184 protein-coding genes, 3 tRNA genes, 3 rRNA genes, 1 other RNA gene and 1 pseudogene (2 of these 192 only partly in view) are annotated in these 230,686 nt (G+C 58.8%); 80 read left to right on the forward strand and 112 right to left on the reverse strand.

All coding sequences use genetic code 11. The annotated features are described in order from the left end of the window. Positions 1-1,081, forward strand: partial view of a M16 family metallopeptidase gene (locus tag G3M56_RS12570; protein ID WP_164364259.1) — the 3' portion only. 1,820 nt of this gene lie to the left of the window's left edge; only the last 1,081 of its 2,901 coding nucleotides appear in the window; its start codon lies beyond the left edge, outside the window; it ends in the stop codon at positions 1,079-1,081. Between the two features lie 84 nt (positions 1,082-1,165). Here G3M56_RS12570 and G3M56_RS12575 read toward each other — a convergent pair whose 3' ends face one another. The 8 genes from G3M56_RS12575 to G3M56_RS12610 all read right to left on the reverse strand — a co-directional run bounded on the left by G3M56_RS12575 (position 1,166) and on the right by G3M56_RS12610 (position 11,885). Then, entirely contained in the window at positions 1,166-3,073 is a 1,908-nt protein-coding gene (locus G3M56_RS12575) for a 4-alpha-glucanotransferase (RefSeq protein ID WP_164364257.1), read from the reverse strand. 333 nt (positions 3,074-3,406) lie between these two features. Further along, positions 3,407-3,522 (reverse strand): 5S ribosomal RNA (rrf, locus tag G3M56_RS12580). A 246-nt stretch (positions 3,523-3,768) separates the two neighbouring features. Beyond that, positions 3,769-6,602 (reverse strand): 23S ribosomal RNA (locus tag G3M56_RS12585). 213 nt (positions 6,603-6,815) lie between these two features. After that, positions 6,816-6,892, reverse strand: a tRNA-Ile gene (locus tag G3M56_RS12590). 84 nt (positions 6,893-6,976) lie between these two features. Then, positions 6,977-7,052 (reverse strand) — tRNA-Ala (locus tag G3M56_RS12595). Between the two features lie 205 nt (positions 7,053-7,257). Then, positions 7,258-8,804, reverse strand: a 16S ribosomal RNA gene (locus tag G3M56_RS12600). The 16S, 23S and 5S rRNA genes sit together here with 2 tRNA genes alongside, the layout of an rRNA operon. Positions 8,805-9,303: 499 nt before the next feature. Next, on the reverse strand, positions 9,304-11,307 hold the full coding sequence (locus G3M56_RS12605; RefSeq protein ID WP_164365116.1) for a hypothetical protein: 2,004 nt from the start codon (positions 11,305-11,307) through the stop codon (positions 9,304-9,306). Continuing rightward, on the reverse strand, positions 11,304-11,885 hold the full coding sequence (locus tag G3M56_RS12610; RefSeq protein ID WP_164365117.1) for an RNA polymerase sigma factor: 582 nt from the start codon (positions 11,883-11,885) through the stop codon (positions 11,304-11,306). The genes G3M56_RS12605 and G3M56_RS12610 overlap by 4 nt, the downstream gene beginning before the upstream one ends. Before the next feature lie 131 nt (positions 11,886-12,016). Here G3M56_RS12610 and G3M56_RS12615 point away from each other — a divergent pair, with 131 nt between their 5' ends. Continuing rightward, entirely contained in the window at positions 12,017-12,808 is a 792-nt protein-coding gene (locus tag G3M56_RS12615) for a glycoside hydrolase family 16 protein (RefSeq protein WP_164365118.1), read from the forward strand. Positions 12,809-12,883: 75 nt separating this feature from the next. Here G3M56_RS12615 and G3M56_RS12620 read toward each other — a convergent pair whose 3' ends face one another. Both G3M56_RS12620 and hisD read right to left on the reverse strand, forming a co-directional pair. Next, positions 12,884-13,291, reverse strand: a complete 408-nt coding sequence (locus G3M56_RS12620) for a hypothetical protein (RefSeq protein ID WP_164365119.1) — start codon at positions 13,289-13,291, stop codon at positions 12,884-12,886. Between the two features lie 100 nt (positions 13,292-13,391). Beyond that, positions 13,392-14,678 carry a histidinol dehydrogenase gene (hisD, locus tag G3M56_RS12625; protein ID WP_164365120.1) on the reverse strand — a complete coding sequence of 429 codons (1,287 nt, stop codon included), beginning with the start codon at positions 14,676-14,678 and terminating at the stop codon, positions 13,392-13,394. Between the two features lie 105 nt (positions 14,679-14,783). Between hisD and nagB the strand changes: the two genes are divergently transcribed. Next, positions 14,784-15,551 (forward strand): glucosamine-6-phosphate deaminase, encoded by a 768-nt coding sequence (nagB, locus tag G3M56_RS12630; protein ID WP_164365121.1) that lies wholly within the window; start codon positions 14,784-14,786, stop codon positions 15,549-15,551. Positions 15,552-15,662: 111 nt separating this feature from the next. Here the strand turns inward: nagB and G3M56_RS14285 are convergent, their stop codons facing one another. From G3M56_RS14285 to G3M56_RS12650, 5 genes are all read right to left on the reverse strand, one after another. Continuing rightward, a complete protein-coding gene (locus G3M56_RS14285) occupies positions 15,663-15,953 on the reverse strand; it encodes a type II toxin-antitoxin system RelE/ParE family toxin (protein WP_343231068.1) in 291 nt (96 codons plus the stop codon). 16 nt (positions 15,954-15,969) lie between these two features. Continuing rightward, the gene (locus G3M56_RS12635; RefSeq protein ID WP_164365123.1) at positions 15,970-16,176 is read right to left on the reverse strand and encodes an addiction module protein; all 207 of its coding nucleotides are present in this window, start codon (positions 16,174-16,176) and stop codon (positions 15,970-15,972) included. 50 nt (positions 16,177-16,226) lie between these two features. Then, positions 16,227-16,865 (reverse strand): HAD-IA family hydrolase, encoded by a 639-nt coding sequence (locus G3M56_RS12640; RefSeq protein WP_164365124.1) that lies wholly within the window; start codon positions 16,863-16,865, stop codon positions 16,227-16,229. Between the two features lie 148 nt (positions 16,866-17,013). Further along, complete coding sequence (locus tag G3M56_RS12645) at positions 17,014-18,147, reverse strand: alpha/beta hydrolase (RefSeq protein WP_164365125.1); 1,134 nt, start codon at positions 18,145-18,147, stop codon at positions 17,014-17,016. Between the two features lie 69 nt (positions 18,148-18,216). Continuing rightward, a complete protein-coding gene (locus tag G3M56_RS12650) occupies positions 18,217-18,837 on the reverse strand; it encodes a 3'-5' exonuclease (RefSeq protein ID WP_164365126.1) in 621 nt (206 codons plus the stop codon). Positions 18,838-19,104: 267 nt separating this feature from the next. On the opposite strand from G3M56_RS12650, the gene G3M56_RS12655 reads away from it, so the two are divergent. After that, positions 19,105-21,318: a tetratricopeptide repeat protein gene (locus tag G3M56_RS12655; protein WP_164365127.1), complete on the forward strand. Its 2,214-nt coding sequence runs from the start codon at positions 19,105-19,107 to the stop codon at positions 21,316-21,318. A gap of 38 nt (positions 21,319-21,356) precedes the next feature. Here G3M56_RS12655 and mnmE read toward each other — a convergent pair whose 3' ends face one another. Next, positions 21,357-22,772 carry a tRNA uridine-5-carboxymethylaminomethyl(34) synthesis GTPase MnmE gene (gene mnmE / locus G3M56_RS12660; protein ID WP_235203447.1) on the reverse strand — a complete coding sequence of 472 codons (1,416 nt, stop codon included), beginning with the start codon at positions 22,770-22,772 and terminating at the stop codon, positions 21,357-21,359. A 176-nt stretch (positions 22,773-22,948) separates the two neighbouring features. On the opposite strand from mnmE, the gene G3M56_RS12665 reads away from it, so the two are divergent. From G3M56_RS12665 to G3M56_RS12685, 5 genes are all read left to right on the forward strand, one after another. Then, a complete protein-coding gene (locus G3M56_RS12665) occupies positions 22,949-23,851 on the forward strand; it encodes a polyprenyl synthetase family protein (protein ID WP_164365128.1) in 903 nt (300 codons plus the stop codon). A 39-nt stretch (positions 23,852-23,890) separates the two neighbouring features. Next, positions 23,891-24,919 carry a hypothetical protein gene (locus tag G3M56_RS12670; protein ID WP_164365129.1) on the forward strand — a complete coding sequence of 343 codons (1,029 nt, stop codon included), beginning with the start codon at positions 23,891-23,893 and terminating at the stop codon, positions 24,917-24,919. Between the two features lie 103 nt (positions 24,920-25,022). After that, the gene (fucU, locus tag G3M56_RS12675; protein WP_164365130.1) at positions 25,023-25,448 is read left to right on the forward strand and encodes an L-fucose mutarotase; all 426 of its coding nucleotides are present in this window, start codon (positions 25,023-25,025) and stop codon (positions 25,446-25,448) included. A 23-nt stretch (positions 25,449-25,471) separates the two neighbouring features. Beyond that, on the forward strand, positions 25,472-27,049 hold the full coding sequence (locus tag G3M56_RS12680; RefSeq protein WP_164365131.1) for an MFS transporter: 1,578 nt from the start codon (positions 25,472-25,474) through the stop codon (positions 27,047-27,049). Between the two features lie 154 nt (positions 27,050-27,203). Continuing rightward, positions 27,204-28,196, forward strand: a complete 993-nt coding sequence (locus G3M56_RS12685; protein WP_164365132.1) for a DUF1214 domain-containing protein — start codon at positions 27,204-27,206, stop codon at positions 28,194-28,196. A gap of 727 nt (positions 28,197-28,923) precedes the next feature. Here G3M56_RS12685 and G3M56_RS12690 read toward each other — a convergent pair. Genes G3M56_RS12690 through G3M56_RS12700 form a run of 3 tightly spaced genes read right to left on the reverse strand, consistent with a single transcriptional unit; the run spans position 28,924 to position 31,943 of the window. Then, positions 28,924-29,853: an NAD-dependent epimerase/dehydratase family protein gene (locus G3M56_RS12690; RefSeq protein WP_164365133.1), complete on the reverse strand. Its 930-nt coding sequence runs from the start codon at positions 29,851-29,853 to the stop codon at positions 28,924-28,926. Positions 29,854-29,873: 20 nt separating this feature from the next. Then, on the reverse strand, positions 29,874-30,977 hold the full coding sequence (locus G3M56_RS12695) for a phosphotransferase enzyme family protein (RefSeq protein ID WP_164365134.1): 1,104 nt from the start codon (positions 30,975-30,977) through the stop codon (positions 29,874-29,876). Between the two features lie 42 nt (positions 30,978-31,019). Beyond that, positions 31,020-31,943 (reverse strand): nucleotidyltransferase family protein, encoded by a 924-nt coding sequence (locus G3M56_RS12700; protein ID WP_235203448.1) that lies wholly within the window; start codon positions 31,941-31,943, stop codon positions 31,020-31,022. Between the two features lie 222 nt (positions 31,944-32,165). On the opposite strand from G3M56_RS12700, the pseudogene G3M56_RS14290 reads away from it, so the two are divergent. After that, a pseudogene (locus G3M56_RS14290) lies at positions 32,166-33,578 on the forward strand (sodium:solute symporter family protein); the annotation flags it as partial. A gap of 1,462 nt (positions 33,579-35,040) precedes the next feature. On the opposite strand, the gene G3M56_RS12710 reads toward G3M56_RS14290, so the two are convergent. The 4 genes from G3M56_RS12710 to G3M56_RS12725 form a co-directional block, all read right to left on the reverse strand. Further along, a complete protein-coding gene (locus G3M56_RS12710; RefSeq protein WP_164365136.1) occupies positions 35,041-36,222 on the reverse strand; it encodes a sialidase family protein in 1,182 nt (393 codons plus the stop codon). An 83-nt stretch (positions 36,223-36,305) separates the two neighbouring features. Then, complete coding sequence (locus tag G3M56_RS12715) at positions 36,306-36,701, reverse strand: type II toxin-antitoxin system VapC family toxin (protein ID WP_164365137.1); 396 nt, start codon at positions 36,699-36,701, stop codon at positions 36,306-36,308. Then, positions 36,701-36,943, reverse strand: a complete 243-nt coding sequence (locus G3M56_RS12720; protein ID WP_164365138.1) for a type II toxin-antitoxin system VapB family antitoxin — start codon at positions 36,941-36,943, stop codon at positions 36,701-36,703. Before G3M56_RS12720 ends, G3M56_RS12715 begins: the two co-directional genes overlap by 1 nt. A gap of 117 nt (positions 36,944-37,060) precedes the next feature. Further along, entirely contained in the window at positions 37,061-38,188 is a 1,128-nt protein-coding gene (locus G3M56_RS12725; RefSeq protein WP_164365139.1) for a TlpA disulfide reductase family protein, read from the reverse strand. A 150-nt stretch (positions 38,189-38,338) separates the two neighbouring features. On the opposite strand from G3M56_RS12725, the gene ssrS reads away from it, so the two are divergent. Continuing rightward, a non-coding RNA gene (gene ssrS / locus G3M56_RS12730) (6S RNA) lies at positions 38,339-38,528 on the forward strand. Between the two features lie 867 nt (positions 38,529-39,395). Here ssrS and G3M56_RS12735 read toward each other — a convergent pair. From G3M56_RS12735 to G3M56_RS12760, 6 genes are read right to left on the reverse strand one after another with little or no spacing between them, the layout of a single operon-like run. Beyond that, positions 39,396-40,325 (reverse strand): bifunctional riboflavin kinase/FAD synthetase, encoded by a 930-nt coding sequence (locus G3M56_RS12735; protein WP_164365140.1) that lies wholly within the window; start codon positions 40,323-40,325, stop codon positions 39,396-39,398. 13 nt (positions 40,326-40,338) lie between these two features. Next, positions 40,339-41,400 (reverse strand): ABC transporter ATP-binding protein, encoded by a 1,062-nt coding sequence (locus tag G3M56_RS12740; RefSeq protein ID WP_235203449.1) that lies wholly within the window; start codon positions 41,398-41,400, stop codon positions 40,339-40,341. Further along, positions 41,397-42,395: an ABC transporter ATP-binding protein gene (locus tag G3M56_RS12745; RefSeq protein ID WP_164365141.1), complete on the reverse strand. Its 999-nt coding sequence runs from the start codon at positions 42,393-42,395 to the stop codon at positions 41,397-41,399. Before G3M56_RS12745 ends, G3M56_RS12740 begins: the two co-directional genes overlap by 4 nt. Beyond that, the gene (locus tag G3M56_RS12750) at positions 42,392-44,653 is read right to left on the reverse strand and encodes an ABC transporter substrate-binding protein (RefSeq protein WP_164365142.1); all 2,262 of its coding nucleotides are present in this window, start codon (positions 44,651-44,653) and stop codon (positions 42,392-42,394) included. The genes G3M56_RS12745 and G3M56_RS12750 overlap by 4 nt, the downstream gene beginning before the upstream one ends. A 5-nt stretch (positions 44,654-44,658) precedes the next feature. After that, positions 44,659-46,248, reverse strand: a complete 1,590-nt coding sequence (locus G3M56_RS12755; RefSeq protein ID WP_164365143.1) for an ABC transporter permease subunit — start codon at positions 46,246-46,248, stop codon at positions 44,659-44,661. A gap of 19 nt (positions 46,249-46,267) precedes the next feature. After that, positions 46,268-47,662 carry an ABC transporter permease gene (locus tag G3M56_RS12760; protein WP_164365144.1) on the reverse strand — a complete coding sequence of 465 codons (1,395 nt, stop codon included), beginning with the start codon at positions 47,660-47,662 and terminating at the stop codon, positions 46,268-46,270. Between the two features lie 297 nt (positions 47,663-47,959). Here G3M56_RS12760 and G3M56_RS12765 point away from each other — a divergent pair, with 297 nt between their 5' ends. From G3M56_RS12765 to G3M56_RS12815, 11 genes are all read left to right on the forward strand, one after another. Continuing rightward, a complete protein-coding gene (locus tag G3M56_RS12765) occupies positions 47,960-48,649 on the forward strand; it encodes a MotA/TolQ/ExbB proton channel family protein (RefSeq protein WP_164365145.1) in 690 nt (229 codons plus the stop codon). Between the two features lie 33 nt (positions 48,650-48,682). Next, positions 48,683-49,183 (forward strand): ExbD/TolR family protein, encoded by a 501-nt coding sequence (locus tag G3M56_RS12770; RefSeq protein ID WP_164365146.1) that lies wholly within the window; start codon positions 48,683-48,685, stop codon positions 49,181-49,183. Beyond that, a complete protein-coding gene (locus G3M56_RS12775; RefSeq protein ID WP_164365147.1) occupies positions 49,164-49,586 on the forward strand; it encodes an ExbD/TolR family protein in 423 nt (140 codons plus the stop codon). Before G3M56_RS12770 ends, G3M56_RS12775 begins: the two co-directional genes overlap by 20 nt. After that, positions 49,567-50,667, forward strand: a complete 1,101-nt coding sequence (locus G3M56_RS12780; RefSeq protein ID WP_164365148.1) for a hypothetical protein — start codon at positions 49,567-49,569, stop codon at positions 50,665-50,667. Before G3M56_RS12775 ends, G3M56_RS12780 begins: the two co-directional genes overlap by 20 nt. 90 nt (positions 50,668-50,757) lie before the next feature. Beyond that, a complete protein-coding gene (locus G3M56_RS12785) occupies positions 50,758-51,483 on the forward strand; it encodes a hypothetical protein (protein ID WP_164365149.1) in 726 nt (241 codons plus the stop codon). Positions 51,484-51,647: 164 nt separating this feature from the next. Beyond that, positions 51,648-53,591: a peptide ABC transporter substrate-binding protein gene (locus tag G3M56_RS12790; RefSeq protein WP_164365150.1), complete on the forward strand. Its 1,944-nt coding sequence runs from the start codon at positions 51,648-51,650 to the stop codon at positions 53,589-53,591. A 25-nt stretch (positions 53,592-53,616) separates the two neighbouring features. Next, positions 53,617-54,543, forward strand: coding sequence for an ABC transporter permease (locus G3M56_RS12795; RefSeq protein WP_164365151.1), 927 nt, complete (start codon positions 53,617-53,619; stop codon positions 54,541-54,543). Then, a complete protein-coding gene (locus G3M56_RS12800) occupies positions 54,540-55,514 on the forward strand; it encodes an ABC transporter permease (RefSeq protein ID WP_164365152.1) in 975 nt (324 codons plus the stop codon). The genes G3M56_RS12795 and G3M56_RS12800 overlap by 4 nt, the downstream gene beginning before the upstream one ends. 149 nt (positions 55,515-55,663) lie before the next feature. Continuing rightward, entirely contained in the window at positions 55,664-56,656 is a 993-nt protein-coding gene (locus G3M56_RS12805; protein WP_164365153.1) for an ABC transporter ATP-binding protein, read from the forward strand. Positions 56,657-56,666: 10 nt separating this feature from the next. Continuing rightward, positions 56,667-57,434, forward strand: a complete 768-nt coding sequence (locus tag G3M56_RS12810) for an ABC transporter ATP-binding protein (protein ID WP_164365154.1) — start codon at positions 56,667-56,669, stop codon at positions 57,432-57,434. 43 nt (positions 57,435-57,477) lie between these two features. Then, positions 57,478-58,200 carry an FHA domain-containing protein gene (locus tag G3M56_RS12815; RefSeq protein ID WP_164365155.1) on the forward strand — a complete coding sequence of 241 codons (723 nt, stop codon included), beginning with the start codon at positions 57,478-57,480 and terminating at the stop codon, positions 58,198-58,200. A 598-nt stretch (positions 58,201-58,798) separates the two neighbouring features. On the opposite strand, the gene G3M56_RS12820 is transcribed toward G3M56_RS12815, so the two are convergent. Further along, positions 58,799-59,518, reverse strand: a complete 720-nt coding sequence (locus G3M56_RS12820; RefSeq protein WP_164365156.1) for a rhomboid family intramembrane serine protease — start codon at positions 59,516-59,518, stop codon at positions 58,799-58,801. Between the two features lie 281 nt (positions 59,519-59,799). Here G3M56_RS12820 and G3M56_RS12825 point away from each other — a divergent pair, with 281 nt between their 5' ends. Beyond that, positions 59,800-60,624, forward strand: a complete 825-nt coding sequence (locus G3M56_RS12825) for a hypothetical protein (protein WP_164365157.1) — start codon at positions 59,800-59,802, stop codon at positions 60,622-60,624. Between the two features lie 690 nt (positions 60,625-61,314). On the opposite strand, the gene G3M56_RS12830 is transcribed toward G3M56_RS12825, so the two are convergent. After that, entirely contained in the window at positions 61,315-61,977 is a 663-nt protein-coding gene (locus G3M56_RS12830) for a superoxide dismutase (protein ID WP_164365158.1), read from the reverse strand. A 314-nt stretch (positions 61,978-62,291) separates the two neighbouring features. Here G3M56_RS12830 and G3M56_RS12835 point away from each other — a divergent pair, with 314 nt between their 5' ends. Next, entirely contained in the window at positions 62,292-63,272 is a 981-nt protein-coding gene (locus tag G3M56_RS12835; protein ID WP_164365159.1) for a permease, read from the forward strand. Continuing rightward, complete coding sequence (locus G3M56_RS12840) at positions 63,269-64,117, forward strand: hypothetical protein (protein ID WP_164365160.1); 849 nt, start codon at positions 63,269-63,271, stop codon at positions 64,115-64,117. Before G3M56_RS12835 ends, G3M56_RS12840 begins: the two co-directional genes overlap by 4 nt. A gap of 29 nt (positions 64,118-64,146) precedes the next feature. On the opposite strand, the gene G3M56_RS12845 is transcribed toward G3M56_RS12840, so the two are convergent. Both G3M56_RS12845 and G3M56_RS12850 read right to left on the reverse strand, forming a co-directional pair. Further along, positions 64,147-65,565 carry an ArnT family glycosyltransferase gene (locus G3M56_RS12845; protein ID WP_164365161.1) on the reverse strand — a complete coding sequence of 473 codons (1,419 nt, stop codon included), beginning with the start codon at positions 65,563-65,565 and terminating at the stop codon, positions 64,147-64,149. 196 nt (positions 65,566-65,761) lie between these two features. After that, a complete protein-coding gene (locus G3M56_RS12850; protein WP_235203450.1) occupies positions 65,762-66,469 on the reverse strand; it encodes an LURP-one-related family protein in 708 nt (235 codons plus the stop codon). 303 nt (positions 66,470-66,772) lie between these two features. Here G3M56_RS12850 and G3M56_RS12855 point away from each other — a divergent pair, with 303 nt between their 5' ends. Then, on the forward strand, positions 66,773-67,027 hold the full coding sequence (locus G3M56_RS12855; RefSeq protein WP_164365162.1) for a hypothetical protein: 255 nt from the start codon (positions 66,773-66,775) through the stop codon (positions 67,025-67,027). Positions 67,028-67,084: 57 nt separating this feature from the next. Beyond that, complete coding sequence (locus G3M56_RS12860; protein WP_164365163.1) at positions 67,085-67,978, forward strand: hypothetical protein; 894 nt, start codon at positions 67,085-67,087, stop codon at positions 67,976-67,978. Positions 67,979-69,555: 1,577 nt separating this feature from the next. Here G3M56_RS12860 and G3M56_RS12865 read toward each other — a convergent pair. The 9 genes from G3M56_RS12865 to G3M56_RS12905 form a co-directional block, all read right to left on the reverse strand. Then, the gene (locus tag G3M56_RS12865) at positions 69,556-71,115 is read right to left on the reverse strand and encodes a sulfatase family protein (protein WP_235203451.1); all 1,560 of its coding nucleotides are present in this window, start codon (positions 71,113-71,115) and stop codon (positions 69,556-69,558) included. A gap of 77 nt (positions 71,116-71,192) precedes the next feature. Continuing rightward, positions 71,193-72,497 (reverse strand): MFS transporter, encoded by a 1,305-nt coding sequence (locus G3M56_RS12870; RefSeq protein WP_164365165.1) that lies wholly within the window; start codon positions 72,495-72,497, stop codon positions 71,193-71,195. Between the two features lie 8 nt (positions 72,498-72,505). Beyond that, the gene (locus tag G3M56_RS12875; RefSeq protein WP_164365166.1) at positions 72,506-74,083 is read right to left on the reverse strand and encodes a Na+/H+ antiporter NhaC family protein; all 1,578 of its coding nucleotides are present in this window, start codon (positions 74,081-74,083) and stop codon (positions 72,506-72,508) included. Positions 74,084-74,192: 109 nt separating this feature from the next. Further along, the gene (locus tag G3M56_RS12880; protein ID WP_164365167.1) at positions 74,193-74,897 is read right to left on the reverse strand and encodes an SLBB domain-containing protein; all 705 of its coding nucleotides are present in this window, start codon (positions 74,895-74,897) and stop codon (positions 74,193-74,195) included. Beyond that, on the reverse strand, positions 74,881-75,903 hold the full coding sequence (locus G3M56_RS12885; protein ID WP_164365168.1) for an NAD(P)H-dependent glycerol-3-phosphate dehydrogenase: 1,023 nt from the start codon (positions 75,901-75,903) through the stop codon (positions 74,881-74,883). Before G3M56_RS12885 ends, G3M56_RS12880 begins: the two co-directional genes overlap by 17 nt. Before the next feature lie 42 nt (positions 75,904-75,945). Then, positions 75,946-76,572, reverse strand: a complete 627-nt coding sequence (plsY, locus tag G3M56_RS12890; protein ID WP_164365169.1) for a glycerol-3-phosphate 1-O-acyltransferase PlsY — start codon at positions 76,570-76,572, stop codon at positions 75,946-75,948. Between the two features lie 59 nt (positions 76,573-76,631). Beyond that, entirely contained in the window at positions 76,632-78,245 is a 1,614-nt protein-coding gene (locus G3M56_RS12895) for a beta-N-acetylhexosaminidase (RefSeq protein ID WP_164365170.1), read from the reverse strand. Positions 78,246-78,431: 186 nt separating this feature from the next. Then, positions 78,432-81,179: a DEAD/DEAH box helicase family protein gene (locus G3M56_RS12900; protein WP_164365171.1), complete on the reverse strand. Its 2,748-nt coding sequence runs from the start codon at positions 81,177-81,179 to the stop codon at positions 78,432-78,434. A 371-nt stretch (positions 81,180-81,550) separates the two neighbouring features. Continuing rightward, complete coding sequence (locus tag G3M56_RS12905; RefSeq protein ID WP_235203453.1) at positions 81,551-82,132, reverse strand: PEP-CTERM sorting domain-containing protein; 582 nt, start codon at positions 82,130-82,132, stop codon at positions 81,551-81,553. A 242-nt stretch (positions 82,133-82,374) separates the two neighbouring features. Between G3M56_RS12905 and G3M56_RS12910 the strand changes: the two genes are divergently transcribed. After that, the gene (locus G3M56_RS12910; RefSeq protein ID WP_164365172.1) at positions 82,375-82,689 is read left to right on the forward strand and encodes a hypothetical protein; all 315 of its coding nucleotides are present in this window, start codon (positions 82,375-82,377) and stop codon (positions 82,687-82,689) included. An 84-nt stretch (positions 82,690-82,773) separates the two neighbouring features. Here the strand turns inward: G3M56_RS12910 and typA are convergent, their stop codons facing one another. The 5 genes from typA to G3M56_RS12935 all read right to left on the reverse strand — a co-directional run bounded on the left by typA (position 82,774) and on the right by G3M56_RS12935 (position 89,391). Continuing rightward, positions 82,774-84,594, reverse strand: a complete 1,821-nt coding sequence (typA, locus tag G3M56_RS12915; RefSeq protein ID WP_164365173.1) for a translational GTPase TypA — start codon at positions 84,592-84,594, stop codon at positions 82,774-82,776. A gap of 998 nt (positions 84,595-85,592) precedes the next feature. After that, a complete protein-coding gene (tnpA, locus tag G3M56_RS12920; RefSeq protein WP_164365286.1) occupies positions 85,593-86,048 on the reverse strand; it encodes an IS200/IS605 family transposase in 456 nt (151 codons plus the stop codon). Positions 86,049-86,439: 391 nt separating this feature from the next. Continuing rightward, positions 86,440-87,060 carry a cell envelope integrity TolA family protein gene (locus G3M56_RS12925; protein WP_164365285.1) on the reverse strand — a complete coding sequence of 207 codons (621 nt, stop codon included), beginning with the start codon at positions 87,058-87,060 and terminating at the stop codon, positions 86,440-86,442. Positions 87,061-87,219: 159 nt separating this feature from the next. Next, positions 87,220-88,140 (reverse strand): heme o synthase, encoded by a 921-nt coding sequence (gene cyoE / locus G3M56_RS12930; RefSeq protein ID WP_164365284.1) that lies wholly within the window; start codon positions 88,138-88,140, stop codon positions 87,220-87,222. Between the two features lie 54 nt (positions 88,141-88,194). Then, positions 88,195-89,391 (reverse strand): COX15/CtaA family protein, encoded by a 1,197-nt coding sequence (locus tag G3M56_RS12935; RefSeq protein ID WP_164365283.1) that lies wholly within the window; start codon positions 89,389-89,391, stop codon positions 88,195-88,197. Positions 89,392-89,548: 157 nt separating this feature from the next. Between G3M56_RS12935 and G3M56_RS12940 the strand changes: the two genes are divergently transcribed. The 10 genes from G3M56_RS12940 (at position 89,549) to G3M56_RS12985 (ending at position 98,073) form a co-directional block, all read left to right on the forward strand. Further along, entirely contained in the window at positions 89,549-90,064 is a 516-nt protein-coding gene (locus G3M56_RS12940) for an SHD1 domain-containing protein (RefSeq protein WP_164365282.1), read from the forward strand. 234 nt (positions 90,065-90,298) lie between these two features. Continuing rightward, positions 90,299-90,616 (forward strand): alpha/beta hydrolase, encoded by a 318-nt coding sequence (locus G3M56_RS12945; protein WP_164365281.1) that lies wholly within the window; start codon positions 90,299-90,301, stop codon positions 90,614-90,616. 116 nt (positions 90,617-90,732) lie between these two features. Further along, positions 90,733-90,945, forward strand: a complete 213-nt coding sequence (gene rpmI / locus G3M56_RS12950; RefSeq protein ID WP_164365280.1) for a 50S ribosomal protein L35 — start codon at positions 90,733-90,735, stop codon at positions 90,943-90,945. Positions 90,946-91,079: 134 nt separating this feature from the next. Further along, positions 91,080-91,463 (forward strand): 50S ribosomal protein L20, encoded by a 384-nt coding sequence (rplT, locus tag G3M56_RS12955; protein WP_164365279.1) that lies wholly within the window; start codon positions 91,080-91,082, stop codon positions 91,461-91,463. Positions 91,464-91,640: 177 nt separating this feature from the next. After that, entirely contained in the window at positions 91,641-92,669 is a 1,029-nt protein-coding gene (gene pheS / locus G3M56_RS12960) for a phenylalanine--tRNA ligase subunit alpha (protein WP_164365278.1), read from the forward strand. Positions 92,670-92,713: 44 nt separating this feature from the next. Further along, a complete protein-coding gene (gene pheT / locus G3M56_RS12965; RefSeq protein WP_164365277.1) occupies positions 92,714-95,095 on the forward strand; it encodes a phenylalanine--tRNA ligase subunit beta in 2,382 nt (793 codons plus the stop codon). A gap of 204 nt (positions 95,096-95,299) precedes the next feature. Further along, complete coding sequence (locus G3M56_RS12970) at positions 95,300-95,902, forward strand: type VI secretion system tube protein Hcp (RefSeq protein ID WP_164365276.1); 603 nt, start codon at positions 95,300-95,302, stop codon at positions 95,900-95,902. 14 nt (positions 95,903-95,916) lie between these two features. Next, positions 95,917-96,897 (forward strand): type VI secretion system tube protein Hcp, encoded by a 981-nt coding sequence (locus G3M56_RS12975; protein WP_164365275.1) that lies wholly within the window; start codon positions 95,917-95,919, stop codon positions 96,895-96,897. A gap of 165 nt (positions 96,898-97,062) precedes the next feature. Continuing rightward, positions 97,063-97,521 (forward strand): hypothetical protein, encoded by a 459-nt coding sequence (locus G3M56_RS12980; RefSeq protein ID WP_164365274.1) that lies wholly within the window; start codon positions 97,063-97,065, stop codon positions 97,519-97,521. 15 nt (positions 97,522-97,536) lie between these two features. Next, positions 97,537-98,073: a dihydrofolate reductase family protein gene (locus G3M56_RS12985; RefSeq protein ID WP_164365273.1), complete on the forward strand. Its 537-nt coding sequence runs from the start codon at positions 97,537-97,539 to the stop codon at positions 98,071-98,073. A gap of 73 nt (positions 98,074-98,146) precedes the next feature. Here G3M56_RS12985 and G3M56_RS12990 read toward each other — a convergent pair whose 3' ends face one another. Together G3M56_RS12990 and G3M56_RS12995 are read right to left on the reverse strand one after the other, a co-directional pair. Continuing rightward, positions 98,147-98,869, reverse strand: coding sequence for an AIM24 family protein (locus G3M56_RS12990; protein WP_164365272.1), 723 nt, complete (start codon positions 98,867-98,869; stop codon positions 98,147-98,149). A gap of 180 nt (positions 98,870-99,049) precedes the next feature. Then, complete coding sequence (locus G3M56_RS12995) at positions 99,050-99,895, reverse strand: hypothetical protein (protein WP_164365271.1); 846 nt, start codon at positions 99,893-99,895, stop codon at positions 99,050-99,052. Positions 99,896-100,003: 108 nt separating this feature from the next. Between G3M56_RS12995 and G3M56_RS13000 the strand changes: the two genes are divergently transcribed. From G3M56_RS13000 to pdxA, 3 genes are all read left to right on the forward strand, one after another. Continuing rightward, a complete protein-coding gene (locus G3M56_RS13000) occupies positions 100,004-100,804 on the forward strand; it encodes a TatD family hydrolase (RefSeq protein WP_164365270.1) in 801 nt (266 codons plus the stop codon). Positions 100,805-100,885: 81 nt separating this feature from the next. After that, positions 100,886-101,866 carry a peptidylprolyl isomerase gene (locus G3M56_RS13005; protein WP_164365269.1) on the forward strand — a complete coding sequence of 327 codons (981 nt, stop codon included), beginning with the start codon at positions 100,886-100,888 and terminating at the stop codon, positions 101,864-101,866. A gap of 161 nt (positions 101,867-102,027) precedes the next feature. Continuing rightward, positions 102,028-102,987, forward strand: coding sequence for a 4-hydroxythreonine-4-phosphate dehydrogenase PdxA (gene pdxA / locus G3M56_RS13010; protein ID WP_164365268.1), 960 nt, complete (start codon positions 102,028-102,030; stop codon positions 102,985-102,987). 623 nt (positions 102,988-103,610) lie between these two features. Here pdxA and ispE read toward each other — a convergent pair. From ispE to G3M56_RS13025, 3 genes are all read right to left on the reverse strand, one after another. Then, complete coding sequence (ispE, locus tag G3M56_RS13015) at positions 103,611-104,486, reverse strand: 4-(cytidine 5'-diphospho)-2-C-methyl-D-erythritol kinase (protein ID WP_164365267.1); 876 nt, start codon at positions 104,484-104,486, stop codon at positions 103,611-103,613. Between the two features lie 361 nt (positions 104,487-104,847). Continuing rightward, the gene (locus G3M56_RS13020) at positions 104,848-105,207 is read right to left on the reverse strand and encodes a hypothetical protein (RefSeq protein WP_164365266.1); all 360 of its coding nucleotides are present in this window, start codon (positions 105,205-105,207) and stop codon (positions 104,848-104,850) included. A gap of 380 nt (positions 105,208-105,587) precedes the next feature. Then, a complete protein-coding gene (locus G3M56_RS13025; RefSeq protein ID WP_164365265.1) occupies positions 105,588-106,076 on the reverse strand; it encodes a hypothetical protein in 489 nt (162 codons plus the stop codon). A 128-nt stretch (positions 106,077-106,204) separates the two neighbouring features. Between G3M56_RS13025 and G3M56_RS13030 the strand changes: the two genes are divergently transcribed. Next, positions 106,205-107,413: an MFS transporter gene (locus G3M56_RS13030; protein WP_164365264.1), complete on the forward strand. Its 1,209-nt coding sequence runs from the start codon at positions 106,205-106,207 to the stop codon at positions 107,411-107,413. Positions 107,414-107,480: 67 nt separating this feature from the next. Here the strand turns inward: G3M56_RS13030 and G3M56_RS13035 are convergent, their stop codons facing one another. Further along, complete coding sequence (locus G3M56_RS13035) at positions 107,481-107,774, reverse strand: DUF167 domain-containing protein (protein WP_327786992.1); 294 nt, start codon at positions 107,772-107,774, stop codon at positions 107,481-107,483. A 444-nt stretch (positions 107,775-108,218) separates the two neighbouring features. Between G3M56_RS13035 and G3M56_RS13040 the strand changes: the two genes are divergently transcribed. The 3 genes from G3M56_RS13040 to G3M56_RS13050 all read left to right on the forward strand — a co-directional run bounded on the left by G3M56_RS13040 (position 108,219) and on the right by G3M56_RS13050 (position 111,452). After that, on the forward strand, positions 108,219-108,803 hold the full coding sequence (locus G3M56_RS13040) for a hypothetical protein (RefSeq protein WP_164365262.1): 585 nt from the start codon (positions 108,219-108,221) through the stop codon (positions 108,801-108,803). A gap of 33 nt (positions 108,804-108,836) precedes the next feature. Continuing rightward, positions 108,837-109,985 carry a 3-dehydroquinate synthase gene (locus tag G3M56_RS13045; RefSeq protein WP_164365261.1) on the forward strand — a complete coding sequence of 383 codons (1,149 nt, stop codon included), beginning with the start codon at positions 108,837-108,839 and terminating at the stop codon, positions 109,983-109,985. A gap of 84 nt (positions 109,986-110,069) precedes the next feature. After that, positions 110,070-111,452, forward strand: a complete 1,383-nt coding sequence (locus tag G3M56_RS13050) for an alkaline phosphatase family protein (RefSeq protein WP_164365260.1) — start codon at positions 110,070-110,072, stop codon at positions 111,450-111,452. A gap of 44 nt (positions 111,453-111,496) precedes the next feature. On the opposite strand, the gene ispG is transcribed toward G3M56_RS13050, so the two are convergent. The 7 genes from ispG to tnpA (G3M56_RS13085) all read right to left on the reverse strand — a co-directional run bounded on the left by ispG (position 111,497) and on the right by tnpA (G3M56_RS13085) (position 121,651). Next, positions 111,497-113,293, reverse strand: coding sequence for a (E)-4-hydroxy-3-methylbut-2-enyl-diphosphate synthase (ispG, locus tag G3M56_RS13055; RefSeq protein ID WP_164365259.1), 1,797 nt, complete (start codon positions 113,291-113,293; stop codon positions 111,497-111,499). Between the two features lie 36 nt (positions 113,294-113,329). Then, entirely contained in the window at positions 113,330-114,799 is a 1,470-nt protein-coding gene (gene rseP / locus G3M56_RS13060; RefSeq protein WP_164365258.1) for an RIP metalloprotease RseP, read from the reverse strand. A 230-nt stretch (positions 114,800-115,029) separates the two neighbouring features. Continuing rightward, entirely contained in the window at positions 115,030-115,446 is a 417-nt protein-coding gene (locus G3M56_RS13065) for a hypothetical protein (protein ID WP_164365257.1), read from the reverse strand. Positions 115,447-116,006: 560 nt separating this feature from the next. After that, positions 116,007-116,849: a tRNA glutamyl-Q(34) synthetase GluQRS gene (gene gluQRS / locus G3M56_RS13070; RefSeq protein ID WP_164365256.1), complete on the reverse strand. Its 843-nt coding sequence runs from the start codon at positions 116,847-116,849 to the stop codon at positions 116,007-116,009. Positions 116,850-117,213: 364 nt separating this feature from the next. Further along, positions 117,214-119,358, reverse strand: a complete 2,145-nt coding sequence (locus G3M56_RS13075; protein WP_164365255.1) for a RecQ family ATP-dependent DNA helicase — start codon at positions 119,356-119,358, stop codon at positions 117,214-117,216. A 240-nt stretch (positions 119,359-119,598) separates the two neighbouring features. Continuing rightward, positions 119,599-120,765, reverse strand: coding sequence for a hypothetical protein (locus tag G3M56_RS13080; protein WP_164365254.1), 1,167 nt, complete (start codon positions 120,763-120,765; stop codon positions 119,599-119,601). A 397-nt stretch (positions 120,766-121,162) separates the two neighbouring features. Beyond that, complete coding sequence (tnpA, locus tag G3M56_RS13085) at positions 121,163-121,651, reverse strand: IS200/IS605 family transposase (protein WP_235203455.1); 489 nt, start codon at positions 121,649-121,651, stop codon at positions 121,163-121,165. A gap of 548 nt (positions 121,652-122,199) precedes the next feature. On the opposite strand from tnpA (G3M56_RS13085), the gene G3M56_RS13090 reads away from it, so the two are divergent. Both G3M56_RS13090 and G3M56_RS13095 read left to right on the forward strand, forming a co-directional pair. Further along, positions 122,200-123,207 carry an aspartate-semialdehyde dehydrogenase gene (locus tag G3M56_RS13090; RefSeq protein ID WP_164365252.1) on the forward strand — a complete coding sequence of 336 codons (1,008 nt, stop codon included), beginning with the start codon at positions 122,200-122,202 and terminating at the stop codon, positions 123,205-123,207. Between the two features lie 129 nt (positions 123,208-123,336). Next, a complete protein-coding gene (locus G3M56_RS13095; RefSeq protein ID WP_164365251.1) occupies positions 123,337-123,612 on the forward strand; it encodes a DUF4177 domain-containing protein in 276 nt (91 codons plus the stop codon). Positions 123,613-123,654: 42 nt separating this feature from the next. Here G3M56_RS13095 and G3M56_RS13100 read toward each other — a convergent pair whose 3' ends face one another. The 12 genes from G3M56_RS13100 to G3M56_RS13155 form a co-directional block, all read right to left on the reverse strand. Further along, complete coding sequence (locus G3M56_RS13100; protein ID WP_164365250.1) at positions 123,655-124,269, reverse strand: hypothetical protein; 615 nt, start codon at positions 124,267-124,269, stop codon at positions 123,655-123,657. Positions 124,270-124,838: 569 nt separating this feature from the next. Continuing rightward, complete coding sequence (locus G3M56_RS13105; protein WP_164365249.1) at positions 124,839-125,444, reverse strand: transposase; 606 nt, start codon at positions 125,442-125,444, stop codon at positions 124,839-124,841. A gap of 697 nt (positions 125,445-126,141) precedes the next feature. Beyond that, positions 126,142-128,622, reverse strand: a complete 2,481-nt coding sequence (locus G3M56_RS13110) for a secretin N-terminal domain-containing protein (protein WP_164365248.1) — start codon at positions 128,620-128,622, stop codon at positions 126,142-126,144. A gap of 12 nt (positions 128,623-128,634) precedes the next feature. Further along, positions 128,635-129,207 (reverse strand): hypothetical protein, encoded by a 573-nt coding sequence (locus tag G3M56_RS13115; RefSeq protein ID WP_164365247.1) that lies wholly within the window; start codon positions 129,205-129,207, stop codon positions 128,635-128,637. Between the two features lie 39 nt (positions 129,208-129,246). Next, complete coding sequence (locus G3M56_RS13120; RefSeq protein WP_235203456.1) at positions 129,247-130,548, reverse strand: hypothetical protein; 1,302 nt, start codon at positions 130,546-130,548, stop codon at positions 129,247-129,249. 55 nt (positions 130,549-130,603) lie between these two features. Continuing rightward, on the reverse strand, positions 130,604-131,500 hold the full coding sequence (locus G3M56_RS13125) for a type II secretion system minor pseudopilin (protein ID WP_164365245.1): 897 nt from the start codon (positions 131,498-131,500) through the stop codon (positions 130,604-130,606). Positions 131,501-131,511: 11 nt separating this feature from the next. Beyond that, positions 131,512-132,369 carry a hypothetical protein gene (locus tag G3M56_RS13130; protein ID WP_164365229.1) on the reverse strand — a complete coding sequence of 286 codons (858 nt, stop codon included), beginning with the start codon at positions 132,367-132,369 and terminating at the stop codon, positions 131,512-131,514. Then, complete coding sequence (locus G3M56_RS13135; protein WP_164365244.1) at positions 132,366-132,812, reverse strand: hypothetical protein; 447 nt, start codon at positions 132,810-132,812, stop codon at positions 132,366-132,368. The genes G3M56_RS13130 and G3M56_RS13135 overlap by 4 nt, the downstream gene beginning before the upstream one ends. Before the next feature lie 47 nt (positions 132,813-132,859). Then, on the reverse strand, positions 132,860-133,396 hold the full coding sequence (locus tag G3M56_RS13140; protein ID WP_164365243.1) for a pilus assembly FimT family protein: 537 nt from the start codon (positions 133,394-133,396) through the stop codon (positions 132,860-132,862). Further along, positions 133,365-133,811 carry a type II secretion system major pseudopilin GspG gene (gene gspG / locus G3M56_RS13145; RefSeq protein WP_164365242.1) on the reverse strand — a complete coding sequence of 149 codons (447 nt, stop codon included), beginning with the start codon at positions 133,809-133,811 and terminating at the stop codon, positions 133,365-133,367. The genes G3M56_RS13140 and gspG overlap by 32 nt, the downstream gene beginning before the upstream one ends. Positions 133,812-133,829: 18 nt before the next feature. Next, on the reverse strand, positions 133,830-135,131 hold the full coding sequence (locus G3M56_RS13150; RefSeq protein ID WP_164365241.1) for a type II secretion system F family protein: 1,302 nt from the start codon (positions 135,129-135,131) through the stop codon (positions 133,830-133,832). 5 nt (positions 135,132-135,136) lie between these two features. Further along, complete coding sequence (locus G3M56_RS13155) at positions 135,137-136,849, reverse strand: GspE/PulE family protein (protein ID WP_164365240.1); 1,713 nt, start codon at positions 136,847-136,849, stop codon at positions 135,137-135,139. Between the two features lie 223 nt (positions 136,850-137,072). Here G3M56_RS13155 and G3M56_RS13160 point away from each other — a divergent pair, with 223 nt between their 5' ends. Continuing rightward, positions 137,073-137,711, forward strand: coding sequence for a hypothetical protein (locus tag G3M56_RS13160; RefSeq protein ID WP_164365239.1), 639 nt, complete (start codon positions 137,073-137,075; stop codon positions 137,709-137,711). Positions 137,712-138,195: 484 nt separating this feature from the next. Here G3M56_RS13160 and dgt read toward each other — a convergent pair whose 3' ends face one another. Further along, positions 138,196-139,476 carry a dGTP triphosphohydrolase gene (dgt, locus tag G3M56_RS13165; protein WP_164365238.1) on the reverse strand — a complete coding sequence of 427 codons (1,281 nt, stop codon included), beginning with the start codon at positions 139,474-139,476 and terminating at the stop codon, positions 138,196-138,198. Positions 139,477-139,514: 38 nt separating this feature from the next. On the opposite strand from dgt, the gene G3M56_RS13170 reads away from it, so the two are divergent. The 10 genes from G3M56_RS13170 to ndk all read left to right on the forward strand — a co-directional run bounded on the left by G3M56_RS13170 (position 139,515) and on the right by ndk (position 158,784). Further along, the gene (locus G3M56_RS13170) at positions 139,515-140,354 is read left to right on the forward strand and encodes a hypothetical protein (protein WP_164365237.1); all 840 of its coding nucleotides are present in this window, start codon (positions 139,515-139,517) and stop codon (positions 140,352-140,354) included. An 871-nt stretch (positions 140,355-141,225) separates the two neighbouring features. Then, on the forward strand, positions 141,226-141,756 hold the full coding sequence (locus G3M56_RS13175) for a sigma-70 family RNA polymerase sigma factor (RefSeq protein ID WP_164365236.1): 531 nt from the start codon (positions 141,226-141,228) through the stop codon (positions 141,754-141,756). Positions 141,757-141,767: 11 nt separating this feature from the next. Further along, entirely contained in the window at positions 141,768-143,387 is a 1,620-nt protein-coding gene (locus G3M56_RS13180) for a LamG domain-containing protein (protein ID WP_164365235.1), read from the forward strand. A 203-nt stretch (positions 143,388-143,590) separates the two neighbouring features. Beyond that, a complete protein-coding gene (locus G3M56_RS13185) occupies positions 143,591-144,370 on the forward strand; it encodes a LamG-like jellyroll fold domain-containing protein (RefSeq protein WP_235203457.1) in 780 nt (259 codons plus the stop codon). Between the two features lie 210 nt (positions 144,371-144,580). Further along, the gene (locus tag G3M56_RS13190; protein ID WP_164365287.1) at positions 144,581-145,399 is read left to right on the forward strand and encodes a LamG-like jellyroll fold domain-containing protein; all 819 of its coding nucleotides are present in this window, start codon (positions 144,581-144,583) and stop codon (positions 145,397-145,399) included. A 111-nt stretch (positions 145,400-145,510) separates the two neighbouring features. Continuing rightward, on the forward strand, positions 145,511-148,921 hold the full coding sequence (locus G3M56_RS13195; protein WP_164365234.1) for a sulfatase-like hydrolase/transferase: 3,411 nt from the start codon (positions 145,511-145,513) through the stop codon (positions 148,919-148,921). 648 nt (positions 148,922-149,569) lie between these two features. Then, on the forward strand, positions 149,570-153,658 hold the full coding sequence (locus G3M56_RS13200) for an Ig-like domain-containing protein (protein ID WP_164365233.1): 4,089 nt from the start codon (positions 149,570-149,572) through the stop codon (positions 153,656-153,658). A 183-nt stretch (positions 153,659-153,841) separates the two neighbouring features. Continuing rightward, complete coding sequence (locus G3M56_RS13205; protein WP_164365232.1) at positions 153,842-156,157, forward strand: glycoside hydrolase family 2 protein; 2,316 nt, start codon at positions 153,842-153,844, stop codon at positions 156,155-156,157. A gap of 114 nt (positions 156,158-156,271) precedes the next feature. Beyond that, entirely contained in the window at positions 156,272-158,272 is a 2,001-nt protein-coding gene (locus G3M56_RS13210; RefSeq protein ID WP_164365231.1) for a sulfatase-like hydrolase/transferase, read from the forward strand. A gap of 86 nt (positions 158,273-158,358) precedes the next feature. Next, positions 158,359-158,784, forward strand: coding sequence for a nucleoside-diphosphate kinase (ndk, locus tag G3M56_RS13215; RefSeq protein WP_164365230.1), 426 nt, complete (start codon positions 158,359-158,361; stop codon positions 158,782-158,784). Positions 158,785-159,109: 325 nt separating this feature from the next. On the opposite strand, the gene G3M56_RS13220 is transcribed toward ndk, so the two are convergent. The 5 genes from G3M56_RS13220 to G3M56_RS13240 form a co-directional block, all read right to left on the reverse strand. After that, the gene (locus tag G3M56_RS13220; RefSeq protein ID WP_235203458.1) at positions 159,110-160,318 is read right to left on the reverse strand and encodes an IS256 family transposase; all 1,209 of its coding nucleotides are present in this window, start codon (positions 160,316-160,318) and stop codon (positions 159,110-159,112) included. Positions 160,319-160,788: 470 nt separating this feature from the next. Beyond that, positions 160,789-161,406, reverse strand: a complete 618-nt coding sequence (gene mnmM, locus G3M56_RS13225; protein WP_164364611.1) for a tRNA 5-(aminomethyl)-2-thiouridylate-methyltransferase MnmM — start codon at positions 161,404-161,406, stop codon at positions 160,789-160,791. Beyond that, positions 161,403-162,539: an NAD(P)/FAD-dependent oxidoreductase gene (locus G3M56_RS13230; RefSeq protein ID WP_164364613.1), complete on the reverse strand. Its 1,137-nt coding sequence runs from the start codon at positions 162,537-162,539 to the stop codon at positions 161,403-161,405. The genes mnmM and G3M56_RS13230 overlap by 4 nt, the downstream gene beginning before the upstream one ends. A gap of 207 nt (positions 162,540-162,746) precedes the next feature. After that, positions 162,747-163,484 (reverse strand): hypothetical protein, encoded by a 738-nt coding sequence (locus G3M56_RS13235; protein WP_164364615.1) that lies wholly within the window; start codon positions 163,482-163,484, stop codon positions 162,747-162,749. Between the two features lie 508 nt (positions 163,485-163,992). Continuing rightward, a tRNA-Ser gene (locus tag G3M56_RS13240) sits at positions 163,993-164,082 on the reverse strand. A gap of 297 nt (positions 164,083-164,379) precedes the next feature. Here G3M56_RS13240 and G3M56_RS13245 point away from each other — a divergent pair. Next, entirely contained in the window at positions 164,380-164,928 is a 549-nt protein-coding gene (locus G3M56_RS13245; RefSeq protein ID WP_164364617.1) for a hypothetical protein, read from the forward strand. A gap of 132 nt (positions 164,929-165,060) precedes the next feature. Here the strand turns inward: G3M56_RS13245 and G3M56_RS13250 are convergent, their stop codons facing one another. The 21 genes from G3M56_RS13250 to G3M56_RS13350 all read right to left on the reverse strand — a co-directional run bounded on the left by G3M56_RS13250 (position 165,061) and on the right by G3M56_RS13350 (position 184,538). Then, complete coding sequence (locus G3M56_RS13250) at positions 165,061-165,615, reverse strand: hypothetical protein (protein WP_164364619.1); 555 nt, start codon at positions 165,613-165,615, stop codon at positions 165,061-165,063. A 356-nt stretch (positions 165,616-165,971) separates the two neighbouring features. Then, the gene (locus tag G3M56_RS13255; protein WP_164364621.1) at positions 165,972-166,493 is read right to left on the reverse strand and encodes a hypothetical protein; all 522 of its coding nucleotides are present in this window, start codon (positions 166,491-166,493) and stop codon (positions 165,972-165,974) included. Between the two features lie 150 nt (positions 166,494-166,643). Then, a complete protein-coding gene (locus G3M56_RS13260; protein WP_164364623.1) occupies positions 166,644-166,973 on the reverse strand; it encodes a hypothetical protein in 330 nt (109 codons plus the stop codon). Positions 166,974-167,218: 245 nt separating this feature from the next. After that, on the reverse strand, positions 167,219-168,205 hold the full coding sequence (locus G3M56_RS13265; RefSeq protein ID WP_164364625.1) for a hypothetical protein: 987 nt from the start codon (positions 168,203-168,205) through the stop codon (positions 167,219-167,221). Positions 168,206-168,354: 149 nt separating this feature from the next. Next, on the reverse strand, positions 168,355-169,422 hold the full coding sequence (locus G3M56_RS13270) for an AAA family ATPase (RefSeq protein WP_164364627.1): 1,068 nt from the start codon (positions 169,420-169,422) through the stop codon (positions 168,355-168,357). 158 nt (positions 169,423-169,580) lie between these two features. Continuing rightward, positions 169,581-169,808, reverse strand: coding sequence for a helix-turn-helix domain-containing protein (locus tag G3M56_RS13275; protein ID WP_164364629.1), 228 nt, complete (start codon positions 169,806-169,808; stop codon positions 169,581-169,583). Positions 169,809-170,008: 200 nt separating this feature from the next. Then, on the reverse strand, positions 170,009-170,698 hold the full coding sequence (locus tag G3M56_RS13280; protein ID WP_164364631.1) for a hypothetical protein: 690 nt from the start codon (positions 170,696-170,698) through the stop codon (positions 170,009-170,011). A 22-nt stretch (positions 170,699-170,720) separates the two neighbouring features. Then, complete coding sequence (locus G3M56_RS13285; RefSeq protein ID WP_164364633.1) at positions 170,721-170,924, reverse strand: hypothetical protein; 204 nt, start codon at positions 170,922-170,924, stop codon at positions 170,721-170,723. Positions 170,925-170,963: 39 nt separating this feature from the next. After that, entirely contained in the window at positions 170,964-172,118 is a 1,155-nt protein-coding gene (locus G3M56_RS13290; protein WP_164364635.1) for a tyrosine-type recombinase/integrase, read from the reverse strand. Positions 172,119-172,267: 149 nt separating this feature from the next. Further along, on the reverse strand, positions 172,268-175,660 hold the full coding sequence (locus tag G3M56_RS13295) for a hypothetical protein (RefSeq protein ID WP_164364638.1): 3,393 nt from the start codon (positions 175,658-175,660) through the stop codon (positions 172,268-172,270). Positions 175,661-175,781: 121 nt separating this feature from the next. Then, complete coding sequence (crcB, locus tag G3M56_RS13300) at positions 175,782-176,171, reverse strand: fluoride efflux transporter CrcB (protein WP_164364641.1); 390 nt, start codon at positions 176,169-176,171, stop codon at positions 175,782-175,784. A 74-nt stretch (positions 176,172-176,245) separates the two neighbouring features. Continuing rightward, a complete protein-coding gene (locus G3M56_RS13305; RefSeq protein WP_164364642.1) occupies positions 176,246-177,235 on the reverse strand; it encodes a hypothetical protein in 990 nt (329 codons plus the stop codon). A gap of 1 nt (position 177,236) precedes the next feature. Next, complete coding sequence (locus tag G3M56_RS13310) at positions 177,237-177,869, reverse strand: RNA polymerase sigma factor (protein WP_164364643.1); 633 nt, start codon at positions 177,867-177,869, stop codon at positions 177,237-177,239. 126 nt (positions 177,870-177,995) lie between these two features. Further along, a complete protein-coding gene (locus G3M56_RS13315; protein WP_235203459.1) occupies positions 177,996-178,463 on the reverse strand; it encodes a molybdenum cofactor biosynthesis protein MoaE in 468 nt (155 codons plus the stop codon). Positions 178,464-178,482: 19 nt separating this feature from the next. After that, positions 178,483-179,322, reverse strand: a complete 840-nt coding sequence (locus tag G3M56_RS13320) for an NTP transferase domain-containing protein (protein ID WP_164364645.1) — start codon at positions 179,320-179,322, stop codon at positions 178,483-178,485. Beyond that, positions 179,319-179,798 carry a cyclic pyranopterin monophosphate synthase MoaC gene (gene moaC / locus G3M56_RS13325; protein ID WP_164364646.1) on the reverse strand — a complete coding sequence of 160 codons (480 nt, stop codon included), beginning with the start codon at positions 179,796-179,798 and terminating at the stop codon, positions 179,319-179,321. Before moaC ends, G3M56_RS13320 begins: the two co-directional genes overlap by 4 nt. Positions 179,799-179,813: 15 nt before the next feature. Continuing rightward, positions 179,814-181,046: a molybdopterin molybdotransferase MoeA gene (locus G3M56_RS13330; RefSeq protein WP_164364647.1), complete on the reverse strand. Its 1,233-nt coding sequence runs from the start codon at positions 181,044-181,046 to the stop codon at positions 179,814-179,816. Positions 181,047-181,068: 22 nt separating this feature from the next. Next, positions 181,069-181,509, reverse strand: a complete 441-nt coding sequence (locus G3M56_RS13335; protein ID WP_164364648.1) for an RrF2 family transcriptional regulator — start codon at positions 181,507-181,509, stop codon at positions 181,069-181,071. A gap of 51 nt (positions 181,510-181,560) precedes the next feature. Beyond that, the gene (gene dsrP, locus G3M56_RS13340) at positions 181,561-182,859 is read right to left on the reverse strand and encodes a sulfate reduction electron transfer complex DsrMKJOP subunit DsrP (protein ID WP_164364649.1); all 1,299 of its coding nucleotides are present in this window, start codon (positions 182,857-182,859) and stop codon (positions 181,561-181,563) included. Positions 182,860-182,880: 21 nt separating this feature from the next. Beyond that, entirely contained in the window at positions 182,881-183,774 is an 894-nt protein-coding gene (locus G3M56_RS13345; protein ID WP_164364769.1) for a 4Fe-4S dicluster domain-containing protein, read from the reverse strand. A 113-nt stretch (positions 183,775-183,887) separates the two neighbouring features. Then, the gene (locus tag G3M56_RS13350; RefSeq protein ID WP_164364650.1) at positions 183,888-184,538 is read right to left on the reverse strand and encodes a hypothetical protein; all 651 of its coding nucleotides are present in this window, start codon (positions 184,536-184,538) and stop codon (positions 183,888-183,890) included. A 165-nt stretch (positions 184,539-184,703) separates the two neighbouring features. Between G3M56_RS13350 and G3M56_RS13355 the strand changes: the two genes are divergently transcribed. From G3M56_RS13355 to blaOXA, 12 genes are all read left to right on the forward strand, one after another. Further along, positions 184,704-184,988: a hypothetical protein gene (locus G3M56_RS13355; RefSeq protein ID WP_164364651.1), complete on the forward strand. Its 285-nt coding sequence runs from the start codon at positions 184,704-184,706 to the stop codon at positions 184,986-184,988. Between the two features lie 2 nt (positions 184,989-184,990). Continuing rightward, entirely contained in the window at positions 184,991-187,390 is a 2,400-nt protein-coding gene (locus G3M56_RS13360; RefSeq protein WP_164364652.1) for a molybdopterin-dependent oxidoreductase, read from the forward strand. Between the two features lie 28 nt (positions 187,391-187,418). Beyond that, the gene (locus G3M56_RS13365) at positions 187,419-188,303 is read left to right on the forward strand and encodes a nitrate reductase cytochrome c-type subunit (RefSeq protein ID WP_164364653.1); all 885 of its coding nucleotides are present in this window, start codon (positions 187,419-187,421) and stop codon (positions 188,301-188,303) included. 10 nt (positions 188,304-188,313) lie between these two features. Continuing rightward, positions 188,314-188,616 carry a 4Fe-4S binding protein gene (locus tag G3M56_RS13370; protein ID WP_164364654.1) on the forward strand — a complete coding sequence of 101 codons (303 nt, stop codon included), beginning with the start codon at positions 188,314-188,316 and terminating at the stop codon, positions 188,614-188,616. A 31-nt stretch (positions 188,617-188,647) separates the two neighbouring features. Next, positions 188,648-188,974 carry a hypothetical protein gene (locus G3M56_RS13375; protein ID WP_164364656.1) on the forward strand — a complete coding sequence of 109 codons (327 nt, stop codon included), beginning with the start codon at positions 188,648-188,650 and terminating at the stop codon, positions 188,972-188,974. 40 nt (positions 188,975-189,014) lie between these two features. Further along, positions 189,015-190,307, forward strand: a complete 1,293-nt coding sequence (locus tag G3M56_RS13380; RefSeq protein ID WP_164364659.1) for an alginate export family protein — start codon at positions 189,015-189,017, stop codon at positions 190,305-190,307. A gap of 110 nt (positions 190,308-190,417) precedes the next feature. Then, positions 190,418-191,446: a DUF1214 domain-containing protein gene (locus G3M56_RS13385; protein WP_164364662.1), complete on the forward strand. Its 1,029-nt coding sequence runs from the start codon at positions 190,418-190,420 to the stop codon at positions 191,444-191,446. 53 nt (positions 191,447-191,499) lie between these two features. After that, complete coding sequence (locus G3M56_RS13390) at positions 191,500-192,930, forward strand: DUF1214 domain-containing protein (RefSeq protein ID WP_164364665.1); 1,431 nt, start codon at positions 191,500-191,502, stop codon at positions 192,928-192,930. Positions 192,931-192,956: 26 nt separating this feature from the next. After that, entirely contained in the window at positions 192,957-193,976 is a 1,020-nt protein-coding gene (gene moaA, locus G3M56_RS13395; RefSeq protein ID WP_268839998.1) for a GTP 3',8-cyclase MoaA, read from the forward strand. Between the two features lie 159 nt (positions 193,977-194,135). Next, positions 194,136-195,422, forward strand: a complete 1,287-nt coding sequence (hisS, locus tag G3M56_RS13400; RefSeq protein ID WP_164364669.1) for a histidine--tRNA ligase — start codon at positions 194,136-194,138, stop codon at positions 195,420-195,422. Between the two features lie 58 nt (positions 195,423-195,480). Then, positions 195,481-197,298, forward strand: a complete 1,818-nt coding sequence (aspS, locus tag G3M56_RS13405; RefSeq protein ID WP_164364678.1) for an aspartate--tRNA ligase — start codon at positions 195,481-195,483, stop codon at positions 197,296-197,298. Positions 197,299-197,464: 166 nt separating this feature from the next. Beyond that, the gene (gene blaOXA, locus G3M56_RS13410; RefSeq protein ID WP_164364771.1) at positions 197,465-198,238 is read left to right on the forward strand and encodes a class D beta-lactamase; all 774 of its coding nucleotides are present in this window, start codon (positions 197,465-197,467) and stop codon (positions 198,236-198,238) included. A gap of 117 nt (positions 198,239-198,355) precedes the next feature. On the opposite strand, the gene G3M56_RS13415 is transcribed toward blaOXA, so the two are convergent. The 9 genes from G3M56_RS13415 to G3M56_RS13455 form a co-directional block, all read right to left on the reverse strand. Next, positions 198,356-198,934, reverse strand: a complete 579-nt coding sequence (locus G3M56_RS13415) for a D-sedoheptulose-7-phosphate isomerase (protein WP_164364680.1) — start codon at positions 198,932-198,934, stop codon at positions 198,356-198,358. A 36-nt stretch (positions 198,935-198,970) separates the two neighbouring features. After that, entirely contained in the window at positions 198,971-200,665 is a 1,695-nt protein-coding gene (locus tag G3M56_RS13420) for a 4-alpha-glucanotransferase (RefSeq protein WP_164364681.1), read from the reverse strand. Positions 200,666-200,765: 100 nt separating this feature from the next. Beyond that, positions 200,766-201,533: a hypothetical protein gene (locus G3M56_RS13425; protein ID WP_164364683.1), complete on the reverse strand. Its 768-nt coding sequence runs from the start codon at positions 201,531-201,533 to the stop codon at positions 200,766-200,768. A 9-nt stretch (positions 201,534-201,542) separates the two neighbouring features. Beyond that, the gene (locus G3M56_RS13430; RefSeq protein WP_235203462.1) at positions 201,543-205,163 is read right to left on the reverse strand and encodes a hypothetical protein; all 3,621 of its coding nucleotides are present in this window, start codon (positions 205,161-205,163) and stop codon (positions 201,543-201,545) included. Positions 205,164-205,348: 185 nt separating this feature from the next. After that, positions 205,349-206,101: a hypothetical protein gene (locus G3M56_RS13435; RefSeq protein WP_235203463.1), complete on the reverse strand. Its 753-nt coding sequence runs from the start codon at positions 206,099-206,101 to the stop codon at positions 205,349-205,351. A gap of 40 nt (positions 206,102-206,141) precedes the next feature. Next, complete coding sequence (locus G3M56_RS13440; RefSeq protein WP_164364689.1) at positions 206,142-209,759, reverse strand: FAD-binding oxidoreductase; 3,618 nt, start codon at positions 209,757-209,759, stop codon at positions 206,142-206,144. A 307-nt stretch (positions 209,760-210,066) separates the two neighbouring features. Beyond that, positions 210,067-210,933 carry an NAD(+)/NADH kinase gene (locus G3M56_RS13445; protein WP_164364691.1) on the reverse strand — a complete coding sequence of 289 codons (867 nt, stop codon included), beginning with the start codon at positions 210,931-210,933 and terminating at the stop codon, positions 210,067-210,069. After that, on the reverse strand, positions 210,921-211,652 hold the full coding sequence (locus G3M56_RS13450) for a TlyA family RNA methyltransferase (RefSeq protein WP_164364693.1): 732 nt from the start codon (positions 211,650-211,652) through the stop codon (positions 210,921-210,923). Before G3M56_RS13450 ends, G3M56_RS13445 begins: the two co-directional genes overlap by 13 nt. A 40-nt stretch (positions 211,653-211,692) precedes the next feature. Then, complete coding sequence (locus G3M56_RS13455) at positions 211,693-214,149, reverse strand: transglycosylase domain-containing protein (protein WP_164364695.1); 2,457 nt, start codon at positions 214,147-214,149, stop codon at positions 211,693-211,695. Between the two features lie 102 nt (positions 214,150-214,251). Between G3M56_RS13455 and G3M56_RS13460 the strand changes: the two genes are divergently transcribed. Then, positions 214,252-215,397 (forward strand): class I SAM-dependent methyltransferase, encoded by a 1,146-nt coding sequence (locus G3M56_RS13460; protein ID WP_164364697.1) that lies wholly within the window; start codon positions 214,252-214,254, stop codon positions 215,395-215,397. Between the two features lie 41 nt (positions 215,398-215,438). Beyond that, positions 215,439-216,377 carry a tRNA (adenosine(37)-N6)-dimethylallyltransferase MiaA gene (gene miaA, locus G3M56_RS13465; RefSeq protein ID WP_164364699.1) on the forward strand — a complete coding sequence of 313 codons (939 nt, stop codon included), beginning with the start codon at positions 215,439-215,441 and terminating at the stop codon, positions 216,375-216,377. A 134-nt stretch (positions 216,378-216,511) separates the two neighbouring features. Here miaA and G3M56_RS13470 read toward each other — a convergent pair whose 3' ends face one another. The 3 genes from G3M56_RS13470 to G3M56_RS13480 form a co-directional block, all read right to left on the reverse strand. Then, positions 216,512-217,258 (reverse strand): PEP-CTERM sorting domain-containing protein, encoded by a 747-nt coding sequence (locus G3M56_RS13470; RefSeq protein WP_164364701.1) that lies wholly within the window; start codon positions 217,256-217,258, stop codon positions 216,512-216,514. 172 nt (positions 217,259-217,430) lie between these two features. Beyond that, entirely contained in the window at positions 217,431-218,207 is a 777-nt protein-coding gene (locus G3M56_RS13475) for a Nif3-like dinuclear metal center hexameric protein (protein WP_235203464.1), read from the reverse strand. Between the two features lie 361 nt (positions 218,208-218,568). Continuing rightward, entirely contained in the window at positions 218,569-219,762 is a 1,194-nt protein-coding gene (locus G3M56_RS13480; RefSeq protein WP_164364703.1) for an LOG family protein, read from the reverse strand. A gap of 124 nt (positions 219,763-219,886) precedes the next feature. Here G3M56_RS13480 and G3M56_RS13485 point away from each other — a divergent pair, with 124 nt between their 5' ends. Beyond that, positions 219,887-220,942 carry a 3-deoxy-7-phosphoheptulonate synthase gene (locus G3M56_RS13485; protein ID WP_164364705.1) on the forward strand — a complete coding sequence of 352 codons (1,056 nt, stop codon included), beginning with the start codon at positions 219,887-219,889 and terminating at the stop codon, positions 220,940-220,942. Between the two features lie 102 nt (positions 220,943-221,044). Here the strand turns inward: G3M56_RS13485 and G3M56_RS13490 are convergent, their stop codons facing one another. After that, positions 221,045-221,416 carry a GxxExxY protein gene (locus tag G3M56_RS13490; RefSeq protein WP_164364707.1) on the reverse strand — a complete coding sequence of 124 codons (372 nt, stop codon included), beginning with the start codon at positions 221,414-221,416 and terminating at the stop codon, positions 221,045-221,047. A gap of 219 nt (positions 221,417-221,635) precedes the next feature. Here G3M56_RS13490 and G3M56_RS13495 point away from each other — a divergent pair, with 219 nt between their 5' ends. From G3M56_RS13495 to G3M56_RS13520, 6 genes are all read left to right on the forward strand, one after another. Beyond that, positions 221,636-222,691, forward strand: coding sequence for a 3-deoxy-7-phosphoheptulonate synthase (locus G3M56_RS13495; RefSeq protein WP_164364710.1), 1,056 nt, complete (start codon positions 221,636-221,638; stop codon positions 222,689-222,691). A 229-nt stretch (positions 222,692-222,920) separates the two neighbouring features. Next, on the forward strand, positions 222,921-223,340 hold the full coding sequence (locus G3M56_RS13500) for a YchJ family protein (RefSeq protein WP_164364712.1): 420 nt from the start codon (positions 222,921-222,923) through the stop codon (positions 223,338-223,340). Positions 223,341-223,413: 73 nt separating this feature from the next. Beyond that, complete coding sequence (locus tag G3M56_RS13505; protein WP_164364714.1) at positions 223,414-224,412, forward strand: L,D-transpeptidase family protein; 999 nt, start codon at positions 223,414-223,416, stop codon at positions 224,410-224,412. Between the two features lie 268 nt (positions 224,413-224,680). Then, positions 224,681-228,700, forward strand: coding sequence for a glycoside hydrolase family 2 TIM barrel-domain containing protein (locus tag G3M56_RS13510; protein ID WP_484600519.1), 4,020 nt, complete (start codon positions 224,681-224,683; stop codon positions 228,698-228,700). A gap of 460 nt (positions 228,701-229,160) precedes the next feature. After that, positions 229,161-230,261, forward strand: coding sequence for a substrate-binding domain-containing protein (locus G3M56_RS13515; protein WP_164364716.1), 1,101 nt, complete (start codon positions 229,161-229,163; stop codon positions 230,259-230,261). A gap of 143 nt (positions 230,262-230,404) precedes the next feature. After that, positions 230,405-230,686: the 5' portion of a PEP-CTERM sorting domain-containing protein gene (locus tag G3M56_RS13520; protein WP_164364718.1), read on the forward strand. It continues 354 nt past the right edge of the window; only the first 282 of its 636 coding nucleotides appear in the window; it begins with the start codon at positions 230,405-230,407; the stop codon falls past the right edge of the window.

The raw sequence follows: 230,686 nt of genomic DNA on the forward strand, positions 1-230,686 counted from the left end.
AGGCAAGAAAATCGGAACCGCTCTCAGCGTAGACGAAGACGCCTTCGTTCTCGCCGGAAAAACCACACCGGAAGACATGGAGGACCAACTCAAACTGATGGTCGCCTACATTCAGCACCCGGGCTACCGCGATGAAGCGGAGCGCATGATCCGAAACATGCTCCCAATGCTCACCGCCCAGCTCAAAACAACTCCACAAGGAATCCTCTCCACCAAGGGAGCCCATTTCCTGGCTGGCAACGACCCTCGCTTCGGCCTGGCATCCACCGACGTGCTCGACGACTACACCATGGAAGACGTCAAAGCCTGGTTGAGCGGCCCACTCAGCGACGGATCGATCGAGCTCTCAATCGTTGGCGACTTCGATGTGGAATCGATTATCCCACAAATCGCAGCAACCTTCGGTGCCCTGCCAACCCGCCCATGGAGCTGGTCGGTCAATGCCGAAGCGCGCGAAGTGCCATCTCCAGAGTCCAACCGCAAGACCTTCCACTTGGACAGCAAACTGCCAAAAGGACTCGTCACCGTGAACTGGCCACTTGATCCAAACGAGGACATCCACAAATCGCGCACTGCCCGACTTCTCGGAGACATCCTCAGTGACCGCCTACGTGTCGAGATCCGCGAAAAAGCCGGCGACGCCTACAGCCCACAAGCAGGCTTCAGCGACTCCCGCTTCTGGATCAATGACGGCACACTCATGACCTTCATTCAAGTCGACCCTAAACTCACCGACGACATCGCCGAGCGCCTCATCGCCATCGGCAACGACTTGGCTGAAAACGGTGCCACCGCTGAAGAGCTTGAGCGCGCTCGCGAACCAGCCCTCGCATTGGTTACCAAAGCTGTGCGTTCCAATAGCTATTGGCTCGGATCGGTTCTCAATGGGTCACAGCACAAGGCTCACCAGATCGACTGGGCGCGCACGTTCCCTGACGGTTACTCAAAGGTCACGTTGGAGGAGGTGAACGCCATGGCAAAGGAAACCCTCACCAAGGACAAGGCCACCACCGTCATCATCACCACCGATAAGGCCGCCGCAGACGAAGAACAGCAGCCAGCCGCAGACGAAGCCGCGTAAATCAAAACACCCCCGACGATCACGCCGGAATCACAAAGGGAGCATGCAGTCCGCATGCTCCCTTTTTTCGTCGCTGAACAAGCGTCACATATCCTGAAGGCTCCGCTCACCGGCGAACTTCTCCAACTGTTGAATGAGTTCTTCAGGATCGTGTCCTCCAAGATCAAGTGCAGGTGAGCGCAACGCGATGCAAAGCGCGCGCGGTAGGTTGAGCGCGCGGCCTTGTAGCGCATCTTCCCGATAACCTGACTCGAAATCGCGAGGGACCCGCAGCGTCCAATTGATGTCGTTCACGGTACCCGGCACGTTGTAGGGCTCTTCGATTCCGAAGAGATCACTCATGAACACCATGATGCTCCGCGCCCGGCTGATGAGAAGATCCGCAAAAAGCGCATGTACCAGCTCAGCTGGGCAACTCGCCGTCTTGGAGATCCAGGCCTGCCGGTCATGATCCTTCGGGCAAAGTCGACGAGCAAGGTCGGTCGCCCTCGCAACAGCGGTTCCTTTCTCCGTCCACTCGCGTGCCAGTTGCCAGATCGGCGGGGTATCGTGGTTCCCCAACATGATCCAATCAACAGGCTCAGCCAGCTCGCTGCGGTAGACGTCCGTCGGGTTGTCAGGATCCACCTTTTGCAGGATCCGAAACCGTCCCAACCCAAACCGGTCGAGCACACACTTCAGAGGGTACGGCAAAGTCGACAAGACTTCGCACACGAGATCCAACTGCTGACGACTGCTCGCATCCGGCGCCACGATGCGCGTAAACACCTTCGCATACTGGTCGATCTGCTCCTCAGTGAGCTCCGCGACCCACCGCTCCGTATGCCGCTCCTGGCTGCGATCCAACTGATGGGCCTCTGGTATGGCAAACTCAGCAAGACGCGGGTGTTCGGGCAGGTCAGGACTCGAGAAGAGCCGCGCACCACCTCTCACAGCCTCGAATGGATCTTCGATATCCGAACGATAGACCCATGGACAAACCCATCCATGAGGATGGTCCACACGGATGCCGTCATACTCAGCGTAGAGCTTGCGCAACCTCTCGATAACCAACATGAGTGCCGCCCCCGGCCCGCGCTCGGTCATATACTTCGCAGGATCGAGCACAGCAAACCCCCAGGGTTGGCCGTCTGGGTTCGTGCGGCTTGGAGGCGCCCCCATATAATAGCCATCAACCAGAGCAGATTGGTACGCCCAGCAATCCTGATTCGAGAGGCCGATTTGAAGATCTGCGTAAAGCTTGAGCCCCACGCGTGACGCCTCATGACGAAGATCCAAATGACAGTCATGCACCAGGAGTTGCACCAACTCAGCACACTCCATCGCACCCGCATGATCCCTTCGCAGCTCGTCCAGGCGTGCTCGAGGCACCTCCGACTCATCGGAAAACAACAGGCGATCCGGCCGGCCACTCCCATCATCAGGCCAGTCGCGCCAGCTCTTGCGACCGTTGGCCTCGAAGAGTGCGTAATACAGGGCGTCGCGTTCGAGCCAGTCGGAATTGCTTTCACGGAAACGCTCAAGCCTTGCCGCCAAAACCCGATGTCGGTCCCGGTTGTTCGCGAACTCGGCGTACGCTGTTGCGATTGCCTCGTCCATGAGCTCCCAGGCTGCCGCGTAAGACACACGCCCAGGAGTCGCCTCCTCACGTTTCACCCTTTCATCAATCCATTCCTGACTGAGCAGCTCCCACTCCAGAAGAGCCGCCAGCGGCAGGGAGAGCGGGTTGCGACTGAACACCGTACCATCATAAGGCGATGCGTTATCGCGGGCCGTCGCGCCCTGTGGACCGAGCTGGATTCCATTGAACCCAACGTGATGCGTGAACCGCAAAAAATCCATCGCCCCCTCCGAATAAGGAGATCCCCGTCCGATGTCCTCTCCCGGCTTGGATGGAAAACTGGCGTCGTGGATCTGAAGGAACAGTTTGTCGACCCCACAAAGCTGAAGGCCCTCACGGACCGCAGAACCGTAATCGTCGGAGAATGGCATGAAGAAGTGAAACAGGTGGGAGTTTGCATTCCACCAATCTGCGAACCGCAGCACTGATGGAAAAATCAGAGATTTCAAGGGTGTCGGCGCCGCCCGATAAAGACAACGCGCCGCGCATGAGTGTGGTTACTTAACCTCAACCGTCAACAGCCAATTTGGCCGCACACACGCCAAGCAACTCAGCCGCTTCTCAATAAGTGCCATAGGCCCTATACGACCTATTTCTCCACCTCCGTCCCGCTTGGTCCAGCTCACGTCATCGCTCCACCCTCACCTCCCGAATTCAGGGCAAAAAAAATCCCCATCTCCTATTCGGAGATGGGGACCATCAAGTTCTGGCGGCGACCTACTCTCGCATGGCCTATCGCCACACTACCATCGGCGCAACGTCGTTTCACTTCCGGGTTCGGGATGGGACCGGGTGGGACCAACGTGCTATAGCCACCAGATGGCAGCCACGATGCCGATTCATTCGTTTCGTGGCTGGTAATCTGATGACCAGTTGCCTGGTTTCAGAACTCGATGAAAAAAGATCTACGCGAACAACTCAATCTGAGCTGACGTGTGAGTGAACCTCGTTGGGGTGATTCACTGATATCTGTATGCAGAAGAGGTAATAAGAAACACAATCTTGTGTCTTTCGATTCCCGTCATTCCTGACGTTCGTTTAGAGAAATAAAACCAATCTAAACAAGAAGAACAAGTCGAACGGATGATTAGTATTACTAAGCTGAACATGTTGCCATGCTTACACCCGTAACCTATCAACGTGGTGGTCTACCACGATCCTTCAGGGAAAATTAGTCTTAGGAGGGGCTTGGCGCTTAGATGCTTTCAGCGCTTATCCTTTCCGCACTTAGCTGCCCAGCAATGCCCTTGACAGAACAACTGGAGCACCAGAGGTGCGTCAAACTCGGTCCTCTCGTACTAGAGTTTGAACCCTTCAATTTTCCTACGCCCACAGAAGATAGAGGACCGAACTGTCTCGCGACGTTCTGAACCCAGCTCGCGTGCCGCTTTAACCGGCGAACAGCCGGACCCTTGGGACCTTCTCCAGCCCCAGGATGCGACGAGCCGACATCGAGGTGCCAAACTTCGCCGTCGATATGAACTCTTGGGCGAAATCAGCCTGTTATCCCTAGCGTACCTTTTATCCGTTGAGCGATGGCAATTCCACATTCAACCACCGGATCACTTTGACCTACTTTCGTATCTGCTCGACTTGTGGGTCTCACAGTTAGGCTGGCTTATGCCAATGCACTCGAAACGCAATTGCCAACTGCGCTGAGCCAACCTTCGCGCTCCTCCGTTACTCTTTAGGAGGATACCGCCCCAGTAAAACTGACCGGCTGCCATTGTTCCCCTACCTGATTCAAGGTCAGAGGTTAGATTTTCCAATACCAAAGGGTGGTATCTCACTGGCGGCTCCACATATCCCTAAAGATATGTTTCAAAGCCTCCCACTTATGCTGAGCATTGAAACCGAAAAATCAATAACAGCGTACAGTTAAGGTGCATAGGGTCTTTCCGTCTTTCTGCGGGTAGACGGCATCTTCACCGTCATTACAATTTCACTGAGCATCTGGTTGAGACAGCGGCCAACTCGTTGCACGATTCGTGCAGGTCGGAACTTACCCGACAAGGAATTTCGCTACCTTAGGACCGTTATAGTTACGGCCGACATTCACCAGGACTTGGGCTCGGAGCTTCGCTCGAAAGCTAACACCTTACCGTAATCTTTTGGCATTGGTCACGTGTCACATCGTATACGTCGACTTTCGTCTTAGCACAATGCTGTGTTTTTGCTAAACAGTCGGTTGGCCCGGTTCACTGCGGCCCCCAATAAAGGGGCACCCCTTATCCCGAAGTTACGGGGTCAATTTGCCGAGTTCCTTAACCAGATTTCACTCTTACGCCTTAGTATACTCAACTCACCCACCTGTGTCGGTTTACGGTACGGGCTCCTTAGCGTACCCCGCGACTTTTCTAGGCGGTTGGATCATGAAGGTAGGTTCAGCCGAAGCTTCCCCTCTGCCACTTTCAATCGGCATTATCAGTCACCACCCGCGTCCTCGCGGATTAAGGTTCGGAGGTGCTGGAATATTAACCAGCTATCCATCGCCTACGCCTATCGGCCTCGGCTTAGGTCCCGACTAACCCTGGGACGAAAAACGTTGCCCAGGAAACCTTGGGTTTACGGCGGACGGGGATTTCACCCGTCTTATCGTTACTCATGTCTGCATACTCACTTCCCAACACTCCACCGTCAGTCGCCATCGGGCTTCAATGCTGTTGGGAACGCTCCCCTACCACACTCTATAAAGAGCATCCAGAGCTTCGGTATACCGCTTGATCGCCAATTATTTTAGGCGCAAGATCTCTCGATGAGTCAGCTGTTACGCACTGTTTAAATGGTGGCTGCTTCTAAGCCAACATCCTCACTGTCAAAGAAATCTCACATCCTTTCCACTGAGCGGTATTTGGGCACCTTAGCTGCTGATCTGGGTTGTTTCCCTTTCGACTATGAAGCTTATCCCCCATAGACTCACTGCTGTGTTTCACCCCACGGTATTCGGAGTTTGATTGAGTTTGGTAACCGGGTATGGCCCCTAGCTCATTCAGTGCTCTACCCCCGTGGGTCAGCACACAACGCTGCACCTAAATGCATTTCGGGGAGAACCAGCTATCACCGGGTTTGATTAGCCTTTCACTCCGACCCACAGCTCATCCGAGCGTTTTTCAACACACATCGGTTCGGTCCTCCACTGCATTTTACTGCAGCTTCAACCTGGCCATGGGTAGGTCACCTCGGCTTCGGGTCCAGCGCCAGCGACTATGTCGCCCTATTCAGACTCGCTTTCGCTACGCCTCCGTCCCGGAAGGACTTAAGCTCGCCACTGGCACTGACTCGCAGACTCATTAAGCAAAAGGCACGCCATCACCCCATAAAGAGGCTCTGACACCTTGTAGGCATGCGGTTTCAGGTTCTATTTCACTCCGCTCGCAGCGGTTCTTTTCACCTTTCCCTCACGGTACTTGTTCACTATCGGTCACCAACTAGTATTTAGCCTTACGCGGTGGTCCGCGCAGATTCACACAACGTTTCACGTGTGTCGTGCTACTCAGGAACATCCTAGGGTCTCTTCAGATTTCGATCACGGGGCTATCACCCTCTATGACGCAACTTTCCAGATGCTTAATCTATCTTCAGAAATCCCACATCGGAGTCCTACAACCCCAGGAGCAAGCTCCTGGTTTGGGCTCTTCCGCTTTCGCTCGCCACTACTTACGGAATCGATTCTCTTTCTTTTCCTCCGGTTACTGAGATGTTTCACTTCACCGGGTATTGCGACCTCTTGCCTATGTATTCAGCAAGAGACGACTGAGTATTAACTCAGTCAGGTTACCCCATTCGGAAATCCACGGATCAAAGCTTATTTGCAGCTCTCCGAGGCTTATCGCAGCTTATCACGTCCTTCATCGCCTGTTGGTACCAAGGCATCCACTGCATGCCCTTATATACTTGTTCTCTTGATTTAGATCAGTAAGTAACTCACCCCCTCAAGGGAGGATCATTACAAAATTTGCCGTTGTTAGTATTTCTACTAGACGTCAGGATAGAAATCATTGTCACACAATGAAATTGTATTTCTATATTACTTTTTATCCTGCATACAGATATCAAAGAACCATCTCTTTTGGATCACCATCGTTCCACTCAAACCAACAACGTCTCAATAAATGGTGGGCCAGACAGGACTTGAACCTGTGACCTCACGCTTATCAAGCGCGCGCTCTAACCAACTGAGCTACAGGCCCTTCATTTGGCGTAGCCAGTAGCTGGCAGCTAGTAGCAAGGTTTCCCTTCCTACTCCCTACTTCCTACTCGCTACTTGAAGACGTTGGTGGAGGCATGGGGATTCGAACCCCAGACATCCAGCTTGCAAAGCTGGCGCTCTACCAACTGAGCTATACCCCCGTTGGAAAACGGTTTTTGTGGAAGGAGAAGTAAAGACTAAAATGTGCACTGCGCGATTCCAAACGCACTCAAGGTTGTGAGTTGTCAGTTCATTTCTTCCCTGACTGCGCCAGCTTGTTTCCAAACTTATGCTGCAAGCAGCACTTAGGCGTCGACCTATTTGCCGGATATTTCCGTGAGACGGACCGGTCAAATTACTCCTTAGAAAGGAGGTGATCCAGCCGCAGGTTCCCCTACGGCTACCTTGTTACGACTTCATCCCAGTTACCAACTACACCTTAGGACCGAGTTGCGATACTTCGGGTGCGGTCGGCTTCCATGATGTGACGGGCGGTGTGTACAAGACCCGGGAACGTATTCACGGCGCCGTAGCTGATGCGCCGTTACTAGCGATTCCAGCTTCATGTAGGCGAGTTGCAGCCTACAATCCGAACTGAGCCCAGTTTTGTAGATTTCCTCCACCTCGCGGTATCGGTTCTCATTGTACTGAGCATTGTAGTACGTGTGCGGCCCTGGGCATAAGGGCCATACTGACCTGACGTCGTCCCCACCTTCCTCCCAGTTGATCTGGGCAGTCTGACTAGAGTCCCCACCATTACGTGCTGGCAACTAATCACAGGGGTTGCGCTCGTTGCGGGACTTAACCCAACATCTCACGACACGAGCTGACGACGGCCATGCAGCACCTGTGCACGTCCAACCGAATTGACAGTCTGCTTTCACAGACCTACGACGGCATGTCAAGCCCAGGTAAGGTTCTTCGCGTTGCATCGAATTAAGCCACATACTCCACCGCTTGTGCGGGTCCCCGTCAATTTCTTTGAGTTTTAGTCTTGCGACCGTACTCCCCAGGCGGCTCGCTTAACGCGTTAGCTCCGGCACGAAAGGGGTCGAATCCTCTCACACCAAGCGAGCACCGTTTACTGCTAGGACTACCAGGGTATCTAATCCTGTTCGCTCCCCTAGCCTTCGTATCTCAGCGTCAGTAAATGTCCAGAGTCTCGCCTTCGCCACTAGTGTTCCTCACGATATCCACGCATTTCACTGCTACACCGTGAATTCCAGACTCCCCTCCATTACTCTAGCGTGGGAGTATCGGGTGCAGTTCCGAGGTTGAGCCCCGGGCTTTCACACCTGACTTTCCACGCCGCCTACATACGCTTTACGCCCAGTGATTCCGAACAACGCTTGGGACCTTCGTATTACCGCGGCTGCTGGCACGAAGTTAGCCGTCCCTTCCTCTCCAATTACTATCAAATACTACATCTATTAAACATAATACCCATACTCATTGGTGACAGGAGTTTACGACCCTAGGGCCTTCATCCTCCACGCGGCGTTGCAGCATCAGGCTTTCGCCCATTGTGCATGATTCTCGACTGCTGCCACCCGTAGGTGTCTGGACCGTGTCTCAGTTCCAGTGTGGCCGGACATCCTCTCAGACCGGCTACCCGTCGTTGTCTTGGTAGGCCATTACCCCACCAACAAACTGATAGGCCGCGAGCCAATCTCGAAGCGGCAGGCCCGAAGGTCCCTACCTTTAGCAAGAAATGGAATCCCATCTCCGCCACATGCGGTATTAATCCAACTTTCGCTGGGCTATCCCGCTCTTCGAGGCATATTACTCACGTGTTACGCACCCGTTCGCCACTAGGAATGCATTTAGCAAGCTAATCACATCCCCCGTTCGACTTGCATGTCTTATCCACGCCGCCAGCGTTCGTTCTGAGCCAGAATCAAACTCTCCATAAAGAAATTGGTATTGGCGTATTGCCAAAAAGTTTTCAGTCCGATCAAGCAGCTCCACAGCCACTTGCCAGACCCGTGCGATAAACTTGTCACCGCACAGTACACATTTTAGCCTTTTCTTCTCCAATTCATACTGACACTCTCCGGCCAGCACGAATCCAACTTTTCAAAAGATCTCACACGCTCGGACATAAAAAAACGACCACCTTCGCTCAACTCTCGTTGAAGCAGCAGGCGATCGACTTCGCGTCGTTCGCGTCCGGCTCGTTCCGGCCGGGCTTGAAGTATACGCACGCCCAAAGTCCCCGCAACTCATTTTGAGGCGGAAGGTGTGAATTATTCGCATATTCACACCCTGCGCCCACCCCTCAACCCGCTGAAATCCAGCAACGTACGACAGTCCGAATATTCACTTAAAATTTGGGTTACTGCCCCCCCCCGACCTGTCCGCCCACACCCGACAGCCCCCCCCAATCGAACCGCCGTTGGCTTGGCAGCTCAGTCACTCAGAGGGATCGGTTGTACTTATGAGGAGCTCTACCACCCGACAGGCATTGTCGACCGCGGCACGCAATGCCGCGACCCTTTGATCACCCGGGCGCTCAACCACCAAGTCCGCGACGACGGGCTGAATCGCGCGCAAATCCTCCACAGCCTCCGCCGAATCCTTTTGCAATGCTTCTGCAAAGATTCCCGCCACGCTCACCATTTGCATAAATACATCCGCATCGGCCAATGGCTGAGGACCAGACTCGTAATCAATCTGCCAACGTTTCTGTTCGATCTCACCAGTCCGAGGATCGATCAAGCGCACAGAAACCTCACCGAGGTTACCTTCCCCTTCATCTCGCAGCTTCACGTGGTACAGCCCGATGGCAGCCATCGGCTTATCTTTCCCTGACGCTGACACAGCCCCCTCCGAGTCAACCGCTCGCTGAGCTCGCTTTGAGGCGGTCAACCGATAGCGCTCAACCCGCTCTGGATTCCACGTGACCTGCACCTCACCGTCACGGGGCGCTGTATAACCCAGCGCGCGGACATCGATCCGGATCAAAACCCGGTCAACCATGACTGGATGACTCACCTGATCGACGACGCAACGCACATTGCGATCCAGAGGTGGCGCAGGATCCGCGTGGGTCAACGCACGGATGAACTGCTCGGGGTGCACCATTTCGGGGGCCGGCCACTTACCGCCAGCCAACGAGGCTGCGACCGACCAGAAAGACGCATCACTTCCATCGAAACCAAAACGGGAGACTGGCGCATCACTTGCAAGACGGTCACCCAACAACCGATCCGTCTTTCGGGAAAAGACCTCCATCTCCTGCACCTCGGGCTCCGACTCGACATCTGCCACCTCGATGGACTCATCGAAAGTTTGTTCTTCCCACTGGTCGATCTCAGGTTCAGCGGCGACCTCTAGCGCCCTCCCTCCCAACAGAGCGCCATCCTTCATTTTCGCAGGCGCGCCTTGCGGCGCTGGTCCCGTGGGTTCGGAGGCGACGCTCGGAGCAGGTAGAGCAGGTGCCGATTTATCCTCCCCCACCGAAAGACCGACAATCGGAAGCGCACTTGGCGTCTCCAGGCCCTCGGCCAAGAGCATAGGCTTCCTCTCTGGATCAAGCTGCCTTCCGATATTGCCGGACTGAATCTCGTCACCGAGGGCCCCAGCCTTTGCCGGAGCATTCGCCCGCCGGTCATTGCTCCGGCTACGCTGCCACGCCATCGACCGCTCGGCGTCACGCAAAGCCACCACGTCTTCGAACTCCCGTCCGGTGGAACGTGCATTATCGTCAAGCATCGCAAGTTCGATTTCGGCAGCCTCGCCGACCCCACCATCTGCCGCCGCATCCACACCGTTCCGACTGGCCACAACGGCCACCCCACCCCACGGCGCCGGCAAACGATCGTTCGCGCCGTTTTCCATCTTCGCCACAGCCACAGCCTCCGGCTTTCGACTAGCAACCTTCACAGTCAGCTCCTTCGGCGCGCTATCCTCCCTGACCAGTTCCGGTGAAACTCCAGCCACGTCTACCGGCCGCCGACCATTCACCCAAACCCCTAGCGAAACCGCAGCCACACCACCAAACAACGCAACCGCTGCCGCTACCTGAAGATTACGCCGCATCTGACGCCGGCCAGGCCAGTGCTTCGATCTCACAACCACCGGGGAAGTTTCATCGGCGCGCCCCTCATCCTCAACTTCTGCCAACGCAGCACGCACAGACGCCCGGCGCTCCTTGGACAACTCCCACAGCTCATCATCATTCACCGACAAGTCAGCCGTCGGACCCGAATGGCCATGGGCCGCCCGCACGTCCGGCAACAGCGCTGCCATTTCATCGCAGAACGCTTGAAGATCCGGGCGGGTAGCAATCAAGCCCTCGAGCTCTGCCTTTTCAAAATCCGAGGCCTCGCCCAGCAACATGGCAACGATACGGGCTTCCTCGTGCGCATTCGCATCCATGGCTCCGTCATTGAAAATGTTCGTATCCTTGGTCATTTCGCCCCCCTCTCTTTGATCTGATTCATCTCGGTGGCCAACCGCTTGATTACATGGTGCAGCTTGTAGCCCACATTCCCCACACTGAGCTGCAACCGCTCGGCGATCTCCTTGTAACTGCAGCCATCTTCAAATTTCATCTTCAACATCGTACGTTCTCCCTCCGGCAACCCGGCCACACACATCCGCATCAACCCGACGCGCTCCATCCTCTCGACTTCCTCGTCCGGTTGGCCATTGCTCTCGCCGACAGGCCCTTCATCCTCCATGTCGTCCCACAGCGACTCCCGCTTGTGTTTCCGCAGATAGTTGAGCGCCAAATTGCGAACCGCCCGGTAGAGCCAAGCTCGCGGGTTCTCGACCTCAGCCGCGTGGCGAAAGAGCTGGATAAAACCATCCTGAACCAGCTCCTCCGCCACCTCGCGCCGATGCACAATTCCATAGGCAAACCGCAGCAGCGCGGACTCTTCGTCGCGGAACAATTGCTCGAGCATGCGTCGCCGCGAAGACGCGCCTGCCGATTTCGTGGCGGCGGACTCGACCTCGTTCAGAGGCAGGATGGAGGGAGGGGCTGTCATGGCTATGGCCATACGGGGATAAGCGTGGTTCATCCCGATGACACGCAGCATGAGCAATCCTTAGCCAATTTGTAGAGATTTTTCGTAATCCGGACGAAACTTATCACACAGGCCACCCGTACCCCGCGCCCATGCTCCGACTCCTTGCCCGAATTTCCGCGTTACTTTACGCAGCTACGTCCGTGGCTATGGCTGACAACCCACCACCCGCACCGGCCGGATGGAAACTCATCTGGCACGACGAGTTCAACGGCAACCAACTCGATACAACCAAGTGGTCGCGCTGTAAGCGTGGTGGAGCCGATTGGAAAAACACAATGGTCGAAGACCCTCGGCTTCTGAGGGTCAGGCGGGGGGCTCTCCTTCTCATGGGAGTGGTCAACAAAGACACCAGCAAAGACCCTGCGCCTTTTCATACCGCCGGAGTCGATAGCAAAGGCAAGTTCGACTTCCAGTACGGCAAGATTCAGATCCGCGCACGGTTCAAATCCTCACAAGGCGCGTGGCCTGCTTTGTGGATGCTCGGACGCGATGGCGGCTGGCCTGGCAACGGGGAAATCGATCTGATGGAGCACCTCAACTTCGACGACTTCGTCCACCAGACCGTCCACTCGGAATACACCGTCAAAATCGACAAAACCAACACCCCGCCGAAGTCCGCCACCGCCAAGATCAACCGCGACGGATGGAATACCTACGGCGCCGAATGGGACAGAGACAAGATCGTGTTCACCGTCAACGGCAAGCCCACCCACACCTACCCCCGCGTTGCAGAAAAGGGTGCCAAGCAGTGGCCATTCGACCAACCGTTCTACCTCATCCTCTCAATGCAAATCGGCGGCAACTGGGTCGGCAAAGGCGACCCGAAAGACTACCCGTCAGGGATGGAAGTCGACTGGGTACGGGTTTATCAGAAGGACTAGGGAAATTTGCTAGTGTGCTAGTTGGCAGTTTTCAGGCACAAGCGGGCCGACTACAGCTCAAAGCCGCTCGACACTTCATTCCGAAGGGCGGGTCGTTGGCTTAATAAGACTCAAATCACTGCATTCAATCTCACGCCCCCCGGTGATCTGGCGATGCAGCGTGATACTCGGCCCCGTCTTCACCCACAGCCCATCCTCCCGGCCCTGCAATCTGGACCAGATTACCAAAGTGTAGCCATCGCCCTCGTAGCCGGTGGTGCCGCCATCGAACAGAGCCCCCCCCATCTGGGCATAGGTCGGAGTCTTCTTTGCAAGTACCGCCTGGTAATCAGCCTTCGCTTTCTCAAAGCGCTCCACCTGTCGCGGGCCATAAGCAGATTTGTCCACATCAGCCAGCGACGATACCTCAACCGGCTTGAGACCAGCGCAGCTCGAAGCCAAGACGACAACAAGCGAGGAAACCAAGAAACGGACAGCGAACATCCCGCGACTACAACAGCATTAGCTCCCGCCCATCAATGCAAAATAGGTCCTATGAGACTCATAGGACCTATCGAGAATCAGAGTGCTCGCTCTGTTGCGGCTAGCGCACGCGGATCGAGACAGACTCACCGTGGGCGTCGAGACCTTCGACTCGGGCGAAGGTGCTGACGTACGGCTCGGAGGCGGCGACGCTTTCCGGCGTGCACTTCACATAGCTCGTGCGGCGCTGGAACATATCGGCAGTGATGCCGGGGAACGCTTTGCCGGACCCACCGGTCGGGAGCGTGTGGCTAGGCCCAGCCAGGAAGTCACCGACAGCGACCGGCGAGTGGTTGCCCACATAGATCGCACCGGTCGTGCGGATCCGGTCGAGCAATTCATCCGCGCCCTCAACCACCAGTGAGAGGTGCTCCGGCGCGAAATCATTCACCATGTCGATCGCTTGATCGAGGTTCTCCGTCTGCACGAAGATCATCCCGTTGGCGATCACGTGGTCGATCGGCCCTTGGCGAGACAATGTCTTGCGCTGGACATTCAGCGCTTCCTCCACGGAGTCGAGCACATTAGCCGACGGCGAGACGAGAACGACGATGCTCTCTTTGCCGTGCTCGGCCTGGGCCAACAAATCAGCCGCCACGAACTCAGGCTTGCAGGATTCGTCGGCCAAAATCAGGACTTCACTCGGCCCGGGGATCAAATCCACACCCACCGTGCCAAAGACCTGACGCTTGGCCTCAACCACGAACTTGTTACCCGGCCCAAACAACTTGGCGACAGGCGCCACGGACTCGGTGCCGTAGGTCATCGCGGCGATCCCGTGAGCTCCGCCGACACGCAAGATCTGGGTTGCTCCGGATTCCACCACCGCATAGAGCAGCGCCGGATTGATCTTACCATCCGGTCCGCATGGCGTAGCGACGACGATTTCAGGCACACCGACCGCTTTGCCGATCGCGGCAGTCATCAACGCGGTGGAAACCAATGGCGCGGTGCCGCCCGGAACGTACACGCCGACGCGATCGAGTGGGTGGAACATTTCACCGCAGACCACACCCTGTGCGTTGGTGGTCTCCCAGCCTTTACGCATGCTGGCCTGTGCGAACGCGGTCACGTTTTCCAGCGACGCGGCAACGGCTTGCTTCAACTCGTCATCGACCGCGGCACGGGCCTCGGCGATTTCTTCATCGGTCACGAGGAGCCCATTCACGTCGAGATCGGCACCATCAAACTTTTTGGCATAAGCTACCAAGGCGGCATCACCGTCGCGGCGCACCGTCGCCAAAATATCTGCCACCGCCTGGCGGACGTCATCGCTGGCGTCCTCACGGCGGTCAAACTCTGCGCGGAACGAAGAAAAGTCGGGGTCGCTGAAGCTCACTCGTTTCATGGCGCAACGGTCAATCGAATCCCCTGCCCGCGCAAGAGGAAGCAGGCGCAATACGGCAAATTTCCCAGATGACGGATTGCCATATCGGTGCATGGTTTCCGTATCATGTCCGATTCCACTCTCAACAAGACACCAGTCACCGTATTCGAATCTCCGGAAGCCGCAGCCAAAGCGCTTGCCGCTGAGTTTGCCGAACTGATCAAGTCCCGCGCTGCAGAAGGCAAGACCGCCGTGCTCGGACTCGCAACCGGCAGCACACCGCTTCCATTCTACGCCGAGCTGATCCGCCTCCACAAAGAAGAGGGACTCAGCTTCGCCAATGTCGTCACCTTCAACCTCGACGAATACTCGGGCCTGCCACGTGAGCACAAGGAGAGCTACTGGCACTTCATGCACGAGAACCTTTTCAACCACATCGACATCCCAGCGGAAAACGTGAACCTGCCATCGGGAACCGTCGCTGAAGCAGACGTGCCAGCACACTGCGATGAGTACGAGAAAGCCATCGTCGCCGCTGGTGGCATCGACTTCCAGATCCTCGGAATTGGCCGTACCGGTCACATCGGCTTCAACGAGCCAGGCTCGCCGAAAGACTCGCGCACCCGCGCCATCCACCTCGATGAGATCACCCGTCAGGACGCCGCTCCTGCCTTCGACGGAATCGACAACGTGCCAACCTCCGCCATCACCATGGGCTGCGGCACCATCCTCGACGCCAAGAAGATCGTCCTCATGTCGTGGGGCGAAAAGAAAGCAGCGATCACCAAAGAAGCCGTCCAGGGACCAATCTCCGACCAGGTCTCCGCATCGTTCCTTCAGGAGCATCCGGACGCACGCTTCTTCGTCGACACCGCTGCAGCCAGCTTGCTGTAAGCGATAGCGACAGAGCAAATTCACAAAGCTCCGGGCAATCGGCCATCACGCCGGTTGTCCGGAGTTTTTTTTTCTCGAAGTAGCGGGTAGCCAGTAGAGAGTAGGACGGGGCTATTTCCTTCGCATCCCATAGTTAGGATCTCGCTGATGGTGTCTGATGACCACTACCCGCACGAGATCAGCGCGGATCTCAAACAAAACGTGGACGGGAAATCTCCTCAAATTGCGCCTTCTGAAACCGGAAGGATCGAAATACTGCCGCTCGGGATACTGAATCAGCTCGTCCAGCTCTTGGTTCAACTCCTCCCAAAAACGATCGGCGAGATCCTGCGAGATCTCCGCGTACCCCGCCTCGATTTGCCGGGCATCCCGCACAGCGAGAGGGTGAAATATGCAGTCCATCGTGACTCGGCCTCAGTCAATGCCCACAAGCACGGCTAAATTCCTCGCGGGAAAGCCCCCGAACGGAGCCCTCGTCGAGTTCATTTGCACGGCGACCTGCCTCATCGTCATCGACACTGTGATGAACCTCCCCCAGAGATCCGAGCAAGAAAGCAGCGAGTTCAGCCCGCTCCTCAAGAGTCAGATCTTCTGCAGCTTTGCGTAGTTCACCCAAATGAGCCATAGGCGTACATTACTACTTAGGTCACGTCCCGGCGAGCACGAAGCATCTCCTCACTTCCCCTGCCCGGCGAAGAAATCCGCCATCTCCTGTGGGGAGTGGAAAAGGTAGTCGGGCATGGCGCCTTCGAGAAGGCTGGCCGCATTGAAGCCCCAGGAAACCGCAGCAACGGGAACCTCCGCCTCATGCGCGGCCTCGATGTCGCGCAACTCGTCGCCGACGAACAACACCTCGTCGTGACTGAGCGAGTAGGTTTTCAAGATCGCGCGGATGTACTTCGCCTTGCCGAGCAGCTTACTCGCCGAGCTGACAAAATCGAAGTGGTGCAGATCGTGGACGCGGTTGAACCGATCGACATTCTCGGTCGAGTTCGACGTCAAAATCCCGATGTGTTCTGTGTTGGCGTTGATCACATCCAGGGCGTCGCGGATCCCGTCGAATGGAGCAATCGACTCGATGCGCTCGGTGAGCATGCGCTTGCCACGGGTCAGCAACTGCGGCACCCGCCAAGCCGGCACTTCGAGGAACTTGATGAACTGGACCAGATTCATCTGCTTGGCCTTGAGCAGATCGTCGTGGCTCAGTTTTTTGAACCCATACTCCTCAGAGAGTGTGTTCAGAATCACCAGAGTTTCGGGCATGGTATCCGCGATCGTTCCGTCGAAGTCGAAGATAACGCAGCGATAACTCATGAGTGATGGGGTCGAATCAAAAATGGCCTGCCCGGAGCGGCATCCGGCATCACCCATAGATGGGAATCCCTGCCCGTGCCAGCCCCGATTGAGGAAAGATGGCGGCAAATCCGCGTCTCGTCCATCAAGTTCGCATCAGAGCGATTGGCTACTTGATCTCGACCTCAAGCAGAGCGGTGGCGACTGACGTCGGATCCATGCGCTCATTGAGCGACTCCAGAATCGCGTCCTTGGTGCGCTCGACCGCCCCCTTGAACAACACCTCGCCGGCACCATTCTTCACCACAACATCCTGATCCAGATCAACCAACGCATCGCTCAGCCGCAAGGTCACCTTGTCCACGTTTTCGGACTCCAACGTGATGGTCTGCCCCTCGACTTTCGCTTTCACCAGGTCGCCGGGCTCCGGTGTCTCATTGGCAAGCCAGGCGAAGCGTGTGTGTGTGACATTGTCCTGGTACCAGTTCAGGCGCTTCGGCCACGTCTTGCGGGAATTCTCCGCCATCCATGGCAGTGCGCGTTTGCACTCCAAGTTCATCCAGTGCCCGAAGTCGGGATAAACAATGCACTCGTGCGGGAAGAAGCCTGGGTTCTCTTGCTCCAACTTATCGAGCATTTCTCCCCACTCGGCGGTGCGCAGGTGGCGCTCGTAGGCCACGTCCTTACCGCCACATTGGATGATGAATGGCAAGTTGAGCAAATTGTCCGGCTTGGCGTCGCCCGGATGACCGGCCATCATTGCCGCCCCGGCCCAACGGTCCGCCATGCGTGGAGCCAACTGGTAGAGTCCGTCGCCACCGGCGGAATAGCCAAGGATATAAACCCTCTCTGGGTTCACTCCTTTGAACGCCACAAAATCCTCAATCAGCTGGTCGAACATCGGGTCAATGTGCGACTGGTGCCACAGGTCCCACGTGTTGGTCGGCGCCCGTGGCGCGACATAAATCCCCTCCTCCGGCTGGTACAGATCGATCTGATTCTGCCACTGCCGGTCGTTCACCGGAGCAGGCGCGCCACCACCACCGTGCAGCGAAATGTAAAGACTGTGCCCGCCGGCAGGCTCCTCGCCGAATGTCTTGTACTCGTAGCGCATCACCAAATCGCCGAGAGTCACTCGCTTGGCATCGAACTCAGCCTTGCGCTCGGCTTTCACTTTCGCCATTTGGGCGTCCGCTGCATTGGCAATCAATTGCTCGGCTGCAGCTTGGTTCAACGATTCGGCGGCAGCCGGCACAGCCAGCACGCATGCGGCCAGCACCGGAGAAAGGAGTCGGTGGATCATAGGAGGAGGTTAGAATGGTGTTGAGGTTCCGCGGATAGCGTCACTCGGTGTGGCTCTTGTCCACTGGATCTATGCCAACTCAGGGCAAATGCACGACAGTGGTTGATCGGCCATTCCAGGTTCAGCGATCACGGCCTGCAAAATTAGCAACGATGCCACCGCGTCGTAAAGCGCGTCGTGCCATTTCAACCCTGGGCACATCCGCGACAGCTCGTCTTCCATCCCCAAAAGCTGGACCAAGTCCCCCAACCGGTGACTCTCGGCATCCGGCAACACCTTGCGCGCCAGCCACAGCGTATCCACCCACGGACCGAACCCGTGACCGGGGAACGCACGCAGGTAACGTTTTTCAGTGGGAGCTCCATGAGCCACGACCACCGCGCCGCCGAGTCGCCGCTGCAACTCCGGCCACAGTTCCCCGAGCATCGGAGCATCCTCTACGGTCTCCGGCCCGATCCCGTGCACGCGTTGCGCGGTCCACGCCACTTCATGTCCGGGTTTAATGAACGATCGGAAGAAGCTCTCGGTGTCGATCTCGCTTCCCAGCATCGACGCCATGCCAATCTGGACCGGGGCATCCGTCATCCCGCGTGCAGCACCCGCCGCTTCGAAATCGATCGCAACAAATGGCACCTTCCCCAAAGGAAGGGAAGCCGGTGCATGGGCATAGCTGGAATTCTTCACGGGCATGATGAGCTGAAACTTGGGCGCACCGTGCCTCATCGTTCCTGTGATGGAAAGCAGGATCTGGCACAAGATCGCACCAGACAGACACCCGCTCTCCAGCTCGCACGCGGGATTGCTTGGCTCCGTGCGGCAATTCCTGCCAGCAGCAACGCCTTGCTTGACGAATCGCCACCATCCCCGCACATTGCCGACCGCGACACCCAGATCGCCGGCTCTCATTTCCAACGAATTGGAAGCCAACGATCCAGCCAAGCCAATCGTTCATCGACCATGCCCCCAGTCCGATCATTTCCCCACTCCACATTCATTCGCTCACTGGCAGCCGTCGCTTTTGCGCTGATCATCGCGTGGATTGGAACCACCGGCAATGCCAGTGCCCAGCGTCAGGAAGATCCGGGGCAGCTTTTCCTTGGCGCGTTCATGCGTTTGCAGAATGCGGAGAAGTTCGAAGCCGACGGCAATTTGTTCGAAGCCTACGGTGAATACCGCCGCGCCACATTGATTTACGACCAGATCGCCAACCAACACCCGACCTGGAAACCCAACATCATCTCCCACCGTCGCGTCAGCATCCGTCGCAAGATGAATGAGATCGCCAACGCGATGGACAAATCCGAGCAGGATAATTTCCAGCGCAACCTGGCCGAAGCAGCTAAACCCAACGCAGACGAGGGTCGCCAAGCGCAACGCCCGACCACTGCCGACAACCGCCGAGCCGTGCCATCCACCACCGGCGTGCGCCCACCGACCAACAACCGTCGACAGCCCAGCCGCCAGCGCAATGAAATGGAGGCCAACCTGCGCCAGCGCATTCAAACCTTGGAAAAGATGGTCGTCGACTCGACCAAGGAGAAGACCAACATGCAGGCGATCATCGCGAAATCGCGAGACGCCCGCAAACTCGCCGAGTACGAGTTGAACCAGAAGAAGCAAGAGCTCGCCGAGATGCAGAGCAAACTCGCCGCTGCCGAGGAGTCGAAGATCAACCAGTCACTCGAAGCCCAGCGCAAGGTCACCGACGCCGAGGCCGCGGTAAGCAAGGTCGAGCAAAAGTACAAAAAGCAGCTCGCCGACCTGCAACACCAAGTCGCCAAACTCGAAGGCCAGCTCACCGAGTCACGCCAGCGTGAGGCCAAAACCGCAGCCATGGTCACCGAGCTCACCACCAAACTCGCCGAGGCGAACCAAGTCATCACCGGGTTGCGTGGCGAAGTCGCCAGCATCACCCGCGAACGCGACGAACTCGTCGTTCTCCTCAAGGCCGGCAATCAGGACGCAGTCAACAAAGCCACCGCGCTGCGCAAACAAGAACTCGAGAAAGAACTCAAGGATGCGCTGGAACAAATTGCCAAGCTCAAGGAAAGCGCTGCCAACAACGAGGAAATCAACAAGAAGGAAATCGACCGGCTCCGCACCCAGGTCGCGTCTCTGGAAAAAGACCTGCAGTCCGTGCGCGATGAAAATGTCGCGTTCAAATCCGAGATCGACTCGCTGCGCAAACGGTTGGCCCTGACCGAAACCCAGCTCGCCGAGGCCGCACCGTCGCTCGACAACGATGCACTCATCGAGGAGAACAAAACGCTGCGGCAGATCGTGCGCAACCAGTTGCAAGCCCAGGCTTGGAGAACCCGCACCAAGCGTTTGATCCAAACCGAACTCGCCCGCTTGGAGATCGGCTCACGTTCACTGATGCGCCTGCTCGACCGCATGGAGGGCAAAGACGTCGTCACTCCTGCCCAGCTCGAAAAGATCAACGACCCGTACATTCAAGCCGCGGGTCGACGCAGCGGACTCAGCGGCGCGTACTTCGGCGGCGCCGAGGCAGGCTCGCAGCTCAATGACCCGGATGCGCAGGCCGCTCTGGACGAGAGCATGAAGAGCCCGGAAATGGCACTCGCAGACGACTACTTCCGCGAGCAAGTGGAAAGCATGTCCCACTCTGCCGCCCAGGATTTCTCCAGTGGTAAGTTTGATTCCGCGGCCCGCACCTACCAGCTCATCGTGGAAGCCGAACCAAACGACGTCCGCATGCGCTGCAACCTCGGCGTCTGCCTCCTCAAAAACGGCGACTATCAGGAATCTGCCGCTCAGTTCGAAGAAGCCATCCACATGGACGACACCGACCCCTTCCCTCATTACATGCGTGGACTCGCCCAATGGAAGCTCGGCGAGCACAAGCAGTCCGCCGCCTCGCTCACCCGCAGTTTGGAACTCGATCCATCCCAGCACAGCGCGCTCAACCTACTCGGCGTCGTCGCCATGGAACAGAAGCTCTTCGCCGACTCCGACCGCGCGTTCACCAAAGCGATCAAGCTGCGCAATACTTACGCCGAAGCACATCGTAACCTGGCAGTGCTTTTGTCCAAACCTGGCTACGCCGATCCGGTGCGCTCGCTTGAGCACTACCGAGAGGCGCTGAAGCACGGCGCTCCGCGCAACGAAACGCTGGAAGACTTCCTGCGCTACAATGACGTGGAGCTCTAAATCACTCGCCGGCCGCTCAGCCAGCCACCGGCTCTAGGCTACTTGCCGATACAGAACGACGAGAAGATTTTGCCGAGCACGTCCTCGGCATCGAGCTTCCCGACCACCTCGCCCGCTGCGTTCAACGCGGCGCGCAAATGCTCGGCGACGAACTCGGGTTCTTCGCCTAGATCGATGAGCGCACGGGCACTCGCCAGCTCGGATGAGACCAACTGCAAGCAGTCGCGGTGGCGGGCGTTGATCGCAACCGGAGTTGCGTCCAATGCCGACGCACTGGTGGTGACCTCGCGCTTGATCGCCGCGATCAATGGTTCAACACCGTCCACCTCAGTGCAGGAAATCCGCACGGCATCCTCGCCGAATGCGTCCCATCCATCAGCCACGCCCAAGTCGGATTTGTTCAACGCGACGAGATGATGCTTCACACTCTCGGGCACCTGCACGCGCTCCTGCTCTGAGAGCGGCACGCTTCCGTCGAGCAACTCGACCACGAGATCGGCCGATGCCAATGCCTTGCCGGTGCGCTGAATCCCTTCGTGCTCGATTTCATCGCCACTGCTGCGCAGGCCTGCGGTGTCGATCAAGCGCACCGGCACACCGCCCAGGTTGACCACCTCTTCCACGGTGTCGCGCGTCGTGCCCGCCACATCACTCACGATCGCACGATCGTAGCCCAGCAGTACGTTGAGCAAACTCGACTTTCCTACATTCGGGGCACCAGCGAAAACCAAGCGCAAGCCGTGACGCAGAATCCGTCCGCGCTCGTGCGTCTCAAGCAGACCGGAGGTCGTGTCACGCAATCGGTCGATCCGAGAAATCAATGCCGAGCGCGTATCGGGGTCGATGTCTTCGTCCGGGAAATCAATATAGGCTTCGACATGAGCCAACACACCGAGCAGGTCATCCTGCATGGCGGTGATCCGACTTCCCAAGCCACCGTCGAGTTGTTGGTGCGCCGCACGCAACGCGAGATCCGTCTGCGCTTCAATCAGATCCATCACGGCCTCCGCCTGCGTCAGGTCCAGCTTTCCATTCACGAATGCCCGCTGTGAAAACTCACCAGGCCCCGCGGCCTTCGCCCCCGCCTCCAAAAGAGCCTCTAGTAACCGCTGGGTCACCAAAACACCGCCGTGCCCGGCAATTTCCACCACATTCTCGCCCGTAAAGCTCGCCGGCCCGTCGAAACGTGTCAGCAACACTTGGTCGATCAAGGTCTCGCTACCATCCGCCCGCACAATCCGCCCGAGCGTCGCGCGCCGCGCCGGAATCTCCGCCACCGATTGCGCCCCACGCCACACTTTGTCCACCACACCAAACGCGTCCGCCCCCGACACACGGATCAACGAAACCGCACCACGCCCGACCGGCGAAGCAATCGCGGCAATCGTCGCATCGCCGGCAACTCCGGACATCAAGGACTGGGAAGCATCGGTGGTGACGGGTGAATTCTGCATAATCGTTGGTATAAGCTACCATTCTCTAGCCTGTGTCGCTCCTCTGCGCAACACAACGCACACCACCTGTCGCTCGGGCGATAGCCGATATTCACCGTTGAGCATTCGCCGGTGGAACGCTAAGCTCCCACGACTTTCACCGCCGACCAGCGGACTAACGGATCAAACACTCCAGCATGAGCGCATCAGCATTTAACCTCAAAGACTACCTGGCATCCCACACCCGCAAAGTGGAGCAGGCCTTGAACAAGAACCTCCCAACCAAGCGCACGTCACCGGCGGTTTTGCACGAAGCGATGCGCCACTCCATGTTTGCCGGCGGCAAGCGCCTGCGCCCGATCCTGGCATTGGCTGCGGCCGAGGCTTGCGGCGGCAAGATCGAAGATGCCCTGCTTCCAGCCTGTGCCGTCGAGTGCATCCACACCTACTCGCTAATCCACGACGACCTGCCATGCATGGACGACGACGACATGCGCCGCGGCGTGCCGACCTGCCACGTGGTCTATGGCGAAGCGAACGCATTGCTCGCAGGCGACGCACTGGCGGCGCTCGCCTTTGAACTCATCGCCCAGCATCCGGGCACGGAAAACTACAGCACCGCCGCCATGGTGAGCGAACTTGCCCACACCTCGGGCAGCCGCTGGCTGATCGGCGGCCAGGTGCTCGATCTGGAATGCGAAGGTGATCCATCCAAGGTCAATGCCGCCCGTCTCAAGCAGATCCACTTGGCCAAGACGTCCGCACTTCTCACCACGTCGCTGCGCCTCGGCGCTATGGCAGCCAACGCATCGACGCGCGAGCTCGAAGCTCTCACTGAGTTCGGTCAGGCCACCGGGCTCGCATTCCAGATCATCGACGACATCCTCGACGCCACCCAGTCGTCGGAAAAACTCGGCAAAACCGCAGGCAAAGACGCGGCTACCGGCAAGGCCACCTACCCAGCCATCCACGGTATGGAGAAATCCAAGAAGGAAGCCGCCCGCCTGACCCGCAAGGCACTCGACGCTCTGATCGTCTTTAAAGAAAAAGGCACCGCGCTCGACCACATCGGACGCTATCTCTTGGACCGCGATTATTAATCGCCGTACGCCAAGCTTCACCAAAACCTCCTCCCCCTCATGCGCATTCCATCGATTCTCGTCGGCTTCGCCGCTCTCACCCATCTGACAGTCGGAGCAGAAGAGCCTGCGGCTCCGGCCGAAGCCCACGTCATCGAGGTGGCACGCCCATATGTCGAAGGCGATGCCTTTTACGAGGACACCACCCTGCGCATCAACCAACATGCGATAGAGGCCACTGAGGCGGGAGAATCCACGACCACCACAAATGCCGCCCACATCCGGTTCATCGGCGACCAACTGGTCACCAAGGTCACCCCGGGCGGCATTCCTTCCTCGCTGCTGATTCGCATCGAACGTCTCGAAGTGAGCTCGTTCGATAATGGAAAAAAAGCGGAGCAACCCGACACCCTGCTCGAAAAGGGCAGCTGGGTCATTGCGGAATCGGTAGGCGGCGAAGTCGCATTCACCAACACCGACGGCACGAAGTTCGAAAACGCGCAAGCCACCAACATCCTCGACGAGCTCATCGGCCTCCGCGATGAAGACCCGGCTCTGCCTCTCACCACAACGCTGGCTCTGGGCCCGGAGCACCCGCGCCGCCCGGGCGAAAGTTGGAAACTCGATCCCGCTGCCAATGCGAAGGCCATGAGCAGCCGCAAATATCCACTGACTCCGGACGATATCGCCGGCTACGCGACTTACATGGGTAAAGTCGAATCCCACGGCCGCCCATGCGACCGCTTGAGCTACACCTACTCAATCGACACCACCCGCCATCAAAACATGAAGATGGAGCGCTTCGACCGCGTCAGCTACCACCGGATCATCACGCTCGATCTTCCCGAAGACCCAAATCTCAAGGAAAACCACTTCACCATGAGCCGCTGGGTCCGCTACGACCAGTCGAACCCAGCCCCGGAGAGTCCAACCGCACCGGCCACGAGTTCGCTGGTTTACGAAATGCTCTATCAAACCGACGTCCTGGAGATCGAAGGAGAGCAACTCGAAATTCTGCGCGCAAAACACGCCGAACTCCAGGCCAAGGAGGCTGCCGAAGCCCCAGCCCAAGCCAAGGAACCCACCTAGGCCGCCCGCTCCCACACACCAAATCAACCTGCCGAAGAAATAACTTTCATACAGGTTGTAGATTTTCCTCGATTTCCGCCGCGTGATTCCCAATCATGCGCCGATGCTCAAAGGAATCTCACCGCTCTTCTCGCCCGAACTACTGGCCACCATCTACCGCATGGGGCACGGCGAAGAGCTCGTCCTGGCAGACGCCCACTTTCCGGCGCACCAGTTTAACGGCCGCGTGATCCGCGCCGACGGATTGCAGATTCCTGATCTTCTGGAGGCAATTTTGCCCTTGTTTGAGATCGACAGCTACGCCGACGACCCCGTCGTCACCATGGACGCCGTGCCCGGCGATTCGCTGAACCCAGCGGTGGAAGCCTCCTATCTGGACGCACTCTCCCGCCACAGCAACGCCACCATCACCCGTATGGAACGGTTCGCGTTCTACGAACGCGTGCGCAATGCGCATGCCGTCATCGCCACCGGCGACACCCAGAAGTACGCCAATATCATTCTGAAAAAAGGCGTCACCCCGGTCTAACCGACCAAAACACCCCCACCCCCATGTCCAACCAAAACACCCAACCCGCTCCACCCAAGGAATACAAGTTCCAAGGGGAGGCCACCGCCTCGGTCTGTAGCAATCACAAGATTCCCGTGGTCCCGAAGAAATACCTCCTCCCCTTCATCCTCGTCACGTCGCTCTTTGCCCTGTGGGGATTTGCCAATGACATCACCAACCCGTTGGTCGCAGTCTTCAAGGACGTCTTTGTGATCAACAACGCCCAGAGCAGCTGGGTGCAGATGGCATTCTACGGCGGCTACGCCACGATGGCGCTTCCCGCCGCATTGTTCATCCGAAGATATTCCTATAAAGCCGGGATCATGGTGGGTCTTGCCTTGTACGCGATTGGCGCGCTGCTGTCGATCCCAGCCGCTGCCGGAGCGAACTTCAACCTATTCATTGTCGGCCTCTACGTACTGACCTTTGGCTTGGCGTTCCTGGAAACCACCGCCAACCCGTACATCCTGTCGATGGGCGATCCGTCCACCGCCACCCGCCGCCTCAACCTGGCGCAAGCCTTCAACCCGATCGGCTCGCTCGCGGGCATGACGGTCGCCGTGACCGTCATCCTCTCCACCATCCAGGTCGAGGACTTCAAGAACGACGTGAATGGCTACTACGCCGAAGCCCATCCGACCACAACTGAGCAAAAAACGCAGGATCTCTACATCCTACCGTTCCTCAGAGCTGAACCACGCGAACGCACGAACGATCCGGTCGTCAAAGAATATGTCGCCACCCTCGACGCAGGCGTTGAGGATGTCGCGGGGAATGCCCTCACCGATTACAAGGAGGGAACCGTCGCCACCTTCAACAACCTCACCCATACCGAGCTTCAGCAGCACGACCTCAAGATCGTCGCACTGCCGTACACCATCCTCGGCTGCGTGGTGATTGGCATGCTGGTGGTCTTCTTTGTCGCGAAGATGCCCAACACCTGCCCGCCGACCGGCGATCACTCGCTTCATTTCAATGACACGGTCAAGCGACTGTTTGCCAACCCTCGCTACGTTGGCGGGGTCATCGCCCAAACCTTCTACGTCGGTGCACAGATCATGTGCTGGACGTTCATCATCCAATACGCGGAAACCGAACTGGGGATCGACAAAGCCACCGCGCAAAAACACAACATCGCTGCGATGGTGGTCTTCCTCTGCTCGCGCTTCATCTGCACGTTCTTCCTCAAGTATGTGTCGCCGGGCAGATTGCTCATGGTGCTGGCGATCGCCGCCATTGGCTGCACGCTTGGAGCCATCCACCTTGAGGGAATGGCAGGGCTCTACTCGCTGATGGCGATTTCCGCCTGCATGTCGCTCATGTTCCCAACCATCTACGGCATCGCGCTGGAGGGGCTCGGCTCCGACGCCAAACTCGGCTCTGCCGGTCTCATCTTCGCCATCGTCGGCGGCGCACTAATGCCGCGGATCCAAGGCGGCATCATGGATATGGACAGCTTCATGGGAACCACCGCCACCCGCGGATCGTTCTATCTCCCGCTTCTGAGCTTCGTCGTCATCGCCATCTTCGGCCTCTACTGCCGCAAGCCACGCACCAAGCCTCACGGCCACCCCGCGTAGTCCATTCAAAAGAACACACCATGCGCCCCGCCAGCCTCCCGCTGCCGGGGCGCTTTTTTTTTGTTTTTACCCACCGCTGGCAGAAGCCCCTCTTTCCAAATAAGAGCGGCAATCCGAAAACATCCCATGAACCAATCGAACCGTATCGAGAAGCATGAAGACGATTCTCGCTATTCTCTCAACCATTGCGATCACGGTCGCTGCGGAGGACGTAACTCCGGAAACTTACATACGCGCCGAGACCGATTTTGCCTTTGCTGACTTCCAAAAGAACGCAGAAGGCAAGATCAACACGTTCTTCTACATCACAACGCCCACTCCCCTGGATAAACAATCGGTAGTGCGGATGAATCGCGACACGCTCTACGCGGGCTCTGTGGTGGACACCGAGGGTGGTGCCACTGTCACGATTCCGGAGTTTCCCGATGATCGGTATTTTTCGGTTCTCGTCATCGACAACGACCACTACTGCCCCGTGGTATTTTACGAACCGGGCACCCACAAAATACCGGGAGATACCAAGTATGTGACTCTCATTCAACGGATTCAACTCATGGATCCTGCCGACCCAGAGGATGTTGCTTCGGTTAACGAGCTCCAAAAGAAGATCACCATCCATGCCTCTAGCGCCGACATCTTTCCCGAACCAACATGGAACAAGGACTCGATGCTGAAGTTGAGGGAGGAGTACGAAAAGGAGTTCCAGAAGTTCGCTCAGTATGAACCTGACTGGATGGGGCCACGCGGGAAGGTCAATGAGAAGACCCGTCACTTGGCAGTAGCCGGCGCATGGGGACTGTTTCCCGAGAAAGATGCCGTCTACATCAACTACAAGGGACCATCAGACTCAACCAAGGGCTACATGGCGACTTATAAGGTTCCTCAGAATGACGCGTTCTGGTCGATCACAGTTTACGGCAACGATGGCTTCATGAAGTCGGACAACAACATCGTGAACGACCGAAATGTAACGTTGAACGACGACGGAACCTTTACAGTCTACTTCGGCTCTAAGGAGAAGTTTGGCGACAAACCAAATCGAGTCGATATCACCGAAGGCTGGAACTTTCTGATGAGAATTTATCGTCCTGGCGACTCAGTCCTCAAGAGAGAATACGATCTTCCTGATGTGGAACTCCTTGAGTAACGACAACCAAAGCTGCAGTTCCTCGGCGCCGATCCCCGCCACACCACCAGTAAGATCCGTGTGCGCAAAACCCTAGCCAACGGCAACCGCATCGACACCAATGACTCGCCTTATGTGAAAACCAACGAGCACACGCGGGACATTGATGTGGTGTGGCAGGACGAGCCCAGCACCATCCAAACTCCAGCATCCCTCCAGGATGCGGATCTCAATCACCTACCTATACCGGGGATGAATCCCCGGGCTTAGCCCCATGCTCCGTACAGGAGCCGTGCGGTGGAGCTGCATCCGCCCGGCGGGTTCTCGGACGCTGTCGATTCCGTTTCCAACATCAGATCAGCTAACTTCCACCATCGCCGGTGGAAACTGCATCGCACAGACGGCCTGAATGCCGTCCCTCCAGCGCTTCACGTGCATGATACTCCGTCGCTGGTAGATCGACATTCACGGCTGCACGGCGCAGCTGCTCGCCAACACTCCCCCGCGTCGGCAGGAACACGAGTTGCGATGGAGCGACCACACTCCGTGGTCGTGGTTAGCTCACGTTCTACTCAATCAGCCACGCCCTCAGAAGAACAATCCCCGTCATCCTGAAATCTGTGGAAAAAAATCGCGCTCACCAGCGCCGAAGTTCCATCCAAGGTCTGACTCTCCACACAAAAAATCCGCCGCAGCAGGACGTGGATCCCACTGCGGCGGATGATGAACTTGCGCTCAGGAGCTGGCGTTACTTGCCTTCCTCCGCTTTGCCGCGGAAGAACTCAAGTGTGTCGCGGATGCCCTGTTCGAAGCTGCTGGCGTGCTTGAAGCCCGCACCGAGCAACTTGTCGACCGAGGCACGCGAGTGCTTCACGTCGCCGGCACGCTCTGGCAGGTGCTGGATCTCGGACGACGATCCCGCCGCGTCGATGATCTCTTGCGCCAACTGATTGACGGTGATGCTGCCGCCGTAGCCCACGTTGAACACACCAGGAAGATCCGGTGTGGTCGCTGCGAACACGAGCGCCGCCACGATGTCCTTCACGTAGATGAAGTCACGGGTCTGCTCGCCGTCACCGAAGATGGTGATTGGCTCGTTGGCGAATGCCTTGTGCATGAAGATCGGCACAGCAGCCGCGTAGGCGCTGCCCGGATCCTGACGAGGACCGAACACATTGAAGAAACGCAACGCGGTGGCGTCGAGCTTGCCTTCGGCGCGGTACATATCGAGGTAGTACTCGCCGTCGAGCTTGGTGATCGCGTACGGGCTCTTCGGCTCAGGCAACATGGTCTCAACCTTAGGAACGGTTGGGTTGTCGCCGTAGTTGGCCGCCGAGCTGGCGAGCACGATCTTCTTCACGCCGGCAGCTGCGGCTTCGTCGAGCACGTTGAGCAGGCCGAGCACGTTGAGCTCCACGCATTCGTGTGGCTTGCTCATGCTCTCAGGCACCGAAATCATGGCAGCGAGGTGGAAGATGTAGTCCACACCCTGCACCGCTTTGCGCACGGCTTCGCGGTCGGTGATCGATCCTTCGATGAACTCGCAGTCAAACCCGTCGAGGTTGGACTTGTAGCCGGAGCGGAGGTTGTCGAGCACGACAACGTCTGCTTTGCCCTGGAAGTGTTCGACAACGTGGCTACCGATGAATCCGGCACCACCTGTAACAAGAACTTTCATATCAATTCAGTGGTTAACGGTTACTTGCACTGGGTGTCGACGAATGCCTGCCATTCTTCTGCCTGGTCTTCGATCGACTCAACGAGGCGGAACTGGGTGCGGCAGCGGTCGATGTTGTGGTTCTCGCGCTTGATCTTGAAGTAGACGTCGCCCTGCAGGTAGTCGGTGAGGAAGCGGATACCGCACTCGAACGAGAGCAGTTTGCCGGAGTGCACGAGGTGTGCCTTCTCCACGTCGTTGAGGAAGTCGCCAGCCGAGCTGAGGTAGCCGGAAACGAGAGTCTCGAACATGTCGCGGCGAGCAAACACCTTGGACAAGTCCATTTCGTCTTCTGCAGCCGAGTTGCACGCGGTGCGCACCATGTCGCCGAAGTCGTACAACGCGAGACCAGGCATGGTGGTGTCGAGGTCGATCACGCACACGCCTTCACCGGTCTTGTCGTCGAGCATGACGTTGTTGAGCTTGGTGTCGTTGTGGGTCACGCGCTCAGGGATCTTGCCCTCGGCCTGGAGGTCGAGCAGGACGTCGACCATGGCTTCGCGGGAAAGAGCAAACTCGATCTCAGCCTGAACCTTCTCGGCACGGCCGTGGGTGTCGGCTTCAATCGCAGCCTTCAGGGTGTTGAAGCGCTCGCGGGTGTGGTGGAAGTTCGGGATGGTCTCGTGAAGGCGCTCACCCGGAAGGTCCTTGAGCAACTTCTGGAACTCACCAAATGCCTTGGCGGCTTCGAATGCCCATTCGGTCTTCTCGATGATGTCGTAGGTCTGTGCCTTCTCGATGAAGAGATATGCGCGCCAGAACCCACCTTCGTCGTCGATCACGTATGGCTTGCCGTCCTTGGCCATGATCACGGTCAGCGCCTTGCGGGTTGCTTCCGGATCACCGGCTTCCGCCAGCATCTTCTGAGCGTGCTCGGTCACACGCTGCACGTTTTCCATCAATTCAACCGGCTTCTTGAAAGCCACAGGGCTCAGACGCTGGAGGATGTAACGCACAGGAGCGCCAGCCTGGTCGAACTCAGCGCAGAAGGTGTCGTTGATGTGCCCGCTTCCGTATGGAGCAGCCTTCACGAAATCACCGTAGATGGCGAACTTCGAAGCGATTGGTTTGATATCAATGCTCATGATTTATGAAATGGTTGAGAAAATCATCAATGCCTCCGGAGCTTAGGCCCAGAGGTTCTCTGGGTAAGCACCCGATGCAATCAAGTCTTGGATCGACTTCTGCACGTGTGGCTTGTCTTCCTGGTAGGTCACGCCGAACCAGGTGCTGTCGGTGGCAAGCACGTCGACGGTCGCGCGCTTTTCGTTGATCAGTTCGTCCACGATGAGCGGCACGTAGCACTCGCTCTTCATTTCTCCGCCCTTTTCCTGGAGGAAGGCCACGAACTTCTCTTCGATCTCCTGGATGAACGCAGGTGTGAAGCCCCACATGTTCATCGAAACGAGCTCGTCGCCGGTGAGTTTCACTGGGTTTGCTTCGTCTTCTTGGTTCTCTGCACCGTCGTCGGTTTTGACGATCTTGGTCATTTCCTGAACCTTGGCCAACTTGCCGTCAGCACCTGCTTCGCAGACGCCGCGTGCCACGCTGCCGAAATCGGAGAGTGTCTTCTTCAGCTCGAAGCCCACCATGCAGTACTCGGACACATCAGCCGAGGTCGATGCCGTGCGCAGGAAGTCACCGAGCTTCTGGTAAGCGTCCGCACCGTAGAAGTCGTCTGCGTTGATCATACCGAATGGCTCGGAGATCACGTCACGGGCCGCACGCACTGCGTGAGCGGTGCCCCATGGCTTCTCGCGGCCTTCTGGAACGGAGAAACCTTCAGGAAGGTCACCCAACTCCTGAAATGCGTACTCCACGGTGATGCGGTCGTCGAACTTCGATCCCACCTGCTCACGGAACACGTCCTCAAAGTCACGACGGATCACGAAGACCACCTTGCCAAAGCCGGCACGGATGGCGTCGTAAACCGAGTAGTCGAGCACGGTCTCACCGTTAGGGCCCATGGCGTCGAGTTGCTTGAGGCCACCGTATCGGCTGCCCATTCCAGCTGCGAGAATCAGAAGAGTCGGTTTGTCGTTTGCGGTCATAGCACCCCACTAATAGACGCCCATCCGCACCACGCAATCGAAGAAACCGGCACGCCAGCCGATTCAAGACAATTTCCCAAGTCATAACTGCGTATGCGCCCAACTATCAGGCTTTCGCGCTGGACACCCTAATCTTCCTCCGCTAGATGCTAGGCTTCCACCGTGATATCGAAGGCGTGAGTCCTCCTGACACACCGCTACCGGCATCCCCCAAATACAAAAATGACAACGATAGCATCAATCCTCCAATCCATCGACTGGACGATCATTGCCGTGTTCTTCGCCATCGTGCTCGGAATCGGCTGGGTCGCGTCGAAAACAGCAGGAAAAAGTTCATCCGAGTTCTTCCTTGGCGGCCGCGGCATGCCATGGTGGCTCCTCGGTATCTCCATGGTCGCATGTACCTTCTCATGCGATACCCCAAACCTCGTGACCCAGTTCGTCCGTGACGACGGCGTGGTCAAGAACTGGGCATGGTGGGCATTCCTCATCACCGGTATGGTGACCGTGTTCATCTACGCCCAGCTGTGGCGCAGATCGAACGTGATGACCGACCTCGAGTTCTACGAACTCCGCTACAGCGGCAAAGGCGCCAGTTTCCTCCGCGGATTCCGCGCCATCTACCTCGGCATCTTCTTCAACTGCCTGATCATGGGATCCGTCTCGTTGGCAGCGATCAAGATCGGTGGCGTCATGCTCGGCACTGGCCCATTCGTCACCATCGTCGGCGCTTCGGTGTTCGTGGTGATCTACGCCTCGCTCGGTGGAATCAAAGGCGTTATCTGGTCGGACTTCTTCCAGTATGGCATCGCCATGGTGGGTGCGGTCTACGCGGCCTACGTTGCGGTGAACTACGCTGACACCGAAGTGGCTGTGGGCGGACTCGCAGGTCTCCTCGACCACGAAGCCGTGATTCCAAAGCTCGACATCATGCCGGACTTCAGCAACTGGATGTCGTTCATCCCACTGCTGGTCATCCCTGTTGCAGTGCAATGGTGGGCGGTTTGGTACCCAGGTGCAGAGCCAGGTGGTGGTGGTTACATCGCCCAGAAGATGCTTTCGGCTAAGGACGAGAAGAACGCGATCGGAGCAACCATGCTCTTCAACTTCATGCACTATGCCGTGCGCCCATGGCCATGGATCATCGTGGCCCTCGCGTCCCTGATCATCTTCCCTCAGCTCTCGGACATTAAGGCTCAATTCCCTGACATTGACCCTCAGTACCTCAAGTCCGACATCGCTTACCCTGCGATGCTCGCCAAGATCCTTGGCCCAGGTTGGCTTGGAATCGTGGTGGCATCCCTGATCGCCGCTTACATGTCGACCATCGGCACCCACCTCAACTGGGGCTCGTCCTATGTGGTCAACGACTTCTACAAGCGTTTCGTCAAGAAGGACGCAACCGAGAAGGACATGGTCCGCATGGGCCGCGTCTGCACTGTCGGCCTCATGGTCTTCGCAGGCACCCTCTCGCTGACCGTTCTCGACTCGGCTCAGCAAGGCTTCGAGTTCCTCTTCCTCTCGGGAGCGGGCACCGGTGCCATCTACCTGCTGCGTTGGTTCTGGTGGCGTATCAACGCGACCACCGAGATCGTCGCAATGATCGTTGCATCCGGCATGGCCATCTGGCTCGTGTTCGGCCCTGGTGACGAAGGCGCACTGCGCTGGTTCATCTCCAACGACAGCGTGTCCGAGAAGGTTCAGGCCGTCGAAGACCCAGCGCTGAACAAGTTCATCGAGGTTGCCAAAGCCGAAGGTGAGAAAGTCACCACCAAGCTTGGTGAGGAGACCAACGCAGCTCAGGAAGCATGGAACTCGGCCGAAGAAGCCGATCGCCCAGCTGCTCACGAGCTCTACGCGACCCTTTACCAGCGTAAGACGGACGTCTCCGACGCCCTCTCCGTTGCCGCTCTTACCCAGGCATACGTGAAGCTGAAGGCTCCTGAAGCAATCATCGAAGTGGAGCCTGCTCCAAAGGATGAGGACGCCAAGGAACCAACCGCTGAAGCAATCGCTGCCAAGGAAGTTACTGAAGCTGTCATCGCTGACATCATGGCGAAAGCTGCCGGAGCTCCAGAAGTTGCTGCTGTCACCAGCGCTCCTGCTTGGGCATCCCAGCTCGAAGAGTTCAAGATGGAGCACCGCAAGGACCTCCTCGTGACCATCAACGAGCCACTTGAAGCCAAAGGAAAGCCTGCCAAGGGCCTCTATGCTGCTACCATCCCATTCGGTGGCATCATCAAGGACAACGTGGTCTACATCCACCACCCTGAGGTATCCGGCCTGGTCTTCTCCGTGAAGCTCATGCTCATGATCGCCGTGGTCACCGTTGCATGGATCGTCGGCACCCTCGCTACCAAGCCGGTATCGAAGGAAGTGCTCTACAACTTCTACCGCCAGTGCCACCCAGGTGGTCCAGGTTGGGCGAAGGTCCTCCGCGACGCCAAGGCTGAAGGTGTTGACCTTCACGGCAAGGACGGAATCGATTGGCAGATGCCACTCAAACTCCTCTGCGTCTTCATTGGTTGCGCAGTGATCTACGGAGCTCTCTTCAGTATCGGTAGCTTTGTCTACGGCAACCTGGCATGGGGCTTCGGTCTCGGTGCGGTTTCCGTGGTGGGCATCGTCTTCCTGATGATCGCCTTCACCAAGATCAAGACCGACTAACCCTTGATCCAATTCTTCAGCGGCCGCTGGTTCCTCACGAACCGGCGGCCGTTTTTTTTTGTGCCCGATCCTTCCGATCCTTCCGATCCTTCCGATCCGTCCGATCCGTCCGATCCGTCCAATCCGTCCAATCCGTCCAATCCGTCCAATCCGTCCAATCCGTCCAATCCGTCCAATCCGTCCGAACCGTCCGAACCGTCCGAACCGTCCGAACCGTCCGAACCGTTCGATCCGCCTTCCGCCTTCCGCCTTCCGCCTTCCGCATATCCCAACGCCGGAGGCGCGGACCAACACAGCCCACGGCACCGCCGTGGGGAGCACCGCCCTACCCCATGAGCCCCAACGGGGCGGCACAATCACCCGAGCAAAAAAAAACAAGCCCCGCCCGGTAAAAACCGAACGGGGCTCGAATCACCTAACTAAAACTCACCTACCCCTCGATCCACTCCAATGGGATCCGGACAAACTGCAAAGTCCACGGCTCCTTGGGGCTCTGGAACGGCTCGAAAATCATCCCAATGCTGCCGTCCTTCATCTTCGTCAGCTGACTATATCCAAACCAGCCCGGCACCACCTGCTTGGAAACCGGCCAGGTCTTGCCGTTGTCGTAGCTCAACTTAAGATGACCATTGGCACGCTTCTTGTTGTGGAAGTTGTGACTGAAGAAAAGTCGGCTCTTGCCCTCGTCGGCGTACGAGTACTTCAACAGCCCGCAGTTACAGTTCCGGCCCTTCAACGCCTGATCATAGACAAAAGGCGACCACGTTTGCCCGCCATCGCGACTGACCGACACCGCACGCAGTGGCGTCCGGCCCGGGCGTGCGTTCATCATCACACTTCCGTCATCGAGCTCGGCGATCAGTGCCTCATTGCAATGATTCGTCCCCTCGATCGGCACGATCCGGCTGCGCTTCCACGTGCGGCAATTGTCGTCGCTGTAGAGTACCCCATTGTAGATCTCACGCTTCGATTCGGTGATCCGCTTTACCAGAAAGAGCGGCACCACGATGCGCCCTTTATAGCGACCGCGGGTGAGCTGGATCGCATTGGCAGGGCTCCCTGCAGTGATCAAATTCCTGATATCCGAACTATCGGCCCGTGCCACTCGCGTCAAGTCGAGCGGTTTCGACCACGTCTTGCCGTCGTCGTCGCTACTGCGTACTAGGAATCGTTGTGTCAGCCCCTGCTCGTACCCGGTCGACATCATCTTGATGTCATGTTCCTTGCGGCCGTGGTAGCCGTGCGGAAACGTCTCGTAGAAGACCAAAATCCGGCCACTCTCGAGCACCAGCGGCGATGGGTTCACCATCACCAAATCCTTGTCCTCATCGACCACGATCACGTCGCTCCAGGTCTCGCCATTGTCTTCGCTGCGCTTGAGCACAATGTCATTGCGCGCGTGGTCGTGCGTGCGCACCCGCCCTTCGGCGAATACGAGCAGCGTGCCCTTTTGACTGGTCACAATTGCCGGGATCCGAAAATGCGGGTGACCATCTTTCTTCGGCGTGAAAACCTCCACCGCTTTCAATCCCTCGGCGACTTTCACTTCCGCGTGAGCAGCCGGTGCACACAGCGCAATCGCGGCTAATCCAATGTTCAGGAGTTTCATCATGGGCAAACCATGGGGAGACTGAGCGCCCCACGCAAACCTATCCTACCGGACGGTATAACCAACCAGATTTACACCTCCAAGCACTAGTCCATCGGCAATACCACCAGCCCGGGGATATGATCAAAATGGCGGTCATTGGTGACTATCGCAGCTTCAGCACGCAACGCGCATGTGGCGATACAAAGATCGGTCAACGGCAAGACCCTTCCCTCCCGATCAAGCCTCCAAGCCAACTGCCACGTTTCATCCCACGCCGACAACGGCATATCGACAAAACACATGATGTTAAAAAAGGCCGCCAGTTTGTCGCGCACCACCGGCGAACGCACACCGCGCAACACCTCGGACTTCACCACCCCGCAGGTCACCAAATCCGTCGTATCAAAACGACGCAGCAACGTCTGCGCCGGATCTTTTCCAGCCCGCAGCAGATCGATGAACACGTTGGCGTCCACCAGTACGGAATCCAATGTGTTCATCACTTCTCCCCCTTGGTTGGCACCTCAGCAACCCGCATCGCCTTCAGGTCATAGTCAGGGTAAACCGCAGACTTCAATTCATCCTCGCTCAAGCCCAGCCCCTCCTTCATGAAGGCACGCAACTTTTTGCGGCGGTTCAATTCCCTCAGAGCGAAGTCGACGGCATCGGTCTTGGTTTCGAATCCGTACATCTCCATCACCTCTTCCAACAACGCCTCATCGATATGCATCGTCATCTTCATGCCATACACGATATGGCAACCATACAAGATATGGCAAGCCATTAAGCGCCACACAAAAAAAGCCGACGCCCCCGGATCGCTCCGGAGCCGTCGGCAAAATGCAGACAAGCCCAGTGATTAGCGCTGGTTCACCGTGCGCACCGGAGGGAATTCACCAGCCTCGATCTTCTCCTGCAGCTTCGTAACCGTTCCAGAGTAACCTCGCGCCCCCTGATCATCTGAAGCGGAAATCTCCTCAGCCATGCCATCAACCAATTCCTTGGCAGCATCCTTTTCCCCAAGGATCCACAAATAACGTGCACGCGCCAACACAGGACCGACCCGCTGGTCTCCGCCCTTGAGCCCGGCAATCCGCTCTTCGCTGAAGGTCTTGAGCGCCTCCTTTGCAAAAGCCTCCGCCCCCTCACCATCCGGCGTGATGAACGCACTCTGCACCAGCATCAGATCAAGATCCGCCTCTTTGATGTCCTGGCTCACTACAGCAAGCAGATCCTTCCAGTCGCCCATGTTCGCATTGGCAATGACCAACCAGCGGCGCTGCGTGGTCGGATCGTCCGCCAACTCCTTGCGAGCGTATGCTTCGAGCTCGTTCCACTGCCCATTTTGTGCCATTGGATAGACTTTGCTATTCACCTCGGCCTCGCGCGCCTTCTTGTCAGCGAGACGAGCAGCGAATGCTTTCTCATCGAAGTCACCTGAGAGCAGGTTCTCGATCAAGGCATCGTCGACGTCCGCAGGATGTGACATCAGCACCAGTGTCCCGTTCTTGACGAGGAAGGTATGGGGAATCCCTTTTACCCCGGCGGCCTTGAGCCATTGCTTGGAGAACTCGGACTTACGCCCACCGGAGAACGCCACGCGGTAGCTCATGCCATCGCCACGGTTCTCCACAAACTTTTCAACTTTCGCCAGATCATCTTCGAGCGAGCTCATGCCAATCACGACCAGCCCTTTGTCACCGTACTTCTGGTGCAACTCATTGACGTGGGGAATCGCAACGATGCACGGTCCGCACCACGTTGCCCAGCATTCCAGCATATAGACCTTGCCCTCTTCGTCGAGCGTCTTCACCGGCTCGCCCTTGACCCACTTCACGCCCTCGAGATCGAGACTCGGAACAGGGGAACCAAGTGTCAGCTTGGAGTCGGACTTGGCCTCTTGCGCAAGCCCGGTGGATGAAAGCGAAACCGCCATCGCCAGGAGTAGCGACGAACGTTTGATCAATGCAGGGGAAATCATAAACATTTGGGGAGAACGAGTTCTGTAGATTCTAGATTATGGGTAACCTGCCCGCAGCTGCGGGAGCTCCATCATGTATGCCTGACCGGCCTGCAAATGTCCGCACAATTCTTACGGATTCCTCGCGACAAACGTACGATTCCGGCTATCTTGCGGCGGTTCCTACGGTGTTCGACCGCATGTGGGAATATTGGCCCCGACCCGATGTATAAACTCCGGGCGGCTTAGCTGGGTAACTGATGTCAGGCCTCCATTGGACGGCAGATGTTGGTTCGGCGGCTGCCCACCTGATGAGAGTCAGGGAACGAGAGGTCCAAATCCCACGGACGGCACATGCGGGAACCATCCGCCCATTCGATCCAAGCGATCGGATGGGTCTTTTTGTGTCCGCGGGGTGACGGTGCCCGCTCCATGTAAACCGTCCCGATGGGACGATTCTTTTATCCCGATCACCCCCTGCGGTTGAAACCGCAGGCTAACCAGTAAGCCGTCGCTCCGCGACGAAGACCCGGGTCTATTCCGGAGCTCCCCGGCCGCGCGCGAACGAGTACCCACACCGCACCGACGGCAGAAATGCCGTCACTCCAGCGCTGCGCATTGTCATACGAGCATGCGCCGGGCGCTCGACATTCCTGTCGACCCTATTCCCCGACAGAGCGCAGCGAGCACGATCTCTGCGCGCCCCACACCATCACTATCGAACCCTCTGCCGGTCAATTGCGATGAGGATACCGATAGCGATAGCGTCCCCCCGATACTCGCAACGCTTCGCCTGCATCACACCTCACCGACGGCAGGAATGCCGTCCCTCCAGCGCTGCGCATGCATCAACATCACCACCACAAGGCCCAGCCGCTAGCCCCCCCCAGCTCAAAAAAGCACCAATCCCAACAATCCTGTAATCTGCGGAAAAAAACGCGATCACCCGCCTCCGACGCCCCCTTCACCACTCGTCGGAGCTTTCACCCCTCCGCGTCTTCGCGTCTCTGCGTGAGTATTCCCCATCAGAGCTGCGCATGCATCAACCACCACACGGCGCAGCCGCTATCCATCACGCACCGCCTCTGGCAGAAAAACAACAATCCCAACAATCCTGCAATCTGCGGAAAAAACCGCGATCACCAGCCTTCGACGTCGCCTTCACCTCCCGTCGGAGCTTTCCCCCCTCCGCGTCTTTGCGTCTCTGCGTGAGTATTCCCACGCGCAACGCGCCCTACCCCCCAAACACAGCACGCGCCGCCTCGGCATCCGCTGTGATCTGGGCCGTCAGTGCCTCCAGCGAATCGAACTTAGTCTCCTCGCGCAGAAACTTCACGAATCGTACGTCCATCTCAGCACCGTAAAGGTCGCCCTCAAAGTCGAACAAATGGACCTCAAGCAACTTGCGGGCCGCTCCGCCTTCCACCGTCGGGCGCACGCCCAAGTTGGCGACACCGTTGAAAACTTCACCGCGCAGTGTGGCCTTCACCGCCCACACTCCATTTGGAGGCAACTGCTCCGAATGCACGGTCAGGTTCGCGGTTGGAAAGCCTAGAGTCCTCCCGAGCTTCCGCCCCTGGATCACGGTGCCCAGCACGGTGTACTCGCGCCCGAGCAGCGATGCAGCTTTGGCAAAATCCCCGACCTGCACCGCATGACGGATCGCCGTACTCGAAACCCGTTCGCCGCCGACCGTCACTTGATCGACCGCCGACACGGAAAACCCATAATCAACGCCCATCGACTCAAGCATCGCCACGTTGCCCGAGCGCTTCGCCCCGAACTCAAAATCAGTACCAACCGCGATCTGGCGCAGGTTTTCACAAGCACTCAGCAAGTCGCGGACAAACCGATCACCCGGGATCTTGGCGAACACACCGTCGAACGGGATCACCAACATCCATTTCACTCCCATCTCCTCAAGCAGCATCTCCTTGTGCCGCTCAGCGGTCAGCAAACGCGGTGCCACTTCCGGTGCCAGCACGCGGATCGGGTGCGGATCAAATGTCACCACCACCGCCGAGCCCCCAGATGCCTTGGCCCCTGCCAACGCATCGCCAATCACCGCCATGTGCCCAATGTGCACACCGTCAAACACACCAATCGCCAAGTGCACCGGACCGGGCACCCGCGTAAGGTCGGCAATTGATCGAAGAATTTCCATGGATCAAAACCCTTTAGGCACGGATCGCTTGGACTTTAGCCCAGTCCTCAGGCTCCAAACAACAAGGATCCGCCGCCACCCAGTGGTCCGGCTCGATTTCCACCAACGACATATCCATGCCGACGGTCATCTCATAATCCGGATGGTTGATTCGGTGACCGAACGCACTACCCGCCGGTGGATCGATCGGTGATGGCACGTCGCCAGGCAATGGTTGGTGCGTGCGCTCGCGCAATGGGTCCGGATGAGGCACCGCGCTCAAAAGCGCTTTCGTGTACGCATGCTTCGGAGAATGGTAGATCGTATCCGCATCCGCGAGTTCGACAATCTTGCCAAGATACATCACAGCCACACGATCGCTGATGTGTTTCACCACCGCCAGATCGTGGGCGATGAAAAGATACGACAGGCCAAAGTCACGCTGCAGGTCCATCAACAAATTGAGCACCTGCGACTGCACCGACACGTCGAGTGCCGAAACCGGTTCGTCCAACACGAGCATCTTTGGGTTCAATGCCAAGGCGCGGGCGATGCCAATGCGCTGGCGCTGACCGCCGGAGAACTCGAACGAGTAGCGCTGAGCGGCACTGGCAGGGAGACCCACCAGTTCCAACAACTCAGCAACCTTGGCCTCACGCTCGGCTGGGGTTCCGATCCCCTGCACCTCAAGCGGCTCCGCAACGATCTGGCCGACGGACATACGCGCATTGAGCGACTCCGCCGGATCCTGGAAAACCATCTGGAAATCGCAGCGCATCGGACGCAACGCAGGCTGGCTGAGGTTCGCTATCTCACGCCCTTCGAACTCAATGCTACCAGCGGTCGGCTTGTACAGGCGCACCAGCGCCTTGCCCAGAGTTGACTTGCCGCAGCCGGATTCACCGACGAGCCCGAGCGTTTCACCGGGACGCACCGCGAACGACACGCCGTCCACTGCCTTTACCGCGCCGACCTGACGCATCATCACGCCGCCACGCACGGGGAAGTGCATCTTCAAATCACGCACGTTGAGGATTGGCTCAACGTCGGATGAAGGCGCGGGTGGCGGGGTCTGTGTAGATTCAGCTTGGCTCATGCGACAGGTTGGTTGAGGGAAACATCAGTGCACTCAGGGCACGCTTCGACCCAGTGGTTGGCGGAAGCTTCGACAAATTGTGGGCGAGTTTTGAGCGAATCTCCGGTGCGGTTCATGCGCTGGCAGAAGCGGCAACCCGGCACGAAATCAGCAATCGAAGCCACCAGTCCGGGAATGGTATTGAGCTTGGTCTTGCGCTCGTTTTCCAAGCGCGGGATCGAGTTGAGCAGGCCTTTGGTGTAGGCGTGCTGCGGGTTGGTGAAGAGCTCCACCACCGGGGCACGCTCGACCACGCGTCCTGCGTACATTACCACGACTTCGTCGCAGGTTTCCGCAATCACTCCGAGATCGTGGGTGATCATGATGGTCGACATCCCACTCTCACGCTGCAGGTCCTTGAGCAAATCCAGAATCTGCGCCTGCACCGTCACGTCCAGCGCGGTGGTCGGCTCGTCAGCAATCACCAGCTTGGGGTCACATGCCAGCGCAATGGCAATCACCACACGCTGACGCATCCCACCGGAAAGCTGGTGCGGGTACTCGGTCACGCGCTTCTCAGGAGCCGGAATCCCGACCCGCTTGAGCAACTCGACCGACTTCTCCAACGCCTCGCGCTTACTCATCCCACGGTGCAGGATTAACGATTCACTGATCTGCTTGCCAATGCGATGCACTGGATTGAGCGCGGTCATCGGCTCTTGGAAGATCACGCCGATCTCACCACCACGCAGGCTCTGCAAGCGCTTCTCATCCGCTCCGACAAGGTTTTCCCCGTCGAACAAAATCTCACCACCTTGGATGTGACCCATCGGCTGTGGCAGCAACTGCACGATCGACATCGCGGTCACGCTCTTACCACATCCGGACTCCCCGACGATGCCGACGGTTTTCCCTTTCGGCACGTCGAACGACACTCCGTCGACTGCCACCAGACGACCGTTGTCAGTATCGAAGCCGGTCACCAGATCACGTACTTGAAGAATCGAATCACTCATGGTTGGACACCCTCCTGGTTGTCAGTTGGAACGGCAGCCTCTTCGGCATCCACCGCGTCGGCTGGCACTTCATCGGCAGTTTCCTGCTCCGCATCAATCACTGGCTGATCCGAATCCGAAGGAAGTTCCGCACCAGCAGGCTTCGGCAGCGGACGAGGCAACGGTTTCTTCCACGAACGGAAGACATTCACCGTATGCTGTACTTCAGGGAAAGTCTCGCCACGCTTCATCGCCTCAAGCGTCTCCTGCTTGCGCTCCTCATCAATCCAGAACACATAGCTTTCGTCCGGCACCGAAGTCTCCGGCGGCAACAACGGCATCGACTCCTCATCCGGCCAGCGCATCCAACGCCACGAACCAAAGCGGATGAAGTCGGTCAGGTAACCTGGCACAAACATCGCCTCATCATGTATGATCTGCTGCACCTTCCACGCCGCATCGCGGATCTCCTCGGTTGAAGACGCATTACGGATCCGCTCAGAGAGCTTGTCGGTCACAGGGTCCGCCCAGCCAAAAATGTTGTTAGTATTCGGCTTGGTCTTGCCTTCTTCCGTCACGGCATTGGTCGAGTGGAGGAACTGATGGTAGCGAGGGAACGGAGGCTGCATACCCCACGCGGTGAAGCATATCTGATGCTTCTTATCCGACGTCTCCTTGAACGCCACCGATGGATCCAACCCATTGAGACGCAGTTCGAGCCCCGCTTTTGCCGCTTCCTCTTTAAGCAACGCGAGACGCTGCGAAATGACCGGCACCGCAGGATAAGTCACCGACACTGACAATGGGGTGCCGTCAGGCTTGCGGAGAATCCCGTCGTTGCCCAATTCGGTGTAGCCTGCTTTGGCGAAGTGAGCACGCGCCTTCTCAATCGAGAACGGCCGGGCTTTGATGTTCGGGTTGGAAAATGAACCGTAACCTTCGGAGAAGTGGTTCATCCGCGCATAGTCGCCTTGGAAGATCACATCAATCACCTTCTGCCAGTTGGTGGCGTAGCTGATGCCAATGCGCACGTCACGGTTGTCGAGCGGCGCCTTGCGCACGTTGATGTGCAAACCATACGGCGGACGCGGGAACTGATTGTAGAACGTGTAGCGCTCGATGTAGCCCTTGAACACAGGCGGCATCTCGGACTTGCGGTACCAGAAATCCGGCGGCGTCAGAGCATGGAAGTCAATTTCACCAGCGCGGAACATTTCGAACGCCTTGGACTGACTGCGCACCAGTTTGTAGTACAACTCATCCGGGTTGTACATGTACTGATAATGCTTCTTGTCCTTGGCCCACCAGTCCTTCTTGCGGGTCAGTGTCACGGACAGGCCCTTTTGCAGCCCATCCTCAGCCAAATGGTAGGCGCCGGTGGTCGGCTCTGCTCGCCATTGGTAGCGGTCCTTGTAGTCAGGACCGTACTCTTCGTAAAACTTTTCAGGAGCCGGTGACACCGATGCGTACAACGGTAGCAGCGGCTTCGCGTCCGGCAGCGAAATCGACAGCAGATGGTCACTGTAGACCGTGAGGTTAGCGAACTGATCGCGGTAATACTGAGAATAGAACGGCTCGACCACGTTATCGGAGATCCGCACATAGACGCCACGCAGGTAGTCCATAGCTTTCACCGGAGTATCGTCGGTGTAGCGTGCGTCCGGGTCGATCTCGTAGAACATCGTGCGCCCGTCGGCACTCACCGCCCAGCGCTTGGCCACTCCCGGAATGAACTGCCCGGTGGTTGGGTGCATACTCACCAGCGGGATCTCAAGGTTGTCATAAAGATATCCGCGGAAGCTATGGTTCGACTTGGCTCCGAAGCGGCGCAATGTCGGCGGATAGGCCATGATGAACGAGTTGAAGCGCCCGCCCTTCTTGGCATCCGGGTCACCGATTGGCGGTTCTTCCATGCCATCATTCCACACCAATCCCTCAGGGAGATCCTCTGGAGTTTTGATGGAGAAATAACCATCGAGCGACTGACGGAATTCAATCCTCGCCAACTCGCGTTCCAAGTCATCGAGCGTCGATGCCGCATTGGCCTTGGCCTGATCGGTTTCAGCCTTTGCCAAGGTTTCGCGTGCCTCGGTTAGTGCCTTTTCCACCCGCACCTTCTGCTGCAGCAGGTGTTCGGCAATATGGTTGTTGTAGAGCGGGATGAAGTCTTCGAGCCCGAAGTCCTGCTTCACCACGGCCTGCTCGGGCTCGGCACACGAACTAAGCAGCGCGCCCCCGGCGCATACCAGCGAAGCGGAGAGTATTAACGATTTCCACATAGATCTTAACGATAGGTGGTGAACTTTTTCGGATCGAACGCATCACGTACCGCCTCACCAACGAACGTGACCAAAATCAAGGTGGCAACCAGTGCCAGGAACGCGGATGTCGCCAGCCACGAGGCCGACAAGTTATCCAATCCGTCCTTCAACAAACGCCCCCAGGTGGCGTAGCTCTCCGGCAAGCCGTAGCCGAGGTAGTCGAGCGAGGTCAGCGCCATGATCAACCCGGAGATCGAGAACGGCACGAGCGTCACCAGAATCGCCACCGCGTTCGGCAGGATGTGACGGAAAATAATCGTCGGCGTGGAGCAACCAATCACACGGGCTGCTGCCACGTAATCGCGCTGCTTCTCCTTCAGCGCGGCCGTCCGCATCAGATAGGTCATCCCCATCCATCCGAAAACGACCAGGATCCCAAGCACCGGCGCCAGACCTTTCCATTGGTCCGGCACACTGCCACTGACAATCACAATCACGAAGAGGAATGGAATGTTGGAGAAGATCTCGATCAGTCGTTGGACGATCAGATCGAACGTGCCGCCGAAGAAGCCCATCAACAATCCAACGGTGATTCCGATGGTGTAAATGAGCGGGATGTAAACCAGAGCCGCTTTGAAGTTCACCTGCAAGCCGCCATAAAGGTAGGCCAGCACGTCGTAGCCCTGCGAGGTGGTGCCGAGCAGGTGACCATTCTCCGGCAGCGGTGGCGCCGGGTTGGCAAATGCCTGGCGGATCGGCAACGCATCGCCAGCGGTCAGGAACTCGTCGACCGATCCCTCACCAGTCCAGTGCAGCGTGTCCTCAACCATTTCGCCCGCGGAGTAGCTCACGCTCAACACACGCTCACCGGTGGCGGACCAGCCATTGGTCTCTTTGTCGAGCAAGCCATCACGGATCTGCATCCGGGTGTGCATGCGGTCCGGGTTGCGCGGATCGTACAGCCGGATCGCGATCCCGCTGAACACCTCGTCTTTGCCAGGCAGGTAGATCTTGCCATCCTCACGCTTCTCGAGCGGCGAGGTCTGGGTCGACTGCGTATCACCGGTCGGCGCGTACGGCACCAGCGGCATGATCACCACATTGCCCTCGTCGGCATCCTCGAAGGCCAGCTTGAGCTTGCGGTAGTTCGGCTTGGTCAACGCGGCATCGCCCTCGAGTCCGAAGTCCTTGCCCATTGGTTGCTCTAGCACAAAGGCAGGGAACTGCCACTTGCCGTTGTACTTCACGGCCAGCGCCTCGTTGCCCACGATCACGTGGTCGAGCGCGGCAATCACCATCATCACGATGAGGATCAGGAACGAGACATAGCCACGGCGGTTCTCCTTGAAGCGCTTCAAGCGGCGCTCGGTGATCGGCGTCAGCTTGTAACCGGGCTTGAATTTAAACAGCAAGCCCGCCCCCGCGAGGATTCCGACCAACCAGAAGAGGTAGCCGAAAACTGGGATAAACTTCTCCCCCTGCCATCCCAATGCCGGGATTTCACGGGAAACGTTGAAGGGCCAACGCAAGGTCGGCAACTGAAGCGCGAAGAGTTCGGCAACGATCGCAACGACGGAGAGCGCGATCAACAACCAGGCAAGTTTTCGAATCATTCGGTGAAAAAAGTGAGGCTTACTGGAATTTGATCCGCGGATCGACCAAGGACACGATGAAGTCGGAGAGAATGTTCCCGACGAGCATGAGGAAGGCGGCGATGGTCAGCGTGCCCATCATCACGTTGATGTCGACATCTTTGACCGCCTGGTACTGCAACAACCCGAAGCCCGGGATATCGAACACCTGCTCGATCAACATCGATCCACCAACGATCAGCGCGATCAGGTTGCCGAGACCAGTGGCAATCGGGATGAACGAGTTGCGGAACGCGTGCTTGAACACAGCTGATTTGAAACTCACGCCTTTGGAAACCGCCGTCCGAACGTAGTCGGCGGCCAGGTTATCCATGAGGTTGTTCTTCATCATCATGGTGGTCACGGCAAAGCCAGCCACCACGTAAGAAAGCAGCGGCAGCGCGGTGTGCATTGCCAGATCCTTGAGCTTCGCGCCCGGACTCAGCGTGTCGAACTCAGGGGAAACCAGTCCGGCCAATGGAAAGATGTCCGCCCGCGCGCCAAAGTGAACGAGCAACACCGCACCCAACGCAAAGCCCGGCACGGAATAGCCCACGAAAATCAACACGGAGGTCACACTGTCGATCATCGTGCGGTGCTTGAGCGCTTTGACCACGCCCAGCGGCAAGCACACTCCGTAGGTGATGATCGCGGTCAGGATTCCGAAGTAGAGCGCGATCGGAATCCGCTCGAGAATCATGTCGATCACCCGGTCGTTGTAGGTGGACGAGCGACCAAGGTCCCCTTGCAGCAACCCGCTGAAGCGGCCTTTGAAGATCACCGCACGGTACGCGTACTCCTTGGCGGAATAGAGATCGCTGTCGACCACCAGGCGCTCGCCCTCCTCTTTCACTCCGAGGCGGTAACGCCGGGCAAAACGTAAGATCCGGTCATCGGGCGTCTCGATGCGCACCTGCCAACAATCATTGAGGATGGACTCGCCCGAATCCAAGTAGGTCGCGGATTCCACATCCACCGCATCCGGCGAGCTGCGCCGAACCAACACCTGACGCCCGCTTCCGGACAAGGTCACCAAGGTTTCCAACTTCGGGTCACCGACCAAATCCTCGCGCAAACGCGTCACCTTCTTGAACTCACCTTTGGCGATCTGCCGTTCTTTCTTCCACGCCCCAAGCCATTGCAGGTAAGCGATGAACGACGGCTTGTCATAGCCGTACTCTTCCTCCATCGCCTCCAACTTGTCCTCGTCGAGGGAACCGCCGGACTCTTTACCCCCACCGGATCCGCCCCCGCCCTCCTGGGCCTGGCTCGCCTGCTGCATCGCTGTCTCGATCGGACCACCCGGAACCCAGCGACTCACCGTGAACACCACAATCGTCACCCCCAACAGGGTGAAGGGAACAAGCAGCAGACGTCTGAGGAAATAGGCTTTCATAGGAAGGGGGAATCGCCGGCAACAGCCCACCGGTGACCGCGACACATAAGCAAAGCATCAACGCAACTCAAGCCGTCAGGTCAATTAATACAAATTCCACAGGATAACGCCGCAATCACCACCTCCCGTCTCAACAATCGCTCATCCTTGGAAAGGATGCGTCATCCCCCGTCAATTCGACTCGTCAAAGTCCCCTCCGGAGCTCCACCGACAAAACCATTTTTACTTTATTCCAAATTTTTCCAACAAATCATACAGCTCCCATCGTTCCTCCCCCATTCCATTCAACTCCTAACTATGACAACCCTCGCAACCTCCGCAGCATTCCAATCCACCCTAGCAGCAACAGATTCCGTCGCCATCAACTGGCTCGAAGAGCTGCAAAAAGGAGGAATGACCGGAATGGTCCTGATCGCCCTGGCATTCGCCGGGGTATTTTTTATCATCGAGCGCCTGATCAACCTGCGCCGCAAAGTAATCATCCCGGCGGAAGCAGTCATTGAGAAGGCAGCCGCCCTCAACCCAGGCGACGTCGCCGGTGCTGACGACCTTTATCAGTCCGCTCCTAGCACGTTCACCAAAGTAGTCTCCCACATGGCGGAGTACCACGGCTCGGAACACTCGGTGCTGATGGACAGCGCGGCGGACATCGCCGGCCGGGACATCGACCGCCAAAACCGCCGCAGCTACGGCATCGGCGTCATCGCTACACTGGCTCCACTACTCGGACTGCTCGGCACCATGGTCGGCATGATCGAAGCCTTCGCCAAATTCGCCAAACTCGAGGACAGCGCGGAAGCCGCATTGGTACTCGGCGACTCGATCGGCAAAGCGCTCATCACCACAGCGATCGGCCTGATCATCGCGATCCCAGCACTGGGCGTCCACCATTGGCTCAAAGTCCGCATGGCCCGCTACGCCGACGAGCTGGAAGAAGCCATCGACCGCGTGTCGCACCGCTGGTTCCTCAAAGGCCAGAGCAAGTAACCGCTGCATCGGTAACCCAACCCCACCTTTACCGTGCGCATCCACCGCCGACGCAAAAGCAAAGCCCGCGGGGCATCGGAGAACTTCGACGTTTCGATGTCTCCGCTCATAGACTGCGTTTTCCTCCTACTGATCTTCTTCCTGGTCACCACCATGCTGAAGAAGACGGAGAAGCGCATCCCGGTGAAACTGCCCGAGCCGGAACTCGCCCTGGCCGAGAAAGCCAGCACCAACGAAATCACCATCGGCATGACCCGTGCCGGTGAGTTCGTCCAACCTGACGGCGAACGCGATGCCTTCGGCCGTAAAATGTACGCCGACATCAAAGACCTGCCCGCCCACCTGCGCAAACTCGCAGCAGATGGCGGACGCAAGAAACCGCTGGTCCTCGAAGCCCAACAGGGCACCGAGTTCCAACGCGTCGTCAAAACCCTCGACATCTGCAAAATCCAAGGATTCGACAATGTGACCCTGCGCGTTGTCTCCGATAACTTCCAATCCACGTTCACATCCGATGAGACTCCACAAAGATAGAGACGACGACGGAATCGAGGTCTCGATGTCTCCGCTCATCGACTGCGTGTTCCTTCTCCTGATCTTCTTCCTGGTCACCACCATGCTGAAGAAGAAGAACAAAGACATCGACATCGCCTTGCCGGCCTCGACATCGGCACTCGAGATGCCCATCGACGACACGTTGGTGGTCATCGGCATCGACCGCCAGGGCAACTGGTTCTTTGAAGGCGCATCCAGCAACCGCATGCAACTGCGCAAAAGCCTCCAACAAATCGCCCAATCCGACCCACATCAGGGCATCCGCCTCGACTGCGACCGCCGCTGCGACATCGCGCGCGTCACCGAGGTGATCGACCTTTGCAACTTCCACGGACTGAAAAACGTCGGCGTCCGCACCTACGATGAAAGCTACAATCAATAACGACCCCATCGCGCGCCGACAGCTACGTGGCCGCCGCATTGCCCGCGGCGTCTCGCTCGCTGCCTTGGCAATTTTCGGTCTGACCGCCTGGATCAAGCCCGAGCTCTTTTCCAACGAGCTCGACATGCCCACGGCAGAAGAGCGCGAAAAGGCGCGCCAGGAGCGCAAGAACCAATCCCAGAAGCGCCCGCGCGTCCTCAGCAAGGAGGACATTGAGCGCCTCGCCAACAAACGCAAGGAGCGCTACCGCAAGCAACTGATCGAGTCGATCACCAAGCTCGAAGAACGCGTGACCGTCGCCGAGCAAATGGAAGCCGAAGCGACCGAGCTCTTCCGCAACGATCCGAACACACTCCCCTCGTTGAAGACCTTGATCCCGGATCAGATCAAAGGGGCAAAGGGCTCGCTGATGGAAGAGTACCGCGTTGGCAATCAGGACATGAACGCGTTCATCACCCCGGATTGGCAACAGGTAGACCGCTGCTTCGGTGTTCTGTTCAACGGCATGTCACAATGGGAAACCACCCCAAACCTACAGCCAATGGCCGACGCCGCGGAAAAGCTCCACTCGACGGTGAAGGGCATGAGCTGGAAGACCGACAAGGGCGACGATGGGTTTACCGTGGCAACAAAACGCCAGGCCCGCACACTCGCCGGTAACACCATGGCCCTCGCCACCAACAACGTGGATCTGGCTCTACGCGGCAACGCCAGCGCCGAGGACCACCCGCTCACCCAGCCCCAGCGCGCGGACTTGGCGGCGACGCTCAGTCCGATGAACATCGCCCAACTCCACGAGTTGTCGCAAAAGCTCGGCGCCCACTACAGCGACCTGATGGGCGACGTCCAAGCCGCCAAGCTGGCAGAAGTCGCCAACATCACGTTCCCCGAAGCCATTGAGAAAATCGCCCACGAAAGCTACGTCCAGGACGATCTTTCAAAGGAGCTCAACGGCATCGAAGGGCAGATGCCACTCACAGATGAACAACTTGAGGCACTCTCCGCACTGCTCCAGGAGGCCGCAGCCAGTGCCGCACGCGCATTGACGAGCTCCACGCCAGCCAAGGAGGGCGGCACATGACGAGCTTGCGACGCGCCTCCCGGTCCGGGAGGAGATTCCAAAAAACAACTCGGTGATCAGTTCGCTCTCGGCGGTGGCAAAGGCGACCAGATGGTTGGCAAAGCCGGCGACGATGAGATCGCACGCTTCGGCTCGCTCACCAAGGAACACGTCCTGCTGTCTCTCGGCTTGCGCAGTGAGCTCGGCGCAGGTCAACAAGCACCACACGAAATCACACTGAACCGCGACACCATTCTCGCCAACGCCATCCCAGGCCGCCGCTTCGACCCGGCAAGCACCCGCAAGGGCTACCTCTACGTCGACACCTGGCACATCATCGGCCCGTGGGATGTCGACGGCCGGATCGGCCCATACCAACGCATCGACTTCTCGCGCATCTACCCGCCGGAGCAGGACGTCAACCTCGACGCACTCTACGGATCGGGCAAAACCCACCGTGTCTATGACGATGAGCGTGGCTATTTCGGCCGCGACCAACTCTCCGGACGCCTGAAGTGGAAGTTTTACCAAAGCCCGACGGTGGAGGTGCGTATCCCGCGTGAACAACTCGCCAACGACGCACTCTACTTCGCCTACACCGAAGTTTACTGCGAAAACGATACCGTGATGAACCTGGCATTCGCCTCGGACGATGCCGCGCGCATCCGGATCAATGGCGAGATTGTGTTCGAGGACCACCTCCTTTCACCGTACGAACTCAGCGAAGAAATCCGCCAGGTTCAGTTCAAGAAAGGCTACAACAAGATCCTCGTGCGACTGGTCAACGGCCCCGGCCCGGCTCGATTCTCGATGCTGCTGCTTCCAAACGAGTCCTAACCCGCACACCCAGACGACTTCTGAGTCGATCTCACCTCTTGAGAGGCATGGCAATCCGTGATAGCCATGCCTCTCGCGTGGTTTTCCCCTGCAGCGACCGACAGACCATCGGTCGCTGTGCCGTATCCGCGCGGCACCATCCCCACACCCGTCCGAACCTGCTCATGCTTCGCTCGTTACTCTCCGCCCTCGCCCTGCCTGCCGCCCTGCTTTCTCTGGCGGCCATGACCAGTTGCGACCGTCCGACGGACGTCGAGCTCGCCAACCGCGACCGCATCTTCCTCTATGGAAACTCGACCGAACCCCAAGGTCTCGATCCACACAAGGTGTCCGGGGTTCCCGAATCGAAGATCCTCTCGGCACTTTTCGAAGGGCTGGTCGCCGATTCCCCAACCTCCGACACGGAGATGCTTCCCGGTGCCGCCGCCCGCTGGACCTCAAACCCGGAATCCACCGAATGGACATTCTTCCTCCAGCCCGAGGGCAAGTGGTCGGACGGCAAACCAGTCACCGCCCACGACTTCACCTTCGCCTACGAGCGCATGCTGTCGCCTGACCTCGGTGCCAAGTACGCGGAGATGCTCTATTTCATCGAGAACGCGGAGGCCTACAACAAAACCAAGCTGGGCCACATTCTTTGCCTCAATGATCCGGACATCCCGATCATCCGCGAAGTTCTCGAAGAAGTGAACTTCAGCGGCGACAAGGAAATCAAGGACCCCGAGGAAGGCTCGATGGACGAACTGCGCGCCCGCGGACTCGACAACCTCACTCTCGAGGAACTCGAAACCATCTACGAGGCACCACGCGAACGGTTCATCTTCCCGGACGCCCTCACCACCGACCAAATCCACGCCATCCTCGACCGCTTGATCGCCTACCACAAAGCCGGCAAACCCGACTTGTGGGAGAAAGCCCGCGTCGGGGTCGAGGCCATCGACGACTACACCTTGCGCATCCGCTGCCGCGAGTCCGTCCCATTCCTGCCATCGATCACCCGCCACTACACGTGGTTCGCGGTGCCAAAACACGCCGTACTCGAGCACAGCCAGGCGGAGACCCGCAAAGCCAAGATGACCGACAAGAGCAACCGCTGGACGGTCGAGGGCAACATCGTGAGCAATGGTCCGTTCCAACTCAAGGATTGGCAGTTCAACAACTTCATCGAAGTCACCCGCAACCCACACTACTGGGACGCGGAGAACGTTTGGCTCGACGGCATGAAGTTCATCCCGATCGGCAACCCATACACGGAAATCCGGGCCTACGAGTCCGGCCAACTCCACACCACCAACAGCTGCCCTGCCGAGCTGGTGCCTGTAATGAAGGAGAAGATGCCGGACCAACTGCGTCAGGAACCGTACGTCGGTGCTTTGTTCCTGCGCGCCAACACGACCGTCAAGCCACTCGACGACCCACGCGTCCGCGAGGCACTCACACTCGCCATCGACCGCACCGCGATCACCGAAAACCTACTCTACGGCCACCGCCCGGCGCAGTCGTTCACCCCACCGATCGGCGACTACCAGCCGGATCCCGTCCTCGTCACCAACATTGAACGCGCGAACCAATTGCTCGACGACGCCGGGTTTGCGGACCGCAATTCGTTCCCCCAGCTCAAGTTCCTCATCGCCTCGCGCGAAAGCTCACGCACCTTGGCCGAAGCCGTTCAGGCCATGTGGTCGAAAAACCTCGGCATCGATGTGAGCATCGAAAACAAAGAATGGTCGTCGTACATCAGCTCGACCCACAAGATGGACTTCGAAATCGCTCTCAGCGGCTGGATCGGCGATTACCTTGACCCCACCACCTTCCTCAACATGTGGATCGAGGGTGGCGGCAACAACAACACCGGCTGGGCAAGCAAGGAATACGAAGCGCTGCTCAAAAAGGCCGCCCACGAAGGAGACGCCGCTAAGCGCCTCGACCTCCTGCGCCAGGCAGAGCGTGTCATGATGAGCGAATCACCCGTCATCCCGATCAGCTGGTACGCACGCAACTACCTGCTCCACCCATCGGTCAAAGGCTGGAATGCCTTGCTCCTCGACAACCACCCGTACAAGGCCATCCGCCTGACCGACGATGCGCAGCCTGCCGCATCGAAGTAATCCTCCCACCACACCCGCGACTCTGATGTTCCGAATCATCCTCAGCCGACTGACCCAGGGCGTGCTCGTTTTGTTCGTGCTGCTCACGCTCACGTTCTTTCTCGTGCGCCAGCTTCCTGGATCACCATTCCAAAGCGAACGCCAGCTTGCGCCCCACATTGAGGCCAAGTTGAACGAAACCTACGGCCTCGACAAACCGGTTCACATCCAATACGTGAACTACCTCAAGAGCGTCGCAAAAGGCGACCTTATGCCATCGATGAAGCGCGAAACCCGTGAGGTTTCCGAGATCATCGGTCAGGCATTCCCTGTTTCCGCCACGCTGGGCGTTTGCGCAATGGCAATCGCCGTTGGCATCGGCATCCCCGCCGGTGTGATCGCCGCCGTCCGCCGCAATAGCTTCGCGGACTATGCTGCCATGGTCGGCGCGCTGGTCGGCATCTGTGTTCCGACCTTCGTCATCGGGCCTCTCCTCGCCACCTACTTCGGGATCAACCTGGGATGGTTCCGCGTCGCCGGCTGGGGCCAACCGGGTGACCTCGTCCTTCCGGCACTGACGTTGGCTCTGCCAACCGCAGCCTACATCGCCCGCCTCACCCGCAGCGGCATGCTCGAAGTCATGTCCCAGGACTTCATCCGCACCGCCCGCGCCAAAGGGCTGCCTGAATCGACCATCATCGTGCGCCACGCCCTGCGCGGTGGGCTCGTCCCGGTCGTCGCGTTCCTCGGGCCGGCATTTGCTGCCATCATCTCGGGCTCGTTCGTCATTGAGTCCATCTTCCAAATCCCGGGCATGGGCCAGCACTTCGTCCAAGCCCCCGGCGACCGCGACTACACTCTACTTCAGGGCATTGTTTTGCTCTTCGGCGTTCTCATCGTCGCCGCCAACATCCTTTCCGATCTTGCCACCCTTTGGCTCAACCCACGCGCCCGCACCGCTGACAACAAATGAGCACGTCTGATTCCTCCAACGCCCCATCGACCAACGAGCCGATCGAACAAGGATCGTCGCTGTGGCATGACGCCTGGCTGCGATTGCGCAAAAACCACATCGCCGTGGTCAGCGCCGTCCTGCTCGTCGTCATCTTTGCCGCCTGCTACCTGCTGCCGCTGCTGATGGATCTTCCCGATCCCAACGCGATCAATCTGGACAACCGCTCGGCAGGTCCGGGCGCGGAGCATTGGCTCGGTACCGACCACCTCGGCCGCGATCTCTTCTCCCGCATCCTCGACGGTGGCCAGATCTCGCTGCTCGTCGCTCTGGCCACCACATTGGTTTCCACCACCATCGGCGTGCTCTACGGCAGCATTGCAGGATACGCCGGCGGCCGCACCGATGCCTGGATGATGCGCTGGGTCGACGTGCTCTACGCGTTGCCATTCCTGGTGCTCGTCATTCTCTTCTCGTTGTGGGTTTCCACCTACACCGGAAAAATGACCGACTTCTTTACCGACTTGCTCAAAGCCGACCGCCAATCGGTCTACCGCTTCACCTCGCTGGTGCCGCTCTTCATCGCTATCGGTGCCATCGGCTGGCTCAACATGGCTCGGATCGTCCGCGCCCAGGTCCAAGGTCTGCGCAAACAAGAGTTCGTCGAAGCTGCGCGCTCACTCGGTCTCAGCAACTCGCGCATTTTGTTCCGCCACATCCTTCCCAACACGCTGGGTCCCGTGATCGTCTACACCACGCTCACCGTTCCGGGCATCATGCTCTTCGAAGCCATCCTCTCGTTCCTCGGACTCGGCGTCCAGCCACCGAACTCATCGTGGGGAATCCTGATCAAAGAGGGAGCCGACCGCATGGAGGTGAATAGCAACCTACTGCTCTACCCGAGCATCGTCTTCTCCCTCACCCTGCTCGCGCTCAACTTCCTCGGCGACGGCCTGCGCGACGCTCTCGACCCTAAGTCAGCCAAGGATTAAGCGATATGTTTAGACAGGATTGACATGATGGACATGACCTGTCGCTCTCACGAAACACGGGATGGTCGGTATTCCCGCCGACGGATCATCCAAACAGAGCGCAGCGACCATTATTCTCCTAATCCCAAATCCCTCAAAACAGGTTTCCCATGCCACCTCTTCTTTCTGTAAACGACCTCAAAACCTACTTCGACACCCGCGCCGGCACGGTGCGCGCGGTCGATGGAGTCAGCTTCGACGTCGAACGCGAACAAACCGTCGGCATCGTCGGTGAGTCCGGCTCCGGCAAGTCGGTGACTTGCTACTCCCTGCTCGGGCTGATCCCGATGCCCCCCGGCCGCATCGCCGGAGGCACCGCCATGTTCGACGGTACGGACCTCCTTTCCTGCGGCGAAAAGGCCCTGCGCAAGATCCGCGGCAAGCGCATCTCGATGATCTTCCAGGACCCGATGACCTCGCTCAACCCATACATGAAGATCAGCAAGCAGCTCACCGAGCCGCTCGAAATTCATGAGGGCATCAAAGGGAAAGCCGCACGCCATCAGGCCATCGAAATGATGGAGAAGGTCGGCATCAAAAACGCGGAGTCCCGCATCGACTCCTACCCGCACGAGTTCTCCGGCGGTATGCGCCAGCGCGTCATGATCGCCATGTCACTGATCACCAAGCCCGATCTCCTGATCGCCGACGAGCCAACCACCGCGCTCGACGTCACCGTGCAGAAGCAGGTGCTCGATCTGATCAAGGACATGCAGAAGGAGCTCGGCACAGCGGTCATTTTCATCACCCACGACCTCGGCGTCGTCTCTGAAACGTGCGACGAAGTGAACGTGATGTACGCAGGCCGCTTCGTCGAGCGCGCCCCTACCGCCAAGCTCTTTGAGTCGCCGTTGCACGCATACACCCGCGCTCTTCAGGCAAGTATCCCGGTTCTTCATAAAAAGGGCGAAGACCTCCACTCAATCCCAGGCCTGCCACCAGACCTTACCAAGCCCATCGAGGGCTGCGCCTTCAAACCGCGCAACACCATGGGCAATCCCGACCGCTGCCTGACTACAAAACGCCCGCCATTGGTCGACATCGGCGACGGCCACTGGGTACAAAAATGCCCGGGCTGCATCGCCAACGCAAAAGCCGAATAATCCGCATCCCATGCTCGAACTCGACATCATCACCAAACACTTCCACACCAAGCAGGGCATCGTCCGCGCCGTGAATGGAGTGTCGCTCACCGTCGACGATGGCCGCATCCTCGGCCTGGTCGGCGAATCCGGCTGCGGCAAGTCCACGCTCTCGCGCTGCATCATGCAGCTCATTCCAGTGACCAGTGGCTCGATCAAGCTCAATGGCGAAGAGTTGACCACTCTCTCAAAGGCAGCCATCCGCCACCGCCGGCTCGACTTCCAGATGGTCTTCCAGGACCCGTACGCCTCGCTCAACCCGAGGATGACCGTTTTCGCCACGCTCGCCGAGGCAATCAAACAACGCCATCCCAAGATCGACAAACAGGAAGCCACCAGGCGCGTCATCAAGCTGCTGGACACCGTCGGCATCGCCGCACGCCACATGCAAAAGTACCCGCATGAGTTCTCCGGTGGCCAGCGCCAGCGTATCGCCATTGCCCGCGCACTGGCACCTGAGCCGAAGTTGATCATCGCAGACGAGCCTGTCTCAGCTCTCGACGTTTCGATCCAATCGCAGATCCTCAACCTGCTGCGCCAACTCCAGCGCGACCTCAACCTGAGCATGATTTTTATTTCGCACGATCTGGGCGTTGTCCATTACCTTGCCGATGACATCGCGGTGATGTACGGCGGCAAGCTGGTCGAAACCGGCACGGCGGACGACGTATTCTACCGCCCGCAGAACGACTACACGAAGAAGCTGCTCAACGCGGTTCCCAAGATCGCACGCAAGTGAATCGTTGATCCCCCTGCCCAAACCCGCCACACCTAAACCACCCATGTCCGCCCACATTTCGCTCACCCTCCCCAATGGCGAGGTCAAACGCTTCAGCCTCGAGATCGACCTCGTCCGCATCGGCCGCGCCCCGGACAACACGATCGCCCTCGACGACGCATCACTCAGCTCCCACCATTGCGTCATCACCCGCAAAGGCGACGACTTCAAAATCGAAGACCTGGACTCGACCAACGGGGTGGAACTCAACGGCAAGGAAATCGATGCCCACACCCTCGCTCACGGCGATGTCGTCAAAATGGGCGAAATCATGCTCACCTTCGAAGCCGACGGTGAAGCACCCCTAGATCCGGCCCCGCCAGCGGAACACGAAGACTTTCTTATCACCGAACCAGCGGCAGAGGAATCCGAGGACACATCTCCTGAAACCCGCCGCGTCGCCCAAGCCGTGCCTGTTGACGAGGACGATGACGAACCCGCCCCACGCCGCAAGGTGACCCAGGCCATCCCTGTCGACGAGGAGGACGATGAGGAGCCGGTATCCGATGCCATGGCCGCAGCCCCAGCGACCACCGCGCCACCGGCACGCGCCGCCCGTCCGGCCCAACCAGCCTACGTCCCACAGAAGTCAGGTGGCGGCATCGGTGGGTTCATCGTTTCGCTCTTTGTCGTCGTACTGTCGCTGCTCATCGGCCTGAGCCTCGCCCATTACCGCGCAACCGGCGGCATCCTGCCTCTCGACCTGCTCGACCAGCTGCAGAAATAGCCACCTCTAGCGGGTACAGCAGAAACCTCACACAGATCGCCCTGCGGACCTCACCGTCCCAGGGCGATTTTCGTTTACCTGTGCCATTCTCAATCTCCAGCATCCTTTCAGGATGCACTAGTTGGCCACACCCAGCCACAGGGCTGAAGCCCTGTGCTCTGTTACCGCCTCCTTTCAGGAGCCTCGTGACCACTGAGACAAACCAAGGTCGGAAATCAACGACCACTCTGGCGGCAGGAATACCGTCCCATCAGTGCGTCGCACCGCGACATGACGCTCCCTCCCTGTGCAACCCCTCAGCGACAACTCGGAGACACCCCTCCGGCTAGCAGGAACGGAGCCCCTAAGCCACCGCAATCCGTTCCTGAAGGGAACATGGTACAAAGCCCAACGGCTTCAGCCTTGGGGATCTGCGCACGTCCCAAATCAAACCACCCTGAAATGGTGGCGGAAACCCGCCCCCATCGTCAAACACTCCTCGAAATAACCAACGCCAGAAACACCTCGCCCCCCGTCGCGATGCGACGTCTTACCGGCTAGCCTGCGGATTCATCCGCAGGATCCCTCGCCTTCCGCCGCCTCGTCCCGAAGGGACGGTTTACCCCTCAATATCCCCGCCGCCCCACCGCACAGGGAAGAACGGCTTGATCGCCGGGCCAAAAAAGAACCGACCAAGAGCCAGCCCCATCAGGCCACCTCCCAAGTGCGCCCAATGCCCGATCTGCCCCATCACCGACGACACATCACCCGAATACCACCACCCGAGAACCAACGACGCCCCCAGCAATCCGTAGGTAAACGTCCGTCCTTTCAGATGCAGCGGAATCACAAACCCCAACAACAAGGTCACCTTCAAATTCCAACGCATCCAACAAAACGCCATCACCACCGCAAAGACACCACCAGACGCTCCGACCAAAGGCAACTCATTCGCCAATCCACACTGCAAGAGCCCGCCCGCGATCCCTCCGGCAAAATAGATAATCAACGTCCGCACTCCTCCCAACTCATCCTCCACCACGCGCCCGAAGGAATACAAAGCCAGCATATTGGCTACCAAGTGCATCGTTCCTCCGTGCAAAAACATATGCGTCACCAGACGCCACCACTGCCCCGCCGCTAACGAATCCGCCGTCAGCCAATATTTACTCATCAGCAGATGCCCGTTCAACGGGTTCTGCAGCACGTTCACGAATGCAAAGACGATACAATTGATGATCGCGAGTCTTCTGACCATGTCGTCCTGCGGGCGTTCTGTCGGCAACGGTCCACGCCAACGCATTGGGTGGGCAGGAGAATGATGGGATGGTCGGTTCATGAATGGGGCGAGGCCAGGGAAGCTTCATCCTAGCGGATGATCAATCGACGACGAGAAAGAATTCCGTGTAATCGATGTGCCGAACGATTGACATTTCCCGCAATCCTCCGCCACCCTGCTGCCGGCAGCATAATCTAACGTCATTTTCAGGTGCCACCGAATACGTACTTGGATTATACTACCGCGACTCAGCCGGGCCAGCCCGAAGGAAACCACACGCAAGCACACTAAAATGTAGCGGATTCCTCCCAAAAACCCGGCGCTGCTAACACACAACGGCCATGCTCATCCGCGACCTTTCCGCCCCCTCCATCCGCAAACCTCTGATCGCCCTGCTCGTCGCGGCCTCATCATTCAGCGCCGGATACGCGCAGTCAGCCAACTCGGACGCGGAAGCTGCAAACACAGGCGAAGCGCCAGCTCTGCCACCTGTCGCCGGAGCGGATGAAGTAAACGCATTGGAAAAGGCCGCCACCGCCCACCCGGCCGCAGCCACACTGACACGTTACCTGCAAGCCACACTTTCCAACAATCCTCGCGAAGCCGTCGCCCTGATCGACGCCACCTCGCTTGGTGCGTTCCAATTCCGCACGATCAACGCGGTACGCACCCGCATCGACACCGCACCCAACGACGAAGCGAAGGAAAAACTCACCACCCGCGTCCTCCAAGAACTCGGCTTCGACTCGATCGAGGCTATGGAATCCGCGGAGCCTGCCCTCTTCTACGCAACCGTCCAGGAAGCACGCGCCAAAGCAGACCTCGACAACCAACAGCTGCCCATCGATTCGGTTGAGGTCACCATCCTCGGGCTGGGCGGCGAGAACGACGGCCGCACCGTCCACTTCATCGCCCGTACCAAACACCGCGAGGAAGTCATGACCGTTTCCGCCATCCGCGTCACCTCATTGGTGAAAGCCGGCAGCCAGTGGCGAATCTCCCTTCAGGCCCAACAACCACGCCTCGAGCCCATCCTCGAACAAGGTCAGGATGCCACCACCCCGGAGGCGCCTGCTCCAGAACTCGAATCACAAACGGAGGACACTCCGGCTGTCGACCCCGAACTCGAGCGCATGCGCAAGCTTCTCGAAGAATCGGAAGGCTAGTGGCGGACAATTGCATCCATGTGACTCGACTCTGACGGGAGTATCTCTCGTCTGGATACACCGTATCTTGCTCCGCCTCATATAGGCTGCGGGTAGCGATCACTGCGCTCCGATTGGGATAGCGATAAGGCAATGCCCCTCAGATCCAAGCTCGCGCCTTCATCCTTCGCGTACGCACTCGCCGTCGCGGAGCGACGCCCTACCGGCTAGCCTGCGGGTTAATCCGCAGGACCGTGCGACATCACTCATCTCGTCCCGAAGGGACGGTTTACCACAAGCCTGCATGTGAGGATCCCTCCACCTGAGGGTCCGCCGCATGATGTTCTCACCGTTTAGGGCAGCACACGGAATCGCTATCGGAATCGCTATCGATAAGGACACGAACAAGGAGATCCGTCGTTCTCCCAGAGAGAGCCTCCTCACATCTTCCGCCAACGCACAAAACCGTCTTCTTCCCCGCAGGGGAAACGCAAACCAGCCCAGGGTGACGGGAGCCTCCGGCGACCACACCCTGGGAGATCCCGCCGCCCCACCAACCGGCCGAGCGTGCGGTACCGCCGAAGCCCGCAACCTTACCCGATGGCCGGTGGAAAAACCTTCGTCACAGATCCACCACGCATCGATGAAAAAAACGCGCGGCGGGCAATGAGCCCACCGCGCGTTCTTTGTAATTGGATCTAACGATCGCGATTAGTTGCAACCGCAGGAATCGTCGTCGCATGCTCCGGCAAACTTTGCGTAGTTCTCAGCGACCACGTCCCAGTTCACCACGTTCCAGAATGCACCGATGTAATCTGGGCGACGGTTCTGGTAGTTGAGGTAGTATGCGTGCTCCCAGACGTCGAGGCCGAGGATCGGGCTGCAGCCGCAGGTGTCAGCAGCTTCACCCATGATTGGGTTGTCCTGGTTTGGCGTGCTCATCACACCGAGCTTGCCATCCTTCTTCACCACGAGCCATGCCCAGCCGGAGCCGAAACGTGTGGCACCCGCCTTGGCGAACTCAGCCTTGAACTCGTCGAACGAGCCAAAAGCTTCGTCGATCGCAGCAGCGAGGTCACCGGACGGAGCCGATGCACCACCTGGCGAGATGTACTTCCAGAAAAGCGTGTGGTTGAAGTGACCACCACCGTTGTTGCGCACTGCTCCGCGGATGTCCGCAGGCACTTTGTCGAGCGAGCGAACGAGTTCGCAGATCGACATTGCCTCGAGCTCGGCATTGCCAGCGATCGCGTTGTTGAGGTTGGTCACGTAAGCATTGTGGTGCTTCGAGTGGTGGATCTCCATGGTCCGCGCGTCGATGTGCGGTTCAAGAGCGTCGTATGCGTATCCAAGTTCTGGTAGTTCGTGAGCCATAATTAGGATTAGGTTGAATATGGTTTGGTTTGTTGTGGATCAACACCGCATCAAGCGGTGCCCACCCCACGGGCTGTCTCTAAAGCATACGACCTATTTCGTAAAGCGGTTTAGAAAATCCGCACAATTACACATCAAACAAATATCCACCACGAACAACTGGGCATCAACGCATTGCGGCTTCCGAAGACACCTCGGAAGAACATCCCAATTCCCCCGCTCGGAGCGTCCAGCCATTCCTACACCACACGAATCCACGGCCAGATTCGATTCTCCGTTGATCCCTCCGGCATTCTCCGCTTTCCTAACCTGCGATGACCGACGCGTTGAAAGGAGACCTGGCTCTCACCTATTTGAGCATCATGTTCGAAGGGGTCCCCTTCATCTTGCTCGGCACGATCATTTCCGGCTTCATCGACATCTACCTCCCCGGCCGCACGATCGAGCGACTGCTGCCGAAGAACCCATTCCTGGCCGTTCTCTTCAGCGGCGTCCTCGGCCTGCTCGTTCCTGTCTGTGAGTGCACCACCGTCCCCGTGATGCGGCGCCTGATTCAAAAGGGCTTACCGGTCTCGTGTGCGGTGGTCTACATGCTTGCCGCACCGGCGATCAATCCGGTGTCGCTTTTCAACACATACAAAGCGTTCATCCGCCCCGACCCATGGTTCATGGTCAGCTCGCGATTTATCCTGACCTTCGGTGTCAGCGTCATGGTCGGCTGGGCATTGCTGGCGCTGCGCCCGCAACATTTCCTGCGCCCGCGTCTGGTGGCAGATGTCTTTACCTCCTCGGCCAAAGGATGGTTCGGCGGCGCGGGATCCAACGATGAGCAAAACCAGATTTCGGGTCCAACCGTCGGCCCGCGCGACGGCGGCAAACTCATCAGCGCAATGCGCGCGTCGATCCGCGACTTCCTCGAGACCTTCCTCTTCTTCAGCATCGGCGTGCTGCTCACCGCCGTGATGAAGGAATCTCCGCTCAGCCAAGGGCTTGAAAAACTTGCCAGCGAACCAGGGCTCGCCACCCCGGTCCTGCTCGTCTTCGCCTTTGTCTCGTCGCTCTGTAGCACCACCGACGCGTTGATCATCGCCCAGTACAACTTTGCCTACGGGCCAAAGCTCGGCTTCCTCGTGTTCGGGCCAATGATGGACATCAAACTCGTCTTCCTCTACCTGACCATCTTCCGCGGCTGGTTTGTCGCCGCACTCGGTGTCGTGCTTTTCCTCGTCATCTGGGCCCTGACGTGGAACTGGCACGGCTGGACCTGGGACTTCTACATGTCGCTCAAACAATGACCCCGACCACTCCATCTCCCGAGGCCACGCGCGGGGCTGTGATTCGCCGCCTTTCGGAGTCCGCGGTGATGGCCGTACTCGGTGGAATTTTGCTTTGGTACCATGCCAGCGCGCTCGTCGTTCACTACCTGCGCGAAGACTTCCGCCCGTACATGCTGTGGGGAGGCGTCGGGCTCTTGGTAGTCGCCGCCTTCCACGCCTGGTTTGCCAAAGCCCGCGTCTCCGGTGAGTCCACAGTTAGCGAAGCTCGTGGTGGCTTGGCCGGCCCCGCGGCGTGGGTCGTATGGCTCGTCGCCATGGTTCCCATCTTCGCCGGCCTCGCCTTCACCACCCACAAATACAGCACATCGGCCGCCGCGCGGAAGGGACTCTTCGACGACCCAGCCTCCCTCGCATCCGGGGCGGCTATCATGAATGCCACCGCCTTGCTCGAGTACGCCCAACAATCCCCAGACGGCTATTATCAGCTCGCTCTCGACCAGGTCTTCTTCACCGCACTCTACGAAGAAGACCGCAACCTACTCCAAGGCACCATGATCGAACTCGACGCGATGGCCACCGTTCGCCCGGGGGCCACTAATTCCCTGCGTCTCTACGACCTGATGGTCATGTGCTGCGCCGCCGATGCCCGCGCTGTCGGTGTCGACGCCCGCTTCGACACCGGCATCCCCGAAGATCTAGTGGAAACCATTACCACCGCCACCCAAGCCCAGGAAGCCACGTGGATCCGCGTCCAAGGCACCCTCGATTTCGAACAAACCCAACCCGGCCGCTGGGCCGCATTCGTCGTCGTCGACACCCACGAAATCATCCCAGCACCCGCCACACCATTTGATGACATGTGAGCGGCGCGGATGCAGAAACCACCCTCCATTCACTCCGCCCGCCTGATCAGGACGTGGCGGCCGTTTTTGCCGATGGCCTCGCCCGTGTCGGTGACGAGCTCCGCCCCGGAATAGCGGTCGGCGTTCTTGGTCCACTCTTTGTGCGGCAGGATGAGCACATCCACCTCGCCGCGTTTCCACGCTTTGCGCGCTGCATTGCGCGGGGTGAACTCGGTCTCACCGGCGTACATCGGGATGGCTTCATCGTTGTCTTCTACAATCAACAACACCCCATCGGGACCGGCGATCTCACGAGCTTGCGCCCCGAAATCCACCAGCACGCGCTGATTGGTATCGATGCCAAATTTCACTTGGGCCGCGGTGTAGCCCGTGATCGCCAGCGTCACCACCACAGAGGAAACCACGATCAACCGCTGGTGCCAGCGCTGCCACCAACCCGACGCCCCCGCCGCCGCGGCAGCGAGATACGGCAATGCGATCGCCAGTGGTGGGATCACGGGAAAGATCCGGTCGGTACGCTTCGACGGGATCAACGACATGAGCACAAATCCTCCGATGCCCCAGCACAGCAACCACAGCACTTCCGGACGATCACGGAGCCAGCCCCGCACCCGCTTGGTGCAAAGCAATCCGATCAACATCAGCGACCACGGAGCCGTGAGCCCGATCACTTTCAAATAGTAATAAACCGGTTGGCTCTTGTGATAGACCTCGCCACTGCCACTCTCGGTGGTGCCAAAACGCCCGAGGAATTCTTTCCACACCACTTCTTGATAGAACGCCTCGTTCGTCACCGCGCCCCAGATCGCCCAAGCAAGGAATACGCCCAACGGAAGCAACCACAGCAGCCAACCGGGATTAGTCGTCGGACGGGATTCCTGCTTCCTGGTCAGCCACCAAAAGGCCACCAAGCCGGGAACAATAAAGGCAAAGAGGATCGGCCCCTTCGTCAGCATGCTCGCCAACATGGCGAACAAGAACAACCAACGCTGACGAGCCGTCCACGGATTCCCGCTCCGCAGGTGGTCGAAGATGACCCACCCGACAAGAAAGATCCAAAGGGCCAGCACCATGTCTGTGCGCACCAAGGTCGCCAAGCGCACCGCCAGAATATTCATTCCGAAGAACGCCGTCGCCAAAACCGCGCCCATCGCCCCCCAAACACGCCGGCCCTCGATCACCACCATGCCCAGCATCACAAGAGCCGCCACCAGAGACGGCAGACGCCACGCCACGTCCCAGCTCCCGGTCACCCCGTGGATCGCCGCGGAAACCCACCCGACCAACGGAGGCTTGGTCGCCACTTTCCCCACCGGTGTGTGCTGAAAGAACCAATGGTCGAGATGCACCATCTCGTACGACGTGTACGCCTGCTTGGCCTGGTCGTAATCGTCAAGATGCCACGGCACATTGCGCACAAGAAAGCACAGCACAAGCAGGGTAACCATCCCCCACAGCAGCGGGCGCAATCTGGATGAGGATGAATTGGGCATCTCCGACATAGGCACGACAGGTAAGCCGAACCATCTACCCACGAAAGTGGAAAAACAAACGAGGCGGAGCGTGCATTGCGCAGCGCCCCGCCTCGTGGACCGCGAGCCCTATCTCTATGACTCGCGGAAATAATCAATCGCACATAATCGCCTAGTTCTGGCGTCCTTCGATCGCGCCCAGTAGTACGGCGGCGGCAATCCCGAGCCTGCGGTCGAGCAAGTCCTGACTATCCATCGAGTAGTCGAGCTGAATCTTGCTCACGAATGGGTTGAAGTTCTGACTGAACCGGCAAACCGCGTGCCCGCCCACTGTGCCACTGAATGCCTGTGGCACCAGATTGGTGAGGAACCGGCGCACCAAAGCCAATGCAACAGAGTCCTCTTTGATGCTACCGATCTCACGTTCGTTTGCATCGAGGATCAGCCACTCATCGCGCAGAATGGACTTCATTCCCCTACGGCGCAGCGAGCCCACCATCTGTTGGCTCTGAGGGTCGACCACGTCGTAGGTCGCGCCAAAATCGATCACGTTGCGCGCCTTGATCGTCAGCACCTCGGTGGTCATCTGCTCGTCTGTGTAAATCCGCAGATCTTCTTTCAGCTTGAATGCCTTCTGCTTCGAATAGAATGCCAACTGCCCGTGTGCATCATAGATGTGGAACGCAGCGCCGAAGATCTTGAAGACCTTGCGTCGGATCAAATAATTCTGACCGCCGAACGCACCGGCTGGTGCGGCCGCTCCACCCTGAGGCGTACCGTGCGACGTATATGGATTGGCTGGTGGCGAGCTTGGAATCGGATCGAGCACGGCGGTGTCGGATCCTTGAGCGGCGTGAGACGGAATAGGCGGGGTGTTCATAAATTTGGGAAGATCTGCAATCGTTTGTGAGCAATGAAATGCCGTCATTAACTCATCGAGGCCACCGATCATCGACGGAAGCCCACGTCTGTGCAGACGCCAAACATCACCGCGCAACTGAACACGCAGCCGCCCCCCACTGGCAATCCTTTTTCTCTCAAGCAGCAGACTTCCCGCTACCGCCAATGTCCTGCACTCTGAACATTGGCGAATCCCCGCAGACTCCACAAACGTTCCCCCCATCGTACACGGCATCGGAATCCGCTTGAGCGCACGCCCGTCCCCACTCCATCCTCCTCTGACATGAAATCCCCCCTGCCCCTGATCGCATTGGCCGCCGCATTGGCCATCCCCACAGCAAGTGCCACCACTCCTGCCACCCTCACACAGGAAAACTACGACTCGGTAAAAGCCCACGTCGCTCCGACCGACCGCGACTTCGCATTCACCAGCGTCGATTGGAAATCCTCACTCCCCGATGCCATCAACGCAGCCTCCAGCCAGGACAAGCCGATCCTGCTCTGGCTCTACTTTGGCAACCCCACGGGCAACTGCTGACAAAACGGAGTCAAAACCCGACAGTTCGTCGGAAACGATCCTAAGTTCATCTCTTTCGTGCAAGAGCACTGCGTTCCCTTCGCGGGAGACGACGTCGCCTACTCGCACGCACCAGCCGAACACAAGAACTCCCGTGAGTTCCGCTGGCTCCAACGTGCGCTTGCCGGTGCACCCCACGGAATCCACCAAGGCATCTACCTCGTCACGTCATCGGGTAAGTTCCTCCAGAAGGTGGACTCCGGCTGGCCTCACTATGACCCCGCGCTTTGTTTACAAAACCTACGCCGGGGCGTGACTGCGTTCGAGCAACTCCCGACCGCCGAACGCACGCTGCAGCAGCCATTCACCCGTAGCGACGCGATGCCGCAAACCAAGCCCCACTTCGAGGTCCCCGACGGTGCGCTGGATCTGGCAATCGCCACCCGCTCGATGCCCTATCCGGAAGCGGATTTGTTCGACATCCGCCACCCGAAGTTTCTCAAAACCGACCGCATGATCCTGACCCGCGAGGAGCAGCGGGCACTACTTCCAGCCGAACTGGACATGGGCGCCACGCATCAAGCTCCCGCAGCATTGGCCCAGCGCTTCCTCCTCCACAACCACCTCACTATCGGCTGCGATCCTTGGTGGCCCGAACACTTCCAGCAGGCATCGCTCACCACCACCGTCACCAGCCAATCGCCAACTGAAACCACCCTCACCGTCCGTGGAAAATGGAAGGCCAAGGCCAACAGCAAATGGAACCAGGGGAACTACCAAGGCTCGATGCTAGGCACAATCACGGTAACCACCGCGTCCCGCCAAATCACCCACGTCGAATGGCTGGCCCTCGGCCACCACCACATCAACCACCTGAAACCCAACATGCACCGCCAGCCCAACCGCACCCCGGTCGGCATGCTCGCCACCATCAACACCCGCAAAGACCTCCCACCGCCAACGCATCGGTAACTTGCGCCACCGACCGTGCAGCCACCGCCAACGCGTGCCGGCCCCGGCTTGACGACCGGGAGTCGGCAAAACTCAGCCCATCCTCCATCGCGAAGCGGTGACTTACCGGTTAGCCAGCAGATCCATCCGCTGGTCCGCTCGATCCAAAAAACGCGCACTTAAGGTGCGGCTTACTTTAGCTGGATACAACTTCCGATAATCCGTCCCTTCGGGACGCATCATTCTCCTACGCTGCTCCGGAGGTTGAAACCTCCGGCTAACCGGTAACCTGTCGCTTCGCGACGCCCTCGCCGACACACCACAGGTTGGCACTATTCAGGAGAGTCCCATCACGAAGCGCTGGCTTGCCGGGTAGCCGCGGATTCATCCGCTGGTGTGGATGTTCCTCCCCACGCGCAGCGTGCCGTTTGCGGTAACAGCAAAACAACACGCATAAACCGTTTCCTCCACGACGTTGCCGACGACTCCGCAAATCTCTCGCTGAAAGCGAATCTCATAACAGCCTGGGGGCAGCGAGCCCCCGGCGAGCGCCACCCCAGGTTGACGCGCCCCCTTCCCCGACCGTGCGGTTTGCTGAGGTTTTGGCCCGACTCCGATAACCCGTCCCTTCGGGACGCATCATTATCCTACGCTGCTCCGGAGGTTGAAACCTCCGGCTAACCGGTAACCTGTCGCTTCGCGACGCCCTCGCCGACACACCACAGGTTGGCACTATTCAGGATCGCCCCATCGCGAAGCGCTGGCTTGCCGGCTAGCCGCGGATTCATCCGCTGGTGTGGATGTTCCTCCCCACGCGCCGACCGTGCCGTTTGCGGTGACAGCAAAACAACACGCATAAACCGTTTCCTCCTCGACGTTGCCCACGGCTCCGCAAATCTCTCGCTGAAAGCGAATCTCATAACAGCCTGGGGTCAGCGAGCCTCCGGCGAGCGCCACCCCAGGATGACGCGCCCCCTTCCCCGACCGTGCGGTTTGCTGAGGTTTTGGCCCGACTCCGATAACCCGTCCCTTCGGGACGCATCATTCTCCTACGCTGCTCCGGAGGTTGAAACCTCCGGCTAACCGGTAACCTGTCGCTTCGCGACGGCCTCGCCGACACACCACAGGTTGGCACTATTCAGGAGCGCCCCATCACGAAGCGCTGGCTTGCCGGCTAGCCGCGGATTCATCCGCTGGTGTGGATGTTCCTCCCCACGCGCCGACCGTGCCGTTTGCGGTAACAGCAAAACAACACGCATAAACCGTTTCCTCCTCGACGTTGCCGACGACTCCGCAAATCTCTCGCTGAAAGCGAATCTCATAACAGCCTGGGGTCAGCGAGCCTCCGGCGAGCGCCACCCCAGGTTGACGTGCCTCCCCATCCCCGGCCGAGCGTAACGCTCCGCCAAAACGCAATGTCTCCCCGACGGCCGCCGGCAACACGTCGAGACACCGCAACTTGCGACCAATCGAAGCGCCCTCCATCGCGCAGCGATAAGTTACCGGTTAGCCTGCGGATCTATCCGCTGGTGCAGTCGCTCCAAAAAAAGCGCGCCGAAGGTGCGGCTTACCTGGAATCGGTGCGGTTAATCCGCCGACTACTCCCACTCCCCCATGTCGCCGATGTTCACATCCAGCCGCTCGCGCTCTGCCTTGAGCTTGGCAATCATTGCATCGCGAACCTGAGCGTATCGGGGATCCTCAAAAACATTCGTCAGCTCCTGCGGGTCCTTCTCCAGATCGAACAGCTCCCACTCGTCCATTTTCTCGTCGCCGAACGCATAGTAGCGGATCAGCTTCATGCTGGCGGTGCGGATCCCAAAATGCGCCGGCACACCGTGCTCGGACGGGCTTTCGTAGTAGTGGTAATACGAGACGTCACGCAGCTTGTCCGCTTTCCCTTGTAGGACCGGCAAAAAGCTGTCGCCCTGCATTCCGTCGAGCTTCTTCAGACCGGCCATCTCAAGGAAGGTCGGACCAAAATCCGTATTCTGCACCAGCGCCTCAATGGAGCGCTCGCCCTTGAAGGCCTCCGGCCAACGGATGATCAGCGGCATCCGCAAACACTCCTCGTACATCCAGCGCTTGTCGTACCATCCGTGCTCACCAAGGAAGAACCCTTGGTCCGAGCTGTAAACCACCACCGTGTTCTCATACAACCCAGCCTCCTTGAGGAACTGATCCAGGCGCCCGATGCTGTCATCCACCGCCGCCACGCAGCGGAGGTAGTCCTTGATGTAGCGTTGATATTTCCACGAAACCAACTCCTTACCTTCCAGCTTGGCCTCAAAGAACTTCTGGTTTCTTGGACCATACGCCGCCAGCCAATCCTCCTGCTGCGCCGCATTCATTCGGTTCCACTCATATGGAGGTTCGGATAACTTCAAGTCGCCGTGGTTCAAGTGGCGGGCGATGCTCATTCGGTTGCGCTTCATCGCTGAGTTCCGGTTCCCCAGGGAGTAGTCGTCGAAAAGCGTCGGCGGCTCGGGGATGGTGACATTCTCGTAGAGCGAATGATACTTCGGCCCAGCCCCCCAGTGACGATGTGGCGCCTTGAACTGACACATCATCAAAAACGGCCCGTCACGGTTCTCCCGCATCCACTCGATTGCCAGATCTGTCGTCTTCTCCGGCGCATAGGCTCCATCGAACTCAGTAATCTTGCTGCGCTTCGGGTCCTGCGGGTCCGCGTGACGGTAACGCGCTTTGTAGTACTGGCCCTGACCGGTGTAGACCATCCAGTGGTCGAAGCCGAGATCGGTCAGATTGATGCCGTCACCCAAGTGCCACTTCCCGATGATCGCGGTTTTATAGCCAGCCTGTTCACGCAGCGCCTTGGCAAACGTAGGCTGCACCTCGAAGCGGTGTTGATTGGTCTTCTTCCCGTTTTTGTGGGAATGCAAGCCCGTCAGGATGCACGCGCGGCTGGGACCACAAATCGCATTGGTCACATGGCAGTTCTCAAAAAGAGCGCCCTCATCCGCCAGCCGGTCGATATTGGGTGTTTCGTTGATCTTCGAGCCGTAGGCGCCAATCGCCGCCGTCGCGTGATCATCCGAGAAAATGAATAGAATGTTAGGCTTCTTTTGCTCCGCCTCGGCAATCGCCGCCAGCGGCACAAACAGCATCAGGGAAAGGATTCGGCCAATCTTCATCATCGCAGCGGCAAGATAGATCCGTTCCCCTCAAACTCAAACTCAGCCCTACCTGGAGCCGGATTTCCCCGAGCAACCTCTCATCGACCCCTCCCTCCGCACACCCGAATCCCCACTACCAACATCACCACACCCGCGACAAAACACGGGCCAAACCAGCCTGTACTCACCATGAACAATTCGTCGGACTCTGCCGCGATTCCACGGGACGACGACAGATACCTCAGCAGCGCGGCATACAGCACACCCGCCAGTCCATACCCCAGGTTCAGCGCCATGCCTTTGAAGCTGAGCACCGTCGCCCGCATCTTCTTTTCAGTCACCCGGTTGAGATAAAACGACAACGAAAACGAGATGATCGTGAACGCCGCAAAGAGCGGAACCATGAACACCAACCCCACATAGGGCACAAACCAAGAAACCCCGAAAAAGCCCGCCGCGCCAAGCACGCTGACCACTGCAAACACATATCCCGGGCTCCGTTGGTCCACCATCCTGCGCGCCATCGGAGCGACCACCAGGTTCAGCAACGCCATCCCCGCACCGATCAGCCCCAAAGCGAACTCTGGATACTGGATCAAGCGGTAGTACTCCGCTCCCAGAGTCACAAACATACGGACCACGCTGTCGGCAAACGCTCCGGTCACAATCACAGCCAGCGCGAACGGCGTGCGCAAGATCCACTTGCCCGCACCAAAGGTCTGCCGAAACGCATCCCCCACCGATGGCACGGCCCGCTCGTCATGATCGCCGGAATCCACAAACCCCAGGCAGTTGATCCAACACAGCACACCCGTCGCCAAGGTGAGGAAAAGCGGTAGCCGCAGGGTGATGTCTTTTGTCACCTCCCACTCCAATCCGAACCACCCCGCCACCGACGAAACCAACCCAGGGTCATACACCAAGCCTCCCGTCACCATTGCCACCATAAATGCCACCGATTGGTACTTCGTTGTTCTCTCCAGTACGTTCGACCACTCGTCCTCTCGCCCCGCGTCCTCCAGACTCTCGTAGGCCAACGCCTCGTCGGATCCACTCGCCGACGCCTCACCCAGCCCACTCAGGAAGCGGTTGACCGCCAAGAACCAAAACAACACCGATGGGTTGCCTCGCGGAGCAAACGCCCACACCGCCATTTCCATCACCATCAGCGACGACGTCATCACCAGTAACTTTTTCCTCCCAAGCAGGTCGGACAACGCGCCCGATGGCACTTCCGCCAAGATGATCGTCGCTGCCCAGATGGCATTGAGCAGCGCGAACTGCCCCAGCGTGATGCCAAAATCCAGGAAGATGATGGCGAATACAGGATAGTAAAAACGCGCGTTGAACAACACACGGAACAAAATGAACCTCCGCGTGTTGTTGCGTGCAATGGCTTCCACATCGCGTCTCATCCTACCGTCCTCCTCCCACCAAAAACTACAGGCAACGCCACCAGCCCAGCCGCCCCGACGCCCAACGCCGCATACGGGCTCCAACCAAAGCCAGCGGGCAGGAACCCAACGGCCACAGCAAAGATCGCCGCAATCATCGCATACGGCAGCTGCGTGCGAACATGGTCCATCGGCTCCACTCCGCACGACACCGACGACACAATCGTCGTATCACTGAAGGGCGAACAGTGGTCCCCAAACACGGCGCCACTGAAAACCGCGGCAATCGTTGCGTGGATCACTCCCGTCAGCTCGCCTCCGCTGTAGCCCAACGCGACCGGCAGCGCCAGCGGCATCAGAATTCCCATCGTCCCCCAAGACGTCCCGGTGCTGAACGAGATCAACGCGCCCACCACAAAAACAAGCAGAGGGAAAAGCTCGCCGTTCAGCCGGCTCTGAAGCATTCCACTCAATACATCAGTCGCTTCCAATCCCTTGAGTGTGCTGCTCAACAACCAAGCCGAAACCAAAATCAAAACCGGCCGCAACAGATTGCGCACACCCGATAGGAAAACCGCGCCAGCATTGCCGCCTTGGTCGCGGATCGGTCCGAAATTCATCCCAAATCCCAGCACGCACGCCAACAAACTCACCACCACTAAAACCAACGCCGCATTCGCATTTCCAAACGCGGCCGACACCTTCTCCAAAGTGAAAGGAGCCATCGCCCCCTCCGCCCCGTCTAGATAAAGCCCCACCAACAACCCGATAATCAAGAAGCCAATCGGCACCACAGCGGGCAAACTCGAACGCTCCACGGATCCTCCGTCCAACGCCCTATCCGATGGACGCTCCGCATTCTCGAACTTCTTCATCGGCCCTATGTCCCACCCACGCAAAATCACCACCATCAGCAGGATCAACGTGAACCAGCAATAGAAGTTGAAGGGAATCGATCGCAGAAAGAGGGCGAACGCATTGCCCTCGACATCCGCTTGCACCAGCCCCTCGCGGATCATCGAAAGCTGGTAGGCGATCCACGTCGATATCACCGCCACACAAGCCACGGCCGAGCTCGTCGAATCCACGATGTAAGCGAGCTTCTGGCGCGACACCCCGACCTTCTCCGCCATCGGCGAGATCGACTTTCCCACCAGCATGCTATTGGCGAGCCCGTCGAAGAAGCAGATTAATCCGAGCAGATAAGCACTGAGCTGAATATGCCGCCCGCCGTGCACGCCCCGCCGCAGCCATCCGGTCGTCAGGGCCTGGAGCCCACCACCCTTCTCCAACAACGCTGCGAACCCACCCAACAGCAGAGTGAACGCCAACACACTCAGGTTCCACGTGCTCGTCAACGCCGGCCACAAATGATCCGTCACCCCACTGACGACAGCCACCATTGGGTTCCCCCCGGCCAGCAACAACAACCCGGCGGACGCTCCGAGCAACAGCCCCGTGATCGATCGGTTCAACAAAAACACGGAAACCAATGCCACCACGCTGGGCCAAAGCGCCGTCCAACCGGCTGCCAGTGGAACCAGCAACCACGTCATCGCCCAAACGACCGACACGATGGCTATGCGTCTCTTCATACAGACCTACCAGCCTGCCCGATCCACGACAGAACACAACTCACATCGCCCCCCGATTTTGCGACCTCCTCATTGCTGGAGGAACCCGAAACCTCTCGGGTGAAGACGCCTAGAGTCCGTCGCGCAAGCGGTCACGGCGTGGCTTGCCGTGGTTGAGTTGGTCCAGACGATCACGCATCGAACGGTCGTCACTGACCAAACTGCGAGCCACCGACAAAATACTGCCCGGCTCGATTTTCAACTCACCCGCCTTCTCCGAGTCGCGCACGTCATGCACTTGCGTCACGCCCTGATGCACCACCCGCACGCGCTCGGCGGATCCGTCCAAGGCAAGCCCACCCGCCGCGTCGACCAAATCGGCCACGCTGACCGCTCCACTCACCACGACGTGACCGGGACGCCTCACACGCCCGCCGATGTAGACCACTGGATCCCCGTTCACCGACACAATCTGTGCCTTCAACTCGAGCCCGATCACATACGACTCGCGCCGCATCCCGCTCTCGATCGCACTCAGCGCATCCTCGAAATTGAGCGCACTGAGCTTGATCGTCTGACCTTTGATTTTTGTATGTCCGACCTCGGAAAGCGTAAACGTCCCCGCCTCGACCTGCCGAACTTCTCCGCCCCGGCGCTGGTACACCTCAATGCGCAGCTCATCCCCGGCCTTGAACGAAAAGCTCGAGTCCGGCACCAGTTTCAGCGGCTCGTCGGCCATCAAACTTCCAGCCCAAGCCAGCGCCATCAAAAGCACCGCCGTCCAGGTTTTCATCTCGCGCATCTGCAAATTCATCACATCAAGTAGCTGCTCCATCGCAGCGATCATCCACTTCAGGCTTTGGCTCCCGCAGGAACAAATCGGTCAGAGCTTCCGCCGGCGATTTCCCTTCATAGAGCACGTGGTGTACCTGATCGATGATCGGTGTGTCCACCTCCAATCGTCGGGCTGCCTCATAAATCGACAATGTGTTCGGCACGCCCTCGGCCACCATGTGGCCCATTCCGGCAGTGATTTCTTCGAGTGACTTGCCCTCGCCCAGCCCACGGCCGACGCGATGGTTGCGCGACAACTCGGAGTAACAGGTCACCACCAGGTCGCCCACACCGGAGAGCCCTTGGAAAGTCTTCGCATCGCCGCCAAGAGCCACACCAAGTCGCGTCAGTTCGGTCAATCCACGAGTCACCAGTGCCGCCTTCGCGTTGTCCCCGAGCCCCAGGCCCTCGACAATGCCACCGGCAATCGCAAACACATTCTTGATCGCCCCGCCCAGCTCGACACCCGCTACATCGGTCGTCGTGTAGCTACGGAACCACGGCAACGTGAACGCAGCTTGGATCCGCTCGGCCACCTCGTGATCGCTCGCGGCAATCGTCGTCGCCGTCGGCAGCTTGCGTGCCACTTCCTCCGCGTGGTTAGGCCCCGAAAGCACGGCAATCGGGTTGTCCGGGAAAATATCTTGCAGGATTTCGCTCATCCGGCGGCCGGTGTCGCGCTCGATCCCCTTGGTGCACGCCAGCAAAACCGTGTCAGGACAAATCCCTACCGCTGCCAGTTTTTCAGCCACCTCGGCAATCGCCTTGGACGGCGTCACCACCAAAATCAAATCGCGGTCGCGCAGGTCCGCCAGCTCAGTCGTTGCACGCAAACTCCCAGGCAACTCGACCCCTGGCAGATAGTCGTTCGTCGTGTGCTTTTCGTTGATCTCATCTGCCACCGCGGCCGAACGGCACCACAACAACGGCGCATAGCCGCCCTCCGCCAAAACCGTCGCCAACGCGGTGCCCCACGAGCCTGCTCCGAGTACTGCTGTTTTCATCATCCGTGATCCGTTTCGGGTTCAACCTATCAAACTCACGCGACTCTACGCACCTCGCTTCGACTTGGGAACAAATCGATTCTCCTCACCAGCGATCAGTTTTTTGATATTCGAGCGGTGCCTCCACACGGCCAGGAAGCCGATCAGTACGGAGAAAACGAGATGCGGAATCCGCCACTCACCCGCCATCACACTGCGCACGACTTCGGTGATCGGAATTGCCAACGCCGCCACAATCGATGCCAGCGAGACATAGCGTGTGGTGTAGAAAAAAAGCAGCCACGCCGCCAGACCGACCAACAATGCGATCGGGAAAAGCGCGATCAACACGCCAGCAGAGGTGGCAATTCCTTTCCCCCCCTTGAAGCCGAGCCACGGCGTGTAGTTGTGGCCGAGAATCGTCGCCAATCCGGTGCCCACAATCCACGCATCGCGCTGTGGCACGTCGCCGAGCAACTGCTGGACCAGGATCACCGGCAGCAAGCCCTTCAGCGCATCGAGGATGAAGCACGTGATGCCGAACTTCTTGCCGACCACCCGCAACACATTGGTCGCCCCAATGTTACCGGAGCCATGCTGACGGATGTCGATGCCTTGTGATTTCGCAATGAAAAAGCCGAATGGAATCGATCCGGCCAAAAAACCAATGATGGGAAAGAAAGCTGGGTGCACGCGCAAACGATAACGGCAAATCCCACAGATGCTAGAAGGAATGCTGCGGGCAGACACCCCTACTCCTTCATCGCCGGACCGTACTGGATACCGCGCAGTTCCAAGCGGGGGTACTGGGCTTTCACTTTACTATGGAAACTCTCGAAAGGCTCCTTTTCGCCCCCATGCCAAGCAATCTCAGCGATCGCATACACGCGGGGATACAACCGTTGAAAAACCATCTCCTGCAGCAATCCATCGTCGGTCCACACGGCGCCGATCACGCCTTGCACCAACGCGTGCTTATCGGCGGGCACCTTGGCCACCGCCGGGTCGATCGTGTTCTCCTCGTACGCCGTTTTGAGGTCGAACGTCCGATCGCTCTTGTACCCGCGCCACGGCGTCACCGGAAAGTTCAAATAAGTGTAAGTATTCGGCGAGCAGATGACTTCCACCCCATTGTTAACCGCTTTCTGGAAAACTTTGTCACCAGCCTGCAAAGCGCGCCACCATGAGACCGCGATGTTAGAGTGCAATTGGGTTCCCTCCGGCTCATACACATCGGACCAAATCACCGCCTGCCGGTTCGACTGCCCCAAAAAGTCGGCGATGCGGTTGGAGAGATCCACCTGCAGATGGTGGAATGATCCATGCCCACCTTGCTTCAGGGCATGATTACAATCCGCGCATTTTTCCCACCGTCCCTTGAACGCTTCATCGCCACCAATGTGAATGCGCCGTGAAGGAAAGAGCGCCATCACTTCCGTGAGAACATCCGTGCAAAACTTGTACGTGGACGGTTTGCCCGCGCACATGATTTCCCGGAACCGGTTCGGATAGCTGACCTCATCCTCTCCAGGCACCGCGCCGTTGCAGGCCAACAACTCAGGGTAGGATGCCAATGCCGCGTAGGCATGCCCGGGAATGTCGATCTCAGGAATGATCGTCACGTACCGCTCTGCCGCATAACGCACGATCTCACGGATCTCGTCCTGCGTATAAAACCCTTGCTGCTGCTTGAATCCACGGCCTTTGAGGTTCGCTCCGATCTCACTCAGCTTCGGGTACTTCTTGATTTCGATCCGCCACCCATCCAGCTCCGTCAAATGCCAGTGGAATGTGTTCATCTTCATTGAGGCCAACTCATCAATGAATTGTTTAATGAATTCCACAGTGTGGAACTGCCGCCCGGAGTCGAGCATCATCCCCCGCACCGCAAATCGCGGGCTGTCAGAGATCCGCACCGCAGGCACCTGCCAATCAGCCTGAACTTCCTCGTCACTGAAGATTTCCGCCGGCAATAACTGCAGCAGCGACTGAATCCCATAAAACACACCAGCTTCCGTGTTGCCAGCGATGCGAATCTGCTCAGAGGTCACCGTCATCTCATAGCTATCCGCCGGCCCGGTCAGACCCTCATCAATCTCAAGCACGATCATGTTGCCGCCAGCCTGCTTAGCGGACGGAAGCTCGAAGCCCGTTGACCCGCCGATCCGCTGACGCAGAAAACTCGCCAGGTTCGGCGCCTCGTGCGGAGAAACCAGCTGAGTCGAGCGGTCCAAAGTGAACGTACCCTCCGCTTTTTCCACCTTTGCCGGACGCGGCAGAATGCTGATATCCGCAGCCTGCCCAGCAAACGCAAAGCAGATTAGCAACAGGGGCGTGAGTAGTGTGGTGAGTAAATGCTGCATCATATAGCCATCAAGATTAGGTGAGCCCCGTGTGAAATACGGCCGCCTCGAACCGCCAGCACAAAGACATAGTTCCTTCACGGAGCCCCACATAGGAATGGCGGGACAATACTTCCTCCCTTCCCCGAACCTTTCACTTTGCTTTGCCAGGAATCACATCCACATCCGCGGGTCACCAGGGGCGCAACATCAGCCCCAGATAACCTTGGTCTCCCGGTGGACCGGAACGGGAGCCTTGCGAAACCAATCGGCTGCAAACTCTTTGCCGCTACCGTGACGTGTGTAGTGCAGCTCACCTGGACCAACGTGCGTATGCCAGCTCGACTGAAAAGCCAACGCATCCTTTTTGCGTTTGCTGAAAATGCTTGGCACGGGATGACACGCCGCAATCCGGCTCTGTATCTCTTCCCTGCCGACCAACTGCCGCATCGTAAGCTGCCTCCAATCCGGCTCAAACCCGTGGCGCTCGATAATGTACTTGTGGTTCTGAAAGGGCCCGAGCAACTCCCAGACCGCCTCGGTGAAGCAATCCGAGATCCGGGCATCACATCCTTCAAGCGAGATACGCAGATACCCGTTGCCTCGTGTGGTGATGCGAATCTTAGGATCCGGACTATCCTCAGGGATCAATGAGCATGTGCGCATCGCCGAGAGTACCGCATCACCGAAACATCGGATCCCCTGTTCAACCGAATCCGCTTCATTGCGCTGCACGAGACGGTCTCTCTTGCGTCGAAGAAGCGCCCAATGAGACCACCCTGTCCCTGCGGTTAGTCCAGCCAGCCCAATGACGGCATCACTCGCACCGACATTGAAAACCGCCGCTGCCGCGATCGCCATCCCAATCAACGCCACGCTGGCGAACCTCGACCGCCTTCCACTGGTGACAAATTCTGCCCGAAGCCAATCCAGCTGACGGCGATCCTTCACCGGGATGCGCAGATTCACCGGCGCTGTAGGCTTGATCTCCAAACTCGTGAGCTCCGAGCCCACACCTCCCTCGACCTCTCGCCATTGGTCATGCGCTTCGTTACGGCGACCGGCACGCAAAAGCATCTCCTCGTTGATAGACTCATACGCACTCGCAATGGCAGACGCATTGCCCTTTGAGAGCAAAGGGTGGACATGCCCAAGCCCCTTTTCGATCACGCCATCATCGGCGAGACCGTAGAAATGCTCGTGCTTTCGTTCCAGTCGGTGAAAATCATAAAGCCCTGCCCTCGCTCCCGGCGCGATGGTCACGATGTCCCAGTTGTTGGCACATTTGGTCAGCACCTCGGGGTCTTTCCGGATCGAGCGCCCACGAATCTGGTTCACCGAGACATAGGCTGCGACCACCGTCAGATCGATCAGCGTATTGAGCGACTGGGAATCCCAGCCTTCGCCCAGCAAGCTACGAGTACTCACCAATGTGCGCGTCACCCCGGCTTCGAGCATCTCCGAAATCAGACTGACATAAGTCCGAGTGGTCCAATCGGGACCACTTCCGTCAATACGGCAGTAACCAGCCTCCGCCCGACTCTCCAGAGCGAACCTCAACTTCTTCTGCTCCCGATAACGTTCGGCAAACTTCAAAAAGGTCGGCGTCAGATCATCGTCGACTAACACCGACCGACCCGTCAACATGATCGGATCGAGCTCATCTGTCAGCGGATCAGAGGTCAACCGATGCATGACATCGACTGCGGTGATTCCACCACTTCCAGCCGGACCAAACTCGTAGTCGACAAGAACCAACGCGCGAATCTTGTCCAACTGCAGGTCCTGCTCGGTGACCAGAATCTCACGCAGTCCATCGAGTTTACTCTTCGACAACGTGAGGTTGCGGGCTGCTCCGGTATGGGCTGCGTGGTAACCTCCCCCGGAGAATCGATATCCGAGCCGGTTGAGGCATTCACGCAACTCGTCCCCCAGGGCCGTCGCACTTTCACACTGGAGCGTATTGAGGTGCCCCACGTGATAATCGCCAAGCACAATCGCAAGATCCTCGGTCTCACATGGAGCCGACATCTCATCGATCCAGAACACGCTCAGCGGCGGCGACAGTTTCCGCAACCCAAGGTAACGTACATAAGCAATCGCCCGGTCAGGGTCATCGCGAAGCCACTCAGGAAATGGCACCGTCCTCCCACGCAGCTGACAATCCTCCAAGCAGTCGCGCACCCAGCCAGACAACGCACGCCTACCGTCAGCCTGCACTTCGAGCCGCTCTACCAGCCCATTCAATTGCTGCTCGGACTCAAGCAACCCGGCGAGCTCACCGTCTTCCGGCTTGGTGAAATAAACGAGATCCTGATACGGCGCCAAATTGCCCTCCAAAACCACCGCTGGCAGTGGAATTTCCATGTCCACCGGCCCGGCAAGCTGGAGGTATCGGTTCATCCCCTGCGCATCCGCATCGAGAGGCGGCGTTGCTGTAAGAAACAAACAAACCGCATCTGGCATCCTCGCCAAAACACCCGCAATCACTTCACCCCAGAAGCCCGTCAAATGGTGACACTCGTCGAGAATCAGCACTTTATGACCGTTCGACACAACGGTCTCAATCAACGCCTCCGCATTCTCATGCAAATCATCGCTCTGCCGCTGCTTCGAGGCGATGGACTGATACGTCAGTGACAGGAACTCCGCGCCCGAATCTGCGTCCGTGCTAAACCGGGCATCGACTTGCGCCTGCGAGTGAAGCACCGCAGTGCCCGCATAATACCGGTCCACCCACTGCGCTTGAATTGCAGAGTTGGGAGAAAAAACCACCCCGCGTTCGCCAGTCTCCAGAAGCGCCTGAATCCCAACAATCGTCTTGCCCGAGCCCGGCGGGGCTACCAAATGAAAGCGGTTCTCGCCCCGCTCCCGCTTCGCGCGAAACCTCTCCAACGCCTGCGCTTGATAGCTGCGTAGTTGGTAGACAATTCCTCGTTGATGATTGAGCTGGGTCACAAAAGCAGTCGGATGTGTGGCTAAGCGAAGAAAGCCAAGAATATGTGCACCCAGCGCCAGCTTGATCGAGGAATTTCCGCGGGACGGGCATAAATGCCAATTGAACAGTCAAATTGGCAGAATGATAGAGATCGTTCGAGTGAGGCAATGCGCGAAATGCGATGCTAGCGGGCGACCTGCGCGGCTAGTAACGCCTCATCCCCCCCCTCGCCAGGATCACGTCCTTCACCATTTGTCTCACGTGCCCAATCAATCCCCGACGGCTCCGGCAAGCAGACCGTTCATTTGGTATGACACCATCACAAAAAAACTGGCGAGAGGCACACGCCCCTCGCCAGACAATCCAATGGATTGAAGTGATCAATCGCGCCCTATTTGCGGCGGCGCAGGATCAGCGCAAGTCCGCCCAGTCCGAGCAACGCCGCGGACGATGGTTCTGGCACGGCCGTGACATCCAATGTCACATCCTGGGTTTCGCCCCAGTTCTGCGAGTGGCTGTATTGAATCACCACATGATCGCGCCCAGCTGCGATGTCCGCTCCAGTCACCGTGTAGCTAAGCGGGTCGAGCACTTTGCCTGTAGCAGAATTACCCTCCAAATTCACAAAGGCAGCCTGCACACGGGAGCCATCATTCACTCCATCCCAAAGCGTGATGTCCATGCTGTAGAAGTACCCGCCCCAATCTCGCTGCAATGTCGCCCACATGGAGATCACGTCACCAGCGGCAACCGCATCCCCGTGCTGATACTCCAATACGTTGCCATTACCCCACATGATGCCAGAGCCGGCATCAGATCCACCGTTGCCGGTATGACTAGTCCAGCCACCCTCAGTGACAAACGCTCCATTCGTCGTGTAGTCGAATGTGTCGGAAAACACCGTGACAGCCTGTGATGAAGCCATAGCGACCAAGCCCAGACTGGCCGCAACTACATAGTTTTTAATCATCATTTATTGTTATTTTAGTTTTGATTCGACCGGCGACAAAACGCCGCCAGCCACCCGAGAACGTGGGATCGCCACAGAGTTCAGGCACCTCCCTATTCCCAAGACCTCGCTTCCGTTAACAGCGAGGTAAAACGAATCACCTTTGCGCACCGTCATACCGCAACTCCCCTTTGCGCAACGCACCAGAGATGCCCAGCAATCCCAGCGACCGACTAAAGGGCTAAAGATTGCGGCGCTGTTCCTACTTGCGCCAGTCGGCCGATCATAGATCATGCCGAATAACGATCCCACCCAACAGGAACAAAAACACCACCGAAGACGACGACCTCTCCGAGCTGGTTAAGCTCGAAGCTGCGAAGATTCGGCGCACGATCTGGAAGGCCGCCATTACGATTATCGGCGTGATCCTCCTCGCTCCACCGCTCATTGGCTTCGTCTCCACGGTGTCTGAATCAGTCGTGATCACGGCACTGGCGCTAACTCCAGTACTACTGTTCGTGTTGATTGTCTTCTCAATCACCCGGCTCGCGCTGAAGCAAAAACGGGAACAAGGCTCGTGACACCACCACAAAAAAAGCCGGTCGCAGCACTGACGCTACGACCGGCTTTTCTGAAAACCGCTAGATAAACACTAGCAAACTTGCTTATCCCTTGGCGGCCTTGGCGGCACGCTTACGGGCGTTGGCATCAAGGATGCGCTTGCGCAGACGAAGGCTCTTAGGAGTTGCCTCCACCAGCTCGTCGGCTTCGATGTATTCGATCGAGCGCTCGAGCGAGAAGCGCAATGGCGGTGCCATCTTGCTGGTCTTGTCCTTACCGGCCGAACGCATGTTGTCGAGGTGCTTCTCTTTCACAGGGTTCACCGGAAGGTCGCCTGCACGTGGGTTCTCACCCACGATCATGCCTGCGTAGATCTGATCGCCAGCCCCCACGAAGAGCGTACCGCGCTCCAAAAGAGCCTGCAGCGAGTAGGTGGTAGCCACGCCCTGGTCCATCGAAACGAGGGTTCCGGTGGTACGGCTCACGATCTCACCAGCGTGTGGTGCGTACTCTTTGAAGAGGTGGCTCATGATGCCGTGACCGGAGGTCAGGTTCACCAACTCGGTCTCGAGACCGATGATGCCACGGGTTGGAATCACCGCCTGGATGAAGGTCGCGCCGCTGGCCTCGGTCTCCATGTTCTCCATGACGCCCTTGCGGTTCACCAGTGCCTTGAGGATGCCCTGGCTGTACTCGCCCGGAGCTTCGATGTAGAGAGTCTCGAATGGCTCGAGCAACTTGCCCTCGTCGTCGCGACGGAAAATCACGTTTGGACGCGACACGCAAAGTTCGAAACCTTCGCGGCGCATGGTTTCCACCAACACCGCAATCTGCATCGCACCACGGGCCGAAACGTTGAACACACCCGAAACGTCGGTGTCTTCCACCTGAATCGAAATGTTGGTCTTGAGCTCACGCATCAGACGATCGCGGATCGCGCGGGACGTCACGTGCTTGCCCTCTTTACCTGCAAACGGACCGTCGTTGATCGAGAACTGCATCTGCACGGTCGGCGGATCGATGTCCACGAATGGCAGTGGTTCGATCTCACCATCAGCTGCCAGGGTCTCACCGATGTCGATATCTTCGAATCCGGCAACGCCCACGATACCACCGGCACTTCCGCCTTCGGAGTCGTGTGTCGAGAGACCGGAGTACGAGAAGGTCTTGGTAACCTTGGCCGAAACCTTGGTGCCGTCGCGGCGCAGCGCCCACACGGTGTCACCCTTCTTCACGCTGCCACCGAGCACTTTGCCCACCGCGACACGGCCGACGTAGTCGTCCCAGTCGACGTTAGAAACCAGCATCTTGAATGGTGCTTCAGGATCGGCATCCGGAGCCGGCACATAGCGGAGAATCTCTTCGAGCAGTGGCTCGCAGTCTTTGCGCTCACCGTTCGGATCGGTCATGAAATAGCCGTCACGGGCGGAGCCGTAAAGGAATGGTGCCTCGAACTGCTCTTCGCTGGCGTCCAGGTCGAGGAACAACTCAAGCACCATATCGTGCACCTTCTCAGGGTCGGCCAACGGACGGTCGAGTTTGTTCACCACTACGATCGGCTTCAGCCCTTGCTGCAGAGCCTTGCGCAACACGAAGCGGGTCTGCGCCTGTGGGCCACCCGCGGCGTCCACCACCAAAAGCACACCGTCCACCATCTTCATCACACGCTCCACCTCGGCACCGAAGTCGGCGTGGCCCGGGGTGTCGACGATGTTGATGGTGTGGTCTTTCCAGTGGATCGACGTGTTCTTGGCCTTGATGGTAATGCCTTTTTCACGCTCGAGGTCCATCGAGTCCATGGCGCGCTCCTCGGTAGCCTGGTTGTCACGATAGGTTCCCCCGGCCTGAAGAAGTTGGTCAACGAGAGTGGTTTTGCCGTGATCAACGTGGGCGATGATCGCGAGGTTACGAATAGGAACGGACATGGTCGATTGGCGTAATAGTCTTGGTGCTCAAGGGGGTTGGCGATGATCCGCTCGATTCCCCGAATGTCAAATCCACGATAGCGGCAAACCCGTGTCCTGTTCACCGCCGTCCTTGCCCCCACAAGCGCCCGTGAAGACCGCACCAACCACGTCACACAACCCATTAAATCTCAGCACTGTAGCACAACAACACCTCACAACAGCCGCGTAGAACCGCCCGGTCACCAGCGGCAGCAGTCTAACTTGCTATCTGACCTCCCTCTGTAAACCGCCCCTTCGGGGCGAATGTTCGTTTCGCTCACCCACCGGCGGTTAAAACCGCCGGCTAACCATTAAACCATCGCTCCGCGATGTGCCCCCCACATCCCACATCCCACATCCCACATCCCACATCCCACGTCCCACGTCCCACGTCCCACGTCCCACGTCCCACGTCCCACGTCCCACGTCCCACATCCCACATCCCACATCCCACATCCCACATCCCACATCCCACATCCCACGTCCCACGTCCCACGTCCCACGTCCCACGTCCCACGTCCCACGTCCCACGTCCCACGTCCCACGTCCCACGTCCCACGTCCCACGTCCCACGTCCCACGTCCCACGTCCCACGTCCCACGTCCCACGTCCCACGTCCCACGTCCCACGTCCCACGTCCCACGTCCCACGTCCCACGTCCCACGTCCCACGTCCCACGTCCCACGTCCCACGTCCCACGTCCCACGTCCCACGTCCCACGTCCCACGCCACACGCCACACGCCACACGCCACACGCCACACGCCACACGCCACACGCCACACGCCACACGCCACACGCCACACGCCACACGCCACACGCCACACGCCACACGCCACACGCCACACGCCACACGCCACACGCCACACGCCACACGCCACACGCCGTCGCGAAGCGACGACTTACCGGCTAGCCTGCGGTTTCAACCGCAGGTCCAGCACCCTCCTCCAACCTCGTCCCGAAGGGACGGTTTACCTCCTCACGTCCACAAATACGCCTCATCGTATTCCACACCATGAAGCTTCAACAACTTCACATACTCCTCTTGAAACGTGCTCGCCCGATGATGCTCCCGCTGAGTCTCAATATACAGCTTCACCGCCCCCATCGCTGATGAACTCACCGTAAACGCCCCATACCCCGCCTGCCAGGCAAACCGACAGGACGAGACCACACGGTTTTCATTCAAACTCTTCGAGCTCCCGGCCTTGAGGCGTTTCACGGCCTCTGCCACCGCCATCGTCTTCGGCACTCGCACCAACACGTGAACGTGGTCATCCACTCCCCCAACCTTGAGAACCTCAATCTCATTGTGACGCCCTACCCCCACAATCACCGACCACACATCGTTCTCAACTTCCGCCCGGATCACCGGATCGCGATACTTCGTACTCCAGACGCAATGATAGAGAATCTGCACATGGGTACTGGCCATACCACCAATCTAACAAATAACACTGACCCGCCACAACGTTTTAAACCGCCCCTTCGGGGCGAATCTTCGCGTCGCCCTTACACCGGCGGTTAAAACCGCCGGCTAACCAGTAAACCATCGCTCCGCGATGCAATCAGGCACAAGACCAACATCCCACCGAGACATTCGTCACACGATCACGTCGCGACAGCCGCAACCATCACCAATCTTGCATGCCCCGTCCCGCAGGGACGGCTTACCGGGTAACCTTCGATTTTAGCCACAGATCCCGCCACACACACCCGCCCCGCTGTCACGGTTTACCCACGCCCATCCCCCACACACAAAAAAAATGCGCGCCCTCGTCGTGGGACGGGGGCGCGCATGAAACTTTTGCCGAATCGGCTACTCTTTATTCGAGGCCGATCACTTCGTCACCGGCGACGAACCACGGGGCGTCGCCCTCTTCGCGCTCAGGCATGCTGCCCGGCACGGCTTCGGCCACGGCGTGCTCGGCATCGACGGAGGTCACTTCGATGCGCCCGACTACGCTGTCGCCACGGCGGACGCGGAACTTCTGACCCACCGAAACGTTCTTGTCCTGACCAGCGCCAATCACGACAAAGCCCTGGTCAATCAACGCCTCGGTGATGGTGGTGAGTTGCGGCGCGGTACGGATTGCCATCTTGCGGGCATTGACCATGCGCTCGAAGCGCTCACGCTCGATGCGCTCGTTCTTGAGCTCACCTTCGGTCAACTCCTTGGCTTCAAGCAGCGCCTTCATCTGCTGCTCGTGCTCGAGTGCGCGGGCTTCCATTTCGGCCTGCATCGCGGCAAGCTGCTCCTTCATCTCGGCCGATTCCTGGGCCACCTTGTCAGCCTGAGCCTCTTGCTCCTTCTTCACCTCTTCAGCGGCGGCCTGCTCTTGCGCTGGCTGTGGTGCCGCCCGGTTCGGATCGTCGAAGTAAAGCCCTCCGATCACGACCAATAACAATGCGATGGTGATACCAAAGAGAATGCGGGTGTTGTTCATAGAAATAGTACTGGGGGAGAAATAAACGCGTCGAATCCAGCCTGCTGTCAGTGCACAGCGGCCGGAAAAGTGCCCAAAGAATGCACAGTTCGCAATCTGAGTCCAGCGCTCATCACCGAGGGATCAGTAAATCCCGGACTCCACCCCGGCATCCGTCGATCAGTTGATCCAACCCAGCAGCAGCGCGGTCAGCACCACGGGCAGATAGATCAACGTGGCGAAGAACAACTTCCGCGCATCATTGCGCTCGCAGGTGCGGATGAAAACCACCGACAGCCAAACCAACCACAGCGACAGCAGCACCGCCACTACCGCACTCCACCAAGCCGCCAGTCCGAAGATCCCCGGCAGCACCATCCACGCGGCCAATGCCACCGAAAACCAAAACGCCAGCTTCGAACTGAACTTGCCGCTGTCGTCGTCATTCGACCACATTACGAACCCGGCATTGCGATACTCGTCCCGGTACATCCAGTTGATCGCAATGAAGTGCGGCATCTGCCAGAAGAACAACACCCCAAACCAGAACAACGCGCCGAGATCATAGCCATGACCGGCGGCCGTCCAACCAATCACCGGAGGGATCGCCCCGACCACCGCACCGACCACCGTGTTGGCAGACGATTTGCGCTTCATTGGAGTGTAGGCAAAAACATACAACCCGAGAGTCAGCGCTGCGAGGTAAGCTGGCTGTGGGTTTTCCTTGGTCACGGTGCCTGCGAGATGGAGCAAGCCGAATGCGGCAATCACCACACCCAGAACCATCGCCACGCCCGGGGCGATGCGGTTGGCAGGCAGCGGGCGCTCGCGGGTGCGCTTCATCCGCTTATCAAATTCAATCTCCATCAGCTGGTTGAAGATCGCCGACGCAAAGGCCGCGCAGCTCACCCCCAACACCAGGTGGACGCAGATCGCCCAGCTGAAGTTGGATCCCGCTCCAGCGATGTAACCCACCACGGCCGTGATCACCACCAACAGGCTCAAGCGGAACTTGGTCAATGCGAGCATATCCTCGCGCAAGCTAGGCTTGGCAGCCTGCTCGGTATCCGAAGCTTCAGGTGATGGGCTCGATGTGCTCATGGCTAGTTGATTATGGGACCAATGGTCGGCCGGGCGCGCACGCTTCCACATCCGCTACCGGTTCGCAAGCTCTCCGGTGGACCCGTAAGCCCGCCACGAGCGCACCGTCACACTCACCGACATGGCGAGGATCAGCAACCCATTCACCACGTGGAACTGAGTGATCCAGAATTCGAACTTCGGATGGGTGTGGAAATACAGCACCGAAACCCCGAGCCCAATCTGAGCGCAGAACAACACCACCAGCCAACCGGCGTGGGTCGAAAGACCGCGCATCCCGTGCACCATCGACTTCACTGCCGTGGATGCCAACACCACCGCCGCAATGAACGCGGCAATTGCTCCCATCTTATGGAGGAAAATCACGACGAGTTGTGTGTTCGACCAATCCGGGAGAAACGCCCCGCCTGTGGTCAGAATATCCGTCGCCTCCAGCATCTGACGCTGGGTGTGGCGGATGGTCGCGCCCACCACCAACTGCAGCAAAACCAATACCACCAGCAACCCGGAAACCACGCGCAGCTTGCGCACCGCCGAATCACGCACCAGCAGGCTCGTCGGCTCGGCCAACATCGCCATCACCAACAACAAACAGAAAAAGCCCTGACCCAAAACCCCATGCATCACTCCGTAGCCATCGGACATCATCACCACACGCAAGCCTCCCAGCTCCGCCTGCACCACCACCAGAATCAGCGCCAACGCACCCAATTTCACCAGGCGTGACCAGCCACGGTAGCGCCACGAACGCCACAGCCAAGCCAGCACCATCACCCACGTCACCGTCACAAGCACCCACCACTTGGTCGCCGAGCCATCCAACTGAGCCGCAAGATCAAACATCTCCTGCTCTTTCAACCCTTTGCTGCGAGCCAGCAATGCCGTCAGCTTCTGCACGCCGTAGACATTCACCGCCAAAACCGCCAGCAAACCAAAGAGTTCACCGATCATCCGCCACTTCGGCTCGGCCCGCCACCAGTGGAAGGCGAAAAGAAACACCACCACCACACCGAGCCCCGACGCCACCAGTCGGTGTCCGTGCTCAAGCTTGAGTGCTGGAATGTTCCACCACCCCTCCGGGTTCACCTTGCCAAAACTAAACGGCCAATCCGGTACTGCCAGGCCGACATCCGTGGTGGTGACCGCAGCCCCCCACCAAATCAGCACAAAGGCCCACAACACGGCGAACCAGGAAAAAACGCGTAACCACATGGGAACCTGCGGGTCGAGGGAGTGGGTCGGAGAAGTCATGACAGTCAATCTCGAATGCTCTCCACCATTGACCCCATCTCCACTCGGCGCAAGAGGAAGCGGACATTGGGAATCCTACCTACCCACGCTTCCTGCCTTGACCACACCCCTCATCCTCTCCTCATCTTTCCCGACTAACAAAAACAAACCAACCTCAATGAAAACTCCCCTCCTGATCGCATTGGCCACAGCATCCCTCGCGACCGCATCCGCCCGTATCTGGACCAGCACCGACGGCCGAAAGATCGACGCCGAGTTCGTCGCACTCGAAGACAACAAGGTCGTACTCAATATGAAAGGGCGCGAGTACCGTGTCCCTATCGAGCGCCTCTCCGCCGACGACCAATCCTTCGCAAATGAACAACAAGCAATCGCCGACGCACCACCAGCCGCCGCGAAAGGACTGAAACTCGCAGGCCAAGACGTCGTCGCCGGCAAACTGCAGGAACTTGCAGGAACTTGTCATGCCACTCTCGGAGGAGAACCAGAAAATTGCACTCAAGGGAGGCAAGGGCTGGCGCTCGGACTGGGCAGAGTCCGGCCATTGGAACTGGATGAAGGAAATGCATCAAGGGACGGAATCATCCGAGTTGCGCCTGTTGATCGGGTTGCCCGACAACTTCAACCCACAACAAAAAGACTGGCCGATCTTCATCCACTGGACGTCAACTGACGGCAAAAACAACGTTGCCGCAGGCCGCAACTATTGGGGGGGCCATGCAAAGACCAAGGGTGGATTCTCATCTCGGTAGACTCATCCCCCGATCGCAAAGCGGGCTGGCGCACACCCGTCTTCTACGCGAACACCCGTCAGGTGTTGGAGGAAATGCAACGCGTATGGCCAAAGTCAAAAAACTGGCCGATCGCCGTTGGTGGGTTCTCCGGCGGATCAAAGATCACCCAATGGATGGCGCCACTGACGGCATCCATCGATGACCGCGAGGTGAGGGGTGCCTTCCTTGGCGGCTGCAACGAGGGCGATTTCTGGGAATACGCGATGGCCGACTTCCGGGCGAAAAAGGCCACTCTCAGGAAGATCAAGGTCTTCGTCAGCAGCGGAACAAACGACAAGCTCGTCTCGGCAGCATACCGAGCCAAAGTCGAAGCCGCGTGCAAAGCTGCAGGCATCCGGCAACTGCGCAGCGAAACGTACGATGGCGGCCACCAACTCAACCACCAACAACTCAAAGACGCGCTCATCTGGTTCCTTTCCGAAGAATCCTGAATCCGACAGACCGACACCTCCCGAACCCAGTTCGGCAACTGGACATAAGACGCACTCGATAATTCCACAAATTCCTTCTTGCGCCGGCGCGTGGGCAGGGTAGGTTCCACGCCTCTATGACTAGAAAAGGTGGAATCGCCAAAACTCGGAAAGCAGTGTCCAAACGCTTCAAGGTCACTGGATCCGGCAAGGTATTGCGCCGCAAGCAGGGCAAGCGTCACTTGCTCCAGAACAAAAACCGCAAGCGTAAGCGGAATCTGGGTAAAGCGACACTTGTCTCCGATGCGGACATTGCAAACGTGAAGGAAAACCTTCCGTTCTCGCATTAATGCCCTGTCACTGCCGGCAATCGGTCGGCAGCAGATCATCAGCCTGGGCCCAATCCCGAAGTGGAGAAAGCCCTTCAAACAGATGAGACTGATGGCCTGAAACAAAGTAAACAGTCTGTTTAAGGAATAAGAAAATGCCACGCGCAACTAACTCACCAGCATCGCGTAAGCGCCGTAAACGTTGGCTCAAGAAAGCCAAAGGTTACCGCGGCACGCGTTCGAAACTCTACCGCTACGCAAAGGACGCTGTGTTCAAAGCACAGACCTGGGCGTACCGTGACCGTAAGAACAACAAGCGTAACTTCCGCGCTCTGTGGATCCAGCGTATCAACGCTGCCACACGTGCAGAAGGATTGAGCTACTCCCGATTTACCGAAGGTCTTAAGGCCGCTGGTATCGAGCTCGACCGCAAAGTCCTTTCGGACATGGCAATCCAGGATCCGGCAGCTTTCAAGACCATCGTCGAACAAGCTAAAGCCGGCCTCGAAGCTAAGAAAGCTGCTGCAGGTGCTGCTTAATTCAGGGATCACCCTGAATCCGCACCCGCTCGCTCATTAGCGCCAACGATTACCAAACTCAACCAATGGCCGGCATCCCCAAGGATCGCCGGCCATTTTCATTTTCCCGCCTCACGGCAATCGGCACCGGAGCGCCGACTCTTTGCTCCGCATTTCTCTTTCACCCACGACACTCCCATGTCTGACATCGCATCCACTCTGACCACCATCCAGGCCGACGCCATTGCGGCGATCACGGCAGCCACCGACGAACGCTCGCTCGACGACGCACGCGTTGCCTTCCTCGGCAAGAGCGGCACCCTCACCAAAGCCTCGTCGGTGATGAAGGACCTGCCCAAGGAAGAGAAACCAAAAGTCGGCCAGTTGCTCAATCAGGCACGCCAAGCCATCACCGCCGAACTCGACGCCAAGCGGGAGGCGCTGATCGCCGAAGCCGACGCCAAGTCCGTTGCCGACCTCGACCTGACGCTTCCTGGCCGCACGCTCCCGACCGGAGCGATTCACCCGCTCACGCTGATGCAGGACCGCGTGACCAAGATCTTCCGCCAGCTCGGATTCGCTCTGGCCACTGGCCCGGAAGTGGAAACCGAGTGGCACTGCTTCGACGCCCTCAACACACCAGCCGACCACCCGGCACGCAACGAGAGCGATACCTTCTACTTCGACTCAGGAAAACTCCTGCGCACGCACACGTCGTCGGTGCAGATCCGCACAATGGAAGAAACGGCCGCACCACCTGTGCGCATCATCGCCCCGGGCAGTGCGTTCCGCCGCGACGAAATCGACGCCACCCACCTTTCCGTCTTCAACCAGATCGAAGGTCTCTACGTGGCTGAAAACGTGACCCTCTCCGACCTCAAGGGCACGCTCGAATTCTTCTTCAAATCGCTCTACGGCGAATCGACCGAGGTGCGCTTCCGCCCGCACTTCTTCCCATTCACCGAGCCATCGTTTGAGATCGACGTGAAGCTCACCGCGGCCGGCAAAGACGCCAAGTGGATCGAAATCGCCGGCTGCGGCATGGTCGACCCTGCAGTCTTCGACGAAGTCTCGAAAGCCCGCGGCAATGAAGCATTTGGCTCGGACAAAGTCACCGGCTTCGCCTTCGGCATGGGCCTCGAGCGCCTGACCATGATCGAGTACGGCATCGCCGACATCCGCCACCTGATCGAAAACGACCAGCGTTTCCTCAATCAGTTCGCCTAAGCGCCACGCCCACCCATTTCCCAAATCCTTTCTCTCATTAGAAAATGATCACCTCTCTCAACTGGCTCAAGTCCCACATCGACCTCGACGGACTGACCACCCAGGAACTCGATGACCTGCTCACCTTCGCCGGCATCGAAGTCGAAGGCAGCGAAACCAAAGGCATCAACGACCCGAATGTCGTCGTCGGCCAGGTCATGGAAGCCGAAAAGCACCCGGACGCAGACAAGCTCAAGGTTTGTAAGGTCGACACCGGCGCGGAAGAACTCCACCAGATCGTCTGCGGTGCCACCAACTACAAAGTCGGCGACAAAGTGCCAGTGGCCCTCCCTGGCGCGGTCCTCCCTGGCGACTTCAAAATCAAGCACGGGAAACTGCGCGGCGTCGAGTCGGGCGGCATGATGTGCTCGGGCAAGGAACTCGGCATCGGCAGCGACAACGGAGGTCTCCTCATTCTCGACGGAGACCCTGCGGTCGGAACGCTTATCTCCGACCTGTTCGAGTCCGACACCATTTTCGAACTCGAAATCACCCCAAACCGTCCTGACCTGCTCAGCCACTACGGCATCGCCCGCGAGCTTTCCGCCCTCACCGGCCGCGCGCTGAAGAGCGCGTTCGCTGCGGATGAGATCACCACCAAAGAGGACGCGAACGTCGCATCCATCGCCGCTGACGCAGCGGACCTCTGCAGCTACTACTCAGCTCGTAAAATCACCGGTGTGAAGGTCGGTCCGTCACCAGCTTGGCTTGCCTCACGCATCGAGTCGATCGGCCTGCGCCCGATCAACAACGTGGTGGATATCACCAACTTCGTCCTGCACGAGCTGGGCCACCCGATCCACGCATTCGACATCGCCAAGCTCGACGGCGGCAAGGTCATCGCCCGCCGCGCCACAGAAGGTGAGCAATTCACCGCACTCGACGAAGCGGAGCACACCCTCAACCCGACCGACTGCGTCATCGCCGATGCCTCGAAAGCCGCAGCCATCGCAGGCGTTACCGGCGGTCTCGACACCGGAGTCACCGACACCACCGTCGACGTGCTGGTCGAAGCCGCACACTTCAACCCGACCGCAGTGCGCGCGACTTCCCGCCGCTTGGTCTCGACCACCGATTCATCGTACCGCTTCGAGCGCGGCACCGACCCATTGGCTGCGAATGTCGCATCGGCGCTGGCAACCAAGCTGATCGTCGAAATCGCAGGAGGCACCGCTGAAGACACACTCTACGTTGCAGGTGAAGCGAAAAAGCTCACCCAGCCACTCACCGTCGACCAGGATTGGTTCTCGAACTACCTCGGTGGCGTTTCTGCCGATGAACAAAGCGATATCCTCACCAAGCTCGGACTTACCTCGACCGACGGCAAAGTGTGGGACGTCCCTAGCTTCCGCCTCGACCTGACCCGCCCGATCGACCTCACCGAAGAGATCGCCCGCGTCCGCGGCCTTGAGCCGGTGCCATCGTCAACCTACGCCACACCGGTGCACGCCAGCGATGACGACCGCTTGTACGACTTCACCCTGGACATCAAAAAGCGCCTCGTTTCCGAAGGTCTCTACGAAGCACGTACCATCAAGTTGATCTCGACCGCACAGCTCGCCGACGCCGCGAACTCGACCATCACTCCGGTGCCATTGAAGAACGCACTGAGTGAAGACCACACGCACTTGCGCCCGTCGATCCTGCCAGCCCTGCTCGTGACTGCGGCACGCAACGTGGCACAAGGCGCGGCCCGCTTGCCGTTCTTCGAGACTGGCACCGTCTTCGCCGCCGGCCGCAAGCCAGGCGACGTGGTCGAGTCCCAAGCGCTCACCATCGTTCTCGGCGGCCTCGCCAACGACCGCTCGTGGGCCGACTCATCACCACGCACGCTCGCCTTCGAAGACCTGCGCGCCGTGCTCGACTCCATCCTGCCAAATGTGCGCCTCAAGCTGAAGCCGGCCGAACATGCGGTCTTCGCCAAGTGCGCCCAGATCTCGGTCGGCAAGAAGAACATCCTCGGCGTGATCGGACAGATCGCTCCTGCCCGCCTCCGCGCCCTCGACATCGATTGCCCAATGTTCGCCGTCGAACTCAACCTGGACGTGCTCTTCGCGCTGACAGAGAAGGACGAGCGCAAGTTCGCCGAGCTGCCACGCTTCCCAGGCACCTCGCGTGACATTGCGATGGAAGTTCCACGCGACCTCCCGATCAACCGCATCGAGTCCGTGCTTCAGCAGTTGAACATTCCAATCCTCGAAGGCTGGCAAATGTTCGACCTCTTCACCGACGACTCAGGCCAGAAACTCCCGGCCGACCGCAAGTCCGTCGCCTTCTCGCTCAGCTACCGTAACGCCGAGCGCACCATGAAGAGCAAAGAAGTTGACGCCGCCCACGCAGAAGTCCTCGCAGCGCTCGAAAAAGCGCTCGACGTCAACTTCCGCTAATCCGGATTCAAACATCACCTCACAAACAACCCGCAGTCACCCAGTGGCTGCGGGTTGTTTTTGTTTTCAACCAAGCCGCCCACAAACAACGGGCCCCGCCGTCAACCGCATTCCTGACAATAGGCTAGTTTCCCACCACAATCTCTTCCCTTCCCCCCCGCGCACCTCTACTGTCGAGCCAATCCGCCCAAAGATCTCCCGCTCATGAAACTCGTACTTCTCACGCTCATCCTGTCGTTATCCGCCATCCTGCCAGGCGAGGCCGCTCTCGACGTATACATGCGACTCCTCGACAGATCGGCATCTAATTCCGCTGATCCAACTGCCCCGGAAAGCTTGAAGAAGCTTGGGTTCTTTAGACTCGGATCCCTCAATATCGGAGCGGAGAACACCGTCAACATCGGGTCTATCAGCGCCGGAGGGGGCGCGGGGAAGGCTACGTTCAAAGAACTCCATATCACCAAATACCCAAACCAAGTCAGCACCGATCTGTTCCGTAGCCTCGTCATTGGAAGTCATTATGATGACGTGGAGATCATTGTGGTTTACCCAGCCGCAGCAACGGAGTCCACTGACTTGTACCGAGACTGCGTAACAATGAAATTCGAGCTCAAACTCGTGATGGTCCAATCGCTCGACTATTCGGTTTCGGAAGGGGATGACATCGCAGATGAGTCGGTCGTTTTGCAGTTTGGAGCAGTTCGCATTTCCTATTACACCCCCAACGAGAAGTCCAATGTGTTCACATTGCACAGCCAACAGAGCTGGAGCCGGGTCTTGAATACCGAAGCGTTCGCAGTCAACTAACCCAGCGGGGAACCATGCGCACCATTCTCATTCAAGCGCTTTGCCTGCTTCTATGCTGGTGTGGGCGAAGCCATGCCCAGACCACCTCACAGATCTATCTCAGCGGCGGGTTCGGCGGATCACCCGCCATTTCCGACGAACTCACCATTCTGAGTTTCTCCAAGGGGACGGAAAATTCGATCAACCTGGATTCCTATACCGGAGGAGGAAGCGCAGGCGTGGCCTCAGGAAAGATCGCTACCATCAGCTTCACCCCAAACGCAGCAACCACAGAAATGTTCGCCGGACTTGCCACCGGTCGGATCTATCAAATGAAGTTTGTCCTCACCCGCCCGTCGGAAGCTGGCCCGGACAAACCGACAGTGCTTACTGAAATCTCTTTCGACGACGTCATGTTCACTGACTGGTCGTTCGAGGCGGCCTCGTCAAACAGCCTGCCCGAAGTTCAAGTTCAGTTCGTCTACGGAGCCATCTACTGGACCGAATACCACATCGGCAGCAAGCCCGGAGAAACCGTCACCTCCAGCTCAATCGGCTGGTCACATATCGAAAACACTCTCGTCACGACAGATTTCTTCGAGGGAGACACCAGCGGCGCTGGTGGAGGCGGTAGCATCGTCACCGACACCGATAGCGACGGCATCCCAGACTCGTGGGAAGACGCCAACGGCTTGAATAAAAACCTTCAAGCAGACGGCAGCGACAACTTCGACGACGACCCATTCACCAACTTTCAAGAATACGTCGCCGGCACCGACCCGCGCTCGACCACATCGTACTTACGCGCCAAAATCGCACTCGATACCAATACCATCGAGCTCGAATGGAGCAGCTTGTCAGATCGAACCTACCGCATCTTCCACTCAGCCTCGCCCGCCGCAGGCTTCACCCTGCTCGAAGAAATCCCAGCAGCCACATCCGGCTCAATCACCACCTACCGCCCCGCCGCAGGCACGGGCCCATTCTTCAAGGTCGAGGCGCGCCTCGCCCAATAACCACAAATCCACCCGATCAACCCGCAGTCACCCGATGGCTGCGGGTTGTTTTGTTTTAAACAAAAACCACGCCCGCATCGGCAGCGGTTGGCTGACCAACCCGCAACAGCGCCCACACCAAACAAACACTCGCACCAGACGCCACGCTTTGCGTAAACTCCAGCCATGCGCCGACGCCTCCTCTCCGCACTGATGCAGATCGTCTTCCTGGCTGTACTTACCGGAATGTTCTCACGCCCGTCGGCAATGCCCGACATCACTAGCTTCAGCATCCCGATGGAAACCATCCAACAAGGAGGGCAAAAGATCAGGCTGGACGACTACAAGGGCACAGTCTCCATTTTCCAAGGCAACGAGAACCAAGTCTCGATCCAGTTCACACACGACCGGACTGCTAAGATTCCCTACATCGCATGGGGACTGCTCGCGCTCTACAGCGCCTACCTCCTCGTCGGCGTATTCAAGCAGGAGAAGGCCAACAACACACCAGCCCCCATCGACTTGAATTTGATCAAGTCCTTACCCGACTACAAATCCTTTCTCGACGACGACCCCGAGCGGAAGTTCCTCTACGACGAAGACCTTCCGAACGCATTTCTTGAGTGGCTGCTCAAACGGAAATAGCCCACACTCGCCCCTATGCAGTGCTCCGTTTTCATCGCAACCAGCCTCGATGGCTTCATCGCCCGCAGCGACGGCGATATTGATTGGCTGATGGATGCCGACACGTCCGACCCTCCGGAGGACACCGGCTACTTCTCGTTCATCGAGACCATCGATTGCTTGGTCATGGGCCGCAACAGCCTGGAGAAAGTCCTCACCTTCCCCGAGTGGCCATACGAAGGCCGCCGTGTCGTCGTGATGAGCCGCAGCATGCGCGATGTACCGTCCCAGGTCACTGGCAAGTTTGAATACTTCAACGGATCACCGGAAGAGCTCGTCACCAAATTGAACACCGAGGGCTGCCACCGCCTCTACATCGACGGTGGCCAAGTCATCCAATCGTTCCTCCGCGCCGGATTGATCACCGACCTTTGCATCACCACAATTCCCATCCTTCTCGGCGATGGCATTCCGCTTTTCGGCCCACTGGAGAAAGACGTGAAACTCCGCCACGTCTCGACCAAAACGTTCCAGTCCGGCTTCGTCGAGACCAACTATCAAGTCGTCAAGTAGCTGGACCTCGAACGCAGCAGCACGATGCAAAACAGCGGCCACCCATCGTGGGCAGCCGCCTTTAACCTTTCGCTTACGCTTGTCCGTAATAGACCTCTTCGTACGGTTGGATCACGACAAAGCCGCTGCCCTCGAACTGCATCTGAATCGACTCACCCGAGCCCCGCCCCACAAAGGTTCGCAACGACACATCGGTGCGCAAACTTGGACTCAAACTGCTGCTCCACGCCACGGTCGCATTCGGATCGGTCACCACAGGACGCCCCGGCTCAACGCGGATCGTCACCGGCTCGTAATGGGTCGTGATCGCCAGCATTCCGCTGCCCTGGAAAGCCACGTTGAACAAGCCGCCCGACATCATACCAGTCACCCTGCGCATCATGGTGATCTTGTGTTGCAGCGTTTGCTCAAATGCCAGCACGTCGTTGCCATTCACGACCAGCCCCTCGTTCTGCAAATTGAGAACCGAGATCTTCTTGCCCATGTCCGCCAGATAAAGCTGCCCCTGCCCCTCGGCATAGGTGAGGCTCATCCCCTCGCCGGACACCGCCTTTTTGAGCAGATTGCCCAGCCCCTGGTCGAGAATCCCCTCCCGGGTAAACCGGATCGCCCCATTATAAGCGACCATCGACCCCATCTTGGTATTGATCTTGCCATTGAGGTTCACCTCAAGCATCCGAGGCGTTTCCAATTCGAACAACCCATGGCCGCGGTCCTTTTGTTCAGTGGCGGACACAAACTCAGCCAAGCTGAAGCGGCGGTCTACATTTACTGCAAAGTCAGAGCTCGGGGGCATCGGTGGAGGAGTAGTATTCATAACGATGTGCGTTATCAACGACACCACCCGCCCTCACAAGTGCAATCATCGAGAGGATTTATAATCCGCCTCCCTACCCGCTGCTCCCCACTTGCTACTTCGACAAAAAAAACACCCGCTGAAGACAATGCTCCAACGGGTGTCAAATTCAGCTCGAAGTTAGCCTCCGATGGTGCGGGATTCCTCGATCAGGAAAATCTCCGCCATACGGAACGCACGCTCGGCGATCTTGCGAGCATCGCGATCTTCGATCAACGTGCCGCCTTCCTCGCGAACTTCGTTCTTAAACAACTCCCAGGCATAAGCTGCGATCTTCTCCGGATTTTCGGTGTAGCCGGATGGCTTGCGATCCTGGCCACGGCGCGGCTCAGGCTGACGCACTTTCACCGACGGACGCTTGCCGTCTTCGCGGCGCTGCTGCTCAGGCTCCTCGTCTCGGGACTGGTCATCGCCGCCCTCGTTGCCTTCGTTGTCGGAATTCTCTCCGCCTCCACCACCGCGACGGCGGCGGCGGCGACGACGGCCTTTTCTCTCGCCGCCTTCACCGTCCTCATTGGACGACGTAAAGTCATCTCCAGAGTTCTCCTGGCTCTCGTCTCGCTTTTCACGCGGCACGGAAACGCGGCGCACTCCGCCTTCAGCGGCTGGGGCATCATCGCTCCTGTCTTCCTTAGCTGGCTCCGGCTTCGCGGCTGGAGCATCAGCCGGAGCGTCTGCAGGCTTTGTCTCGGTTGGTGCTGGCGCATTCTCTACCTTTTCAGGAGCCTGGCTCTCGGCCGGAGCGGCGTTTGCAGGCTCCTCTGCCGCCGCCTTCTTGGTCGCGCGCTTGCGGGAAACTTTCTTCTTCGGCTGCTCGGCAGCGGAAGCATCGGCGGACTCGTCGCTGGCGACCTTCTTCTTGGTGGTGCGCTTGCGGGTCGCCTTCTTCTTCACCTCGGCTTGTGGAGCTTCGGTGGCTGGCGTTGGTTCAGATTTCTCTGATGGATCTACTGGTGATTCTGCCATGATGGTGACTGAAAAAAAACTTTGGGGGATTGGATGGGATCAAACCATGGATCATCCCATACCCCGATGCCAACGCTATTTGTTGCCAATCTTCAATCATTTCGCGCGATGCAAGACGCCCATAACCACCTCCATTTTGCCGAACTTGCGCCCGCCCGCGAGACGCTCTCACAGTGGGCCGAGGCGACCGGCATCACACGCATGATCGTCAATGGTACGACGGTCGACGACTGGCCCCGCGTTCAACAACTCGCCACCAATTATCCGGACCTGGTGCGCCCCGCATTTGGACTCCACCCTTGGCACATCACCAGCCGCCCAGCCAACTGGCTAGACCAACTCGAACGGCTACTCCAAGCCACCCCGCAGGCATCCATCGGAGAATGCGGACTCGACCGCTGGATCCAGCCCCACGACCTCGACGATCAACTTCACGTCTTCCGCGCCCATCTCGATCTGGCCCACCGCCTCGAACGCCCACTCACCATCCATTGCCTGAAAGCCTGGGGACCGCTGGTCGACACACTCCGCTCGAACCCATTGCCGCCCGCCGGCTTCCTCGTCCACGCCTTCTCAGGCTCCGCGGAAACCGCCAAGGAACTCACCAAGCTCGGTGCCTATTTTTCTTTCTCCGGCTACTTCCTCCACCCCCGCAAGGAATCCATCCGTCAAACCTACCGCGAGGCCATCCCTCGCGACCGTATCTTGATCGAAACCGATGCCCCGTCGATGCCGCTGCCCACTGACCTCGTCGCCTACGAACTACCACCGGACACAGACGGACACCCCGTGAACCATCCTGGAAATCTGATTGCCGTACGCAATGGGTTGGCGGACCTACTCGAACTGGACCACGCGGAACTCGACTCCCTTTTGGAGTCAAATTTCACCCAACTCTTTGGTCGCTAAATTTTTGCTACATTCCCGTCACGCGGAAAGATTGACCGAAATGCTTCGCCTGCTACGCTCTGGCACCTGAACACGATCATCATGCGATTCCGTCCCCTTTCATCCATCCTCCGGTGCGCTGCTATCGCCACCCTCGCCCTGACCGCATCCGTCTCTCAGGCCGCCCCACGCGAAATCAACGCGGTGGTCGCCAAAGTCAACGACCGCATCATCACCAAATCGGAACTCGACCTGATGGTCAAAGGCACGGAGATGTCACTGCGCAGCCAGTACCGCGGCGAATTCCTTGAGGAAAAACTCGAAGAAGCCCGTGAACAGGTATTGGAAGACCTCATCGACCGCGAGGTCATCCTTCACGAGTTCAGCAAACTCGGAGGACAGATCAGCCGCGACTACATCGACGAAGAGGTCAAGGAGGTCATCAAGCGCGACTACGATGGCGACCGCGAAAAGTTCTTCGACTACCTCAAGAAAGTCGGCGTCACCAACCGCAAGTTCCGCGAACTGACCGAAAAGCGACTCATCGTCCAGGCCATGCGCGGACGCGTCACCCGCGACGTCAAACAACCGACCCCATTCGAAATTCAGGAGGAATACGAACGCCTCGCCGAACAAGCCCGCAAAAACGGCGAGGTCAAAATCAGCAAGATCTTCATCCCTCGCGAACTGCCCGACTCGTCCCCTGAAGACCAATTCAAACTCGCTCAGGAGATCCGCAAAAAGCTCGTCGCCGGCGAGGACTTCGCCCAGCTCGCCCGACTCTACTCACGCGACTCCCGCGCCAGTGACGGCGGAGTCTGGCCCGAACTTCCACGCGCCGCTCTGAAAGACGAAATCGCAGAGGCCGCGTTCGACACTCCAGTCGGCAAACTCAGCGAAATCGTCACCGACGACACCGGCTACCACATCATCCGCGTCGATGAACGCAAGGACGGCGCCGTCCCTCCTCTCGACCTCGTTCGCTCCCGTGTCACCCAGCAGGTCGAGATCCGTAAACGCGCGGAAGTCTACGAGCAGTGGATTGACAACGCCCGTAGCAAGGCAATCATCCGCCGCTACTAACCGGATCAAACCAGCATTTTCAACGGGTGCCGTTTCCTTTCGGAGGCGGCACCCGTTTTTTGTTTTGAGACTCCGATCAAAAAGCACACCCGCCGACGCAAAGATCTGTCCATCCGGCACCTCAATTTGCTATAACATTTCTCATTGAACCCGACACGACAATGGAACTGCCCAGTAATCTCCCCAAGCCAAACGTCCCACCAGCAAAAAGCTACCAACCTCCTGGAGCGCAGGACCTACCAACAATCGCATTCACAATCGGCGACGCCGCCGGCGTAGGCCCCGAATTGGTTCACGAGGCAATTTCCTCCGGCATGTTGCCCCGCCGCGTCAATTACCGCGTCTTGGGTGACTCCTCCGGTATCACACCGGGCCAGCCAACCAAAGAGTCCGCTCTGCGTGGCTACGAGGCGCTGCAGGAAGCTGTTCAGCTCCTCCGCGACGGTGAGATCCAAGGCGTCGTGACCGGGCCGATCAACAAAGCCGCTCTCTACGATCAAGGCTTCACCTTCCCTGGCCAGACCGAGTTTTTCGCCCGCTCTTTCGGTGTGGAAAAATACGCAATGTGTCTGACCGGCCCCCACCTCACTGTCGGATTGGCTACCATCCACATCCCACTGCGAGAAGTCCCCGATGCCCTGACCAAGGAAAACATCATCCACGTCGGCGAGCTCCTGCACGACTTCTGCCTCAAGAAAGGCCACCATTACCCGCTCATCGGAGTCGCCGGCCTCAACCCTCACGCCGGCGAAGACGGTCACCTCGGCTCTGAGGAAAAAGAAGTCGTCATCCCTGCGGTGGAGGAGCTCAACCAACGCTTCCCAGGTGTCTTCGATGGTCCGCAGGCACCCGACACGCTCTTCTATCACGCCTACCGTCGCGACTTCCACGCAGTGCTCTGCATGTACCACGACCAAGGCTTGATCCCACTCAAGATGATCGACTTCCGCGAAGGCGTGAACGTCACACTCGGCTTGCCATTCGTCCGCACCAGCCCGGACCACGGTACCGCGTTCAACATCGCCGGCCAAGGCGCAGCCCGCCCCGACAGCATGATCGCCGCGGCCCGTCTCGCCGCCACTCTCGTCTGCGCCGAACAGGCTCAGAAAAACACGTACTAACTCGCGATCTATTCAGTTCCCATCAATGCGCTCCCCCGATCCCACGGGCGGAGCGCATTTTTTGTATTCACGGAATCCGGGGAACATCGGCACCGATCAAGGACTGCACCATCCCCCCGTCCACTGCCGTATCGCTACGCTCCGATAAGGATTTGGATAACGATAAGGATAATGACCTCTGCAATGACACTGCCCCTAATCCAGGTCAGATCCGATGGATCCATCCCTGAATGAGATGCGCAAACCAGCCCAGGGTGACGAGAGCCCGGGCGACCACACTCTGGGACATCCCGCCGCCCCACCAAACGGCCGAGCGTGCGTTGCCTCAGAAGCCCGCAACCAATAAGCATCACTGCGATCCGATTGGGATCGCGATACTGATAGCGATAGCGAATCCGACGCTCAACGCTCCCCATTTGAGGTACATCTCCCTTCAACCAGCAACGCACAAACTGGGTTCTTCCCCGAAGGGGAAATACAAACCAGCCCAGGGTGACGGGAGCCTCTGGCGACCACCCCTAGGACCTCAGTGCAACACCATCCCGGCCGAGCTTGCGACGCCGCCAAAGACAGATCGCCAGCCCGATGACCGCGCATAACGCGCCGTCACACCAAAACCGCCGCTACACCGACAACGTATGCCCGACAAATCCCCACAGAGTGTCGCCATAGCGTTCTTTTGCCCGGCGTAACAACTCACCGCCGACATGTTGTTGCGCCAGTACCGCGATCATCGTTGAGCCAGACCCCGACATCAGCGCGGCGTGTGTTTCCCCTTGATCGAGCAACCACATCTTCATGTCCGCCAGCACCGGATACTTCTCGAATACCGGGCGCTCCAAGCTGTTCACCATCGGTCCCCACGGGCAGATCTGCGGCGCATACAACACAGACTCCAACTCCTGCGACGTGATCCACCGCTTGTACGCATCCGGCGTCTCCACCCCAAAGCCCGGCTTGATCAAAAGCACCGGCAGCTCCCAATCGAAGTTGATCGGCTCGACCACCTCGCCACGTCCGCCAACCCGACACACACCGCCGTAAATGAAAAACGGGATATCGCTACCGATCTCGCCGGCAATCCCAGCCAACTCGGCCTCACCGAGCCCCGCTCCGGTCAGATCATTCAGCGCGCGCAATGTGGCGGCAGCGTCTGAGCTCCCGCCCCCCAACCCCGCACCACTCGGGACCCTTTTGATCAAGCGAATGTTGAAATCCGCAGCCTTCCCCGTGCGCTCGGCAAACAACTTCGCCGCACGGATCACCAGGTTGTCATCGTTCACCGGCAGATCGTCCGCCCCATCGATCACCAAACCCGGTCCCTCTCCCTCGTCCCCCGGCTCGAAGACCAAGGTGTCAAACAGCGACACCCCGGTCATCGTCGACGAAATCTCATGGAACCCATCCTCCCGCTTGCCCAACACACTCAGATCCAGGTTGATCTTGGCATGGGCCGCCACTTCGTAAGGAAACACAGGAGAGGAGGAAGAATCAGACATCGCCACAACCTCGCCACAATGCCCGCCCACCTCAAGCGGGAATGCGCCGCATTTCACACGGTACGGCCCTGCACGACGCCCGCGGAGCCAAAAGCTCGCTGAAGGCGAGTCTCATAACAGCCTGGGGTCAGCGAGCCTCCGGCGAGCGCCACCCCAGGTAAGACCACACAACGTTTCCCGCCGAGCTCTCGACCCCACCGAAGCCCAGCAAGCCCCCCGATGGCGGCCCTCCTCACGATTGGACACTCTGGTTCAGTGCGATTTTGGATAGCCCGACAGCCCCAACCATCCCAGCACACGCAAATCATCCATATGGAAAATCTAATCGCACAAAACCACCGAAGCCAAACCTCACGACAGCTCACCGGTTTTCGTCCTGGGCCTGTCGCTGGCGCTCGCGTTGTTCTTGTTGGGCGTTGCGTTGATTCTGACGTTGTTCTCCCTGCCGCTCCCTTTGGAGCTCCCTCTGCTCGCGCTGTGCTTGGTTCCCACCGCCTACCGGTGGTCGGTCCGGTTTGCATTTGCACTTCCGCTTGCAGCCGCAGGCTTTCTCGTCCTTGTCGCCACCCCGCCGGGCTTCGCGTTTCTCCGCGCGCTCCCGTTTCAAGCGCTCAAGCTTTTCCTTATGGGTTTCGCGGTGCCGTTTCTCACGCCCATGAGCCAAATCTCCAACAGCCAGCCACGCGGCAACTCCCACCATCGATAATCCAATCCACCTCATAATATCCTCCAATACGACACGAGCCGCCATGCCTGCCCCGCATTCCCATTAATCCCTGAAGGATCCCCGACCACTCCGATCATCCGCCGATTGGACCGACCCTGCATGGCTTCCACCATTCAGGCCCATCGATTTCCCACGGCGTTGCCGTGGGCTGCGCTAGTTCGCACCTCCGGTGCTCTCTTGCATCCCGCTACCCGCACACCGCGGATCCACGCTCGTCCGACGTCATTGAATGCCACCCAGCCCACGTACTCGGATCCCACCCAGCGCCGGAGGCGCGACCCAACATAGCCCATGGCGAAGCCATGGGATCACGCCCGCCCCCACATCGAGCCCTGCAAGGGCGGTCTAATACCCCGCACACAGCCCAGCGCGCATCACACCAACTCCGTTCCACCCTCGCAGTCCGGCACCTGCGGCGAATGCGGATAGCTCTCACCCGCCAATGCCTTCGCCGTCGACGCCCAGAACGACGCCAGCCCATACGAAAGCCCCACGACCACCCCCAGATCAATCACACCCCGCCATGGCTGCGGACACTTCGAAACCAGGAAAACCAACAGCGCAATCGCAACCGTCAGAATCGTAACCGTGAGACGCGTCTTACGGGTCGCGTGGAAAAAGCCCATCACAAACACCGGAGCGACCAACACATGCAGCGGCACCGGATGATCTCGCAAATAGCGCACCCGCGCCGCCGACCGTGGCGAAAACTTCTTCTGAAACCCCTTGTAGCCCTCGCTGTAAATCATGAACACAGCAAACACCCCCATCACCACCCACTGAAACGTACTCAACCCCATTTCCACCGCCTCCATCACACGCGGGGCCAGACGGTAAATCGCACTGCCCAACAGACAAGACACGCCAACCGTTCCCCAAAGAGCTCCTATGACACCCAAAATTCGCATCCGGTAGACTTGTCGAAACTCGGATGCATGTAAAGTGGCGGGCTAAGATAACTCTCCCCGCACGACTTCTCCCCATCATCCTAATGTCCAAATCCAAAGCACGCACCCAGCACGGACTGATCTTCCTCACCGTCCTCGTCGACCTCATCGGCTTTGGCATCGTGATCCCATTGCTCCCGCTCTACGCCGAGCACTTCAACGCGGGCTTCGTCGAACTCGGCATCCTGATGGCGCTGCACAGCGGAATGCAGTTTCTCTTCAGTCCACTGCTCGGCCGCTGGTCGGACAAAGTCGGCCGCCGCCCGGTGTTGATGATCTCGATTGTGGGCAACGTGATTGCCTACAGCGTACTCGCCGGAGCGTCCTCCTTGTGGATGCTCTTCCTGGCGCGTTTCCTTAGCGGCGTTTCCTCCGCCAACATTTCCACTGCCCAGGCCTACATGGCGGACATCACGCCACGGGAAAAGCGCGCCGGAGCCATGGGCATGATCGGCGCGGCCTTCGGCATCGGCTTCGTGCTTGGGCCTCTGATTTCGGCCACCACCTCCGGATTTGGCATCCACGTGCCGTTCCTCGTGGCCGTCGGGCTTTCGCTCTTCAACGCGTGCTGGGTCGCGTTCAAGCTTCCTGAGAGTCTTCCGCCGGCCAAGCGCAAACCCGGTATGGGCAAGCTGTCCATCCTCCCACACCACCGGCTGGCAGAAGTGGGCGACGTCGACCGCGGCTGGCTGCTGCGCCTGCTCAGCGTCTACTTTCTCAATGTCACCGCCTTCTCCGGCATGACCACCTTGTTCGTCCTCTTCACCAACCGCCGCTTCGGGTTTGAAGAAGCGCAAAATGGCTGGCTCTTCACCTTGGTCGGCGTCATCGGCGTGGTGATCCAAGGCGGCATGATCCGGCGCATCGAGCCCAAGGTCGGAGCCTACAAACTGGCACTCCTCGGTGCGATTATCCTGGCCGTCACCCTCACCCTCATGCCGTGGACATCGAACTGGACACTCCTTATTCTGTTCACCATCCTCGTCGCCACCGGCAACAGCCTCGTCCAGCCATCCCTCAACACCATCGCCTCTCGCATCGCCTGCGACCAATCCCAAGGCACCGTACTCGGGCTGATGGCCAGCTCCGGCAGCCTCGGCCGCGTCGTCGGCCCGGTGGTCTGCGGCTGGCTCCTCAGCTCCAATGTCGGCCCGGGCTTTGGCTCGCTCGCCCTGTGGTGCGCCGGTGGTGTTGCGGTTCTCGCCGCGCTCGCGCTGGCTTCTCTCGGCGGTCCCGCACCTCATCAACGCTAGCCCGCCGAACACAAAAAACTCCGCGCACCACAAGAAAGCGATGCGCGGAGGCTATAGGGTTGAAACTCTAGGCGGCTACCAAATCTGCGGGCAACTCGCTGTCTGTGTTGATCTCCACCACCTTGGTGCGGCCTTTATCACCTGCTACCAACCGCAGATCCTTGGTCCGCACGCCCCATACATGGGACAAGAACCGAATCAGCTCGCGGTTGGCTTTGCCGTCTACCGGTGGAGAGTTCAATCGGATACGTAGCATGCGTTCGTGACCTCGAATGTCATCGGCCGCGGGCTCCCACCCAACGATCTGACTCTTGCGAGAATTCGGGACGACACGAACGGCAACTTGCATCTGATTTTGCATGATTTTGCTTTCTGTAATTAGGAGGGTTCTTTCTGGGGGGAATCCGATCCACCGTGGATCACAGACGAAACCGAGCCGCCAAAAACCGCTCGGCACCGCAATTCTCCAAGCGGATGATTGGATCGGACATTTTGTTTGTTCCCGGAGGTGAATCCGAGCACAGGGATGAGACTAGGGATTCCGTTTTTCGGGATCAACCAAGATCGTTCGGACTGCCTCGCGACCCTTGATTTCACCTTGGAAAAAAGTTTCCCCAGCCACACCCAGACCACCGATCCTGCAGCCGGATTTCTTCTAATTTCCGCAAAAAATCGGGCGAAGCACCCATACGATCTCGTCAGAATTCCCGACCAATTTCGCTGCTACCTACGCTGATCCCTGTGCGCGCGGTTATTGAATTCCAACCTTTCCCATGATCGCAGCGTGACTTAGATTAGATCTGCTATGTTTGAGAATATTGACTGGGCATCCTTTTCTACCGGAGCTGGCTTCGGGTTGATCGTCGGTCTTCTGATCGCCTCCATCTGCTGGCTCCGCGGCATCGTCGTCGCCCGCGGCCTGCGCAAACAAAAGGAAACCGAAATGACGACCCTACGTGGTGAGATCGACCGCATGCAGGAGCACCTCCACACCCAGATGCGGATCAACGCCAAAGGGAACGAAAAGCTCGAAGCGGAAGTCGATGACCTGCGCAAACAGAACGAAAACCTGCGCATCGAGAACTCATCACTGCGCCAAAAGCCAGGCCACAAGGAGATCCGCCAGCTCGAAGTCTACGACCGCGCCGTCCAGAAAATGAACGCCCGCGCCCCGGGCTTCGCTCCTGCCTGGCAGTCCGCCCTGGCCGAGGCCGAAACCGAACAACACAACGCAGAAGGCGGAGTCGCAGGCTTCGTCCGCCGCATCTTCCGCGGCGGTGGCAGCGCAGCCGACAGTGGAGCCACCATCCCAACCCTCGAAATGTCCGACGATCAAGAAGCGGACAGCTCAAAGTCCGATAAGGACCGCGCGAAAGAACAAAGCAAGTAACCCGGCATTCCCGCCCGCGCCCCATCCATCTCCATGCTGGAATACTCCATCCCCGTCACCTTCAGGCATCGCGCGTTCTTCACCCGCGATGCCTTTTGTGCAGACAATGGCACGCTCATCGACGCCATCGATAGCGACAACCTGTGCGAAAAACGCATCCTCTGCCTGGTCGAAGAATCCGTCGCACTCGACCACCCCTACCTCACCGCCCAGGCCGGCGTCCTGCTCGACAACATCGCCAAAGAAGCCACGGTAGTCACGCTTCCCGGCGGAGAACTCGCCAAAAACTCGATGCAGCTCGTCGATGAAGTGCACCAACTCGTCGACCGCCACCACATCGACCGCCATTCGTTCATCGTCTGCGTCGGCGGCGGCGCGTTCCTCGATGCGGTCGGCTTCGGTGCCGCCACCGCTCACCGCGGCATCAGACTGATCCGCATGCCGTCGACCACCCTCGCCCAGTGCGACTCCGGAGTCGGCGTGAAAAACGGCATCAATCTCTTCGGCAAAAAGAACTTCAACGGCTCGTTCGCCGTGCCATGGGCCGTGATCAATGACTTCTCGTTGCTCGCCACCCAACCTGCCGACACCCGTCACATCGGCCTGGTCGAAGCACTCAAAGTCGGGCTCATCAAAGACGCCGCGTTCGTCGAGTTCATTGCCTCCCATGTCGACGAGCTCAATGCCTTCGAGCCCGAGACCGTCGAGCATGTGATCAAAGAATCAGCGCGCCTCCACATGGAGCACATCGCCACCGGCGGCGATCCCTTTGAAAACGGCAGCTCACGCCCACTCGACTTCGGCCACTGGGCCGCTCACAAGCTCGAGCAGATGACCAACTTCGAGTTCTCCCACGCCGAAGCTGTTGCCGTAGGCCTCACGCTCGACGTCCTCTACTCGGCCCGCGTCGGGTTGCTCGACGAAGCCGTCGCCCAGCGTATCATCCAGTTGGTCCGCGACCTCAACTACCCAACCCATCATCCCGCCATGCTCGACCGCTCGGCCACCAGTGGCGAACTCACCGTGCTCGCCGGCCTTACCGAGTTCCGCGAACACCTCGGCGGACAACTCACCGTCTGCATGCTCACCGCCATCGGCCAGGGCATCGACGTCCACGAGATCGACCACGCCCTGATGGACGAGTGCATCCACGAACTCAACGCCGAACTCATCCCGGCGTGAGCGGACGCCCTTCCAGGTGACCTAGCTGGCACGATTGAAGCCGCACAACAGCACCTCAACAAATCCCCGAACAACTCATCCTCCATGTCATCCTCACGCACGGTTGTTCTCGATGTCGTTGGCCTTTCCTCATCGCTGATCAGCGCGGAAAATACGCCCAACATCCTGCGTTTCGCGGATGCGCACGGCGGAGTGACACCATTCTCGCCCACCTTCCCGGCGGTCACTTGTTCCGCCCAGAGCACCTTCCTCACGGGGGAGTCGCCGGCATCCCACGGCATTGTCGGCAATGGCTGGTACAACCGCGAGCTGTGTGAGGTCCAGTTTTGGAAGCAACCCGACCAATTGGTCAAGGGTAGCAAGATCTGGCACAAGCTGCGCGAAATGCGGCCCGATGCCACCACTGCCAAAGTGTTCTGGTGGTACAACATGTACTCGGAAGTCGAGTACTCGCTCACCCCTCGCCCGATGTACCCAGCCGACGGCCGCAAGGTTTTCGACATCTACACCCATCCGGCGAACATTCGCTTCGATATCCAACGAGACGACGAACTCGGTCCGTTTCCATTCTTCAACTTCTGGGGCCCAAAAGCAGGCATCGGCTCGTCGCGCTGGATCGCCGACTCCGCGATGTGGGTCGAGGAAAAGCACTCGCCTACTCTCTCATTAGTCTACCTGCCGCATCTCGACTACCCATTGCAAAAAGTCGGACCGGACCACGAGTCCATCCCCGCAGAGCTCCAGGCCATCGATTCCATTGTCGGTGAGTTGATCGACTTCTACCAAAGCCGCGGCGTCACCGTCCAGATCCTCTCGGAATACGGCATCGAGCCGGTGGACCAGCCGATCCACATCAACCGCATCCTCCGCGATGAAGGGTGGATCACCGTCAAAGATGAACTCGGACTCGAACTGCTCGACGCCGGGGCCTCACGTGCATTCGCCGTGGCGGACCATCAGTTCGCCCACGTTTACCTCAACGACCACTCGCTCACCGACGCCGTGCGCACGCTCCTCGAGCGCACACCGGGCATTGCCAGTGTGGTCACTCCGGAGGAACTCGGCTGGCCTGCAGACAGCACCGCCGCAGATCGCGCGGGCGACCTCATCGCCATCGCCGAGGCCGGTTCCTGGTTCACCTACTACTACTGGGTCGACGACGCGCTCGCGCCGGATTTTGCCCGTACCATCGACATCCACCGCAAGCCCGGCTACGACCCCGCGGAACTTTTCATCGATCCGGAGCTCAAGTTCCCTGCGCTCAAGATCGCCAAGTTCCTAGCCAAGAAAAAGCTCGGCCTGCGCGGACTGCTCGACGTGATCCCACTCGACGCCTCACTCGTCAAAGGCAGCCACGGCCGCATCGACGTCCCGGAACACCACCGCCCCGTCTTCATCGGCCTCAACAGCAAAAAAATCACCGCCGACACAGACGTGCAGGCGGCGATTTTGGAAACGCTGGGCTAACCGAGAAATAGGTCCTATACGACTCATAGGACCTATCGATAAATTTAAGCCTTTTCCGGAGGGTCCACCCACTTCCCGTGTTCGCGGATGAGGTCGATCAGGCGATCCACCGCCTCATCCTGCGGGATGTTGAACTTCACCGCGGTTTTGCCCACGTAGAGGTTGATCTTGTTTGGAGCGCCCCCGACGTAGCCGAAGTCGGCGTCCGCCATTTCACCCGGACCATTCACGATGCAGCCCATCACAGCGATGCGCACACCTTTAAGGTGACCAGTCGCTTCGCGGATCTTCTGGGTTGTGGTTTGCAGGTTGAAGAGCGTACGGCCACAGCTCGGGCACGCCACGTAGTCAGTCTTGAAAATGCGGGCTCCAGCGGCTTGCAGAATGTTGTAAGCCAAGCGCAATGACGCGCCGGTTCCCGGCTCGCCACGCACCAACACCGCATCACCGATGCCGTCACAAAGCAGCGCACCCATCCGGGTAGATGCACGCAACATCGTATCAAGGAAGTCCGGAGCACCGGTCTCGCTCACCGCCTGATAGTTCAGCGTGTCCTTGAGCAACACAGGGTGACGCTCGTCCACGCGGTCAGCCAGCAAGCGGAATGCCGGGATCGCGCGCATATCCACATCGTCGCGCACCGTCACCAGCACCGATTCCTCCAGGGCGTTCACTTTCTCCACCTCGTCGTCGTCCCGTGGATCGATCTCCACCACGCCGGAATCTTCGTACACGATCTCCGGCTGGAACTCGCCCAGATCTTCGATCCGGTCTTTCACCTGGTCGTAGCGGTCCTCGGTCGTGACCACGCGCACGAGCTCGCCGCCACCGGTTGGGATTCCACCAATCTCGATCTTGTCAGACGCGCGGCGGCGGTACTCGAATGGGTTGAAAGCCACCTCAGTGCTCGCGCCCTCGGTCGACTCTTCCTGCAGCTCGTTGTAGTGGGCGGCAATCGCACGCGCCACCGGAATCTCGTGGATCGCATCTTCGGTCAACGACACGCGGATGGTGTCGCCGATTCCATCTTCCAACAACGAACCAATACCGATCGCGCTCTTGATACGCCCGTCTTCGCCGTCACCGGCTTCGGTCACTCCGAGGTGGATTGGATAGTTCCAGTCGTCGCCCTGCGCGTCGAGGTGCGAAACCAACAAGCGGTACGCCTCGATCATGACCTTCGGGTTACTCGCCTTCATCGAGAAGACAAAGCTGTGGTAGTCGTGCTTGCGTGCGATGCGGGCAAACTCGAGCGCGCTCTCAACCATACCCAGCGGGGTATCGCCGTAGCGGTTCATGATGCGGTCGGAAAGCGACCCGTGGTTGGTGCCAATGCGCATCGCCACGCCGCGTTCCTTGCACTCGACCACCAGCGGAGCGAACTGCTCCTCGATCCGGGCCAGCTCGTCGGCGTATTCCTCGTCGCTGTACTCGATCACCGCGAACTTCTTCTTGTCCGCGTAGTTGCCTGGGTTGACCCGCACTTTGTCCACCCACTTCACCGCTTCGAGCGCGGCATCGGGCTTGAAGTGAATGTCCGCCACAATCGGGACCTCGCAGCCCTGCGCACGCACCTGGCCCACAATGTTCTCCAGGTTCGCCGCGTGGCGTTTGGTCTGCGCCGTGATCCGCACTACCTCGCAGCCGGCCTCGGCCAGCTCCAGCACCTGTGCCACTGAGGCTTCGGTGTCCAGGGTATCGGACGTGATCATCGACTGGATGCGGATCGGATTGTCTCCGCCCACACCGACTCCCCCCACCATGACCTCACGGGTCTTGCGGCGGTTGTAGCGGTATGGGTTTTGCCAAGGTGCGCGGATAGCGGACGATTCGGTGCTCATGCGGTCAATCGGTCGAGAATTTCAGGTCGGAAAGTGTTACTGGGCGGCTGCCTCGGAGGGAGCTTCTTCGACTCCCTCAGGCTGAGGGAACACGAGCGGCTCCCTCGTTCCACCACCAAAGAACGACTTGGTGTCGAGAATGGTCAGGTAGGCCATCAAACTCAGAAGAGCAATGGCAAATCCTGTTTGTACCACTTCCAGCACGCGGCCGGACATCGGCTTTTTGCGGATCCACTCGCCGATCGCCATCACGATGTGCCCACCATCGAGCACTGGCAGCGGCATCATATTGAGAATCGCCAGGTTCACGTTGATCAACACAGCCAACGCCAACGCCTTCATCCAGCCATCATCGGAAAGCATCGCGTAAAAGCCCCGTCCGATCGCCACCGGACCGCCCATGTCTTTCACCCCCACATCCGAGGTCGGCGACAACAGCGCCCCGAACATCTTGAAGATCGCCGTGGCACTACGCGAAATCTGCGAGCCAACCGACGGATGCTCGATCGTCCTTTCACCAGCGCCCCAGCCCAAGCCAAGCATGTAGCGCTCGGTCAGCACCTCAGGCGACAATGGCTGCTGCGGCGTCACCTTCAAAGTCTGCAACACCACGCCCTCGTTCTGTGGCAATTTGCGGCTCACCGTAATGGTCAGCTCTTTGCCTTCGCTCTCGTCGACGAATGGAGTCACTTGGTACGAGTACTCAATCGGCTGGTCATTCACCGCCACCACCCGGTCGCCCGCAAGCATTCCCGCGCGCTCGGCCGGTCCACCCTTGGTCACACCGGCCACCACGGCTTCCACCGCGCCGTCGATCTCCAATCGACGCACCATCCCGCGGTCGAACCATCCGCTCTTTTCCTTCTCCGCCACTGGCACGGTTCGCACCACCGGCTCGGTCTGGCCGACTGGAATCACGGTCACATCGACAGTAGGTCCTTCACTGAAGGCCACCTCGCTCATCACACCACCGGCGGAGGCATACCACCCGTCCACCGGCGTGTCGTTGATCTTCAAAATCTTGTCGCCACGCTGCATTCCGGCCTCTTCTGCCCCTGAATCCTCAGCCACCCAGCCGACCGTCGTGGTCTTTTCCGCGGTGTACATCGGCGTTCCCACCAGGTTCACAATCACCGCCAGCACCACAGCCAACAGCAAACTGAACAAAGGCCCGGCAAACGCCACGATAATCTTGTCCAGCGGCGAAATCTTCGGCAACGCATCGCGCTGAGAGGCATCCCCACCCTCGATGGTCTCCATTGGCGCCATCTGCGGCAACGCCACAAAGCCACCCGCCGGAATCCAACCAAGCCCCCACTTCACACCGTTCACTTCCTTGTGCCACAGCGGCTTGCCGAACCAAATCTGGAACCGGTCCACCTTCAACCCACGCCACTTCGCCGCCCAATAATGACCCAGCTCGTGAACCACGATCATTAGGTTGAACAACAAAACCACTTCAAAAATCGTCAGCGCAACCTTTCCAATTGAGATCAATGCATCCATACGGCTTGGAACTTCGCCTATCGTCCCCAGCGATGAAAGGAGAAAAGTGCCGCATCGCCGATGTCTCGTGAGGTATTTTCCCCACCGATTCCGCGATCAGCTGGTTTTCAACACCACCGCTCCCAATCCCCCGACCGCGCATTCTCCTCGTCTGCGGAGAATAGCCCCTCGGGCAGATGCCGCCGATCCGGTAATCTTTGCAAAAACACGCCCGCTCCCCGTGCGGAGACTCACTTCTTCCGCGTCCAACGCACTTTCACGGTGCCTGCATCTTCTACCGATTTCCCCTCGTTGTCCTCCAATGCGAAATCGACTCCGTTGTCGACCCGCTTGATCCGGATCGTCCCGCCGCCCAAGGCAACCTCTTCGAGTTTGTGCCAATCGGTGTCAGCATCCAACCCCAACAACGGCCCCATATCCTGGCTTCGCTCATCCCCTTCGGATTTAATGGTGATCTCAGTCCCCTTGACTAGGAATGTCGCCTCCTCGTCGCCCGGTCCCATTTTCGCAAGCCAGCCCCCATCGTCTTGCTTGGTGAAATGCATCGGCTGACCGGCCTCTGGAGCCTGAACCGTGAACGACGACACATCCGCCGGCACAATGTTGAGAATAATCACGAGAATCAGCGAAAACAGAGAAGTAGCCATAGCGCGGCACGTTTACACAGACTCGCTAGATCCATCCATCAAAAAACCAGCATAATCCCAACCCATCCTTAGCTAGGGCACACTGGGATCACACGGCGTCGCACCGACGGCAGGAAGGCTCACGCAAAGCCCCAAAGATCCCAAAGGAAAGCCTGCTCCGGCGACGAGGGTGGGAACGGCGGTCACCGGTGGTCGCTTTTTTTTCCGCAGATTACAGGATTGAGGGGATTTGAAGTGGATTGGGGTAAGTCACTCAGTATGACTTGAACCGCTCTCTATCCCGCGGCCGCGGGATAGCTCCATCGCATCCCGTCCGTCCACCATTCCACGATGGACCAACGACACTCCTGTCGTTGCTAGCAAAGCCCCGTCATCAGCTCGCGCCCCGGGACCGCCGTGAATCAAGCGCAGTGAATTCGATCAGGATTTGGATTGGGATAAAGATACAGCCCCTCGAACTATGCACGCGCAGCGCTGATAGGGGTAGGGACGGCTCATTGGCTTGCGCCGCCTCTCCCTCCGAACAGTGGGGCGGACCTCCCGCGCGCGCACGCTAATCCTCACAGCCCCAACTTACCACGCACGTCCTCCGCGCTCATCCCCGCCTCGCGCAGCGACCGGATCGACCGTGCGTCATCGCGCTTCGCAAGCCGTTTACCGGACTCGTCACAGATCAACCGATGGTGCTCCCACTCGGGAACCGGCAGCCCCAACAACTGCTGCAACAAGCGGTGGATGTGCGTCGACTCAAACAAATCCTCACCGCGCGTCACCAGGGTCACCCCTTGCGCCGCATCGTCCACCACCACCGACAAGTGATAGCTCGTGCCCGCATCCTTGCGCGCCAATATCACATCGCCAAACATCTCAGGCCGCGCCACTTGCTCGCCACGCGCCCGGTCCACCCAGCGCAACTCACCAGCCAGATCCACCGCCTTGGCCATGTCCAGCCGCCACGACACCAGGTCCTCAGCAGTGACCGCCATCCGCGCCGCCCTATCATCCGCACTCAACTGCCGACAAGTCCCAGGATAATGCGCGCCATCCGGCCCGTGCGGAGCCGACGGCATGGCCGCAATTTCCTCGCGGATCTCACGCCGCGTGCAAAAACACGGGTAGAGCACGCCCAACGCATCGAGCTGCGCCAACGCATCGCGGTACGCATCCATCCGCTGCAACTGCGGCGTCACTTCCTCGTCCCAGTCCAGCCCTAGCCACCGCAAATCCTCGTAGACCGCGTCATAATATTCAGGCCGCACGCGACTGGCATCAATGTCCTCCATCCGCAAAAAGAACCGCCCGCCCACACGCCGCGCCCGCTCATGCGCGAAAATCGCCGCATACGCGTGCCCCAGGTGCAACCACCCGGTCGGACTCGGTGCAAATCGTGTGACTTCACTCATGTAGCGGAGGGTTCCGTTTTCTTCTTAGACAGGATTCACATGATGCACATGATTGATCGCTGTCGCGATGATTTCCCTACCTCCCCAAACGAGGAAATGCAACTCAACCGCCAAGGCAACGGTTCAATCGGCTTAATCGTGTTGTGTGGCATGGTCTACTCCTTCCCCGAAGGGGAAATGCAAACCAGCCCAGGGTGACGGGAGCCTCCGGCGACCTCACCCTGGGATTCCCCGCAACCCAATTCACCCGGCCGAGCCTACGACTCCGCAAAAACACATCACTCACCCGACGGCCGCTCAACACGCACCGTCACGCCCCCACCCCAAATCATGTGCATCATGTGAATCCTGTCTAAGAAGAAAACTACCCCTCCGACGCCTCATGCGCGGCGACGATTTCCAACACATCACCGCCAAACTTCTGCGCCTTCGCCGGCCCCACCCCGGAAATTTCCAGCAACTCGTCATCGCTCTCCGGCTTTGCCGCCGCAATCAGCTGCAAGGTTCGGTTCCCGAAAACCACATAACTCGGCACGTTGTCGAACTTGGCGCGCACATTCCGCCACTGCTTGAGCTTCTCCAGCAACACACGGTCACAATCAACCGGCGGCTCGCTGTCGCCGCCACGCCCGCCGCTGGCAAACCCAGTCACCTTCGGCCACACCATGGAGAACTCACTCCCATTCGTCATCACGTCCGCCCCCTCGGGCGTCAGTGTGATCAGCGGATAATCCCCCATCTCCGTCCTGAGCAGGCCCGCGCGTTCCATGCTCGTCAGCAACCGCCGCACGTAATCCGCTCCATATTCCTTGAGAATGCCATAGGTCGACAGCTCATCGAGCCCGGCACTGAGGATGTCCTTCGCCCTGCTGCCGACCAACATATTCACCACCTTGCCGCGGCCAAAACGCGCCACCCACCCGCCGTCACGCTTCCAGCTCATCCGCGCCACGCCGGCCAATGCCTTGCGCGCACGTTCCATCTCCGCCCCCGTCGGCTCACGACGGTCCACCATGGTGAACCCACCACCCGCGCCGTGACCATTGCCGCCACAGTTGTCACAACTGCCACACGGACGCGCCGACGGATCGCCAAAATAACGCAAGATCGCCTCCTGACGACAGCCGTGCTCGTAGCACAAATCCACCATCGACTTCAGCTTCGCCCGGTCCCGCCTTTCTTTCTCCTCCAACCCCGCATCGTCCAAAACCACGTCGCGCGCCAGCACGTCAGGCTTGAGCAAACGAGTCCCCCGCCGCCGCGATCCCGGAATATCAAAGCGCTCGATATACCCCGCCCGGGCCAAAGTCGCGATCGCGCTGCTGATCGCCATCGTGTTCTTCACCTCCACCTGGTCGGCCAACTCCTCACCGGTCAGCTGCACTTCGTGGTTGGCATCTTGGAAATTGAGCAGCCGCTGGTAGACGTTGCGGATCAGTTTTGCTCCCGGATTCGAGCCATCGATGAAAAACTCCTGCGTCCTCGTGTCCGCGTAGTTGAACATCAACTCACAGTACGAACGCTCGCCGTCACGACCGGCACGCCCCGCTTCCTGATAGTAAGCTTCCACACTCCCCGGGATCTCGAAGTGGACGACAAACCGCACGTCCGAGCGGTCAATCCCCATCCCAAACGCATTCGTCGCCACCGCCACATCCACCTCCCCGGACACAAACTGCTCCTGCGCCGCACTGCGCGACGCATCATCCATCCCACCGTGGTACGCCACCAGCCGCACCCCGTGCGCCTGCAGCTCATTCGACACCTTCTCCACCGACTTGCGCGTCGCGCAGTACACAATTCCCGTCTTCCATTGGCCGACAATCCGCACGATCCGCTCGTACTTCGTCTTCACCTTGGCGCATTCGTGGATATTCAAACTCAGGTTCTCGCGCTCGAACCCACTGACCTCCTCCAGCGCCGATTGCAAACCGAGCTGGTCGCGGATGTCGTTGCGGACAATCGGAGTCGCCGTTGCGGTGAAGGCAGCCACCGTCGGGCGCCCCGCCGCTTCCACCGCCTTGCCCAGCCGCATGTAGTCCGGACGGAAATCATGCCCCCACTGCGACAAACAGTGCGCCTCATCCACAGCAAACAACGACACCTTGATGTCGCGCAATGAGTTCAAAAACATCTGCGAGCGGAAACGCTCAGGTGCCACATAGACCAACTTGTAACGACCCTCCGCCATCCCAGCCAAGCGCTCGCGCTGCTCCGCCAGCCCGATCGAGCTATTGATCATCGTCGCGCTGATCCCCTTGTCGTTCAGCGCATCGACCTGGTCCTTCATCAACGCGATCAGCGGCGAAATCACCAAAGTCACCCCGTCCATCACCACCGCCGGCAACTGGTAACACAACGACTTACCGCCACCCGTCGGCATCACCACCAGCGCGTCCTGCCCCGACACAATCGCCTCCACCACCTTGCGCTGCCCACCCCGGAACTCACGGTGCCCGAAATATTGTTCCAGCGCGTCCTCGAGCGATTCACTTCCTGCAGTCGTCATCGCCGCGACGATGGCATTGATTGGCTCCAGATTCCAGAGGGAACAACAACGCCACAGCAAACGGTTCCGCGATCAAAGCCGGAGCCCGCCCCCGGGGCGGCGCTACCTCAACAAACTCCGCAGCAATCACATCGATGGACCAACCTCACTCCTGAGGTTGCCCCAACCCCACCGAGCGCAGCGAGCTGACTCTCCGTTCCTGGAGGAAACCCGGAACAAAGCCCAAACCAGTCCGACCTCTCAATCCCGCAACGGCACAGCCACCACCACATCAGGCATATTTTCAGCGGCAAATGTCTTCACCACAGACCTCTTGGCGACATCCCATCGCAAATCAAACATCCCCCCAAACTCAGCAACGACCTCATCAATGACCGCCTGTGGATCAGTTGGTAGTTCACCACCTTTGCACAACATCAAAGCAGCCACCCTAGCCTGGCGCTCACATTCACTGCGGCTCGCGGCACTCCACCATTCATAAGAATCATCGACGCTCCACAAATAGGCATCCAACAACTCCTGTTCATCATCCTTCACCTGAGCATATCCAGCGGCCCTCGCTTTTCTATCAACGGAGTCCCGCTCCTTCTCAGAACCCAAATTACCACCATCCGCCCTGAGCCAACGAATCACTACTTGCTGATTCGCCATCATTCCTTGCCACATTCGCTCCATCACAGAGCGATCCCCAAATCCCAGATCCTCCGAAGCGCCGTGGGGATAGACACACAGCTTCCCCACAATTGCCTCACCACGCAAGATTTCGGCATACCTGCACCTGTCCATGATATCCGCCGACCTCAACCACGCCATCATCCTCCCACGGATCGCCTCATCAAATCCGAACAATTTGAGATCCTCCGTCAAGGCCTCGTACGCGACCACACGCATCATAATCGCCAGGGTCTCCGTGAGCAGATAGGGCTCCGACACTTTGCTCAGGTGCTGAGCAATCCCAAATACCGATCCAATGGCTCGGCGATAACGTTCTTGATCCCCACGGATCGCTGCCACTCTGGCCTCCAGCAACAAGAGATCCGCCCCTCGCTTGATCCTCGACACCTTCGAGAAATCAAACTCAGCCCATCGATCATACTCCCTCTGCCAATCGCGAACCCTCAAATCCAGCCCCCCGATCGCATGAAGTTCTTTCAGCACCGCGTGGTTCTCCACCAGTAACTTCTCGGCTTCATCAACCTGCCACTTAGACGGATCGGATGATCTCGTGTCTGTCGAAACCTCATTCTCTTCCGTACCTTCTCCCCACAACACCTCATCCTCCGTCAGCGCAAACAGCCTCTCGTAACCATTCTCCTCCAGCTGAGGCTGGGGCACGACCTTCAACTCGAACTCCGTGAACTTCTCAGCTGCTCGATCATAAAGTGCCCGTGATTCACTGTATGCCATCGGCAGGGAAGCTGCATTCCTCTCTGGCTTCCCACTTCCCCAGACCGAAGTAGCCCACAACCCGCCCAGCGCCACAACAGCCAGTGATCTCATGATTCCCGCATTCATCGGCGACTGGTGTAACAAACCACCCCAAACAGCGCAACAGGATCGGCGGTACAAGATCAGCGGCAGATTGTACCGCCCCAAATCAAGCTGGCTTTCAGCCAGCACACGATATCCCACCGGACCCTAGGGACTCCGTCCCTAGGCTATTATCAAATGTCGCTTGCAGCGACGCTACACGCCACACGCCCTGCTCGCCGAAGGCGAGATCTCATAAAAGCCTAGGGACGCAGTCCCTAGGTAATCGCACACCCCGCCCGGCTGGCTGAAAGCCAGCCTGATCTCTCACCGCTCAATCCCACACATAGCGCTCGTCATACGCTACCTTGTACCGTTCAAATAATACCCGCATCTCCTCTTGGAAACTCATCGTCCGATGGTGCACCTCCTGTGTGTCGATATACCGCAGGAGCGCATCCAAATGCGACGCACTAATCGAGAACGCTCCGAACCCACGCTGCCAATGAAAATCGTGGGTTCTCTCCCCTTGCCGTTGCAACCAGACCGTTGAGGTACGTTTCAAATGCCCGACCATCGTGCTGAGATCATCCGTGCGCGGTTGCATCATCGCCAGATGCACGTGATCGGCGACACCACCGACCCGATAACATTCCCACCCTTTGTCCCGCGCCGTCGTCGCGAGGTACCCGTGCAGATCGGCTCGCATCTGGCCGACGAGAATTGGCTCGCGCCCTTTGGTGCTGAATACCACATGAACCAAGAGCCGGGACAATGATTGAGCCATACCCTGAATACGCCCAATATAACGATACGGCGCCATTTTTTTTTACATCTAATCGCCCGCGATAAAGCTGGCTTTCAGCCAGCTCATCCCTCCCCCCCTCGCGACCCTAGGGACTCCGTCCCTAGGCTATTATCACATGCCGCTTTCAGCGACACATCCCACATCCCACATCCCACATCCCACATCCCACATCCCACATCCCACATCCCACATCCCACATCCCACATCCCACATCCCACATCCCACATCCCACATCCCACATCCCACATCCCACATCCCACATCCCACATCCCACATCCCACATCCCACATCCCACATCCCACATCCCACATCCCACATCCCACATCCCACGCTACTCGCCGAAGGTGAGCTCTCATAAAAGCCTAGGGACGCAGTCCCTAGGTAACCGTACGCCCCCACCCAGCTGGCTGAAAGCCGGCCTCATCTTCTCTCCCGCCGGCCACCCCTCACATTCCGTCGCCCTCCGCCAAACGCGCAGCTTCCCTTGCACTGGGCGGATTGCCGCTTACTTTGCGCAACCGGTGCACCATTAGCTCCGGCAACCTATTGTTTATCTTACACCCATGTCCACCATCGCCATCGTAGGAGCAACCGGAGCCGTAGGCCAGGAGATGCTCGAATGCCTTGATCAACGCAACGTCCCGTTCGACGAGCTCGTTCTGCTCGCATCCGCACGATCGGCTGGTAAACGGATCCCATTCCGAGGACAAGAGCTCGTCGTGCGCGAGCTCACCCACGATGCGTTCGAAGGCATCGACATCGCACTCTTCAGCGCCGGCGGCGGAATTTCCAAAGAGTTCGGCCCATCCGCAGCCAAGGCTGGCGCGGTGGTCATCGACAACTCGTCCGCTTTCCGCATGGATGCCGACGTGCCACTCGTGGTGCCTGAAATCAACGGCGATGCCGCATTCAACCACCCGCGCAACATCATCGCCAACCCGAACTGCACGACCATCGTCAGCTTGATGGCGCTTGCTCCATTGCACCGTGCCTTCGGCTTGAAGTCGGTCATCGGCTCGTCTTACCAGGCGGTTTCCGGATCGGGCGCGCAAGGCATCGCCGAGCTCGACACCCAGGCCAAAGCCTACGCCGCGGATGAAGAGATCACGCCATCGGTTTACCCGGTGCAGATCTTCTCCAACGCGATCCCACTCATCGGCAGCATGACCGAAACCGGCTACACCGATGAGGAAATGAAGCTCACCAAGGAAGGTGCCAAGATCCTCGATCTGGCAGGCCTCAAAGCGTCGATCACCTGTGTGCGCGTGCCGGTCATGCGCTCCCATTCGGTGGCAATCACTGCTCAGTTCGACCGTCCGGTCAGCGTCGACGCAGCCCGCGAGGCCATCGATGCCTTCGACGGCGTCCAGGTCATCGACGACCCGGCCAACGGTAAGTTCCCGACCCCACTCGACTGCACCAACCGCGACGACTGCCTCGTCGGCCGCATCCGTCCGAGCCTCGTGCTCGACAACGCACTCGACCTGTGGGTCGTCGGCGACCAGGTCCGCAAGGGCGCCGCTCTCAACGCGGTGCAGATTGCCGAGCTGCTCATTGCCCGCGGCAACTAAGCGATTCCTCTCCCAAGCACACAAAAAGGCTCACGTGTCGTACGGCGCGTGGGCCTTTTTGCGTCGTATCAGATAGGAACGCCCGGAACCAAAGCTCGCGAGGCGTGTCTCTTCAGCCTATCGATCATCATGAAAACCACCGCCATCCTACTTACCTCCTCACTGTTAGCCGCAGCCCCACTGGTTGCTGCCGACTCCGAACCAGCCACCACACAGAGCGCCGAGTCCGCGACCTCATGGGAATACAAACTGGTCCGCATCGCCTACCGTGGCGGCAACGAACGCGAGATCGCCGCCCTCAACAAAGAGCTCAACGAATCCGGTGCCGAAGGCTGGGAGTTGGTCAACACCGTGAAATCCGAGACCAATGACCAACTGCTATTAATCTTCAAACGCTCCAAGTGATCCCCAGGGGAACGTCGGCAAAACCACCTGCACCCGACGCCCCTACTTCCCTGCAAGCCGCTTGCGCGCAGCAGCAACCGCGGCCTCAATCACGCCCTCCTCTCCCTGAAGTTGGCTCAGCACTTCGGCGTCCGCAGGGCCACCGAGGCGACCGATCGCATAAACCGCAGCTTTGCGCAGAACAAGCGGCGTCTCATTCTCCGTCGCCAGCGCGCGCACCAAAGGCAGCACCCGAACGTCCCCGCTATCGACCGCCACATGGATCGCGGTCACCCTTGCCGCGGTGGAGGCCCGCTCCGACTCCGCCAACCGCAGTGCGCTATCGTCCGTCGGCCCGTCATTCTCACACCCCATCATCAACGCCGCCCCCGCCACCGGATCGAAGGGCTCCGCAGCCAGCCGGCTCATCATCGCATCGACCCGAGCTGCCAGCGAGCTATCGCCAACCCGATGGCGAACCATTCCCAAATGCTGCAGCGCGTAGACCCGCAGCACCTCGTCGTCGCTCGTTTCCACTATCCGCAGCAGCACGTCCACCATTGGTGCCACATCCGCCGTGGGATCCGCGCGCAACCAGTTGAGCCAATCGTTGACCCGCTCGTGCCACTCGCCCCGACTCAAGCCATCCGGCATCCCATTCCCGAGCAACTGGATCACCGCCGCTCGGTCATCGGCTGATAAGACCTCCCCGCCCCGCAGTGCGCGCACCACAAGCCCCCCCGCGAATGAGTGCGCCTCCCCACCTCCAGCATGGGTGACCTCATCCACCACAACGGCTGACGCCAACGCCCGCGGCTTACTCCGTTCCCCAGGCTCTACGACCAGTTCCGGTCCATCCACGCACCGAGCCCCGTCATTTCCGCACCCCACCAGCCCCGCAAGCAACATCAACACGACACAACAACGAACACACATAACAACACAACGAAACCAACACTCATTGCATTAGATCCTGGCTTTCCGCCACACCCATCGCCCCGGACGGTGGGGACACCGTCACTCCACCGCGCCAGCGCACCAATGGAGGTTCGACGTCCCCGTCGACAGATAAGCTCACCGAGCGCAGCGAGCACACTCCACCTAACACACACGCCCTCTCCACTCGGACGGTGAGGACACCGTCACTCCACCGCGCCAGCGCACCATGGAGGCTCGACGTCCCCGTCGACTATCAACCGCTCGCGCGCAGCGCGCATTTCTCATCTAGGGTTACACTCCCCCCCCCGCTAGCCCACACTTAGCGCCAAAGGTCCCTCCCATAACGAATACTGCGACAATTCCAAACCCCGTGGATTTCGCCTGATATATCTTACAACCCGCTGAAAATGGGCTCTGTCGCGAATCATCCGATCAAAGTAATTCTTCTGCCAAATCGCACCTCGACCAATCCGATGGGACGAAGCCCCTTTCCACGCTTTGATCACCGTACCGATTTGCTCATGAGGAGAGAACACAAGATGCACGTGATTTGGCATGATCACCCAAGCGTGAAGTGCAGCGACAACGCCGTGTCCACGCATGAACACATCCTCAAGGATCGCGCGGACTTTTGGGTCTCTCAAACAACATTCGCCCAACCCTTGGTCCAACACACCATCCAACTTTTGATGGAAGAGCTCAAAATACTCTGAGGACTCTGCCTGTGACCACGGCTGTGGATGATGTGCGACCCACTCGTCTCGCTCTCTCTTAATCGAACGTAGCAAGCTCTGTGGAATCGAATCGGCAAGCCGAAACGTTACAAACTGCATCACATCATCTTGCTGCCAGTGCGGAAGCTTCCCGGCCTCCGCCTTGTGGATCTCTTCATAAGGATTGAGATAGCGAGACATGAGAAAGAAGCTAACCAACTCGAAGCATCCTAACAAGGAATCGCACATCCCGCGAGACGATGAGCCGCCAATCCCCACTCACCTCCTCCCCCGATACGGTGAGGAGTCTCCCATGCCCGAAATCGCCTCCGACGAGCGCAGCGAGCACACGCACTTCGCCGACATCCCCCGACGGTGAGGACACCGTCACTCCATTTTATCGATCCACAAAACGGAAGTTCGACCCAACATCGGCGGGACTGGCGTCGGCACTAACGAACGCAGCCCCCCCGACACTGAAGACACCGTCACGCCCGTCAATGGAGGTTCGACGTCCCCGTCGACATCGCCCCGAACGAGCGCAGCGAGCACACGCACTTCGCAGCCATCCCCCCGACGGTGAGGACACCGTCACTTCATTGTATCGCCCCACTAAACAAAAGCTCGCCTCAGCAGCGGCGGGATTGACGTCGGCACTAACGAGCGCAGCCGGCACACACATTCTTCAACTCCCCCCCGACACTGGAGACACCGTCACGCCCGTCAATGGAGGTTCGACGTCCCCGTCGACATCAACTCGAACGAGCGCAGCGAGCACACGCACTTCGCAGCCATCCCCCGACGGTGGGGACACCGTCACTCCATTACACCTCCCCTACAAACAGAAACAGGGAGAGCCGAAGCACTCCCTGTTCTAAAACGTTCGCTGTGTCTCTGCTTAGTCGAAGAGCACTTTGTTGATCTTCTCCTTCACTGGGATTGCACGGCGCACTTCCGGATCGGGATCGTCATTCACTTGTCCCTCCCAGATCGGCAGCGGCTCCTCCTTGGTTTGAGCGCGTGGATCAACGAATCTCAGGATCTCCTCCTTGCCCGGGCCGCGATCAGTTTCCGCCAGGTTAGCGGCGTCGAGGTCTTCCTGGCTGTCGATAATCCGCGGCTGAATGAAGAACATCAGCTCCTCGCGGCGCACGTCGGTACGCGTGGTGGAGAACAAATACTTCACCAGCGGGATGCTCTTGAGCACCGGCACGCCCGAACGGGTCTTCTGTTCCGATTCGGTGATCAAGCCCCCGAGCAACACAGACTGACCGTCTTCGACCGTCACCGTGGTGACCAGCTCCTGGGTGGCAATGGTCGGGATATCGTTACCGCCCACGTTCGTGCTTCCGGAGATGTTATCGTTCACCTGGTAGATCTGCAGACGCACCTGGTTGTCCGAGTTGATCAACGGTACGACCTCCAAGCGCAGCACCACATCGCGGTACTGGATGTTCGAGGTCACCGCGCCATCGTTCACGCCGCTGTTGATCGACGTCAGAGTCGAGGTCGGAACCGCAATACGCTGACCGGACTGGATCACCGCGGTCTGGTTGTTGGCGGTGTAGACCACCGGGCGCGAGAGCACCTTGAACTTCCCGGTGTTCTCAAGGAAGCGCACGTAGGTGCTGAGACTTCCGGCAAACCGTCCGTAGAGCGACAACCCCGCGGCATCAGGGAAATTCGCAATGTCCGTCAACGTGTCTGTATCCACGATCCCGGCGCCCGAGTTCGTGCGCATCTGCCCGGCCACATTGATCTCCGGGTTCCCGTTCACATTCTCCAACGTACGCAGTGCATCCACTCCGTACTCCAATTGGTTGCCCAGCGTCATCTGTCCGACAATCGTTGCCAGATAGATCTGACGTGGACGGATGTCCAACTGATCCATCAACCGCTCGGCAAGTTCGATCGTCTCCGGCGGGCCCGAGACAATCAACGCATTGCGCTCGTTGTCCGAGATCAGCAAAGTCTTGCCAACCACAATCGAAGTCGCACCGACAGGCACCGGCACATCATTCGAGCCGAGGCTGATCGACCCACGGTTGCCACCGGTTCCACCGGAACCAAGACCACTGCCGCCACCAATTCCTCCTGTCTGGCTGCGCCCGCCGGCATTACTCCCCATGCCTGCACCGCGGCTACCAGAGCTTTGAGACCCGGCAGATCCCTGCTCGGCGGTTTCACCGGTCTCTCGGGAAATCGCGTCGGCAATCAACGGCAACACATTGGAGGCGCTGATGTGGTTCAACTGTCGCTGCAAGAACGTGCGAGCTTTGTTTGGTGCGTCAAACTCCGCCACCAACGACTCGACATACGCCACATCCACCGGGCGGGCCATCACCAGGATGCGGTTGGTGCGCGCATCCGGAATCACCTTGATCGGAGGTGCCACACCCACCGGGTTGGTCACAATATTCGACTGCGGCTGCTGGGGACGCCCGCGCCGCCCACGACGATCCCTTGGGTCGGGCTGTTGTTGGTTCATCTGCCGCCCCGAAACAGACGCCGCTTTGGTCACCGAGTTCTGCTCACCCAGTACCTCCTGCAACAACTCCGCCACCCGCTCGGCATCCGCGCGCTCCAACTGAATGAACTTGCGGTCAATCTGTGCCGACGGCTTGTCAATGTTCTCACGGATCACCTGAAAGCGCCGGATCAACGACACATTCTCCGTTATCACCAACGCCCCGGAGTTTGGCACCACCGCCATCGTTCCGTACGAGTGCAACTGCCCACTCGCCTGAAACACCTGCATCGCCTCTTCCGCGGTGATGTGGTTGAAGTTCATGATGTAGGTGATCACCTCATCGGTCTTCGGCAAAGGCATCTGGTCATTATAAACCGCAGCCCCCTCACCTGCGGGGTTCTTCCCCCCTACGGCGATCAGCTTGAGTGTCCCCTGGCGGCTGGTCGGGATGAACGCGTAGCCGTTCATCAGCAACGTCTCTTCGATAAACGCGACGGCCTCCGACTTCTTCACCGGACCGGCCAACACGATGCGCACATTGTTATCCGCAATGTCCGTATCCAGGATCACCCGGTTGCCGGTGTACTTCTGATAGATGGGAAGCACCACACGGATGATACTTGCGTTCGGGAACATAATCCCGTCCTGCAGAACTTCTTCCTCCTCCACCTGCCCCGCGGCCGGAGCCACTTGCGCATGCACCTCGTTCAGGCCGGAGGATGCCAGCATCCCAAGCGCCAAACAGGCAACGGTCACTCTCGTCAGGCGGGACGGGTTGAATCGGTTCAATATCATCATGATGGTCAATGGGTTGAGCGCCGCAGCAATCTGCCACGCGTCATAGCGTAAATCGGTGGTCGGGTCGAGCCAGCAATCGCCAGCGGAATCTCCCGCCGGCAATCTAGTCACGCCCCGTAAAGGTTAATCGTTTGGTTGGTCTTCCTCGACCTCGGGAACGTCAGCGACCTCCGCCTCCAACGGTTTGTAGTAAAGCCGCATCTCCACATCCGCGACGATCTGGCTTTGTTCTTTCTTATCGGGCTGCACGCGCAACGCACGTACGACCTGCAGACGCTCAGGGTCATGAAACGCCATCAGGCTCTGGTAAATGTTTTCTTCGGTATCGGTAATGGTTGCAGTCATCCGCGCCTGCTCGAACCCACTTTCCGAAATCACGTCGAGAAACTTCACATCATCCAACCGCACCCCGCCGCGGCTCGCCGCTTCCTGCGCTCGGTTGAGCAGCATCGAGGACGCATTGGCCAGTGTCATCGACGGAACGTTGCGCTCCTTGAGCCATTCGCGCACGGCCACCACCTCGGCCCGCCACACTTTGAGATACTGCTCATCACGGTCCTTCCGCATCCCAGCCTCCTCGATGCGCTGCTTCGCTTTCGCCTTTTCCTCATCCGCCCACGACCACACCAACCACGTCGCAATCCCCATCCCTATCAGGATAGTCAGTATCAACAGTCGGCTCTCTCGTGCGGTCATGAAGGGTATCAGGCTGGAAAATAAATTGGTCGCGCAGAATCAGATCTGCGGAGCAGGTTCGGCGTCGGTCACCGGGATCGTGTAGGTTCCTTTGAAACTAAAGGTCGCCGTGTTGTCGCGCGTGTTCGTCGGGTTCGGCGTCTCCCATTCGTAATCGACGAACTGACGCGATGCCCGCAGGTTCTCGCCGAAGCGGATCGCCTCATCAGGGCGCGCCGCGGTGCCTTTGATCGACAGGTTGCGCGCGGCATCCAAACGAAAGTCAGTAAAACGCACCGTGGCCGCCGGCTTCAGCGCATCTACCTGCAGCAGCACATAGGGCGGGAACGCCTGCTCGCTCAACACAAAGTCCACGCCCCGGATCTTGCTCTCGGCTTCTTTCAACGCCTGAACCTCCGGTGCATTCACTGCGGCAGCCTCCTCGGCAGCATCGGCATCAGCCCGCAGCGCGTAGACCGAGAAAACCGTGAACCCCAACACACCAAGCCAGGCAACCGCCGCCACTGCGCCGATCCCCGCCAAGCGCTTACGCATGAGGCGGCTCTGCGCCTCCGCCGCCATTCCAGGCGTCGCCAATGCCGGCAGGCCAGCCACCGAAAACGATGCCTCCAGTGAGCGCTCGTCGGTCAATTTACAAGCCAAGCCCAAGGCTTCGGCAATCGGCGCCATCACCGACTCATATTCCTCACGCTCGTCAGCGCCCACCTCGATCACCAACGACTTCAAAAACCTCACACCATCCACCCCGGCCATCCGCAATGACATCAACACACCGGACAATTCCCGCGCTCCGTTCACCGCGGCAAACTCACCACTGCCACATCGCTGGTAGTAAACAGGAGCCGCCCCGACGGTCACGACCATCACCCAGCTCCCCAACTCACGCCGCAGCGTGATCGCGTCTGGTTGGTAGATCAACGCCTCGGTAGGCGACACCACGCACGACGGCGTTACCGCCAGGCTATCCACCCAATCCACTCCATCGCGGGTCAGCGCACTGATCACCGCCACCTCGCTCTTCGGCATGGGATTGACGGAAAACAATTCTACCCCGTCGGCTTCGGCATCCTCGATAATGCCGTCCCCTTCCAGGCGCAGCGCCGCCATTTCTCTCAACGACTCGTCGTCACCCGCACCTCCCGGCACCTGCATTGGCACCGTCACCCAGCTGGCGACCGACGGCATCACCGCCGCACCACCGCCAGCCGACCATCCGCGAGCTTCCGCCGCGGAAAGTTCACGGGTTCGCTGCGCCCCCCGATCACTAACACGCCACAACTCCCAGGACTGAGATCCTGGGAAAAGCAACCAGCGGCAGGTGTCAGGGGATTTCATCATCATTTGGATCGCACCGTAGAGAATATCAGGGGTCTGGGCAACCCCGGCAAACCATCGATTAGTCGGAAAGTTCCGCTAAAACCGTCGTCCGGCCAGGATCTTGTCTAGCCACCACTGTAATTGTGCGCTGCACATTGCCGGAGGCCCCCGTGCTGGTCACCCTCAGCACACTGCCGCGCAGCGAAAAACGCCGCACCACCATCTCGAGCGGCAACTCGGACGCACCAACCGTCGCCACCGCCGCGGGCACGGTCCCAAATTGCAAATCATCCTCGGTCCCTGCAATCCCGTCCTCGCCATTGCGCTCGCTGACAAAGGTCGTCGCATCCTTCATGTTGAACCCACCCACCGCGGCAATCATCTCGGGTGGAGCCTCTGCTATGTTCACCAGCTCGCCTGCATAGACGCTGAACCAATTGCGCCAGTCCGGCCGCACCGCCGCCACCGCGTCCATCCCCATCACCGCCGCCATTTCGTTCAAGTCGGCAAACGGTCGGTTCAATGGCTGCCCTACTCTACCAATAGCCTCGTATTGTTCGGCCTCGGCTCCACTGAGCCCGGGCAAATCATCACCGTCGATCCAGTCACGCATCGCATCCACCACCGACTGCGCCGCATCCTCCTCAAGCCCCCACGCCATGAACAAATCCATCAGCAACGTGTCGTCCCCACGCTGCAGCACGGCATTCGGATTGATCCGCACATCCTCGGACTCCATGACCACATTCCATTCCTCCGTGCGCAAAATACTTTCCTCGCGGCGCATCTCCGGATGCAGCGCCAGCGCCACGCCCTTCCACGCATTCGCCGTCGCGGTCACCTGACCGACCCGCACCACCATCCCGCGCTGTGACACGCTGAGCATCTTGGCGGCGGTCACCACAATCACCGCCAAAACCATCATCAACCAGAAAACCGCCATCAACGCACTGCCGCGCTGACGTGCATGAAGCATCCCATTCGCTCTCATCGCCCCCCTCCTCTCATTCCACCCACAGCCGACCCACGCCGACGCTGGTCCACCGCACCCTGCCCCGGAGGCCGTGCATCCACTTCGATTGGCCGCCCACCGCCACCAGAGCCACCGCCTTGATTGTTCCCTCCAGCAGGACCTCCGCCTGAATTATTGCCACCTCCCTGGCCACCGCCATTGCTTCCTCCACCGGTCGGGATCCCGCCCTGTTCGTCGGCCTGCCACATCGGATGCCTGAACGTCCAGCTGGTGGCGTGGCCATCCGCGGCAATCATGTCCAACCGCAGCGCCGCCGGCTGAACCCGCGCATCGTTCAGCTCCAACGGCACCCATTCCTCTTCCTCGCGCATCAAAATCCACCACTGGGCCGAACTGAGCCCGCCCACCAAATCGATCGCCGCCACCGCATCGCCCGCATCAGGCAATGCCGGATCCTCCAGCCACGAGAGATCCTCGTCGGTCTTGTAATAGTATTCCAACCGCAACGTCACCGCACCATCCACCACCACCGGCCTGAACAGATAACGGTTCACAGACATGCCGTAGCCGCCCAGCGGAAACAACCCGAACGCATCCTCAATCCCGAGCAAATAACCACCATCAGCACCCGACTCAATCGACACATAACTCGCCGCCTGCGGCATACCCTCCAAGTTGTCCCGCAAAACCTGCTCCAACACCGTGGAGCGCATCTCCTCGATCTCCGCTTCCCCAATCGCCGACGACAACCGCATCGTCGCCAACGAAACCCCGACCACGCCGACAATCACCAGAATCGCCACCGCCATGCCGAGCAACACCTCAAGCAAAGTAAAGCCCGCACGCCCACGTTGAGCCGCAGCAGCTTTCATCGGCCACCTCCCCCGCTGGTCACGGCCGACGCCAGTTCCGGAATGTAACGCAAACTCTCGACAGACCACCGCTCGCCGGTCTCGATTTCCACCACCTCCACACGCACGCCAAAGAACCCGGTGAGCACATTGCCTTCGTCGTTGCTCACCTCGGTCGGAAGAATGGCTGTGTTCACGGTGAATCGGCCGTCGAACTCACGCTGGGCTTCCCATCCGTCCTCGGTCATCCAGTCCGACGGCAGCGCCAGCGCCTCGGCCATCGCGGAATCCATCAACTGCGCCACCTCCACCTCACCGGCCCCGTCTTGGAAGTTCCGGGCCATGCCATTGAGCGCCTTGACCATCGACGTCACGGCGATGACGAAGATCGCCAGCGCAAACATCGCCTCAAGCAGCATATAGCCACGCCGCCTCTCAACGGCTCTGGATTCCGGATTTCGCAAAATTCTAACTCATTATGATCCATCGCCGGCTGATCCGGCCAAGCATCCTACAATTCCGACGCCACCTCGATCAGCGCACCCGACACCGGGTCCAACTCGCCAACCATCCAACGGTCGCCATCGCGCAAGCGCACCTGCAATGCCGGAAAAAACGCCCGGTGGTCGACCGTCATCACCACCGGATCACTCAGCCCGCGGAACTCAGACGTCCCCGTCTGCCGCACCTCCAGGGTCACGTCCTCGGGAAGTGCCAGCGACTTGCCGCCAAACTTCGCTCCCTCGCGCGCACCACTGGACGCCACGTTGATCCCCCGTGGGTTGATCGTGATCACCCACGGCTTGCGCGCCTCCATCATCCCGCCACGGGCATGACGGAACGTGGCATCGACATCCGCATACGCTTTCTCAAGCGACTGGCTCTCGCGGCGCACATGCCAGCCCGCACCAAGACCGACGATCACCGCAATGATCGCCAGCGCAATCAACGTCTCGAGCAACGTGAAACCACCGCCGCGCATCCGGCGGGCGGTGGTCGTTTGGCTCGCTCGTTGATTAAAGCGAGTCCTGGCTGCTGATGTCGTCATCGCCTCCTTCTTTTGCATCAGGCCCCCACGAGAAGATCTCATAGGTGGATGAGTCCGAGCGCCCCTGACGACGGTACTGGTATGGGTTCTTCCATGGGTCGAGCGGCACCTCTTTGAGCACCTGCTTCCAGCGCTTCACACCCGATGGCTTGGTCACCAATGCGTCCAACCCTTGCTCGGTCGATGGCAAATACCCACCAGTGTTGATTTCGTAGGTCAGTAGGTCCGCGTTCAGTTTATTGATCGCCATGCGGGCGGCCTCCACCTTGGCGGTGTCCTTGGCTCCACCCATTTTGTAGATACCCGCGCCGATCAGGATGCCGATAATCGCCACCACGAGCAGGATTTCCATCAAGGTGAAGCCCCGCATGCTGCGCAAGCGGCGACGGTTCATTGGTTGTGTAGGTTTCATCATCTTATACTTGGTTATGGATTAGCCGGTGGTCACCGCGGTAACCACATCGAAAATTGCCGTGATCATCATGTAGACCACGCTGCCGACCAAAAGCGCCATTGCGGTGATGATCACCGGCTGGATCAGCGAGGTGATACGCTCGAGCAACACTTCCAGATCACGACGCAATCGCCGCGCCGCGTTGCGCAATGCCTTCTCCAACGAGCCGGTGCGCTCGCCCACCGCCGCCACGTCGATCAGCGCCGGCGAGAACCCACCCACCGCACGCATCGCCGAGGAAAGCGCCGCGCCATCCGCCAGATACTCAATCACTTCATCGAGCTGGCCGCGGAAGTACACGTTGGTCGTCGCGTTGCGCGTCAGCTCGGTCGCCCGCAACAAGGGCAAGCCATTGCCGATCAGGTTGGCGATTGTTTCGGTAAAGAGCAGGTTGAACTCAGCCCACAGCAATTTGCTGATCAGCGGCGTCTTCAGATACACCTCGTCGCGCTGGTCCTTGAGCCCCGGCGCACGGAAAAAATACACCACTGCGGCGATCACCAAGGCGCCCGCTCCTGCCATCCACATCCAGTTCTGCACACAGAAATCCGAGAACCCCATCAGCATCCGCGTCGCGAATGGTGGCGGTTTCTCCGAATCCTCGATCAACGAGGAAATCTCCGGCAGCAGATAGAAAATCATCAACCCCGCGACCAGAATCCCCGCAAAAACCAGAAACGCCGGGTAGATCAACGCCGACGTCACTTTGCGCTTCATGTCACGCATCGTCGTCAGGTACTCGGCCTGGCGCGTCAAGATCGGCGCCAACGCACCACTCGCCTCACCCGCCGTCGCCAGACTGCAGTACAATTCATCGAAACTCGGCGACGCCAGCGTCAGCGCATGGCCGAAACTCGTCCCCTCGGTGATCGCCTCGCGGATGATCTTACAAACCCCGCCCAACGAGGTGGACGCGTGCTGCTTCTCCATCGACGATAGCGCCTGCTCCAAAGTAAGCCCCGCCACCAGGAAGTCCGCCAGATCTTCTGTGAAGACAATCAGTTGGTCGATCTTGAGTTCCAGCGGCCCGTCAGCGGTGACGGCCACAGGTTCCGCGGCGGCGCTTGGTTTGGCTGCGCTGTTGCCTCGTGCCGGCTTGGCTTTCTTCGCAGGTTTCGCAGCCTTGGCGGGTTTTGCGCCGCCTGCCGTTTCCTTCACCCGCTTGGCGGTCAGCCCTTGCTGGGTGAGTTGGCGCACCGCGGCCGCGCGCGACGGAGCGTCGAGCGTTCCACGACTGGCCGCACCACTGCGAGCGACCGCTTCATAGGTAAATGTCGGCATCGCGTTTAACTCATGTCTGTGGTGGTCGCGCTCATCACTTCCTCGATGGTCGTTTCCCCGTCAATCACCTTCTGCCAGCCGTACTCACGCATCGGCACAAACCCCTCGGCCCGCGCCTGCGCATCAATCTCGGCATACCCTTTGCCCTGAATGAGCAAATCCTGGATCGCCTGACTGAGCACGACCACTTCGAAAATCGCCAGTCGCCCGTAATACCCGGTTCCCCGGCAGTGCTCGCATCCCACCGCCACGTGCGCACCGTCGATCACCGCACGCGGAATCCCTTTGGCCCGAGGAAGCTCGTGGCTGCTCTGCGTGTGGTGTGCTTTGCACTTCGGACACAACCGCCGCACCAAGCGCTGGGCCAAAAACGCCCGCACCGAGGCCGACAACAAGAAAGGCTCGACCCCCATGTCGACCAATCGCGACACCCCGCCGATCGCATCGTTGGTGTGCAGCGTGGAGAAAACCAAGTGACCGGTGAGCGACGCACGGATCGCGATTTCCGCCGTTTCCAAGTCACGGATCTCGCCCACCATCACAATGTTCGGGTCGGCGCGGAGAATACTGCGCAGACCCGTGGCGAAGGTGAAATTGATCTCCGGCTTCACCGCCATCTGCATCACACCCTCGAGTTTGTTCTCCACCGGATCCTCGATCGTCACGATGCGTCGGTCGGTGTTGTTGAGCTCGCTGAGGAAACTGTAAAGCGTAGTCGATTTACCAGAGCCGGTCGGCCCGGTCACCAGCACGATCCCGTTGGAATAGGTCAACAACCCGCGCATTGTTTTCTCCAACTCGGGAGCCATCTGCAGCTTGGTCAGACTGAAGCGCTCGGTATTGAGCAATCGCAGGCTGACGCTTTCACCTTCCACGGTGGGAATCGTCGCCACACGCACGTCAATGCTGTTGCCGGCCAGCTCCAGGTGGATACGTCCGTCCTGCGGCAGTCGGCGTTCCGCGATGTCCAGACGCGCCATGATCTTCAAACGCGCGATCACCGCCGACTGCAACGACTTGATCTGCTCGGGCACCGCCACCTCGATCAACCGGCCGTCGATGCGGTAGCGGATGCGCAGGTTGGAACGCAAAGGCTCGACGTGAATATCCGTCGCCCGTTGCTCCAGCGCCTCACGGATGATCTGGTTCACGAACTTGATGATCGATGCCTGTTCGTCTTCCTCGGCGTCAATGCGGCTCGCGTCGTCGCGCATCTCCAAATCCATGGAGCTGACGTCGCGCCCCTCCAAAATCTGCTCGAACGTGTCCGCGCCCACGCCGTAAAGCTCACGCAGCGCCGGGTGCAAGCGTTTCGCCGGGCACACCACCCAGTGAATCCCGCCGGACCATTGAGCCGACACCGCCTGCCGCGCGACCAGGTCCTGCGGATTGGCGGTCGCCAATGTAAGCACCTGCGAACGGTTTTCCTCTCCCTCGCCTCCATCGTCGACCACGCCCAGCGGCAGCACTTGGAAGCGCAATGCCACTTTTGCGGGGAACAATCGCCTTACTCGCTCGGGTTCGCTGACCACCGGGTTCGCCTCAAAAGGCACCCCCAGCGAAGAGGCCAGATCGACAAGCGCTTGGTCATCCACTTCGCCGGAATCCACGTCCGCCATTGCGGGCCGCGTGCCGACATGTTCGTCACGCCACGATTGCAGCGATGCAGCACCTGCAGGCGCAACGGATTCGGGAGTGAGCGGTTGATCTGGGACCATGAAATCAGTAAGAAGTGAACAAAGCTGAGACGATGCCCAATGGTATCGTCACCGACAAGAGCGAACTGCCCTCTAATTTTTCAAAACATAAACATAGGCACCCGCGGCGCTAATCCTGCATGCAATGACATCCATTCCCCTTAAAATCGGGGGGTGACAGGCTCGGATCAACCGTCCAAGCTGCCCATCGTTGCTCATTGCCGCGCACATTTCCCAATTTTCCATGGTTCTCTCACGTCTTCCAGCCGCTCTCGCATTGGCATCCCTGCTCTGCGCCGCCGCATCGGCCGCCGACCAGCGCGACCCGGTTTTCTCTCCACCGAAAAAACCGACCCCAGCCAATTACTCCCGCCTCTGGACCAATTCTCCATTCACTACAAAGGTGGAGACCGTCCAGGAACAGGGCCCCGGCTTTGCGGATAAACTCCGCCTTGAAGGCGTCATGACGCTCGACGGCAAGGACGTCGCCTGCCTCACCAACACGGAAACCGAGGATGTGCTCTATCTGAGCCAGGATCAGCCCGCCAATGGCATCAGCCTGGTTTCGATCCAAAACCGCAACCAACTCGACCAAATGCGCGTCGTGCTCGCCTCCGGCGGACAACGCGCCACCGTCAGCTTCGACGACGCCCAAATCGTCGTCGCACCGGCCGCCGGCTCGAAAAAGCCACAGCCGCCACAAAACGGAGACCAATCGCCCCCTCCTCAACAACGCGCCCAGCAAGGCGATGAGCAAACCAAGCTCACCCAACAGGAAATGATGGAACGCCGCCGCAAGTTCTGGGAAAACATGCGCAACCGCAGACGCCGCGGTGCCTCCCCATCCGACGGCAGCGGCGGCCAAGACGGCCCACGCCGCTGATCAATTGTCAGGTGGCGCCGAGCCAGATCGCAGGATCAAGGCCACAGATGGGCAGGATGGGCACAGATCCCCTCCCCAGACGGCGAGGACACAACAACCGCAATGGAGGCTCGATCCCGCGCCCGCGGGATCGACTACCGACCTTCCGCGCGCAGCGCGCACTTTGTCCGTCCCAGGCTCTACAGGAAGATTAGGACACCCTCGAATGCCACTAACTTAAGCCTCAGCGTCGTCAATTCCGCGCTGAAAGCGCGTCTCATAACAGCCTAGGGTCAGCGAGCCTCAGGCGAGCGCCACCCTAGGTAAATACGCCCACCAATCCCCGGCCGAGCGTGCGATACCGCCAAGGCGCAGCACCCACCCGCAGGCCGCTCCCGATACGACCAGACGCCCTAAGTTAGTGCCATTCAGACACCGTCACTCCGACCGTCCTCTCTGTGTGCTCTGCGTCCTCTGTGGTTAAAAAAAACAACGCCCTGCCCCGTCACACCAAATCCACGATACTCCCGAATGTCGGGTCGTGGAGACGGCGGTACGTCCGTGCCGCTGCCGAGTCGGTCATACTTGCCAGGAAATCGCAGATCACCCGCACCTTCGCAGGCTTCGTTTCCTGCACTGACACCAATGCCGCGATCTCCGGCGGCAACAGTTGGAACGACGGCTTCTCCTCTTCCACATACTCGCCCACAAAGGCCTCAAACAAGGACACCAACATACGGTCACCTTTGAACTCGAGTTGCTTGAGCTGGTGCGATGTGAAGACCAACTCGTAAGCCAGCTTTTTGTACAAGGCCGACTCCGCAACCACCGCAGGATCGATCACCAAGCGATAACGATAACGGTTGGTCTCGCCGCTCATGAAGTTCACATCCTCCTCCAGCCTGGTCGCCTGAACGAACTGCCCGATCTTCCGTCCCATCGCACCTTCCACTTTGCCATCACTGATGGCTTTGAGCAGCCCGTCGACGTGAGCGCTCTGCGCCTCGTCGAGCGCGGACGCCTCGGCCCACGCACGGATGCGGTCGCCATTGAGGAACCCAGCCTGGATGCTGTCCACGATATCGTTGAGCGAATACGCCGTGTCATCCGCCCAGTCCATGATCTGACATTCAATCGACTTGAAGCCATTGCGCATCTTGCCCGGCGTCAGCTCCACCGGAAAATCGCGACCACCGAACACAAAATCGAGTTTGTCGCACTGATGGTCGTAGAGGAAGTGGTTCTTCGGCGGCTTACCGCCATTGAGCGAGCGCATCTCCGTGTAGAGCGACTTGTATTTGAGCACCCCATCCATGAACGCGCGGGTCGGCTGCATCCCGCGCTTGTGCCCATAGATCGTATCGGTCATCAGGCGCAGCGTCTGGGCATTGCCCTCGAACCCACCGTAGTCCGACATCACACGGTTGAGTGTGTTTTCCCCCGCATGACCGAATGGCGGATGGCCCAGGTCATGGGAAAGGCACACCGCTTCCACCAAATCGCCATCGATGAAATAGTCCGCGGACAAATGCGCGTCGTGACGCTGAAGATACTTGGCGATCGCCCGTCCGATCTGCGCCACTTCCAGCGAATGCGTCAGCCGCGTGCGGTAGAAATCATACTCGCCCGAGAGAAAGACCTGAGTCTTGCTCTGCAACCGCCGGAACGCACTCGTATGCAAGATCCGGTCGCGGTCGACTTCAAACGGACTACGAAAATCGTCAGGACGCTTGCCGTTGCCCGCATCGGTTTCGTAATCAAAAGGCGAATAGAATCGGTTGTTCATCGGCTCTTCCATCGGGAATCCACACCCCATTGTCAATCATGCCTTTCCGTCCACTTCTCACCGCCGCCCTGCTCGCCGCCCTACCGCTTGCCATTTCCTCGTGCTCGACCAGCCAGGCCGCATCGAACCAGGCAACCGCGAACGCTGCCAGCATCACCCTCAGCGCCGAGCAGAAAGCCAAGGTAGGCCGCAAGATCTGGCAAAACGAAAGTGGCGGGAAAGTCGATGGCCTCACCCATTGGAACCATGGCGAAGATTTCGCCTCGCTCGGCATCGGCCACGCCCTCTGGTTCCCCGCCGGCGCCGATGAAAAGTTCATCGAAACCTTCCCCATGCTGATGGCCTACATGCGTGATCGCGGGGTGAAATACCCGGCATGGATGGGCCCGGAAATGGACTGTCCATGGCCAAACCGCGCCGCCTTCATGCGCGATTTCCGATCGCCGAAAATGAACGAACTACGCCAGTTCCTCAAGCGCACCATCCCCCACCAAACCGACTTCATCATCCTGCGCCAACAGGCCGCCAAAACTAAGATCCTGCGCGCCGCCCCCGCCAGTGAGCGCGACACCATCAACGCCCGCTGGAACGCACTCACCGCCACACCCGAGGGGATGTTCGCTTTGATCGACTACTCCAACTTCAAAGGCGAAGGCACCAACCCGGCCGAGCGCTACCAGGGCCAAGGCTGGGGAATCCTCCAAGTGTTGCAGGAAATGCGTGGCACCCCGACCGGCCGCGCAGCCGCCTCCGAGTTCGCCGATGCCGCAGTCCGCGTCCTCGCCCGCAGAGTCCAACTCGCACCGCCCGCCCGCAAAGAATCCCGCTGGACCGCCGGCTGGAACAATCGCGTCCAACGCTACAAACAACCACTGTAGCCTCCCAATGACGGTGAGAACACCGTCGCTCCATCTCGCACGACGAAGCGCACTCACTATTGATTATCCTGACCTCCTTGCAGGAGCGCCCCCATTCGCTTCGCTCCGATTAGGATAACGAAAAGGATAAAGATAAGGACTGGCAACAACACATCCCCCATCCTTCGTGAACTTGGTGCCCTTAAAGGTTTCTCTCCCACTCAGCCCTCCCCCGCCGCCACCACGACGCGAAGCGCTGGTGGGACGGCACTCCTGCCGTCGGCGGGGCGCCGTGCCATCAAGATCCACATCCCCATCGCGAAGCGATGACTTACCGGCTAGCCCGCGGTTTCAACCGCGGGTATCGTTTCAAAACCAGCCTCCGCGCCGAAGGTGCGGTTTACCCCGAACCACCCTCACGCCCAGACCATCGATTGGGATCGCGATATCGATATCGATGAGGACTGTGCACCGTTGCCTTCGTGAACTTCGCGCCCTTCGTGGTTTCACTCCCACACAGCCCCTCCTCCACCGTCCCCACGACGCGACGCGCTGGAGGGACGGCATTCCTACCGTCGGTGCGGTGCAGTCACACCATAAGCCCCCCCATCGCGAAGCGATTGCTTACCGGCTAGCCCGCGGTTTCAACCGCGGGTATTCGTTCAAAACCATCCCCCCCGCGCCGAAGGTGCGGTTTGCCGCGAACCACCTCACGCCCAAGCCATCGTTTAGGATCGCGACACCAATATCGATGAGGACTTTGCATCGTTGCCTTCGTGAACTTCGCGCCCTTCGCGGTTTCACTCCCACACAGCCCCTCCAAAAATCCGGTAATACCTCGATCAAATCCCGCATATAGTGTAGCCACGAACTCGCCATCGGCAGCTCTCCCATGAGTAAAAACCTCGACCACCAGTACCTCCAGCTCGTCACCCGTTACCAGGGTGCGATCTACGGCTACGTCAACAGCCTGGCTCCAGGCCTCGACGTCGAGGACGTGGTGCAGCAGGTCAACATCGTCCTTTGGAAGAAGGCCGATACGTTCCAGCCCCACACGAACTTCAAGGCATTCGCCTTCCGCATCGCCTACCTCAAAACGATGGAGGCATTGCGCAAAGCGAAGCAGCAGAACTGGCTCCAGTTCGACTCCGACGTACTCGAACTCATCAACGAACAGACCAGCACGATCACCAATCCGGAGGAAAACCGCCAGCAAGCACTGCGCGACTGCCTCGAAAAACTCGATCCGGAAGACAGGGAACGCATCAACGCACGCTACACCCGCGGCGAAACCGTTCGCTCCATCGCCAACCAGGAGTCCCGCTCGGAAGGCTCACTCCAGCAACACTTCTTTCGCTTGCGCAAAAATCTCAAACTTTGCATCCAAAAACATCTGCTCAACCAGGAGGAGGACTTCGCATGAACAGGGAAACCATGGAACAAATCGATGCCCTGCTCGAAGGCAGCATCACTCCTGATGAGTTCAAAAAACTCCAGGCAACCCTGCGCTCCAATGAAAAAGCCCGCTGGTACTACGCAGAACAAGCCGACCTCCACGGCCGACTCCAATGCGAGCTAGCCCCGCCAAAAGAGTCACTCACTCAGCCCGCTACACAAAGCCCCTTTCCCATTCGAAAGCGCAAGCCCGGACGCATTGTCCTGGCAGCCGCAGCAGCGCTGGCTTTGTTCGCAGGCGTCGCCCAATGGATGGGCAACACAGCCCAACCGGCTCCGACGCAAATCGCGGAGCGCCCGGCACCACCTACCCAAGAATCCACCGTCTACCAAACCAACCCCGACCAGTCCGCGGCCCGGGTCACCAATGCCACCAACGCTGAATGGTCGGGTGGCACACTTGAACTCGGTCAGTTGATCAAGCCCGGCACGTTCGAGCTGCTCGCCGGCACCGCCGAAATCACCTTCGACTCCGGTGCCCGCATCGTCCTCAAGAGCCCGGCCACCCTGCGCGTGGTTTCCGCCTACCACGCCAAACTCGAATACGGCCAATGCACTGCCGAAATCCCGGACTACTCGGACCGCTTCACATTAGCCACGCCGTGCACCAAAATCGTCGAGAACAACTGCCGCTTTGCCATCAAAGTGGCACGTGACGGATCCACCGAGATCCACGTTCTGTCCGGACTCATCGAGGCCACCCCGACCGCCAACCCGACAATCGCACGCATCCTCAACTCACAACAGGCCGCCCGCCTGACCCGCGAAAACATTTCGAGCGAAGGCGACATGGACTTCGACCGCTCGAAGTTCCTCGAGGACTTGAACATTCCGGAGGGCACCAACCAGGTCGAGTACGTCTATTGGTCATTCGACAAGATGAGCCCGTTTGGAGGCTTCCCGGATGAAGGCGAGCACATCGGTCCGAAACTCATGGCCAAACCACTGGCCACCCCCGGATCCGATCCGAATGCCAAGGTCACCAGCGTCAATGGCATCTACGGCCGCGCAATCCGCCTCGATGGCGACGGCGCTTTCCTCTCGTCCGCCTTTCAAGGCATCCCGGGCACCGGTCCACGCACCATCTCGATGTGGGTAAAACTGGATCCCGACACCACCCTGGAACACGCCTACTCCATGATCGCATGGGGTCTCCCATTCGACATGAAGGGACAAAAGTGGCAGTTGTGCTGGAACCCAGACTCACTGGACGGACAGCCCGGCGCCATCCGCACCGAGTTCGGCGGCGGCTACGTCGTAGGCTCCACCGACCTGCGCGACGGCCGCTGGCACCACATCGTCTCTGTCTTCCTCGGCAGCAATGACGACAACATCGCCAACTCCATCCGCCACTACGTCGACGGCAAGCTGGAAGCCGTCACATCGTCAGCCCACCAGCCGATCAACACGGACCTCGACAGCCCAGAGTCACGCCCGACCTACATCGGCCGACGTCTCGAAGACGACGGTCTCTATTCCACCTTCAAAGGCGACCTGGACGAGATCCGCATCTTCCCCGCCGCCCTCACACCAAAACAAGTCGAGCGACTCTACCGCTCGAACCTGCCGCCATCCTATTTTGTCCCTGCAACGGAATAACAGAATCAATCACATCCAGACGCCCGCCGGCCCACCCATGGTCGGCGGGCGTTTTTTTATTCCGCCTCCACCGCAAACCACCCCTTCAAAAAAAAGATCATCCACAAAGTAATACTTTGTTCAAATTCCGCATTCTGGTCTGTCATCGCCATCACATGCACCTCCGCATCGATGCGCTGACACTTCACTAAACGAACAAAAAAATGACCAAGATGAAACACATCGGCAGCGCACTCGCAATTGCAGCGGCAGCGCTCACCACAAGTCAGGCAGCCCTCACCGCCCACTGGGACTTCAACACCGACGGCGTCGTCGTCGACAACGTCAGCACCACAGCAGGCACCCTGCTTGACGGAGCAACCGTGAGCGGCGGCAATGCCAACTTCGTCGGCGGAACCTCGCGTATCGACACCGGGATCAACGGTGGCCTCGGAGGAACCGGATCGTTCACCGTTCTCGCATTCTTCCAAACGTCATCGGCGACCAACCAGACCATCTTTGATTTCTCGCCAACGACGGGTGGCGTGAGCGGCGCCGATTTGCGACTCTTCGCACAAGGCAATGGCAACGTCCGCATCGAAATGTCTGCAGGATCCGGCTTCGAAGCAAATCTCGGCGGAACCAGTGTAGTGGATGGCAACACCCACATGATTGCCGCGGTTTTCAATAGCAGCACCGGCGACAGCTTCCAAGACGTCGACCTTTACGTCGACGGCGTTCTTTACGACGTAACCGGCGGTAACGATGGCCTCGTCAACCTTGGCGACGCCGGGAAAACAGTCTTCCTCGGCTCGATCGGCCACCTTACCTCTGAGCGTCCATTCGTGGGCAGCATGGGTGAAGTCGCCATCTACGACACCGCACTTACCTTGACTGAACTCGATGACGTCCGCGTCAACGGCGTTGCAGCCGTTCCAGAACCATCGTCCGCAGCCCTGCTCGGCCTCGGCGGCTTGGCGATGATCCTGCGTCGTCGTAAGTAAGCTTACACTGCAGCCTAACAGCTCAGCACTATTGTTTCACGCCCGTCGATCACCCTGATCGGCGGGCGTTTTGTTTTCCCTCCACCTTCGCACTCAAAAAAAAACAACCCAATCAGTAATACTTTGTTCAGATTCCGCATTCCGCTCTAACTCCACCATCACATAAACCTCAGTATCAACGCGCTGATACATCACCAACCAAACAATACAATGACTAGGATGAAACACCTCTGCAGCGCACTCGCCCTCTCAGCGACCGCGCTCACCACAAGCCACGCAGCCCTCGCTGCCTACTGGAACTTCGAAGAAGGCTCAGGTACCACCACAACCGATTCAGTCAGCAACACAGCATCCGACCCATTTGAGCCCGGCGTCGCGTTCTCCGCCAACACCGCAGCTCCTACATCAACATCATCGACAAGCTTCGATGGCACTGGACGCTTTGGGGTCAATTTGAATGCCGATGCAGTAGGCATCAGCGGCACCGGCGCAAAAACCATCGTCGCCTGGATCAATACCACCGAGTCGGACAAACGCTACTTCTGGGGATGGTCTCCAACAAACGGCCTGCAGCCAGGTCAAGACTTGCGATTCGGTATCGAACTCGACGGCAAGCTGCGCTTTGAGATCTCAAGCGGATTCGTACGTTATGACGACCTCTCACTCAACGATGGCAACTGGCACATGGTAGCTGCCATCATCAACGCTGGCGACACCGCAGGCGATATCGACTTCTACATCGACGGAGACATCGTCACACCAACCGGAGGCAACACCACGCTGGTCAATACAGCTGGAACAGGCACAGGCGACTCCGCCACACCTAACGAGATGTTCTTCGGATCGTCCGGCAACACAAACACCCAGTATTGGAACGGAGGCATCGACGACTTCGCAATCTACGACACCGCACTCACTGACGCACAGCTCGACGACATCCGACTCAACGGGATTACTGTTCCAGAGCCATCATCCGCAGCGCTGCTCGGTCTCGGTGGCATATCGCTGATCCTGCGCCGCCGCAAGTAACACAGGGCAACGCGCCATCGTGTCATACACCTCAACACAATGCCCGCCGGTCCCTGTGATCGGTGGGCATTTTTGCGTAATACATTCGGGTCCGGCCTCATTAAGGGGCGCATGAAACGATTGTTCACGGCCCTTTCCCTTGCCGCAGGCCTCTTGGCGGCAGCACTTCCCGCATCCGCATCCGCAGCCACCCAGCCCAACGTCATCGTCATCCTGACCGATGACCTCGGCTACGGCGACGTCTACAACCTCCACCAACACGTGCGCGACAATGGCGCGGGCGGAGGCATTGCAGGCGACGGCATCATCAATGGCAGCGAGGAGCCCTTCATTTACACGCCCGAGATCGACCGCATGGCCGCGGAAGGCGCCAAATTGACCCGCCACTACACGTCGGCACCAGTCTGTGCGCCAGCTCGTGGCTCACTGCTCCAAGGCCGCGACCAGGGCCACGCCAACATCCGCAACAACTCGTTCGACAAAGTCATCTCCGACAACCACACGCTCGGCACCGTCATGCAGCAGGCCGGCTATTACACTGCTGTCGTTGGCAAATGGGGCGTCGGAGGAACCACCAACCTCGGTGCAGGCCGCCCGAATGAACGCGGATTCGACTATTTCTACGGCTACATGGAACACCTCGACGGCCACGAGCACTACCCGGGCAATAGTGGCAAGGTGATTGAAAACACCACCCGCATCACCAGCGGTCTGGCCAACGCGTACACCACAGATTTGTTCACCGCCAAAGCCAAGTCGCTGATCATCGACCGTGCGACCAACCACAGCACCACCCCATTCTTCATCTACCTGGCCTACGACGCCCCGCACGCGCAGCTGCAGGTTCCCACCCAGGCCTACCCGAGCGGCAAGGGCACCAGCGGTGGTCTCAGCTGGCCATTGAACACCAACTCGGGTACCAACGATTCGTGGATCCATCCGGATTACCGCAGTTTGGGCACGTCCGCAGCACGCCACGCCACCATGGTGCGCCGCCTCGACACCTGTTTAGGCGATCTTTTGCAAACCCTTCGCGACCTTGGAATCGACGACAACACCTTGGTCGTCTTCACCTCGGACAACGGCACCCATGACGAGCCCGGCGCCGGCCCTCTGGGCGTCGCCCACAACCCACGAAACTTCGACTCATACGGCGAGCTCGAAGGCATCAAACGCGACCACTGGGAGGGCGGCATCCGCATGCCAACCTTCGCCTGGTGGCCAGGCAAGATCGGCGACAACAACGCCGCCACCCCTGGTCTGAATTCCACCCGCCCGTCCGCATTCTGGGACTGGATGCCGACTCTGTGCGACGCCGCAGGCGCTGTCCCTCCCGCCTGGACCAGCGGTGTCTCGTTGCTCCCCGAGCTCACCGGCAACGGCTCGCAACTCGACAAAGGCTACCTCTACTTCGAATACCAAAACGGTGGCCGCACCCCAAGCTACAGCGACTTCCCCAACCACGGTGGCAGCTACCGCGGGGAAATGCAGTCGATCTTCCTCACCGACCCCACCGACGGCAAACGCTACAAGGGCGTGCGCTACAATGTCACCAGCCACACCCAGGACTTCCTGATCTACGACGTGGACACCGACCCCGGCGAAGGCACCAACCTCGCCACATCGAAGACGTCCCTGCAGCAGGCGATGAAGGACAAAGTCCTGCAAGTGCGCATCGATGGCGACTACACCCGCAACTACCTCAGTGGAGTCAACACACCACCAGCCCCACCAGCCAGTGCTGTGAGCGGGCTCGACTACAAGGCATTCACCGGCACCTGGGACTGGGTTCCGGAAACCGCCTACCTCACCCCTGTCGCTTCCGGCACCGCCTCGGGCCTCGACTTGACCAAGCGCACGCAGGACGACAACTGCCTGCTCGAGTTCACCGGGTTCATTCAAATCCCGACCGACGGCACGTACACATTCACCATGACCACCGACAGCAGCGTCTCGACAAATGCATCCGGTGGCATGCTGTGGATCCACGACGCCCACATCATCGACGATGACTTCAACCACAACGGCTCGGCCAAAAGTGGTAGCATGCGCTTGAAGGCGGGACTCCACCCAGTCCGCATCCTTTACAAGCACACCAGCGGCAGCCACGACATCAACCTCCAGTACTCCGGCCCGGGTATCACCACCCAGACCATTCCGGAGTCGTCGTTCTTCCGCGCCGGCACCCCGGACCCGGTACCTTCCGCATTGCCGGACGCCGCGGAGAGCCGCAATGGAGCAGCGGTTGAAATCGACGTGCTTGCCAATGATTTCGACGACAACGCACCATCGCCGCTGAGCATCGCATCGGTCGGCACACCGGCCTTCGGCACTGCCGTGATCAGCAACGGCAAAATCGAATACACGCCGTTCACCAACCACTTCGGCACCGATAAGTTCACCTACAGCATTACCGACGGCGAATACACCGTCGAGGGAGAGGTCACAGTGAACGTCACCCACTTGGCGGGCGACTTGTGGATCCCACTCAACGAAACCAGCGGATCGTCCGTTGCGGAGGTCGGTGGCGTCACCGTTGGATCGCTCAGTGGCTTTGCCAACACGGAAACATCTCACATTCCGGGCAAAGTCGGCTATGCGCTCGCGTTCGATGGAACAGACGACCAAATCCCACTCACCGGTATCACATTGCCTACGGGCGATGCCCCCCGCACCGTCAGTGCCTGGGTGCGAGTGACCACCACGTCCGCTCCTGAGTACCAGGTTATCTTCAACTACGGCCAAAACAACAACGGCGAACGCTTCTCGTTCCGCCTCGACACCGCATCGCAAGCCAACCAAAGACTGCGCCTCGAGGTGCAAGGCGGGTTCATTGTCGGATCGACCCGCATCAACGACGGCGAATGGCACCACGTCGCCGCAGTCGTCGATGATTTCGATTCCAATGGCACCACGTCGGTGTCCGAAACAAAACTCTACGTCGACGGCAAGCTGGAAACCATCAGCAGCTCGGGTAGCCGCGCGATCAACACCAGCGGCGTCGGCACGCCACTCATCGGCGCCGCCTCCCACGCCCCGAACTACAACTTCCAAGGAGACATCGATGAAGTGCGTGTCATCAACCGCGCACTGGATATCACGGAAGTCGCCTCACTGGCCAACCCAACCAACCAGCTCCGCGATGCCTGGCGCGAGAGACACTTCGGCACCACCACACCCGATTGGACCACCGACGCCGACAACGACAGCTCCGAACTGATTGAAGAATACGGCTTCGGCTCGAACCCACACATCCCCGACACGTCCAACCACGCGCCATCCGTCCAACTCAACCCAACCTCCGGTAAACTCGAGATCACCTTCAACCGCCGCAAACCCGGCACCCACGATCTCACCTACTCGGTCGAAGTCTCGGACAACCTGGCCAGCTGGACGCTGCCGACCACCGAAGTCTCGGTCACCGACCACCCGACGCTTGAGGGCTTCGACCAGGTCACCGTCGCATCAGACGCCGACCTCGCCACCAGCGCCCGGCTCTTTATCCGGATGAACGTGAATTAACCCCACTCACCCGCGCCCCAATCCAATGCCCGTCCTCCCCGCGAGGTCGGGCATTTTTTCGTTTCAGCCACGTCAGCCAGGGACAAGAGTGTCCCTGCTCCACCGATCCCCGTCGCCCTACCATTCCCCGCTGGACCGACGACACTCATGTCGTCGACCCGACTCCGTCAGCAGCCTCAACGAACGGCCAACACTCAGCCTCCCCCCGATAGCAACCGATCAGGCCATAGCGATGCCCCAATCGCTTCGCTCCGATAAGGATAACGAAGAGGATAAGGATAACGAGCGACAGCTGGACATCTCCCCTGCTTCCTGAACTTCGTGGTTTCACTTCAGACTGCCCTCCACCGGCGACACCAGGATGCTAAGCGCTGGTGGGACGGCATTCCTGCCGTCGGCGCGGCACCGTCATACCAACTCTAGCCCCACCGAAAAGCCTGCATCCCTCCCCCTCAAGCGGATACGCGACGTCCTCCCATTCCACGGCTCCACGTGTTTTAGTCCGGTACTTTTCGTGCAGCTTTCCTATCGGGAACGATCTAAGCGAAAAGCCAAGCGGGAAGCGTTCGCGACGCCGTCAAAAGCACAGATACTCCCCGCGCGTCCGCCTCCCCCAGCGGTGCCGACAACAACCCCAAAAAAACCAAGATGCCACGCACCCTTGCGCCGAGCGCGCTTCTGGCCCTGTTCCTCACCCTCGTGACCTGGGCGGTCGCCGCACCTCAAACCTTCACCCAGGAGGTTACCCACGAAGGCAAAACCTACACCATGCAGCTGCAGCGCGTGGACCTGAGGAGCGAAAACTTCGAACTCCTCTCCCAGAATGCGAGCGGCGGTTACGACACCATTTCCGTCGTCGAGGAGCGTTCGTATCTTGGTTCCGTCGACGGCTACCCCGGCGCGGTTTCGTGCGGCATCCTCAAAGACAACGGCACCTTCGCCGGCGCGATCTACTTCGACCGTGGGGTCACATTCTTCACCGACGACAACAAGGTCCGCTACGTCCGCGCTGGAGACTACGGGACGTTCACTAACTTCAAGTTTTCCACCACACCAACCGTCAGCGCCGGCCAGGCAGGCACCACGACCTACGGCTACGAACTCGCCATCGACGTCGACTACAACTACTTCCTCGAGGCAGGCAGCAACCACGCCTCTGCGTTCGAGACCATCGAACTCTCAGTCGGCCTGATGCGCGCCATTTACATGCGCGACGCCCTGTTGCGCCCGTACCTTGGTCGCGTCGTCATCCGCGCATCCCTCGACCACGACCCCTACACCGGGCTCAACCAAGCCGTCTACCTCAACAAGGTTCGTGACGAATGGCAGGCCAACCACCTCAGCACCACCAACCCGGACCTCGTCGCCGGCATCTCCCCGACCAAGATCGGCGGCGGCCTCGCCATGGTCGGAAATGTCGGCCAAACCAACCGCTACTCGGTGAACCAAAGCGGCTCCGGTATCTTTGACGTCGTCCTGCGCCACGAAATCGGCCACAACTGGGGCTCCCTCCACAGTGTCGGCGGTAACCCGGAAGGCACCGGACTCATGGGAGGCAACCAGCCAGGGCGCTTCAGCGGTCCTGAACTCTTCATCGTTCTCAACCACCGCGACTCCCGCATCGCACTCGGCGGCATCCTCGACGACGAAGGCACGTTCTCCGACGTCGAGCTCCCACCATACGCCAGCCTTGACACACTGACGTTCGACCAACCACGCGACATCTCGCTCGACATCGACGTGCTCGCCAACGACCACGATGCCAACGGCCAAGCCATCACGCTCACCTCATTCCATTCCAAATCCAACCGGGGCGGCACCATCACCCGCAACGGCGACCGCCTCACCTACACCGCGCCGAATGGCTACGCCACTGGCTCCGACTGGTTCCTCTACACCATCGAAGACTCCACCGGCAGAACCGCTACCGGCGCAGTAGTGGTCAAACTGGCCGCTCCGGAATCCTCGCTCAAGCTCCACTTCCCTCTGGACGAAACCTCCGGCGACACCGCCGCAGACGCATCCCCATTCGGCAATTCCGGCCTGACCATGAACACCAACTTCACCAATGCATCCGCACCTGGTAAGTACGGCAACGCCATTAATCTTAGCGGAAGCTTCCAGCGTATCCGCACCAACGACCTCGACATCAATAGCAACACCGTCACCCTCACCGCGTGGATCAAATCCGCCCCAAACCAAAACGCGAGGGCAGGTATCATCATCGACACGAATTCCGGCTCCGGCCTCCACTTGGGCCCCGACCGCGAACTCCGCTACTCCTGGAACAACGACAAGTCCAACTGGAACTCCGGACTCACGCCACCCCTCGGCGTCTGGACATTCGTCGCACTCGTCTTGGAACCCAATCAAGCCACCATCCACATGGACAGCGGCTCCGGGCTTCAGTCGGCCAGCCACACGACCACCCACGATCCGGCGGACTTCGGCCACCTCGAAATCGGCATCGACGGACGCGATGCCAACACCCGTATGTTCCTCGGCAGCATCGATGACGTGCGCATCTACGAGGACACTCTGGATGCCGCCCAGCTTGCGACAATCGCCTCCGGTGGCGGTGCCTCGAACCCATCTCCATTCCATCAGGCGTGGGGCGTTCCTCCGACCGATCTGAGCTGGTCCGCGCCTGCGGGAGCCATCCGTTACCACGTCTACCTCGGCACCGACCGCGACGCCGTGGCCAACGCCACATCCACCTCACCGGAGTACCTCGGCAGCGTCACAACCCCAACGTTCAGCAACCCGCCCACCAACGCCAAAACCACGTACTTCTGGCGGGTAGACACAGAAAATGCCACCGCCACCGTCACTGGCGAGGTTTGGCAGTTCACCCGCAACGGCGAATCACTCCTCTCAATCGCAAACCACAGCTTTGAAGAAGGCCCTCAGGGGCTTGTCACTCCGATCGGCTGGGCGGCTGCTGCCGGATCGTTGGTGGATGTGGTTCCAGGCGGCACGCACGGCACTCAGTTCGTCTCGCTCGCCCGTGGCACAACTCTGTCACAAGACACCAACCACACCCTCACCGGCGGCGAAACCCTCACCTTCCACGTCGACACCAACCTGGACAACGCTCGCAAAATCCAACTGCTGGCGAAAAACGGCGCAACCTACACCGTGCTCAGCGAAACCGATGGATCAGGTGGCGACCCGATCGGCTCCGGCAAATGGCCGACCATCACCATGCAACACACCGTCGCTCCATCGGTCAACGGCCAAAAACTCGCACTGCGCATCCTCAGCCCAAGTGGCTGGACACAGTACGACAACGTCCGCATCCGCACCTCAAGCCCGGTCGGCACCGCCCCAACCTGGACAACGTCCGCCATCCAGTTCAGCGACACCGAGGAAAACTCGGCCGTCTCCGGCTCTCTCGCATCGTTGGCATCGGACGCCGACAACGACACCCTCACCTTCACCAAAGTCAGCGGACCGGAGTGGCTGACCGTCGCCAATGACGGCACCCTCAGCGGCACGCCACGTATCGCCGACATCGGCACCAACACGTGGCAAGTCGCCGTCACCGACAGGCTCACCACCCCGGTGGTCGCCACGTTGACCATCGATGTCACCGACCAACCGGAAGCCCCGGTTTGGCTCAGCAACCCGGTAGTAGCGCGCCAGGCCACCGCCCGCGCCCCCTACTCGGCAACCATCGCAGCCAACGCAACCGACCCGGATCACGACGACAGCTTGACCTTCTCCAAGGTCGATGGCCCAGCTTGGCTTACCATCGCCGCGGACGGGGCAATCGAAGGAATGCCGGGCATTGATGACGCCGGCACCAACACATTCACCGTGCGCGCAACCGACAGCACCGGCCTCAGCGCCTCCGCCACACTGAACATCGAAGTCAGCTCAAGTCTGCACATGCTCTTCAGCGACGATTTCGAGCGCGCCACCGGCACCGCCATCAACAACGGATGGACCAAGTCAGTGAATGACTCGCGCATCTACGCGACCGGCAACGGCGCTACCAAAACGGTCATTTCAACGGCATCAGGCGCCCCATTCACCATCACCAACGAAACCGCTGGCACCTTCGCAGCCCACCAGACCTATGAGCTGAAGTGGAACGCAGCCCGCGCAGCCAGTGCCAATGGATCGCTGATCTATGAAGTACAAATCGGCACACTGAGCGGATCCACCTTCACTCCGCTCGCCTCCCGAACTGGCACGATCAATGGATTGAACATCACTTCAAAATCCGCCGGCCCATCCGTGGTCTACACCGCCAATGCCGCCGACGCCGGAAAACGTATCGCCATCCGTTTCTCAACACTCGCCAACAGCGCGTCCTGGGTCGGGTTCGACGATATCTCTCTCGTTCACAACGCGGAGTACGACGGCGACAACGACGGCATCACCGACGCATGGGAAGCCGCCAACGGCCTCGACCCATCGATCAACGACGCCAATGCGGATACCGATGGCGACGGCGTGACCAACCTTGATGAGTTCGCCAACGACACCCGGCCGAACGACGCCAACTCCGCCCCACGCTTCCGCCTCGACCTCAGCTCGGGCACGCCGCAGTTGGAGTTCGGCTCATCCGCCAACCGCCGCTACACCGTCTTCTTCAGCGACACTCTGGCCACCGACAGCTGGCAGCCACTGCACACACCCGCCAGAGGCAATGGCAGCACCATGCGCGTCAGCGACCCGTCCGCCACCACGACCCATCGTTTCTACCGTCTCGAGACGGACTTGCCATAAACGAATCCCCGCCGATACGCCCGTCTCCCCCCCGGAGGCGGGCGTATTTTTTTTCGGTGCAACGCACACCTTAGAAAACACCTGTAATTTGGTGATAGATCCGCACTCAGCCAAACGTCAAGCTGCGCGCATCACATCCCTCCACCGAGGGCCGCAACAATTCTCAACCGATCGCCTCTGAAAATGAACCCACTCACCTACGTAGCTATCGCCGCCAGTTCGGTTCTATCTGCATTCGCTGGCTCCCAATTCAACGAATATTGGGAGTTCCAAAAAGGAGACGAAGCGACTCAATGGCAGCACGTGACTCTCCCACACACAGCCCACCTGGAACCTTACATTTCCAATGACATGTGGATGGGTGAATGCCGCTACCGCAAGAGCTTTGAGTTCAAGCCAGAGTGGCAGGGCAAGCGAGTTGCACTCCAATTCGAAGGTGCCATGGGGATTGCCACCGTCTCGCTCAATGGCAAGGAGCTAGACAAACACATCGGCGGGTACATCGGCTTCGAAGTAGAACTTACCGACCACCTCCAACCAGGCAAAAACCTGCTCGAAGTCACGCTCGACAACCGGGAAAACCCAGACTACCCGCCGGGCAAATCCTACCGCACGCTCGACTTTGCCTGGTTCAGCGGAATCTACCGCAATGTCCACCTCGTTGTCACAGACAAGCTGCACATCAGCAATGCCATCGCCGCCAATCAGCCCGCAGGCGGCGGCATCTTCGTCACCTACCCCGAGGTTAGCACCGAATCCGCTACCATTCAGATCAAGACGCACGTGGTCAATGATCACGCCGAAAACCGCACGCTGCAGGTCGACCAAAGCCTGTGGCTCGACGGCCAACGTCTCACAGGCAGCCGTAGCGATGCTCTCACTCTGGCCCCTGAGTCCGACCAACACGTCACCCAACAGCTCCAGCTCGAAAACCCGCTGCTCTGGTCACCGCAAGCCCCCAACCTCTACACCCTGAAAACCCAGCTCCTCGCCGACGACCAATCCGTCGTCCACGAGGAGACCCAAAAGATCGGCGTCCGCACGATCTCCTACTCTGCCGATGGCTTTGTCCTTAATGGCAAAAACTTCTTCCAACGCGGAACCAACCGCCACCAGGAGTTTCCCTACATCGGATACGCAGCCTCTGACGAGGCCCAGTACCGCGACGCGGTGAAGATCAAAGAAGCCGGCTTCGATATCGTACGCATCTCCCACTACCCTCAGTCTCCTGCCTTCATGCGCGCCTGCGACGAACTCGGACTGATGACCATCAACTGCATCACAGGGTGGCAATTCTTCAAGGATGGTGAATTCGCCAAACACTCGCTGCAGGAAGGACGCGACCTCATCCGCCGCGACCGCAACCACCCAAGCGTCGTACTTTGGGAAATCAGCCTCAACGAAACCCACGTACCAAGCGAATTCCTCGCCCAACAACACGCGATCGTCGACGAAGAATACCCAGGTGACCAGAGCTTCAGCGGATCGTGGAAGGACGGCCCGCATGACGTCTTCCTCCCGGCACGCCAACACGGCAAAGGCCCGAAGTTCTGGGACGATTGGGAGAACAACGGGAAACCTGCATTCACCGCGGAGTACGGCGATTGGGAGTACTACGCCCAAGCCGCTGCCAACTTCAACCAGCACGGGTCGAAGGAACTCAAAAAGGAGGAGTCCACCAGCCGCCAACTGCGCAAACACGGCGAAAAACGTCTGCTCCAACAAGCCCTGAACTATCAGGAGTCACACAACCAGAACCTGCGTGGCAAGTCGATCATCGGCGATGCCAATTGGTTGATGTTCGACTACAACCGAGGCTACGCCAACGACCACTGCTCGTCCGGTGTGATGGATCTGATGCGCCTGCCCAAGTTTGCCTACTACTTCTACCGCAGCCAGCGCCCGGCGCATGAAGCAAGCGATCGCTTCTCATCCGGCCCGATGGTCTTCGCCGCGACCTACTGGCAAACGGATTCCAGCCCGCATGTGCGCGTTTTCTCCAACTGTGAATCGGTGACTGCCTACCTCAATGGCAAAAAAGTCGCCACCCAAACGCCGGATGACGATCAGTTCAGCACCCACCTCAACCACCCGCCGTTTACCTTCGACTTTGGTCAGTTCACGCCAGGCGAGCTGCGCTTCGTCGGACACATCGACGGCAAACCCGTTGCCGAACATCGCGTCAACACTCCGGGTGAGCCTGCCTCACTAGCACTTCAAGTCGACGAAAGCGGTAAACCTCTGGTCGCCGATGGCAATGACTTTGTCTTCGTCTACGCCTCGGTCGTCGACGCGAAGGGAACCGTAGTCCCAACCGCCAACCACACCATCCGCTTTGACGTCCAGGGCGGGCAGGTCGTTGGACCATCCACAGTCACAGCAGAGGCCGGAACCCAGGGCGTGCTGGTCCGAGCCAACCCTCACGCAGGTTCGGTTCGTGTCACCGCCAGTGCCGAAGGCATCGTGGAAACCGCTACCGAAATCCAGACTGCCAAGTAGTCACTTAGCGCGAGTGCCCCACCAATCTGCACAAGCCACAGCCTGGCCTTCCCATTTACATAACCTGTAATACCATGGGGGCCAAAGCTCATCTGGTAGCAAGCCCTTTCCGTCATGCTCAAACGTCTCGTTCTCTTCCTCGCCACCGCCGCCTGCCTCCACGCAGCCGAAAAGCCCAACATCATCCTCGTCCTGGTAGACGACCTCGGCTACGGAGACCTCTACTCGCTCCACCAGCACAAACGGGACACCAACGGCAACCGAGTCATCGATGAAGGCGAGCAACCATTCATCAACACACCACACCTCGACCAAATGGCGGAACAAGGGGCGTTGATGACCCGCCATTACACCAGCGCTCCCGTCTGCGCCCCCGCCCGTGGGTCACTCATCCAAGGCCGCGACCAAGGCCACGCCAACATCCGCAACAACGACTTCGATAAACCCATCGCGGACAACCACACGCTGGCAACCGTTCTGAAACAAGCAGGTTACACCACCGCAGTCATCGGCAAATGGGGTGTCGGCGGCCGCAAGCCTCCTTACACCGCCCACCCGAATGACCGTGGGTTCGACTACTTCTACGGCTACATGGAGCACCTCCATGGTCACCAGCACTACCCGCTCAATGGCGGCACCGTGATGGAGCAGAAAAAGCCCGTCACCCGTGGGCTCGACCACGCCTACACCACCGATTTGTTCACCGCGCGGGCCAAGAAGTTCATCATCGACCAACGCAAGGCCGGCACCGATCCCTTCTTCCTCTACCTCGCGCTCGACACCCCTCACGCCCAGCTCCAGGTACCGACCCAGCCATTCCCCGAGGGCCTCGGACTCAAGGGCGGACTGAAATGGCCGCTCAACACAAACTCCGGCACCAACGATTCTTTCATCCACCCGGACTACACCGCGCTCACCAACCCGGCCGCCAAACGCCACGCCACCATGGTCCGCCGCATCGACCAGTGCATGGGCGATTTGCTCGCCACCCTGCGTGACCTCAATATCGCCGACAACACACTCGTCGTCTTCACATCGGACAACGGCACACACGACGAAGCCGGAGCAGGCAACCTCGGCGTCGCCTACCGCCCGCAACTCTTTGAATCGTTCGGCGAACTCGACGGCATCAAGCGCGACCACTGGGAAGGCGGCATCCGCGTCCCAACCATCGCCTGGTGGCCACAGCACATCCCGGCCAACCAACCATCCACCCGCCCGTCCGCATTCTGGGACTGGCTACCTACCTTCGCCGATGCCGCAGGCCTCACCCCGCCCGCCTGGACCAATGGTGTCTCGCTGGTTCCCGAGCTCACTGGCAAAGGCGAACAACAGGACAAAGGCTACCTCTACTTCGAATACGCGGTCGGCGGTGCAACCCCTGGCTATGAGCAGTTCCACCCATCCCACCGCGGCGCACAGCGCGGCCAGATGCAGTCGATCATGCTCACCCACACCGACGGCAAGAATTACAAAGGCGTGCGCTACAATGTGCAAAACCACAGCCAGCCATTCCGCATCTACAACGTCGATACCGACCCAGGCGAAACCACCGACCTCGCCGCTGAAATGCCGCAACTCCAGCAGCGCATGAAGGACAAAGTGATGCAGGTCCGCATCAATGGCGACTACCCACGCCCGTACCTGCAGGGACTCATCCCTGCCGTCGAGGTTGGGAGCACAAAGCCTGGCGTTCACTTCGCTGCCTTCCGCGGCGAGTGGCCATGGGTGCCGCAGTTTTCCACCCTCGAGCCCGTCAAGACCGGCATCGCTCCCGCCCCATCGCTGGACCAGGTGAAATGGACACGCGACTTCGGCTTCGAGTTCTCCGGATTGATCGAAATCCCGCAGGACGGTGAGTACACATTCTCACTCAAGTCCTCCGGCCCGAGCATGCTCTGGATCCACGACTTCCACGCCGTCGACAACGACTTCCACCACGAGCCCGGCAAGGCCGTCACATCACAATCCCTGCGCCTCGCCAAAGGACTCCACCCGGTGCGCATCGCCACCACCCACAATGGCGGTAATGCCTCACTTGAGATCACCTGCAACGGCCCGGGAATGGATGGGAAATCCATCCCACTCAGCGCCTGGAAACACGAAGCTGAGTGATAGGTGTCGCCCCGCAAAGCAATTCCCCCAAGATTTTTCGAATAGCTCTTGCGCGCCACTTCTTCCCGACTACCAGTCAAGACGTTATGGCAAAAGAAACCACACTTATCCTTTTCAAACCTGACGCCGTTGAGAAGAACCTCGTCGGCAAGGTACTCCAGCGCTACGAAGACGCAGGCTTCACCGTCCGCGGCATCAAAATGATGACCCTCAGCGACGAAATCCTCGCCGAGCACTACGCCCACGTCGCCGACAAGCCATTCTTCCCTGAGATCGTTGCCTTCATGCAGCAGACTCCAGTGATCGCTCTCGCCCTCGAAGGCGAAGACGTCATCGCCAAGGTCCGCGACCTGCTTGGACCAACCGACTCGACCAAAGCTCCTGCCGGCACCATCCGCGGCGACTTCGGCACCGACATGATGACCAATGTCTGCCACGCATCGGACTCTCCTGAGACCGCTGCCGCTGAGCTCAAGCGCTTCTTCGGCGAAGGCGAAATCTTCGCCCGCTAATCCAGCGCCACAGATTTTACCAGTTTCGATCGGCCGGACGCCCCACCAGGCGCCCGGCCGATTTTTTTTGTGCCTACTCCCCGTGAGTCACGGATCCGCACATCGTCATCGACCACAAAGGCCACCAAGGTTACGTAGACCACAAGAGTGAGGTCGCTCCATCGCAACCCGCTCGTCCACCATTCCCCGCTGGACCTACGGCACTCCTGCCGTAGCCCCACCCACCGGCGCAGCCGCACTTCCTCCCCCACCACAGCCCGACAGTCTGGAACGCTGAGAGGTTATGTACGTCAAGTTCTGCAAAAAGGGCTTTGAAGGATGATGATCAGGCTGCGGACGTTTGATTTGAAGTAAGGCTGAGCTTTTGGGCTTCTTTGAGGTGATCCATGTTCAGGTAGCGGTGTTGATCGATCCACTGCTCATGGACTTGATGCGTGACAGCCCGGATTAAACGTTGGGCTGCAGCCTTGTTGGGGAAGGTTCGGATAATGTGCGTACGACGCTTAATCTCCTCATTGAGTCGCTCGAGCATATTCGTACTTTTGAGATGCTTGTGATGCTCTCTGGGAAGTCGATAAAAGGTAAGCGTTTCTTCGATCTCACTTTCGACCCAGTCACAGAGCTTGTGGTATTTGCCTCCCCACTTCGCCAACCATGCCCGCAGATCCTGACGCGCTTCATTGATGTCTCGACGGTCATAGATCCAGCGCAGCTCAGTGCAGCAGTCGTCGTCATGCTTGCGAGGTAGATGATCAAGAGCGTTGCGAAGGAAGTGGACGTAGCAGCGTTGCCATAGCGCCTCGGGAAGCACTTCGCTGATAGCTCGTCGCAGGCCGGCATGGTTATCAGTCACGCAGAACTCAACACCCGTCAGTCCGCGTTGCTTGAGTTGAAGTAGGAAGTTCTTCCAGCTGCTTCCGCTTTCCCTTTGATCGAGCTCGGTCGCAAGGACCTCCCGTCGCCCATCCCAAGTGATGCCAATGGCGATCAACACAGCCTGGCTGCGCACCACGCCGTTCTCCCGAACCTTTTCGTACCGGGCATCCAGGATGAGATAGGGATAGGCATGGCTGAGCTTGCGTCGGGCGAAGTTCTCAAGCTCTTCATCCAACGTTTTGTTCAGCCTGCTTACCACACTGGCGCTAACTCGGTGACCACAGAGCTCCTCGGTGATCTGCGCGACTTTACGTGTCGAGACGCCCTGCACGTACATTTCGATCAGGGTGCTTACCAAAGCCTTCTCGCTGCGTTGATAGCGATCGAAGATCTCGGTGCTGAAGAGTCCGTCGCGATCTTGAGGAACGCGCAGCTCGATCCTTCCTACCCGTGTCAGGAGACTGCGTTGATAACTGCCGCTGCGATAACCTCGGCGTCTGTCGCTGCGTTCTGATTTTACCGCCTGGAGTGTCTCGTTCATTTCTTCTTCGAGCATCTCCTGCATCAATTTCTGAACCAAGGGCCTCAGAAAATCTTCCTGCTCGGCAAGAATACTTTTCAACTGCGGCGTTGTGGTCTTATCTGGTCGTGGGGTCATGGTGTGACGATTAGGGGTTCTTGTTTTGTTAAAAACCTAATCAATCATCATGACCCTTTTTGCAGAAGCTTTGGCACACTACCCGCTGAGATCCAGCTCGGCAGCAATACCATCGGCCCAGCCGCACTTTCACCACAGTGCACAGCCCCAGCCGGACTGCATTCCTACCGTCGGTGCGACTCCGTCAAACACCGCCGCCCCCTCGACCACAAAAGTGTGGTCGCTCCATCGCCCCCCGTAGCTCCACCATTCCCCGCTGGACCTACGGCACTCCTGCAGTAGCCCCACCCACCGGCGCAGCCGCACTTCCCCACACGGCCGGACGGCATTCCTGCCGCCTGTACGACTCAGCAAAACCCCACGCCCCCCAACATCGCCAGGCGCCGATAAAGATAACGAAGAGGATAAAGACAAGGAGCAATCAATCCCCCACTCCCCATCCTTCCGGATCCTCATCCCACCATCTGTGCTCATCCGCGCCCATCTGTGGCCCGTTTTTCCACCGCCACCACAAACGGCGGACGCTTGCGCTGGTTCATCATCCGATAACTCACCGCCAAATACATCCGTTCATCCAGCTCCGCGGCCCATCGCTCGACCACCTCAGCTTCCTGCCTACCACCATCGTGCCCGGGATAACAAACAACTACCAACACACCACCCACCTTCAATGCCGCCAGCGCCGCCTCAAGCGCGACCATTGTAGAATCACTGTGAGTAATCACCTCCTTATCCCCACCCGGCAAATAGCCCAGGTTGAAAACCACCGCCGACACCTCACGACCGTCGAGAATCTCCGCCAACCCATCGTGCGAGCCACAGTGCAACTCAACCCGACCGTCCACGCCGTGCTCCGCGCAGCGCATCCGCGTCGCATCCACCGCCGCTTGCTGGATATCAATTGCCACCACGCGCCCGCTGTCGCCCACCAGCTTCGCCAGAGCCAACGTGTCGTGACCATTTCCCGCCGTCGCATCCACCACCACATCCCCCTCGGCTATCCTCGACGCCAAAACCTCGTGGCACACTTTCACTGCGCGCGGAAACCGACCGCCTCCAAAAGAACTGCTCTGATTCGTCTCACTCATGATGGTTGCGCTTCATCGGACCAAACTCCCGCCAGGTCAAGCTCGTCCGGCAACGCCCCACCTCGTACCACCGACTCTGCCATCAGCCCCGCCGCCCAAGGCCCCACCGAACATCCCTTGCTTCCCAATCCATTGAAAAACCCTACCCGACGCCCATACCCCGGATGGAACCCGGCTACCGGCTGGCTCTGACGGATCACCGGTCGCACCCCGGCAGACGCACCAATGACCTGCGGAACCGACTCCAAAAACTGCTCCAACTTCGAAACAATCGCCGCCCGTCCCCCGGAGGTCGGCTCGTGGTCAAAACACTCGAAATCATAGGTCGATCCAGACCTCGCCGACCCATCCCCCCGCGGACAAATCCACGTCCCTTGTCGGTTCACCACCGACCCTAGGTTCTCGAGCGTGGTCTCCTTCAACCCGAGCGTCAAAAACTCACCCTTCGCCGGACGAAACGCCACGTGCCCCGCAAACAACGCGTTGTTCCTTCCCTCAGCCCCTTGGCAGAAAACCACCGCATCGTATCGACGCGCATTCCAAACCACCCCGTCCTCCCTCACTTCCAGCTCGCGCTCATCAAGCACACCGCACACAAACCGCCCACGCGCATCGAGCTCTGCCCGCGTCACATCGAGTAATGCCGCGGTATCCACCCAGCCCCCGCCCTTCATCACAAACCCACCGAACGGCGCAGCTACGGCAGCCCCCTGCATCGCAGCCGGCACCTCGCCCGCAGAAAACACAGAGTCTACGAAATCCAAATACTCCCCACCGCCCTCCATCCTCCGCTGAAACTTCCGCGCCTCTGCCTCACTCACAAACACCCGCACCGTCGGGCACCCGTGGAAAACCTGCCGTCCCGTAGCCTCCCTCAAGCGCTGGTAAAACGCCTCCCCCTCCGACCACAGCTCGCCAAACCGCCACGACAACGCCATTCCCTTCCCGGTGATCGGCGTAATCAGCCCAGCCGCCGCCCGCGATGTCGTCCGCTCCGCCGCCGGATCCACCACCCAAACATCCGCCCCACGCCACATCAACTGCCACGCCAGCGTCGATCCCGCCACCCCAAGTCCCACCACCAACACGCGCGGCGCACCCTCATTCATCAGCTCGGAGCAATCATCAGACATAGACCACACCCTGCACCATCACTCCCCCCAACGCCAAAAACCAAATCCCCCCGTAAGACGAATCTCCTCACGCAAAGCCCCAAAGATCCCAAAGCAGCTCTCCGCCAAGCCCTCCATGATTCCAACATCCACACCTCTCGCACTGTCTCTAATTACATCCGCAGATTACGTACATTTCGCCAATTCAAACCCCGCGCCCGCCATTCCTCAACTCTGACCACGTCGCAATCTCATAAAGAAAACGAACACACCGACTAAAGCCACCCCACCGACACAAAACCACCGAATACTTCCGCCTGAATCCGAGTTCATAGATTGTGAACTTCGAGCCGCAATCTGCTCTTGCTCGAATTTCTCCTTGGGTTCAGACGCAGGTTCCAACTCGGGGGTCTTAAGAACCTCCTGCTCATTTGCGGCACTCTGTTTAGGAGCTCTCAAACGAGCCGACATCACCTTTTTGGCTGTAATGACGCGGGACTGCACTTGCCCAGCCCGGTGATTAGAAAAACTATCAATGAGTCCATAATCGCTCTCATCTCCGAACCTCCCGAGAAACGACAACCCACTACAAGCAAATCCGCTTGTAGAACGATCATCCTGCATTTCAAGCACCACAGGCAACTCGGAGCGAAGAAACGCAAGCACCTCACTCTGATCACCAGGAAGAAAAGCCAACCGCCACACGGCACTCGCCATTTTTATATAGTCCCCATAGTACTCTCCCTTCAACAAGTACATCACCACGGAACGCGCGGCATCGGGATGTTCTGCATAAAAAACAGCCTCCTCCCAGTAAGGGTGCCCTTCAGGATAGGGAACATCGGATCCCGACATTCCATATTCCTCGAAGAAAGCAAGCACCCTCTTCTCATCTTCATCCATCGCCAAGGACACGGGAACGAACGGAACAAGAAACAGAAGCATCAATAACGACCAGACCTTCATAACATCAGCGCAACACCCTGCACCCCTGACCTCGCAGCGACAAGCCCCATCCCACCACCAAACAGATTTCCCAGCGTTTTGTGCCATTACGTCGCACATTCCAATCAATTGCCCCGCAATATCCCACCATCGAAAGTAAGGGTTTAGCACGAACCATCACAGCAACCAGAACACGACATCCCGAGTTAGCGATCCTCAGTCGTCCTCCACGTTTCGTGGCTCCATGCGCCTTCCGTGGCCAGCTTCAACCCTCACCCGCACCCCAAACCGTCCGCCCCTGTCCGACAACTTGAGACCACGAGCAAAAAAAAAACACCTGCAGGCGACAGAGCGCTTGCTGGTGCTTAGGAAAATTCATGGCGGATGGAGAGGGATTGTTGCCTCGTCCCTCGGCTACTGACTCCGCTTCGCTCCGGCTCGAACCTTTCTTTCCAGACCGAGGGTTCGAATCCTGGGCAAAAAAGCACCTGCAGGCGGCGGAGCGCATGCAGGTGTTTCAGGAAATTCATGGCGGATGGAGAGGGATTCGAACCCTCGGTACGATTGCTCGCACACACGCTTTCCAGGCGTGCCCATTCGACCGCTCTGGCATCCATCCATTTGATGAGCTCGAACCGATGCGGGAATGCTCATGTCGCGGTCTGACAGTGGCTGAGCGGCTCCGGTTGCGAGACGGCTACCGTAGCCGGAGAAGCTGACAACGCAACCGATAATCGCAGTGATTTTTCGCCTAACTCGGAGGCAATTTCGCGCCAGCTCGCTAAGAATCAGGCAAATTCGTTGAAGTTTAGCTTGCGTTAACCAACGCGAATTCGTTATGCACAAAGCTTAGAGACGCTTCGATTGGTAATCAGTTGGGCCGATCTACCATTAATCCTACACAATAAAAAATAATATGAAGGCTATCACAGCTCTCGCAATCGTCGGCATGGGAATCGGATCCGCAGTGGCTGGTTCCATGGGCACCCCAGTTTCAGCAAAAGGTGGCAAAGTCGTGCCAATCGAGCCACTCGCTCCAACAGGCTGCGCATGCTTCGACGCAAGCTGCCAGGTTGAGTTCGGTGCATTCTACACCCACACATGGGCTGATTCGGACCACCTCGACAACCAAGACGGTGGCGGTATCTCGTTCGGATACTTCTACAATGAGTACATCGGCTCCCGCGTCGCCGGCAGCTGGATCGGCAGCCAGCCAATCCACGACGTGACCCTCAGCGTGGTTGCTCGCTACCCAGTCAAGAGCCTCTGCATCGCTCCATACGCATTCGGCGGTCTTGGCGGCAAGTTCAACAGCACCAACGAGTTCACCGGTCACGCAGGTGGCGGTCTCGAGTGGCGCTCGGAAGCACTTAACTGCACCGGCATCTTCTGCGAAGGTAAGTACACCTGGGATGACGCAGACGGATTCACCTCGCTCAACGCAGGTCTCCGTTTCAACTTCTAATCAGTTGAATCATTCTTTGTGAGGCAGCGGGCTTTAGTCCGCTGTCATCCTCAACACAATATCCGCCTCTGGCTTCGGTTAGAGGTGGATATTTTTTTGTGCCTGGACCTAGCCCCCGAAGAGCCTGCGATGTCAGCTCTCAAGCTGGACCTGCAGCTTGGCTGCCAGATCGGCCTTACCTGTGGCTTGAGCCAGGGCGATGCGGGATTCCAATCCGCGGTCCGAGTTCACCGCGTGCTCAGGCATCGCCGCGATTTCAGCAGCCGCCTCATCAAACGCGCCCATCTCGATCAGTCCGTCGATTTCCGCCCAGCGGGTTTGATCGGCGTCCACATCTTCGGGTGGGGCGGCAAAGACCGCATCGTGCAAACCGGCCGGCTGACCACTGTCCTCGCCGCTGTGGTCTTCTTCGAGATAAACCCACTCCGAACCGTCGCGTCGTCGGCGCCACCAGTTGAGCAGGACCACCGACGACAGGAAAATGATGAACAACAAAAACTCGAGCAGGAACGGCGACATGAACGCGGCGAACACACGCAGCAAGCCTAGCTTCAGCGCCTCGGGCTCGAAGTAGGCCATCGCCCCCATGACGACCAACAACGCGGCGATCACAAAGCCACCGACCATCCAGCCGAAGGTGCTGACCGGAAGACCTTCCTTTTGATTGGGTGAGGAATGCGAGGACATGGGAGAATCGTGAATCTTGGGTAGCCCGACGGACGCAATCCGCTCGCCGGCCGCGCATTATAGCCCAGAATAACACAAGACAGCACAACCGATTCAATTATAGCGACTTACGCAATTTTGAATTTGGCTGTACCCCTCAATGTAGCCACTTTTCGGGAAAAATCGCTCAAAGCGGCACATCTGAGCACATCGCGCGGGCGGCAATGTAACCGTCGCGGAAGGATCCGCACCCGATTTTTTTTCACGCCCCTGGGGGCAAGGAATCTCTTGCGCCTGCGCATGTCCTCAGGTCGCGCCCCCTCTCGGTAAAAAAATGCGAGTTGGAAAATTGAAACTGCGCCCATTCCAGCGGCGTGTCATTCCTCCACGCTCGCGCGGACTACTGCCCTTATGCCCTCCACGTAATCCCGCAAGACTTCGGCCTGTTCATCGTCAAGCGCCCCGATAGCGTGCTCAGTGCGTTGGTGGATTTGAGTAGGGGCATACGCTCCGTCGATCCGGTTAAGCTCCGCCATGGCTCGCAATGGATCCACCTTCTTTACGCGGCAGCGCTGCGTCTCCCCGTTCGTCGTCTCGGTGGTCATCTCCGTTACCAGGTCGCTGTCGTCGCCTAACTCCGCCAAGGGCGTGAGAATCGCGCGTGTGAGCCATTTCTTGCGCTCGTGCAGCGTCATCACGGCGTCTGAGTCGGCTTGAGCGTTCAACGCTTCCAGATGGCTTAGAACGTGGGGAATCCTACGCATCCGCGCGGCGTTGCGAGTCGCTGCCACCTTACTAGCACCATAGGCGATTTCATAAGCGGCAATGTCAGAATGACCGGCGGCGACTAGTCTGCACCAATGGGATTGCTTGGCGTTTGGGCGTGGTGGCTGTGGCATGATCGGGAGGGGATAGAGAAAACCCCTCACCCCCAAGAAATGAGAGCGAGGGGTGGCGGCTAACGTCGCGAGGGACAAACCTGATCCCCAGCAACACAACGAGAATAGCAAGCCTGGGGAGCAGGTCACTGCCTGCCCTTGGGCCAGTTGTTAGCCCCAGTTGTAGGTCACAATCGCGGTGTGCTTCTCCTCGCGCCACACCGTGATCCAGCGGCATTTTGCGAGCGGGAGAATCTCGACAATATGATTATTCACATCCATATGCACGCCTACCTCAGCGAGCGCTGTCCCCACTGCTTCGGCGGTGGCCTTCATTACTCCAAAAGGCGACTTCATCAGGTAGCCGTCTGCGTCGTGTGCAATCGTTACCGATTTGGCGGAGGGTGAAAGCATCTCCACGAATTTGACCTTCTCCATGCCCTCGATCTGAAACGACGGGAAATAAGCCTCAATGCCCATGTATGGTTGTTGGTTGTTCATCCGGCGAAGTTATCCGCCCGCGTAATTCTATGCCAGCGCTTGGCGTGGGTCATGGATCCGGGCGACTCTTCTTCAATATCACCACATCTACGGATGCCAGCGACTCCAGCTCATAGTCCGCATCACGTCCACTCACACCGATAGCAAGCAACCGCTTTTTGGCTGTGCGGCGGCTTATTCTGCCGGTGGTATATCTCTCTATGATTTCGTCTCGTGTCATGTCCCGCGCCTGTCTCGCCGTCGCATCATAACGCTACGTCGGCGGCATAGTCGAGCCAGAGCAACTGTGATCGGTTGCCGGTCTTCTCGTGCCGATGTCCTGGTAGTCTGCACGGGTGCTCAGGATGACCGACTAGCCCGGCGTCGATGCCTAGCTGCGGAGCGATTGAGCGAAGATCGGCAACGGCTTGCGGCGGCGGAGCATGAAACCACGCGTGCAAGCTCTTCGATCCGGTAAAGACAATCGCGGCCAGTCTCCAATGAAGGTCTTCGCGCATCCATCGGATGATTGCGGCGGAGTCTGCTAGATGTGCTCGAAGTTCGTCGGGGTTGGTTGGCGCGGTTCCGTCAAATCCGTCGAAGTCGAGCACGATATAGGGCGAAGCTTCTACGTTGTCCCGCGTGCGGCTTGTTGTGCCTTCCTTCCACGTTGCCGGGGTGGTCATGGATCCGCAACGATGCGCGGTTGAATGGTGGCCGGTGGTCTTCTGCCATCGGGCGGCGTGCGCGGTTCCTGATTCGTGAACTTCTCCAGTCCACAGCAACGCATCCGGCGGGAATAACGCGGAAAGCATTGCGCGGTCGGGGAACTTCTTCAGCATTGGCCGGTCGAGCCTCACGGGGCTATCTGCCAGGATTTCCTCGCTTGTCCATCGGTGGCGATCAATGAGCGGCCTGCGGTATTCCTGCGCGGCCTTGGCGCGTGCTTTCTGCTCGGCCTCCTGTCGTTGTCGCTGCTCTTGTTCCCTCTGCCAGCGGCGTTTCTCGTCAGGGTCGGGCTTCCAGTCCGATTCCCTACCGGCTAGAGCGTAGATGGTCTTGGTATCGCAAGACGCTCTGCAATGGTAGATGCCGCTTTCGAAGATCACTAGATTATCCTGCGCGGTGTCGCGGCCTTCAGCGTGGCACGCGGGGCATTGCGCTTCGTGCTGTCCAGCTACGGGGCGAAGCGCCACAAGTCGAGCGGGATCAAGGGCGCATGTCTCGGGGAAGATATGGGGGGCTGTTTCCATGATTTCAATGGGTGGTTTCCGTGTCCGTTTCTTGGAAACGTCCGGTTTTACAAGGGGCGCGGGGTGTCTGTTTCCAGTGGTTTCCAATTTCGTTTCCACTCGTTTCCCGTTTCCCCGCCTTAGGGGAGGAAACTGGAAACGGATGGGGGTTAAGCGGGGAGATAGCGCCCGTTGTCGATTCTGATCTTCTTGTCCGCCTGCGCCTTTTTCGCCCATTTGGAGATGCACCCTTTGGTCTTTCCTAGGTCGGTTGCGATTTCGGATGCCGATGTGTAACCACCCAAAACCAAGTCGATAAACTGATCGTAGAAGTCGATTGTGGCAGTGGTGGATTCGATGCCGTCGGGCGTTTCAATCAGAGTCCAGAGAAGCGGCGGAACCTCTGAAGGCGAAACGTTCCTGCACTTGGTGAACCTCGTCTTGAATTGAAGGGCGGCGCTGTCGTCCTCGTTGGCTTCCTCTAGCGAGATGATCCAATGTGCAGCGTCTTCCCGTTTGCTTGTGCCGCGAATGTTCCCATTGCGCCCGGCATGGCATACCAGAATCACGGCAATCCCCCGGCGTCGCATGTCGAGAATCCACGGACTAACCTGCTCCCATGAATCCGCCTTGTCTTCCTGGAGTCCGTGAAATGCGGTGGAGAGGTTGTCGAGAATCAGGGTGCTAATTCCCTGCTCTCGGCAATAGGCGGCAATGGCTGCTTGATAGGCATCATCGGCTAGGTTCAGGGTCAACTCGTCGCCCGATTCACTGAAAAGCCGTTCATGGCTCAACAAGCTGAAGTAGTCGCTGTCTATGCGGAGCGAGTCGCATCGGGTCTTCACTAGGTCGTGAATGTTCATCTCACTGTCGAGATAGAGAACCTTGTGCCGTTGCTGCGCCTGCCAATGGCTACCGATCATAGTGCCTTCAGAAAGCGCCTTGCCGATCAATAGCGACAGCCAGCTCTTACCGGCTCCCCTTGGCGCGTAGATGATCCCGTAGTCGCCTCTCTTGTAGAACGGGGAAAGCATTACCGGGCGTTCCGGGATTGCTAGGCCTCTAAAGGTATCGGCTGAAACGACAGCGCGATCGAGTGAGCGGAGCACTCGGTCGAATAGCTCCGGCGACTTAGTTCTCTCCCGTTCCGGGTGATTCCCAGCACCCTCTGCGAGTGCGGCGACGGTTGGGCTTTTCGGCTCTAGCTGCGCGACGGTTTGATAGTCGTACTTCTTCATAGAAGGCAATGTTTTTTGCCCTTGTCTCTCGGGTCGCATCTGCCTAGAGTCGAAGCGTCTCAAAACTTCTTTCTAGGCTCGTTGCCCTTGCGAACGCAACCCCGGGGGCAGCGGGCTTTTTTTGTGCTTGGGTGGTTTTCCGTTGGTGCGGGCGGCTGCTACTTCCCTCCCTCTGCCGGTACGCGGGCAGCGTCCAGCCATGCGTCTAGCGATTCGACTAGAACAAGGATCTTGCCAACCTGCTTGTCCCCCGCTGCGGCAATCTTCGTGATCTCAACTTTACCGGCGGCAACCGCTGCTTTGATCGTGGATCGGCTCAGCCCCGAATAAGCGGCGGCGGTAGTCAGGTCGAACCATTTCGGCTTGATGTGTGTTGGTTTACTCATGCTTCCAGATAAACGGCGAAATGATTAAACCGTCAAGGCGTAAGCGACACAACACCAACGAGTTACAACGGGCAATAGTGGGTAGTTTTGGGCAATAAAGGGCGAAATAGGGGAACCTTTCGGGCAAAAAAACGCCCAAGCGGAACCTTTCGGAACCACAAGGGCGACTTTCGGCAGCTTTTCGCGCTGAAAGGGGCGACTTAATTTTTCTCCGATATTTCTTCCAGATCGGGCTTGCCCGTGGCCTCGATTCGCCACAATCGCGCCTTTGGCAGCATGACGTCCGCGTCATCTAACCTCAGACCATCTTGCCGCATTGATTCATAGCGCTGCGTCACTTCCTCCAAGGTTACAGGGCGTAGATCCAGTGCCCCCGTCCATCTGAAACATTCCTCTGTATAGTGCCACAACCACCCCTTCACCCAAGGCTCACGCGCATCCAGGTCTGCCAGTCCGAACGCGGCCTTCGTGAAGGCGTCAAACGTGACATAAGGCACACCATCAACTTCGTGCACGTCTTTAGAATCCCATCCCTCAAACGAGGGTAAGTTTGCAGGCCTACCATTCCCCGACGACACCCTGCACGCATCCATTACTCTCTTGTTGCGCTCACGCTCTTCGCGAAGCTCGGCCTCATTGCTTTGTATCGCGTCACGCATCCGTTCCAAGGTGCTGCCTGCATCCCGCCAGATTTTCAACGCTATAGTCGTCCGTAGAAAATCTTCCTTAAACTTGCCGTATAGACTGGCTTCGAGTTGCGCCAGTTGGAACTGATCGGGGAGTTGATCGACACTGTGAAAGCCAAGCACCCCGTGGCTGGGATGCCCTTCGAGGTAAGGCCGTTTCTCGCTTTCAATTTCTGAGGGGATGCCTGATTGCCGCTTATCCATAAAGCCAAGAATTGATTCACGTTTACTTGCCAGCGATGGCGGCGGCGTGTTCCAGCGCTTCGGCCTTCAGTTGCTCGCCAGCTGCGCGTCCGGCGGCTTTCGCGCGTGCGGCCAGGTTGGCGGCTGTGTCGTTGTCGATCTCGGTTGTGATCCGGCGGAGTGTGTCGGCCTCGACTCCGGTATACTTGGCGACTCGGGCAATCTGGTCTTCGGTTGGTTGGTTCATATCTCGTTGGTGGTTTGGTTGGTAGGGTTTGGGAAAGGATTAGATTTCGAGGGTGGCGATGGCTTGTTTGAGCTGTTCAAGTTCGGTGCGGTTATAAAGTTGGTGAATCGCTTCCGATGAATGACCGGCAAGCTGCATCCGGCCTTCTGCGGCAACTCCACCAGCGGCGAGCCATGAAACAAACGTAACCCTCAAGCTGTGGAATGTCCGCTTTGCCGTGGCGCGGTTGGGCAGTGTGATCTCTCTGGGAACGCCCGCTTGTTTCATCAGGCTATTGAAGTTGCGTGATGTCTGCTCGGGCTTTTTGGATCCCGCTTCGGGGAATAACTCCCCTGCCTTATCGGCAACCCACGCTTTGACCGGCGCGGCCAATGGAATCGCTACCGTCTTACCAAACCGGCGCGTCTTCTTCGGCGTCACGATTAGAACGCCTTCGCCGTCGATCATGTCAGAATGAAGTGCGATCACATCCGCCAAGCGTAGTCCGGTGTACGTCGCGAAAAGCACAATCCCGCGCATCTCGTCATCAGCCAGCGCAAGAATCCGCTCGATCTCGTCACGGGTGAACGCCCCCTTGATCGACTTGTCGGTCATTGGCAACGATTTAACCAGCTTGGCAGGGTTGCGGCTACAGATGCCGCGTGCGTGCGCGTCCGTCATCACGCGGCGGAGCTCCGACAAACTTTGATTGATTGATCCTCGCTTTTTGCCGTCATCCAGCATCTTGTCCAGCGCTGCGGAAATATGCGCCTCGGTAAGTTTGCCGATATGCGCATCTGCCACCTTGTCGCCAAGTGCGGCCAGCATCCGGAAACGGTTGCCGTTACTCGCTGAAATCGTGCCTCCATTCCATCGCTTCGCTTGTGCGTCGTGCCATGCCTCCCAGTGTTCGCGCAATGTGACCTGGTTGTCGTCAGGGTTGGCGACGGCATAGGCCTCTGCCAGCAACGACTCCAGAACGGGCAGCGTTAGCTTGCCAGCGTCCGCTGCGAATAGCCCCCGCTTCAGGATCCCAACGAAAGCCCGCTTCATCCCGTCGCCATCTGTCGCCTTCCGGTCTAAGGCTTCGAGTTCGATTGCCTTCTTCCGCGCTTCCGTCTTGGAAGACTCGCCAGTGGTGCGGGTGATCCGCTTACCATCCGCACCCGTCCAACGTGCGTACCAAATGTTTCCTCGCTTTTTCAATCCGGCCATGTCCCCGAATCTGTACCCACTTTAACGGGATAAAACAAGATTTTCTGGGTACAGTGACCGCTGAGGCCTTATTTTATAAGGGTCTGAGATTATAGCCCAAAATCCCACCGCCCGCCGAAAATTCCGCAGGCCAATTCACGCCCCTATTGTCACTCCTTTTCTCCGGGCTCGAACTTGGTGAGTTCTCTTCCCCAACGATAGTCGCTGCCAGCTCCGCCCTCTGTCTTCACCAATCCAACTCCGGGAAAATACCACAAGGTCGTGACACTCTTGGCATAGAGACTGCCCGCCTGCTCGTCGCCGACCCAATGGGAAGCACGCACCTTCAGACAGTAGCGGTAGGTTCCCGCAGGAACCTCTACGTGCTCGAGTCCGAGTACTTCGAACTCTTGATAATGAAGTGAGTCCTCTTCAGCACCATCCGCCCGATACTTTTCGATCACCCGCATCCCTTCCCTGAGTTCAGCGGGCATCATCAAAGCGTTTGGACTATAGTTCCACCCCGAGGATCCATCGACGTTGCGCCATCCTAAACTGCGGGCATCGCCATCCAGCTTCCACCGGACTTCGGATACCCCTTCCCTTTCCCCTTCTCGGGTGATGCGAGTCAGCAACTCCCCCGGCGCATCAGATCTCACATTTTCCTGCACGACAGAGGTCTGGTTGCGAGTCCCTCCCCAGAAGGGAGCAGTCTCCTGATACTCCCAGCGGGCTCCGACCGTGGTGACCAGCATATCCTGCGCCGTTGCCAACAGCTCACCACCGGGCTCAATCACACCAACGACTTGTGGCCGCGGTTGAACCGAGAGCTTCGCAACCGCACGCAACCCGCCGTCATCGAAGCTGAGGCCGGCTGAAATATGATCGAAGCGTTCGAGCACCTCAACAGGGACCGCCTCCGACCGAGGCTTGGCGGGAAATCCATATGCCACCGACTCCATGGTCATCTCCTCGGCATTCCAACGGAACCCCTTGCCACCGGGACAATGCAGAGGTTCGCCAAACAAACGCGCGTGCACTGCCACCGGGTCCTCCTCCGGAAAGCGCTGGTGCCACTCGTTCAGAATCGGCAATGCACTCCAACTGACACGGCGCCGCACTCCCTCGTCAACCAGTGACGTCTTGCGCCCGGTTGGCAATCCGAGAATCGTCTCAAGATCTCCATCGAGGAAGATGCTCTCCGCCTTGTCCGTGACCTCGTCACCAGCAGCGACGGCGCTCCCATTATCCGCGACCGAGGTCTCACGCACCATCGCCCGTTGCAGCAGCTCCTCATTGAATGAAACCAGCAACGCCGACTTGGTGACGGCATAGAAAACCTCGAATTGAGCACCGTCATCCACGGATACAACGACGTATTTACGGCCATCCTCGGCCTCTCGGGTTTCCCATTGAATCGCGTCGGGCGCGGAGGACTCGACAAATGCCCGCAGCGAGGTCAGCACCATCGCCAATTTCATGCTGCTTTTGTTCTCAATCCGCACACCCAACGGGAGCCCCTGCACCAGATCATCCACTCCGTTACCATTACCGTTAGGATGATAGCCAGCCCGCACCAGCTCCCAGAACGGCGATTTGTCTGCGAATACGGTCACCGAATCACCGACCCAGGATAGTGGGTTCACCTTAAGGCTAGGCAACACATCAATCAGAGTCTGATCAAACTCGCGGAACCTCCCGCCCTCCGTGTTGACCGCCATCGAAGCGAACATGACCGCATCCGCGTGAGGAGAACGCGCGCGCTGAGACAGCCGCGCCCCCCGCGTAATTTCCACAAAGTCGTCGTACTTGCTTTGGGCGATCAATGGCAGGACGGACAAATCCACAACCCGCGAATCGTCCGCCAAATCGAAGCTCACCGCGATCGGGTCGAAAACATTTCGCCACCCGCGCTCATAGCCGCTTTTCCAATCCGCATAGGCATCCGCTTCCACCCCCGTCACGGTGTCCATTTCCATCTCAGAGATTGGGCGCACAAACCCCAACGACCCGAAATTCCCGCTGACCACCCGCCCATCATTCCATGCAATCTCGCCAAGCAGGGGCGCATAGTCATCGCTCAATTTTCCATCCGTTAGCTGCTGCGCTGCCAATTGCTTCAGCGCCACAGCAGCCCGGATCCGACGCGACGCACCAATCCGCACACGAGGACCACACCAGCGGCGGATACAAGCATCCGACAGAAACGCGTAGCCCGTCTTCATCTCGGCCAATGGGTAGCGGTTGCGGAATACCTTGTACTCGTCAGAACCCGCCAAGCCCGGCACGTTTCCACGATGCACTTCTAACACGCGCTCGATCTGAACGCGCGAATTCGCCACCACGACCAGATCCCCCACTCGCATCAAGTGACTGGAAAATGTGCGCAACGGATCGGCATAGCCAGCGTAGTCGCCGCCCTCCTGCCCCAAAGGCTCAAGCTCATCAGCTCCCGCCAACTTCGCCTGCACCGCAATCGTCCGCTTCAGCAGCTGGAACAACTCACCGGGATCGTTCGACTCAAACAACACCGCAACATCCGAGCCCAACGGGAAATACGGATCACCTCCGGTGATTGCCACGCTCTCAACCGGCAACATTTTGGCCAATGCGCCGGGGAAACGCACGCCCATCTGAGCCATGTAACGTCCGGGCAAATCACGGTAATGCGGGCGCACGGAAGCCGTCTCGACCAGGGCTGCCCCTTCCTTCTCAATCACCCGCATGGTAGTGACCAATTGATCCAACGATGGAAACACCACGATGTGCTGGTCCTCCGGCACGTAATGCGCGAGCGGATCGACGGAGACCTCGCCTTCACCCCGCATTCCAGACCAGTCGATGGCCTCAACCGTGACACCCTCCAACGCGCTCAAAGGGATATCGACACTACCGCGAGAGTTAGCACTTCCCCCCCACGTCCGGCGCCCGAGCAGGAGCTCTCGATCCAATGCCAGGTTATCCGAGACCGCCTGAACGCCGGTGAAGAAACGGATCGTGTCTCCTTGCCCGAAACGACTGCCTCTGATGGGGGCTCGGTCTTTGTCCGCGAGATGGAGAAACCACTGCCTTCCAACGGGAGTTTGTTGGGTCACCGTCCAATAGCTGTCGCGTTTCACCTCGGCAAAGCGAACTTCCTCAACCGGGTCATGTTGCGCCGGATCGAAGGTAAACCGACAACTGACAACCGAGGCATCCGATGCTCGCACCAGATCCACCACGCCGGACACAGACTCCCCGTCGTCCGCTCTGATCGCGACATCATAGTCGCTAAAGGGAATGGAGCTCCAACGCATCCGATCCCGCCGGACGTTACCCGTTGGAGGAACTGGCGCACTTTGGGCGCGCACCGCTGCGACCTCACTCAACTCACCACGCCCAAGATACGCTTCCACCTCTTCAGGAACGCGCAGCACCGCCGACTGCCAATCATCCCAGTCCCCCAGCACATCGTTAGCCTTCTCCTGATCCTCTCCGAAATCGAGGTCACGTAACTTCAAACAATAGGTTTCAGCAAAAGCGGGTGCGCTGACGAGCGCCAACAAAGTGAGAACACGGATCATAGGGACGAAAGAACAGGACTAACAGGAAGACGAGCCATCCAGCATCCACATCACCTGCCCTCTGTCGATCTTCATCCCCCCGAAAATCCGCACAAAAGCGGATCCCTCGACGAACCAACGGTTAGTCCTTCAGCAGCGCCCCGCCAGCAGTGGCGCCGGCCCAGACGGAGAGCAAGCACAGAACCAAGGACACGCCAATGTTAAGCAGCGCGGCGGGCCAGCCGTCCTCCCGGATCAACGCCAATGTCTGCAGGCTGAACGAGGAAAAGGTCGTGAAGCCTCCAAGCACACCGACGAGGATTCCCTGCCGCACCGGAACTGGGAGCCACCCGTGACGGTCGACAATCAATAAGTGGGCGAGAAACCCAATGAGGAAGCTGCCCAGCACATTGCACACCATCGTCCCCCACGGGAACTCGGCTTTGATCCGCTGGTCGACCAACATCGACAGGCCATAACGAGACACACTTCCCAGCGCCCCGCCGACGGCAATCCAAAACACAGCTCCCATAACAAAGAATTAGAAGCCGCACTAAAACGTCACGCGCCGATCAGGTCAAGCCCGCTCCGGCAATCGTGCCGCTGTCACAGCGCTGCAACTTCGCCAGCCGAGAACGTGCGCAGCATTGCGTCAGCCGACGGCACGTCCGATGAAAGCGCAAACAACATGACGGTACGGCCGCCTGCGTTCCACGCCACGGTTTGCCAACGGTCATCGCAGCGCACCTGAACCGCTTCACGCTGGCACTTCGGCATCACGACTTTCTGACGGTCGAAAACCGCCAAGTGCATTAACACACCGTCGATGCGGAAGCAGATCAAAGCGTAGCGCCCGACTTCAGGGGAATCGATTGTCTGGCAAACCACCAACTGGCTCTCCGCCAATCGTGACTGCAGCGCTTGGATCGTTTCCTCCGCCGTGGCCTCGCTGCGGTGAATGGAGATCAACTCCTGCTTGAGCAGGTCCGCAGGCTGGAGCCCGGCTGGAACCGCTTGCGGCCTCACATTGCGGGCGATCATCCCTTCCACTTCGTCGATAGCATCCGATTGCCAGTTCGCAAACACGGCATTCGCTCCACCAGCAAGCGGCGTCACCACCGGCTGGGACGGATTGTCCGCAACCTGCGGCGGTGCATCGTCATGAAGCATCTCGGTGACCGCGAAGGTACCAGCGACCAGAAGCACAGCAGCCGCGGCCATTTGCCACCACGAACGACCACTGCGGCTGACCGGAAGCTCAACAACTTCCGCGTCTCCGCCAGACGCCTCGGCACGACGCTGAACATCGGCCATGGAAAGAATGCGATCCTTAAGACCGGCGGGTGCGCGCACTTCGGAGAGCGCGGCCGAAACCTGGGCATCGAACTTCTGTTCTTCAATGAACCAATCACGCAGCGTTGGATCCTTGTCGAGATGACGCAAGGCTTCACCGATCAGCGGGTCTTCCCGGTCCATCCCGTTCGGACGTGCCGCACCCAAAATCGTCTTAAGATCCTCGTTGTTCATTTGCTCGCTACTGATTGCTTCGATGAGATCCACGATCCCCTCGGGTTTATTCCCATTTTGATCCGGCATGTTAATGTCCTCCTCCCGAGCGCTTGCGCGGTTTTGGCATTGGCACCACGGCTCCGCCGGATTGTTGTTCGCGCTGGGCTGCCATTTGTTCGCCAAGTTTAGGATTGGCGAGAGCCTTGCGCAGCGCGGCTTTGGCCCGCGACAAGCGGCTCATCACCGTGCCGATAGGCAACTCCAGAATCTCCGCGATTTCACGATACGCATAGCCCTGCAAGTAAAATAAAGTCAGCGGAGCGCGGTGCGATTCGTCCAGTGTTGCCAATGCGTCCACCACCATCCGCGAGTCGACATCCTGAGACGGCGTGCGCTCACCTCCATCTCCGTCAAAGGGCTCGGACTCCTCGGTAAAAACCAGCCGTTGGTCCTTCCGGCGGCGGCGCAGAAACTCGTGGTACAAGGTGGTAAACAACCACGACTTCGCTTTCGCCGGGTCGCGCAGTTGGTTCCCCTTGGATGCAAACACCAGAAAGGTCTCCTGGGTAAGATCCGAAGCGTCGGACTGCGACTTCGCCAAGCTCAATGCAAAGCGGAAGAGATCCTCGTAGTATTGGTTCACCAGCGAATGAAACAACGCAGGATCGACTCCACTGGAGGTAGTCTCAGCTGATGACTTGGATGAAGATGCTCGGCCCATGATGATTGGAAGTGAGGGAGATGGCTGAAGCGGCTGCGCTATTCCAAAGAATTTCACCGTGATGAAAATTCTCCATCCTTCGGCACACGAGCAACATACGTCATTCTTGCTCGGGCGCGATGCGAATCAATGCGCATGCGGTGCCCCACCGTCTTTATCCCCTTCATTCCGCGTCTTGCCACATCCTTCGCATCCGACCCAGGCGTCGCTGCCGTCTGCATAAAACTCTTCCTTCCAGATCGGCACGCGCGCTTTCACTTCGTCGATCACATAACGACAAGCGGCAAAAGCAGCATCTCGATGGGCCGAAGCAACCGCCACGCACACCGCCATGTCCCCGATCTCCAATCGGCCGACCCGATGACAACAGCGCACGCGCACGCCCGGCCATTTTGCCTCGGCCTCGGCAATCACGGCAGCGCCCTCCTTTTTTGCCAGCGCGTCGTAAGCCGAATAACACAAGCCCACCACGTCGCGTCCCTGATGATGGTCACGCACCCACCCCTCAAACGAAACAAAGCCACCGCAGTCCGGCTCGGCTACCGCGAGCTTCAGTCCGTCGCTGTCAATAGGTTGGTTCGTGATTTCAAACATCTGCTCGTTCATTTACGAATTAGCCACCAGCAAAGGGCGGCATGAAGGCCACGTCCGCCCCTGCCACCAAAGGCGCATCCCACGCCACAAATTCGTCGTCAATGGCTGCCCGGATCACTGAGGCATCCTGCTCCAGCCCCAGCTGTGCTTTGCGCTCGGAAAACAACTCGCCCACCGTCGTCGCACGGGTCGCCACACATTCCTCCGACCGCCCCGTCTCAGCTCCCAGCACCCCAAAATAACGAACGCGCACCTCGATCAGCGGAGCCGACACACGCCGCGCGATTTCCTCTGCCTCCTCTGGCGTGTTCGCATTGTCCAACGCCATGGGATCACGCGGGGCGAGCGCCTTCACCACCAGCCCTTCGGATTCCAACAATCGGCGGGCACACAGACGCTGGGAGTCCACTTCATCGCGCACCGCCTGTGCCGATGACGGCTCCCAAATGGCGCACAAAGGTTCCGGCCGACCATCGAACCGACTGGCAAAAAACGTGACCGCCGCGGACGGCACGCGTTCCTCGAGAAGCTGCGCCACCGCCGTCTCACTGAGCAATGGCAAATCGCACGCGACCACCAGCCACGCGCAATCCGGATGCGCTTGCTGTGCCGAGGCCAACGCGCCGAGCGGCCCAGCATCCCCGAACGCATCCCGCACCACCGCAGCTCCATCGACAGGACTCTCCTGACCATCACGCAGCGACAAATGCACTGGCACCCCGACCTTGCTCAAAATGGCACTCACCAACTCGATCTGGGTGAGTCCGTCGCGAAAAACCATCGCAGCCTTGTCCTGCCCCATGCGCTTCGATTTCCCGCCAGCCAGCAACAAGCCACGCACCGTCGGCTCGGCGCTCACGCCTCCACCTCCCAGTCTCCCGACTTACCGCCCGTCTTCGACAACAAACGCGTGCTCTCAATCACCATTCCTTTGTCCAAGGCCTTGCACATGTCGTAAATGGTCAGCGCCGCCACCGAGGCCCCGGTCAGAGCTTCCATCTCAACGCCAGTGCGCGCCGTGGTCGTGCATTCACACGCGATTACCACGCGGTCTCCCACCAGTTGTGCATCGATCCGACAACCGTCCAACGGCAAGGGATGGCAAAACGGAATCAGCTCGCTGGTTTTCTTCACCGCCTGGGTGCCGGCAATGATTGCGGTTTGCAGCACCGCGCCCTTCTTGGTCATGAGATCGCCCTCCGCCAGCGCGGCGGCGACGACCGGCCCGACTTTGACCCGCGCTTCGGCCACCGCCCTGCGCGCCGTGATTTCCTTGCCCGAGACATCGACCATCCCGGGTTTTCCAGATTCATCCAAATGCGTCCAGTCAGCCATCATGCGGAGCCCTTTCTAACATGGGTAGAAATGAAGTCGAGTTCCGGCTGCAACAGATTCACCTGCAGCAGGTAATTCCACAAAACCAGCCAACCCACCGATCCCGGCAAAATCGCCTGAATTGCGCATCACCAAGGGAGCCACACGGTCCTCAGCAACGGCCGCCACCGGCTTGAGCAACCCGAAGTCCGGTAGCGGAGCGATCGGAGCGTCCAACTCACAGGTCGCAACCGCTGCCGGAGCCCCGCTCATCGCCGCCAACAACGGCCCGACATGCCGGCACAAACACGCCAGTACCGAAACCGGGTTGCCAGGCAATGCACAAAACAACGTGCTGCCACCATCCCATACACCGAAGGGCTTGCCCGGACGCTGCCGCACCCCGTGAAACAAAGGCTCGCCACAACGGTCGCCCAATACAGACGGAACGTGATCCCGCCTCCCCATCGACACCCCGCCGGAAAACAACACCACATCCGCCAAGCCATCCAGCATCGCCACCAAGGACACCAGCTCCGCCCGCTCGTCCGCCACATGGTCGCAGCGGATCAGCTTGGCCCCATGCTTGGTAGCGAAACCGGAGATCACCACGTCGTTCGACCGCCGGATCTGATGGGCCTCGGGTTGATCGCCGACCGCGACCAATTCATCACCCGTGGAGACTACCGCCACGCGGATCTGGCGCGCCACGCGTACGTTTTCAATCCCGCACGACGCCAGGATCCCGAGCTCGGAGGGGCCAACCATCGCGCCCACATCGAGCAGCGTTGCACCAGCCGCCGCATCGGCACCGCACGGATGCACAAAGCGCCCGGGCTCCAAATCCGCCACCGAACCCGCATCCGCCACCACCAGCCCACCTGCCGCCGGAATTCCGCCGACCAAGCGCTCGACCGGCACTACCACCGCCTCCGCTGGCGCCAATGGACAAACAGCGCCCGTCATCACCTCAACAGCACAACCCGATGGCACACCCGCACGAGGTGCAGCCCCGGCCGCCTGAGTCCACACCAGCTGAAATTCCCGCAACCCGCTCCGCCAGTCGTCGGCCCGCACGACCACGCCGTCCATCATGACCCGATCGTACGGAGGCAGCGGACGGTCGGCTGCCACCGCTTGAGCCAACCGACGCCCCATTGCCTTGGCCAACGGCACCGACTCATCGCGCTCGATCGCCGCTTCACGCCACCGCTCAACCCAGTGCTGCAATTGATCGTCTGCCTCGTCGATGGAAATCAGTGCGTGCATCCACAAGGTCTACCAAATCATTTCAAGCCAGCCACTCTTCTTTGATCACATCCGGACGCATTTCACGGAACCCCTCAAAGTTCACCTCCTTCAGTTTGGTCACCATCATCTCGTGCAAATCGAGGATGTGCTGGTGCATCGCGCACGGAGGACCATTGCCACACCAAGATGCCCCCAACGGACACATCATCGGTTTCTCCACCTGCCCAAACAAACTCACCACATCAAACAACGACAACTCCGCCGGTGGGTTCTTCAAACGGAACCCGCCACCGCGCCCTGGCGTGCCCACCACGATTCCCTCGGACGACAACGTGGTCATCAGCTTGCCCACCAGCGCGGTCGACAGCCCGCGCCGCTCGGCAATCTGCGAGGCGTTCAAACTGACGTCATCGGCATACACCTCCGCCAAGCAGCTCACTGCGGAGACCGCCTTTTGCGCCATCTTTCCAATCGTCGTCATGCGGGCACTATATGCGCTGATCCACGAACTACTGCCAATTCTTCCTCAGCCTCACGCGGATTTCTTTCCACCTTCCTTGCGGATCGTCACCTGACCGGTGAAGATCGGGATCGCCACTTTCAGCAGCACGGTATACACCAACATGCCCGCCGCCCAGATCCCGGCGGTCACTTTCCACTCCGTGGCGCTCGGCACGTATTCGACGATCTCATGCAGCGTCGATGGGATGAACCCTGGAATGATCAAGCCCATCCCTTTCTCAATCCATATCCCGACAAACGCCAACACACAGCCCGCATTGAGCCACTTCGCGTGACGGTAAACCTTCGGCCGCAATAACAAGCCCGCGGCTACAACAGACATCGCAATCGACGTCCAGATCCATGGCACCAACGCGTCCTGCTCGCCATGCCCGAAATACAGGTATCCGCCAGCCTGGGCATGACTGCCTCCCGTGTAGAAAATCGTGAAGATCTCCGAGGCCGTCATCAGCAAGTTGATCAAGATGGTGACCCGCATGATCGCCACCAAGGTTCGAATGCTCCCCTCGCCCACCTGCATTGATGTCAGACGGCGGATCAACTGCAGCACCACGATGATGAACGCAGGGCCTGAGACAAAGGCGGACGTCAAAAACTTCGGCGCAAGCAAGGATGTGTTCCAGAACGGCCGCCCACCCAGACCACAGTAGAGGAACGCGGTGACGGTGTGGATCGAGACCGCCCACACGATGCTGATGAAGACAAATGGCACGTACCAGCGGGGATCCGGAGTTTCACCGAGAAAGCGCTTGTACAAAAGGTAGCCGCAGATGTGCAGGTTGAGCAGCAGGTACCCATTGAGCACGATCACGTCCCACGTCAGCATCGAGATGGGAAAGTTGAACTTCCCGATCAACGGCAACATGTGCGTGAAACGATCGGGCCGCCCGAGGTCCGCTATCACAAACATCAAGCACATCACAATCGACGCAATCGCCAGCAACTCGCCGATGATCACCGTGTCGTGCATGTCCTTGTCATGGTACAAGTAAGCGGGGATCACCATCATCACGCCCCCCGCCGCCAGACCGACCATGAAGGTGAAGTTGGCAATGTAGAGCCCCCAGGACACGTGGTCGGTCATGTTGGTCACAATCATGCCGTCGCGCACCTGGACCGCCCACGCGTTCGCCCCCACCAGCGCCACCGCAGTGAGCAAAATCATCCACCCGTAGAACATCCAACCACCATTCGTTGCCAGCCCAACAGCTCGCCACAAAAAGCGTGGATACGAGTAGTTCGGACGCTCGGTCGACAACGTCTCCCGATGCTCGACAGGGGACGAGGAGGCTTCTGCTGCGGAGTCCATGGGGCTGATCGGTCGCGGTTTTTAGTTATCGAAGAAATAGAAAAAGTTCGGCTTGGTCCCGACCTCTTCCTTGAGCACAAACACACGCTTCTCGGCGAGCACGCGCCGGATCTCGGAGTTCGGATCGAGTAAGTTACCGAAGACACGCGCACCCGTCGGACACGCCTCCAAACATGCAGGCAGCTTCCCCTTGCGGGTGCGGTGCAAACAATAGGTGCACTTCTCCATCACCCCCTGGGGCCTCACCCGGTTGCTCAGGTACGCCTGGTCCGGATTGATCTCCTCGGCGGAAATCTCCGGCTTGGTCCAGTTGAAGCGCCGCGCATGGTACGGACAAGCGGCCTCACAATAGCGGCAGCCGATGCACCAGTTGTAATCCACCACCACGATGCCGTCCTTTTCCTTCCACGTGGCTTCCACCGGACACACATCCACGCAGGGCGGGTTGTCGCACTGCTGGCATTGCACTGGCATGTAAAACTTATCATCCTGCGGCACCGGATGATTGTAATCCGCCGTCCCCTGCTCCATGTCGATCGACCCCTTGGTCATCTCCAGCACACGGATGTAACTGGTGCGGGCCGCGCGGTCGTGGTTGTTCTCGACGTGACAGGCTTCGACACAACGCCGGCAGCCAATGCACACGCTGAGGTTCAGAGCATAGCCGAACTTCACGCCCTTCTGCGGTCGCACATCACTGATATTCACGTCCGCGCCGTAGTCGCGTTTGGTTTCATCCTCCAACCGCTGCATCACCGTCGCCAGTTGGTCGGCGTCCAATTCTCGGTAATGCCTTTGCAAAAACTCATCCACACTCAGCGTTTCCGACCACTCGGTCAGCGGCTTCAGGGCATAGGCAAAGGCAGCCAATCCGAGCGTCGCACCGCCGGCTTTCAAAACCGAGCGCCGCGACATCCCACTCCCGCCTCCGCATCCACAATTTCCTCCACATCCACCACCGCCCGCGGCGGGATCCTGTGGGTCTGACGACTGCTGATCTTTCGACATAATAAATCTTGGCTCGGTTCTTAGTGATGGCTTCCTCCGCCCACGGGTTGAGTGCCCGCACGGATCATCGGCGGCGGCATCGGCATCATCTGAGGGAACGCCGGCGCGTGCGGGTCATGGCAATCAATGCAGTGGTTTCGCTTCCGCCCGCCGCGCTGCAAATCCCAGTAGCCCGTCATGCCTCCATGCGTTCCGCCCATGTAGTCGCGGTACTGCCGCCCATGGCACTGGGCACACAACTGCATCGAATCCGAAAACCGGACGACCATTCCGTCCGCCTTTCTCAAGGTCTCGTAGTCCTCGCTGTTATGACAAGCCATGCACGTGAGCGCGCCCTTACCATGATCAAACTTCAAACCGACGTGAAACGTCTGCAACCCGTCCGCCGACGCCAGCCACTTATTGGTCTCCATCCCCGCATGGCAGGTATCACAGCGCACGCTCACTTCTTTGCCATTCACCGTGCCAGCCACCACTGCCGCCCGCTGGCCTACGGCATTGACCACCACATCGTACTGCGGATCCCCGGGCGCCCACTCGCCGGCAAACTCACCCACCGGCCGCTTTTTTGAGTTCTGCATCACCGTAGCCACCACGCTCCCGACCAATAGAGCCGAGCCCACCACCGCGATCATCACGACCCATCGCCCGGTTTGAGAATTTGCTGCCATGATCTTGAGGATGCGAAAAATTCGATGACGCCCGCCGGGGATCTCCGGCCACGTCCGGACAGGCTCGCAATCCCAGCTCCAGCCGCACCCGTGGAAAGAAAGTCGCTCGATTTCCTCGATGCCACCGACGCCGAATTCGTACTGCGAATCAGAACCTGTCAGACCATGCCCATTTCCGGACTGCTCCTCACACTCTACGACCCCGCAGACGCAGCGGACGTCGTCGAATCTCTCGCCGCGCTCGACCACGTGGATTGCGGTGCTCCCAACCAACGCTGGATCCCAATCGCAGTGGATTCACCGGACTCGCACAGCGCCCGCCAGCTCCACGAAGAGCTACTTTCAATCAAAGGAGTCGCCGCAGTCGACGTGGTATCCGTATCGTTTGACGAGGCACTCGCCCCTGAGCCGCCCGCGCCCCAACGCGCACACAACCCACCACCCGACTGATCATGAGCCAACTGGAACGTCGTCAATTTCTCAAGCTCAGCGCGCTCGCCGCCGCCACCACCGCCGCCGCGGCCCGCGCCAACCCAGGATCCCATCCCGCCACTGACACCGCCCAACCGTCGCTGGCCGACCTCACTTGGGACAAAGCCCCCTGCCGCTTCTGCGGCACCGGCTGCCACGTCAAAGTCGGCGTGAAAAATGGCAAAATCGCCGCCATTGCCGGACATGAGAAAGCCGCCGTCAACCAGGGGCTGCTGTGCGTCAAAGGCTACCACGTCGGTGCCATCCTCTACGGCAAGGACAGACTCACCACCCCGCTGCTGCGCAAAAACGGCGAACTCACCCCAGTCAGCTGGGACGAAGCGCTCGACCTCATGGCCGACCGCATCATGCAGGATCCCGCAGGCTTCGCATTCTACGGCAGCGGACAATGGACGGTGCCCGAGGGCTATGCCGCCCAGAAGTTGATGAAAGCCGGGCTTTCCAACAACCACATCGACCCCAATGCCCGCCTCTGCATGGCATCTGCCGTGACCGGCTACGTCTCCACCTACGGCGTCGATGAACCCGCCGGCACCTACGACGACCTCGACGCCTGCGACGTCGTCATCTGCTGGGGCAACAACCCGGCGGAGATGCACCCGATTTTGTTCTCACGCCTGATGGACCGCCGCTCGCGGGGCGAGACCGTACGCCTCATCGACATCGGCACCCGCCGCACCCGCACCACCGAGTTCGCCGATGATTACCTCGAGTTCCGCCCGCAGACCGACCTGGCCATTGCCAACTGCATCGCCAACCAGCTCATCGCCAATGGCACGTTCAGCAAGGAGTATGTCGAAAAGTTCTGCAACTTCCGCGGCGACAACGAGGAGCTCGACCTGATGGGCAAGCAGATCACCTTCGACGAGTACAAAGAACTGGTCGCCAGCTACACGCCGGAAGCGGTGAGCAAACTTTCCGGCCTCAGCGTCGACCAACTCACCATGCTCGGTGAGCTCTTTGGCGATCCGGAAGTCAAGATCACCTCGCTGTGGTGCATGGGCGTCAACCAACACACCCGTGGCACGGCGATGAACCGCTTGCTCCACGCCATCCACCTGCTTTCCGGTCACTTCGGCACGCCCGGCAACGCGCCCACCTCACTCACCGGCCAGCCCTCGGCCTGCGGCACCGCACGCGAAGTCGGCACGCTCTGCCACGCACTCCCCGGCGGACTTCTGGTGGCCAAAGAACCGGACCGCAAGCATTGCGAGAAATTGTGGAACCTACCCGACGGCAGGATCAACCCAAAGCCGGGCTACCACACCGTGCTCATGTGGGAGAAGTTTTGTACGCCTACCGCCGAAGGAGGCGACATCCACACCATGTTTGTTCAGGTGACCAACCCGGGCCAGTCGTTGCCTCACCTGCAAAAGCTCTTCCGCAACAAAGAGGGGCTGGAGGACAAGTTCCTCGTGGTCTCGGACGGCTACCCGACCGCCAGCACCGAGTTGGCGGACCTGGTTCTACCCGCTGCGATGTGGGTTGAGAAAAATGGAGTCTTCGGCAACTCGGAGCGGCGCACCCAGCAGTGGTTCAAAATGGTCGATCCACCGGGTGAGGCCCGCGAAGATGTGTGGATGACCATCGCGCTGGCGCGCAAGTTGTACGACCGCGGCCACCCCGGAATGAAAGACAAAGACGGCGAGTTCCTCTTCCACGCGGTAGACGATGCGGGCCAGGAGATCCCATTCTGGGACTATGCGCACTTCCGCGACATCAATGTCGACCGCTATCTTTACGAGGAGTACCGCCCGTTCACCCACAAGAAGCACAAGAACGTCGCGCCCTACGACGAACTGGCGAAAACCCAAGGGCTGCGCTGGCCGGTGGTGCAAACCGACAAGGGCACGTGGCGCGAGACACGCTTTCGCTTCGCCGAGTTCGACGACCCGTTCGTCGAGAAGGGGCGGGGCATTCAGTTTTATCACTCGACCACCGGCGACGACCGCGCCCAGATCTGGTTCTGCCCGTACGAACCACACCCCGAGGAACCCGACGATGAGTTCCCATTCTGGCTCTGCACCGGCCGCGTGCTCGAACACTGGCACACCGGCACCATGACCATGCGCGTGCCCCAACTCGCCAACGCCATGCCCGACGCCTACGCCGAAATCCATCCGGACGACGCAGCAGCCGCAGGCATCAGTAATGGCCAGCGCTGCGTGATCTCCACCCGCCGCGGTGAGATGGAAATCCCCGTCTGGACCAACGGCAGGGGCCGACCGCCCAGAGGGTCGATCTTTGTCCCCTTCTTCGACGAACGCCAACTAATCAACGTCCTCACGCTCGACGCACACTGTCCGATCTCGAAGGAACCGGACTACAAAAAGTGCGCCGCCCGTATCCGCCCCGTTTGAGCCATTCCCCCGGTAACCCGCCACCGACATGGACCCCACCCCACCATCACAACCGCCGGCCGGATCAAAGCGCTTGATGCTGGTGCTCTTCATCATTGTCTCCATCGTCGCCGCCAGCGGGTACTTCATGGGACTGAAACAAACCCGCGAAATCACCGGTGAGCGCTCGCCCTCACCGTGGCAGGACAACCTCGCCTATCAAAGCGATGGCGGTATCATTCCGCAGGCCCCCGCCTACAGTGAGGAAGCCACCGCCAACTGGCAGGCCAATGACGACTGGCAGTCCCACTTCGCCCAGTTACGTTTCGACACGTCATTGCGGGCTCCAACCAGCAAACCGCGCGAAGACGAACTCGCCGCAGCGCTGATCGCAAGAAACGCCCGCCGCGCTTACGACACCGCGCCGCCTGTCGTTCCCCACGCCATCGACGAGCACAATCCCAACGCCTGTGTCGTCTGCCATACTCCGGGCAACTCGCGCCTCATCGGCAACCGCCTGACCCCGGAAATGAGTCATCCTTACCTGACCAACTGCACCCAGTGCCACGTCCCAGCCGCCGGCCAACACGAACTCCCCGAGCTACCGATGGCCACCGGTGCGCTGATGGCCTCCGGCAATACGTTTCAAGGGCTGCCGTCTGGAGCTGTCGCGGAAGTCGCTTATCAAGGTGCCCCTCCCGTGCTCCCCCATCCGGTATGGATGCGCCAAAACTGCATGGCCTGCCACGGCGAGGGCCGCCCGTCCGCCATCCGCACCAGCCACCCACACCGGCAGAACTGCCTCCAATGCCACGCGCAGAACCACCTTTTCGATAACCGCGAACGGATGGTCAACGAACTCCCAATGGTCGTCGATCTGCTGCTCAAGAACCCACCGGAACCCGCCGAGGAAACTCCTCCCGCATCGCAATAGCTCAGCCACCATGAGCCAGCCCATCTCACGCCGCCACTGGCTTTCATCGCTTCTTCGTCCAACCCGTCCCACACCGTCCGGGGCGGGATCACCGGCCGTAGTGGCTGAAGTGATTGAGGCCCGCTGTCTCGCCTACCACCACTCGCCGTGCTCGACCTGCTACGAGCGCTGCCCACAGCCCGGCGCCATCCACGTGACCCAGGGCATGCCGACCATTGATCCGGAAGCCTGCACCGGCTGTGAAATCTGCATTGATCTGTGCCCCGCACCTATCAAAGCCATCCATCGGGTCCCGCGGTCCGTACCCAGCTGAAGCCAATTGCTTCAATTAGCCCATTCCCTCCATGGACCAACCATTACCAGACCTCCAACAAAGCGTGCTCGATCCCGAAGCGCTGACGCAATTGATCACCGACATCCAGACCCTCACCGAGGTAGTCGAAGTGATTCCAAAAGGATCGCCCGCCGGCTACGTCGCCGAACCCGGTGCCCCAGTGGCAATGGACCTCGAACTCGCACGCGACCTGCTCCTGGCGGGCGAACTTCACGGACTGCAGATCCGTTACCAACACGACGGTGCCCAGTGGTGGGACACGCTTCTTCAGTCACCGCAAGGCATCAAGATCGTGCGCATCCGCCACGAGTTCGACCACGACAACTCACCCATCTAACCCACTCCACAACCCAACAACCAACACATCAAACAAACCCATGAAAACCTCCATCAAAACCACCGCTGCCCTCGCCCTCACGCTGACTGCCGCCACCGCCGGGGCCCCGGTTCCGCCGGAATCCGCGCCCGCTCCTGACAACAGCGCACCCAAAGGGCTCACCATGGAACGTCTCGGCTTGGTTTCCTCTGACGCCCATCCATTCCTGCGCGACACCCGCATCCTGGCAGAGGGACGCCTGCGCTACGAGTACGGCGACATCGATGGGCTGGAAAGCTCGGACGCCATCACCTTCCGCAGCCGTCTCGGGCTGGAAACCGGTGAACTCGCTGGGTTCAGCGCGCTGGTCGAAGGCGAAAGCACCTACAAACTCGGCGGCGACTATGCCGAGTTCCCAGGCTTCAACAACGGCCGCACCGTCATCGCCGATCCTGACAACTACGAACTCAACCGTGCCCAACTCCACTACGCCCACGAATCCTACGGCGCACTCACCGTCGGCCGCCAGTACATCAATCTCGACGACCAACGCTTCGTCGGCGCCGTCGGCTGGCGCCAGAATTCCCAAACGTTCGACGCCGTCACCGTCAACCTCACCGCTCTTGAGCACGTAACGGTCAGCTACTCGTGGATCGACCGCGTGAACCGCATCTTCGGAGACAAATCACCGAGCGCGAATCTGAAGCGCTGGAAATCAGACTCCCATCTGATTCACGTCGCCACCGACTCAATGCCTGGTGGCAAGCTCGTCGGCTTCGCCTACCTGCTCGACTTCGAGAGTGCTCCCGCCAGCTCGTCCAACACCTACGGCCTAACGTACAGCGGCCAGACAGACACCGCATTGGCTGGCAGCCAATCATGGCACTACCTCGCTTCGTCCGCCTATCAGGAGGACGCCGGCAACAACCCGGACAGCTATGGCGCCTGGTACTTCCGCGGCGAAACCGGACTGAACTGGGCAAAGGTGACCAGTGGCATCGGAGCGGAGGTACTCGGCAGCGACAACGGCGACGCCGCATTCCAAACCCCACTCGGCACCAACCATAAGTTCAACGGATTCGCCGATGCCTTCCTCACCACGCCCGACAGCGGACTGCGTGACTTCTACTGCTGGGTCGGGGGAACGTGCCCGCTCAAGGTGAACCACAAGCTCATCTTCCACTACTTCCAGGGAGATCACGGCCGTGGTCACATCGGCAACGAGCTCGACTACGTCGCCACCAAGCAGCTCTACCCCGGCATCAGCGTCACCGGCAAGCTCGCCTACCTCGACGGCCAAAACACACAGCCGGACACCTTCAGAGGATCAATCCAACTCGACTACAAATTCTAGCGCTCCTCCCCAGCGACTGCTGCATGGAGGGGCTCCGACCAGATTTGCCCGTTGGCTCGTCAGCCCGCGGGCCAACTCCAAATCATTCCGACAAAAGGAAAGGACACCCCATGAAAGCAGTCATTACTTCAAGTCTCGTCATCGCCGCCGCACTCGTTGCCACGGCCACGGTCCGCGCCGAGGAAAAAGAAGCTCCGGTCGCTGTCAACCTCTCCAACTTCGTGCGTGCCGAATCGGACCAAATGCTTCGCAACACGATGTCGATGTCGGGAGTCAAGATCGGTGAATTCACCCATCTGCGAGAACCGGCGACAGCGGATAATCAGCCGATCATCCGCATGAATCAGGACACGCTCTACTCCACCACAGTAGTAGACCTGTCCGAACCAGTGGAGATCACCCTCCCAGAAGTGGGCGACCGCTACATGTCCATGCACGTGGTCAACCAGGATCACTTCATGTTTGTAGAGTCGAAGCCGGGAACCTACATCCTGACGGAGGAGGAGATCGGCACACGTTTCGCGCTGGTGACGGTGCGCACGTTCTACAACGCGTCAGACCCGGAAGATCTGACCAAGGCACACGGGGCCCAGGACAAGATCGAGATCACCGGCGGAGGCAGCGGACCATTCGAAGCACCGAACTGGAACACAGAACACCTCGCCACCGCACGCAAGGCGCTGAGTGACCTCGCTACTCTTGGATTCGACAGCACCTATGCTTTCGGCACCAAAGATGAGATCCGCCCGATCGACCACCTCGTGGGCACCGCCGCTGGCTGGGGCGGGCTCCCCGCCAAGGACGCCTATTACATCCTCAGCAGCGTGCCCCAAAACGACGGCAAAACCGCATGCGCCCTGACGGTCAAAGACGTTCCCGTCGATGCCTTCTGGTCGGTCACGGTCTACAACGCCGACGGCTACCTCGAAAAGAACGACGTCGGCCGCAATAGCTTCAACAACTACTCCGCGACACCCAACGAGGATGGCTCAATCACCATCCACTTCGGAGGAGATCCGGAAAGCAGCAACTACCTGCCCATTACCGAGGGCTGGAACTACGCAGTGCGCATGTACCAGCCACGCAAGGAATTGCTCGATGGCTCGTGGACCTTCCCCAGCCCGGAACCCGTGAAATAGCGGATCGAGAAGAGGGCAAAACCTTTACCACTCACAAAACCATGAAGACGATCATGCGAACCCTTCCCTGTATCGCGGCCCTGGTGACGGGGCTGCTCAGCCACCACAGCGCCCTGGCCCAGCAAGAGCCCGCCAAGCCTCTGACCGAGGCTCAAATGGAGGAACTCGTCCTGCGCACCTATCCCTACGTGGCGTTGTTCAACGTGAACAACAAGTTCGCTCTGGACACCGACAACCCGATGAACACGGGCGGCTACAACAAGGTCAATGCCAGCACGGAACTGCAGGACCACAACATGCGTGCCATCGCGCGCCCCAACAACGACACGCTCTACATCACCGCGATGATCGACGTCACTGAAGAACCGATGGTGCTGAAAATCCCGGCATTCGACTCGAAGTACGTCTCGTTCATGGTCACCGCTTACGACCACTACGTGAACATTCCCCTGTCCTCGGGCAAAGGGGACTTCACCGCTCCGACGACGATGCTCTTCTACAGCGAGCGGACGCCGGGTTATGCCGGTGAACCGGTCGATGGTGTGGAAGTCGCGATGGAGACATCAGGCGACTTCGTCAGTGCGGTATTCCGAGTGATGCCCCATGCGGCGGAACCAGAGCGTCTCGAAGCCAACCGCAACGCCATGAACGATGTGGCCCTCATGTCGCTGTCCGAGTTTCAGGGCGAAGCGCAGGAGGGCAAAAGCGCGCGCACGTTGGAGGAGGATCGGGCGCGTTTCCCTCAGTTTGGGTCGGACTACGAGATCTTCGGTGACCGGTTCCTCGAGGTGATGCAGTTCGTGGTAAACCACACGACCTTCGACCCCGACAACGATCTCGACAACGCGTTGCTCGCCCTGCTCAAGCCGCTGGGCGTGGAGCCGGGCAAGCAATACGATCCGGACGCGGTTGCCAAGATCGACGGTGCGGCACTGCGGGCTACTGCCGAGCGCTTTGCCGCCGCTCAATTGGCAAAGATGGGAGACCCTGAATTCGTCGCGACCAATCTGGTCTCGCTCTTCCAACCCAAAGGGCACATGACCCCGGAGTTGCTGGCATTCCAATCCGTAAGCGGTCCCATCGGCCAACCGGCCCAGGAAGCAGTCTATCCGCCGATCCAAACCGAAGATGGCCAGCCGCTCAATGCCCAGTACGATTATGAAATCGTGATGACGGCCGATGAAATGCCGCCCTCCAAATCCTTCTGGTCCGTCACCCTGTATGACTTGGCCGAAGGGTTCTTCATCCCGAACGAACAAAAGAAATACAGCGTTGGCGAAAACGCCGGCATGAAGCTCGATGAGGACGGCGGTATCCGCATCGTCATCGCCGCAGAGCGTCCCGCTGATGTTCCCGAGGAGAACTGGCTACCCATAGAGCGCAAAGATCTCGATCTGGATCTGAACATGCGCATCTACACACCGGATCTCGAGAAATACAAAAGCTGGAACCCTCCAAAAGCCAGGAAACTCGACTCGCAGTAACCGCAGGCCCAAGCCCCCTCAATCCAGTGGTCACGTCAGACACCCGCAACCGGCCGATGCGCGATCTCCGAATTTCGGTGACCGATCGCTGCAATTTGCGTTGCCGCTATTGCATGCCGGCTGAACGGTTCGGGCGTGACCACCGGTTCCTGCCGGACGACGCCGTCCTGACCGACGACGAGATTGTTCGTCTGGCGGGGATATTCGTCGGGCTGGGCACGCACAAACTGCGCATCACCGGAGGCGAACCGTTGCTCCGGGCAGGTCTCCCCCAGCTCGTGGCACGGCTGACATCGAGGCTACCCGCTGACGGCGACCTGGCGCTCACCACCAATGGCACGCTGCTGCAAAAACTCGCACCGCGCTTGCGCGACGCCGGCCTTCACCGCGTGACCATTTCGCTCGACGCGCTCGATCCCGATATTTTCTCCCGTCTGGGAGGCACATCGCTCGAACCAAAACGCGTGCTCGCCGGGATCAACGCCGCACTCTCAGCCGGACTGGGCGTCAAGATCAACACCGTCGTGAAACGCGACGTCAACGAGTCCCAGGTCGTTCCGCTGGCCAAACTCGCCCACGATCTGCACGTGCCGATCCGGTTCATCGAATTCATGGACGTCGGCACCACCAATGGCTGGAACCACCACCACGTCGTCCCATCGGCGGAACTTATCGCCCGACTCGCCGAGCACTTCGACTTGGCAAAAGTCCACCAACCAGACCTCAGCGAGACCGCCAGGCGCTACCACCACACCGAGGCCCCGGAATCCGCGGAGGTCGGGTTCATCTCTTCGGTGAGCGAGCCCTTCTGCCGCGACTGCACACGCGCCCGACTCTCCGCCGACGGCAAATTCTTCACCTGCCTCTTTGCCAGTGGCGGTCACGACCTCCGCTCGCTTTTGCGCATCGGCGCCGATGACGCGGCACTCACCCGTACGATTACCGGAATCTGGAATGCCCGCGGTGACCGCTATTCCGAGCAACGCGCCCACGCCACGCCTGGCGACCGGCACGACAAACCGGAGATGTCGTACATCGGCGGTTAGCGTTCGCCGATCGGTGATCCGACCGATAGCGATCAGGATAGTTTGTTCGTGGAGGCGTTTAAGTCACTGCAACTATCGGCACTTCCCCCCCTTGCGCGGTGGCACATTCAGCCTTATCTCTCCGGTTCCCAGGTAGACCAAGCAACCCTGCGACCACAAATGGCTGTAATTAAGACACTTCCAGGCTTCAACGACTTCTTCCCCGAGGACCTTCGGGTGCGCACTTATCTCTTCGACACGTGGAGAAACGTGGCACATCGCTACGGCTTCGTGGAGTACGAGGCACCGATGCTGGAGTCGACCGACCTTTATCGCAAAAAGTCGGGCAACGAAATCGTCAGCCAGCTCTTTAATTTCACCGACCAGGGTGGACGTGATCTGGCATTGCGTCCGGAGTTGACGCCATCGCTCGCGCGCATGGCAGCAGCCCGTCAGCGCGACTACCGCAAGCCGATGAAGTGGTTTGAGATCGGCCAGTGCTTCCGTTCGGAAAAGCCGCAAAAAGGCCGCTGGCGCGAGTTCATTCAGTTCAACTGCGACATCATCGGCACCGACTCGCCGGCTGCCGACGCCGAGCTGATCGCCCTCAACGTCGACCTGATGCGTGATCTCGGTTTCACCGCCGAGGACGTAAAACTGCGCCTCTCCAACCGCAAAGCATGGGACCTTTTCCTCTCGTCGCGAGAGATCCCTGCGGACAAAACCGGCGAGTTCCTCTCCGCCCTCGACAAGCTCGAGCGTGACCGCGAAGGCACCGCCAAGAAGTTGGAAGCCCTCGGCATCGATGTCGCCGACGTGGAAGGCTTCATCGCCGACCCAAGCCAGGCGGCTGAAATCTTCGACCCGATCACCAACGACCTCGAGGCCCGCGGCATGATGGACTTCATCGAGATCGACCTCTCGATCGTCCGCGGCCTCGCTTACTACACCGGCACTGTGTTCGAGCTTTTCGACCGCGCCGGCAAGATGCGCGCTGTCGCTGGTGGCGGCCGTTACGACGAACTTCTCGCCCTCGTCTCCGATGGGGCCTGTGACCTTCCTGCAGTCGGCTTCGCCATGGGCAACGCCGTGATCCTCGACCTCATCCGCGAAACCGCCGAGCCGCTGGCCCAGATGGAGACGTGGCTCGCTGCACAGAGTGCGGCTGACGTTTTCGTCGTCATCGCCGATGAATCCCAGCGTGCCGCAGCAGTGCAATCGGTTCAGCAATTGCGCGCCGCCGGCATCAAAGTCGACTATCCATTGGCTCCGCTCAAGTTCGGCAAGCAGTTCCAGGCAGCCGACGCCGTGGGTGCCAAGCTCACCGTCATCATCGGCAGCGAGTTCCCGGAACTCGGGGTGAAGAACATCGCCACCCGCGAAGAAACCAAAGCCACCGCCGACGAACTCGTCCCTGTGGTGAGAGAACTACTCGCCACCGAGCCAGCCACACCTCAACTCGCCTAGTTGATCCATTTCTGACTTCTCATACAGACTTTCCAATTTCAAATTTCCACCAGTCACCATGCGCACCCATCACTGCAACGAACTACGCGAGTCCGACATCGACAGCACCGTCACCCTCGTCGGATGGATCCAATCCGCCCGTGACCACGGCGGCGTCATCTTTGTCGACCTCCGCGACCGCGAGGGCCTGACCCAGGCCGTCTTCCGCCCGGAAGAAAACGCCGAAGCCGCCAAACTCTCGCACACACTGCGTGAGGAAGACGTGCTCCGCATCACCGGCCGCGTCGCCAAGCGCCTCGAGGGCACCAGCAACGACAAACTCGCCACCGGCGCGATCGAAATCGTCGTCACCGATCTTGAGATCCTCAACAAAGCGGAGGTGCTTCCATTCCGACTCGACAAGGAACTCTCCAACGAGGACCTGCGCATGAAGTACCGCTTCCTCGACCTGCGCCGTCCACGCATGGCCCGCAACCTTCAGTTGCGCCACCGCGCCACCAAGGCAACCCGCGACTTCCTCGACGACGCTGGATTCCTCGAAATCGAGACCCCGGTCCTTTCGAAGTCGACTCCCGAAGGTGCCCGTGACTTCCTCGTCCCATCGCGTCTCAACCCTGGGCAGTTCTACGCCCTGCCTCAGGCCCCACAGCAGTACAAACAACTGCTCATGGTCGCCGGTGTGGAGAAGTACTTCCAGATCGCCCGCTGCTTCCGTGACGAAGACTTGCGCGCCGACCGCCAGCCTGAGTTCACCCAGATCGATATCGAAGCCTCGTTCGTCGACCGCGAAGACATCATCAAGACCACCGAGGGATTGCTCCAGCGTGTGTTCAAAGAGTGCCTCGACAAAGAAATCGGCGGCAACTTCCTGCGTATGACCTGGCACGACGCCATGAACCGCTACGGCTCCGACAAGCCGGACCTGCGTTTCGGCATGGAAATCGAAGACCTCTCCGACGTCTTCGCATCGTCCGGATTCAAAGTCTTCAGCAGCGCGCTGGCCAGCGGCGGCACCGTCAAGGCCATCAACGCCAAGGGCTTCGCTTGCGTGACCACCGGGCAGATCAACAACCTCACCGAACTCGCCAAACTCCACGGAGCCAAAGGTCTCGCCTTCATCAAGGTCGAGAACGGCGAATGGAAGAGCCCAATCGTGAAGTTCTTCTCGGAGGAAGAGAAAGCGGCTCTTGCTGAGAAGATGAAGATGGAAGAGGGCGACCTCATTCTCTTCGGCGCCGGCGACTGGCAGACCTCGTGCGAAGTGCTCGGCCGCGTGCGCCTGGCCGTCGCAGACTACCAGAAGCTGCTCGAAAACGACGACCAGCTGAAATTCCTCTGGGTCACCGACTTCCCACTGCTTGCCTTCTCGCCTGAAGAAGACCGCTGGGTTGCCGTCCACCACCCATTCACCCGCCCACGTGCGGAAGATGTGGAGAAACTCCAAAAAGGTGAGTACGCGAAGATCCGCGCGGAAGCTTACGACGTGGTGCTCAACGGCCACGAACTCGGTGGCGGTTCGATCCGAATCCACGAACAGGACCTCCAGTCTGATATGTTCAAGGCACTCGGCATCTCCGAAGAAGAGCAGATCGAAATGTTCTCGCACATCCTCGACGCCTTCAAGTTCGGCGCCCCACCACACGGCGGCATCGCACTCGGCCTCGACCGCCTGGTCATGCTCCTCGCCGGCGAAGTCTCGATCCGCGAAGTGATCGCCTTCCCGAAAAACAACCGCGGCGCCGACCTCATGTCGCAGTCCCCTGCCGACGTCGAGTTTAAGCAACTGCGTGACCTCTACCTGCGCTCGGTTGCCAAGCGCAAAGAAGAGAAGCTCGTCGAGTCCACCAACAAGGACATCGAGCCAAGCTCGAACTAAGCTGAGCGCTTAAAGCAAATCACTCATGGGCGGATCCGGTCACTCGGGTCCGCCCATTTTTTTGTTTCGCCTGTCGCGGCATCCGGCACACACTGACGAATCCCGCCCCTCCATGATCATGCTCAGCTCATTCGTCCGCACTGGCCTCGCCGTCGTCACTCTCGGCATGTGCCATTTCGCAGCCTCCGCAGGCGAGGGCACTCTGGACGAGCGCCCACAGTGGTCCACCCATTTTCAAAGCAACGGCCAACCCATCACCGGCACCGTCGCCATCGTTGATACCAGAACCACACCACCGGCTGCAGCATGCTTCAACCATGAACGAGCCACCACACGATTCTCTCCCGCATCCACGTTCAAGATCCCACACACTCTCATCGCGCTGGATGCCGGAGTCGTTCGCGACGAATTTGAGGTCATCGAATGGGACGGGGTAGAACGCTCGCATACCCCGTGGAACCAGAACCAAACGCTCCGCAGCGCGATGCGCCATTCTACAGTTTGGGTCTACGAGCGCATCGCCGCAAAGGTAGGCATCGCCAAAGAACAAACCTATCTCGAGAAGATAAACTATGGCAACCGGACTACCCGCGGGGCGATGCCGTTCTGGATCGAAGGCGATCTCTCCATCTCCGCCGCCGAGCAAATCACATTTTTACGCAAACTCCACACCAACTCCCTCCCATTTAGCGAAGCACACCAACGGCTCGTGAAGGACCTCATGATCGTCGAGGCGGGCAAAGAATACATCCTACGCGCCAAAAGCGGATGGAACGGCCAACTCGGCTGGTGGGTTGGATGGATTGAACTCCCGTCCGGCACCGTCTTCTTCGCCCTCAATATCGACACCCCTAACGGCATGGCGGACCTCCCTGCCCGCGAACGCATCACCCGCAATATCCTCAATTCACTCAACGCCCTGCCGATTAACAACCGGTAAGACCGAGCCGACTGCAGGAATACCTCTCCTACAGCGCACCCCGCCAGCTCACCATTCCCCGCTGGACCTACGACACTCCTGTCGTAGGCACCCGAGACACTCCGTCCCGCCCTGAGCCTAACCGAACAAACGCTTCTCGAGCAGGCGGCACAGGATGTGAATGATCACCTTGTGGCCTTCTTGGATGCGGGCAGTCGAGCGCACAGGCACGATCAGCTCCACATCCGCCAGCCCCTTGGCATTGCCGCCATCGCGACCAAGCAGCGCGATCGTCTTCACCCCGAGATGCTTGGCGGAATGAATCGCTTTGATCACATTTGGAGAGTTACCGCTGGTGCTCATCACCACGAGCACATCCCCCTCGCGGCCGAGTCCGTCGATCTGACGCGAGAACAAATCCTCGAACGAGTAATCATTGCCACAGGCGGTCATGAACCCACCGTCCTGGGTCAGCGCGATCGCAGCCAATGCCCGGCGGTCATTTTCAAAGCGGCACAGCAACTCTGTCGTGAAGTGTGATGCGTCGGCGGCACTTCCGCCGTTGCCACAAGCCATCACCTTGCCACCAAACTTGAGCGTGGTCTCAATGAGCCCGACGGCATCCAAGCACGCCGGTTCGAGTTCGCGCACGGTCTCGATAGCACGTGTGGCGTCGGTGATCAGTTGGTTGAACTCAATGGATTCGCTGGCGGACATGATAGTGGTGGCTGAAAAAGTCATCGGCGCGACACGCTATGCCCGGCCGGTTTGTTCGAACATCATGCGCATGCGTTGGGTCACGTCAACCCATCGTGGCGCGGTCATCAACTCTTTGACGGTCATCGGCAGGCGCTGCGACCAATTCTGCACACCTGCAACACCCGGCACATTGAAGCGTTCGCTACTGCCCAAGAAATCGTTGATCATGATCACCGCGTAGCGGGAATGGGACAGGCAGAGCCCGTGCAAAAGCTGCTCTTTGACCGCGTCGTCGTAGGCTGGAATGGGCGACTCGACATCCATTCCGGCAAAGAGACGGAAGTGGTAAAGCTGCTCCCCAGCCTCTTGACGTTCGTCGTGCGTTGGCGCGTCATGCATATCCCGGCGCAGGCGCTCCCACAGGGTCGCCATCGGTTCGTGGTCGTGAGTGGCATAGGTGGCCAGTGTGCATTCCTCGTAGCGGCTGCCATCGGTGAAGCGACCATCGGTGTGCTCCCATTGGGGCACTTTGGTTCCCGGGATCCCGAGGTCGAGCAACGCGGGGCGCACGTAGGGCGGCACCGTCCCCAGGTCCTCGGCGATAATCCCGGCACCCGCGGAAGCCGCAACTTCCTGAACCATCCGCAAATACTCCATTCCCGCGGCGCGGTTGGCTTCGCGATCGGCTTCGGTGTCGTCCCCTTGCGCGACAAACCCCGGCAACTTGCCGCCAGTGCGAGCCATGGCTTCCTCTTGGCTCAACGGCAGGAACTCCTGGTTGCGCTCCGGACGCCATGGGAACGCATAAATCCGGAAAAACCCAAGCACGTGGTCGATTCGGAACAAATTGAAAACCTCACAAGTCTTGGTGACGCGACGCTTCCACCAGCGGTAATCGTTCGCCTTCATCACATCCCATCGGTACAGCGGGATGCCCCAGTTCTGGCCCCACTTGATCACGAAGTCGTCATCTTTGAAGACCTTCTCCGGCGGTGCCCCGCCAGACCACTCCAAATTGAACTGCCCCGGCTCGGCAAACACATCCGCGCTGTAGTAGCTGACTCCAAACGGAATATCGCCCATCAAATAAACGCCGCGCCCCTCCGCGTGCCCGCGCACGCCGTGGAACTGATCCCAAAGCACCCACTGCACGTAAGCGAAGTAGCCCAACTCGTGCGCCGAGTCGGCCTGTGCGGGCACAAACGCACGCGCCTTCTCGATCGTATTGTACTCGGAGCTCCAGCGGTCCCAGCATTCGCTGCCGCCCTCGCGCTGCATCAGGTAGCGGAAAATGCAGTAATCCTCCAGCCACTCGGATTCCTGCTCGCGGAACGCATCAAATGCCGCTTTGCGCTGGGCACCTGCGTTCTCCACAAAGCTATCGTACGCCGAGCGCAGACGCCGCACCTTAACTTTGAGCACTTGGTGGTAATCGACATTGAGCACATTGCCTCCGCTCATCGGCTGCTCGCCATGAGCATCCTCTGGCAGATCTACCAGCGCCGCATCCGAGACGTCCGCATACACCGGATCCAAAGCCACCGAGCTGATCGCATTATACGGGCTGTGATCGCCACCGCCCTCGTTGATCGGAAGCAACTGCACAATCTTCACCCCGGCCTTCGCCGCCCAGTCAATGAACTGCATCAAAGTTGATGAATCTCCAATCCCCCAGTCATTCTCATGACGAAGGGCAAACAACGGAGCCACCACTCCGGAACAACGCTCGTGATATTTCGCTATGCTCATGCGCCGCAACCATCCACAGATCCGCAGCCCGAAGCAAGCCACGATATTGAAACCCCTTACGTTAGGTCACCCGATTCACGGCGGCAACCTCCACCAATCGCTAGAGCTCGGGCAACTTGAGATTGCTCATATGGAACTTCGCTCCCTTGCGACTAAACTTTGGGTTCGCCTTATAAAACAACAGGCAGGTGTAGTTGTCCTTCGGTGGCTTCACCCTCCTCTTTCGTATGAACGGCGAAGCCAACTTCTTGTTTCTATCAACGGCCGCCGCCGTCACCTCAACGCCCTGCGTTCCGAAAACAAGAGAACCATAAGGTCTCAGCAAAGTCTTTTTGTCGTTCACCTGCACCGCGATCCGCATGTCTCCTGCCGTATTGATCAAAACCACTCCCTGGTGCCCACGCTTGGAGGGGAGCTCATATGGCTGAGCCGTAAATGAGCTCCATTGGGACTTCGAGTCCCCGGTTGGAACCAGAGAAACCAGATAGGCGGACTTGCCTCCGGAGACCTTGATTTCCCCTACCTTCACCGGGTCGCCCGATTCTCCCCCCGCGCCATAGACCTCCAACACCTCGCCCTTGAACGCGACCATCTTGAAAGGAAGAACGGTATTCCGCCCGACTGGCAACTCCTCGAACTTCCCCTCCCCGATCTTCACTTTGATTCGCCGTGGCGCGACCTCATCTTCCGATTTCTCTTTTACAACCACCGTTCCGTCCTGAGCGACAAACTCGGCCAGCTCACTGGGCTCAACCGCACAGAACGTAACAGCAATACGCTGCTTTCCGGTTACATTGCTGTCGGCTGCCCGGCCGGCTCCAAGCAAAACAAAAAACAAACAGGTGACCGCCAAAATCTGCTTCATCATCACTTCTACTTAATTCTTGGGGAGACTCTCAACTTCCGCAGGTGACAGCCACCGTAACGACAAGATCTGGAACTTGCGACCTCTGTCTCTCTCCGTGCCAAGTCCGATCGGGTTGAGGTACGCCTGATCAGGATCCGGCTCCAGCGGAGTCGCACTGCGTGCGACCACCGCCTCGCAATACGCCTTGGCCACGACCGCTCCCGAAGCATCCCGCTTATCGCCATAGACCAAGATCTTGAACGTATCAGAGCGCGCCCGAAGAAACGGCCCAATCGACTGCAGCACATCCGCCTGCGTCAGATAGCCGGGCGCCTGCGCAGCAAGCGACAGTGAACGCTCTCCATCGTCCGCCTCAGCCACCGCAGCCGACGTCTCGACCTCCTGCTCCACAACCTGACTTCCGTACACGCCACCGCCCCAACCCGGAAGGTTCCCCACACGGAAATCATCAAGATCTGCCGGGTAAGTCGTGGCCTCCAACTGATCCTTCAAGCTTCCCGACGGCGGAGGCAGATCCAGTTGTTCGTTCAACTCGGCACGCAGGATTGCAGCCTGAATCACGCCCATTTGATGGTCCAGCCGAGGTTGCATTCGCAAGCCCTCCGCATCGCTTTCGCTAATCAGCCTCCGGTTTACAAAGTCCGACACACTGATGAACGGACCCCGCGCTTTGACCTCGACCACAATCGCCGCGGCAAGGCGTACAATTTCTTCGTCCGTCAGTGCTCGGAATGCATTCCACGTTTCCCCGTCGTAAGCGGATGTGGAGCCCCCGTCGGCACGACCACGGTTGAGCGGGTTGAGAAACCGGGGGAACGCCGTCTTATCGGCATACGACGAGACCTTGCCATCATTCACAGTTTGCACCGAAGCCCCCCTGGCAGTGCGCAGAAGGGCAATCCAACTGGAGAGACTAGTTGAGTTCACATTAAAGCCGCCCTCCAGATACAGGTTTCGTGCAGCCAAATGATAATCAGTGATCACAGCACGCTCCGCGCCCCCCGCCTGCGACTTATCCACCCGGATCTTCACATTCGGAAATGATTCACCGGATAACCAGCTTTCCCCTGGTCCGGACCACTTCATCCCCGGGAGGTCCGTGCCCACGGAAGGAAAAAAGAACCGGTCCCACAACTCATGGTTAAGCTCAAAACTATAGTCCAATAAGAGATTGTTCGACTTGGCCGCTCCCAATTGAGCGATGTGTTCATTCAATGCATAGGTCCCGTTCAGAGACGGAAACATCCTCTCCCAACTCCGCCATTCATCCCGTAAGGCATCGGACGAGCCATCGGTGGACTCCAAGTAGGAAGGGATAATACTATTGCCAATCGCATAACTTGGCTGCCACACCCGCGCACCAATTTGCATATGCTGAAACCCGGCGAAAGACAGCGGAGGAATCTCGTTAGACGGCAGATCAAAGAGCGGAAACTGCAGATCTCCCGAAATATCAATGCTTCTACAAAACGGCGAAACCCGCCCATCTGAGTCCGGTAGATAATCGGAGTCGTTCCAGTCCGTCCATTGCCGCGCGGTTGCCAGAGGGCCGTAGGTGTAATGATGACCACTCCATCCCGGAACCGGTTTGTTTAAAAAGGCCATTCCGAACAGATTGCAGCCTGGCCACGGGTGGATGTGGGGCGCTCGCAAGTTGTGGTGCGCGATCAATGCTGCGTACCACGGTTCATTGGCCGCACCGTGATACAGATTGGAGGCGCTCTCGGCAAAATGCTTCAAACGATAGCCATACGCCGAGATATTGTCGGGCGGGAGGTTACGACTTCGCACATCGGTGAGACGATACAACTCCGCATTACTTCGCGTGGCAGTCCAGCGGCAGTTATTGCCGCGGGAGTACTGATCAAGAAACACCCGCTGGATAGGAGCACCGGTGGGCGTGACACCGCCATTCCGGTTGTAACGAAGTCTACCAGCCTCCCCTGCCCGGAATAGATAGACCGACCGCGTGGGTCCCGGCGACCAATGACCGTTGATCGCCTCTCCATTAAAGTTGGAAGCGGCGTGCCAATGAATGTTGTACCGAGCCCTGACATTGTCGGGCAGGCTTACATTGCTAAATCGGGCGATCTGACGCGCAAAGCAATTCTGGGCGTAGTCACTGGGATCGCTCGCCCGAACCAACCGGTTACCGCTGATCGACGATGTCGGTGCCTGATAAGCCGCGGCGAAACCTTCTCCGGCAATAAAAGTCACGGCCTCCCCGGGCTGCAATGCCACACTCTCAGTCGCGAACACATAATGCCCTTGCATGTTGTTCCTGCGCTGGCGGTCATCCACCACTCGGTTCGGCTGAAAATACTGGCCGGGGGTGAAGCGATACTCATTCCCAGTTCGGTAGTCGAAATGAACGACATACGAGTCCTGCTCCACCACGACATTGTAGGGGTTCCATATGGTCACCCGCGGGTAGCAAAGCTCTTTGAACGACCTCCCATCCAACACGTGGCGCAAATAGAACGTGGCCTCAACCAACACGGGCTGCACCGCGTGCCTCGCGTTCTCGTTCAGATTGGCATACCCCTCATGAAGCAAGGTTCCATCGCCCTGTTGTAGAGCACCAATACTACGCACGCCAATCTTCCGGTCCGCCGACTCAAGCCCGCCATCGACCAAGTCCTTGAGCGAATACCAATCCCGGAACAACCCAAACCTCGGCGACACCACATTGCGGCTACTCCCCGATATCACCGCCTCATCATCAGAAATTCCCGCTACCTGCCGGCCACCACCCAATGCCGGCACAGCCCCTCCCGACTCCAAATACGCCTGAAAGTTTTTCTGAAGCCCGCCCCTCCCAGTATCCGTAAAGAGCGAGCGAGAATAGACGGTAAAATCGTCCGGGTGCTGGTCGATAATTTCCTCCCATCCATCGGCACTCGCATGCAGCGATGCGGATGACAGCGTGATGAACTTGTTCACTTCATCGAGCGCTTTGTCGTAGTCCGGCAACAAGGGGTAATCCAATGCAAGTGCTGGATCGACAGCTTGCTGCGTCACGTTATATCCGCCCGCGCCCCGCAATCTCAGAAAGTCCCCGACCTTCTCATCCAAGCCATTGGCATCGATCCCAATGTGAGCCTTCTGGTTCTCATCGCCCACATGGTAGGCAATCGCCCCAATACGGTCTGACATGTCAAACTGCACCACTGGCACTGCGAGCCCGTCTTTCCTCAAGACCACGGTCTCCGTTCCAGAGGCGATCCCGATCACAGGATCCGGCTCCACTCCGCTGACTAACCACCGCTCGACCACCGCTGGCGCTGTCCACTCTTCGTACTTCCGTGCCCGCCGATCCAAATAACTGCCGGACGCCGACCGCTCAATGATCACTTCATCATCCAAACGATCCGTTCTCACCACTCCAACCCAAGAGCCTTCTTTGACAGATTCCGTATCGTCGTAAAGCTCCGCGGTTACGCTCGTTCTCTGATCCGGCCCCGCATACTGCTGCAAATCGCCCAACGCGATCATCAGAGCCATCTTCGCGTTTGCCCGCGCCTCGGCCTGATCCCGGGACTGCGTTGACGTTCCCTGATCAGTAGCAGCGAGACTCAAAAGCCCCACCAGCAAAACGATCAGCAACGACATCAATGCGAGCACCGTCACTAACGCGATGCCCTGCGTTGACCGTCTAATCCTGGGGAAATCAGCTATCATCAGAGAGGCGGGAGTTCTGCAAACACCTAACGGCAAGAGACTTGCAGCAGGTACGCACAAACACACACCTCGGGTAACCAAAATCTTACTCTCTCTTTACCCAAAGCCCCCTCTCGATTGAAACTCCGCTTGGATCAGAGAGTTGCTTCCTGTGAAGGCTGGAAATCCACCAAGGCCTTAACCCCCATCTTTCCTGTCTCCTCAGGATAAAAAAACAGAAACATACGTTTTGCCTGACGGTTCTTTAACATTGACGAGTAGACCAACTTGGGATTTCCATCCTCCCCTTTTGCAGCAACTCGCAACCAAACATTCTGCCCATCTTCCACAGCGCCTTTGAAACGCTTGGCCCCGCCCGGTCGCAACAACTGCTGCTTATCGTCGAGTTTGGCAATCAGAGGAACCTTGCTCAAGTTCACCATTTGGTAACCCCCATACGGAAACGCATCCGGCGCAAGATCGAACACCCGGCACCCTGGGCTGCCTTTCTCTGAAGGAAATAGCAACACCAATGGCTGTTTCACATCACCCGGCACACGAATGTCCATCATCTTGATAAACTCGATCGTCCCGTCCTCGGCCTCCCGTTGAGTGAAAAGCGCCAACCCTGCCTTGCGGGAAAACGGCAACACCGGAGAATATCCCATATCGAGCAACTCTAGTTTGAAGAAGTCATCAGGCGACGTCCCCTTCCCTCTGCCGTTGCGGATGAAGAGCTCTTGCCCTTGCCAATTCCCCCACACTGAGAAACGCACGCCTGGGCCTTTCGCCACGACCTCTCCGCCCACCGCCGCGTCTACCGACTGCGCGCCTGCATCAACGCCTCCCAGTGATGCGGCGATCATCGCCACAATCACACACTGAATCATTCTGAATCTCTTCATCATCTCAAATCTAGTTAACTAAACCTCATCTCGCATCTCCCGGTTAAACTTCATCCGGAGTCAACCACCTGAAGGAAATGACTTTGTAACGACGACCAAACTTACGATTAAGTTCCGGGAAGGCGGAATTCTCTCGCCACGGGCGCACAACCACATCCCCCTTGGGCGAATTGCTATTATAGCTAGGATCCATTTCGGTCGGCTGTTCATCCGTCGGCTCAATCCAATTCGGAGAGCGCTGAACAACTGCCTCACACCATGCTTGGGAATTGACCGAGCCGTCAGGGTTTCGCTTCTCGCCATAAGCGCGAATCACAAAGGTATCCGAGCGTGCCCGCAGGGTGCTCCCCAAAGAACTCAAGATATCACCCTGCATCAAATAGCCAGGCGCACCCACATAGGTACTGAAGTCGCGGGTCTCCCCCGCCACGGAGAAACGTCTGTGGCTCATCGAGCGATGCGTAACCGGGTTCGAGACTTCCGGCCGGGAGTTCAACCCAGCCTTCTCGATCGCCGCCTGAAGGGCGCCCAGAACTCCGACATCAGTGCCCAGTGAGCCTTTTGTGCTATCCAGTCGACGATTTACAAAGTCGCTCATCCCCATAAACGGCCCCCGCTCCTTCACCTGCTCGACCATCGCTTCTGCAAGCGCGTCAATCTGCGCGTCGTTCAAACTATGATACCCGCCTGCCCAAGGATCATTGGGTTTGGCAGTAGGCAGCGAAAATCGACTGAATACATTCTCCCCGTCCAACTCTCTCACATTTCCGCCATCTACATACTTGAGTTCCGCATCGCGCAAAGAAGAAAAAACCGCACGCCAAGCATCCTTGGAGGTGGAGTTCACATTAAATCCCCCCTTGATCGCCAGGAAGCGACCTATCTGATCGTAGCGTTTGAGCTTCGCTTCCGTCAGATCCTCGTCCGCAAGCCCAGACATCACGATACGTGAGTTGTAAAACGGATGCGCATCGCTATCCCTCTCGATCATTGCAGTCACCGCCTCGTCATGGGTCGCATACGGCTGCTTGGCTCCATTCAAAGCGAGCTCGCTATCCCCCCAGTTCACACCGGAAAAGAAATAACGATCCCACAGCATCTCATTAGACGCCCACGCTAAGTCCCCTAGGCTCTGCATCGCCTTCTCCACAGGAAATACTCCCCGCCCGGAGCTGCGATTCTTGCGCCCGAGAATCGCAGTCGTATCAGAAATCCCAGGATGTGCGAACGAGTTACCAATCTGCAGAGAACCTCCCGATCCCATCACCCCCGTGTCGACATGCTGAAACTGGGCCAACGACGTCATCGGCAACCGGGGAACCTCATAAAGAACCACTCGATCGCTTCCGTCCTGAGCCGTATACCCCTCGCCCCAAAAGCCATTGCCTTGTGGGTTACCCACGATCTCCAGTTCGGACAAGTCGTTGATGCGGTCCAATGTCGCGGTCCACATTGGACCAACCCGGCCGGTGCCATCGTATTCCCGGGTATCAAAGGCCTTGCCCCGAGGATTGAGCCAAAACGCTGGGGTATCCTCCAGCGCACCTTTCATCTTCAAATCCAACACTGCAACATAGGCTGCCGAAGCCTGGCGAGTCGTAGGAATCTGACTCGTGTTCACCTCACGCTCGGCAAATAGAAACTGTCCGCCCAAGTCGGGGCAACTCACCATGTTGACTTTGCTCAACGCTGGATCGTCCATGATGTCGTTATCACCGTAGAGTTGTTTGGGCGGCAAATCCGTCATCAAATCACGCCCGCGACCCGAGTGATCCTTCGCGTAAAAAAGAGAATTCACAAACATCGTCGCCTCGGTACCGTTCTTGCCACGAAGACGCACCTTCACTGTAGTTCCCTCACGCGGGTAAAGGTGGAGGTGGTTCCAATACAAACCGGATCCTTCGCTGTAGGAAAACTGGCCTTGGACACCTGTCGGGTTCTCCCAGTTAATCGCACCTCCACTTACGACCTTCGCGGGGCTAACAACCTTCACTTCGCCTGGCTGCAACACCCACGCATCCTGCCCTGCCGGTGGCGCCAACCGCACGGCAAACGCACCTTGTCCATAGAGGTTGGGACTGAATGGCTGCCCTTTGGTGACCCGCACCTTGCGCCCGGATGAACGATCAACGTACTCAAACTCCGCATCCAGTGGACTGAATTTCGCGGAATAGATTCCAACCGATTGAAACGAGATCGGCACGTTGTATGGGTTCACCACTGTAAAATACGGGTCAAACGATAAGGCCAGCTTCCAGTTCGGCGACTCATGCTTGACTAATCCAATCGCGATCGCGATACGCGTCACAATCGGCGTTAGCTGGGGCGACTGCTCAACCCGCATTCCACCGGGCCCTGCCTCGTTGAACCCGCCTCGGGCACGCAACAGGTCCTTAGTCATCGCCCAATACCCTCGAAATCCCTTACCATAAAATGCGGACGGCCCGCCACGGTAACCATAACGCCCGATCGGATTACCGAACGCATTCGAGTAGGTATGAGGCAATGAACCACGCGCCGCGAAACTGTCCGCCTCGGGCGCTCTGTAGGCACGTTTCCATGAGGTCGAAGCATCCCACTCTTTTTTATAAAAGCGATAGTGGTTACGCATCAAATCCCAGGAGGGACCTCGCAAGAGTCCACTTGCTCTATCGCCCTCACGAATCTCCGCCACATAGCCAAGGTTCGGAGCCTTCCCCTCCCCGTAAAACTTAGCATCGTTGTAATCCCCAGAAAGCCGGCTGTAAAAGTTAGTCACGTTGCGCTCGTTGCTGCCATGAAACTCCTCCAGGCGATTAAACTCGTCTAAACTCAACTCAAACGCAGTGGATAGATCGCGAGCGTCCCCTCCATTGCGCACATCGGTCAGCAGCGACAAATTCATCGGAGCAATGTCGTGAAACGTCTCCTTGGAGAGTCCCTCTCCGTGCAGCAGGTCTGCCATCTTGGCCGACACCGACGCCTTGGATAGCATCTCATCCGAATTTTCCCCGTAGGTGGCCAACCCTGGATGCACATCCTCCAGCGCCCCCAGTCCAAACCGATCAACCGAAATCACCCCACCCAACGCGTCCCAGTCGGCAACCTCACTGGAGCGCGCCACACCAAAGCTAGCCTTGGTTCCTTGGTCACCAATCCAAAAGCCATACGCAAATTCATCCACATTGGAGACCACCTTCTCCACCCTCACTTCATCACCTGGGGTGACCGACCCGCGGCCTACCACCTCAACCAGCTCAGAATCACCGGTAAATCCGGACCGCACAGCCTCCAATCCGAAAGCCCGCGCCAGATTACCAGAAACCAACCAACGCTCAAAAAACTTATTGTCGTTCGGGTCAGTAGGATCCCATTGCTCGGTCGACCAAACGCCCGCCCAATGCATCTTTTCGTCGGCCACTCCATCCACGATCGACGCGGTCGCAGTCACTCGCTGATCCCAACCCGAGGCCTCTTGCAACTCACCCAGCGCCATCATCAACGCCATCTTCGCATTGGCACGCGCCTCGGACTGATTCTTCGACTGACTCGCCGCTGACTGGTCACTGGTCGCCAGACTAAACAGACCTAGCAGCAACACAATCAACAGCGACATCAACGCCAGCACCGTCACCAGGGCAAGCCCCCGCTTTCTTTGAGAGTTCAATGTAGGCTTCATCATCAGCAAGAATTGGGATCGAAATCAGCAAACCCCAAATAGGGTCAGCCCGAAAACCTAAGTACCCGTATTTACAATGTAAATACGAAAGGTTCCTTTCTGCGCCCTTTTTTGTAGGCGCTCGAGAAGCGGTCGGATCACGCGCCATATTGCCCCCGCTAAGCACCTCCCTACTCCCAGATCTACCCCACTCCCAAATGTCAGAATCTCGAAAACCCTTACAGAGAAAACACACTGCACCCGTGCCCCACAAAAAAGGACACCATCCCGCCTACGGGGAAGGTGTCCGGCAGAGCACGCCGCTCAGTCCTTAAACATTCGAGCCGTGCCAGCGCAACTTGAGGCGCAGGGTCTCGTAGAACGATCGATCACTCCGCATCACCAGCGGCAGCGGGTTCTCCGCCAGCCGCACCTCGAGCACATCGGCGTTGGTGATCGGAATTCGCGCATGCCCATCCACGGCGAGCACCAGTGTATCACCGTCCTCGCCGCCTTTTCCGCACAGATTGATTGTCTCGTCGTCCCCCACCACCACGGCGCGGTTGCTCAGTGCGTGCGGGCAAATCGGAGTGATCACGATCACCTCGGAGCGAGGCGAAACCACCGGACCTCCAGCCGACATCGAATACGCGGTCGATCCGGTCGGTGTGGCGACAATCAAACCATCGGCGTGGTAGCGGTTGAGTACGTCTCCGCGAACACTTGCCTCGACGCTGATCATTCGCGCGACGTTCTCGTGCTTCAACGTGACCTCATTGAGTGCCTGAAAATGGGCTTTCTCCACACCATCGCGGCGCACCACGCCGTCGAGCAACCGACGTTCACTGATCGCGTAATCGCCAGCCACCAAAGCCTCCGCAGTTTCCTCAGGATCATCACCAGTGGAAAAGGTAAGGAATCCGAGAGTCCCCACATTCACACCAATCACCGGCTTTAGATCGGGCAACATCCGATGCACACTGTGAAGCATCGTGCCATCGCCGCCGAGCACGACCACCATGTCGGCAGCAGCGACCATTTCACGGAACGGAACCACCCGACCACCGGAAAAGTGTGCACCTGCATCTTCATCCAGCACGACGGAGACACCTCGCTCTTCCAGAGCCGGCACAAAGCGCTTCAAGAACCCGGAGGCACCATTCTTCCCACGGTTTGCCGTAATGCCTATACAATCCATGCGAGATACTCCTGGTTGCCGTCGGTTCCTGTGATCGGCGATTCCACAACGCCCTTCCACTCACGCCCCTGATCAGAAACAAAGCGGCGGATCTTGTCGACCGCTTTCGCACGCAATGCTTCATCACGCACGATGCCCCCTTTGCCGATTTCATCCCGATCGAGCTCAAACTGAGGCTTGATAAGGCAAACCACCGCCCCGCCATCGCCGAGCACTGAAAAAACCGCAGGCAGCACTTTCGTCAGCGAAATGAACGACAAATCCATCACCGCCAGATCGACAGGCTCCCCAACGTCCTCTGGAGTCAAATAACGCGCATTGAACTTCTCACGCGCTACCACCCGCTCGTCCTGGCGAATCCGATAGACCAACTGATTGGTCCCAACATCAAAGCAATACACCTTGGCCGCCCCGGATTGCAGCAAACAATCAGTAAACCCACCGGTCGATGCTCCAATGTCCGCACATACCAGCCCCGACGGATCGACCCCAAACTCCTTCAGCGCCCCCTCGAGCTTCAACCCGCCACGACTAACGTATTTGGGCTTTTCCTTTACCTCCACCCGGTCGCTCTCTCCAACCTTGCGCGCCGCTTTATCTACCAACTGGTCATTCACTCTCACCTCACCGGCAAGGATCAATCGCCGCGCCTGTTCACGCGAGTCACACAACCCACGGTTCACCAGGGAAACATCCAGTCGCTCTGCCTTTGCTGCCATAATCTCAATCTGAATGAGGAATCACCGGAGCGCAATCGCCTCACTCATCCTCGAAAGTTAACTCACCCGGTCCCTTGAGACGAACCCGGAAGGGTGGATCGTCATCGGTTTGTCCACCAACCTGAACCGGTCGCACCACGGTAGCGCGCCGCACTTCAGGTTCCTTCTCCGGAGCCTTCTCGGGCTCCTGCACAATCGACTGAACCGAGGAATACGGATCCAAGCCGGTCAGAACAGGCGCGAGCGGAATCACCGAACGGGAAGTCACCGTGGGAGCAGCAGCCTCGCCCGGCTGAAGTTGCAAATTGTCCGGCTGCAGATCCGGATCGCGCTCGTGCACGTCACACAGACCTCCCGGGTCGGTACCCTCACGCACATACTCAAAGTACGTCGTGCGCACCAACCGCGAATCCGTGCCTTCCAGCATCCCTACATCTTCGTAGCAATAGTCCGTCGCACGCTTTCCGGAAGTCCTGCAGATCTCCACCCGCATCGCCTCGGCCGGAGGGAAGATCGGAGTCGGCGGATAACTCTCCACCGAGGCATTCATCACATCCACCCACACCGGCAGAATGGTATCACTGCTGAACGCCCCCTCATAGATCGACTGCGGACGGTTCAAGCCCGCCCAGACGCCGCACGTAATGCGCGAGTTGTACCCGATGAACCAGTTGTCCGTGAAGCCATACGCAGTCGAGGTCTGCCCCCCGGCATCCATTTCCTTCAAGCCATAACGAGTCGTCGCCTTTGCCGCGGTCCCCTGGCTCAGCGACTCCTTCAAACAAGAATGCAGCTGGAACGCAGTCACAGGATCTGTCACCTCAACCGAGGTGTCCTCATCAAAGCGGCGGTAGATCTCCTCGCCATTGCGGTCGAGCACCCGTGTCACCAGATGCAACTGATTCGGCCCCTTGCCACCATGCGCCATGAACGAATAAGCGCGGCAGTACTCAGCCAACGTCGTCTCCGTCTGCCCGACGAAAGTCGACGGGAAATTCTCCATCTCCTTCGGCACATCCACGCCGGCACGTCGCGCGAAATCGACCACGTTCTTCAACCCGACCTCTTCTCCGATGCGCACCGATGCGGCGATCTTGGAGTTCACCAGCGCCCGGCGCGCAGGAATCTTCTCCTCATAGAAAACCTCTTCAGACTCCGCCCCCCACTCTCCAAGAATCCCCACCACGTCACCGACCATCACCCGTTTGTTATCAATAGGCTCATCATCCACTTCGGTCCCTGGGAACATTCCACGCTCGAACGCCGCACCATAGATGAATGGCAAAAAGCCGGTTCCCGCACGACGGCGCGCCCACAACGCGATGTTGAACTTATTGTCCGCATAGTTGCGGCCGCCCACCATTGCCAGAATCCCACCGCTCTGGTTGTCGATCACCAACGTAGCTCCCTGCAGGTACTCACGCTCCACCTCACCGCCCGTGAGCTGGGCCCGGTTTTCTGCAGCCTGGTACTGGGCAAAGGTTTGATGCGGATAGCCACGACGGGCCTCCACTTCGGCCAACCGCTTGATCAAACTTTGCTCCGCGACCTCCTGCAACTTGGTGTCCAGCGTGGTGTAAATCTTGAAACCGCCAGTCGCCAACTGCTCAGGCGTCAGCACCGACTCCAACTGCTTGCGCACCTCGATGTACGGATACGGGTGGCTGGTGTTCGCAAGTTCTGGGTTCAGCGTCAGTGGCTTTTCCTGCAGTGCCTTCGCCTCATCCTCGGAAATCATCCCCTCCACAGCCATGCGACGCAGCACGTTGTTGCGGGTTCCGATCGCTCCCTCTGGGTTGCGCAACGGCGACAAGCGGTTGGGAGCCTTGACCAAACCGCACAGCAACGCAGCCTCGTCGATTGTCAGGTCCGCGGGTTCTTTGCTGAAGTAACGCCGCGACGCCGCCCGGATCCCGTAGGCCCGTGGTCCGAAGTAGACGCGGTTGAAATACAGCTCAAGAATCTCCGACTTGGTGAATTCGTCTTCGATCCGGCTCGCCAAGAACGCTTCCACCAACTTCCGCTCGATCGACCGCTCCCGCAGATCAAAGGCATTGCGCGCCAACTGCTGGGTAATTGTACTGGCCCCCTGCGTCGTGGCACCTGCTTTGAAGTTCAGTATCGCAGCGCGGGCGATCCCCATGAAATCCACTCCCCGGTGCTCGTAAAAACGCGAATCCTCGGCCGCCACCAGTGCCTGCACCAAATGGTATGGCAGATCGTCAATCTCGATGTGCTCACGGTTCTCGTCGGCGAAAATCAACCCCACCTCAACCCCGCGCCGATCGTAGATCACACTCGCCAGATCAACATTATCAATCTCGTCCAGATCGAACTCCTGCGCCCGATCATAGTATGGCTTGAGGAAAATCAACGTCCCAAGCGCACCCAGCACCCCCAGCAAAATCAACGCACCCACCAACCGCTTGAACCACACCCGCTTGTAAATCGGAACGTGGAACAGTGAGAGCTGGCTCTTGTCGCGCTTGCGGGGCATGAATTCTCGGGTAGGTAATAATCAGATCACTCGCACCGCCAAACTATCATCAGCGGTGCGCCACCGAATTGTTCACTGTTCCTGAAGGAAAGCAACCCAACGATGCCTCACATCCAGCAGATTCTGACCGAGATCCGGCGGAAGATCGAATCCTCGGATTCCCAATCGATTCCGTTCAGCCTGTTCATGGAGACGGCACTCTATGGCTCCGATGCTGCCTACTACCGACAACCCGACCGCAAGGTTGGCCGGGAAGGCGACTTCTTCACCAGTGTCAGTGTCGGTCGCTGCTTCGGGATCGTGCTTGCAGAATGGATCGCCACCCAATGGCAACAACTCGCATCCCCCTCACCCTGCCGACTAATCGAACAAGGCGCCCACAACGGCCAACTGATGGCAGACATCCTCGATCACCTGCAGTCAGCCCACCCGGAATGCTACGCAGCCCTCAGCCCGACGATCATCGAACCATTCGCCACCGCCCGCTCGCGCCAGCAACAATTCCTCGGTGCCACGGGACACTCTATCGACTGGGCCGACGACTGGCAGGACCTCGCACCCGCGCCCGGCATCATCGTCTGCAACGAACTACTCGACGCCTTCCCATTCGAGCGCATTCGCTGGTCCTCTGAGCTGACCGCCTGGCAGCAACTCCACGTCACCATCACCCCGGAAGGCGAGCCGCCATTCAGCGAAAACTTCGTGCCAATCGAACCAGGCACCCCGCTCGCGAGGGAAATCGAAGCCACTCCAGACCTCGCTGAGCCCAACCTACCTGACGGCTACGTCACCGAAGTCCTCACCACCGCCAGCAACTGGCTCCGCTCGGCCTCGTCAACACTCACACAGGGCACGTTGCTGCTCATCGATTACGGATTCGCCGACACCGATTACTACCACCCCGAACGCACCGCCGGCACGTTGCGCACCTATTTCCAACACAACGCGCTCGACGATCCGCTCCAACACATCGGGGACTCCGACATCACCGCCCACGTCAATTTCTCCTCACTCAGCCGCCACGCCTCAGCAATTGGGCTCAATCCCAAGCCGTTGCTAGACCAAGGCCCGTTCATCGTCGCAGCCGCGAAGAATTGGTTGCTAGCCACTGAATCCAGCGGAGATTCCACATCACCCGCATTTCTTAAACTCCTCAGACAGTTCAACTCGCTTACCCATCCCGCATCCATGGGTAGCCAGTTCAAAGTCTTGGTAATCGAGAAATCGCCAACTGACTCTCATTCGTAATCTTTCACATCCGCGGGCCATTTCAGCCCGCTCCCGTGCCCATGAGCGCGACACCCCCAGAGCTTATCCGTCAATCCAATGCGGTCTTCGTCACAGGACCCACCGCATCGGGAAAGAGTGCCCAGGCCGTCGAGGTCGCAAAAGTCATCGACGGTGAGATCATTAATGCCGACCCATACCAGTCGTATGCCGGCATGCCCATCCTGACCGCGCAACCCGAGCCGGAACTCACATCCCAGGTTCCACACCACCTTTACAGCGTCACTCCTCTGGCCCAGGACCTCACCGCCGCCGACTTCGCCACTCAAGTGGCACGCACCGCAACCGAGATCCACCAACGAGGCAAACGCCCGGTCATCGTCTCCGGCAGCGGACTCTACATCAAAGCGCTCACCCACGGCCTCGACACCACACTCCCCGCCGCAGACCCGAAAATGCGCGCCGCCCTGGAGGCCACTCCATTGAGCACTCTCGTCGACCAACTGCGCGAGCTCGACCCCGCAAGCGCCGTAACCATCGACCTGCAAAACCCGCGCCGCGTCATCCGCACACTTGAGATCTGCCTCCTCACCGGAAAACGCGCCAGCGAACTCCGCAAGGGCTGGGACCCCGAATCCGTCAGCTGGGTCAATGGCGTCTTCATCGATGTCGACCGCGTCGCCCTAGCCGAACGCATCCAAGCCCGCACCGAAGCCATGTTCGCCCACGGACTCATCGACGAAGTCCGCAAGCTCGACAACTGCATCATCTCCACCACCGCGGAAAACACATTGGGACTCTCGATTGTACGTGAAGTCATTGCCGACCGCATGAGCATCGAGTACGCGATCGAACAAATCGTCACCCTCACCCGCCGCTACTCGAAACGTCAGCGCACCTGGTTCCGCAAGGAGTCCGCCCTCACCCCCATCCCCGTCGACAACGACGAAGACGCCTCCCCCGCGGACCTCACCCAGCGCATCATCGCGAGCTTGGGGTAAGACTACACCAGAGCTTGATCGGACGCGGTTTAAGCGCCCCCGACAACCGGACAAAAAGAAACGCCCGCCGGTCAGAGTTGACCAACGGACGTCAATAATCAGCGGAGGCCTGAATAGCCCCTCTGTGATAAGGATTATTTGCGGCGGCGCAAAATCACCGCCAAACCACCAAGACCGAGCAGCGCAGCCGAGCTTGGCTCCGGAACCGCAGCGAAATTCGCATTCACTTCGTACGAGGTCGTCGTCTCAACACCTGGAGGAGGTGTTCTTTCCCCGTCGACCTGACTATCGATGACACTCGATGCGGTTACCGACAAGGTGTATTCCCCCGCATCAAGAGCAATCGACTCAGAGAACGATGATCCGGATGCATAGAAAATATCGCCACCGCCCGAATCCTTCAAAGCAAGCTCTGCAACACCCAACCACCATGTCCATGGATCAGGAGCACCTGGACCACTCGCATTCACAAAACCTGAGAGTTCCAGAACCCGCGACGACGACACATTGAATGTAATGGAGAACGTCGACTCCACCAGCATCTGGAAGGATGGATTCCCCACTTCCGATGGCTGCGTATAGCTCCCGGATGTTCCGCCGGAGAAGTTGAACCCAGTCGACGTAACACCAGTGGAATCAAGCGTCGCGGAACCGGATGCATAAGAGTTCGCCTCGGAAGCAAGAAGACCAGGAGTCACGATCACGCCGGAATCGGTAGCTTGGGTGGAATTATCAAATTGCCCCAGTTGCCCTGGATCACTGCTCTGGCTCATCACCATTACGCTTCCCTCAGTGGAGGAGTAGGTAACAGTTGCATGAGCAGAGCCCAAAGAAAGAGCCGACGCGAATGCCAGCACTGCGAGTTTGTTGTTTACCTTCATTGTTAACTAACGTTTCTATAACGAGCGCCCTCTATACCTCGCAACAAAGACACCGCAACCAAAAACTACAAATTCAGTCTAAAACTATCGAACGTCAGCTTTTTCACTTTCCACAGGCAGACACGCCCCTCTCACCATCCAACTAGGAACATAAACAACAAAGACACGTCATCTATAAGCCCGTCGGGTGATCAAGGAACAAATGCTCGGCACCGAATCGATTGGCGAGCCATTTTGCCAACGCCCTCACGCCGAAGGTCTCGGTCGCGTAATGCCCGGCGTAGATCAAATTCACGCCCAACTCCTCCGCCAGAGGGTACGACCAATGCGGCCCCTCACCCGTGATGAAGGTATCGACGCCAGCCGCGGCAATCGCAGCCACTTCGCTACCCGCCCCACCCGTAATCACCCCGACACGACCAACTGTTGAGTCCGCCCGTCCGGGGCAATGATGCACAGCCGCCCCGGTCGCGTCTCCCACCCGGGCAACCAATTCATCCAAACTGATCTCCATCGGTTGCTGCAGCCCGAGCTCGATCCCCTTCCACGGGAAGAATGGCTCAGGAGAGTCCATCCCGATCGCCTTGGCGAGACATTCGTTGTTCCCCAACATCGGATGCACATCGAGCGGAATGTGGCTGGAATAAATCGCCATCCCCGCGTCCATCGCCAGCTTGAGTTTCCGGAACATCGAGCCCGTTACTGGCTGCGCCCCCTGCCAGAACATACCGTGATGCACAAGCAAGAGATCACAGCCCGAAGCCACTGCCTTTTCGACCACCGGCAAGGAAGCATCCACCGCCGCACCAATCCTGGTCACCGTCCCCTTACCCTCGAGCTGCAGACCATTCATTGCCCCGGAATAATCCGGTACCTCAGCCACATTCAACTCGGCATCCATCATCGCCACCGCACGTTGCAATGCGGTCACTCCATCGTTGGAAGTCATCTGTTCTGACATACCAACCAAGCAACCACAGACCACACACCACGCACAGTGATTTTTTCCTCGGAAAAATCCACAGAGCAGGAATCGCTGCGCTCCGATTGCGACAGAGATACCGAAGTCGCGTCCGACCTTCCGACCTTCCGACCTTCCGACCTTCCGACCTTCCGACCTTCCGACCTTCCGACCTTCCGACCTTCCAGACTCCCCGAAGGGGAGACGCAAACCAGCCCAGGGTGAAGGGAGCCTCAGGCGACCTCACCCTGGGAGAAGGCGACCAATCCCAACCGGCCGAGCGTAAGACGCTGACGGAGCGCACAGGGAGCCCGATGGCCGCGCCCTGCACTCCGCCACGTCACGTCACTTACGATGCCTTCACATCCGCAGACACTGTATCAGCCAGCTTTGCCACGTTGATATAATCGATCAGCTCACGCCAACGACCGAAGCGATTACGATGAGGCCGGCAGATCAGCCGCGGCAGCTCCTCCAACCCCTTCTCTGTCTGCTCTGGGATCAGCGGCCCGCCCTTCTTAAACTCGCCACTCACCAACAAATCACTAAAGCGCTTGTTAATTTCGTCCACCGCATCGTCGTGCAACTCGTGATGCATACGAATCGACATGCGGTCGCGGCAGAACCGATACGAATGGAAGTTCGTGTAGAAACGCAGCACCTGATCCACGGCATCCTCCACACTGTCCGTCACGGTGAACAAACTCATATCTTCAGGAGAGATCAACTCACCTGCCAACAAGTGCTCTTTGATAAAGCGCTCAAAGCTCTTCCAATACGTACCGCCCGGTTCATCAAGCAATATGATTGGCTGGATCGCCGCCTTGCCGGTTTGGATCAATGTGAGAATCTCGAACCCTTCGTCCATCGTACCAAAGCCCCCAGGGAAGAGTACAAACGCATCCCCTTCTTTTACAAACGACAGCTTGCGCGTGAAGAAGTAGTTAAATGTAACCAACTTCTCATCGTCGCGGATTGTCTCGTTGGCGCTTTGCTCAAATGGCAGGTCGATGTTCAGCCCAAAACTGTGCTCGCGCCCTGCTCCGAGCTGGGCCCCGCCCATGATGCCATCGCCGGCACCGGTGATGGCCATCCACCCCTTGTCGCGCATCTTCGCAGCAAAGGTCACTGCCGAGCGGTACGACGGCAGGTGCGAATGCGTCCGTGCCGATCCATAGCAAACCACTTTACGGTGGTTACGGTAAGGCTTGAACATCTCATTGGCTTCGCGCATTTCCTTCATCGCGCGGTTGATCAACTTCATGTCGCCCTGGCCCGTATTATCCGCACCGATCTTGAGGGCCGTGATGATCATCTCACGCACGAGGCTGTTGCAGGAATCGTCGCACGACCACTCGGAAACAATTTCGTTCAATTGCGCATCAAGGCGCTTGTTTCCTGTCGAGCCGCGATACTCATCCGGCAACGCCAGGATTCCGCCACCGGTGAAATCACGGTCGTGAAGGGACTCATCAACCCCCGCGTTATCAGCGTCGTTGAGTTTGGATCCTCCGGTCTTCAAGGCATATGGTCGTCTGCTCATGGCGCTGAGCTTGCCCGATGATTCTCAACACGGTCAATCATTACCGATTCATCGCGCATATTCCTCGCACCGCCCCCAGTCCCCCCTTGACCCACCGCCAATGCTCCGGCACTAGTCCAGTGCTATGGAAATCACCGAGGACTTGCGCATCCGCAACATCGACCCGCTCATCTCACCAGTTCTGCTCGAAAAGCAGCTCCCGCTTGGTGATGCAGAAGCGGCCACCGTCAGCAACGCCCGCAAAGCTGCCGCCGACATCCTCCACGGTCGTGACGACCGCCTGCTCACCGTCGTAGGACCATGTTCGATCCACGACCCAGCCGCAGCGCTCGACTATGCCGCCCGCCTCAAAGAAGTGATTCCCCAGTATCAGGACGATTTGCTCATCATGATGCGCGTCTACTTTGAAAAGCCACGCACCACCGTCGGCTGGAAAGGATTGGTCAACGACCCCGACCTCAACGGATCCTTCGAAATCAACAAAGGCCTCAAGATCGGCCGCAAGCTCTTGCTCGACCTCGCCGCCATGGGCATCCCATCGGCCACCGAGTTCCTCGACACCATCACCCCTCAGTACATCGCCGACCTCGTCGCGTGGGGCGCCATCGGTGCTCGCACCACCGAAAGCCAGATCCACCGCCAACTTGCCTCGGGTCTTTCGATGCCGGTCGGGTTCAAGAACGGCACAGGCGGCAGCTGCCAAATCGCCGTCGACGCCATCCAGGCCGCCCAAGGCGCTCACCACTTCCTCGGTGCCACCAACCAAGGTCTGTGCGCCATCGTCGAAACCTCTGGCAACGAAGACTGCCACCTCATCCTGCGCGGCTCGTCCGCCGGCCCGAACTACGACGCCGCCTCGGTCGCCGATGCCGTCGAATTGCTCACCAAGACCGGTCTCGACCCTCAGTTGATGATCGACTGCTCGCACGGCAACAGCTTGAAAAAGCACGAAAACCAGCCGCGTGTCGCCGCTGAAGTCGGTGAGCAAATCGCAGCAGGCAACGAGGCCATCGCCGCGGTCATGATCGAGAGCAACCTCGTCGAAGGAAACCAAAAGCTCACCGACGACCCATCCCAGCTCACCTACGGCCAGAGCATCACCGATGCCTGCATCAACTGGGACACCACCCTCGAAGTCTTCGACACCCTGGCTCAATCCGTCCGCGCCCGCCGCGGATAAGGCAAAGGCTTGATGGCCACAAAAAGGCGCGAAAAGACACAAAAAAGAATTGGCCAAATAACCTTTACTCCCGATTCCCCAAAGATGCGTTCAGGACACTCTTCAGTCCTGAACGTATTTTTTTATGAATAGCTTTGGAGCACCGAAGTTGATCAACAGCCCATCTCGCGTCTTCGAGGACCTCAAGTAATCAAGGAGTTGAGCAACGTGCTCAGTTGTGATCGCCCGACAGGCCTTGAGTTCGATGATTAACCGACCATCAACGAGCAAATCAACGAAGTACTCCCCTAAAACAGCCCCGTCCTCATCGTAGACGGTCAACGGGTGTTGTTGAGCAACCGGGATGCCCTGTAACTTCAACCGATGAAACAAAGCGTTCTCATACACTTTCTCGAGGTGTCCGCTGCGATGGTACCTGTGGATGGAAAAGCTGGTTTCCCGAACAATATCGCATAGCTCGTTGATCGCTTTCATATCCCTCAGGCACCATAGCAACACGCACAAACACGTTAGAAAAGAACCACGCTTAGCTTTTTGTGTCTTTTCGTGCCTTTTTGTGGCGATCCCAAATGATCCGCAGATGGGCTCGTCAGCGGTTGACGGCTTCTCCACTCACACGCACAATCGGAAGTGAACTTGGCGGACGCCGCCGAATCACCCCGATTCATTTTCCCAGCAATTCTCCAGTACCCGATGAAAAACACAGACGACCTCCGCATTGCCGAAATCGACCCATTGATGGCACCACAACTTCTCATGAAGGAGTTGCCGGTTTCGGACAAAGCCTCCGAACTCGTTGCAGCCACCCGCGCCGCCAACGAAGCTATTCTCAACCGCAACGACCCGCGGCTGCTCGTCGTCGTCGGCCCATGCTCGATCCACGACACCGATGCCGCTCTGGAATACGGTCATCAGCTCAAGGAGCTCGCCGAAAAACACAAGGACACCCTCGTGATCGTGATGCGCGTCTACTTCGAAAAACCGCGCACCACCATCGGCTGGAAGGGACTCATCAACGACCCATGCCTCGACGACTCGTTCGACATCAACCGCGGCCTCCATACCGCACGCAAGCTGCTCATCGATCTGGCGAACATGGGTGTCCCAGCCGGCACTGAGTTCCTCGACACCATCTCCCCGCAGTACATCGCCGACTTGGTTACCTGGGGCGCCATCGGAGCGCGCACCACGGAGAGCCAGGTCCACCGCGAACTCGCGTCCGGTCTGTCGATGCCAGTCGGCTTCAAAAACGGAACCGGCGGCAGCCTCCAAATCGCCATCGACGCAATCAAGGCCGCCAGCTACCCACACCACTTCCTCTCGGTCACGAAGCACGGTGTAGCCGCCATTGTCACCACCGAGGGCAACGAAGCCTGCCACGTCATCCTGCGCGGTGCGTCGTCCGGCCCGAACTACGACGCCGGCAGCGTAGCCAAAGCCTGTGCCGACTTGAAAGCCGCCGGACTCACCGAGACCGTCATGATCGACTGCTCGCACGGCAATAGCAAAAAAGACTACCGCAACCAACCAGGAGTTGCCTCCACCGTGGCCGCCCAGATCGCCGAAGGCAACAAAGCCATCACCTCGGTCATGATCGAGAGCAATCTCCACGAAGGCAATCAGCCTCTCGCCGCACGCGACCAACTCGCCCACGGCGTCAGCATCACCGATGCCTGCGTTAACTGGGAGACCACCGTCGCCATGATCGAAGAGCTCTCCGACGCCGTGAAATCCCGCATGGCCAAATAAGCCAGCACTCACCCGTCGAAGATTTTCCCCGAAGGGGAATCGCAAATCAGCCCAGGGTGAACGGAGCCTAAGGCGACGTCACCCTGGGAACTCCAAACGCAGCCATCCGGCCAAGCGTGCGATCCATTTACCCCGATGAACTCGCCCGCCGGCCGCTCCCACACCTACGCCACGCCTGAAACGGGCACCGACTGACACCCACCACATCTGCAAGAAGCGCCCACCCACCATGCCCGACTCCTACCAACGCATCCGCCTGCTCAAAGACTGCCCATGCGGCAGCGGCCGAAACTACGGCGAATGCTGCCACCCGTACCACAAGGGCAAGGCCTATCCGGAAACAGCGGAACAACTCATGCGCTCACGCTATTGCGCATACTTCTTCCGCCTCACCGACTACCTCGTCAGCACCCACCACCCCGACACCCGGGACAAAAACCTCCGCGACAAACTCGAAGAGGAAATCTACGACCTCAACTGGGTCGGACTGCGCATCATCAACTCAAGCAAGGGCCAGGCCGATGACAAAACCGGCAAGGTCGAGTTCTCCGCCGGGTACTTCTACCTCAACGAAAAACTCGACCTCCACGAGAAGTCACGCTTCCGCCGATTCAAGGGCAAATGGAAGTACCTCGACGCGAAAGGCTAGCCCACCAGTTTTACAGAAATTATAACAACCACCCGCTTGTCACGAGCGGGTGGTTTTTTGCATGCTGCCGCCCATGCGATCCCTCCGTCCCCTTGCCTACGCGGCAGCAATTCTCTCGACCTGTGCAGGGTTGATCTCTTGCGCCACCACCGCCCCAACCCACAGAAAACTCGCCCCCGGGGAATACGAATGGGCACCGCATCGCGCGAAGTCCGGCCCGCTACTCGTCGTTGTCAGCATCGACGACCAAATGGCCTACGTGTACCGCAATGGCCTGGAGATTGCCCGCTCCACAGTCAGCACCGGCCGCCCGGGCAAGGAAACCCCGACCGGCGTATTCACCATCCTTCAACGCAAAGTCGAGCACGAGTCCAACATCTACAAAGGCGCACAAATGCCCTACATGCAGCGCCTGACCTGGAGCGGCATCGCAATGCACGCCGGCAACCTGCCAGGCTATCCGGCATCCAGTGGCTGCATCCGCCTGCCTCTCGAGTTCTCAGAGAAAATCTACTCGATCATGGAGAACGGCTCGACCGTGGTGATCACGCGCAAGGCCTCGATCCCGAGCAAATCAGAGAAACCCGCATCGCTACTCCTTTCGAGCCGCCACCCGGTTCCCAGCGAACGCCCGACCGCCGACCCCGTGGGCACCACCATTTGGCAGCCCGAAAAAAGCCGTACCGGGCCCGTCAGCATTCTCATCAGCTATGCTGACCGCTCGCTCTACGTCTGGCGCAACGGCAAAAAGATCGGCCAGGCTCCGATCGACATCCGCGACAACGTGCGCGCAATCCCCGAAGGCGTCTTTATCATGCTAGAGGGCAAGGAATACTCGAAAGCACTCGGCCGCAATGTAAACCCATGGTCGGTGGCCAGCCTCACCGGAGGCCCGCCCAGCAGCAACGTGGTGGAAGAACTGCGCGCACGCCTCATCCTTCCACGCGGTTACATGGAAAAGCTCAAGACCGTCGTCTCCCCTGGCACGATTCTGCTCGCAACCCGTGAACCTAGCAACCGCAGCACCCGCTCAGCTCCCGGCTTTACGATCATGAAGCCTCAGGGCAAGTAGCACCCTCCGCGCCCCTCAATCTCTCCAATCACGGCATCCCATCCAGCTGCCGTGTTTTTTTCCACATAGAGCGAACGATCGCCCGCGCTCTATGCGTAAGTGCCTCCGCATTCCGTTTACGCTGCTAAATGGAATCGACCAAGTTCCTGCCAAAAGCTCGACCAAAAAGGCAAGAATCCAGTCGATCATCGGGCCATCGTGGGTCACCCTATTCCACCCACGGTTCCCGACGCAGCTCAGGAATTCCTCCAACACGAATCACAGCATGATGATAAAGACAACCACCCTAGGCCTGATGATGAGCTTGGCCGCTCCGTGTTTCGCCGCGCCCACCGCGCTGGACGGATTCACGTTCGGATCCAAGGAAGCCCCAGCCGGCAACGAATGGGAAAGCCCGGAACACCTGGCGCACAACAAGGAACAACCACGTTCGATCTTTTACTCGTTCGGTGACGTGGAGAGCGCACGCAAAGTGCTGCCAGAAGCTTCTCAGTTCTGGAAATCGCTCGACGGTCAGTGGAAGTTCAACTGGGCAAAGGATCCGGACAGCCGCCCGAAAGACTTTTTCAAGCCATCGTTCGACGTCTCCAAATGGGATGAGATCCCAGTGCCATCGAACTGGAACCTACTCGGCATCAAGGACAACCTGAAATACGGCGTCCCGATCTACTGCAACCAGCCGGTCATCTTCAAGCACACCGTCGCCGTCGACGACTGGCGTGGTGGCGTCATGCGCACCCCACCAAAGGATTGGGTGACCTACGAGCACCGCAACGAAGTGGGCTCGCACCGCCGTACGTTCGAAGTCCCTGCCGACTGGGACGGCCGCGAACTCTTCGTCAAATTCGAGGGCGTCGATTCGTTCTTCTACCTCTGGATCAACGGACAGTACATCGGCTTCTCGAAGAACTCGCGCAACGCCGCCATCTTCAACATCACCGATTACGTCAAAAAGGGCGAAAACGTGATCGCGGTGGAAGTCTACCGCAACTCAGACGGCTCGTTCCTCGAAGCGCAGGACATGTTCCGCCTCCCTGGCATCTTCCGCTCGGTCTCGCTCTACTCGACACCGCAGGTTCAGGTCCGCGACCTCTTCATCCTGCCTGACCTCGACGACAACTACGAGAACGGCAAACTCAAGGTCACCGCGGACATTCGCAACCTCAGCGAGGCCAAGGCCGCCGGCTACACCATCGATTACTCGCTTTACGCCAACAAGTTGTTCTCCGATGAGAACGAACTGGTCGACGGCGTGACTGCTACCGCACAGGTTCCTGATGTGGCAGCCGGCAGCGAGCAGGAGGCCGTTGCAGAACTCAGTATGACCGCACCGAAACTGTGGTCGGCTGAGAACCCATACCGCTACACCGTGGTCGCCCAGCTCAAGGACGCCTCCGGCAACGTGGTGGAGACCGTTTCCGCATTCACAGGCTTCCGCGAAGTCGAGATCAAGGAAACCGCAGCGGAAGACGACGAGTTCGGATTGGCTGGCCGTTACTATTACATCAACGGCAAGCCGGTGAAGCTCAAAGGCGTCAACCGCCACGAAACCCACCCGGCCACCGGCCACGTGCTCACCCGCGAGCAGATGGAAGAGGAAGTGATGCTGATGCGCCGCGCCAACATCAACCACGTCCGCAACTCGCACTACCCACCAAACGAGTACTTCTACTACCTCTGCGATAAGTACGGCATCTACCAGGAAGACGAAGCCAACATCGAATCGCACCAGTACTACTACGGCGCCGCGTCGCTCTCCCACCCACCGGAGTGGAAGAACGCCCACGTCGGCCGCGTGCTGGAAATGACCCACCAGAGCAAGAACTACCCGTCGATCGTCATCTGGTCGCTCGGTAACGAAGCCGGCCCTGGCCAGAACTTCGTCCACGCTTACGACGCCCTGAAGAAAGTCGACACGTCGCGCCCTGTCCAATACGAGCGCAACAACAACATCGTCGACATGGGCTCGAACCAGTACCCATCCATCGGATGGATGAAGAGTGCGGTCACCGGCAAAATGGGCATCAAGTACCCATTCCACATCTCGGAGTACGCCCACTCGATGGGTAACGCCGCCGGCAACCTCGTCGATTACTGGGAGGCAATCGAATCCACCAACTTCTTCTGCGGTGGCGCCATCTGGGACTGGGTCGACCAGTCGATCTACAACTACGATCCAGAAACCGGCGAGCGCTACCTCGCCTACGGCGGCGACTTCGGCGACAAGCCAAATGACGGACAGTTCGTCATGAACGGCATCATCTTCGCCGAACGCGATCCAAAGCCACAGTACTTCGAAGTGAAGAAGGTCTACCAAAACCTCGCGGTCTCCGCTCAGGACACCCAGGCTGGCACCTTCGAAATCTTCAACAAGAACTACTTCAAGTCGCTCTGCCACTTCGACCTCTCATGGTCGCTTTGGAAAGATGGCTCCCAAGTCGAGGAAGGTACCATCGACCTGCCGGAAATCGCAGCCCGCACCAAGGCGTCGATCACCGTCCCATACGATGTGACCAAGTTCGACCCGAGCTCCGAGTACTTCGTGAAGTTCCAGTTCAAGCTCGCTGAAGACCAGCCATGGGCCGAAAAGGGCTACGTCCAGGCGGACGAGCAGATCCTGCTGCAGGAAGCCGGCACCCAGCCGTCGATCGCAGAGGTCTCGAAAGCCAATGGCGGTGAGCTCAAAGGCACCAAGTTGAGCGATGACATCACCTTGATCGAAGGCGACAACTTCAAAGCCAAGTTCAACACCAAGGACGGCTCGCTCTACGCCCTCAGCTACGATGGCAAAACCATCATCGCCGACGGCAATGGCCCGCAGCTCGACGCATTCCGCGCCTACGTCAACAACGACGTCTGGGTCTACACCAACTGGTTCGACCGCGGCTTGCACAACCTCAAGCACACGGCCACCAGCTCGAAGATGCGCCGCAATGACGACGGAACCCTGACCCTCGCGTTCATCGTAGAGTCGCAGGCTCCGAACGCAGCCCGCCAACACGGCGGCACCAGCGGCGGCGTCATCCGCGTCGAGGAACTCACCAACCGCAAGTTCGGACCGGAGGACTTCAAGTTCACCACCAACCAAATCTGGACCGTCTACCCTGACGGCTCGATCGAACTGCAGTCGAGCATCACCTCGAACGATCCGGGCTTCATCCTGCCACGTCTCGGCTATGCCCTGACCGTGCCTAAGGAGTTCTCCGAGTTCACCTACTACGGCCGCGGACCGATCAACAACTACAACGACCGCAAGACCAGCCAGTTCATCGAGAAGCACGTCACCAAGGTCTCTGACATGGTGCTCAACTTCCCGAAACCTCAGGACATGGCCAACCGCGAAGAAGTTCGCTGGTGCGCCCTGACCAATGGCAATGCCGGTGCTGTCTTCGTCGCAACCGGTGACATGGCGGTCAGTGCGTTGCCATACACCGATCTGGACCTGGCAGTCGCCGGTCACCCGCACGAACTGCCTGAAGCTGGCGACACCGTGCTTCACCTCGATGCCAAAATGACCGGCCTCGGTGGTGCGAGCTGCGGCCAGGGCGGCCCGCTCGAGCACGACCGCGCCTACGCCAAACAAACCGACTTCGGGTTCATCATCCGCCCAGCAGGCGCTGACCTGGCAAAAATCGCCAAAGTCTCGCCAGCCGGCCAGGTGCCAATCTCGATCACCCGCTCGTTCGCTGGTGACGTGACCATCGCCTCGGCCAAGGATGGCGCCGAACTCGAGTACTCGGTCAACGGCGGTACCGCCAAAGCCTACACCACTCCGGTTCCTCTCCGTGAGGGCGGCACCATCCAGGCGTGGTACAAGGGCGACAAGCAGTCCAGCACCGAGATGACGTTCGCCAAGATCGATAAAATCGCCACCCGCGTCGTCTTCGTCAGCAGCGAAGAACCAGGCGGCGGCAACTCGGCCAAGAACCTCGTCGACAGCAACGCCTCGACCATCTGGCACACCATGTACTCGGTCACCGTTGCCCAGTACCCACACTGGGTCGACTTCGACGGTGGTGAGGTGAAAGAGATCAAAGGCTTCACCTACCTGCCACGTCAGGACGGCGGTGAAAACGGCGACATCAAAGACTTCACCATCCAGACCAGCCTCGACGGCAAGGAGTGGAGCGAGGTCATCCACAAAGGCACATTCAAGCGCAACAAAGCCGAGAAGCGCGTAATCTTCGACAAACCAGTCAAAGCCCGCTACGTCCGCTTCACCGGCGTGAACTCGCAGAACGGTCAGGACTTCGCCGGCGGTGCCGAGTTCAGCCTCCTCGCTGACTAAGCCCCAATTCCCAACATTCCAACCAAAGGCAGCACGCATCCCGCGTGCTGCCTTTTTTTGTCCCCTCCACATCCACCCCGTCGCTCGCCATCGGACCACCGGATTTCACCTGCCCTGCATCCCATTCAGGCGGAGCCTGCCACCCGCGCCGCCACGACGGTGAGGACACCGTCACTCCAACCACCCCGCATCGTAGCAATGCCCATCAGGAGCCTCGACGTCCCCGTCGATTCCACCCCCAAGCGAGCGCAGCGAGCACTCCTGCCCTCCTGCAAGGAGGACGGATCAAAGCACCGGGCTGCAGCCCTGTGTCACCACGCCCCGCCCAAATCAGGCCACGCCAAACCAGATCGACCAACCTGCCCTCCGCTCAGCCCCCCATAACACACCTCTAAAGTACTCAAGATGATACATCTACGACTCAATTGTCATCCTGCTCACCCACCAATAAATTCTCCCCGTGGCATCCCTCCCTTTACCTGATAACCGAACACTGCAGACAGTCGACGTCTTGAAGGGCGAAATCGATGCTGGCAGGTTCGCCAACTATCTTCCAGGAGAGCGTGAGCTGGCCCGCCGGATGAATGTAAGCCGCAAGACACTGCGCAAAGCCATCGACATCCTCGAAGCGGAGCAACGCCTACTGCCGGCAAGCCCGGGAAAACGGCGCCAGATCCGCAACGGCCCACACAAACGCACCACACCAAAGGACACCGCGATGGTCACACATCAGCGGGTCGTCACCATTGCCCCCAAGGCATTGGATCAGATGGGCGGCCCCGAGCGACTTTTCCAAAGCACACTGAACCGGCTTTGCACCAAATCAGGGATCGATCTGACACATCGCCACATCGACATCCGCCACATGCAGCGCCCCTCGCACAGGTTGACTGAGTTCGTCGACCGGAATCCGGCCGAGCTCTATTTGCTGCAACATGGGTCGCTGGCAATGCAGCGATGGTTCAAGTCAACACAGACCCCATGCCTGGTTCTTGGAGACCGCTGGGATGATCTCAAGCTCCCGAACGTGTCCGCAGACATGGGCGCCATGGCAGTCCACGCTGCGTCATTGCTTCAACGAAAAGGACACCAACACGTCGCCATGCTCTTCCCATCTCCCAGTAAAAGAGGCCTAGAGATCTTTGCCGACCGTCTGGTGGCTACCCATCAATCGCTAACGTTGACCCTCGCGAAGCACAACGAATCTCCGGAGAGCATCGTGAACGCCGTTCGAAAACTCCTCACCGACGTCCGCCCACGCCCCACCGCAATCCTCACTCCAACCGTATTTTGCGGCGTCACAGTGTTAACCACGGCGAGCCAACTCGGCCTCAAGGTCCCGCAACAGCTCTCGATCATGTGCCTCAGCCACGATCGTCTGTGCGACTACACCTCCCCCTCCCTCGCAGGCTATTCGTTCAGCATGGATCGCTTTGCAAAAGAGGTGCATCGCAGCATCACCCACACGTTGCGACACCCCACCACCAATGCCAAATCGACCTCACTCATCATGCCCGACTTCGTCCCCGGCGACAGTGTGGGATTGGCCACGGCTTCCTAAGCTCCATCAAGTTCGCCACAAACCGGCACCCTAGGAGACCACCTGAGACGCCTCGCGGACGCCCCCTCACCATGTGTAGATTCCGGCCTCTGATGAGATCCGGTCAGGACCCGCCTGCCGGATAACCCCGAATCAAAAGAACCATGATTAAGCAAACACTTGCGGCTCTTGTCGCTACCACCCTGGGTGCCAGTGCAGCAACCATCATCGCCTCCACCAGCTTCGAGACCTCCGATGGCTTCCCTAACAACACCGTTACAGGTGGCTTCAACGTCGTCACCTCGGACGGTGCCACCTGGACCGCTGGCGGTGCCACTGGAAACTACGCAGGCGCATGGGCTGGACAAGCCCTCACCGGCACGCAATCCGCTGTGATCGGTAACGTCTCCACCACCGACCAATTCATCACCGTCGATGCCGCAGGC

It is taken from the genome of Sulfuriroseicoccus oceanibius, assembly GCF_010681825.2.
Taxonomy (GTDB): Bacteria; Verrucomicrobiota; Verrucomicrobiia; order Verrucomicrobiales; family SLCJ01; genus Sulfuriroseicoccus; species Sulfuriroseicoccus oceanibius.

Coding starts and splice junctions, on each gene's coding strand:
- G3M56_RS12810 (WP_164365154.1), top strand. CDS start 56,667: ATGCTCGAACTCGACATCATCACCAAACACTTCCACACCAAGCAGGGC.
- G3M56_RS12645 (WP_164365125.1), bottom strand. CDS start 18,147: ATGATCCACCGACTCCTTTCTCCGGTGCTGGCCGCATGCGTGCTGGCT.
- pheT (WP_164365277.1), top strand. CDS start 92,714: ATGATCACCTCTCTCAACTGGCTCAAGTCCCACATCGACCTCGACGGA.
- G3M56_RS13485 (WP_164364705.1), top strand. CDS start 219,887: ATGGAAATCACCGAGGACTTGCGCATCCGCAACATCGACCCGCTCATC.
- dgt (WP_164365238.1), bottom strand. CDS start 139,476: ATGAACAACCGATTCTATTCGCCTTTTGATTACGAAACCGATGCGGGC.
- G3M56_RS12615 (WP_164365118.1), top strand. CDS start 12,017: ATGCTCCGACTCCTTGCCCGAATTTCCGCGTTACTTTACGCAGCTACG.
- G3M56_RS12640 (WP_164365124.1), bottom strand. CDS start 16,865: ATGAGTTATCGCTGCGTTATCTTCGACTTCGACGGAACGATCGCGGAT.
- blaOXA (WP_164364771.1), top strand. CDS start 197,465: ATGTGCCATTTCGCAGCCTCCGCAGGCGAGGGCACTCTGGACGAGCGC.
- G3M56_RS12665 (WP_164365128.1), top strand. CDS start 22,949: ATGAGCGCATCAGCATTTAACCTCAAAGACTACCTGGCATCCCACACC.
- G3M56_RS13480 (WP_164364703.1), bottom strand. CDS start 219,762: ATGAGCAGACGACCATATGCCTTGAAGACCGGAGGATCCAAACTCAAC.
- G3M56_RS13250 (WP_164364619.1), bottom strand. CDS start 165,615: ATGTCCTCGCATTCCTCACCCAATCAAAAGGAAGGTCTTCCGGTCAGC.
- nagB (WP_164365121.1), top strand. CDS start 14,784: ATGTCCGATTCCACTCTCAACAAGACACCAGTCACCGTATTCGAATCT.
- G3M56_RS12670 (WP_164365129.1), top strand. CDS start 23,891: ATGCGCATTCCATCGATTCTCGTCGGCTTCGCCGCTCTCACCCATCTG.
- G3M56_RS13495 (WP_164364710.1), top strand. CDS start 221,636: ATGAAAAACACAGACGACCTCCGCATTGCCGAAATCGACCCATTGATG.
- G3M56_RS13115 (WP_164365247.1), bottom strand. CDS start 129,207: ATGACCGCACGAGAGAGCCGACTGTTGATACTGACTATCCTGATAGGG.
- G3M56_RS12975 (WP_164365275.1), top strand. CDS start 95,917: ATGCGCACCATTCTCATTCAAGCGCTTTGCCTGCTTCTATGCTGGTGT.
- ndk (WP_164365230.1), top strand. CDS start 158,359: ATGGCAAAAGAAACCACACTTATCCTTTTCAAACCTGACGCCGTTGAG.
- G3M56_RS13130 (WP_164365229.1), bottom strand. CDS start 132,369: ATGAAAGCTGCTGCGGCTCAACGTGGGCGTGCGGGCTTTACTTTGCTT.
- fucU (WP_164365130.1), top strand. CDS start 25,023: ATGCTCAAAGGAATCTCACCGCTCTTCTCGCCCGAACTACTGGCCACC.
- G3M56_RS12715 (WP_164365137.1), bottom strand. CDS start 36,701: ATGAACACATTGGATTCCGTACTGGTGGACGCCAACGTGTTCATCGAT.
- G3M56_RS12790 (WP_164365150.1), top strand. CDS start 51,648: ATGCTTCGCTCGTTACTCTCCGCCCTCGCCCTGCCTGCCGCCCTGCTT.
- G3M56_RS12845 (WP_164365161.1), bottom strand. CDS start 65,565: ATGGTTACCCTGCTTGTGCTGTGCTTTCTTGTGCGCAATGTGCCGTGG.
- G3M56_RS13460 (WP_164364697.1), top strand. CDS start 214,252: ATGCCTCACATCCAGCAGATTCTGACCGAGATCCGGCGGAAGATCGAA.
- G3M56_RS12865 (WP_235203451.1), bottom strand. CDS start 71,115: ATGATGAAGATTGGCCGAATCCTTTCCCTGATGCTGTTTGTGCCGCTG.
- G3M56_RS12745 (WP_164365141.1), bottom strand. CDS start 42,395: ATGAGTGATTCGATTCTTCAAGTACGTGATCTGGTGACCGGCTTCGAT.
- typA (WP_164365173.1), bottom strand. CDS start 84,594: ATGTCCGTTCCTATTCGTAACCTCGCGATCATCGCCCACGTTGATCAC.
- G3M56_RS13285 (WP_164364633.1), bottom strand. CDS start 170,924: ATGAACCAACCAACCGAAGACCAGATTGCCCGAGTCGCCAAGTATACC.
- G3M56_RS13095 (WP_164365251.1), top strand. CDS start 123,337: ATGAAAACCACCGCCATCCTACTTACCTCCTCACTGTTAGCCGCAGCC.
- G3M56_RS12740 (WP_235203449.1), bottom strand. CDS start 41,400: ATGAGCCAAGCTGAATCTACACAGACCCCGCCACCCGCGCCTTCATCC.
- crcB (WP_164364641.1), bottom strand. CDS start 176,171: ATGGGAGCTGTGTTTTGGATTGCCGTCGGCGGGGCGCTGGGAAGTGTG.
- G3M56_RS13220 (WP_235203458.1), bottom strand. CDS start 160,318: ATGACCCCACGACCAGATAAGACCACAACGCCGCAGTTGAAAAGTATT.
- G3M56_RS12725 (WP_164365139.1), bottom strand. CDS start 38,188: ATGTTTATGATTTCCCCTGCATTGATCAAACGTTCGTCGCTACTCCTG.
- G3M56_RS13150 (WP_164365241.1), bottom strand. CDS start 135,131: ATGCCGACATTTACCTATGAAGCGGTCGCTCGCAGTGGTGCGGCCAGT.
- G3M56_RS13090 (WP_164365252.1), top strand. CDS start 122,200: ATGTCCACCATCGCCATCGTAGGAGCAACCGGAGCCGTAGGCCAGGAG.
- G3M56_RS12885 (WP_164365168.1), bottom strand. CDS start 75,903: ATGATGAAAACAGCAGTACTCGGAGCAGGCTCGTGGGGCACCGCGTTG.
- G3M56_RS13305 (WP_164364642.1), bottom strand. CDS start 177,235: ATGCCGGATCAAAATGGGAATAAACCCGAGGGGATCGTGGATCTCATC.
- rpmI (WP_164365280.1), top strand. CDS start 90,733: ATGACTAGAAAAGGTGGAATCGCCAAAACTCGGAAAGCAGTGTCCAAA.
- G3M56_RS12755 (WP_164365143.1), bottom strand. CDS start 46,248: ATGATTCGAAAACTTGCCTGGTTGTTGATCGCGCTCTCCGTCGTTGCG.
- G3M56_RS12895 (WP_164365170.1), bottom strand. CDS start 78,245: ATGATGCAGCATTTACTCACCACACTACTCACGCCCCTGTTGCTAATC.
- G3M56_RS13365 (WP_164364653.1), top strand. CDS start 187,419: ATGGACCCCACCCCACCATCACAACCGCCGGCCGGATCAAAGCGCTTG.
- G3M56_RS13260 (WP_164364623.1), bottom strand. CDS start 166,973: ATGAACAACCAACAACCATACATGGGCATTGAGGCTTATTTCCCGTCG.
- G3M56_RS12700 (WP_235203448.1), bottom strand. CDS start 31,943: ATGACCGCAAACGACAAACCGACTCTTCTGATTCTCGCAGCTGGAATG.
- G3M56_RS12785 (WP_164365149.1), top strand. CDS start 50,758: ATGGTTGGCAAAGCCGGCGACGATGAGATCGCACGCTTCGGCTCGCTC.
- G3M56_RS13280 (WP_164364631.1), bottom strand. CDS start 170,698: ATGGATAAGCGGCAATCAGGCATCCCCTCAGAAATTGAAAGCGAGAAA.
- G3M56_RS12775 (WP_164365147.1), top strand. CDS start 49,164: ATGAGACTCCACAAAGATAGAGACGACGACGGAATCGAGGTCTCGATG.
- G3M56_RS13005 (WP_164365269.1), top strand. CDS start 100,886: ATGCGATTCCGTCCCCTTTCATCCATCCTCCGGTGCGCTGCTATCGCC.
- G3M56_RS12970 (WP_164365276.1), top strand. CDS start 95,300: ATGAAACTCGTACTTCTCACGCTCATCCTGTCGTTATCCGCCATCCTG.
- G3M56_RS13490 (WP_164364707.1), bottom strand. CDS start 221,416: ATGAAAGCGATCAACGAGCTATGCGATATTGTTCGGGAAACCAGCTTT.
- G3M56_RS12690 (WP_164365133.1), bottom strand. CDS start 29,853: ATGAAAGTTCTTGTTACAGGTGGTGCCGGATTCATCGGTAGCCACGTT.
- G3M56_RS13065 (WP_164365257.1), bottom strand. CDS start 115,446: ATGGCTACTTCTCTGTTTTCGCTGATTCTCGTGATTATTCTCAACATT.
- G3M56_RS13470 (WP_164364701.1), bottom strand. CDS start 217,258: ATGAAGGTAAACAACAAACTCGCAGTGCTGGCATTCGCGTCGGCTCTT.
- G3M56_RS13195 (WP_164365234.1), top strand. CDS start 145,511: ATGAAACGATTGTTCACGGCCCTTTCCCTTGCCGCAGGCCTCTTGGCG.
- dsrP (WP_164364649.1), bottom strand. CDS start 182,859: ATGGACTCCGCAGCAGAAGCCTCCTCGTCCCCTGTCGAGCATCGGGAG.
- G3M56_RS12825 (WP_164365157.1), top strand. CDS start 59,800: ATGCTCATCCGCGACCTTTCCGCCCCCTCCATCCGCAAACCTCTGATC.
- G3M56_RS12945 (WP_164365281.1), top strand. CDS start 90,299: ATGGCGCCACTGACGGCATCCATCGATGACCGCGAGGTGAGGGGTGCC.
- G3M56_RS13310 (WP_164364643.1), bottom strand. CDS start 177,869: ATGGGCCGAGCATCTTCATCCAAGTCATCAGCTGAGACTACCTCCAGT.
- G3M56_RS13335 (WP_164364648.1), bottom strand. CDS start 181,509: ATGACGACGATTGGAAAGATGGCGCAAAAGGCGGTCTCCGCAGTGAGC.
- G3M56_RS13425 (WP_164364683.1), bottom strand. CDS start 201,533: ATGATGAAGCAGATTTTGGCGGTCACCTGTTTGTTTTTTGTTTTGCTT.
- gluQRS (WP_164365256.1), bottom strand. CDS start 116,849: ATGAGTGAAGTCACACGATTTGCACCGAGTCCGACCGGGTGGTTGCAC.
- G3M56_RS12880 (WP_164365167.1), bottom strand. CDS start 74,897: ATGGAGCAGCTACTTGATGTGATGAATTTGCAGATGCGCGAGATGAAA.
- G3M56_RS12655 (WP_164365127.1), top strand. CDS start 19,105: ATGCCCCCAGTCCGATCATTTCCCCACTCCACATTCATTCGCTCACTG.
- G3M56_RS13355 (WP_164364651.1), top strand. CDS start 184,704: ATGCCCATTTCCGGACTGCTCCTCACACTCTACGACCCCGCAGACGCA.
- cyoE (WP_164365284.1), bottom strand. CDS start 88,140: ATGAGCACATCGAGCCCATCACCTGAAGCTTCGGATACCGAGCAGGCT.
- G3M56_RS12875 (WP_164365166.1), bottom strand. CDS start 74,083: ATGAAGAGACGCATAGCCATCGTGTCGGTCGTTTGGGCGATGACGTGG.
- mnmE (WP_235203447.1), bottom strand. CDS start 22,772: ATGCAGAATTCACCCGTCACCACCGATGCTTCCCAGTCCTTGATGTCC.
- G3M56_RS12840 (WP_164365160.1), top strand. CDS start 63,269: ATGACCCCGACCACTCCATCTCCCGAGGCCACGCGCGGGGCTGTGATT.
- G3M56_RS12575 (WP_164364257.1), bottom strand. CDS start 3,073: ATGCCATTCTCCGACGATTACGGTTCTGCGGTCCGTGAGGGCCTTCAG.
- G3M56_RS13050 (WP_164365260.1), top strand. CDS start 110,070: ATGTCATCCTCACGCACGGTTGTTCTCGATGTCGTTGGCCTTTCCTCA.
- gspG (WP_164365242.1), bottom strand. CDS start 133,811: ATGATGAAACCTACACAACCAATGAACCGTCGCCGCTTGCGCAGCATG.
- G3M56_RS12685 (WP_164365132.1), top strand. CDS start 27,204: ATGAAGACGATTCTCGCTATTCTCTCAACCATTGCGATCACGGTCGCT.
- G3M56_RS12935 (WP_164365283.1), bottom strand. CDS start 89,391: ATGACTTCTCCGACCCACTCCCTCGACCCGCAGGTTCCCATGTGGTTA.
- G3M56_RS13200 (WP_164365233.1), top strand. CDS start 149,570: ATGCCACGCACCCTTGCGCCGAGCGCGCTTCTGGCCCTGTTCCTCACC.
- G3M56_RS13265 (WP_164364625.1), bottom strand. CDS start 168,205: ATGGAAACAGCCCCCCATATCTTCCCCGAGACATGCGCCCTTGATCCC.
- G3M56_RS12855 (WP_164365162.1), top strand. CDS start 66,773: ATGAAATCCCCCCTGCCCCTGATCGCATTGGCCGCCGCATTGGCCATC.
- G3M56_RS13125 (WP_164365245.1), bottom strand. CDS start 131,500: ATGCTTCATGCACGTCAGCGCGGCAGTGCGTTGATGGCGGTTTTCTGG.
- G3M56_RS12610 (WP_164365117.1), bottom strand. CDS start 11,885: ATGACAGCCCCTCCCTCCATCCTGCCTCTGAACGAGGTCGAGTCCGCC.
- rseP (WP_164365258.1), bottom strand. CDS start 114,799: ATGGATGCATTGATCTCAATTGGAAAGGTTGCGCTGACGATTTTTGAA.
- G3M56_RS13080 (WP_164365254.1), bottom strand. CDS start 120,765: ATGGCATACAGTGAATCACGGGCACTTTATGATCGAGCAGCTGAGAAG.
- G3M56_RS12620 (WP_164365119.1), bottom strand. CDS start 13,291: ATGTTCGCTGTCCGTTTCTTGGTTTCCTCGCTTGTTGTCGTCTTGGCT.
- G3M56_RS12940 (WP_164365282.1), top strand. CDS start 89,549: ATGAAAACTCCCCTCCTGATCGCATTGGCCACAGCATCCCTCGCGACC.
- G3M56_RS12995 (WP_164365271.1), bottom strand. CDS start 99,895: ATGGCAGAATCACCAGTAGATCCATCAGAGAAATCTGAACCAACGCCA.
- G3M56_RS13175 (WP_164365236.1), top strand. CDS start 141,226: ATGAGTAAAAACCTCGACCACCAGTACCTCCAGCTCGTCACCCGTTAC.
- G3M56_RS13160 (WP_164365239.1), top strand. CDS start 137,073: ATGGTTCTCTCACGTCTTCCAGCCGCTCTCGCATTGGCATCCCTGCTC.
- G3M56_RS13315 (WP_235203459.1), bottom strand. CDS start 178,463: ATGTTTGAAATCACGAACCAACCTATTGACAGCGACGGACTGAAGCTC.
- G3M56_RS13370 (WP_164364654.1), top strand. CDS start 188,314: ATGAGCCAGCCCATCTCACGCCGCCACTGGCTTTCATCGCTTCTTCGT.
- G3M56_RS13505 (WP_164364714.1), top strand. CDS start 223,414: ATGCGATCCCTCCGTCCCCTTGCCTACGCGGCAGCAATTCTCTCGACC.
- G3M56_RS12710 (WP_164365136.1), bottom strand. CDS start 36,222: ATGATGAAACTCCTGAACATTGGATTAGCCGCGATTGCGCTGTGTGCA.
- hisD (WP_164365120.1), bottom strand. CDS start 14,678: ATGAAACGAGTGAGCTTCAGCGACCCCGACTTTTCTTCGTTCCGCGCA.
- G3M56_RS13330 (WP_164364647.1), bottom strand. CDS start 181,046: ATGCACGCACTGATTTCCATCGACGAGGCAGACGATCAATTGCAGCAC.
- G3M56_RS12695 (WP_164365134.1), bottom strand. CDS start 30,977: ATGAGCATTGATATCAAACCAATCGCTTCGAAGTTCGCCATCTACGGT.
- moaC (WP_164364646.1), bottom strand. CDS start 179,798: ATGGCTGACTGGACGCATTTGGATGAATCTGGAAAACCCGGGATGGTC.
- G3M56_RS13445 (WP_164364691.1), bottom strand. CDS start 210,933: ATGGATTGTATAGGCATTACGGCAAACCGTGGGAAGAATGGTGCCTCC.
- G3M56_RS13045 (WP_164365261.1), top strand. CDS start 108,837: ATGCTGGAATACTCCATCCCCGTCACCTTCAGGCATCGCGCGTTCTTC.
- G3M56_RS13295 (WP_164364638.1), bottom strand. CDS start 175,660: ATGATCCGTGTTCTCACTTTGTTGGCGCTCGTCAGCGCACCCGCTTTT.
- hisS (WP_164364669.1), top strand. CDS start 194,136: ATGGCTGTAATTAAGACACTTCCAGGCTTCAACGACTTCTTCCCCGAG.
- G3M56_RS12830 (WP_164365158.1), bottom strand. CDS start 61,977: ATGGCTCACGAACTACCAGAACTTGGATACGCATACGACGCTCTTGAA.
- pdxA (WP_164365268.1), top strand. CDS start 102,028: ATGGAACTGCCCAGTAATCTCCCCAAGCCAAACGTCCCACCAGCAAAA.
- rplT (WP_164365279.1), top strand. CDS start 91,080: ATGCCACGCGCAACTAACTCACCAGCATCGCGTAAGCGCCGTAAACGT.
- G3M56_RS12850 (WP_235203450.1), bottom strand. CDS start 66,469: ATGAACACCCCGCCTATTCCGTCTCACGCCGCTCAAGGATCCGACACC.
- G3M56_RS14285 (WP_343231068.1), bottom strand. CDS start 15,953: ATGGACTGCATATTTCACCCTCTCGCTGTGCGGGATGCCCGGCAAATC.
- G3M56_RS12820 (WP_164365156.1), bottom strand. CDS start 59,518: ATGAACCGACCATCCCATCATTCTCCTGCCCACCCAATGCGTTGGCGT.
- G3M56_RS13120 (WP_235203456.1), bottom strand. CDS start 130,548: ATGATGATGAAATCCCCTGACACCTGCCGCTGGTTGCTTTTCCCAGGA.
- G3M56_RS12650 (WP_164365126.1), bottom strand. CDS start 18,837: ATGCCCGTGAAGAATTCCAGCTATGCCCATGCACCGGCTTCCCTTCCT.
- G3M56_RS13415 (WP_164364680.1), bottom strand. CDS start 198,934: ATGTCCGCCAGCGAATCCATTGAGTTCAACCAACTGATCACCGACGCC.
- mnmM (WP_164364611.1), bottom strand. CDS start 161,406: ATGAGTGAGACGAATCAGAGCAGTTCTTTTGGAGGCGGTCGGTTTCCG.
- G3M56_RS13030 (WP_164365264.1), top strand. CDS start 106,205: ATGTCCAAATCCAAAGCACGCACCCAGCACGGACTGATCTTCCTCACC.
- ispG (WP_164365259.1), bottom strand. CDS start 113,293: ATGAGCACCGAATCGTCCGCTATCCGCGCACCTTGGCAAAACCCATAC.
- G3M56_RS13190 (WP_164365287.1), top strand. CDS start 144,581: ATGACTAGGATGAAACACCTCTGCAGCGCACTCGCCCTCTCAGCGACC.
- G3M56_RS13180 (WP_164365235.1), top strand. CDS start 141,768: ATGGAACAAATCGATGCCCTGCTCGAAGGCAGCATCACTCCTGATGAG.
- tnpA (WP_164365286.1), bottom strand. CDS start 86,048: ATGGCCAGTACCCATGTGCAGATTCTCTATCATTGCGTCTGGAGTACG.
- G3M56_RS13020 (WP_164365266.1), bottom strand. CDS start 105,207: ATGAGGTGGATTGGATTATCGATGGTGGGAGTTGCCGCGTGGCTGGCT.
- G3M56_RS12750 (WP_164365142.1), bottom strand. CDS start 44,653: ATGTGGAAATCGTTAATACTCTCCGCTTCGCTGGTATGCGCCGGGGGC.
- G3M56_RS13350 (WP_164364650.1), bottom strand. CDS start 184,538: ATGGCAGCAAATTCTCAAACCGGGCGATGGGTCGTGATGATCGCGGTG.
- G3M56_RS12815 (WP_164365155.1), top strand. CDS start 57,478: ATGTCCGCCCACATTTCGCTCACCCTCCCCAATGGCGAGGTCAAACGC.
- G3M56_RS13155 (WP_164365240.1), bottom strand. CDS start 136,849: ATGGTCCCAGATCAACCGCTCACTCCCGAATCCGTTGCGCCTGCAGGT.
- G3M56_RS12800 (WP_164365152.1), top strand. CDS start 54,540: ATGAGCACGTCTGATTCCTCCAACGCCCCATCGACCAACGAGCCGATC.
- G3M56_RS13205 (WP_164365232.1), top strand. CDS start 153,842: ATGAACCCACTCACCTACGTAGCTATCGCCGCCAGTTCGGTTCTATCT.
- G3M56_RS13435 (WP_235203463.1), bottom strand. CDS start 206,101: ATGATGAAGAGATTCAGAATGATTCAGTGTGTGATTGTGGCGATGATC.
- G3M56_RS12635 (WP_164365123.1), bottom strand. CDS start 16,176: ATGGCTCATTTGGGTGAACTACGCAAAGCTGCAGAAGATCTGACTCTT.
- G3M56_RS12795 (WP_164365151.1), top strand. CDS start 53,617: ATGTTCCGAATCATCCTCAGCCGACTGACCCAGGGCGTGCTCGTTTTG.
- G3M56_RS13245 (WP_164364617.1), top strand. CDS start 164,380: ATGAAGGCTATCACAGCTCTCGCAATCGTCGGCATGGGAATCGGATCC.
- G3M56_RS13140 (WP_164365243.1), bottom strand. CDS start 133,396: ATGACGACATCAGCAGCCAGGACTCGCTTTAATCAACGAGCGAGCCAA.
- pheS (WP_164365278.1), top strand. CDS start 91,641: ATGTCTGACATCGCATCCACTCTGACCACCATCCAGGCCGACGCCATT.
- ispE (WP_164365267.1), bottom strand. CDS start 104,486: ATGTCTGATTCTTCCTCCTCTCCTGTGTTTCCTTACGAAGTGGCGGCC.
- G3M56_RS13230 (WP_164364613.1), bottom strand. CDS start 162,539: ATGTCTGATGATTGCTCCGAGCTGATGAATGAGGGTGCGCCGCGCGTG.
- G3M56_RS12605 (WP_164365116.1), bottom strand. CDS start 11,307: ATGACCAAGGATACGAACATTTTCAATGACGGAGCCATGGATGCGAAT.
- G3M56_RS13075 (WP_164365255.1), bottom strand. CDS start 119,358: ATGACGACTGCAGGAAGTGAATCGCTCGAGGACGCGCTGGAACAATAT.
- G3M56_RS13380 (WP_164364659.1), top strand. CDS start 189,015: ATGAAAACCTCCATCAAAACCACCGCTGCCCTCGCCCTCACGCTGACT.
- G3M56_RS13235 (WP_164364615.1), bottom strand. CDS start 163,484: ATGAAGGTCTGGTCGTTATTGATGCTTCTGTTTCTTGTTCCGTTCGTT.
- G3M56_RS13275 (WP_164364629.1), bottom strand. CDS start 169,808: ATGAGTAAACCAACACACATCAAGCCGAAATGGTTCGACCTGACTACC.
- tnpA (WP_235203455.1), bottom strand. CDS start 121,651: ATGGCGCCGTATCGTTATATTGGGCGTATTCAGGGTATGGCTCAATCA.
- G3M56_RS12925 (WP_164365285.1), bottom strand. CDS start 87,060: ATGAACAACACCCGCATTCTCTTTGGTATCACCATCGCATTGTTATTG.
- G3M56_RS12980 (WP_164365274.1), top strand. CDS start 97,063: ATGCGCCGACGCCTCCTCTCCGCACTGATGCAGATCGTCTTCCTGGCT.
- G3M56_RS13375 (WP_164364656.1), top strand. CDS start 188,648: ATGGACCAACCATTACCAGACCTCCAACAAAGCGTGCTCGATCCCGAA.
- G3M56_RS13270 (WP_164364627.1), bottom strand. CDS start 169,422: ATGAAGAAGTACGACTATCAAACCGTCGCGCAGCTAGAGCCGAAAAGC.
- G3M56_RS13385 (WP_164364662.1), top strand. CDS start 190,418: ATGAAAGCAGTCATTACTTCAAGTCTCGTCATCGCCGCCGCACTCGTT.
- G3M56_RS12780 (WP_164365148.1), top strand. CDS start 49,567: ATGAAAGCTACAATCAATAACGACCCCATCGCGCGCCGACAGCTACGT.
- G3M56_RS13360 (WP_164364652.1), top strand. CDS start 184,991: ATGAGCCAACTGGAACGTCGTCAATTTCTCAAGCTCAGCGCGCTCGCC.
- G3M56_RS13255 (WP_164364621.1), bottom strand. CDS start 166,493: ATGCCACAGCCACCACGCCCAAACGCCAAGCAATCCCATTGGTGCAGA.
- G3M56_RS13475 (WP_235203464.1), bottom strand. CDS start 218,207: ATGACTTCCAACGATGGAGTGACCGCATTGCAACGTGCGGTGGCGATG.
- G3M56_RS12760 (WP_164365144.1), bottom strand. CDS start 47,662: ATGAAAGCCTATTTCCTCAGACGTCTGCTGCTTGTTCCCTTCACCCTG.
- G3M56_RS13105 (WP_164365249.1), bottom strand. CDS start 125,444: ATGTCTCGCTATCTCAATCCTTATGAAGAGATCCACAAGGCGGAGGCC.
- G3M56_RS12680 (WP_164365131.1), top strand. CDS start 25,472: ATGTCCAACCAAAACACCCAACCCGCTCCACCCAAGGAATACAAGTTC.
- G3M56_RS13170 (WP_164365237.1), top strand. CDS start 139,515: ATGCCTTTCCGTCCACTTCTCACCGCCGCCCTGCTCGCCGCCCTACCG.
- G3M56_RS13185 (WP_235203457.1), top strand. CDS start 143,591: ATGACCAAGATGAAACACATCGGCAGCGCACTCGCAATTGCAGCGGCA.
- G3M56_RS12990 (WP_164365272.1), bottom strand. CDS start 98,869: ATGCCCCCGAGCTCTGACTTTGCAGTAAATGTAGACCGCCGCTTCAGC.
- G3M56_RS13500 (WP_164364712.1), top strand. CDS start 222,921: ATGCCCGACTCCTACCAACGCATCCGCCTGCTCAAAGACTGCCCATGC.
- G3M56_RS12985 (WP_164365273.1), top strand. CDS start 97,537: ATGCAGTGCTCCGTTTTCATCGCAACCAGCCTCGATGGCTTCATCGCC.
- G3M56_RS13390 (WP_164364665.1), top strand. CDS start 191,500: ATGCGAACCCTTCCCTGTATCGCGGCCCTGGTGACGGGGCTGCTCAGC.
- G3M56_RS13040 (WP_164365262.1), top strand. CDS start 108,219: ATGTTTGAGAATATTGACTGGGCATCCTTTTCTACCGGAGCTGGCTTC.
- G3M56_RS12765 (WP_164365145.1), top strand. CDS start 47,960: ATGACAACCCTCGCAACCTCCGCAGCATTCCAATCCACCCTAGCAGCA.
- miaA (WP_164364699.1), top strand. CDS start 215,439: ATGAGCGCGACACCCCCAGAGCTTATCCGTCAATCCAATGCGGTCTTC.
- G3M56_RS13450 (WP_164364693.1), bottom strand. CDS start 211,652: ATGGCAGCAAAGGCAGAGCGACTGGATGTTTCCCTGGTGAACCGTGGG.
- G3M56_RS13440 (WP_164364689.1), bottom strand. CDS start 209,759: ATGATGAAGCCTACATTGAACTCTCAAAGAAAGCGGGGGCTTGCCCTG.
- G3M56_RS13035 (WP_327786992.1), bottom strand. CDS start 107,774: ATGCAAAATCAGATGCAAGTTGCCGTTCGTGTCGTCCCGAATTCTCGC.
- G3M56_RS13000 (WP_164365270.1), top strand. CDS start 100,004: ATGCAAGACGCCCATAACCACCTCCATTTTGCCGAACTTGCGCCCGCC.
- G3M56_RS12805 (WP_164365153.1), top strand. CDS start 55,664: ATGCCACCTCTTCTTTCTGTAAACGACCTCAAAACCTACTTCGACACC.
- G3M56_RS12720 (WP_164365138.1), bottom strand. CDS start 36,943: ATGAAGATGACGATGCATATCGATGAGGCGTTGTTGGAAGAGGTGATG.
- G3M56_RS13345 (WP_164364769.1), bottom strand. CDS start 183,774: ATGTCGCGGCGCTCGGTTTTGAAAGCCGGCGGTGCGACGCTCGGATTG.
- G3M56_RS13420 (WP_164364681.1), bottom strand. CDS start 200,665: ATGAGCATAGCGAAATATCACGAGCGTTGTTCCGGAGTGGTGGCTCCG.
- G3M56_RS12735 (WP_164365140.1), bottom strand. CDS start 40,325: ATGGAAATTCTTCGATCAATTGCCGACCTTACGCGGGTGCCCGGTCCG.
- G3M56_RS12835 (WP_164365159.1), top strand. CDS start 62,292: ATGACCGACGCGTTGAAAGGAGACCTGGCTCTCACCTATTTGAGCATC.
- G3M56_RS13510 (WP_484600519.1), top strand. CDS start 224,681: ATGATAAAGACAACCACCCTAGGCCTGATGATGAGCTTGGCCGCTCCG.
- G3M56_RS13455 (WP_164364695.1), bottom strand. CDS start 214,149: ATGCCCCGCAAGCGCGACAAGAGCCAGCTCTCACTGTTCCACGTTCCG.
- G3M56_RS13290 (WP_164364635.1), bottom strand. CDS start 172,118: ATGGCCGGATTGAAAAAGCGAGGAAACATTTGGTACGCACGTTGGACG.
- G3M56_RS13210 (WP_164365231.1), top strand. CDS start 156,272: ATGCTCAAACGTCTCGTTCTCTTCCTCGCCACCGCCGCCTGCCTCCAC.
- G3M56_RS12905 (WP_235203453.1), bottom strand. CDS start 82,132: ATGATGATTAAAAACTATGTAGTTGCGGCCAGTCTGGGCTTGGTCGCT.
- aspS (WP_164364678.1), top strand. CDS start 195,481: ATGCGCACCCATCACTGCAACGAACTACGCGAGTCCGACATCGACAGC.